Annotated in this window: 167 protein-coding genes, 6 tRNA genes and 2 pseudogenes; 59 read left to right on the forward strand and 116 right to left on the reverse strand. The window is 60.5% G+C overall.

Features of this window, described 5'->3' with window-relative positions; genetic code table 11:
* From ACTQXI_RS01070 to ACTQXI_RS01095, 6 genes are all read right to left on the reverse strand, one after another.
* On the reverse strand, positions 1-2,001 hold a 2,001-nt coding region (locus ACTQXI_RS01070; protein ID WP_441548139.1), incomplete at its 3' end, for an N-acetylmuramoyl-L-alanine amidase.
* A gap of 305 nt (positions 2,002-2,306) precedes the next feature.
* Positions 2,307-3,530: a glycosyltransferase family 4 protein gene (locus ACTQXI_RS01075; RefSeq protein ID WP_441548140.1), complete on the reverse strand. Its 1,224-nt coding sequence runs from the start codon at positions 3,528-3,530 to the stop codon at positions 2,307-2,309.
* Between the two features lie 26 nt (positions 3,531-3,556).
* Entirely contained in the window at positions 3,557-4,687 is a 1,131-nt protein-coding gene (locus ACTQXI_RS01080; protein ID WP_441548141.1) for a glycosyltransferase, read from the reverse strand.
* A gap of 86 nt (positions 4,688-4,773) precedes the next feature.
* On the reverse strand, positions 4,774-6,555 hold the full coding sequence (locus ACTQXI_RS01085; RefSeq protein WP_441548142.1) for an AAA family ATPase: 1,782 nt from the start codon (positions 6,553-6,555) through the stop codon (positions 4,774-4,776).
* Positions 6,556-6,773: 218 nt separating this feature from the next.
* Complete coding sequence (locus tag ACTQXI_RS01090; protein WP_441548143.1) at positions 6,774-8,417, reverse strand: hypothetical protein; 1,644 nt, start codon at positions 8,415-8,417, stop codon at positions 6,774-6,776.
* A gap of 138 nt (positions 8,418-8,555) precedes the next feature.
* Positions 8,556-8,987: an RrF2 family transcriptional regulator gene (locus ACTQXI_RS01095; protein WP_154518293.1), complete on the reverse strand. Its 432-nt coding sequence runs from the start codon at positions 8,985-8,987 to the stop codon at positions 8,556-8,558.
* 223 nt (positions 8,988-9,210) lie between these two features.
* On the opposite strand from ACTQXI_RS01095, the gene sufC reads away from it, so the two are divergent.
* The 5 genes from sufC to sufU are packed head-to-tail and all read left to right on the forward strand — an operon-like array spanning position 9,211 to position 14,564.
* Positions 9,211-10,011, forward strand: a complete 801-nt coding sequence (gene sufC, locus ACTQXI_RS01100; protein WP_427747480.1) for a Fe-S cluster assembly ATPase SufC — start codon at positions 9,211-9,213, stop codon at positions 10,009-10,011.
* Between the two features lie 12 nt (positions 10,012-10,023).
* Positions 10,024-11,436: a Fe-S cluster assembly protein SufB gene (sufB, locus tag ACTQXI_RS01105; RefSeq protein WP_427794570.1), complete on the forward strand. Its 1,413-nt coding sequence runs from the start codon at positions 10,024-10,026 to the stop codon at positions 11,434-11,436.
* Positions 11,436-12,815: a SufB/SufD family protein gene (locus ACTQXI_RS01110; RefSeq protein ID WP_441048150.1), complete on the forward strand. Its 1,380-nt coding sequence runs from the start codon at positions 11,436-11,438 to the stop codon at positions 12,813-12,815. The genes sufB and ACTQXI_RS01110 overlap by 1 nt, the downstream gene beginning before the upstream one ends.
* Positions 12,812-14,137 (forward strand): aminotransferase class V-fold PLP-dependent enzyme, encoded by a 1,326-nt coding sequence (locus ACTQXI_RS01115; RefSeq protein ID WP_441048151.1) that lies wholly within the window; start codon positions 12,812-12,814, stop codon positions 14,135-14,137. Before ACTQXI_RS01110 ends, ACTQXI_RS01115 begins: the two co-directional genes overlap by 4 nt.
* Positions 14,130-14,564: a Fe-S cluster assembly sulfur transfer protein SufU gene (gene sufU, locus ACTQXI_RS01120; RefSeq protein WP_427718807.1), complete on the forward strand. Its 435-nt coding sequence runs from the start codon at positions 14,130-14,132 to the stop codon at positions 14,562-14,564. Before ACTQXI_RS01115 ends, sufU begins: the two co-directional genes overlap by 8 nt.
* A gap of 633 nt (positions 14,565-15,197) precedes the next feature.
* Here the strand turns inward: sufU and ACTQXI_RS01125 are convergent.
* Positions 15,198-16,010 (reverse strand): transposase, encoded by an 813-nt coding sequence (locus ACTQXI_RS01125; protein ID WP_441548144.1) that lies wholly within the window; start codon positions 16,008-16,010, stop codon positions 15,198-15,200.
* Positions 16,011-16,413: 403 nt separating this feature from the next.
* Here ACTQXI_RS01125 and ACTQXI_RS01130 point away from each other — a divergent pair, with 403 nt between their 5' ends.
* The 3 genes from ACTQXI_RS01130 (at position 16,414) to ACTQXI_RS01140 (ending at position 20,189) form a co-directional block, all read left to right on the forward strand.
* A complete protein-coding gene (locus tag ACTQXI_RS01130) occupies positions 16,414-17,148 on the forward strand; it encodes an iron-sulfur cluster assembly scaffold protein (RefSeq protein ID WP_006235554.1) in 735 nt (244 codons plus the stop codon).
* A gap of 18 nt (positions 17,149-17,166) precedes the next feature.
* Positions 17,167-18,171: a GGGtGRT protein gene (locus tag ACTQXI_RS01135; RefSeq protein ID WP_154518278.1), complete on the forward strand. Its 1,005-nt coding sequence runs from the start codon at positions 17,167-17,169 to the stop codon at positions 18,169-18,171.
* A 491-nt stretch (positions 18,172-18,662) separates the two neighbouring features.
* Positions 18,663-20,189: an FAD-dependent oxidoreductase gene (locus ACTQXI_RS01140; RefSeq protein ID WP_441048154.1), complete on the forward strand. Its 1,527-nt coding sequence runs from the start codon at positions 18,663-18,665 to the stop codon at positions 20,187-20,189.
* Between the two features lie 671 nt (positions 20,190-20,860).
* Here the strand turns inward: ACTQXI_RS01140 and ACTQXI_RS01145 are convergent.
* The 3 genes from ACTQXI_RS01145 to ACTQXI_RS01155 form a co-directional block, all read right to left on the reverse strand.
* A tRNA-Lys gene (locus ACTQXI_RS01145) sits at positions 20,861-20,936 on the reverse strand.
* 43 nt (positions 20,937-20,979) lie between these two features.
* Positions 20,980-21,055 (reverse strand) — tRNA-Lys (locus tag ACTQXI_RS01150).
* Between the two features lie 22 nt (positions 21,056-21,077).
* Positions 21,078-21,154: transfer RNA gene (locus tag ACTQXI_RS01155), tRNA-His, on the reverse strand.
* Positions 21,155-21,319: 165 nt separating this feature from the next.
* Here ACTQXI_RS01155 and ACTQXI_RS01160 point away from each other — a divergent pair.
* Positions 21,320-22,501 (forward strand): pyridoxal phosphate-dependent aminotransferase, encoded by a 1,182-nt coding sequence (locus tag ACTQXI_RS01160; protein WP_441048205.1) that lies wholly within the window; start codon positions 21,320-21,322, stop codon positions 22,499-22,501.
* Between the two features lie 140 nt (positions 22,502-22,641).
* Positions 22,642-23,532: an ROK family protein gene (locus tag ACTQXI_RS01165; protein WP_441548145.1), complete on the forward strand. Its 891-nt coding sequence runs from the start codon at positions 22,642-22,644 to the stop codon at positions 23,530-23,532.
* A 113-nt stretch (positions 23,533-23,645) separates the two neighbouring features.
* Here the strand turns inward: ACTQXI_RS01165 and ACTQXI_RS01170 are convergent, their stop codons facing one another.
* The 4 genes from ACTQXI_RS01170 to argS all read right to left on the reverse strand — a co-directional run bounded on the left by ACTQXI_RS01170 (position 23,646) and on the right by argS (position 31,076).
* On the reverse strand, positions 23,646-24,095 hold the full coding sequence (locus tag ACTQXI_RS01170) for a VanZ family protein (RefSeq protein ID WP_441048207.1): 450 nt from the start codon (positions 24,093-24,095) through the stop codon (positions 23,646-23,648).
* A gap of 6 nt (positions 24,096-24,101) precedes the next feature.
* Entirely contained in the window at positions 24,102-25,550 is a 1,449-nt protein-coding gene (locus ACTQXI_RS01175) for a hypothetical protein (RefSeq protein WP_441048209.1), read from the reverse strand.
* A 313-nt stretch (positions 25,551-25,863) separates the two neighbouring features.
* Complete coding sequence (gene rho, locus ACTQXI_RS01180) at positions 25,864-28,296, reverse strand: transcription termination factor Rho (protein WP_441548146.1); 2,433 nt, start codon at positions 28,294-28,296, stop codon at positions 25,864-25,866.
* A 926-nt stretch (positions 28,297-29,222) separates the two neighbouring features.
* A complete protein-coding gene (argS, locus tag ACTQXI_RS01185) occupies positions 29,223-31,076 on the reverse strand; it encodes an arginine--tRNA ligase (RefSeq protein ID WP_441048211.1) in 1,854 nt (617 codons plus the stop codon).
* A gap of 342 nt (positions 31,077-31,418) precedes the next feature.
* Between argS and ACTQXI_RS01190 the strand changes: the two genes are divergently transcribed.
* The gene (locus ACTQXI_RS01190) at positions 31,419-31,904 is read left to right on the forward strand and encodes a CarD family transcriptional regulator (RefSeq protein ID WP_427727935.1); all 486 of its coding nucleotides are present in this window, start codon (positions 31,419-31,421) and stop codon (positions 31,902-31,904) included.
* Positions 31,905-32,259: 355 nt separating this feature from the next.
* On the forward strand, positions 32,260-33,018 hold the full coding sequence (locus ACTQXI_RS01195; RefSeq protein WP_441048212.1) for a transposase: 759 nt from the start codon (positions 32,260-32,262) through the stop codon (positions 33,016-33,018).
* Between the two features lie 170 nt (positions 33,019-33,188).
* Here ACTQXI_RS01195 and ACTQXI_RS01200 read toward each other — a convergent pair whose 3' ends face one another.
* Together ACTQXI_RS01200 and ACTQXI_RS01205 are read right to left on the reverse strand one after the other, a co-directional pair.
* Positions 33,189-33,788: an HD domain-containing protein gene (locus ACTQXI_RS01200; protein ID WP_427747469.1), complete on the reverse strand. Its 600-nt coding sequence runs from the start codon at positions 33,786-33,788 to the stop codon at positions 33,189-33,191.
* 171 nt (positions 33,789-33,959) lie between these two features.
* Positions 33,960-35,246, reverse strand: a complete 1,287-nt coding sequence (locus tag ACTQXI_RS01205) for a glutamate-5-semialdehyde dehydrogenase (protein ID WP_441048213.1) — start codon at positions 35,244-35,246, stop codon at positions 33,960-33,962.
* A gap of 113 nt (positions 35,247-35,359) precedes the next feature.
* On the opposite strand from ACTQXI_RS01205, the gene ACTQXI_RS01210 reads away from it, so the two are divergent.
* Positions 35,360-36,778 carry an alpha/beta fold hydrolase gene (locus ACTQXI_RS01210; protein WP_441048214.1) on the forward strand — a complete coding sequence of 473 codons (1,419 nt, stop codon included), beginning with the start codon at positions 35,360-35,362 and terminating at the stop codon, positions 36,776-36,778.
* 100 nt (positions 36,779-36,878) lie between these two features.
* On the opposite strand, the gene proB is transcribed toward ACTQXI_RS01210, so the two are convergent.
* The 5 genes from proB to ACTQXI_RS01235 all read right to left on the reverse strand — a co-directional run bounded on the left by proB (position 36,879) and on the right by ACTQXI_RS01235 (position 41,443).
* Positions 36,879-38,006 carry a glutamate 5-kinase gene (gene proB / locus ACTQXI_RS01215; protein ID WP_441048215.1) on the reverse strand — a complete coding sequence of 376 codons (1,128 nt, stop codon included), beginning with the start codon at positions 38,004-38,006 and terminating at the stop codon, positions 36,879-36,881.
* A 79-nt stretch (positions 38,007-38,085) separates the two neighbouring features.
* Positions 38,086-39,591, reverse strand: coding sequence for a nicotinate phosphoribosyltransferase (locus tag ACTQXI_RS01220; protein ID WP_427794587.1), 1,506 nt, complete (start codon positions 39,589-39,591; stop codon positions 38,086-38,088).
* An 84-nt stretch (positions 39,592-39,675) separates the two neighbouring features.
* Positions 39,676-40,134: a hypothetical protein gene (locus tag ACTQXI_RS01225; RefSeq protein WP_441548147.1), complete on the reverse strand. Its 459-nt coding sequence runs from the start codon at positions 40,132-40,134 to the stop codon at positions 39,676-39,678.
* A gap of 65 nt (positions 40,135-40,199) precedes the next feature.
* Positions 40,200-40,272: transfer RNA gene (locus ACTQXI_RS01230), tRNA-Ala, on the reverse strand.
* Positions 40,273-40,504: 232 nt separating this feature from the next.
* The gene (locus ACTQXI_RS01235) at positions 40,505-41,443 is read right to left on the reverse strand and encodes a radical SAM protein (RefSeq protein WP_441548148.1); all 939 of its coding nucleotides are present in this window, start codon (positions 41,441-41,443) and stop codon (positions 40,505-40,507) included.
* Between the two features lie 534 nt (positions 41,444-41,977).
* On the opposite strand from ACTQXI_RS01235, the gene ACTQXI_RS01240 reads away from it, so the two are divergent.
* The 3 genes from ACTQXI_RS01240 to ACTQXI_RS01250 all read left to right on the forward strand — a co-directional run bounded on the left by ACTQXI_RS01240 (position 41,978) and on the right by ACTQXI_RS01250 (position 44,901).
* On the forward strand, positions 41,978-43,177 hold the full coding sequence (locus ACTQXI_RS01240; protein WP_441014800.1) for an MraY family glycosyltransferase: 1,200 nt from the start codon (positions 41,978-41,980) through the stop codon (positions 43,175-43,177).
* Positions 43,178-43,336: 159 nt separating this feature from the next.
* On the forward strand, positions 43,337-44,386 hold the full coding sequence (trpS, locus tag ACTQXI_RS01245) for a tryptophan--tRNA ligase (protein WP_441548149.1): 1,050 nt from the start codon (positions 43,337-43,339) through the stop codon (positions 44,384-44,386).
* A gap of 221 nt (positions 44,387-44,607) precedes the next feature.
* Complete coding sequence (locus ACTQXI_RS01250; RefSeq protein ID WP_195838532.1) at positions 44,608-44,901, forward strand: DUF6485 family protein; 294 nt, start codon at positions 44,608-44,610, stop codon at positions 44,899-44,901.
* 420 nt (positions 44,902-45,321) lie between these two features.
* Here the strand turns inward: ACTQXI_RS01250 and ACTQXI_RS01255 are convergent, their stop codons facing one another.
* The 6 genes from ACTQXI_RS01255 to ACTQXI_RS01280 all read right to left on the reverse strand — a co-directional run bounded on the left by ACTQXI_RS01255 (position 45,322) and on the right by ACTQXI_RS01280 (position 51,871).
* A complete protein-coding gene (locus tag ACTQXI_RS01255; RefSeq protein ID WP_441048218.1) occupies positions 45,322-45,642 on the reverse strand; it encodes an MGMT family protein in 321 nt (106 codons plus the stop codon).
* 193 nt (positions 45,643-45,835) lie between these two features.
* Positions 45,836-46,690 (reverse strand): DegV family protein, encoded by an 855-nt coding sequence (locus tag ACTQXI_RS01260; RefSeq protein WP_441048219.1) that lies wholly within the window; start codon positions 46,688-46,690, stop codon positions 45,836-45,838.
* 119 nt (positions 46,691-46,809) lie between these two features.
* A complete protein-coding gene (locus tag ACTQXI_RS01265) occupies positions 46,810-47,259 on the reverse strand; it encodes a MarR family winged helix-turn-helix transcriptional regulator (protein ID WP_154515655.1) in 450 nt (149 codons plus the stop codon).
* A 163-nt stretch (positions 47,260-47,422) separates the two neighbouring features.
* Positions 47,423-48,142, reverse strand: coding sequence for a B3/B4 domain-containing protein (locus tag ACTQXI_RS01270; RefSeq protein WP_441548150.1), 720 nt, complete (start codon positions 48,140-48,142; stop codon positions 47,423-47,425).
* 224 nt (positions 48,143-48,366) lie between these two features.
* A complete protein-coding gene (gene pckA, locus ACTQXI_RS01275) occupies positions 48,367-50,037 on the reverse strand; it encodes a phosphoenolpyruvate carboxykinase (ATP) (protein ID WP_427719537.1) in 1,671 nt (556 codons plus the stop codon).
* Between the two features lie 262 nt (positions 50,038-50,299).
* On the reverse strand, positions 50,300-51,871 hold the full coding sequence (locus ACTQXI_RS01280; protein ID WP_441548151.1) for an L-lactate permease: 1,572 nt from the start codon (positions 51,869-51,871) through the stop codon (positions 50,300-50,302).
* A gap of 178 nt (positions 51,872-52,049) precedes the next feature.
* Here ACTQXI_RS01280 and ACTQXI_RS01285 point away from each other — a divergent pair, with 178 nt between their 5' ends.
* Complete coding sequence (locus ACTQXI_RS01285; protein WP_441548152.1) at positions 52,050-53,624, forward strand: lipopolysaccharide biosynthesis protein; 1,575 nt, start codon at positions 52,050-52,052, stop codon at positions 53,622-53,624.
* A gap of 316 nt (positions 53,625-53,940) precedes the next feature.
* Here ACTQXI_RS01285 and ACTQXI_RS01290 read toward each other — a convergent pair whose 3' ends face one another.
* Positions 53,941-54,780 (reverse strand): metallophosphoesterase, encoded by an 840-nt coding sequence (locus ACTQXI_RS01290; RefSeq protein ID WP_441548153.1) that lies wholly within the window; start codon positions 54,778-54,780, stop codon positions 53,941-53,943.
* Between the two features lie 307 nt (positions 54,781-55,087).
* Here ACTQXI_RS01290 and ACTQXI_RS01295 point away from each other — a divergent pair, with 307 nt between their 5' ends.
* Positions 55,088-56,689 (forward strand): potassium/proton antiporter, encoded by a 1,602-nt coding sequence (locus ACTQXI_RS01295; protein WP_441548154.1) that lies wholly within the window; start codon positions 55,088-55,090, stop codon positions 56,687-56,689.
* Positions 56,690-57,015: 326 nt separating this feature from the next.
* Here ACTQXI_RS01295 and ACTQXI_RS01300 read toward each other — a convergent pair whose 3' ends face one another.
* The 5 genes from ACTQXI_RS01300 to ACTQXI_RS01320 form a co-directional block, all read right to left on the reverse strand.
* Positions 57,016-57,207, reverse strand: a complete 192-nt coding sequence (locus ACTQXI_RS01300) for a hypothetical protein (protein WP_441548155.1) — start codon at positions 57,205-57,207, stop codon at positions 57,016-57,018.
* 27 nt (positions 57,208-57,234) lie between these two features.
* Positions 57,235-58,599 (reverse strand): hypothetical protein, encoded by a 1,365-nt coding sequence (locus tag ACTQXI_RS01305; protein WP_441548156.1) that lies wholly within the window; start codon positions 58,597-58,599, stop codon positions 57,235-57,237.
* A gap of 78 nt (positions 58,600-58,677) precedes the next feature.
* On the reverse strand, positions 58,678-60,996 hold the full coding sequence (gene brxL, locus ACTQXI_RS01310; RefSeq protein WP_441548157.1) for a protease Lon-related BREX system protein BrxL: 2,319 nt from the start codon (positions 60,994-60,996) through the stop codon (positions 58,678-58,680).
* Positions 60,997-61,007: 11 nt separating this feature from the next.
* Positions 61,008-63,689 (reverse strand): BREX-1 system phosphatase PglZ type A, encoded by a 2,682-nt coding sequence (gene pglZ / locus ACTQXI_RS01315; protein ID WP_441548158.1) that lies wholly within the window; start codon positions 63,687-63,689, stop codon positions 61,008-61,010.
* Between the two features lie 60 nt (positions 63,690-63,749).
* The gene (locus tag ACTQXI_RS01320; protein WP_441548159.1) at positions 63,750-64,718 is read right to left on the reverse strand and encodes a hypothetical protein; all 969 of its coding nucleotides are present in this window, start codon (positions 64,716-64,718) and stop codon (positions 63,750-63,752) included.
* A gap of 322 nt (positions 64,719-65,040) precedes the next feature.
* Here ACTQXI_RS01320 and ACTQXI_RS01325 point away from each other — a divergent pair, with 322 nt between their 5' ends.
* The gene (locus ACTQXI_RS01325) at positions 65,041-66,318 is read left to right on the forward strand and encodes an AAA family ATPase (protein WP_441548160.1); all 1,278 of its coding nucleotides are present in this window, start codon (positions 65,041-65,043) and stop codon (positions 66,316-66,318) included.
* Position 66,319: 1 nt separating this feature from the next.
* Entirely contained in the window at positions 66,320-66,958 is a 639-nt protein-coding gene (locus ACTQXI_RS01330; RefSeq protein WP_441548161.1) for an RloB family protein, read from the forward strand.
* A 222-nt stretch (positions 66,959-67,180) separates the two neighbouring features.
* Here ACTQXI_RS01330 and ACTQXI_RS01335 read toward each other — a convergent pair whose 3' ends face one another.
* The 9 genes from ACTQXI_RS01335 to ACTQXI_RS01375 form a co-directional block, all read right to left on the reverse strand.
* Positions 67,181-68,425 carry a hypothetical protein gene (locus tag ACTQXI_RS01335; protein ID WP_441548162.1) on the reverse strand — a complete coding sequence of 415 codons (1,245 nt, stop codon included), beginning with the start codon at positions 68,423-68,425 and terminating at the stop codon, positions 67,181-67,183.
* 30 nt (positions 68,426-68,455) lie between these two features.
* Complete coding sequence (gene pglX, locus ACTQXI_RS01340; protein ID WP_441548163.1) at positions 68,456-70,972, reverse strand: BREX-1 system adenine-specific DNA-methyltransferase PglX; 2,517 nt, start codon at positions 70,970-70,972, stop codon at positions 68,456-68,458.
* A gap of 30 nt (positions 70,973-71,002) precedes the next feature.
* On the reverse strand, positions 71,003-74,662 hold the full coding sequence (brxC, locus tag ACTQXI_RS01345) for a BREX system P-loop protein BrxC (RefSeq protein WP_441548164.1): 3,660 nt from the start codon (positions 74,660-74,662) through the stop codon (positions 71,003-71,005).
* A 9-nt stretch (positions 74,663-74,671) separates the two neighbouring features.
* Positions 74,672-75,295: a DUF1788 domain-containing protein gene (locus ACTQXI_RS01350; protein WP_441083232.1), complete on the reverse strand. Its 624-nt coding sequence runs from the start codon at positions 75,293-75,295 to the stop codon at positions 74,672-74,674.
* Positions 75,296-75,297: 2 nt separating this feature from the next.
* On the reverse strand, positions 75,298-75,969 hold the full coding sequence (locus ACTQXI_RS01355; protein ID WP_441548165.1) for a DUF1819 family protein: 672 nt from the start codon (positions 75,967-75,969) through the stop codon (positions 75,298-75,300).
* 105 nt (positions 75,970-76,074) lie between these two features.
* Positions 76,075-77,031 carry a hypothetical protein gene (locus ACTQXI_RS01360; RefSeq protein WP_441548166.1) on the reverse strand — a complete coding sequence of 319 codons (957 nt, stop codon included), beginning with the start codon at positions 77,029-77,031 and terminating at the stop codon, positions 76,075-76,077.
* A gap of 2 nt (positions 77,032-77,033) precedes the next feature.
* Positions 77,034-78,962 (reverse strand): DEAD/DEAH box helicase, encoded by a 1,929-nt coding sequence (locus tag ACTQXI_RS01365; protein WP_441548167.1) that lies wholly within the window; start codon positions 78,960-78,962, stop codon positions 77,034-77,036.
* On the reverse strand, positions 78,963-80,195 hold the full coding sequence (locus ACTQXI_RS01370; RefSeq protein ID WP_441548168.1) for a hypothetical protein: 1,233 nt from the start codon (positions 80,193-80,195) through the stop codon (positions 78,963-78,965).
* 11 nt (positions 80,196-80,206) lie between these two features.
* The gene (locus ACTQXI_RS01375; protein WP_441548169.1) at positions 80,207-84,793 is read right to left on the reverse strand and encodes a hypothetical protein; all 4,587 of its coding nucleotides are present in this window, start codon (positions 84,791-84,793) and stop codon (positions 80,207-80,209) included.
* Between the two features lie 339 nt (positions 84,794-85,132).
* Here ACTQXI_RS01375 and ACTQXI_RS01380 point away from each other — a divergent pair, with 339 nt between their 5' ends.
* From ACTQXI_RS01380 to ACTQXI_RS01390, 3 genes are all read left to right on the forward strand, one after another.
* Positions 85,133-88,072 carry an SNF2-related protein gene (locus ACTQXI_RS01380; RefSeq protein WP_441548170.1) on the forward strand — a complete coding sequence of 980 codons (2,940 nt, stop codon included), beginning with the start codon at positions 85,133-85,135 and terminating at the stop codon, positions 88,070-88,072.
* Between the two features lie 132 nt (positions 88,073-88,204).
* The gene (gene serC, locus ACTQXI_RS01385) at positions 88,205-89,329 is read left to right on the forward strand and encodes a 3-phosphoserine/phosphohydroxythreonine transaminase (RefSeq protein WP_441548171.1); all 1,125 of its coding nucleotides are present in this window, start codon (positions 88,205-88,207) and stop codon (positions 89,327-89,329) included.
* A 69-nt stretch (positions 89,330-89,398) separates the two neighbouring features.
* A complete protein-coding gene (locus ACTQXI_RS01390; RefSeq protein ID WP_195544739.1) occupies positions 89,399-90,562 on the forward strand; it encodes a phosphoglycerate dehydrogenase in 1,164 nt (387 codons plus the stop codon).
* 347 nt (positions 90,563-90,909) lie between these two features.
* Here the strand turns inward: ACTQXI_RS01390 and ACTQXI_RS01395 are convergent, their stop codons facing one another.
* The gene (locus ACTQXI_RS01395; protein WP_441548172.1) at positions 90,910-91,716 is read right to left on the reverse strand and encodes a hypothetical protein; all 807 of its coding nucleotides are present in this window, start codon (positions 91,714-91,716) and stop codon (positions 90,910-90,912) included.
* 397 nt (positions 91,717-92,113) lie between these two features.
* On the opposite strand from ACTQXI_RS01395, the gene ACTQXI_RS01400 reads away from it, so the two are divergent.
* Together ACTQXI_RS01400 and ACTQXI_RS01405 are read left to right on the forward strand one after the other, a co-directional pair.
* Positions 92,114-93,334: a M20 family metallopeptidase gene (locus tag ACTQXI_RS01400; protein WP_441548173.1), complete on the forward strand. Its 1,221-nt coding sequence runs from the start codon at positions 92,114-92,116 to the stop codon at positions 93,332-93,334.
* A 39-nt stretch (positions 93,335-93,373) separates the two neighbouring features.
* A complete protein-coding gene (locus ACTQXI_RS01405; RefSeq protein ID WP_441548174.1) occupies positions 93,374-94,054 on the forward strand; it encodes a DUF1015 family protein in 681 nt (226 codons plus the stop codon).
* A gap of 127 nt (positions 94,055-94,181) precedes the next feature.
* On the opposite strand, the gene ACTQXI_RS01410 is transcribed toward ACTQXI_RS01405, so the two are convergent.
* The 3 genes from ACTQXI_RS01410 to ACTQXI_RS01420 all read right to left on the reverse strand — a co-directional run bounded on the left by ACTQXI_RS01410 (position 94,182) and on the right by ACTQXI_RS01420 (position 96,129).
* The gene (locus ACTQXI_RS01410) at positions 94,182-94,817 is read right to left on the reverse strand and encodes a histidine phosphatase family protein (protein WP_441048236.1); all 636 of its coding nucleotides are present in this window, start codon (positions 94,815-94,817) and stop codon (positions 94,182-94,184) included.
* Between the two features lie 17 nt (positions 94,818-94,834).
* The gene (locus ACTQXI_RS01415; protein WP_427747436.1) at positions 94,835-95,377 is read right to left on the reverse strand and encodes a histidine phosphatase family protein; all 543 of its coding nucleotides are present in this window, start codon (positions 95,375-95,377) and stop codon (positions 94,835-94,837) included.
* Between the two features lie 80 nt (positions 95,378-95,457).
* Positions 95,458-96,129, reverse strand: coding sequence for a nitroreductase family protein (locus ACTQXI_RS01420; protein WP_441548175.1), 672 nt, complete (start codon positions 96,127-96,129; stop codon positions 95,458-95,460).
* Positions 96,130-96,363: 234 nt separating this feature from the next.
* Here ACTQXI_RS01420 and ACTQXI_RS01425 point away from each other — a divergent pair, with 234 nt between their 5' ends.
* Complete coding sequence (locus tag ACTQXI_RS01425; RefSeq protein ID WP_118099399.1) at positions 96,364-96,966, forward strand: HdeD family acid-resistance protein; 603 nt, start codon at positions 96,364-96,366, stop codon at positions 96,964-96,966.
* Positions 96,967-97,458, forward strand: a complete 492-nt coding sequence (locus ACTQXI_RS01430; RefSeq protein WP_441548176.1) for a YaiI/YqxD family protein — start codon at positions 96,967-96,969, stop codon at positions 97,456-97,458.
* 123 nt (positions 97,459-97,581) lie between these two features.
* On the opposite strand, the gene ACTQXI_RS01435 is transcribed toward ACTQXI_RS01430, so the two are convergent.
* The gene (locus ACTQXI_RS01435; protein ID WP_441548177.1) at positions 97,582-98,664 is read right to left on the reverse strand and encodes a putative manganese transporter; all 1,083 of its coding nucleotides are present in this window, start codon (positions 98,662-98,664) and stop codon (positions 97,582-97,584) included.
* 171 nt (positions 98,665-98,835) lie between these two features.
* Between ACTQXI_RS01435 and ACTQXI_RS01440 the strand changes: the two genes are divergently transcribed.
* The 5 genes from ACTQXI_RS01440 to ACTQXI_RS01460 all read left to right on the forward strand — a co-directional run bounded on the left by ACTQXI_RS01440 (position 98,836) and on the right by ACTQXI_RS01460 (position 104,545).
* Positions 98,836-99,804 carry a 3'-5' exonuclease gene (locus ACTQXI_RS01440; RefSeq protein ID WP_441048241.1) on the forward strand — a complete coding sequence of 323 codons (969 nt, stop codon included), beginning with the start codon at positions 98,836-98,838 and terminating at the stop codon, positions 99,802-99,804.
* 429 nt (positions 99,805-100,233) lie between these two features.
* Complete coding sequence (locus ACTQXI_RS01445; RefSeq protein ID WP_441548178.1) at positions 100,234-101,433, forward strand: hypothetical protein; 1,200 nt, start codon at positions 100,234-100,236, stop codon at positions 101,431-101,433.
* Positions 101,434-101,843: 410 nt separating this feature from the next.
* Entirely contained in the window at positions 101,844-102,212 is a 369-nt protein-coding gene (locus ACTQXI_RS01450; protein WP_427747430.1) for an ArsR/SmtB family transcription factor, read from the forward strand.
* A gap of 63 nt (positions 102,213-102,275) precedes the next feature.
* The gene (locus ACTQXI_RS01455) at positions 102,276-102,494 is read left to right on the forward strand and encodes a cation transporter (protein ID WP_117583778.1); all 219 of its coding nucleotides are present in this window, start codon (positions 102,276-102,278) and stop codon (positions 102,492-102,494) included.
* A 98-nt stretch (positions 102,495-102,592) separates the two neighbouring features.
* Positions 102,593-104,545: a heavy metal translocating P-type ATPase gene (locus tag ACTQXI_RS01460; protein WP_441548179.1), complete on the forward strand. Its 1,953-nt coding sequence runs from the start codon at positions 102,593-102,595 to the stop codon at positions 104,543-104,545.
* A gap of 98 nt (positions 104,546-104,643) precedes the next feature.
* Here the strand turns inward: ACTQXI_RS01460 and ACTQXI_RS01465 are convergent, their stop codons facing one another.
* From ACTQXI_RS01465 to ACTQXI_RS01500, 8 genes are all read right to left on the reverse strand, one after another.
* On the reverse strand, positions 104,644-105,414 hold the full coding sequence (locus tag ACTQXI_RS01465; protein WP_441548180.1) for a Cof-type HAD-IIB family hydrolase: 771 nt from the start codon (positions 105,412-105,414) through the stop codon (positions 104,644-104,646).
* A gap of 6 nt (positions 105,415-105,420) precedes the next feature.
* Positions 105,421-107,280 (reverse strand): ABC-F family ATP-binding cassette domain-containing protein, encoded by a 1,860-nt coding sequence (locus ACTQXI_RS01470; protein ID WP_441548181.1) that lies wholly within the window; start codon positions 107,278-107,280, stop codon positions 105,421-105,423.
* Between the two features lie 205 nt (positions 107,281-107,485).
* Positions 107,486-108,358: a phosphate ABC transporter ATP-binding protein PstB gene (gene pstB / locus ACTQXI_RS01475; protein WP_441548182.1), complete on the reverse strand. Its 873-nt coding sequence runs from the start codon at positions 108,356-108,358 to the stop codon at positions 107,486-107,488.
* Entirely contained in the window at positions 108,355-109,281 is a 927-nt protein-coding gene (pstA, locus tag ACTQXI_RS01480) for a phosphate ABC transporter permease PstA (protein WP_441537111.1), read from the reverse strand. The genes pstB and pstA overlap by 4 nt, the downstream gene beginning before the upstream one ends.
* A complete protein-coding gene (gene pstC, locus ACTQXI_RS01485) occupies positions 109,274-110,182 on the reverse strand; it encodes a phosphate ABC transporter permease subunit PstC (RefSeq protein ID WP_427719566.1) in 909 nt (302 codons plus the stop codon). The genes pstA and pstC overlap by 8 nt, the downstream gene beginning before the upstream one ends.
* A 24-nt stretch (positions 110,183-110,206) precedes the next feature.
* The gene (locus ACTQXI_RS01490) at positions 110,207-111,160 is read right to left on the reverse strand and encodes a phosphate ABC transporter substrate-binding protein (RefSeq protein ID WP_229770638.1); all 954 of its coding nucleotides are present in this window, start codon (positions 111,158-111,160) and stop codon (positions 110,207-110,209) included.
* 275 nt (positions 111,161-111,435) lie between these two features.
* Complete coding sequence (locus ACTQXI_RS01495) at positions 111,436-112,872, reverse strand: M20 family metallopeptidase (protein ID WP_427719569.1); 1,437 nt, start codon at positions 112,870-112,872, stop codon at positions 111,436-111,438.
* 54 nt (positions 112,873-112,926) lie between these two features.
* The gene (locus ACTQXI_RS01500; RefSeq protein ID WP_441548183.1) at positions 112,927-113,595 is read right to left on the reverse strand and encodes an HAD hydrolase-like protein; all 669 of its coding nucleotides are present in this window, start codon (positions 113,593-113,595) and stop codon (positions 112,927-112,929) included.
* A 151-nt stretch (positions 113,596-113,746) separates the two neighbouring features.
* Here ACTQXI_RS01500 and ACTQXI_RS01505 point away from each other — a divergent pair.
* Positions 113,747-113,872 (forward strand): annotated as a pseudogene (locus tag ACTQXI_RS01505) (DegV family protein); the annotation flags it as partial.
* A gap of 14 nt (positions 113,873-113,886) precedes the next feature.
* Positions 113,887-114,042, forward strand: coding sequence for a hypothetical protein (locus ACTQXI_RS01510; RefSeq protein WP_441547602.1), 156 nt, complete (start codon positions 113,887-113,889; stop codon positions 114,040-114,042).
* Positions 114,043-114,092: 50 nt separating this feature from the next.
* Here the strand turns inward: ACTQXI_RS01510 and ACTQXI_RS01515 are convergent, their stop codons facing one another.
* Together ACTQXI_RS01515 and tgt are read right to left on the reverse strand one after the other, a co-directional pair.
* Positions 114,093-114,851, reverse strand: a complete 759-nt coding sequence (locus ACTQXI_RS01515; protein WP_441548184.1) for a TIGR00730 family Rossman fold protein — start codon at positions 114,849-114,851, stop codon at positions 114,093-114,095.
* Between the two features lie 233 nt (positions 114,852-115,084).
* A complete protein-coding gene (tgt, locus tag ACTQXI_RS01520; protein ID WP_195622157.1) occupies positions 115,085-116,224 on the reverse strand; it encodes a tRNA guanosine(34) transglycosylase Tgt in 1,140 nt (379 codons plus the stop codon).
* A 233-nt stretch (positions 116,225-116,457) separates the two neighbouring features.
* Here tgt and ACTQXI_RS01525 point away from each other — a divergent pair, with 233 nt between their 5' ends.
* Positions 116,458-118,230: a hypothetical protein gene (locus ACTQXI_RS01525; RefSeq protein WP_441548185.1), complete on the forward strand. Its 1,773-nt coding sequence runs from the start codon at positions 116,458-116,460 to the stop codon at positions 118,228-118,230.
* Between the two features lie 399 nt (positions 118,231-118,629).
* Here ACTQXI_RS01525 and queA read toward each other — a convergent pair whose 3' ends face one another.
* From queA to ACTQXI_RS01540, 3 genes are all read right to left on the reverse strand, one after another.
* On the reverse strand, positions 118,630-119,841 hold the full coding sequence (gene queA, locus ACTQXI_RS01530) for a tRNA preQ1(34) S-adenosylmethionine ribosyltransferase-isomerase QueA (protein WP_441048327.1): 1,212 nt from the start codon (positions 119,839-119,841) through the stop codon (positions 118,630-118,632).
* Positions 119,842-119,911: 70 nt separating this feature from the next.
* Entirely contained in the window at positions 119,912-120,487 is a 576-nt protein-coding gene (locus ACTQXI_RS01535) for an epoxyqueuosine reductase QueH (RefSeq protein WP_441048256.1), read from the reverse strand.
* A 129-nt stretch (positions 120,488-120,616) separates the two neighbouring features.
* Positions 120,617-121,186 carry a DUF3267 domain-containing protein gene (locus ACTQXI_RS01540; protein WP_441548186.1) on the reverse strand — a complete coding sequence of 190 codons (570 nt, stop codon included), beginning with the start codon at positions 121,184-121,186 and terminating at the stop codon, positions 120,617-120,619.
* Between the two features lie 132 nt (positions 121,187-121,318).
* On the opposite strand from ACTQXI_RS01540, the gene ACTQXI_RS01545 reads away from it, so the two are divergent.
* Complete coding sequence (locus tag ACTQXI_RS01545; RefSeq protein ID WP_441548187.1) at positions 121,319-123,469, forward strand: methionine--tRNA ligase; 2,151 nt, start codon at positions 121,319-121,321, stop codon at positions 123,467-123,469.
* A gap of 151 nt (positions 123,470-123,620) precedes the next feature.
* Positions 123,621-124,724, forward strand: a complete 1,104-nt coding sequence (locus ACTQXI_RS01550; protein ID WP_441048259.1) for an RsmB/NOP family class I SAM-dependent RNA methyltransferase — start codon at positions 123,621-123,623, stop codon at positions 124,722-124,724.
* A gap of 21 nt (positions 124,725-124,745) precedes the next feature.
* On the opposite strand, the gene ACTQXI_RS01555 is transcribed toward ACTQXI_RS01550, so the two are convergent.
* Entirely contained in the window at positions 124,746-124,916 is a 171-nt protein-coding gene (locus ACTQXI_RS01555) for a hypothetical protein (RefSeq protein WP_427728972.1), read from the reverse strand.
* 189 nt (positions 124,917-125,105) lie between these two features.
* On the opposite strand from ACTQXI_RS01555, the gene ACTQXI_RS01560 reads away from it, so the two are divergent.
* The gene (locus tag ACTQXI_RS01560) at positions 125,106-126,197 is read left to right on the forward strand and encodes a hypothetical protein (protein ID WP_427728970.1); all 1,092 of its coding nucleotides are present in this window, start codon (positions 125,106-125,108) and stop codon (positions 126,195-126,197) included.
* A 107-nt stretch (positions 126,198-126,304) separates the two neighbouring features.
* Here the strand turns inward: ACTQXI_RS01560 and ACTQXI_RS01565 are convergent, their stop codons facing one another.
* Positions 126,305-127,195, reverse strand: a complete 891-nt coding sequence (locus ACTQXI_RS01565; RefSeq protein WP_441048261.1) for a DegV family protein — start codon at positions 127,193-127,195, stop codon at positions 126,305-126,307.
* A gap of 318 nt (positions 127,196-127,513) precedes the next feature.
* Here ACTQXI_RS01565 and ACTQXI_RS01570 point away from each other — a divergent pair, with 318 nt between their 5' ends.
* From ACTQXI_RS01570 to ACTQXI_RS01580, 3 genes are all read left to right on the forward strand, one after another.
* A complete protein-coding gene (locus ACTQXI_RS01570) occupies positions 127,514-129,430 on the forward strand; it encodes a fructose-1,6-bisphosphatase (protein WP_441548188.1) in 1,917 nt (638 codons plus the stop codon).
* 78 nt (positions 129,431-129,508) lie between these two features.
* Positions 129,509-129,904, forward strand: coding sequence for a GtrA family protein (locus tag ACTQXI_RS01575; protein WP_427728966.1), 396 nt, complete (start codon positions 129,509-129,511; stop codon positions 129,902-129,904).
* Positions 129,905-130,123: 219 nt separating this feature from the next.
* The gene (locus ACTQXI_RS01580) at positions 130,124-130,531 is read left to right on the forward strand and encodes a GtrA family protein (protein WP_370450581.1); all 408 of its coding nucleotides are present in this window, start codon (positions 130,124-130,126) and stop codon (positions 130,529-130,531) included.
* Between the two features lie 157 nt (positions 130,532-130,688).
* On the opposite strand, the gene ACTQXI_RS01585 is transcribed toward ACTQXI_RS01580, so the two are convergent.
* From ACTQXI_RS01585 to ACTQXI_RS01615, 7 genes are all read right to left on the reverse strand, one after another.
* Positions 130,689-131,579 carry a DUF4430 domain-containing protein gene (locus ACTQXI_RS01585; RefSeq protein WP_441548189.1) on the reverse strand — a complete coding sequence of 297 codons (891 nt, stop codon included), beginning with the start codon at positions 131,577-131,579 and terminating at the stop codon, positions 130,689-130,691.
* Between the two features lie 9 nt (positions 131,580-131,588).
* Positions 131,589-136,403: a DUF4430 domain-containing protein gene (locus ACTQXI_RS01590; RefSeq protein WP_441548190.1), complete on the reverse strand. Its 4,815-nt coding sequence runs from the start codon at positions 136,401-136,403 to the stop codon at positions 131,589-131,591.
* 667 nt (positions 136,404-137,070) lie between these two features.
* On the reverse strand, positions 137,071-138,834 hold the full coding sequence (locus ACTQXI_RS01595; RefSeq protein ID WP_441548191.1) for an ABC1 kinase family protein: 1,764 nt from the start codon (positions 138,832-138,834) through the stop codon (positions 137,071-137,073).
* Positions 138,835-138,842: 8 nt separating this feature from the next.
* Positions 138,843-139,259 (reverse strand): hypothetical protein, encoded by a 417-nt coding sequence (locus tag ACTQXI_RS01600; protein ID WP_154515830.1) that lies wholly within the window; start codon positions 139,257-139,259, stop codon positions 138,843-138,845.
* 147 nt (positions 139,260-139,406) lie between these two features.
* Positions 139,407-140,930, reverse strand: coding sequence for a C69 family dipeptidase (locus ACTQXI_RS01605; RefSeq protein WP_441067481.1), 1,524 nt, complete (start codon positions 140,928-140,930; stop codon positions 139,407-139,409).
* A 99-nt stretch (positions 140,931-141,029) separates the two neighbouring features.
* On the reverse strand, positions 141,030-141,884 hold the full coding sequence (locus tag ACTQXI_RS01610) for a bifunctional 5,10-methylenetetrahydrofolate dehydrogenase/5,10-methenyltetrahydrofolate cyclohydrolase (RefSeq protein ID WP_441548192.1): 855 nt from the start codon (positions 141,882-141,884) through the stop codon (positions 141,030-141,032).
* Between the two features lie 2 nt (positions 141,885-141,886).
* Positions 141,887-142,519, reverse strand: coding sequence for a cyclodeaminase/cyclohydrolase family protein (locus tag ACTQXI_RS01615; RefSeq protein WP_441548193.1), 633 nt, complete (start codon positions 142,517-142,519; stop codon positions 141,887-141,889).
* Positions 142,520-142,769: 250 nt separating this feature from the next.
* Here ACTQXI_RS01615 and ACTQXI_RS01620 point away from each other — a divergent pair, with 250 nt between their 5' ends.
* The 3 genes from ACTQXI_RS01620 to ACTQXI_RS01630 all read left to right on the forward strand — a co-directional run bounded on the left by ACTQXI_RS01620 (position 142,770) and on the right by ACTQXI_RS01630 (position 144,514).
* Positions 142,770-143,123, forward strand: a complete 354-nt coding sequence (locus ACTQXI_RS01620; protein ID WP_441048274.1) for a hypothetical protein — start codon at positions 142,770-142,772, stop codon at positions 143,121-143,123.
* Positions 143,124-143,471: 348 nt separating this feature from the next.
* Complete coding sequence (locus ACTQXI_RS01625; protein WP_441548194.1) at positions 143,472-144,257, forward strand: ADP-ribosylglycohydrolase family protein; 786 nt, start codon at positions 143,472-143,474, stop codon at positions 144,255-144,257.
* 35 nt (positions 144,258-144,292) lie between these two features.
* On the forward strand, positions 144,293-144,514 hold the full coding sequence (locus ACTQXI_RS01630) for a hypothetical protein (protein ID WP_441048277.1): 222 nt from the start codon (positions 144,293-144,295) through the stop codon (positions 144,512-144,514).
* A 267-nt stretch (positions 144,515-144,781) separates the two neighbouring features.
* Here the strand turns inward: ACTQXI_RS01630 and ACTQXI_RS01635 are convergent, their stop codons facing one another.
* Positions 144,782-146,119 (reverse strand): hypothetical protein, encoded by a 1,338-nt coding sequence (locus tag ACTQXI_RS01635; protein WP_441048278.1) that lies wholly within the window; start codon positions 146,117-146,119, stop codon positions 144,782-144,784.
* Between the two features lie 218 nt (positions 146,120-146,337).
* Here ACTQXI_RS01635 and ACTQXI_RS01640 point away from each other — a divergent pair, with 218 nt between their 5' ends.
* Entirely contained in the window at positions 146,338-147,519 is a 1,182-nt protein-coding gene (locus ACTQXI_RS01640; protein ID WP_441048280.1) for a cation diffusion facilitator family transporter, read from the forward strand.
* Positions 147,520-147,537: 18 nt separating this feature from the next.
* Here ACTQXI_RS01640 and ACTQXI_RS01645 read toward each other — a convergent pair whose 3' ends face one another.
* Entirely contained in the window at positions 147,538-148,494 is a 957-nt protein-coding gene (locus tag ACTQXI_RS01645; protein WP_441548195.1) for a hypothetical protein, read from the reverse strand.
* Positions 148,495-148,632: 138 nt separating this feature from the next.
* On the opposite strand from ACTQXI_RS01645, the gene ACTQXI_RS01650 reads away from it, so the two are divergent.
* Entirely contained in the window at positions 148,633-148,869 is a 237-nt protein-coding gene (locus ACTQXI_RS01650) for a hypothetical protein (protein ID WP_035137347.1), read from the forward strand.
* A 494-nt stretch (positions 148,870-149,363) separates the two neighbouring features.
* On the opposite strand, the gene ACTQXI_RS01655 is transcribed toward ACTQXI_RS01650, so the two are convergent.
* The 11 genes from ACTQXI_RS01655 to ACTQXI_RS01705 form a co-directional block, all read right to left on the reverse strand.
* Entirely contained in the window at positions 149,364-151,031 is a 1,668-nt protein-coding gene (locus ACTQXI_RS01655) for a formate--tetrahydrofolate ligase (protein ID WP_427794639.1), read from the reverse strand.
* Between the two features lie 146 nt (positions 151,032-151,177).
* Complete coding sequence (gene ruvB / locus ACTQXI_RS01660; RefSeq protein ID WP_128620210.1) at positions 151,178-152,245, reverse strand: Holliday junction branch migration DNA helicase RuvB; 1,068 nt, start codon at positions 152,243-152,245, stop codon at positions 151,178-151,180.
* Complete coding sequence (gene ruvA / locus ACTQXI_RS01665) at positions 152,245-152,865, reverse strand: Holliday junction branch migration protein RuvA (RefSeq protein WP_441048284.1); 621 nt, start codon at positions 152,863-152,865, stop codon at positions 152,245-152,247. Before ruvA ends, ruvB begins: the two co-directional genes overlap by 1 nt.
* Positions 152,865-153,386, reverse strand: coding sequence for a crossover junction endodeoxyribonuclease RuvC (gene ruvC / locus ACTQXI_RS01670; protein ID WP_035137351.1), 522 nt, complete (start codon positions 153,384-153,386; stop codon positions 152,865-152,867). The genes ruvA and ruvC overlap by 1 nt, the downstream gene beginning before the upstream one ends.
* Positions 153,387-153,680: 294 nt before the next feature.
* A complete protein-coding gene (locus ACTQXI_RS01675) occupies positions 153,681-155,666 on the reverse strand; it encodes a hypothetical protein (RefSeq protein ID WP_441048286.1) in 1,986 nt (661 codons plus the stop codon).
* Between the two features lie 117 nt (positions 155,667-155,783).
* A complete protein-coding gene (locus ACTQXI_RS01680; RefSeq protein WP_154515902.1) occupies positions 155,784-156,146 on the reverse strand; it encodes a desulfoferrodoxin family protein in 363 nt (120 codons plus the stop codon).
* Positions 156,147-156,311: 165 nt separating this feature from the next.
* Positions 156,312-159,785 (reverse strand): DEAD/DEAH box helicase, encoded by a 3,474-nt coding sequence (locus tag ACTQXI_RS01685; RefSeq protein ID WP_441048288.1) that lies wholly within the window; start codon positions 159,783-159,785, stop codon positions 156,312-156,314.
* A gap of 162 nt (positions 159,786-159,947) precedes the next feature.
* Positions 159,948-163,751, reverse strand: a complete 3,804-nt coding sequence (dnaE, locus tag ACTQXI_RS01690; protein WP_441548196.1) for a DNA polymerase III subunit alpha — start codon at positions 163,749-163,751, stop codon at positions 159,948-159,950.
* 262 nt (positions 163,752-164,013) lie between these two features.
* Entirely contained in the window at positions 164,014-167,640 is a 3,627-nt protein-coding gene (locus ACTQXI_RS01695; protein ID WP_441548197.1) for a UvrD-helicase domain-containing protein, read from the reverse strand.
* 3 nt (positions 167,641-167,643) lie between these two features.
* A complete protein-coding gene (locus ACTQXI_RS01700; protein WP_441548198.1) occupies positions 167,644-170,742 on the reverse strand; it encodes a PD-(D/E)XK nuclease family protein in 3,099 nt (1,032 codons plus the stop codon).
* A gap of 274 nt (positions 170,743-171,016) precedes the next feature.
* Positions 171,017-171,316, reverse strand: a complete 300-nt coding sequence (locus ACTQXI_RS01705; RefSeq protein WP_154515917.1) for a YerC/YecD family TrpR-related protein — start codon at positions 171,314-171,316, stop codon at positions 171,017-171,019.
* 326 nt (positions 171,317-171,642) lie between these two features.
* On the opposite strand from ACTQXI_RS01705, the gene ACTQXI_RS01710 reads away from it, so the two are divergent.
* Positions 171,643-172,008 (forward strand): phage holin family protein, encoded by a 366-nt coding sequence (locus tag ACTQXI_RS01710; protein WP_154515920.1) that lies wholly within the window; start codon positions 171,643-171,645, stop codon positions 172,006-172,008.
* A 137-nt stretch (positions 172,009-172,145) separates the two neighbouring features.
* Here the strand turns inward: ACTQXI_RS01710 and ACTQXI_RS01715 are convergent, their stop codons facing one another.
* Positions 172,146-172,574 carry an RrF2 family transcriptional regulator gene (locus ACTQXI_RS01715; RefSeq protein WP_154515923.1) on the reverse strand — a complete coding sequence of 143 codons (429 nt, stop codon included), beginning with the start codon at positions 172,572-172,574 and terminating at the stop codon, positions 172,146-172,148.
* Between the two features lie 251 nt (positions 172,575-172,825).
* Between ACTQXI_RS01715 and cysK the strand changes: the two genes are divergently transcribed.
* Positions 172,826-173,764 carry a cysteine synthase A gene (gene cysK, locus ACTQXI_RS01720; protein ID WP_154515926.1) on the forward strand — a complete coding sequence of 313 codons (939 nt, stop codon included), beginning with the start codon at positions 172,826-172,828 and terminating at the stop codon, positions 173,762-173,764.
* Positions 173,765-173,782: 18 nt separating this feature from the next.
* Positions 173,783-175,048 (forward strand): tRNA 2-thiouridine(34) synthase MnmA, encoded by a 1,266-nt coding sequence (gene mnmA / locus ACTQXI_RS01725; protein ID WP_441548199.1) that lies wholly within the window; start codon positions 173,783-173,785, stop codon positions 175,046-175,048.
* Positions 175,049-175,056: 8 nt separating this feature from the next.
* Here the strand turns inward: mnmA and ACTQXI_RS01730 are convergent, their stop codons facing one another.
* From ACTQXI_RS01730 to ACTQXI_RS01745, 4 genes are all read right to left on the reverse strand, one after another.
* Entirely contained in the window at positions 175,057-176,430 is a 1,374-nt protein-coding gene (locus ACTQXI_RS01730; RefSeq protein WP_441548200.1) for a hypothetical protein, read from the reverse strand.
* Positions 176,431-176,568: 138 nt separating this feature from the next.
* Positions 176,569-177,588, reverse strand: coding sequence for a M42 family metallopeptidase (locus tag ACTQXI_RS01735; protein WP_117635086.1), 1,020 nt, complete (start codon positions 177,586-177,588; stop codon positions 176,569-176,571).
* Positions 177,589-177,853: 265 nt separating this feature from the next.
* Positions 177,854-179,020: a lactaldehyde reductase gene (gene fucO, locus ACTQXI_RS01740; RefSeq protein WP_154515935.1), complete on the reverse strand. Its 1,167-nt coding sequence runs from the start codon at positions 179,018-179,020 to the stop codon at positions 177,854-177,856.
* 228 nt (positions 179,021-179,248) lie between these two features.
* Positions 179,249-179,965: a YoaK family protein gene (locus ACTQXI_RS01745; protein ID WP_154515938.1), complete on the reverse strand. Its 717-nt coding sequence runs from the start codon at positions 179,963-179,965 to the stop codon at positions 179,249-179,251.
* 250 nt (positions 179,966-180,215) lie between these two features.
* Here ACTQXI_RS01745 and ACTQXI_RS01750 point away from each other — a divergent pair, with 250 nt between their 5' ends.
* Entirely contained in the window at positions 180,216-182,360 is a 2,145-nt protein-coding gene (locus ACTQXI_RS01750; protein ID WP_441548202.1) for a YgiQ family radical SAM protein, read from the forward strand.
* On the opposite strand, the gene ACTQXI_RS01755 is transcribed toward ACTQXI_RS01750, so the two are convergent.
* The 4 genes from ACTQXI_RS01755 to ACTQXI_RS01770 form a co-directional block, all read right to left on the reverse strand.
* The gene (locus ACTQXI_RS01755) at positions 182,357-183,268 is read right to left on the reverse strand and encodes a CPBP family intramembrane glutamic endopeptidase (RefSeq protein ID WP_441548203.1); all 912 of its coding nucleotides are present in this window, start codon (positions 183,266-183,268) and stop codon (positions 182,357-182,359) included. The genes ACTQXI_RS01750 and ACTQXI_RS01755 overlap by 4 nt on opposite strands.
* 88 nt (positions 183,269-183,356) lie before the next feature.
* A complete protein-coding gene (locus tag ACTQXI_RS01760; RefSeq protein ID WP_117734431.1) occupies positions 183,357-183,560 on the reverse strand; it encodes a type II toxin-antitoxin system RelB/DinJ family antitoxin in 204 nt (67 codons plus the stop codon).
* A gap of 248 nt (positions 183,561-183,808) precedes the next feature.
* Positions 183,809-184,018: an ATP-binding cassette domain-containing protein gene (locus ACTQXI_RS01765; RefSeq protein ID WP_441548204.1), complete on the reverse strand. Its 210-nt coding sequence runs from the start codon at positions 184,016-184,018 to the stop codon at positions 183,809-183,811.
* Positions 184,019-184,834: 816 nt separating this feature from the next.
* Complete coding sequence (locus ACTQXI_RS01770; RefSeq protein ID WP_441548205.1) at positions 184,835-187,039, reverse strand: DEAD/DEAH box helicase; 2,205 nt, start codon at positions 187,037-187,039, stop codon at positions 184,835-184,837.
* A 638-nt stretch (positions 187,040-187,677) separates the two neighbouring features.
* On the opposite strand from ACTQXI_RS01770, the gene ACTQXI_RS01775 reads away from it, so the two are divergent.
* From ACTQXI_RS01775 to ACTQXI_RS01790, 4 genes are all read left to right on the forward strand, one after another.
* Positions 187,678-190,020, forward strand: a complete 2,343-nt coding sequence (locus ACTQXI_RS01775; RefSeq protein ID WP_441548206.1) for a heavy metal translocating P-type ATPase — start codon at positions 187,678-187,680, stop codon at positions 190,018-190,020.
* Positions 190,021-190,167: 147 nt separating this feature from the next.
* Positions 190,168-190,389 (forward strand): heavy-metal-associated domain-containing protein, encoded by a 222-nt coding sequence (locus ACTQXI_RS01780; RefSeq protein ID WP_441548207.1) that lies wholly within the window; start codon positions 190,168-190,170, stop codon positions 190,387-190,389.
* A 51-nt stretch (positions 190,390-190,440) separates the two neighbouring features.
* Complete coding sequence (locus ACTQXI_RS01785) at positions 190,441-190,710, forward strand: metal-sensing transcriptional repressor (protein ID WP_229778266.1); 270 nt, start codon at positions 190,441-190,443, stop codon at positions 190,708-190,710.
* Between the two features lie 146 nt (positions 190,711-190,856).
* Positions 190,857-191,330 (forward strand): hypothetical protein, encoded by a 474-nt coding sequence (locus ACTQXI_RS01790; protein WP_427717775.1) that lies wholly within the window; start codon positions 190,857-190,859, stop codon positions 191,328-191,330.
* Between the two features lie 90 nt (positions 191,331-191,420).
* Here the strand turns inward: ACTQXI_RS01790 and ACTQXI_RS01795 are convergent, their stop codons facing one another.
* The 5 genes from ACTQXI_RS01795 to gltB all read right to left on the reverse strand — a co-directional run bounded on the left by ACTQXI_RS01795 (position 191,421) and on the right by gltB (position 202,033).
* A complete protein-coding gene (locus ACTQXI_RS01795) occupies positions 191,421-192,824 on the reverse strand; it encodes an amidohydrolase family protein (protein WP_441548208.1) in 1,404 nt (467 codons plus the stop codon).
* A 457-nt stretch (positions 192,825-193,281) separates the two neighbouring features.
* Positions 193,282-194,358, reverse strand: a complete 1,077-nt coding sequence (locus tag ACTQXI_RS01800; RefSeq protein WP_441548209.1) for a hypothetical protein — start codon at positions 194,356-194,358, stop codon at positions 193,282-193,284.
* 358 nt (positions 194,359-194,716) lie between these two features.
* Complete coding sequence (locus ACTQXI_RS01805) at positions 194,717-195,424, reverse strand: hypothetical protein (protein WP_441548210.1); 708 nt, start codon at positions 195,422-195,424, stop codon at positions 194,717-194,719.
* A 424-nt stretch (positions 195,425-195,848) separates the two neighbouring features.
* The gene (locus ACTQXI_RS01810; RefSeq protein ID WP_441548211.1) at positions 195,849-197,330 is read right to left on the reverse strand and encodes a glutamate synthase subunit beta; all 1,482 of its coding nucleotides are present in this window, start codon (positions 197,328-197,330) and stop codon (positions 195,849-195,851) included.
* 5 nt (positions 197,331-197,335) lie between these two features.
* Positions 197,336-202,033 (reverse strand): glutamate synthase large subunit, encoded by a 4,698-nt coding sequence (gene gltB / locus ACTQXI_RS01815; RefSeq protein ID WP_441048311.1) that lies wholly within the window; start codon positions 202,031-202,033, stop codon positions 197,336-197,338.
* Positions 202,034-202,556: 523 nt separating this feature from the next.
* On the opposite strand from gltB, the gene ACTQXI_RS01820 reads away from it, so the two are divergent.
* Complete coding sequence (locus tag ACTQXI_RS01820) at positions 202,557-203,813, forward strand: Nramp family divalent metal transporter (RefSeq protein ID WP_441548212.1); 1,257 nt, start codon at positions 202,557-202,559, stop codon at positions 203,811-203,813.
* 469 nt (positions 203,814-204,282) lie between these two features.
* On the opposite strand, the gene ACTQXI_RS01825 is transcribed toward ACTQXI_RS01820, so the two are convergent.
* The 6 genes from ACTQXI_RS01825 to ACTQXI_RS01850 all read right to left on the reverse strand — a co-directional run bounded on the left by ACTQXI_RS01825 (position 204,283) and on the right by ACTQXI_RS01850 (position 206,892).
* Entirely contained in the window at positions 204,283-204,426 is a 144-nt protein-coding gene (locus ACTQXI_RS01825) for a rubredoxin-like domain-containing protein (protein WP_035137395.1), read from the reverse strand.
* Between the two features lie 89 nt (positions 204,427-204,515).
* Positions 204,516-205,019, reverse strand: a complete 504-nt coding sequence (locus ACTQXI_RS01830; RefSeq protein ID WP_117743517.1) for a flavin reductase family protein — start codon at positions 205,017-205,019, stop codon at positions 204,516-204,518.
* Positions 205,020-205,251: 232 nt separating this feature from the next.
* The gene (smpB, locus tag ACTQXI_RS01835) at positions 205,252-205,722 is read right to left on the reverse strand and encodes an SsrA-binding protein SmpB (protein WP_196025254.1); all 471 of its coding nucleotides are present in this window, start codon (positions 205,720-205,722) and stop codon (positions 205,252-205,254) included.
* Positions 205,712-206,629 carry a hypothetical protein gene (locus tag ACTQXI_RS01840; RefSeq protein WP_441048314.1) on the reverse strand — a complete coding sequence of 306 codons (918 nt, stop codon included), beginning with the start codon at positions 206,627-206,629 and terminating at the stop codon, positions 205,712-205,714. The genes smpB and ACTQXI_RS01840 overlap by 11 nt, the downstream gene beginning before the upstream one ends.
* A gap of 95 nt (positions 206,630-206,724) precedes the next feature.
* A tRNA-Glu gene (locus ACTQXI_RS01845) sits at positions 206,725-206,801 on the reverse strand.
* A 17-nt stretch (positions 206,802-206,818) separates the two neighbouring features.
* Positions 206,819-206,892: transfer RNA gene (locus ACTQXI_RS01850), tRNA-Gln, on the reverse strand.
* Positions 206,893-207,150: 258 nt separating this feature from the next.
* Between ACTQXI_RS01850 and ACTQXI_RS01855 the strand changes: the two genes are divergently transcribed.
* Complete coding sequence (locus tag ACTQXI_RS01855; protein WP_441048315.1) at positions 207,151-207,414, forward strand: hypothetical protein; 264 nt, start codon at positions 207,151-207,153, stop codon at positions 207,412-207,414.
* Positions 207,415-207,626: 212 nt separating this feature from the next.
* Here ACTQXI_RS01855 and ACTQXI_RS01860 read toward each other — a convergent pair whose 3' ends face one another.
* From ACTQXI_RS01860 to rpmE, 14 genes are all read right to left on the reverse strand, one after another.
* Complete coding sequence (locus tag ACTQXI_RS01860) at positions 207,627-207,992, reverse strand: arsenate reductase family protein (protein WP_441548215.1); 366 nt, start codon at positions 207,990-207,992, stop codon at positions 207,627-207,629.
* 116 nt (positions 207,993-208,108) lie between these two features.
* Positions 208,109-208,675 carry a VanZ family protein gene (locus ACTQXI_RS01865; RefSeq protein WP_441548216.1) on the reverse strand — a complete coding sequence of 189 codons (567 nt, stop codon included), beginning with the start codon at positions 208,673-208,675 and terminating at the stop codon, positions 208,109-208,111.
* A 120-nt stretch (positions 208,676-208,795) separates the two neighbouring features.
* Positions 208,796-209,401 carry a recombinase family protein gene (locus tag ACTQXI_RS01870; protein WP_427717749.1) on the reverse strand — a complete coding sequence of 202 codons (606 nt, stop codon included), beginning with the start codon at positions 209,399-209,401 and terminating at the stop codon, positions 208,796-208,798.
* A gap of 174 nt (positions 209,402-209,575) precedes the next feature.
* Positions 209,576-211,711, reverse strand: a complete 2,136-nt coding sequence (locus ACTQXI_RS01875) for a ribonuclease R family protein (RefSeq protein WP_441548213.1) — start codon at positions 211,709-211,711, stop codon at positions 209,576-209,578.
* Between the two features lie 267 nt (positions 211,712-211,978).
* Complete coding sequence (gene ftsX / locus ACTQXI_RS01880) at positions 211,979-212,899, reverse strand: permease-like cell division protein FtsX (protein ID WP_154515997.1); 921 nt, start codon at positions 212,897-212,899, stop codon at positions 211,979-211,981.
* Positions 212,886-214,103 carry a cell division ATP-binding protein FtsE gene (ftsE, locus tag ACTQXI_RS01885; protein WP_441548214.1) on the reverse strand — a complete coding sequence of 406 codons (1,218 nt, stop codon included), beginning with the start codon at positions 214,101-214,103 and terminating at the stop codon, positions 212,886-212,888. The genes ftsX and ftsE overlap by 14 nt, the downstream gene beginning before the upstream one ends.
* Before the next feature lie 450 nt (positions 214,104-214,553).
* The gene (locus ACTQXI_RS01890; protein WP_441014998.1) at positions 214,554-215,495 is read right to left on the reverse strand and encodes a transketolase family protein; all 942 of its coding nucleotides are present in this window, start codon (positions 215,493-215,495) and stop codon (positions 214,554-214,556) included.
* Between the two features lies 1 nt (position 215,496).
* Positions 215,497-216,327, reverse strand: coding sequence for a transketolase (locus ACTQXI_RS01895; RefSeq protein ID WP_154516003.1), 831 nt, complete (start codon positions 216,325-216,327; stop codon positions 215,497-215,499).
* Positions 216,328-216,534: 207 nt separating this feature from the next.
* Entirely contained in the window at positions 216,535-217,425 is an 891-nt protein-coding gene (locus ACTQXI_RS01900) for a YitT family protein (protein ID WP_441048319.1), read from the reverse strand.
* 162 nt (positions 217,426-217,587) lie between these two features.
* The gene (gene prfB, locus ACTQXI_RS01905; RefSeq protein ID WP_441048320.1) at positions 217,588-218,736 is read right to left on the reverse strand and encodes a peptide chain release factor 2; all 1,149 of its coding nucleotides are present in this window, start codon (positions 218,734-218,736) and stop codon (positions 217,588-217,590) included.
* Positions 218,736-221,543: a preprotein translocase subunit SecA gene (gene secA, locus ACTQXI_RS01910; RefSeq protein ID WP_441048321.1), complete on the reverse strand. Its 2,808-nt coding sequence runs from the start codon at positions 221,541-221,543 to the stop codon at positions 218,736-218,738. The genes prfB and secA overlap by 1 nt, the downstream gene beginning before the upstream one ends.
* 156 nt (positions 221,544-221,699) lie before the next feature.
* Complete coding sequence (locus tag ACTQXI_RS01915) at positions 221,700-221,972, reverse strand: hypothetical protein (protein ID WP_441048323.1); 273 nt, start codon at positions 221,970-221,972, stop codon at positions 221,700-221,702.
* Complete coding sequence (locus ACTQXI_RS01920; protein WP_441044638.1) at positions 221,959-223,062, reverse strand: hypothetical protein; 1,104 nt, start codon at positions 223,060-223,062, stop codon at positions 221,959-221,961. Before ACTQXI_RS01920 ends, ACTQXI_RS01915 begins: the two co-directional genes overlap by 14 nt.
* A gap of 190 nt (positions 223,063-223,252) precedes the next feature.
* Complete coding sequence (gene rpmE / locus ACTQXI_RS01925; RefSeq protein WP_154516018.1) at positions 223,253-223,678, reverse strand: 50S ribosomal protein L31; 426 nt, start codon at positions 223,676-223,678, stop codon at positions 223,253-223,255.
* A gap of 349 nt (positions 223,679-224,027) precedes the next feature.
* Between rpmE and ACTQXI_RS01930 the strand changes: the two genes are divergently transcribed.
* From ACTQXI_RS01930 to ACTQXI_RS01940, 3 genes and pseudogenes are all read left to right on the forward strand, one after another.
* Positions 224,028-224,315 carry an ACT domain-containing protein gene (locus tag ACTQXI_RS01930; protein WP_006235289.1) on the forward strand — a complete coding sequence of 96 codons (288 nt, stop codon included), beginning with the start codon at positions 224,028-224,030 and terminating at the stop codon, positions 224,313-224,315.
* A 74-nt stretch (positions 224,316-224,389) separates the two neighbouring features.
* On the forward strand, positions 224,390-225,808 hold the full coding sequence (locus ACTQXI_RS01935; RefSeq protein ID WP_441048324.1) for a citrate synthase: 1,419 nt from the start codon (positions 224,390-224,392) through the stop codon (positions 225,806-225,808).
* 257 nt (positions 225,809-226,065) lie between these two features.
* Positions 226,066-226,271: pseudogene (locus tag ACTQXI_RS01940) on the forward strand (hypothetical protein); the annotation flags it as partial.

The following is a 226,271-nucleotide window of genomic DNA, read 5'->3' on the forward strand; positions in this document are numbered from 1 at the left end:
CCTAACGGCCTGGTACCAGCGGCAGGCGCCGGAGGGGGCGGTGACCTGGACGGCGGCGTTGGAGGGCTGGGAGCTGAAGCCGGTGGCGCTCACCGACAGCGACCCCGACGACGCGGAGCAGGACAGCTTCACGTCGGGCCGGGCGACGCTAAACGAGCCTTCGCCACAAGAGAACGCTTCGGCCCCATCCAGAATGCACCAAGCTTTGACAGTCTTCTTTCCAAAGACATCTTGTAAATCATTTAACTGGATGGTACAAATCCAAGAATCGCCAGACCGTTTAGCCGGAATCCATTGGGACTTTCCGCCCTCGGACAATATTTGATATGAAACCGCATTCGGCTCTATTGCCCATTGTCCAGCGTTAACGGTAACTTGAGTCTCAGTTAAATCGAAAGACAGCGAGCACTTATTGTCACCAAACGTCTTAGAATCCACTTCAAAAGTCTCATTGTTCACCGTAACGTAAGCGCTGACTTTAAAAACGCCATATTCCCTATCAAAATCAAAGGAGGCACTCCAGCTGTGGTCCTTCTGATCGTACGCTTGAACCCAATCAACGCGCCCCGAGGGAGATTCAACCTTAAACGCAGCATTTGTGGGCTCTCCACCAGAGCATTTCAAGGTCATATCGATTTTTTTGCCTGATTTTTTATATTCAAGCGAGCCATTAAACCATGTTGATTTGGGGAACTGGGAAATGATGGCATCCGCGTCAGCTTCGCCAAGTCGCTTGCATCCTTCATCATTAAAATAATTCCAGACATCACCGGCATTTGAAATGAAGCCATGTTCAATCAAGATACCCGGAATCCCTTGCTCACGCGCACAGCGAATAACGGCAAACTCATAACCGAGCTCCATCTGGAATACACCACGGTAGGTTAAGCCAAGAGCATGCAGGTTATTCATTACTTTCTGAGCGAGCTCAACAGACGCCTGGGTATAGCTCGTGCCATTGGCCGTAGGCGCGTAAACCTCAGCACCATGCGCCGCAGAACTACCAGAGTTAATGTGAAAGCTCACAAAAGCTTGTGCGCCCTGCTTTACGCATCGCTGAACGCGGTACAGATAATCGTTGCTGCCGTAAGATCCACTTTGCTCTCGAGACATCACAACCTTAAAGCCGTATCGCTCAAGTTTGGCCTTGCAGGCAACAGCAATCTTCCAAGTTAGATCTGCCTCGCTCTTCCCATTACCTTGAGCGCCGGGATCAACGCCGCCATGACCAGGATCAAGAGCAATAACATACGCACCGTTCACAGCAGTATCGGTAAGAGAGAGAGATTGCACCCCATTTGAGGCGTTAAGCGCATCGCCAATCGTGGCAGCCTGAATCGCATCGCCAGAATCGTCTGAATAGTAGACAGACGAATTGACACTGCCTTCGACGAGGTCGTCGTCCACAGTGGCATTCGCATCAATGTCGAACGCATATCCGCATTGCATCAAATCGACACTGTGCTCCGTGGCATCGCCTTGCAGATGATAGGAGATCGAAATCAAATCATATCCGCACTCGGCATAATCCTTTCCGAACTGGAAAGCAGCTGTATTGGCATTAACTGCAGAAGATTCAACGAAAAAGGTATGACCCGTTGTGGACTCAAGTTCGAGCGTTGCGTCAACAATAACATCGGAATCATTTGGGGTCGCGAAAGCAATCACCTGGTTCGTACCGACCGGCAGTTGAGGGTAGGCGATATAAAGATACTGATACGAATCTGCTGAAACATCGCTGGCATCATCCAATACGGCGAAAGAATTGTCTTCTTCCGCAGATAGAATATCAGACTCGCTCTGGTTCTCAACGGAGGCAGAGGAGTCAGAGCCGCTAGTCGAGTCTGAATTGTCTGCAGAATCCGTGACATCAGCAGATGAATCCTGTTGAACAAGCTCTCCATTGATTGCATAGGCGGTAGCAACCGGCCCAATCAGAGGATTGAGTCCAATAACTAACGCTGCAACGAATACAACAAGCAGTCGCAGGTGACGTTTCATACAAACCCCAAATAGTTCGGAACAATGTTTAGACTTGTTGAATTATAGGGCATGCAGAGCAGAGGTAGACTAACGTGCGACAGGATGGCCGCCAAACGGCATCGAAAGTTCCATCGCGAAAACTGAATTTAAGGCAATTTCATTGAAAACAAACTAAATTCAATTATTGATGAAGAAGATGGAGGCTATAACGGTATTCGAGCATGGCATTTGCTTATCATAACGAAGGCAACATTGAGGATGCTCTCGATACCATTGCAACCCATTTTGGATTGACTATTTCGCACGCAATTGTTGTCAATTTGCTAGCCAATTAACTCCTCAATCAACCGCACCGTCTTGAGATACGAATGCGGGCGATCAAACTGCTCTTCTGCGATGGCGCGTGCCCTCTCCCCCATCCGCGAACGACGTTGCGGATCCTCAATAAGATCGACAAGCACCTCTGCCATTCCCTCAGCATCTCCGGGCTTCACATTCACGCCAAACCCATCTGCCTCAACCTTTGCCCTAAACTCTTTACTGCACGATGTATTGACCATGGGTTTTCCGGCGGCAAGATAGTCACCGATCTTGGTCACGATGCTCTGGGCGGCTTTTTCCACCAGCGAGTTGATTGTAATGTCGCTCTTGGAAAGCCATGCAGCCATTTGGCTATAAGGCAAATAGCCATGGAACACGACCTCGGCACCGCTAGAATGCGCTGCGGCCTTAAGATTGTCGCGCTCTGAGCCATCGCCCAAGATTTGCAGCTTAGCCTCGGGGTGAGTTTTCTGCACCAGCGCCATGGCCTTGACCAATGTCTCCAGGTCATAGCACGCGCTTAGCGTACCTGCATAGGAAACCCAAATGTCCCCAGCGGACTTATCAATCTGCGAAGCATGCGCAGCAATGCCAGCATCAAACTCGCACAGCTGATTACCAACATATACGGTTTCACTCGGAATGCCAGCTCGGGCATCACGCAAACCACGCTCGCGGTACTCATCCGAAGTGCCGACAATGGCATCGGCCATCTGATATACAGCTTTGGCCTGTCGATAAAACGGCGCGAACAAAATATCGGAAAGAACAGGAACGTCGAACGCCACACGGAAGGCCTCAGGCCAAAGATCATTAACATCGACCACAAATGGAATATTAAACTTATGGGCTGCCTTGCCAATCTCCCTAGCCACATCATTGGGCGGAATCTGACAATAAATTAAATCGTAGTCGTGATGCTCATCGAAATACTCCGACACCCGCTTGGCAACGACGTGATGCGCCCAGATACGCTGGGGGCACATATTCTTGGGGTAAAACGGCTCCTCAATAAATCGAATCGCATAGGCGTCGGTCCCGGCATCAAAATGCTCAACGTCGCGTTGACGTTTTTCCCAATGCTGAAATCCCGAAGTAATAAAATCGACATCATAGCCATGTTCATGCAGCAACGTTGCAAGAAATACATAGCGCGTTGCACCCTTGACCTCATTGCCAAGCTTGGCATCTTGCGTATAAATGGCAATTCGCTTCTTGTCTGTCATATCACTAATCCACTCTCACGGCTTTGTTAGGCACTCGTTTTATCGCGGCGCTCCCCTTTTTCGGCAGCTCGGCGATTGCCAAACAAACCGATACGCGAGAAAGCGAACCCAAAACCATTAGTGCGCAACGAATAGACGAACTCCGAGGCAAGATAGGCGACATATGCCAATTTATTGTCCGAAACAACTACACCGGTGAGCTGGGAATATGTCTGCTTAAATGCACCGCTAATGTGCAACATGCCCGAAACGATTTCAGGATTCATGCGTTTAAACAATGCCGCACAGCGAGCCTTAAGTGCCGGGTCCTCAAAAGCCCCCTGCTCAATAAGCCCACCAACATACCTAAAACCGATGGTATAGAAAGACTCGAGAATCCCCTTGTCGGAAATACTAAGTTCATCAACGATATCGGCCATATCATTCCAGCGAACAATAGGGAGATCGCTTGCTTTTTTAGCCGAAGAGGACGCAGGGAGGTCTTCCCGGTAGCAATAAAACGAGTCATCGGTATACACAATCGAGCGAGCCTGAGCAAGCGTTTGAATCAAGAAGGGATTGTCCACCCATCCGGCACCGGGCACCTCTTTAAAGCGAATGCCAAACTCGTCCAAAAAAGAACGCTTGTAAATTGCACTCCAAATGGAAGGGTGATGCTGGATCAGACGAGGATTATCCCGCAACGTAAACGGCTGCATCTTTGTATTAATTCGCTTGTAATAGGCGCAGTGACATACGTTCTCCTGTGGAGTACCGGGCATACACACACGCCAATATGCCGACTTCACAACATCGGGCTCTCCGTATGCATGGGCAAGGTCCATCAGTCTTGTATACATACCAGGCTTAAGGTAATCATCGGGCTCGACAATGGCAATGTACGCACCTCGAGACTCCTCAATTCCCCGATTGACCGTAGCACCATACCCCTGGTTCGGCTTATCAATAACGCGAATTCGGGAATCAATTTCCTCGTGGCGCCTCATGATTTCCAGTGAGTTATCAGTCGAGCCATCATTAAGGACAATAACCTCAAGCGATGCAAGGTCATCGGCCTCGATGCTCGTCAGGCACTGATCGAGATACTGTGCCGTATTAAAACACGGAACAATAACTGAGACCTCTATACGCTCATCAGAATGCAAATTGCTCGGCACTTAAACCCCTTTGGGAACGCAAATCAGAACTGTTTAATCCTAGCACAGCGGTATTAACCGCTAAAAAACTGCTCATACGCCCGCCCCTACAGCCGCTGGCATACTACGGACACATGCTTTCCATCAAAGCCAAACCCCCAGCGCATGCGGCCCACAGCAGGACGTGGCACGCGAATGTCGTCGAGACCGCTCCGTTCGATATCGAGCAATGCCTGCACTGACAGAAGCTCTAGGCCCAACGCATCGACATCGGGGTCGTACAGCATGCTGACCGAGATCAGCGGGCGGCTATCCAATATGCCAAGTGTATCCGCCGCATCAAAGGTATTGGCGGTCGGAAACACCTGGAAACCCCCAAACTCCGAACCGTGCGCTCGTTTTGTAACAGGGTCGGCATATCCAGGCAACCCAAAACAAAGACCCTGCAGTGCCAAACGAAAAGCCAGTAGCAAATCCGACTCGTCCCCATCGACGCCCAAATCATTAATAATTACGCCCAAAGCTCGCCTAACTGCACGCTCGTCTCCGCGGCAAAGACCCTCTTGGAAATCGTCGATAGTCTCGGCACTCTCGGCAGCGCACTCGAACCATTCGATAATCACATGACGCATCGCATACCGGAGCTCGTTATTGGGAAGGCGCAGGGCGCGGGGCAGACTGCCGTCCGCCTGGCGATCAGTCGCATCTGTCGTCAGGAGTCCACTCAAATACAAATCGGTCCAAATACCTTCCGCTGTCCCGGCATCAGGCTTCACGGCGTCCAAGCACAGTGGCGCCTCAACACAGCCATACGGATTAAGCAAATCAAACATTGCCGCAAGCCATCTTAAATCCCAGGCGCCCACAGTCTCGTTCAGACAATCGGCATAGCAACATACATCAAAGCGGGTTGGCGGCAGGCAGCCCCGAGCCAAGAACTCAACCACACGAGCCGGGTTCGAACAATAGAACCCGCCAAACCGGTAGCCTTCGAACCATTCGCGTGCGCAAGCCAGTCTGTCGCTCTGGCCAGTGTAATCTAGCAGCGCCCTGTTTTCGGCATCCGAAAAACCAAAGCGGCGATCGCACCAGCTCGACAAGGGCGAAGCCAAACAATACGGGCAGTTGCGATGCGCAAGTGCCGCCCGTGCGGGGCCGGGTCGCTCCCCCATCAAGCAAACCAGCCGCAAAGAATCGGTCGAGGCGACAATGCCGTCAAAGAGCAGGCGGTCAAGCAACTCGATAAAGCACGAGCCATAGGCGGCCTGCACCTGCATATGATTCGAAAACGCCGCGTCATACCCATCAACCAGCAGCACAACCTGTTCATCACATGCCATACGGAGGAGCTCGATTAACACGCCAAGAGCCGAATCGATCTCATCAGGAGCGGCAACACCGCGCGCTACGCGCTCGATATGGCGCACGTCGCCGCGCGCTAAATCGGGAACTTCCAGCAGCGGCAACAGACGAGCGCACTCACGAGCGACGGCATCGCGCATGGCGGCCTCGGCATCGGCGCCTCGATAGGAGGAAGCAGAAAAATCCAAAGCAATGACCGGATAGCGTGCATACTCATCACGATAGATGCCATCTTCTGCGTCCCATATTTGGCTACCGATGAAGAGATTGACGTTAGACGAGCCGGGCACAGGACGCTCCAGATAACATTTGAGCATGGAGAGGTTCATACTCTTGCCAAAACCATGAGGCCGACAACAGAGCGCCACAGTCGATTCGCAATCTAAGATATCGGCAATAAACATGGTCTTATCAACTAAAACACAATGATCGGCGGCGTCGGCAAAATCATGAATATCAATCGGCAGAACAGCATTTCCGACGGGATTGAGCAACTTTACGTCAAAGGTGTTATCAATATCATACATTGCCTGTTCAGACACCGTTTTATCTCCCCTTTTATAATAACGATGCCATTTTAGCGACCATCTTGATAACAATTTTGTAGTTCAACAAATGATTCGGGTAACGGCAGATGTGGCTCCATAAAGGGGGGCATAACAAAACGATTCGCAACAAATAGGGGTCCGGTGCTATCGCATCGGGCCCCTATTTCAATCCCTAAGGCAAAACACTCGCTGAGAGCCTACTTTTGGGCGTCTTTCTCCGCAGCGTCTTTGTTTTGCTGGTCAAGTTTATGCTTACCGCTCACAATAGACGTAGCGCCCAATGTGGCCAAGCTCGCGCTGGCAAGGCTCGCCATCAAAATCAAGTCACCCGTCTTGGGCATGCTGCCCTTAGAGGACTCAGTCGTCGTGGCTGAAGCAGTCGCAACCTTGGTTTTACCCTGGTTCTGGTCGGCGGCATCATCAACCAGGCCCTTGGACCCATTGTCGTCCGTGTGCTTGCCATCCTTATCAAGGCGGGGATCCTTCGATTCCGCACCGTCTGATTCCGTGCCCCTGTCGGAATCAGACCCCTTAGAACCCTCGTCCTTCGAATCGCCCTTAGCATCCTCGGTCTTTTCCGTAGCGCCCTGGTCGGAGCCATCCTTCTTGGAAGACGAGCTGCTGTTGATGTCAACCATCAGCGAGGAGCCAAACATGGAGCCAAGTTGTTCGCTCGCAGAGGGTTTGCCATTCGTCGACGAGTCGCTCGAACCGGCAGTCGATCCACCGGCGGAAGAACCAGACCCTGCCGCAGCATCTGCGGAATTCGAAGGCGAGGCAGACCCCGCGCTGCCGGCCGAACCGACATCGCCATTTCCATCGCTTGCTCCGGCATCGTTCGAAGGAGCATCGACGGTATCCTCGTCAACACCATTGGTATCGGCACTAGACCCAGAGGGAGCAACGGGAGCGGCGGGCGCCGGAGTCACGGGCTCGGGCTCGGGCTCAGGCTCAGGTTCAGGCTCGACCGGCGGCGTCGCCGCGGCCTCGTCCTCGGTAATATAGACCAGGCAATCCTTAAGCTCGTTCTTGTAACGGTTCTTCCAGCCCTCGTGATATTGCGGCTGGCTCGAGTACTTACGGGCAACGTTATTGACCACGCTGCTGGAAAGCGCCGTCACAAATTCACGGTCGGTCATATCGTTTGTAAGATTTGCCCAGCGGAAAAAGTCCTGGCAGCCATAGGTGCCGCACATGTTGGTGATGCTCCACACCATGCCCTTGACGCAATCGGCGCGGCCAGAGATATCAATACCAAGCGCGCTCTTGAGCCAGGCCTCGGTCACCGCGTAATAGGAGTTGTATGCATATGAATCTTGCAGCGCCGAGAACTCAGCCGGGTCGGCGTTATAGGCGCCCTGGAAGGCCTCCTGTGCAATGCGGCCCAGCTCTGTCAGCTGGCCGTTCGAATACATGGGGTTGCTTGCGTTGGAGATATCGCTCCCGCGGTCAATTACAGACTTAAGCATGCCGTACTTGGCAGAATCGTAGTTATAGACCTGCTTCATAAACGGGACGAGCGACCAGCGTCGGTCGAACTGGTAGTAACCGAGCGCGTTGTAACCATCGCCGTACGAAAAGCCCTGGTTATAGTTGCCGTGGCTCTCATACTTGGTAAAGTACTTCATCTCGCTGGTCACATTGACAAACGAGACGCCTTGGACCGACCTCAGCACGCCCGAAAAAGACTGCTGGGTATAAAGGCCCTTATCGATATCGGTGGCATCCGAGGCAACGCCCGGCGTGGGCTCATCCGCAGCAGCGGGCGCGGGCGCGGCAACGGCGCCAAACGAAAGCGCCAGCGTCAATCCGGCAACAATCGCAGAATGCTTGGGCTGCATAAGATCCTCCTTGCATTGGTGTAGTTAAAGTGCAGTTTGCAAAGATAGATTTAAGTATCGCAGCAAGACCGATGTCGTACAACAGCAACTCGACAAACGGTAACGCCCTCCGCGAAATCTTGAGGAATTGCGCTCGAGTTACAGCTTGATATCGAAGTTAATCTCGGGCACGGCCGCCAAGTCGGCCAACGTCACGCCGTCGACGTACTTTTCAATCACGTCGTCCAGACCGCGCCAGAACTTCACAGTAGAGCACAGATCGCTGCGAGTGCAGTTGTTATCGATGCCATCGCATGCGACGGGCGCCGTGCTGCCCTCGACGGCGCGCAGTATATCGCCGGCTCGCACCTCGGCCGGATCCACGGCCATCATGTAGCCGCCGCCCTTACCGCGCACACTCTTGAGCAGGCCCGCCTTCATAAGCGGACGGACCAGCTGCTCCAAATACTTTTGCGAAATATGCTCACGGTCGGCAATCTCGCGCAGGGCGATTTTGCCCTCGGCGTCACCGAGCGCCGCGATATAAATCATCAAACGGAGGGCATAGCGGCCCTTAGAAGAAATGAGCATACCTACCCTCCCGGTGCGCTTGAGACAAAATCATCAGCAGAGTTTGCCCCAGATGCCAAGCGTGTGGGACAGACGATCCCGATTATTATGTCCCACATCTGAAAAGTCGAGTGGATTAGTCGGGTTTTCCCTTGACTAACGCCGAACCCATAGTAACTTTATTCCGAGAAGATTCCTAGGGTTTAGTACACCTATGAGTACACCATATACAGAGAGGGACAGCATGAGCGCAAATCCGCTGCTTTCCATCGAAGGTCTGACCGCCTCCGTGGACGAGAAGACCATCCTCCACAACGTCAACCTCAACGTCGCCGCCGGCGAGACCCATGTGCTGATGGGGCCCAACGGCGCCGGCAAGTCCACCCTCGGCCACCTGGTCATGGGCGACCCCGTCTACACCGTGCAGAACGGCCGCATCGTCTTTGACGGCCAAGACATCACCGAGCTCACCACCGACAAGCGTTCGCGCGCCGGCCTGTTCCTGAGCTTCCAGGCTCCGGTCGAGATCCCGGGCGTGCCGCTGTCGAGCTTTTTGCGCGCCAGCATCGCCGGCCGCCCCGGCCTGGAGATGAAGGGCAAGGAATTCCGCCGTCGCGTCAAGGAGCTCGCGGCCGAGCTCAACATGGATACCGCTTACCTCAACCGTGAGCTGGGCGTAGGCTTCTCGGGCGGCGAGAAAAAGAAGGTCGAGATGCTCCAGCTTCTGCTGCTGCAGCCCAAACTCGCCATCCTGGACGAGACCGACTCCGGCCTGGACGTCGACGCCCTGTCCACCGTCAGCCACGGCATGGACGCCTACCGCAAGAGCTGCAACGGTTCCATGCTCATCATCACGCACAACACGCGCATCCTGGAGCACCTGGATGTCGACCGCGTCCACGTTATGGTCAAGGGCCACATCGTGCGCGAGGACGACGCCTCGCTGATCCCCTGGATCGACAAGAACGGCTTTGAGGCCTTCGAGCGCGAGGCTGCCGAGCAGCGCGCCCAGGCCGAGGCCGTCGCTGCCGAGCAGCAGGCGTAAAGGGGCGACGCAATGACCAAGAACCGCACCGAGGTCGCGGACATCGACCGCAGCCTCTACGACTTCACCTATGGCGAGGAGGGATTCGAGCGCCTCGACGCCGGCATCACGCCCGACATCGTGCGCGAGATCAGCGCCAAGAAGGACGAGCCGCAGTGGATGCTCGACCTGCGCCTCAAGTCCCTCGAGATTTTCAACCGTTTTCCCGACCCGACGTGGGGCCCCTCCATCGAGGGCCTGGACATGGACAACATCGTCACCTACGTCAAGCCCAACACCGACCAAAAGCACGACTGGGAGTCGGTGCCCGACGACATCAAGAACACCTTTGAGCGCCTGGGCATCCCCGAGGCCGAGCGCAGCTACCTGGCGGGCGTCGGCGCGCAGTACGACTCCGAGCTCGTCTACCACAACATGCAGGACACCGCGTCCAAGATGGGCATCGTCTACTCCGGCATCGAGGAGGCCCTGCACGACCCGCGGTGGGAGCCGCTCATCCACGAGAAGTTTATGACGCTCATCCCGCCCACCGACCACAAGTTTGCGGCCCTGCACGGCGCCGTGTGGTCGGGCGGCTCGTTTGTCTACGTGCCCAAGGGCACCAAGCTCGATTTTCCGCTGCAGAGCTACTTCCGCCTCAACGCCAAGGGCGCCGGCCAGTTTGAGCACACGCTCATCATCGTCGAGGACGACGCCGACCTGCACTTTATCGAGGGCTGCTCCGCGCCCAAGTACAACGTGGCCAACCTCCACGCCGGCGCTGTGGAGCTCTTTGTGGGCAAGCGTGCGCACCTGCGCTATTCGACCATCGAGAACTGGTCCAAGAACATGTACAACCTCAACACCAAGCGTGCGCGCGTGGATGAGGACGGCGACATCGAGTGGATCAGCGGCTCCTTCGGCAGCCACGTGGGCTACCTCTACCCCATGAGCGTGCTCAACGGCCGCCGCGCCCGCTCGAGCTTTACCGGCATCACCTTTGCCGGCGCCGGCCAGAACCTCGATACCGGCTGCAAAGTCGTACTCAACGCGCCCGAGACCTCGGCGACCGTCGAGACCAAGGGCATCTCCAAGAGCGGTGGCATCCAGACCTTCCGCAGCTCCATCGTGGCCACGCCCAAGGCCGAGGGCTCCAAGGCAACCGTGAGCTGTCAGTCGCTCATGCTCGACGACCAGAGCCGCTCCGACACCATCCCCGCCATGGACATCCGCGCCAAGAACGTCGACATCGGCCACGAGGCCACCATCGGCCGCATTGGCGACGACAAGGTGTTCTATCTGATGAGCCGCGGCATCTCGGAGGAAGAGGCCCGCACCATGATCGTCAACGGCTTTGCCAACCCGGTCTCCAAGGAGCTGCCGCTGGAGTACGCCGTCGAGATGAACAACCTGATCAAGCTCGAGATGGAAGGAGCGATCGGATAATGAAACAGACCACCAACACGCCGAACGCATTTACGTCATCCGAGCTTCTGCAGTGCGACGTATCGGGAGCGACGAGCCCGACGACGCGTACTAAAGGTACGCGAGGAGGGTCGGAGCCCCGAGACGGCGTGCTGCAGGAGATCGGGGGCGTCAACGCGATGCCGGCTGCCACATGGGGTTGGCTCAAGATGAACCAAACCAAGCTCGAGCTTTCGGACGAACTTGCTGCCGCTCCTGCCGAGGCCGTTGAGGTCGAAGGCCTGGACGAGCAGATCCATGGTGCGGGCGACGCCTTCGACACCGCCATGGACGCCATGGCCGAGCGCTTCCCCGAGCGCCGCGCCTCCGCCCCCGGCGACGCCGCCGATCGCGCCCGCATCACACCCGAGACCGAGCTCGACGTGCCTGCCACTTCCGTCTACCAGGCCGGCGCCATCAAGCTCGAGGAGGAGCTCTCCCCCGCCGAGGCCTTCGAGACCGGCATGGGCGAGGCCGCCTACACCTATCTGGCCGACCACGCCACCAAGCGCATCGTCATCGATGTGCCCGCCTACGGCCGTGCCACGGTCACCGTGCGCGTGAGCGGCGTCGACGCCGCCGCTGCCATCGCCGCCATCGATGTCGTCGCCCGTCCGCAGGCAACGCTCAACCTGCAGATCGCCCTGGACTCCCCCGTTACCGGCGAAGGCGTCGTGGGCTCCGTGCTGCGTGTGTGCGCCCACGAGTACGCCACCGTCAACGTTGCCTGTACGCAGACGCTCGACGACAGCTGGATCACGCTCGACGACACCGGCCTGTTCCTGGACGAAGGCGCACGCGTCAACGTGCAGCACACCGTACTGGGTGCCGGCGCCAGCGCCACCGGCCTTGCCGGCGACCTGCTGGGCGACACCGCCAAGGTGACGATCGATACCGATTACCTGGGCGCCCGCCAGCAGGTGCGCGACTTTAACTACGAACTTCGTCACCGCGGCCGCAAGACCGAGTGCGAAATCGATGCCAACGGTGTACTGACCGGCACGTCCAAGAAGGTCTACCGCGGCACCATCGACCTCGTGCACGGCTGCAAGGGTGCCGTCGGCACCGAGCGCGAGACGGTGCTCTTGGCCAACAAGGGCGTCGACAACAAGACCGTTCCCGTCATCCTCTGCGACGAGGACGACGTCGCCGGCAACCATGGCGCCACCATCGGCCACGTCCGCGACGAGCAGCTGTTCTACCTCGCCTGCCGCGGCCTTGACCAAAATGCCGCCGAGGACCTGTTCATCCGTGCCAAGCTGGAGGACGCCGCACTTTCCGCCGCCGACGAGCGCATCCGCGCCGCCGTCGTCCGCTTGGGCAACAACCTGATCGATAACTTTGAGGAGGAGCTCGCATGATCGACACCGAGCACGTTAAATGCGATACCTGTACTGCCCCCGAGCCCATGGAGTTCGACGCCAGCGACGAGGCCTCGCGCGGCTGGCCTACCGTCGACATCGAGACCAATCCCTACAAGGCGCAGTTCCCGCTGTTCCAGCAGCACCCCGAGATCGCCTTCCTCGATAGCGCCGCCACCGCGCAGCGCCCCGCCTGCGTGCTCGACGCCGAGCGTGACTTCTACCAGCGTATGAACGCCAACCCCCTGCGCGGCCTGTACTCGCTGTCCGTCGAGGCCACCGAGGCCATCGCCAAGGTCCGCCAGCAGATCGCCGACCTCATCGGCGCCTCCCAGGCCAACGAGATCGTCTTCACCCGCAACACGAGCGAGTCGCTCAACCTGGTCGCCAAGAGCTTTGCGCCCACGGTGCTCGAACCCGGTGACGAGGTCGTCATCACCATCATGGAGCACCACTCCAACCTGATTCCGTGGCAGCAGGTCTGCCGCGAGACCGGCGCCAAGCTCGTCTACCTCTACCCCACCAAGACCGGTCAGCTCACAACCGAGGAGGTTCTATCCAAGGTGGGCCCCAAGACCAAGATCTTGGCCGTGGGTCAGATCTCTAACGTGCTGGGCGTCGAGAACCCGGTCAAGAATCTCGGCAAGCTCGTGCACAAGCACGGCGGCTATCTGGTCGTCGACGGCGCGCAGTCGCTGCCGCACATGCCGGTCAACGTGGCCGATCTGGGCGCCGACTTCTTTGCCTTTAGCGCGCACAAGGCCATGGGCCCCATGGGCATCGGCGTGCTGTGGGGCAAGATGGATCTGCTCAACGCCATGCCGCCCATGCTTACCGGTGGCGAGATGATCGATTCGGTCACCGAGCAGGACGCCGTCTGGGCGCCCGTCCCCGAGAAGTTCGAGGCCGGTACGCAGAACGCCGCCGGCATCTTCGCCACGGGCGCGGCGCTTGATTACCTGGTCAATACGGTGGGCTACGAAAACATCCAGGCACGAGAGCAGGCACTCGTCCACTACCTGATGGGCGAGCTCATGCAGCTCGACTTTGTCCAGATCATCGGCTCCATCTATTGGGACAACCACCACGGGGTCGTCAGCTTTAACGTCAAGGGCATCCACCCTCACGACGTCGCGAGCATCATGGACATGGACGGCGTCTGCATCCGTGCCGGTCACCACTGCGCGCAGCCGCTGCTCACCTGGCTGGGCGTCGAGAACCTTGCCTGCTGCCGCGCCAGCGTGGCCTTCTACAACGACAAGGCCGATATCGATAAGTTCATCGCCGGCCTGCATCACGTTTGGAGCACGTTCAATGGGTAATCTGTACACCTCCACCACGTTTATGGAGCACAACTCCCACCCCGACTACAAGTACGAGATGGATGCGCCCACGCACGAACACGACGGCATCAACCCCAGCTGCGGCGATGAGCTCACCCTGCAGCTGCGTGTCGAGAACGATGTGATCGAGGAGGCCTCGTTTACCGGGCACGGCTGCGCCATCAGCCAGGCCAGCGCCGACATCATGGCCGACCTCATCACGGGCGAAACGGTCGAGGAGGCTCGTCGTCTGGCAGGGCTTTTCCTCGCCATGATCCGCGGCGAGGAGCTCTCCGAGGAAGACTTGGAAGACTTGGACGAGGCTGCTCAGCTCCAGGACATCTCACACATGCCCGCCCGCGTCAAATGCGCCGAGCTCGCCTGGCGCACCCTCGACGGCATGCTCGAGGGTCAGGCTAACCAGTAACGGATGCCCCGAATCCAAGGTTTTTGATTGCCGAGCCGCCCGATACGGGCGGCTCGGCTTTTTCATAACGAGCGCACGCGCAGCCACGCTTCCGGCGCCCAATCTGTCATTTATCGCACGGCCAACCGCAAGCACAAGCGTTTTTCACAGTACCAAAGGCTTGCCACAGGGCCACGGGGCACGCCGAGCAAAGCGCCAGGCACCGTCCTACTAGGCTCCGGCTCGCCTCCTGCCTGCCGCAGACGGGTCCCATAGGGTGCGGCGTGCATTTTTGCGAGTTTTCAGCACGCCAAGCTATGTGCATACAAATCACGAGCATCAATTAGCGCCTTCGGGCGCGTATATATTGCGTTTTAGAACAGGCATTACGGTCTACGGGGACGCAAACGCGTGCTTCGGGGCGTATTGGCAGACAAATAATTGTCTCGGGGCCCGCAAGTTGCAAGGTTATAGCAGTTCCGACAGCACTACGATGCTGAAAACTCCGCTTTTTGCACGGCGTGGACGGGGGTAGGTACGGGCAAAACCGGACTGAGCTATTGTTTTATGCAAGACGGCAATCATTCTATGCATATTTAGAAGTGTAGCTAACGTCCAAGCATTTAGAATGATGGTCCCAGTGGGCAGACAGCCCTATCCCAGGCTGTCATCAGTCCGCACCGCCGTTCGAGCACGGGCGCGCACAATACGAGAAGCGGTACTTTTGCTTATCCCCGTATACCGCTCAATCTGGCGCACCGTAAAACCAGCATCGCGCAATCCAAGAATAACGATATTACGCTGCGCCGGCGGCGCCGCTTTAACCCCCTGGAGCGCAACCCCGCATCCCTTCGCCAACTCGTCGGCAAAGGCGCGCCGCTCCAACTCCATCTCTACCAAATCGCGCATCGCCGGATCGCCGCCGTCGGGCGTCGAAAGCGAATAGGCAATAAAGGCCTTAGCCGAACCAAAAAGCTCAAGCACGCAAGAAGGATCGGAAAATACCCTCGTAGCATCTGCCTCGTCACCGTCGTAAACGCGCAGATGCTCCGCAAAGCTGCTCCAGGGATAACGCTCAATTAGGTTGATGCCCGCATCCTGCGGATTGGCGTGAACGGAGCGAACAGCCTCCATCACCTGTCGGTCGGTATCGAGCGAGCGGCGCTCAAAACGTTCCCGGAACAGGCAGCCCGATCGCCCGGTACGCTTATTGAACCGACGAGCATACGTCAACAGCAGGCGTTGCATGGCTGCACTCATGTTGTCCTCATAATCCAAAAGTACCAGATCCACGTGGTCGCCCATGAGGCACCACGCCACAATCGTTACCTGGGCATCGCGGCAGCAGTCGCGCATCAGCTCCAAAAACTCCCACCGGTCCTCGTCGCTCTCAAAGATCAGCTGACTGCCCATACCGCGGGCACAGACATGGTAAAAACCGGTGATCGTTTTCCAAACACGCTGCATGGCGCTCCCTTCGCCGGGACCTGCTTACCATCCAATACATCACGATTGAAACGTGCCATCAAAACATTCACGCAAAATGGCACCCGTCGACGGTAAAAGGCGGCAAACCGACGGCGAAAGGCATCATAACCACAGGCTAGACACCGCAACAGGGGCAAGAACTAACCAAATACTTGACCAAAGCTGACCCCCTAAAACGTAACGCATAACCGCAAACCACCTTGTTAAATCGTTTCAATTGAAAGTTCCGCGCTTCTCGTTACGAAAACTGCGCCGTTCGCCGAATATTCCGTGCATTTCGCGGTATTATAGGGGCTGCATGTCATGTCCCTTTCGAAGGGTCGCCCGGCAATCACCAGCCACGACCTCCAGACGGGACGCCAACACGATAGAGAGGAGAGGCATGCAGTACTCACAGGAAGTGGAGAACATGTGCCCCGTTGCCAAGGGTGCATACCACGGCCCCGCACCCATCCCCGAGGAGGGCAAGTGGGTCCAGGCTAAGGAGATTTCCGACATCTCCGGTCTTACGCACGGTGTGGGTTGGTGCGCACCTCAGCAGGGCGCCTGCAAGCTCACGCTGAACGTCAAGGACGGCATCATCGAGGAGGCCCTCGTTGAGACCATCGGCTGCTCGGGCATGACCCACTCTGCTGCCATGGCTTCCGAGATCCTTCCCGGCAAGACCATCCTCGAGGCCCTCAACACCGACCTCGTCTGCGACGCCATCAACGTTGCTATGCGCGAGATCTTCCTGCAGATCGTTTACGGCCGCAGCCAGACCGCGTTCTCCGAGGGCGGCCTGCCCGTGGGCGCCTCCCTCGACGACCTCGGCAAGGGCCTTCGCTCTCAGGTCGGCACCATGTTCGGCACCAAGGCCAAGGGCGCTCGTTACCTCGAGCTCGCTCAGGGCTACGTCACCCGCATGGCTCTCAACGACAAGAACGAGATCATCGCGTTCGAGTTCCTGAACCTCGGCAAGTTCACCGACGCCGTCAAGGCCGGCAAGACCCCCGAGGAGGCCATCGCTGGCGCCATGGGCCACTATGGTCAGTGGGAGAACGCTGCCAAGTACATCGACCCGCGCACCGACGAGGAGACTCACTCCGTCGCCAGCGTGTTCCCGGTTCACGAGTAGAAAGGGAGGGAAATAACTATGACTGTTACGTTCGAAGGTTACGAGCGCCGCGCTGACAAGATCAACAAGTGCCTCGCCGACAACGGCATCGCCTCCCTCGAGGAAGCTCTGCAGATCTGCACCGACAAGGGCTTCAACCCGCGTGAGATCGTCAACAACACCCAGTCCATCGCCTTCCAGAACGCTGAGTGGGCCTACACCCTCGGCTGCGCTCTCGCTGTCAAGCGTGGCGCCAAGAACGCTTCTGAGGCTGCCGCCATCATCGGCGAGGGCATCCAGGCCTTCACCGTTCCCGGCTCCGTCGCCGAGGACCGCAAGGTCGGTCTGGGCCACGGCAACCTGGGCGCTATGCTGCTCTCCGACGACACCGAGTGCTTCGCCTTCCTGGCCGGCCACGAGTCCTTCGCTGCCGCTGAGGGCGCTATCGGCCTGGCTCTGAACGCCAACAAGGCTCGTAAGAAGCCGCTGCGCGTTATCCTCAACGGTCTGGGCAAGGACGCCGCCCAGATCATCGCCCGCATCAACGGCTTCACCTACGTGAAGACCCAGTTCGACTACTACACGGGCGAGCTCAAGGTCGTCGAGACCATCCCCTACTCCGATGGTCCCCGTGCTGCCGTTAACTGCTACGGCTCCGACGACGTCCGTGAGGGCGTTGCCATCATGTGGCACGAGAACGTCGACATCTCGATCACCGGCAACTCCACCAACCCCACGCGCTTCCAGCACCCCGTCGCTGGCACCTACAAGAAGGAGCGCATCGAGGCTGGCAAGAAGTACTTCTCCGTCGCCTCTGGTGGCGGCACTGGCCGTACCCTGCACCCGGACAACATGGGCGCCGGCCCTGCCTCTTACGGCATGACCGACACCATGGGCCGCATGCACTCCGACGCCCAGTTCGCCGGTTCTTCCTCCGTGCCTGCGCACGTCGACATGATGGGTCTCATCGGCATGGGCAACAACCCCATGGTCGGTGCCACCGTCGCCTGCGCTGTCGCCGTCGAGGAGGCCCTCAAGGCCTAATCGCGCCCGCGCGATGCTCATATAGTTGAGCTTCGGAGCCGCTATCCACCCGGATAGCGGCTCTTTTTTATTCCAAAACAGCCAATCGCTTTGGATTGCTCCACGAAAACGGCCCATCTACCACGTTTAACCCGCGCAGCTCGACCATAGCCGGGTTTTTTGAAAATCAATAAGCCGTCTACCTGCGGTTTTATTTTTGTAATTCTCGGTATGGTTGGGGGTGACCGCTCAAACGTAGTAGATAGGCCCATTTCGTGGCGAGCGGATCGACCCGAGGCGCAGGACAGCTCGTAAAGCCCCGTCTCAAATTGACTAATCCAAAATAGATGTCCGATATATCAGTTGCAGCGAAATACGAGATGCCCGGAGACGAAGCCAGCGAATGCGTATGACGTCCACCTGCCATATTCGCCCTTTACCGAATAGCGCGGCCTTTGCGTCGCATTAGTCGATCACCCATGCGAAAATGCGCCGGACGAGAAAGGAATCCCATGGAATCGACTGATGTACTGGTAATAGGATCTGGCATTGCGGGCCTTTGTGCCGCCATAGAAGCGGCGCGCGCGGGCGCAACCGTTGCCGTCGCAAGCGCCGGCAAGACCATGAGCGGATCGAGCTTTTTCCCGGGCACCTGGGGCCTAGGTCTCATCGGTCCCGTTAACGAAGACGACGAGCAGGACCTCATCGACACCATCCAAGGCGTCGGCGGCGGTGTCGCCGACCCTACGCTCGTCCAGACGTTCGTCCACGGTATTCCCCAGGCCATCCAATGGCTCGAGCAGGATCTAGGTGTTGAGCTCCAACGCCCGCAAAGCGCCGAGAGCGCCCAGCAAAAGCAATTTATCCCCTGCTTTGACCATAAGACACGCAATTGGCGCGGCCTCACCCGCAAGCCCCTTGAGGACGCGTGTACGGCCCAGATCAAGTCTCTCGGCATTCGCCTGTTCCCCCGCCACGAGCTAATCGACCTTGTTGAGGACACGACCGGAAAGATTATCGGCGCCGTACTCTACGACCGCACAAACGGGCATCTCGTGCCTATGGCAGCTAAGGCCACTATCATCGCTGCAGGCGGCACGGGTGGCCTGTTCGAGCGCAGTCTCACTTCCGCCGACGTGCTCAGCTCCTCGCAGGCCATCGCGCTGGCACACGGCGCAACGCTCACTAATATAGAGTTCATGCAGATGATGCCGGGCTTCATCGAGCCCAAGCGCAACCTTGTCTTTAACGAGAAGACCTGGCGCTACGTACATGTAGACCAGCCGGTCGATATCGCCGACGACAAGCTGGACGATCTACTTGAGCAACGCTCCGGATATGGCCCCTTCACTTCGCGCTTGGCCTCCCGCGCCATCGATCTTGCCATCGATCAAACGGGTGCCGAAGGTCTGGCGCTCCACTACGATTTCCCCCGCGAGGACGTCCCCGAGTTTGTGCAGACCTTTGCCACCTGGCTACAAGACGAGCACGGCATCGCGCCGACCGACGAGATGCGTGTGGCGATGTATGCCCACGCCGCCAATGGCGGCATCAAAATCGACAAGACCGCGTACACGGGCGTTGAGGGCCTCTATGCCTGCGGCGAGGCGACAGGCGGCATGCACGGGGCCGATCGCATTGGTGGCCTGTCAAGCGCCAACGGCATCGTGTTTGGGCGCATCGCGGGCGCCTCGGCAGCCCAAGCAGCACAGAATGCACCTGAGGTGGCCCCAAAGGCGGATGTCGCCCTCCCCCAGCATGGCATTGCCACAACAGACGCCGAGCGCCTGACCCGCGGCCTTAAGCACACGATGAGTACCTATTGCATGATCAACCGCACCGAAGGGGGCCTATCCAAGGCGCTGCAAGAGCTTGAGGGCTTGAAGACGGAGGCAACGACCTTCAGCACACAGAAAGCTCAGGACAGCGAAATCGCAGCCCTCGCCCGCCTGCAATCGCAGATTCAACTAGCACAGGAAATGGTCAAAGCCATGCGCAAGCGAACCGAAAGCCTCGGATCGCACTATCGAGCGGACTAAACTGGACACTCATCTAAAGCAGAACACAACTAATCGATATCTATGGGCCCCGTGAGCTCGAGGTGGCACGGGGTCCATTGTACGTGGCAGCCTCATCGACCGTGGAATTGTCCCCGAGAATCTACCGCCTGCCGAGGATACAAAGAAGCTCGAACGTCGCGTGAAAGCAGACGAGAAAAAACTCAAGGAGGGCACAGACGGATTCACCGACCCCCAGGGCAGGCTCGACTTGTAAAGCGTCTGTGCCCTTTCGGGTTCGACCCCATGCGAGGTCAACAAAAAAGACGGCCAACTTTCGCTGACCGTCTTAACATGCTTTGGTGGGCTGTCAGGGGGTCAGCCTGCTGCGCAGGCGGCCGCTGCGGCGCTTCGCGCCTTGCGCGCTGCGCTGGTAAATGTTTACGCATTTCCTCAGCTCCGCGCCCTTTCGGGTTCGACCCCATGCGAGGTCAACAAAAAAGCGACCAGCCTAAGCCAGTCGCTTTAACATGCTTTGGTGGGCCGTCAGGGGGTCAGCCTGCTACGCAGGCGGCCGCTGCGGCGCTTCGCGCCTTGCGCGCTGCGCTGGTAAATGCTTACGCATTTCCTCAGCTCCGCGCCCTTTCGGGTTCGACCCCATGCAAGGTCAACAAAAAAGACGGCCAACTTTCGCTGACCGCCTTAACATGCTTTGGTGGGCCGTCAGGGGGTCGAACCCTGGACCTTGGGATTAAGAGTCCCCTGCTCTACCAACTGAGCTAACGACCCAAAGCTAAAGTCCGTAGTAGCGGACTTTAGAGGAGATATCGTGTGGTGGGCCGTCAGGGGGTCGAACCCTGGACCTTGGGATTAAGAGTCCCCTGCTCTACCAACTGAGCTAACGACCCGATATCAACACGAAGCAAGAACTGGGGTGGGTAAAGGGACTCGAACCCTCGACCTACGGGACCACAACCCGTCGCTCTAGCCAACTGAGCTACACCCACCGTGTCCTGTGCGCTTCGCGCTCGACTATTATTGCAAGGAACGCCACGCGACGCAAGCCCCAATTTTCAAGAATTTTGAAAAGAGTTTTTCGGATCCATTTCGAGCAAATCCCACCGGTTCCATAGGAGTAAACTTGCCCCACCCCGATGTTCGAAAGGACAAGTATGAAAGAACTCTCCAATCGCACGGCAACGTTTACCGATTCGGTCATCCGCCGCATGACGCGCATCTCCGATATGTACGGCGCCGTCAACCTCTCGCAGGGCTTCCCCGACTTTGATCCCCCAGCGCAGCTGCTCGAGAGCCTGGGCACCATCGCCACCGACCCTAAGCCGCTCTACCACCAGTACTCCATCACCTGGGGCTCCCAGGCCATGCGCGAGGCGCTTGCCGCCAAACAGGAGCACTTTATGGGCATGCCGATCGACCCCAACCAGAACATCGTAGTCACTTGCGGCTCCACCGAAGCCATGATGGCTGCCATGATGACGGTCACCAACCCCGGCGACAAGGTCGTCATCTTCTCGCCGTTCTACGAGAACTACGGCGCCGACACGATCCTTTCAGGTGCCGAGCCCATCTACGTGCCGCTCAACCCGCCCACATTCGACTTTGACCGCGAGACACTCGAGGCGGCCTTCCGCGACAACGACCCCAAGGCCATCGTCCTGTGCAACCCTTCCAATCCCTGCGGCAAGGTCTTTACACGCGAAGAGCTCACCTTTATCGCCGATCTCTGCAAAAAGTACGACGCCTACTGCATCACCGACGAAGTCTACGAGCACATCGTCTACGCGCCCCACGAGCACGTCTATATGGCCACGCTGCCCGGCATGTTCGAGCGCACCATCAGCTGCAGCTCGCTGTCCAAGACGTACTCCATCACCGGCTGGCGTCTGGGCTACACCATCGCCCCGGCCCAGATCACCGAGCGCATCAAGAAGGTCCACGACTTCCTCACCGTGGGTGCCGCCGCTCCCCTACAGGAAGCCGTCGTCACCGCCCTCAACTTCGACGACAGCTATTACCAGGAGGTCCTCGATCTCTACACAGCCAAGCGCGATCTGTTCTGTCAGGGACTCGATAGCATTGGTCTTGAGCATAACGTGCCGCAGGGCGCCTACTACGTCATGATGGACATCTCTGAGTTTGGCTATGACAGCGACCTCGACTTCTGCGAGGACCTCGCTTCTAAGGTGGGCGTGGGCGCCGTGCCCGGATCGAGCTTCTTCCGGGAGCCCGTCAACCATCTGATTCGCCTCCACTTTGCCAAGCGAGACGAGACGCTTAACGCGGCGCTGGAGAACCTCAAGTCGCTACGCGATAAAATCAAGCCGCGCGGGTAAGGACGGCCCGGCAACTAAAGCACCCAAAGAAGCCCCGCACCGCACGCGCGTTGTGGGGCTTCTTTTTATAGCGCTTTCTTAATTTGTTTAAAGCGCTATACTTTAGTCACGGAGCAACTCGTCCCAGGGGGAGGAATACTATGGCAGAGCAGCAGCTTATTGGAGCGCTCGAGGCCGGCGGCACCAAGATGATCTGCGCCACGGGCTATGTAGACGGTACGGTTCTGGAGCGTGAGCAGATCGCAACCACGACCCCGCAGGAGACCGTTGAGGCCGTCAACGCCTGGTTTGCAAACAAGGGCATCGCCGCGCTGGGTATCGGCGCCTTTGGCCCCACCGCAGTCAACCCTGCCTCGCCCCAATACGGCAAGATCTTGGAGACGCCCAAGACGGCATGGCGCTACTTTGACCTGCTGGGCACCATCCAAAACGAGCTCAATATTCCCTGTGGCTACGACACCGACGTCAACGTCGCCTGTCTGGGCGAGGTCACCTTTGGTTGCGCCCAGGGCCTCACCGACGTGGTGTATCTGACCATCGGCACCGGTGTGGGCGCCGGTGTGCTCTCGGGCGGCCAGCTCGTTCATGGCATGATGCATCCCGAGGCAGGGCACATCCTGGTCACACGCGATCCGCGCGACACCATCGGCGAGCACAGCGGCTGTCCTTTCCACGACAACTGCCTCGAGGGCCTCATCGCCGGCCCCGGCATTAAAAAGCGCTGGGATGGCAAAAGCGCCGGAGACATGGCCGATGACCCGAAGGCCATGGACCTGCTCGCAGGCTACCTGGCACAGGCGCTCATGACCTACACGCTGTGCTATGCGCCGCAAAAGATCATCATCGGCGGCGGCGTGGCCGACCACACCCCCATCGTGCCGCTCGCCCGCAAAAAGTGCGCCGAGATGCTCAACGGCTATATCGTCACGCCCGAGGTCAACGACATCGATACCTTCATTGTCAACAACAGCCTCGAGGGTAAGCAGGGCATCATGGGTTGTCTGGCCCTTGGCGCACAGGCGCTCCAGTAAAGGGTGCACCAACGACACACGGTATTGCCGGGCCCGTATAACGCGCAGACAACGCTATCGCGTCCTGCAGGGCCCCCAAACGCACAAGGCCGCCTAGGACCAAGCAAAACGTCCTAGGCGGCCTTTTTGGTGCATACAAGCGATCGAAGGAGATATCGGAGCACGACGCCGGTAGCCGCTCCGCAGCAGTCAATCATCACGTCGGTAATCATGCCGGCGCGCCCCGGCACAAATAACTGAATCGTCTCGTCGATTGAGGGGACCAGCAACAGAAAAACCACCGTGGGAAGCAGTCTGTCATAAGTGCGTCGACCCTCGATATCAAAGGCATGTGTCACCAAAACACCGAGCACCATATACTCGGTAAAGTGTGCGCACTTGCGGACGACAAAGTTGGTTACCCATTCATACGGCAGGCTCAAGCTATGCAAAAACCCGCGGACGTCCTCCATGATCGCCAAGCTCAGTGAGCCGGACCCCGTGCCGGGAACCAGTGAATTGCCCCAGATCAGCAACACCATGACGCAGGCCGCAACCGCCCACTTACGATCGATCTTAATCATGCAGAACTAGGCCTCGGCACGAAGCGGCGTAAAACTGGCGGTACCGCCCTCGATAACACTCAAATAAGCACGACCCGTACGTTTGGCGGTAGAGGACTGCAGGCGCTCGATCTCTTCCTCAAGGATCTGATTGACGCGCTCGTGGCGACGGTTTTCCATAACGCCGGCGGCGATAGCCTCGGCGCGCTCGATACTCTCGCGCGAGATACGCGCGGTATCCTCGGGAAACACGGAGCTGTGGCGGCCGACATAGACGGGAGCAACCGAGACAGGTGAGGCTGCAGGCGTGGGCATCGGCGCGGGGGCGGGCTCGGCGACCTCGGCCATGATCGCCATAGCGGCGGCCCACATGTTCTCGTGGCCCGAATAATCGGCCATGGGGATATCTTCCTCGAGGGAGGCATCGGGGAGACTGTCGGTATCCACGCGATTCTGGGCATCGATAGAGGCAGTGATGGCGGCGGGCTCGTCCAAATCGGCGAGATCCACACCCTTGGCATCGGAAATGATGGGCATGCTGGCGAGCTTGGCGTTGTACGGCACCGCCTCCGCGGCCTGCATTTGGGCCGAAGCGCCCCAAAGCGAGCTTTCGGCAGCACGACGAGCGGCGATGGTCTCCTCGTCGACAACCAGGGGCTCATCGGCAAAGGGGTCGGCGACAGGAGCCGGCTGAGCCGCGCCCTGCTGGCCGGTCGAAGCGGCCGTCGCGGCAGAGGCGTACGCAGCCGAAGAAGCACCGTTATAGGCGGCATTGTTGGCGGCGTTGGCCACAAGCGCCACGAAAGCTGCAGTGCTGCCCGCAGGAGCGGCATGAGAGCCCGAAACGGCACGTGCGGCAGCAGCGATGTCGTCGCGGTTATAGGAGCCAGTCTTTTCACCGTTTGTGAGCTCGTCAATTGCGACCTGGTAGACATCGCGCGAGCGAGCGGGATCGCAGCTAACCGGCGAATCGTCGTCGAGCATGCTATCGATCATAGCCCAGGCATCGGCCTCGTCCATGGCGTTGGCGGCACGGGCGATGGTCGGAACGCCATCATCGGCATGACGGCGTTGAAACGCGCCGGTCAGACCGGAGAGAAGCGAAGAGGATTGACCCTGCTCGTCCAAAGTGACAGGCGCAGCAGCCCGGGGAGCGGCCTCCTCCTGCTGAGCGGGAATCGAGGCGGTCTTGAACTCGTTGTAGGTCCGACTAAACTGAGCGGCGCCGCCCACGGCATCGGGCTCAAACAGGCGGCCATCGTGCTCCGCACGATACTCAGAGATGCCCAGCGAGGCGGCATAGATACCCACGCCGGCCACCGCGCCCACGGCAAAGGGAACAGCACCCGCGACGACCGTCTCGTTGATTGACGAAAACGGCAGTGTAGCGGCATACACGACCACGGGTGCGGCAAGGCCGATCCCGCAGGAAAGTCCGGCAAGGACTGCTCGTTGTGTTGCATCAGAAGAAGCCATGAGCTCTCCCCATCTTCCAGCACCCAAATCGCATCATTCAGTTGGCTGCGCGAGAGAAGATGAAGCGGGGCCTGAGCCCCAAAGCAACGGTATAAGGTTCGTTTCATCTGCGTTTTCCGTCGCGAAGCTTAACTGCTATTATGCGAAACCCCCTTGGGGATTGCAAGCGACGAAGCGGAATTGAAACGGGAAAATCGCTGCTTGCCGGTCGTGAGGTCAATAATCGTTGGCGAGCGGCTATACGAAAAGGGCCAGGATCTAAACCCCGGCCCTTCTGGCATGTCTATGGTTGCTGTCGCATGCAGCGGACAAACTAGAACGTCTGCTCGTAATCGCTGTGCTTTTTGGCCGAACGCACCAAAAATTCCTGGTTGGTATTAGTGCCCTTAAGGCCCTTGATAAACGACGCTGCCGCGCGCTCGGTATTGTTCATGCCGGCGAGGATGCGGCGCAGGCCAAAGACAAACGGACGCATTTGCTCGTCGACCAGCAGGTCCTCGTTGCGCGTGCCCGAGGCAACGGGGTCGATGGCCGGGAAGATGCGGCGGTCGGCCAGATCGCGATCGAGCTTGAGCTCCATGTTGCCGGTGCCCTTGAACTCCTCAAAGATGACCTCGTCCATCTTGGAGCCGGTATCGATAAGGGCGGAAGCAAGGATGGTGAGTGAGCCGCCGTTTTCGATATTGCGGGCAGCACCCAGGAAGCGCTTGGGCGGATACAGGGCCGCCGAATCGACGCCGCCCGAAAGGATGCGGCCCGAGGCGGGCGCCGCCAGGTTGTACGCACGGGCAAGACGCGTGATGGAGTCGAGAACCACCACGACGTCGCCGCCCAGCTCCACGATGCGCTTGGCGCGCTCGATGACGAGCTCGGCCACGCGGGTATGGTTGTCGGCGGGCATATCGAAGGTGGAGGCCACGACCTCGCCCTCAATGGAGCGCTGCATATCGGTGACCTCTTCGGGGCGCTCGTCGACGAGCAGGCAGATGAGGTGCACCTCGGGGTTGTTGATCGAGATAGACTGGCAGATCTTCTTGAGAATCGTAGTCTTACCGGCCTTGGGCGGTGACACGATCAGGCCACGCTGGCCCTTGCCGATCGGCGACACGATATCGATGGCGCGACCGGTAATGGAATCCTTGCCATGCTCCAAGCGCAGCGGCTCATTGGGGTAGACCGGCGTGAGATCGCCGAACTTGGGGCGGTTACGGGCCTGCTCAGGATCAAGACCGTTGACGGTCGTAATTTTGGCGAGACCGGCACGCTTGTCGCCGCCGCGCGAGGGACGAAGCGAACCCTCGATCACGTCGCCCGTGCGCAGACGCGCGGAGCGGATGAGGTAGGCGGGCACGAAGGCGTCGTCATTGGACTTCATGTAGCCGTGGGCATGGATGATGCCGGAGCTGTCCGGGCGAATCTGCAGGATGCCCTTAATATCGCGGAAGCCCTCGGCCTTCGCGGCTGTGGTGTAGATCTCTTCGACGAGCTCGGCCTTCTTCTTGCCGGTCGTCTCGATCTCGAACTCCTTGGCCTTCTCGCGCAGCTCGGCGACCTTCATGGCCGCGAGCTCCTCGCGCGAAAGCGTGGGCTCAGTCGGAGCAGCATTGCGCTCCTTATTGCGCTGTTTGCGGTCGCGCTGACGGGTGCGGCGGTCGTTGTTACGATCATCCTTGCGCTCGCTGCGCTCATCGTTACGCTTGTGCTGACGGCGGTTGGGGCGGGAGCCCTCTTCGGCCTCAGCGCTCTCGACGGCAGGCGTCGTGGGCGCATCGGCGGTCGCCGGGGTCTCGCCGTCCGACTTAGCGTCGGACTCGGGCTGTTGCTCAGCATCCCCCTGCTGTTCGGCAGACTTGGTCTTGGAAGATTTCTTGCGCGTGCGCTTGGGCTTCTCGCCTGCCGACCGATCGGCGCCCTCCGTCTCGGGAGTCGTGTCGACACTCGCCTCGGTAGACTCAGCTACCGCAGATTCGGCGCCGGACTTCGCCTCTGCCTTAGCTGGGCGTTTGGCTGCGGTGTGACGGCTGCGCCCGGGACGAACGTCGGCAGGCTCGGCAGCGGCAGAAACAGCGACCTCAGGAACATCAGCACCCTCGGCCGAAACCACGGCAGCCGTTGTAGGCTCGACGAACGCCGGGGCATCTTGGACAGAAGCCGCGGCAGCGGCCGCCTTCTCCGCCTCGACAAATGCCTTGGGCTTGCGGCCGCGGCGATGCGGGCGCAAAGCAGGATCGACGACAAATGCACCGCCGGCCTCGGCAGGCACGACAGACTCAGCAGAGGAAGCGTCCTCCCCCGCCGCAGAGCGAACCGGGGTCTCGGCGGCATCGAACGAAACCTGCTCGGCAGCCTGCTGGACCTTGGCCGCCGTGCGACGGCGCGTGCGTGGAGCCGGCTTTTCTGCTACCTGCTCGGGAGCCGGAGCCGAAGGCGCCTCGGGGGCGGACGGAGCCGCGAGTTCGGTCAGAGCCGCGGCATCGCGCTCGGCGGCACGACGGCGAGCACGAACAACCTGGGCTTCGCTGATCTGCGCAAGCGCGCGGGCCTGCGCAACCTCATCTGAAAGCGGCGCCGAAACCTCGGCGGCAACCGGACGCTTGGCACGCGTCGTGCGCGTGGTGCGGCGTTTGGGCTTTGCAGCCTCATCGCCATCCGCAGCGGGCTTGGCCACACGACGCGTGCGCTTGGGCTTCACGGGCGCAGCCTCCTCCCCGGTAGCAGGTGCGACGGGAACAGGGTTCTCACTCAAAGCCGAGGCAGCGTTCTGGTGTGTCTCGGGGACCGACGCCTGCGACGGTACGGGTTTCGCGATCTGGTCCGACGAAACCGGTGCAGCGGGAGTGGTTTGTGCCGTGCTTATTTCATTTTCTTGCTGTTGATCAGACACAGTGTTTGCTCAACTTTCTTTTAAAGCCCTGTGATCACATGCTCCCTGCATAAACCTTCAGGGCGGCTAAACAGTCTAGCTCCGTTCAAAACACAACGGGCATCATTGATCTGTATCGAGATGATTACGTCAAATACGCAGCGTTAGTGTAACACAACCACTGTCACCTGCAACTTAGTCATTGGACGTTCTTATACAACTGGTCAAAAGGGACACTCTCCCTCAAAAGCGCTTCCTCTGTCGCACCAGAGGAGTGAAGCCGTGGCATCCGGAATAGCCGCGCCACGAAACGCGCCTATCTACTACGTTTGACCCGCGACCCCTGACCATCCCCTCGATCTTCCTAAAATCGCAAGCCCGCTACCTGCGGTTTTAATATCGTACTTTTCGGCATGGTTCGGGGTATGCGACTAAACGTAGTAGATAAGCCCGATTCGTGGCGGACGGTTTCGCACCGCTCTCCCACCGGACAAAAATGATCCGTTTTCCTCCGTCCCCAAGGGGTCGTTTTCAAAACATTCGCGGATTACGGTGCAAGAACGGCGTAAGCCAACCATACCCTGCATTTTTAATATTCGGCAAGCCGTCTACCTGCGATTTTATTTTCGCTGCTGTTGCTATGGTCGCCAGGCAGCGATTCAGCCCCGTAAACCGGTATAGTTGCGTTTTTGTAGCATTTTTCAACACGCCAAAAAGCCCCGCCAAACGCAAAAAGCCCGACCTCCGCATGGAGATCGGGCTTATAGGGCTCAGCAAAGCCAAACCTACACGGTTAAACGACCCGTAGATTACATCTGCTCGGGTGCAGAAACGCCAACCAGAGTGAGCACCAGGGCGAGCGTCACGCGGACGGCGTCGCAAGCGGCCAGACGGGCGCGCGAAAGCTCGGGGTCGACGGGACGGCCCTCGCTCGGAAGCACCTGGCAGGCAGCGTAGAAGCTGTGGAAGTCGCCGGCGAGCTCCTCGGCAAAGTGCGTCAGACGGAACGGGGCGCGGTCGCGAGCGCAGCTGGCGATGAGGTCGGTGAGCTCGTTGAGCTTACGCGAAAGGGCAAGCTCGGTGGGGTCGGTCAGCAGCGAGTAGTTGACGTTCTCGCCGATGGCCTTGGCGGCGACGGCCTTCATGCCCATCTCGTCAGCCTGCTCGGGCGTAACGTCAGCGGCACGGCGCAGAATGGAGCACACACGAGCGTGAGCGTACTGCACGTAGTAGACCGGGTTGGAGTTATCACGCTTCTTAACGGCCTCGATATCGAAGTCGACCATCTGGTTGGAGCTCTTGGAGATGAGCGTGTAACGGGCGGCGTCGGAACCGACCTCGTCAACAAGCTCCTGCAGGGTCACCATGGTGCCCTTGCGCTTGGACATACGGACGGGCTTGCCGTTGCGCAGCAGGTTGACGAGCTGGCCCAGCAGAACCTCGAACTTGCCGGGATAGCCAAGAGCGTCGCAGACACAGCGGACGCGGTCGATGTAGCCATGGTGGTCGGCGCCCCAGATGTCGATGACGTGGTCGACGCGCTGGAACTTGTCCCAGTGATAGGCAACGTCGGAGGCGAAGTAGGTGTACTCGCCGTCGGACTTGATCAGGACGCGGTCCTTGTCGTCACCCAGGTCGGTGGAGCGGAACCACAGAGCGCCGTCCTTGGTGTAGAGGTAGCCCATCTTGTCGAGCTTCTCGAAAGCGCGGTCGACGGCGGAGGTGCCGGCGGTCTCGCCCTCGGTGTCCTTCACGTACAGCGAGCGCTCGGAGAACCAACGATCGAAGTCGCAGTTGACGGCATGGCAGAGGTCGCGCATGTTGTCGACCATCTTTACGTAGCCGCGCTCGCGGAAGCTCTCCATGCGCTCCTGCGGATCGGCGTCGACCCACTTGTCACCGTCGGTGCGCCAGAACTCGGCGGCCTCGTCGATGATGTAGTCGCCGCCGTAGGAATCCTTGCCCAGAGTCTCGGCAAAGTTGTCCTGATACGGATGGGTCTCGGGATGCTCGTCGTTCTCATCTGCAACAAAGGCATCGCGGTCGGCAATCAGCAGCTTGTGAGCCGCGTCGATATCCACGTCCTGCTTGGCGATGATGTCGGCAAGCTGCATATAGCGCGTGCTGATGGAGTTGCCGAAGGTGTTCATCTGAGAGCCGTGGTCGTTGATATAGAACTCACGCTGGATATCGTAACCGGCATGGTCCATAACGCGGCAGAGGGAGTCGCCCAGAGCGGCCCAACGGCCATGGCCAATATGCATGGGGCCGACGGGGTTGGCGGAGACAAACTCGACCTGGGTCTTCAGGCCGCCGCCGACGTTGGACTTAGCGAAGTCCATGCCCTTCTCGCGAGCCTCGCCGAAGATAGCGTTCTTGACGGCGACGGAGAGGTAGAAGTTGATGAAGCCAGGGCCGGCGATCTCGACCTTCTCGATCGCGGGATCCTCGGGCATATGGGCAACGACGGCCTCGGCGATCTTGCGCGGGGCGCAGTGAGCCAGCTTGGCGGACTTCAGGGCCATGGTGGAGGTCCACTCGCCATGAGAAGTGTCAGCCGGTCGCTCGATAGCGCAATCGTCAAGTTCAAATGCGGAAAGGTCGCCGGCCTCCTGGGCCGCAGCAAGCGCAGCGCGTACCAGCTCTTCAATCTTCTCGGGCATAGATCCTCCTTGTGTTAAAGCCCCCGAGCTCTTGGTCACTCGTAGGGCAAAAGCCAGAGTTTGCAGCACTCTATCACAAGCGGTAACTACTGTCGCAGGGTAAAGTCAATCGATATTGCATATGCACATAATTGACCACAGTTGTCGCAAGGCCATTCAAAGATGGCGGTCTGCCTGCTGGTTGTGCACCCGCCGAAAATGCATAAACATCTGCATGGGCAGCTCAGAATATCGAATACTCTTACCTATCGGATTTGTGTGCTTTTCCTGCATAAAGTAAGGGTTTGCGCACGTCAGCGTGGTATTCTAGACATACGTAAATTCGTATAAGTTGGAGGTAGCATGTTCTCAATCGGTCAACACGTCATTCATCCGGGTCAGGGAGTCTGCACCGTCGTCGGTTTTAGGGAAGACACACCGCAGCCCATGCTGTTGCTCGAGACCAAGCAGGGACATGCGCAGACGATCCTCATGTACCCCGTGGCGCAGGCCGACCGTCTACATGCCGCCATCTCCCAGCAAGATGCCGAGCACCTACTGAGCCATTACGACGAGCTGGAGTGCGACACCTTTACCGAGCGCAACAGCTCGCTCGAGGAGACGCACTTTAAGCAGCAGCTCAAGCTGGGTGCGCCCGAGACGGTCCGCGTGGCAAAAACAATGATGCACCGTATTCGCCAGGCCGAGGAAGCAGATAAAAAGCCCAGCTCCTACTACATGCGCGTACTCAAGGAAGCCAAGCGCCGCTCCATCGAGGAGATTGCCGTGGCCTTGGGCGTCACCGAGGAAGACGCCGAAGCCCGCCTATCCCAAGCCGCCCTCAACTAACCTGCCAAAAAGGGACAGGTTTATTTTGGCAGGTTTTATCTGGCCAAACGTCAACAAACAATTGGTAAACGGCCGGGTGCTCCGTTTTGTTTGTAAGCCCCGGCCATTTTTCTATCGCCGCGAAAATGCGTGAAGCCCATTTGTGATGACATCACGCGAGGGCCGTCCAGATCGACGCAACCAACGCCCGTATCCGCAACAAGCGTGCCCGTCTTGCTCAATTACCATTAAAAAGCATCAATTTGAAAACGCAATAACATTTCGGCAGGTAGCAGCTATAGTCGGTGAACTGAATCTCGACAACCGAAGCCCCCGAATAAGGTATCTTCAGCCCATCCAAGCTAAAGGAGGGGCCATGCCGAGAAAACCTCGTTCAAAGTCACCAACCGGTTATTTCCACGTCACGTTGCGTGGAAACGGAGGGCAATTGCTGTTTGACGATACCGAGGACCGAATCGCCATGCTTCAGATCCTCGATGCAATCCTCCCCAAACACAATATCGAGCTTATCGCTTGGTGCCTTATGGGAAACCATATTCATCTGCTCATCGACGACCCGGACGACCGCAAAAGCGACGCGATGCACGCGGTAGCCGTATCGTATGCGGGCAGGTACAATGCGCGGACGGAGCATGTCGGCCACGTGTTTCAGGAGCGGTTTTGGGATTCGCCCATTAAGTCGGAAGCATATTTACTTGAGGCAATTCGATACATTCATCTGAATCCACAAAAAGCAGGACTGGCGGCATACGACGAATATCCCTGGAGCAGCCATCGCGAGTATCTAATGAGTGCCAGGTCACGGCCGCATGTCACCGGCAGCGTTGTCGGTGTTTTATTCCCAACACCTCGCTCATACCTTCAACTCATGGAAAGTGCGCCGTCGCTTCCCTATCGCCCCAGCGCAACAGCCAAGGTTCGCGAGGAAGATCTATGCGAATTTGGCACGGCAATCGTGCAGAGTGTCGCAGGATGCGCTCCGACGGAACTCAAATCTGTCTCCAAGCCACTTCGCAATGAGGCGATTCTCGCGCTTCGAAAACAAGGGCTAACCGTTAAGCAGGTTCAGCTGCTGACAGGACTCGGAACATGGATTATCAAGAACGCGTCCTAGCGTCGCGTTTGCCGAGTTACGGGTACGGCGAAGCGCAGCTGCCTGCCGCGAGGCGCCGCCATTCGCAAGCGCCACCATGTTAAACAGAAAACGCTTCCGCTGAATAACGTCCAACGGAAGCGTCTTCCCAGATAAAACCTGCCAAAATAAACCTGTCCCTTTTTGGCAGGTTAGGCCTGGAAGGTGTCGCGGTCGGGCGCGAAGGACTGCATGGCCGCGATGGTGCGGTCGAAAAGCTCGGGGAGCTCCCAGCCCAGCATCTCGGCGCCCTGCGTAATCACGTCGCGCGAGCAGCCGGCGGCAAAGCGCTTGTCCTTGAACTTCTTCTTGAGCGACTTGGTCGTAAAGTCCATGACGCTCTTGCTCGGACGCATGATCACGGCAGCCCCAATCAGGCCGGTAAGTTCGTCGCAGGCAAACAGGATCTTTTCCATCTGCAGCTCGGGCTTGGGCAGCGAGGTGTTGAAGTCCGAGGTATGCGTCTGGATGGCGCGGATGAGCTCGGGCGATGCGCCCTCGCCCTCGAGGATCTCGGCCGCATAGATGGTGTGGTTCACGGGGTCGTCCTCATGCTCCTCCCAATCCAAGTCGTGCAGCAGTCCGACGATGCCCCAAAACTCCTCGTTCTCGGGGTCGAACTCGCGCGCAAAGTAGCGCATGGTGCCCTCGACCGTCTCACCGTGGGTGATGTGAAACGGGTCCTTGTTGTGCTCGTTGAGCAATTCGAACGCACGGTCGCGGGTAATTCCGGCGGAAAGCGTCTGGGACATGGCAATACCTCCAGGTGAGTCGGTGCTAGGACACGGTGTCACTATCGTATATCGCCGCGGCTCAAGCCGAAAGGCAGAAAAGGCATACGGAGAAAAAAGCCGGGCGGACGCGTCGCCCGGCAAAACCGCAGATAAAACCTGCCAAAATAAACCTGTCCCTTTTTGGTAGGTTTAGGGGCGGACCTGGCCGGTGCCGCGAAGCTTGTATTTGTAGGTGGTGAGGGCCTCGGCGGCAAAGGGGCCGCGGGCGTGGAGCTTTTGGGTCGAGATGCCGATCTCGGCGCCCAGGCCAAACTCGCCGCCGTCGGTAAAGCGCGTGCTGGCGTTGGCATACACGGCCGAGGCATCGATCTCATCCAAGAAGCGCTCGCAAGCGTCCGCGTCCTCGGCGATGATGGCCTCGGAATGCATAGTGCCATAGCGGTTGATGTGCACGATGGCCTCGTCCTCGTTCGCCACGACCTTCACGCTCATCTCGAGCGCCAGGTACTCGCGGCCCCAGTCCTCCTCGGTCGCGGCCACGTAGTCGTCGCCCTCGGCAAGACCGGCGGCGGCGCATGCGGCACACATGGCCTCGTCGCCGTGAATCAGCACGCCGTGGTCGTGCAGCACGGCCACGACCGCCGGCAAAAACGAATCTGCCACGGCGCGGTCCACAAGCAGCGACTCGGCGGCGTTGCACACGCCCACGCGCTGGGTCTTAGCATTGACGATAATGTTGAGCGCCTTGTCAAAGTCGGCCGACTCATGCACGTAGATGTGGCAGTTGCCCGTGCCCGTCTCGATAACCGGCACAAGCGACTCGCGCACGCAGCGCTGGATCAGGCCCGCACCGCCACGCGGAATAAGCACGTCGACGATGCCGCGAAGCTTCATGAGCTCGCCGGTGGCCTCGCGATCGGTGGACTCGATCATCGAGATAGCCTCGCGCGGGAAACCCTTGGCCTCGAGCGCATCGGCCAGCAGTTCGGCAATCATGGCGCACGAGTGATAGGCCAGCGAACCGCCGCGCAGAATGCAGGCGTTGCCGGTGCGGATGCAGATGCCCGCGGCATCGGCCGTCACGTTGGGGCGCGCCTCATAGACCATGGCGACCAGGCCCAGCGGCACGCTCACGCGGGTGAGGTCCACACCACTTGCAAGTACACGGTGGTCGAGCACGCGGCCGACAGGGTCGGGCAGCTCAGCGAGCTTCTCCAGGCCGGCGGCCATGCCCTCGACGCGCTCGGGCGTCAGCAGCAGACGGTCGAGGAGCCCCGCCGAGGTCCCCGCATCGCGCGCAGCGGACATATCGAGCTCGTTGGCGGCGACGATGGAATCGACGCCATCGCGCAGAGCCGCGGCCATGGCGCGCACGGCCTCCTGGCGCTGCTCGTCGCTCGCCGTGGCAAGCGAGGCCGACGCTGCCTTGGCGGCAACGGCAAGATCGTGGACATACGTGGCTATATCGACCGACATGGGCGGCCCTTTCTCTTAGAAGTTTGCCAACCATGGTAGCCGATTTGTGCGCATCCTCGCTGGCGGCGGTAAAATTGGTCAACCCGAAACACCGCAACGAACGGAAGTACCGCATGGCCCTCATCACTTCGTACCACGTCCCCGGCCTCTATGTCGAGGACCACAGCACCGACGTCCCCTTGGATTGGCGCGGCCTGGAGCCAATGCTTTTGGCCTTCGGCAGTACCATGCGCCGCGGCGCCATGCCGGCGCCCATCGCCGGCGCACCCGAGAGCATCAAGCTTTTCTACCGCGTGGTTTGCGCTCCCGACCGTATCAACGACGACCTGCCACTCCTCCTCTTTTTGCAGGGCGGCCCCGGCGGCGAGAGCCCGCGTCCGCTGTCGCCCACAAGCGACGGCTGGATCGAGGAGGCCGTCAAGCACTTCCGCGTCGTCCTGCCCGACCAGCGCGGTACCGGGCGCAGCAGCTGTGTAGACGGGCGCACGATTGCCGCACTGGGCGAGCGCGCCGAGGCGGCAGGCTCCGATGCGGCCCGCTCGCAGGCGGATTTTCTCAAGCGCCACCTCGCCAGCTCCATCGTGCGCGACTTTGAGTACCTGCGCCTGGTAGGCTTTGGCGGCAAGCCCTGGGTCACACTCGGCCAGAGCTACGGCGGCTTTTTGACGTTGAGCTATCTGTCGCTCTTCCCCGAGGGCGTGGCGGCGAGCTTTACCTGCGGCGGCATTCCGCACGTACCGGCGAGTGCCAGCGAGGTCTACGCGCACACCTTCCCGCGTATGGCGGCCAAGACTCAGCAGTATTACGACCGCTACCCCACCGACGTCGAGCGCGTGGCGGCCCTGGCAGATGCCCTCGAGGAGCAAAAGCCCGCGCTGCCCGACGGCTCGCCGATGACGGTCGAGCGCCTGCAGCTCATGGGCAGCGACTTTGGCATGAAGCCGAGCTTTGAGCGCATGCACTGGATTATCGACCATGCTTTTGTTGACGGCGACGGCACGTTGAGCTGCGGATCCTCGGTATCAGAAAGCTTTTTGATGCGCGCCTTCGAGCGCACCAACACGCGCACGAATCCGCTGTACTGGACGCTGCAGGAATTCATCTACGCCGATGGCGACACGATGCCCATTGGCTGGGCAGCCGCCGAGGAAAAGGCCCATCGTGCCGAGTTCGACACCCTCGCGCGCCCACTCATGTTTACCGGCGAGGCCATGTTCCCGTGGATGTTTGAGCAGATGCCCGAGCTCAAGCCCTTCAAGCCCGCCATGGACCTGCTGATGGAAGACACCAGCTGGGACAAGATCTACGACCCGCAGCGCCTGGCCTGCAACGAGGTGCCGCTCCAAGCCGCGGTATATTTCGACGACATGTACGTGGATTCGGGCCTGCAGCTCGACACGCTCAGCCGCGTGGGCAACTCACACGCCTGGGTGACCAACGAGTTCGAGCACGACGGCCTGCACGGCAGCGTGGTGTTCAAGCACCTCTTCGACGAGTCCCTCAACCGCGGAGACCTGCGTCAGATCTTCTAGCAAAGGAGTGTCCCCCATCAGCCGGCACAAAAGGAACGTCCCCAAGTGCCGGCACGAGAAAGACAGCGCTGCGGGAAACGATCCGCAGCGCTGTCTTTCTTTATGCAAAGACGATCAAGTTGTCTCGGTGGATCGCGGGCTTCTCGGCCAAGTCTGCCAGCAAGCGGTTGCCGGCAATCTGGTCCTGGCGGCGTCCGGCTGCAAGCTCCAGCACGTCCGAATCGGCCTCGGCGATACCGCGGGCGACAACCATGCCGCTCGGGTCGCACACGTCGAGCACATCGCCCTCGGCAAACGTGCCATCGACCTCGCGAATACCCACTGCAAGCAGGGAAGAACCGCGGCTGACCAGCGCTTTCGCGGCGCCGTCATCGACCGTCACCGAGCCATGCGCCTTGTCGCCCAGTGCAATCCACAGCTTGCGGGGCGCAATGTCCAGGCGCTCCGCCGGCGGATCGAACAGCGTACCCACGCTCTCGCCGCGGGCAAGGCGCACGAGCGCATCGGGCTCCTCGCCCGAGCAAATCACGCTCTGAATGCCCGCCGTCATCAGGATGCGGCTCGCGCGGATCTTGGTAATCATGCCGCCTGTGCCAACCGATGTGGAAGAATCGCCCGCCGAGGCGATAATCTTGGCATCGATCTTATGCACGACCGGAACGAACTCGGCCGTGGGGTCCTCGTGCGGATTGGCGGTATAGAGGCCATCGATGTCCGAGAGCGTCACGCACAGGTCGGCAGAAACCAGGCAGCCCACAAGCGCCGCCAGCGTGTCGTTGTCGCCAAACTTGATCTCGTCGACGGTAACGGTGTCGTTCTCGTTGACGACCGGCACCACGCCCAGTTCCACCAGACGCAGCAGCGCGTCGCGCGCGTGCAGATAGGACGTGCGACGGGCCGTGTCGTGACGCGTGAGCAGCACGAGCGAGGTGAGCAGGTCGCGCGCATGGAACTCCTCGTCGTAGGCCGACGAGATGATGCACTGACCGGCCGAGGCGCAGGCCTGCAGGCTCGGCAGGTCACCGACCGGCTTGCGGTCAAAGCCCAGCACGGGATAGCCACAGGCAATGGCGCCCGAACTCACCACGACCAGACGCCAGCCGAGCTTGCGCAGGGCAGCAGCCTGACCGGCGAGCCCGCCGATAAAGGCGCGGTTGACCTTGCCATCGGCGCCCACCACCGTGGACGAACCGATCTTTACCACCATCGTTTTATAAGAAGTCGTCATACGTCAAACCAATCAACTGTTGAGGGTTCGGGCGAGCTGACGGCCGAGGGAACGTAATTCCACCCTACACCCAACAAAATTAGCGAGCCCAGGGGAAGGCAGAAGCCGCGGCCATATTCTTGCGCACGAGCTCGTCACGCACCTGCGCCAGGCCCTGCTCCATGCCCACCACATAGGTCTGCGGGTACAGGAAGCGCTTGTAGACCGGATCCAGATGGTCCAGCGCCCAAGCGCAACGCTCGCGTGCGGCCTCGATGCTCTCGCGCGGGGCAACAGCACTACCGTCTCGCACGATCGGCGCCAGCAGCTCGCGATACTCAAGCTCGGACACGTCGGTCACTAGAGCGGCATCGTTCACGGCCACGAGGGTATTGCCGCGCGCGGCGCCCTCCCCCGCCAGATGGTCCTCGTCATAGATCATGTCGCAGACCGGGCCGCCAAAGCCGTCGTAATAGCGGCGCACGCGCTGCACGCCCGGAATCGTGCGCTTGTAGGGCTGCTCGGAGAGCTTGACCACCGGCGTCCACGGGTCCGCCTCGCTCGCACGGCGGGCGGAAAGCTTGTAAACGCCGCCCAGCGCCGGTTGGTCGTAGCAGGTCGCGAGCTTGGTGCCCACGCCAAAGCTATCGATGGGCGCGCCCTGGTCGAGCAGCGACTGAATCGTGTATTCATCCAGATCGTTGGAAACCGAGATCCCCACATAGGGCAGGCCCTCGGCATCGAAACGGCCGCGGACATACTTGGACAGCTTGGCGAGGTCGCCGGAATCGATGCGAATGGCCGACAGACGCTCGCCCACCGCCTCCATCTCCTTGGCAACCGTAATGGCATGCTCGCAGCCCTCGCGCACATCATAAGTGTCGATGAGCAGCGTGCAGTTCTTGGGGCTCGACTTGGCAAAGGCACGGAAGGCCTCGAGCTCGGAATCGAAGCTCATCACCCAGCTGTGCGCATGCGTGCCAAAGACGGGAATACCGTAGCGGCGACCGGCGAGCACATTGGACGTAGAGGAACAGCCGGCAACGTAGCTCGCGCGCGCGACGGCCAGACCGCCATCGGGACCCTGGGCGCGGCGCAGGCCAAACTCGGCCACAGGACGGCCGTCCGCCGCCAGCACCACGCGCGCCGTCTTGGTGGCGACAAGCGTCTGGAAGCCGACGATGTTGAGCAGCGCCGTCTCGAGCAGCTGGCACTCCAGCGCGGGGCCGGTGACGCGCACCATGGGCTCGCGCGGAAAGACGAGCTCGCCCTCGGGGACGGCGTCGATGTTTACATGCGCACGAAAATCGCGCAGGTAGTCGAGGAATTCGGGCTTAAACATCGCGCCGCCGGCCGGGGCCTGGAGCGATGCGAGGTAGTCGATGTCCTCGGGCGTAAAGCGCAGGTTCTCGACCAGCTCGGGCAGCTCGGCGGTGCCGCACATGACGGCATAGGCGCTGCCAAACGGATGGTCACGGTAAAACGCGGTAAAACAGCCCTGCTCATTGGCCTTGCCGCTCTCCCACAGGCCCTGGGCCATAGTGAGCTCGTACAGATCGGTGAGCATTGCGATGTCGGTGGGATGCGAGATGTCGGTCAAAGCCATGGGGCGACCTTTCGGATGCGTTGTGCAGAGGTTGAGGGTTGGACGAGAGCAGAGCATGCGGACATGACGCCCGATGCAAATCGGTTAGAGCAGGCCCATGCTGGTCATGATCGTGTAGCCCATAAAGACGACAAACGCGACCAAGGCGAGCGCGATGATGATCTTTTGAGCCGGGGCCATACCGGGGATCTCGCCCTCGGCCGTGGGCTCCTTGGAAGTGACCATGCGCTGGGCAAACGTCATCTCATCACGGCTCGGCTTGGGCTCGGCGGGCTTGGGGCGGGCGGCTTTCTTAGGCTGAGGCTTGGGTGCAGCAGGCGCAGGCTTCGCAGCGGCGGGCCTGGGCGCGGGCGCGGGCTTGCGCTCGGATGCGGCGCTCGCGGCAGCCTCCTCGGCCTTCGCATGCTCGGCACGCAGGGCGGCCAGCTCCTCACGCTCGCGACGGGCCTTTTCCTGCTCCTCGCGGCGGGCCTTCTCGGCGCGGAGCTCTTCCAACTCGGCGCGCTCCTCGTCAGACAATGGTTGGGACTCAAGCTCGGCCATGGTGCAGCCCTTTCTTTTTAAAAAAAGCCGCCGACACAATGTCAGCGGCTTATCAAATCCAAGGGTGGAGACGAAGGGAGTCGAACCCTCGGCCTCTGCCATGCGACGGCAGCGCTCTCCCAACTGAGCTACGTCCCCAGGACAAGTTGATATTTTACCTACGGCTCGCCAACTGTCAACGCCCAATACCCAGTCTTTTTGGGACGGGGCTTTTTTGACTACTTTTCGGATGGTAGCTCGACCCCCACCGGGAGCAGTCTTTTTGGGACGGGGCTTTTTTAGCTACCCAGGCAGATAGCGAAAACGATTTGGACGATTAACGGCAGGGGCAGCTAAAATAGCCCCGTCCCAAAAAGACTGCTCAAAAGAGCTACTTTGCGCTGGTGAGGACGCCAGTGGTGTCGAACGCCGGGGTAAAGCTCTCGTCTACCGCGCCGCCCTCTTGCCAGAACATCGTCGTAAAGCCCAGGTCGTCGGCATGGTCGAGCACCCGCTCGTACTCCTCGCGCGTCACGGCTCGCGCCAAGTCGCCGCCCTGCTCGCGCATGAGCGCATTGGGCGTGTACTGGTTCATGACCGAGATCGGCACATCACCCACCGTCTGCCACACCAGGTCTAGCACGCGACACGAATCGTCCGCATGCCCCGGCAACACCAGGTGACGCACGATCACGCCGCGCTTCATGAGCCCGTCCTCGTCCACCAGCTCTCCCCCACGGCGCTCAATCTCGCGCGCCATTTGCGCCAAACCCGACACAGCCACACGCGGGTAGTCCTTAATGTGGGAGAGCGACTGCGCGAGCCCCGCATCGGCATATTTAAAGTCGGTTAGCCACACATCGACCAGATCGCCGAGCGCCGCCACGGCACTCGCGCGCTCATAACCGCTCGTGTTGTAGACGATTGGAACAACTAGCCCGCGCGCCCGTGCCGCGGCAATCGCAGCCGGCAGCAGGTGCGCGTAGTGCGTCGCCGTCACCAGGTTGATGTTATTGGCACCTTGGCCCTGCAGCTCCAACATAATCTCGACCAAACGCTCGGGCGAAATTTCAAGCCCAAAATTGCCCGTCGAGATCTCGTGGTTCTGGCAATAGACGCATTTGAGCGAGCAGCCGCTAAAGAAGATCGTGCCCGAACCGGCCTCGCCCGAGATAGGCGGCTCCTCCCACATATGAAGCGCCGCGCGGGCCACCTTGAGCGTGTCGTTAGCACCGCATACGCCGCGCGCACCCTCATCGCGCGCCGCACCGCAACGCCGCGGACACAAATGGCAGGCGGGCGAAAAAAGTTCGGTCAACGACGTCGGCATAAAAACATGCTCCAAAACAACGATTCAGCAGCTCAAACGCAAAAGGACCAACCGCGCAGACGGCTCGAGCCCAAGGCGCCGTAATCGTCCGACACGATTTTTGTAATGTCAAGACTGGAATCGATAAAGTGCCGCTTTATGATATAGGTATTCCGCCCCCCGCGGAGCAACTGGGTGAACCGTCGCGTTTATTTAGGGAGCCCACACAGTCGTACGTAGTACAGGTATCCTTCGTTGTTAAGGACGCTGGAACGGTCGATGAGGGCACCCACCTGTTTTAGGTGGGTTCATTTTCGTAACGTGGGGGGTGGTTTTCTTTTGCCGATTTTGCCAAAAATTGCCATCGCAGATCCCGTATGACACCCAACGGCACTCGGCAGAACCCCCGCCACCATCCCAATATCTGGTAAGCGCGTGATTATCGATTGGCGCGATTCCCCGCACCCCCTTTGGTCGAGTATCATGGGTCAGCTATACCCTTTGCGGCATGGCATCCTTTGACCTTTTCCTTCGACGCTTGGCGGTTTTTGATACATGGCTTCATCCACGAGCTACATACCGTTCCTTTGCGTGGCAGCCGCGGCATATATCACGACCTTCCTCACGGTGCCCCTGGTTAAACGTCTGGCAATCAAGCTCGACGCCGTTGACTATCCTTCAAAACGCCGTATCAACACCAAGCCCATCCCGCGCTTGGGAGGTACGGCGGTCTTTTTGGGCCTGGTCGTTGCCTGCATCGTTCAGATTATGGGCACCTGGCATCTGGGCTGGCCGCCCGTCTTGGTCCCGCATCCGCGCCTGCACATTAGCTACCCCATGCTGGCGCTTTCTTTTACCGTCATTTTTGCGACCGGCGCGATCGACGACGTCTTCCAGCTTAAGCCCAAGCAAAAGCTCGCCGGCCAGGTCCTCGCCGCGCTCATCGCCTGCGTGGGTGGCCTAAAAATCGGCGTCATCGTCAACCCGGTTGCCCCCGGCGAGATTATGCTCGGCTGGCTTGCCTATCCCATCACCGTGGTCTACCTGGTGGCGTTCACCAACATTATCAACCTTATCGACGGCCTCGATGGCCTGGCCACAGGCATCTGCGGCATCGCATCGTTCACGATGTTCTCGATGGCCGTTCTCTCGGGCCGCATCGATGCCGCCGCGCTCTCCATCGCGTTGTTTGGCGCCTGCCTGGCCTTCTTGCGCTACAACTTCAACCCCGCGAGCATCTTTCTGGGCGACTCGGGGTCGCTGCTGCTGGGCTTTGCGCTGGGCTCCATTTCGCTGCTTAATGTGAGTCGCACCGCCGCGCTCACCTCGCTTATCATTCCGCTCATCGTTGCCGGTGTGCCCATCATCGACACGTTTAGCGCCATCGTGCGCCGCAAGCGCGCCCACATTAGCATTGGACAGGCCGACAAAGGCCACATCCACCACCGCCTCATTCAAGAGGGCTATAACCAAAAGCAAGCTGTGCTGCTTATCTATGCCTGGTGTGTCCTGCTTTCGGCCGGTGCGGCCGCCATCAACCAGGTCGAAGTCCCCATGCGCGTGCTCATCTTTACCGTCCTTGGCATTGGCTCGGCAGCCTTCGCCAAGCACCTGCACCTGTTTGAGCCCGTGCTACGCCACCATTACAACAAGCGCACGCACGAAGACGAGCTGATAACCCCCGACGACCCCGCCTTTAAGCAGGAGGAGCAAGCGGCCGAGGAGCGTAAGGGAGAGCGCCACCACAGGCATTAAGGTTTGCTGCAGAAGGTTGGTCTGCTTACCGTCGGCCGCTCGTGACCGCGCCTCGACCGCCACGCATGTCTCGCCTTACCACCCCCTTGCCCACTTTCGCCCGCCCCTCTCAATAAACGCGTTATCATCTTGACCCATGAACATACGTTAGGAGCAATCATGCCAAACGAGAACAGCTACGAAGTCGCGCTGCAAAAGAGCAACGCCATTCGCGAGGGCCTGGCCAAGACGCCCGAGAAGTTCACCATGCTTACCGGCGACCGCCCCACCGGCCGTCTGCACCTAGGCCACTACTTTGGCACCCTCAAGGGCCGCGTGGAGTTGCAGAATATGGGCGCCAAGACCAACGTGCTCATTGCCGACTACCAGGTCATCACCGACCGCGACACCACCGAGCACATCCAGGACAACGTGTATAACATGGTCATGGACTACCTTGCCTGCGGTATCGACCCCGACAAGACCATGATCTACGCGCACTCCGCCGTGCCCGCCGCCAACCAGCTCATGCTGCCGTTCCTGTCGCTGGTCTCCGAGGCCGAGCTGGCGCGTAATCCCACCGTCAAGGCCGAGATGGAGGCCTCGGGCCACGAGCTCACCGGCCTTCTGCTCACCTATCCGGTACACCAGGCCTGCGACATCCTGTTCTGCAAGGGTAACGTTGTGCCCGTCGGTCGCGACCAGCTGCCGCACATCGAGCTCACCCGCACCATCGCCCGCCGCTTTAACAACCGCTACGGCAAGGTGTTCCCCAAGGTCGACGCGCTGCTGTCCGAGACCCCGCTGCTGCCCGGCCTGGACGGCCGCAAGATGAGCAAGAGCTACGGCAACGCCATCAATATCTCGATGACCGCCGAGGAGACGGCCAAGCGCATCAAGAAGAGCCAGACCGACTCCGAGCGCATGATTACGTTCGATCCCGAGAACCGCCCCGGCGTGTCCGGCCTGCTTTCGACCGCCGCCATCTGCACTGGCCGTTCCGAAGTCGAGATTGCCGAGGAGATTGGCATGGGTGGCTCCGGCCAGCTCAAGAAGTACGTGACCGAGGCCGTCAACGGGTACTTCGCACCTATCCGCGAGCGTCGCCAGCGCTACGAGAACGATCTGGACTATGTGAAGGACGTGCTGCACGAGGGCAACCGTCGTGCCAACGAGATCGCCGAGCAGACCCTGGCCGAGGTTCAGGACGCCATGGGCATGGTGTACTAGTCGAGAGCAATAAACAACACTCAAACTAAACCGCCGCGATTGGCACAATCCTCGTTGCGGCGGTTTTGTTTTCTTCAGAGGTCGGTCGCCGAGATATTCAGCCGCTTGGCAGAACCCCTAAGTCGCAAGTACCTTGAGGCTATATCCTGTTAAGCAATGACACCCTATTGTTTAACATGCGGCAGCTTTTACGGCAGACCCGACCGACCGGAAGGAGTCCCATGAGCTCAGTTGCGTTTTGTACCTGCAACGACCGGAAATGCCCATTTAACCCTGTCAACCACGAGAAGGGCTGCACACCGTGTATCGCTAAGAATCTGCACGAGCACGAGATTCCAACGTGCCTGTTCAACGCGATTTCTCCCGATCGGCTTGAGGCCGATAAAGACGAGTGGTCGTGGCAAGCGTTCGCGCGGCATGTAGAAGCATATCTGGGAAGCGACAGCCCAAGAATCCCCGCAGGCGAAGAAGCGCCGCAGGGATTTACCAAGATCGGTTGCTGTAAGCGGGACTAACAATCAAAGTTAGTGCCCCCCTAAAACCAAACGTCAGTACCTCATTATGGGATAACAGACCTGATGGGTTTGCCCCATGCTTACAGGAAAGCGCCCGCCGACCATGGCAGCCGACGGGCGCTTTCCTGAAGTACACCGTTGAATCGCACAGAGGGGAGGAATGCGAATCAAACTCAACAGGGCAGGCTTTTTCATCGCCTACGGCCTGCTCCGTTGCTGAATACAATATAGTTCACCATTGTTTACTTTGCCGTATCAAACCGCGCCGCCACACCTTCTGCATAAGTTAACCTTTGTAAACCTGCCAATTAGGGACAGGTTTGTTTTGGCAGGTTTTATCTGGGGAAACATCAATGGAGCCAGCGTTCCGCCACAAAGAGGACAGGCACCTTTGTGGTGGTTTTGGCCACGGCAGAGTCGCTATAACCCAGCCGGCCAACGACAGGCAGCCAAGTCGACGTGCATGGGATCGGCAAACACCACGCCCTCCCCCAGCAGGAGCTCGCGCTGAGCGTCGGGGCCGCCAAAGGCAAAGCCCTCGCAAATGCGACCATCGGCAAACACCACGCGGTGACAGGGAATCTCGCCGGGGCGCGGATTGCTATGCAGGGCATACCCCACGTACCGCGCACTTCGTGGACGGCCGGCGAGCAGCGCCACCTGGCCGTACGTGGCAACCATCCCCTCAGGGATCTGCTCGACTACCTCGTACACCCGCTCAAAAAAGCCCTCAGACGCCATCGATGCTCCTTTCCGCCCGCAACAGCATAAATCAAATGATCCCTCGGGGACGGCAGGGTTGCGGATCATTTGCGGCCTCCGTGAGGCCGATGGTCCGCAACCCCGTCATCGCCGAGGGATCACATGGCATGGCAGGTAGCGTTTGCCCAGATAAAACCTGCCAAAATAAACCTGTCCCTTTTTGGCAGGTCGGTTAGTTGGCAGGCTGGAAGAAGGCTACGGCTACGGCACCGGGGCCTACATGGGTGCCGATGGTGGCGCCGATGGTGTGAACGGGCAGCTCGCCCTCGGTGTGGCCAGCCCACAGCGCGGCGCTGTCCTCGATATACTTCCTGAGCACCGCATCCGAAAGGCCCGTATAGCCGAGCGCCAGCGGCATGGAAAAGTCGACGCCGCCCGCCTTTTCGACCTTTTGGTTCAGCAGGTTGCGACCGTTCTTGGAACCGCGCGCCTTACCCAGCTGCACGATCAGACCGTCCTCGGCAGCCACCACGGGCTTTACGTTGAGCAGCGTGCCCACGGCGCCGGCCGCAGCAGACAGGCGACCGCCGCGCACCAGGTACTCCAGCGTCTCGAGCAGGCCGATAACCACCACGCGGTCGCGCACGGCCTCGACCGCCGCCGCGATCTGAGCCGCGCTACGGCCCTCGTCCACCAAGCGCAGGGCATACTCGACCAGTACGCGCTCGCCCAGGGTGACGTTGTTGCTGTCTACCACGAACACATCGCCGCCCGGTGCCTCGGCAAGAGCGGTACGGGCACTCTGATTGGTGCCGGAAAGCTTAGCGCCCACGGTAATAATCACGGCCTCATCGCCGGCTTCACGAACCTCGGCGATAGCCTGCGAAAACGCGTACGGGTTGACCTGACCGGTCTTGGGCAGCTCATCGCGCTCCACGAGCATCTCGTAAAAGCGCTGGTGATCGATGTCGACGCCATCCATGTACACATCGGTACCAAAGGTAACGGACAGTGGCAAAACAGCCAGTGCCGGGTGCTCCGCCGGCGACATATCGCTTGCGGAATCGGTAATAATGCGGACGGACATAGCGAATCCTTTCTTGCGCAGGTCCCGCGCAGGGAATTTTGACAGCAATGCCCCGGCACGGTATACGCGCTCAAACGGGACGATGCAGTTGTTAGTGGAAAGCAAATGCCTAGGCGGCCCTACAGCTCGCGCAGGGTGTCGAGAATCGTACGCAGCGACGCGTACATCTGCTCACGCTGCTCCACGCCCATGGCCTTGCCGGTGGCGTCGAGCACCTCGCGAATAATGCGATCGGCCTCATTCATGCTCTCGCCGCCCAACGTGGTCAGGCGAACCGGGGCGCGATACTTAACGGCGGCATCGCCCGAATCGTCGACCTCGACGTAGCCGCCCTCTTCCAGATGCGCCAGCGTGCGCGAGACGGCAGCGCGGGTCACGCCTGCCATGCGGGCGAGGTCGGCACCAGTCAGGCCGTCCTTGCTGCGCTCAAGATAGTACAGGCACATGATATCGGAACCCTTAAGGCCCAGCCTTGCGCCCTCAGATGCCTTAATGCGCTGGATCTCCTTGTAGAGCCCGCTAATCAGTCCGACAAAGTCCTCAAAACGTGTCTCGTCGTTCTGCTGCATGGGAGACGACCGCCTTTCGCTTGCATGATGCTAACGGGTAAACATCTTAGCCGCATGCCCGAACCCCCGTACCCAAATATCCCAATTGTTAACTCATCAACATAAAAACCACCACAAAGGGGATAGCACCTTTGTGGTGGTTTGTGTGGTGGTTTGGCCCGAGCTAGAGTTCCACGCGCGGGTTATCGCGGGTCACAAGCGTCTTAACGACAACCGTCGCTCCCAGATAGCGCTCAAGCAGCTCGGCTAAGCGATCGATCGCGGCCTGACAGTCCCCCATTCGCTCGGGTTCAACACACTCAATCGCCAGGAACGCATCGGCAGAATCGTCGGACAGGGCCGTTCGAACGCCGTCGCGCCAGTTCCAGCAGCGGCACACGGCACCCGCATCATCGATGTAGGCGAGCTCGCCGGGCAGCGTCGGATCATCTGCCTCCTCGCCAAGCGGCAAGAACGCATCGCCACCGTCGGTCACCTTCAAGCGAAGGTCTCCCTCAATCGCGTGCAAATCCTCGCCTCCCACGGGCAGCGCGTAGGTCAGCGACACCGTGTTGTAAATATCCACCGCCGGTGTGATATGACCGACCGGCTTGCCCTTGAGCACGCGTTTAAACAGGTTCTCGATTGAGCAGCGGGCGCCCTTTTTAGTCTTGAACAGGCGATAGGCCTCGCGCCAAGCCTTGACCGGCGCGTTCTCGCTGATGGTATCGCTTGTCAGGTGACGCTCCGCATCGATATTGGCGCGATCGAGCAGCGCCGCAATCGCGTCCACGTCCTCTTGAGGAATCTGAGCCGCGGGCTTCATGCCCTTTACGACCACAACACCGACCGCCGCCTGTGGAAATAGCTCCCAAAATGAATCCTCGGCAACAAAGCTCTTCATACGTGCTCCCTTCGCAATTCGCGCCAACGCGAGCGCCTAAACAAAAAGCGCCCCTACAACGGCCACCTTCAAAGTCCTACGGTGCCGTCACAAGAGCGCTTACGCTGTCCCCATCCGGAGAAGGGGACGATATGTCAGGCGCATTGTAACCCGAGTCATCCACACGAGCAAAACCACCACAAAGGCGCCTGCCTCTTTGTGGTGGATATGGACTCGAGGCGACGCTAGTGGCGGAGTCCCAGCAGGCCGCGGCCGCGATGACGGGCCTCGGCGGACACCTGAGCGTGCGGGCCGGCGGCCTTGACGGACTCGGGCAGGTGCGAGTACTTCTTCTCGAAGTTCTCCTCGAACATCACCGCCAGGTTGTGCGCGGCCTCGTCGTAGCGCGCTGTGCTCTGCCAGTACTGGCGCGGCACCAGGATGCCGTCCGGCACACCGTGGCACGTGGTGGGAATGTCGACATTAAAGATATCGTCGTGCAAGAACTCGCTGTCCTCGATGGTACCGTCGAGGGCGCGTGCGACCAGGGCGCGCGTGTAGGCAAGCTCGATGCGATGGCCCACGCCATAACCGCCGCCAATCCAGCCGGTGTTGAGCAGATAGACGCGGGTGCGACCGTCGGCGATACGCTCGCCGAGCATCTTGGCGTAGACCATGGGATCGAGCGGCATAAACGGCTCTCCGAACAGCGAGGAGAACGTGGGCGTGGGCTCGGTGACGCCGACCTCGGTACCGGGGATCTTTGCGGTGAAGCCCGTCACAAAGTGATACATGGCGGCATCGGCCGTCAGGCGCGAGATAGGCGGCAGCACGCCAAAGGCATCGCAGGTCAAAAACAGCACGACGCTCGGGGTGGTGCCCATGCCCTTGGTCCACGCGTTGGGGATATGCTCGACGGGATAGGCAACGCGCGTGTTGTGCGTGATCGAGACGTCATCGTAGTTGGGCTTGCGGTTCTCGTCGAGCACCACGTTTTCGCAGATCGCGCCAAAGCGAACGGCGTTGAAGATCTCGGGCTCGTGAAACTCGTCCAAGCCCTCGCACTTGGCGTAGCAGCCGCCCTCGATGTTGAAGATGCCCATGTCGGACCAACCGTGCTCGTCGTCGCCGATCAGCAGGCGCGTGGGATTGGCCGAAAGCGTGGTCTTGCCGGTGCCGGACAGGCCAAAGAACACCGCGGTCTCGTGCGTGACGGGATCCATGCTGGCCGAGCAGTGCATGGGCAGCACATCGTCCTCGACGGGCAGCAGGTAATTCATGACGCTGAAGATGGACTTTTTAATCTCACCGGAGTAGCCGGTGCCGGCAACCAGAATCACGCGTTCCTGGAAGTTGATGACCACGGCGGCGCTGGAGTTGAGGCCCTTGATGGCGGGGTCGCACTGGTACCCGGGTGCCGCGAGCACGCAAAAGTCCGGCTCGCCGGTGCGCGCAATTTCGCGAGCGAGCGGACGGGCGAGCATCTGCTTAATGAAGAGCGCCTGGCTCGCGCGCTCGCAGGCAACGAGCAGGCGACGCGTGTGGTTGCGGTCGGCACCCGCCATGCCGCGCGTGACGAACACGTCGCGCTCGTTGAGATAGTCGACGATGCCGGCCTTGATGGCCTCGTAGCTCTCAATCGAAAGGGGGCGGTTGACGGCACCCCAGGCGATCTTGTCGTGAACATCGGGGGTGTCAACGATAAAGCGGTCGTTGGGAGAACGGCCGGTGCGCTCCCCCGTCTCGATTACCAGCGCGCCGTTGGATGCCATGCGGCCCTCTTCACGGCGGATGGCGTGCTCGACGAGCTCCGCAGCAGGTAGATCGACCAGCAGACGCGGCTGATTCTCGGCGGGATCTTCGACCAGCGTAATACCAAAGTTGGACAGAACTTCTGCAGGGGTAACACCAGGCATGGGGCCTCCTTTAAAAGCGCGTCACGCGGGCGCGGCGCGCACTTTACTCACGTAAAGCCCGTTGTACCCGATATGCAAAAACGTTTTTGCGGCAAGGGCGGCAAGCCCGCCCAACGGTCAAAAATCGCAGGCAAGCGGCCTAGTCATTGGGTAGTCATTGGGGACGTTCTTAAACGACGAGTCGTTGGGGACACTCTTGAACAGGCAACATTCAAGGAGTGTCCCCGGATGCCGGCACAAAAGGAGCGTCCCTAAGTGCCAACTATAGCGGCAAGCCTTGGCCGAGCATGGCGATGGCGCTCATGAGGACCAGCATGCCGGCGGCGTAGGGCAGGACGGCGCCCAGGAGCTCGGCATCCTTGCCGCGCACGTGCACGGCGGCCAGGCCGATGGCAAGCGTCTGCGGCGAGATCATCTTGCCGGCGGCGACGCCAAGCGCGTTCAGCGCGACCATCCAGTAGTCGCTCACGCCCAGCGCGGTGGCAGCCTGGCTCTGGATGGGACCAAACAGCATGCCAGAAGACGTGCCCGAACCGGTCACGAACGCACCGACCGCGCCGATCCACGGAGCCAGAATCGGGTACAGGCCACCGGCGACCGCAATGCAAAACGCGCTGATCGAAGAGATCATGCCCGCATAGCCCATAACCTTGGCACAGCCCAGAACCGAAAGCATGGTAATGACCGTCGGCATCATCTGCTTGACGGTCGCGGCCAGTACCTTGCCCATCATGCGCGGCGAAGCACCCTGAATGGCGCCGCCGACAAACGCCGCCAGAAAAATCCAGACGCCCGGCGTGTTGATCCACGAAAACGTGAGCGTGCCGGGGTTCTCGCCGCAATACACCTGCACCTGGCTCGCAAACGGTGCGAGCGCAGCATGCACGGCAGGCACCAGGTTAGACGTTCCCAACAGCAGCACAAAGATCAGGATGAAGCACGACCAAGCCGAAAGCGCCGACTTAGCGGTGAGCTGCTCGCCGGCCTCGATATTCATGTGGAAGCGTGCGTCCAGATGCCCCGACTTCTCGGCACGCATGGCAAGCGCAGCTGTCAGCGCGAGCGAAACGATGGAACCGACGACGACGGCAAGCTCGGGACCCACAAACATAGCAACGACAAGAGCCGCACCGGCAAAGGACACGCCGGAGAGCACGGCGATGCCCGCCACGCCGTTCAGGCGCTCGGCAACGCTCGCAACATTACCCTGGTCATCGGCGACACGACCCGCAACCAGCACGATAAACAGCGGCATCATCACAAAGAAAGGCGCCAGCTGCACCATCTGAACGGTCGCCAAATGCAGCGGGTCCAGGCCCACCAGACCGGCAACGGACACCGTGGGAATGCCAATGGAGCCGTAGGGCGTGGGCACGCCGTTGGCCAGCAGACAGATGAGCACGGCGGGCACGGCCTCAAAGCCCAGGCCCGCGAGCATGCCGGCGGGAATAGCAACGGCGGTGCCAAAACCGGCCATGCCCTCCATAAAGCCACCAAAGCACCAGGCCACAAGCAGCGCCAGCAGACGGCGATCGCTGCTGATGGATGTGATCATGCTGCCGATTACGTCCATGGCGCCCGTGCGAACGCACAGGTTATACGTGAACACCGCGGCGATGATTACCAAAACGATGGGCCACAGGGCCATCAAAAAGCCTTCGAGCGAGGCGGTCGCGATCTGCGCTGCCGGCAGGTGCCACCATGCGAAGGCAAGCACGCACGAAAGGACAAACGATCCGATGGCGGCTTTCCAAGCTGGCCATTTAAAGCACAGCAGCATCACGACAAGCCAAATGATCGGCACAAGAGCCAGCAAGAATGCGGCGACGTCCATAGGTAGAAGCTCCTTGGTACCGCGCGGGCGGCATCGTGGTATCACATAACTTCAACAGGATACCGCACGCTCACCGACAATTTACTGCCGCCCCCCGAAAATATTGAACAATCCGTTCAAAAACATGCGTGACACCGTCGCGTCTATACTAGAACGCAGTAATAGAAAGGACCCCGCCTTGAGCATCTCGCCCCTCGATAGCATCCGCCGCGCCATCGCCCGTCGCAACGGCATCGCCAACCCCGCTGTATCGGGCGGGGCGCACGGACAGGGCGGACGCATCGAGAACGGCCTGTTCCCCGCCTCGCACACCGCCGAGGAGCTCGCGCGCATCCAAGAGCTAAGCCAGCGTAACGCCGGCGGGCCAAATAGCGGCCAAGCCACGCGTCGTCGGCACGAGCGCGATCGCGAGCCCGGTCCTGTCCGCCGCATGGTCAATGCCTGGTGGAACCGCCTGCTCGGCGCCGTCTACGGCGGCGGTTTCTCCACGCAAGAAGCCGAATACGAGGAGCACGCCACCAGCCGCGACTACCTTTGGAATACCCTCGGCACCGCCGTGTGGGGCATGGCGTTTCCGCTGCTCACTATCGTGTCTACGCAGCTTGTAGGCGCCGAGGAAGCCGGCAAGTTCTCCATCGCCTTTGTCACCGGCACGCTCATCATGATCGCGTGCAACTACGGCGTACGCAATTTTCAGGTCTCGGACATCGATGAGAAGACGTCCTTTGCCTCCTACCAGCTCAACCGCTGGCTTTGCGGAGCTCTCGCCCTAGGCTGCGGCCTCATGTACAGCAGCGCCCGCGGCTATGACGCGCAGATGGCGACGATCGGCCTGGGCGTCTACCTCTATAAGGTGATCGATGGCGTGGCGGACGTGTACGAGGGCCGCCTGCAGCAGGCCGACAAGCTCTACCTAGCCGGCATGAGCCAAACGCTGCGTTCCGCCGGCGTCATCGCGGTCTTTAGCGTGGCGCTGTTCCTTACGCGCAGCATGCCCATCGCGGCCATGGCCATGGGCGTCGCCGCCATTGCCTCGCTTGTGCTGGTCACCGCCCCGCTCGCCCTACTCGAGACCGAAAAATCGCGTCGCGTGAGCATACGCGAAGTCGGCCGCCTCTTTGCGCAGTGCGCCCCGCTCTTTGGCGCGCTCTTTTTGTTCAACCTTATCGAGAGCATGCCCAAATTTGTGATGGAAGGCACGCTGGCCTACAAATATCAGCTGTATTTTAATGCCCTATTCTTTCCGGCGCAGGCCATTTTGCTGTGCATTGGATTTATCTATAAACCGCAGCTCTTGCGTTTGTCGAGCATTTGGGCTAACCCGCGCAAGCGTCGCCGCTTTGACTTAATTATTGTCGCCGTCATGGCGCTGATCGTGGTTATCACTGGCGCATGCGCCGCGTTTATGGCAGGCCCCGGCATTCCCCTTATGAGCTTTATGTACGGCCTCAACTTTGAGCGCTACCGCACATTGGCGCTGCTGATGGTCGTCGCCGGCGGCATCACCGCAGCCATCGATTTTATCTACGCCATTATCACAGTGCTGCGCCACGCCGACGATGTCACCAAGATCTACCTCATTTGCTTTGCCGTGAGCGTGGTGGTGCCGATGGTCCTCATCAACCTACTGGGGCTGATGGGTGCCGTCGTGAGCTACCTGGCTATCATGGCCCTACTGCTGGTGCTATTGATTGTCGAGTACGCTCACATTCGCCAGCGCATAGAACGAGCCCGCAACCCGTACGGCGCCTAATTAGCTGCCCCGGTCACCGGAATTTGCGATGGAATCACCCGGGCTGGGGTCTCGTTGCGGACAATATGCATCACGCAAAACTAAGTGAGTAGACTTTTACCGAATCCCCGACCACACCGACAAAGTACAAGTCTGTGACCTGCGGTTTTGTTGAAGCAAATATGTTGGGTGCTCGGCATTTCCAAAAAAGTCTACTCACTTAGCCAGCGGGCAGCCAAATGATTATGTAATCCCCGCCCAGAAAAATCATTTGATGGGCAGAAGGGCAAAAGTAGTCAAAAAAGCCCCGTTCCAAATTAGCTACCCTTTGCACCGATTATTCGCCGGGCAGAATGTTCGCATAGAACTCCGCACCATCATCCAGGCGCAGGATGCCGACGCGGCCGAACTCGGAACCGGTGGCCGCCGCGCAGTCGATATCGATGCGATCGGACACGCCGGCGGTATCCTCGCCGCCCAGGCGCACAATCTGTCCGCGCCCCGACTCCTCATCGAGCCCTGCCAGGCCGCCTACCTCGCAATAGCGCCCGAGCGACACCGTGGGCGTGTGACCGCTCACCACGACCGGACCCTTGCCCTCGGAAGACAGCAGCCCCGTCGGGGCATCCCAATAGCCATGGCGAATCCACAGCAAGTCATCGGACGACTGCACGGCGAGCATTTGCTGCAGCAACTCGCTATCGGCATCGACCGCTCCCCTGCCGTCGGCACAATCGAAACCATGCTCAAGCAAAAACGCACGCGCTGCCTCGGTCTGAATACCGGCGTGCACCAGCAGATACGGTCGCTCGGCAGTCTCTGCCACCGCATAGAGCGGCAGGGCAGCAGCCCAGCGCACCAGCTCCTCGTATGCCTCAAACTCCATTTCGTTGAGCTGCTGGCGCGTGGTCCAACCGCCGTTGATATCCCAGGTCTCGGCATCGAGCGGGTCCTGGCCGATGATCGCGTCGAGCATAATCTGCTCGTGGTTGCCCTTAAGCACGTGAGCGTTGGGCAGCGATCGCACCAAGTTGATGACGCCGACCGGATCGGGACCGCGATCGATCATGTCACCCAACACGTACAGCGTGTCGTCGGACGTTAGCGAGATCTTGGAAAGGGCCTCGTCCAGCGCGCGCACGTGCCCGTGAGCATCGGATGTCACATAGATCGCCATGGAACGCCTTTCCCTGCATTACGGCCGAAGCCCGGAGCCACAACTAAAACTTCAAGTTGAACTTAAACGTTACCCATTGTACTCCGTTGCAATAAAGCTGGGAAGGGCCCCGCGTCGCCAACGCCCGCGCGCGCCGTTCTCGGTGCACCGCCGGCAGCTGCTCCCCGACCAACGTCGCACACGCCGCAGCCTCGTGTCGAAAACGCACACGCCCGCAATCCGCCCCCATAAACCCACCATCTTTGGGTACAAATAACCGCAGATAACTGACCGTGCCACGCCAACCACCCAGGAGCGGACACTATCCATGAACCAGCTACTTCTTTTTATCGGCCTCGTCATCATTTTGTGCCTGACCATCAAACCCGTCGGCAAAAAGCTCCCCTTCCCCACTCTGCTCATCTTTATCGCGCTGGGCATGCTGCTGGGCGTCAACGGTCCGGCGCACATCGACTTTAGCGACTATGCGCTCACCGAAACCGTCTGCAGCACGGCGCTGCTGTTCATCATGTTCTACGGCGGCTTTAACACCAACATCGACCGCGCCAAGCCTGTCGCCGTGCCCGCGGTGCTGCTGAGCACGCTCGGCGTCGTCGTCACCGCCGGCATCACCGGCGCCTTTGCGCACTTCGCACTGGGCTTCGACTGGATCGGCGGCCTGCTGCTGGGCTCGGTCGTGGCGTCGACCGACGCAGCGAGCGTCTTTAGCGTGCTGCGCGAGCACAACCTTTCGCTGAGGGACGGCACCGACTCGCTGCTCGAGGTCGAATCGGGCTCCAACGACCCCGTCGCTTACATGCTCACCGCCGTGCTTGCAACCCTTGCGGCCGGCGGCGACATTAACATCCCTGTGCTGCTGGCCAAGCAGATCATCCTGGGTGTGGGCCTGGGCCTTGTCATCGGCTGGGCATCTGGCCGCTTGATCGAGCGCGCACACGCAACGGCCGAGGGCGCGCAGACCATCTTTTTGTTCGCCGTGGCGATCGTCGCCTACGCGCTGCCGAGCTATCTGGGCGGCAACGGCTTTTTAGCCGTGTACCTTGCCGGCATTGTGCTGGGTGCGAGCGACATCACCGGTAAGGTCGAGCTGGCGCACTTCTTTGACACCCTCACCGAGATGGCCGAAATGACCATCTTCTTTTTGCTCGGGCTGCTCGTGACGCCCGCGCGCCTGCCGCAAATGCTGCTACCGGGCCTGGCACTCATGGCGTTTATGCTCTTTGTGAGCCGCCCCATCGCCGTCGGTCTGCTGCTGGCGCCCTTTAAGACAAACCCTCGCCAGGTCGCACTTGTAAGCTGGGCGGGCCTACGCGGTGCGGCTTCGGTCGTGTTTAGCCTCTTTGCCGTGGTGGCCGGCGTTCCCGGCGGTCACGACCTGTTTGACCTGGTGTTTGTGATTGCCGTGGCGAGCATTGTGGTGCAGGGCTCGCTGCTGCCGGCAGTGGCGAAAAAGCTCGACATGATCGATGCGGCCGGCGACGTGCGCCGCACCTTTAACGATTACCGCGACGAGGACGGCATGTCGTTCGTCAAGCTCAAGGTGGGCGCGGGCCATCCGTTTGCCGGTCGCTCGCTCGCGGACATCGGCAGTGCCACGGACATGCTCGTAGTCCTGGTGCTGCGCGACGGTGCACACCCGGTGCTGCCCAACGGCGATACCGTAATTGAAGAAGGCGACCTTCTGGTTATGGCCGCGCCGACGTTTGAAGAGCGTGCCGAGGTTACGCTGCGCGAGGTCACCGTGACACCCCACGGCCGCCTGGCGGGGCTGCGCCTGCGCGATGTGCCACAAGGCAAGCACCCCTTTATCGTCGTGATGCTCAAGCGCGACGGCCAAACGATCATCCCCGACGGCAACACCCATATATACGCCGGCGACAAAGCCGTCATCGCCACCCTGGCGTCGTAGCGGCAAGGGACAGCCATCCCGAATTGGCTACATTTGAGCATCAATCGCCCCGGCTGGGGTCTCGTTGCGAACAATTAGCGCCTCTCATAACTAAGTGAGTAGACTTTTGCCGAATCGCCGACCATGTCACCAAAGCACAAGTCTGTGACCTGCGGGTTTGTTGAAGCAAATTAGTCGTGTGCTCAGGATTTCCAATAAAGTCTACTCACTTAGCCAGCGTGCGATCAAAATAGAACAGTCGCGAGGTCATTAAACTCCATTACGACGGTTTATCGTGCATGTTCGCGCAGCTGCGGGTGCAGACGCTCCGTCTCAAATTAGCTATCCTAGTCATCGCCCGCGGCAAAGTCGCGGAGGTCGAGGCCTTCGCGTTCGGCTCGGGCTAGAAGCTCTTGAGGGGACTCATCCTCGATATCCATCACGTCGAGCATGGCAGCAGGAAAGCCCACGCCTGCTGCACTCCCCGCGCGATCGAGCAGACTCTCGCGCAGCTGGTCCACATCAACTTCGATCTTCATGGTGAAACCTCCTACCAGGCCAGGCTCCTACTCAGCAGCGCTAAGCTTATCCACAGCAGCAACAAAAGCCGCCGCCTGTTTGTCGTCCATCTGCATGGCCAGGCGCCCCACGGGCTCATCGTAGGCAAACTGCACCTTATCGATAAAGCAATCCCAAGCACGCTCATCCACACGCACGGCGGCCTCGCAATACTGACTGAGCTTTTTGAGTCCATACCAAAACGCATTCACATGGCGCGTGGGATCCTCATCCAGCACACCATCGTAGCGACGCCCGTTAAACTCACGCATGCGTGCCACGGCAACCTCGAGCGAGTCGCCGCCCTCGGCCGAAGCCTCATCCACCAGCTCGGGAATCGGAACCTCACGCCGAACATCGTGCCTGGTAGCGCCATCGTACTCGCCCACCAGCACGTCTTCGTCAAGCCGAGAATCATAGTCAACATAGCTCGAGCCCCTGCAAATCCCATGCGGCGAGCCAGAGCCAAACGCGCAGAACAACCCGCCGTCGGCAACAATACGACGGTAGGTCTCAAACGACTTCTTAACCTGAGCGAGCAACTCGGAAAGCAAACCGGTATCGCACGCCGTCTCGCACGCAACGCACGCAGGCTCGGGCAGCCCTGAAGGCTCCACCGTGCTCCCCGCAACGCGGGCGGCGCGCTCGGCCCGATATGCCTGCGCCGCCAAGCGCGCTCGCTGCGCAGCGCCATGCACGTTGGTAAGCTCGCGCTCCAACGCCACGTCACCAGCAACATCGCCAGCAACATCACTCGCAGACCCGCCGGCGCGCTGCGAGCCAGTCGCACTCAGCTCAGACTCAAACGTCGCTGTGATCATACCCGCAAGGTCCGTCGCATCGGCGGCACAACGCAACTGTTCCAGCTGCGTACACAGCAGGTCGGCATCCAAAGGCACGGCATCCACAACGCGCACGCCATTCAGGCGCGCCGCGTCCCGTAGCACCATAGCCCCCGCGGCATCGTACGCCGCGCGGACCTTGTCCGCCGTATTCGCACGCAGCTTTACCTCGATAAACGCAAGCGTCTGCTCCAAACGGGCCAGCAGCTCGGCCTTGTCCTCCATGCGTAAAAAGGCAGCATAGCGGCGCTCCATCTGCAGCGGACCGACAATGCCCACCTGCTTGCGAGCCCGCGCAAGGGCAGCGCCCTCAACACGGCGCACGTACGTATCAACAGCCCGCACGGCAGACTCGCGCGCAGCGCGCTCGGCAGCCTCGACACCCCTAAGCACGCTCAGCAGCTCGCGGGAGCGCGCCTTGCGCACCAGCTCCCCGCGATCGTACTGCTCAAGCGCCGTCTGACGCTTGGCTACCGACTCAAAGCCAAACAGCTCGTCGAGCAGCTCACCAACAGAACGCTCGCCCGCCATAGCAAGGCCTCCTCACGCACTACGCACCAACATGTACGCGGCGCACCCGAACACCAGACGCCCCGCACGCCCGCACTCCTACAGATCCAGAGCCTTTTTCGCGGCGTCGACCGGGTCGCCATCCATGTAGAACACCGGGCTCAGGCCCGAAATAATCTCGGACGACACGCTCTGCAGGCCGGCGATGGCGCTCAGCGGCAAAATCACGCGCTTGGCGCCGGCGTTTTTGGCCACGCGCATAATGTCCTCGAGCCCACGGATCTCGTCCATGGAGCCCGACATGCGCAAGATTCCCGGAATCGCCAGCGCAGGCATCACCGGGCGGTTGCACGCCGCGGAGCACAGGCCCACAAACTCGGCGAGCGAAACTTCCTCGGACAGGCCCTTGCTCTGCAGGTCGTTGTAGAACAGCAGATAATCCTTGGAGCCAATGTGCATGCCCGGCGCCACGCGGTTCGCCAGGTTCACAAAGTTGTCGAACGCGGCCTCCAGCGTATCGCGCACCGGCTTGTTAAAGGCCACGCCCTCGTGCTTAAACTTGCACTCGCCGGCAACGGCCTTGTTCTCCAACTTGTACACGGCGACCTCGCCGCCCTGCGACCTGCCCACGCCAAACACGTGACCGGACAGCAGCGGCCCGTCGGGAATCAGTGTGTCCTCGCTCTGCTCGGGCACGCGCACCACGTGCACGTCCTGCGGGTTGTCGGCATCCATATAGCCCAGGTTAACGTCGATAAACTCGACGCCCGCCATAATCTTGAGCTGCTCCTTTACGCGGCGACGGCCCTCGATGGCGTAGTCCAGCAGCCAGCGCACGTCGTCCTTGTCCATGGCCTCGTCGGGAAACAGCAGCTTGGCCAGGCCGCTAAAGGTCTTGCGCACGGCAATCTCGTCACGCTTGTTAAAGTCGCTGTTAAAGCGGAAGTAACGGTCGATATGGTGCGTAAAGTCCTTGCGGCGCATCTCTTTGCAAAACTCCGACAGGCAGTCGGTGATCAGGCCGTAATGCCCGGTCAGCAAGCTCGAACGCATCTTGGGAATCTCCCAGCCCGGCAGGTAATAGTGGATACGGTCGAAGAAGGCCGAATCGTTGTTAAACTCCGGCGGAAACGGATCAAACAGGTGCGTGGTCTTAAGGACGTTTTGCACGGTGTCGTTGATATTGCCCTCAAAGACCATGGAGGCATCGGCGTTGATCTGGTCGCGGCCGCGCGCATAGCTGCCGCTCGCCATGTAGTCCTTCATGATCTGCACGGCATTGGTGTCCTTAAAACGCATGCCGGCGACCTCGTCGAACGTCACGCAATCCCAGTGGCCCACCAAGCCCACGCGGTCGGCGCGCATGGAGTTCATGCGGCCGAACAGGTTGGCCGTGGTGGTCTGGCCGCCAGAGAGCAAGATGGCGTAGGGCGAGACCTCTTTGTAGATATGGCTCTTGCCGGTGCCGCGGGGACCCAGCTCGCACAGGTTGTAGTTGCGTTCGATGAGCGGCACCATACGCTCGATAAAGTGCAGACGCTCTTTCTCGGAAAGCTCACTGGGCTCATAACCAGCGGAGCGCAGCAGCATGTTGAGCCACTCGTCGCGCGAGAAATACTGGCGCTCGTCGATCATGGCATCCAGGTCCAGGTTGGGCATCTGGATGGGCGTGAGCGACGCCACACTAAACGGAGAGTCCTCGGGGCCGCGCTTTTTGCGCTTGGCCTTGGAGCGGCGCGGCGCATCGTCGCCAAAGACCTCCATGCCAAACTCGTCTTCCTCATCCAAGGGGTGACGATACTCGATGCTCATGATGCACCAAATGCCGCCCTGCAGAATCTTGGAATAGTCGCGCACGTACTCGGCCGGCATCACAAACGGCTCGATGGTCAGATTGGCAAACGATGCCACGTAGATGTCTTTGTACTCGTCGAGCTTGGCCGTCACCTTATCGATGATGGTAAAGCGGCCCAGTTCGCGGATCTTGGACTTAATGCGCTCGGACTCGTCGGGACGCACGTAGTTATCGGTGAGGATCCTGCGGATGCGATCCAGGCCCTCTGCCACGGCTTCCTCGTCATCGGTTGAGCAGTACATGCCCAGCAGATACTCAAGCACAAAGGTGGGAACGTTGGCGCCGCGCTTCATAAGGGCCGTCAGGTCCTTGCGCACGATCTTGCCAGCAAAGTGCTCGAGCAGCTTGCCGTCCAGCCCGTCCATGTCGTAGCCCTCATCCTCGGGAGCCTCGGCCACAGCTTGGTCATAGCCATCGGTCGAGGACTCGTCCTCAACGGGCGCGACGGCCTCCACCGGCTCCGGGGCAGGCGCCGCAGCCTCAACGGACGCCGCAGCCTCCGCAGGCACATCCACATCAATCGAGGGAACTTCCCACAGATTGTCGTCATGGCTATCAATCATAGGGCACACTCCTAAAAACCAAAGTCAGCAACAGGGGCAAACGAAACAGCGATGGTATACGTCTCGCGCCAAACGATCTTGCCCGACTGGGCGTCGCGGCAAACCAGCAAATGGGACGAGCCGGACCCAAACGACACACCCGTCTTAAGCGTAAAGCGAGCCTCGACCACGCGGTCCTGCGGGTTGGGCGAAGTCATGTCCGCATGCACGCGAGCAACATCGCTCACCTCGTTGCCGGTCTCGTCGGTAAACACCAGCTCGTACTCACACGGCAGCACCTTGCCCGTAGCGGCCTCCTCCTGCAGCAACTTAATGCCAAACAGCGAGTTGGTAACGCGGCGGCTCTCGCTCAGCACGCGCAGCTTCGCAGTCTGCGTATCAACGAATTCCTTTGAGGAGGCGCTCAGGCGGCGATACCCGACCACCGGCACCACGAGCTCCTGCAGACTCACGCCGCCATGCACGTAGCGCTTGGTTCCGCCGGGTCGCTTGTAGTGCACGATCCCGCGCGGAGCCAAGCCAACGTAGCCGCCGCCCGGCACCACATGGTCCATGTTCATGGCTAAACACGGGCTAACGTCCGCGCCGTTAGCGATATCGGCCAAGGTGTCGCCCTGAGCGACCACCGCATGGCGCTTGCCAAACAGCACCGGATCGTCGGGCAGGTCGTTCTTGCCCAGGAACAGGCATTCCGGCAGCTCGTTGGCCGTGTACAAAAAGCCATGGTCGGATGTGATCGTCACGCGGGCGCCTGGCGCGTCGGTGCACACGCGCTTGGCGATCGAGACCAGCTCGTCCACGCTCTCGGCGCATGCATCAAACACGTCGCTTTCGGTGGCGAGCTTCTCCCCCGTCGCGTCGATCTTGTTGTGATACAGGTACACGATCTCGCTGGACTTGAGCAGCTCCTTGCGGTCGGCGGCAGACATGTCCAGATACGCCGCGGCACTCAGGGCACGACCCGTAGGCGCGGCCTTCTGCAGCACCGCTTGACGCTCGACCGTAGAACCCGTCGGCATGCCATCGAGCAGCACGGCGCCCGTTTCCATGTTGAGCGTCATGGCCTGATGCGGCAACAGCGCCGGCATGCCCATCTCGGTAATAGAGGGAAACATCGCCTGCACGCTACCCATGCGCACCTCGCCGCCGCGCTCGCGCTCCAAAGCGGCAGCCACGTCCTGCGCCACCTCGTAGCGCAGCGCATCGCTAATCAGGACCACCTTGGCCTTGGCACTACCGGTATACGTGGGCAGCGTCTCCCAATAAAACAGGTCTTGGCGAGCAACACCCTCAACATAGCCGGCATCGCGCCACTGCGCCTGGGCGGCATTGGCCCAGCACGCGTTGCTCTCGGTCAGATACCAGTTAACGTAGTTGTTCTCGGCCCATTCGACCGCGCGGCGCTCGGGCTCCTCCAACAGGTCGACACCACGAAGCTTGCAGCGCTCGTTGGCCTGGCGCAGTGCGCGATAAGCCGCATCCATGCGCCACCAATCTGTGGTATAGGCCTCCCATACCTCGGCCGCCTGGGCAATGTGGAATCCGCCCGCATGGTCGCGCTTAAAGGCTGCCATGTCGGCCAGCGCCAAAAGCACCTGGTAGTAGCAGGCAACATCGTCGTACCAGCACAGGTCGCGACGGGCCGCGGCAACACGACGGGCCTCGTCAACGCGATCGGCACCCTGCGCCATCGAGGCGAGCAGGTCGCTCAAAATGGCCTCGTCAACGCACGGAAACACATCCAGGCGCAGCAGATCGTCGGTAGGCAGAGCACCAAACACATGGCGCAGGCCGCACGCGTCCTGGACCAGCTCGCAAATCTCGCGCAGGTCATCAGACGCCGCAGCATCGCCCGCCCATTCGCGGACAACGGCAATGCAATACGGCGCATAGGCAGGCACAATATGGTTGGAGAGCTTTTGCAGCGCAGCCGCTGGCACCAGCGAGGCCGAAGCCGTCAGCAGCACATGGGCGGCAAAATCCTGGAGCGAATCGCGCTCGAACAGCGCTCCCTCAAAGCCCGTGCGCTGACGCACAAAGGCAGCAAGGCTGTCGGCGGCCTCAAACTTTTGCGCCAGCTCCGACAGCGCCTCCGGGCCATCGCGCAGCAGCATAGTCAGGCACGCGCGCACAATAAACGGCATGGTGGCAGCGCTGGGATCGGAGCCGCCAAACATGGCAGCCAGCAGGCCCAGCTCAACATCGGCCGCACACGCAGGCGCGGGCATGCACTTAGAAAACTTGGCGACGCGGCCCTTGGCGGCAAAGAACGACTTGTGCGCCTGCAGTGCCTTGCGAATATCCCGCGCGTTGGAGGCCCCCAGTTGATCGGCCAGCAGTGACAGATAGTCCGCCGAGAACTGATCGGCGTACAGCTCAACATCGGCCAGCCAATCGCCCTCAAGGCCACCACGCCCCTGCTGGCGATACACCAGCATGTCGCTCGTGGTGTCCTCGCGGGCGATAAGGCGCTTGACCTCAAACATATGCCCGTCGCAAGCCTCCACAAAGCGCACCGGACGCGGCAAGCGTTGCTCTACCGCTTCTCCAAAGCCGCCCTCGGAAAGCTCGGCAAACGTGGCGGCAAACTCGCCTTCCGCGTCGTGCCACACCACCACGCGGCGCTCACGGCAATCGGGCAGCGGCTGTTCAAAACGCGCCGCCAGCTCTTCAATTACATCGAACTTTGCCATCTAACAATCCCACTGTCATACCGGTCAAAACAATTCGCGTAACGCGTAATCACGTGTGCATTATTTTATCTTTGCCAGCACATCCTGGAACTTGGCATAGTTGACCTTAACGCCGTCGTCCAGGTCAATCTTGATCATCTGGTCGGCCAGGTGATGCAGCTTTTCCTCGTAGGCAACGGTCTCGGTCAGCTGATCCTTGAGCTTTTTGATGCGCTTGGTCAGCGCGACCTTCTCGCCGCGCTCGGCCGTGGCCAGTGCGTCCTCGGCGTCGGCGATCTGCGAACGATAGCGCTCCTGCTGCTCGTGCACGTAGTCAGTACGAATGCGCGCCAGCAGGTCGGGCGTATAGCGGTGCATGTAGACCAGAGCCATAAAGCCGTTCTTCTTGCCGCTGTCGAACAGCCAGTAGATGGGACGCTTCTTGTAGGTCTGACAGTGGTCCTTAAAGAAGTCCTTCAAAAAGTAGGTGCGAATCACCTCGCGCGAGGTGCCCTTGCCGCCGAGCGCCTCGGCAATAAAGGCCAGGTTCTGCTCGAGCGTCTCCTCGCCGTACACGGTGCGCACAAAGTCGATAAAGTAACGCACGATGTCGTCGTCAAAGTACTCGTCATCGGTGATGGGCAGCACATTGTCGCCGTCGGGCATAAAGGTCACGTGATCGGGATCGGGCATCTTGGCCAGATAGTCAGAGACCGTGGCACCCTGGTCGGCCAAGACCAGACCATCCACATCCAGCGAATAGCGGCCGAACATGCAGCCCACGGCATAGCTTATAAGCGAGGTGATCTCGTCGCGCTTGGTGCGCACGTACTTGTTGCCCTTGTAGCTCTCGGGAATCTCGTCGGCGGTATCGAAGATGCGCGCCACCGATACGTACTTGTCCTCGACCTCGATGGGCACCTCGCCCTCCATGTTGTAGATCTTGGCGAAGATTCGGTTGAGCTCCTCCTCGTTAGCACGAAGCTGCTCAAAGCGAGCATTGACCTCGGCCTTGCGAGCCTCGTATTTATCGGCGAGCAACGTTGCCATATCTCTATCCCATCCAATCAGGACCGATTAAAAGCCCAATAAAACTAGCTAAGTCAACATAGACAAGTCTACCCGACAGCAAAGCTTATGGCGCCCTATGCAGAGCATTCACGAGCACCATTTTCAGGACCCGCCCATTACAGACGAACCAAGCTTTGCAGCCAGTATGTATTAACTTACTCCACCAGCTCCACCATTTGTTGAGCAACAAGTGCGAGCGGTAGCACAAATGGCATAGATGTCACTATTTTCCGTAATATTGTGACTATTCCACAAAAAAGCGTATAGTATGTTGCTTACAACCAACTAGGAGGTGCTCCTTATGTTGTTAGAGTTCAGCTTTAAAAACTTCCGCTCCATTAAGGACGAGGCCGTATTGTCAATGCTGCCCGTCAATTCCTACAAGGAGCATCAGGAGAATGTCCACCCCTGCAGCATTCCCGGCACCGGCACGGACGGAGTGCTTACCGCGGCGGCCATCTACGGCCCCAATGCTTCCGGAAAAACCAATCTATTGCGAGCGGTTCACTTCTCTCGCAACCTCGTTTTAGGTATTACGCATCCGGCCCATCTGCCCCGACGTCAAAGCTTTGTCGGCAACAGCGATCCGTCGAGCTTTAGCTATACGTTCTACACCGACGGCACACGCTACGAATACGAATTCGCTCTAGACGACGATGGCGCCCTCAGTGAGAGACTCAGCGTAAGCCCCAAGGCCAAACGTCTTGTCTACGAAAGATCCCGCAATGACGATGGCACGTACTCCGTCAAGCAAGGTTCCAAATATACCGGCATCTCTACCAAGCTCAAGGGCTATACAGATCCCGGGTTTGTCCTTGGCATGCTTGCAAACTACGGTATAGAGCCCTGCGTTAAGGCGATGCGCTGGTTTGCCGACGACCTGGTTGTAGCCAATCGCGAGGCCCCCATTCCCGATGCGGAGCTTATGGACAAGCTTGCTACGTTGGGCGAGGCTAAATTCAAAAAGGTCATCAAGGCCATTAGCTCCGCAGACCTGGGCATTACCGGGGTGCAGCTTAAAGTCGACGACATGACCGAAGACGAAAAGAGCGCCCAGAAGGAAAACGCCGACAAACTCGCCGCCGTATTCGAAGCGCTCACGGGCCAAAAACCCAACGGCGTCGAGATACCCGACAAAAAGGTCGCCATGCAGTTCCGTCACGAAATTGACGGCCAAAGCGTTGGCTTTGGCCTTGACGACGAATCCCTGGGCACAAGGACCATGCTCGACCTGGCAGTCGACTTTATCGATGCCATCGATGCCGGCCGAACCTTGTTCGTCGACGAAGTCGAACGCAGCCTCCACCCGATGCTCCTCGAAAGCCTTGTGGCACTTTTCTTCGATCCAGACCTCAACGAACACGGAGCACAGCTCATCTTTACGACGCATGACCTGTCCTTCCTGAGGGGTGGCAAACTTCGTCGAGACCAAATTTGGTTTGTCGAGAAGGATCCGCAGAGCGGTTCTTCCGACATCTATCCACTCTCCTCTTTCTCCCCCAGAAAGGACGAAAGCCTAATCAACCGTTACCTCTATGGTGCCTACGGAGCCGTACCCTACGTTGAGAAGGTGTCCTAAGATGGCCAGAAAGGGTAAGTCCGAACGAAGCCGGCACGAGCGCAAACGCGCCCAGAAGCCTACGATTCTCATCGTTGTAGAAGGCGAGACGGAGGAATTGTATTTTGGCGAAGTAAAGCGCAAGTTTAGAGCACAGTGGATTAAGGTCGAAAAACCCAAAAGAACTGATCCAAGGGGCATTGTCCTTGCGGCGCGCAATAAAAAGAAAGAACTAGAAAACAAAGGGCTTTCGGTTGAACCCTGGGTTGTGTTCGATGCGGAGGCGCGCGAAGATGAAGAAGCCCGCAGCTACGGCGAGGCAATCAAGCAAGCCGAGGGCTGGGGGATACACGTAGCCAACTCAAGCCCCTGCTTTGAGTACTGGGCCCTACTGCACTACTCACCGGGTATTCTTGTCGAGACACCGGAGCAAGCAATCACCGAGCTCGCCAAACCCAGTAGGGCCAAGGATTACAAGAAACCCGGCCTTCCCTTTGACGAGCTCTGGGAGATTTTCGTAACAGGCAAGCCAACGAACGCTGCAACAAGCAGACGAAAGACGCTTGTTGAATGCGGTGAAGACCCGCGCGGGGCAAGACCCGTAACCTACGTAGATCAACTCATGGGTGCCATCTGCGAGACTGGCGGAGTCAACCTTTAGTGCACACGAGGCGGGCGCGTCGTTCCCACTTGGATCAGACGCCCGTCTCGTGGTATAAAGATATCGGTACCCTCGAATAGAGGGACCTCCAAGAGCCGGGGGCTTCCCTCCGGCAAGAGCCGGGGGATGTCCCCCGGCATTTTTATGCGTGGATCCAATGCAGGCTCGACATAAAAACGGGGGAACCCCCAGAGATGCCCCCTTGCAAAACGGTCGAACCGTTTACACAGTCCATTCCTCGCACCTGCTTACAAATTCTTGCGAACGGCAATTGGCCACAGGCACCACCTCGATCTTCTCAACGGCATTTTCATTCGAAACCCGGAGCCTTCTCGCAAGTTCAGCCGAAGCTGTAGCTCGATCGAATGAAGGATTCAAATCGGGCCAATAGGAAAAATAAGTGAGCTTCTCTGCACGGTCGCCTCTTAAGGCTTCGCCAACCATTGAACTTATATGAGCGTCTTCGTTGCAAAATGAATAGCCGAGGACGACGATCTCATCCGCATCCCTAAGCGCCCTTGCAGCCTTCGCAAACTCATCAATCTGAGCAATTGATATGACGGGCTTAACGGGAGATTGACAAAGTAGATACGGAAAAACGCAGGCATTATCTTCGATATTTCTGTCCTCGTTCGAATAGTCGACGTATTCAAATTCAGGGAGGTGTTCAAACTGTGACAGCTTTCCGCCCAGACATGCGATGCGCGAGCTGTTGCAGTCAACGATCGAAGCCGCATACGGCGTGTAATTCGTGGTAACTACCATGTCGAACTTCCCATGGAATGCCGAATAGTAGCAGTCAGCAGAAATCCTCTGATTGACGTGGTTGGGGTCAAACATTTTATGGACCGCATCGTTTAAGTGCGACAGCACATATGCGTAGCGGTTTTTGTTATAGGAATCTAGTTTTCCGTAAAAGCCATCAGTGATGGGCAGCGCAATGGAAAAGAATGCGCTCCAATAAAAGTTGACAAGCTTCCAAAAACGTATTGAATGCCTATTCGGATTGATTAGTGCCGAATAGTACTGTTCGAGAATCCCAAAATGCGCATCGTCGGGTAGCGACTTTAGCGTCACGCTTTGCCTGCGAGTAGCATCCGTGTCATCGCTTTCGATTATTAGCTCTTTATAGAGGGTCTCATAATCGGCAGTCGTAAGATTCTCATCATTACTAACCGTATCGAATGATTTTTTAAGGACTTTGAAGAGATACTCAGGAGCGTCTTTTCCGAGGTTGGTCACAAGTTTTTTAAAGGCTTCACCGCGAGAATTTGAAAGAAATACAGGTTTATAAGAAGTGGGAATGAGCTCATCGCGGGAGGAACCGAGTCTGTTTTGATAAAAATCATTAAGGGCCCCATAGAGGATATCTTTCTGCCGGTAAAAGGTATCTTGAGTAAAACTCGGACCAGACTTGAAGCCAAGATCAACTTCGGCTCCAGCTCCTACTATCAAGACCCTTTTCATGACAATCCTCCCGCAACGCGTCTTTTGAAGCTAGATCAGCGGGCTGCGCTTGAAATTCCAGGATGTTTCAAACGAATCCCAATCACGTTCTGCCAAACCACGATTGGACAAAACCAATTCCTCAACATTTGGGGATTGAATGCCATCGGGAATGATCGGATAGTTGGATATTTGCCCTATCTCGAACGTTAGAGTGGGCGACATCAAAGTTGCAAAATGTCTTCCGATGTTCGAGTTCAAAAATCCCTGTACAAACGGTCCAGATTTTGATCCATTATCGAATAGACAACTACCTGTTCCGTCAAACATAAAGCCCCTGGGCGTATAGCGAAATGCCGGGCACCCGGAAGATATTACAGACCAAGTTAAGTTTTCCCGGAAAGAATACTTGATGTTGCGCAGCACCGCCTTTGGGAAAGACTTTAGTTTTTCACCGTCATTTTCCCAATTGATAACATAGCTATTATTTCCAAACCATTTTCTAAACTCTCCGCCCTTTAGATAGGGAACCCACTTAGCCCGATCAGGACTCAACGACCAGCAGCTCTCTTTAGACCTAGATACCTCAAACCATTGTCTTAAAAAAGTATCATTGTCAGCTGTCTTCATTCCCTGCTTAGCAATAAGACACTCTGACAGTTTCAGCCCCTTGGAAAAAGCTGAAAGCAACGCGTCGCTGGCCCAGTAGGCGATGGGGGTGCCGGGGATCTGCTTGAAGGTCTCGGCGTCGCGGCGGTAGAACCAGCCGCAATCGGGGTTGCTGATCGCCTCGAGGGTCTTACCTTCCTGCAGCGTCCAATGATCAAAATCATTCAGCCTGATATAGCCACCGCGATAGCCTGCGACGTGCTTGTTCCTAATTACAAATGTGCATACCTGGGCAGCGATACCATGGAATCCGTGGACAGAAAGCTGCACCAAGCTATCAATAGTTTTGGTGGCAACCAATTGCTGGCGTAGGTTCTCGTAAGACGACAAGAACATCCAGCTATTCGACGTTGCAAGGCCCGCAAGGCCTGCTTCCTCCGTGAGCGAGAAAATGCGCGAGATAAAGCATGTGCACAGGTCGCTCTTCACGTCGGCGTAGTTCTTCTTTATCCACTTAGACATGAATGGATCGAATGCAGAACTACCCAAGTAAGGAGGATTAGCGACCACGCACGAGAACTTCGAAGACAGCGCTTCGCAGTCGGCAAGCGCATCTTTAAGCTTCTCTTGCGTATTGCCGGCGAACAAGCCACTTTGCAAGCCGCCGCAAAGCTCAATCGCCTCGCTGATCGCCGCGATATCCGCGCCATCGGGAACAAGGAGCGATCCGACCTCGTCAAGGTGGGCCAAGGCATCCAAAAGGGCGCGCTTCTTGGCAAGCGCGCACCCTTCAGGAAGGTCGCCCTCTTCGAATGCGACGGGCTTCAGGGTGAGAATGTTCGCAGATACGCCGCGCTTAAAGAAACGGCGGTCGTGCTCACGGGAGCACATGGCAAGGACCAAGCTGGCGAACTGCCCGGCACGTGGGTCAATCTCCATGCCGTACAGGTTTTTCGTCAAGATGAGCTCAGGAATCTCGCGCTCGGGGTAGCCGCGCTCAAGATACATTTGCACCAGCAGCTCGAATGCATAGGCAAGGATATGTGCCGAGCCGCACGCCGGGTCGCAGAACGTAATGTCCTCAGGACCAGAGATATGGATGAAGTCCTCGTGCTCCGCATCGGACTCGATGTAATACGCCATCTGCTCTCGAAGATGGCTTTGGGGATTGTTGAGCATCCACAGGCGGCCGAGGGAGTTATCGACCATATAGCGCACGATCCAATCGGGGGTAAAGAGCTGTGTCTTAGGGGCGAGGTCGTTCGTTTGAACCTTCGCACCCTTTTTGACAGCAGCATCAACCTCATCCTTTCGCTCGGCGTTGTAGTACTGGTACATCCAGCCCAAAAGCAGAACGTTCTTCCAATACTCCTCGGGAATATCGGCGATCATGCGGCCGATGACGCCGTCGGCGTCCATGAGGTTTGCCGGCAGGATGAGCGCCATGCAGGCGTCCACGGGCTGGAACACGCCGGGCAGGCACCCGGAGAGCTCGGCGCACTGGGCCAGGAACAGGTAGCGGAACAGCGGCCCGTCCTCGCCGGCCTGCTTGAGCTCGGCGACGCGCACGGGGTCCGCCCCCTCGATCTCCACGTCGAGCGCCTCGTCGGCGGCCTGGCTGCCCAGCTCCCAGGAGCCGTCCGCCGCGGGGCGGGTGAACATGCGCACGCGGGAGGGCAGGAAGTCGTGGACCTCCATGTAGCGCACGGCGGCGATGCGGTTGAACCAGGTGTAGGCGGCGCGGTCGCGCAGGTGCTCAAAGCCCTCCTCTGCCGCGGCGCGCAGCAGGGCGTCGCGCCACCCGATCTCCTCCGGGGACAGGGCGCGCCCGCCCACCGCCGCGGCGCCGGCGGGCTCGGCGCCCTCGGCCACGCCGTAGAGCCTCATGCGGGCCTCGACGCCGGCGATGAGCTCGTTGCGGGCCCAGATGCAGTAGTTCTTGATGGCGGTATCGTTCATGGCGGTCTACCCTTCCCCGGTGGTTCTTGGTTAGCTCAGACGGATGGCGTCGTTGCCCTGCAGCTCGGCAAGCAGACGTGCGCGGAGCTGGGCAAGATAAGCGTCAATATCGCTTTCGCTCTCCAGCTTTTTGCGCTCGCCCAGGTCGGCCAGGCGCAGCTTTTTAATCCTCTTGGGAGCAGGAGCGGGTGCAGGCTCGACGGTCGCCGAAGCATCGTTGCCCGGGTCTTTGATCGTAGTAACGGTCTCACCGGAAGGCATGACTTCTACGCGGCGGCTCTCACGCTGCTGGCGAGCCTTCTCCTCATCGATAGCTTTATCGATGTTCTCGCATGCGCGATCGCAATACTCAATCAGCTGCTGCTTCAGCGCGGCAAGCTCGCTCGCCTTGGTGGCGCTGTGCGCACGGCCCTCAAACGACTTAGCCATGCGGCCGGCATCCTCGATGGCGCGCTCGGCCAGCTTGGCGTAGCCGTCCTGGCCCTGGGCATATTCGTGTACCTGGGCCATCTGCGCGGCAATGTCGTCCAGCATCTCCTTGCGCTTGGTATCGACCATCTGCTTGTGGGCAGCCATGACCGGCTCCATCAGGTCGTGCAGCTCGCGGACCTCACGGTACGGACGCGGGTTCTTAAGAATCTGCTCAATGCGCTTGTTGGCCTCGACCGCCTGGGCGTTAGAGTCCATGTAGAAGCCCTCGTCCTTCATAAGGCCCATAAACGCAACGGCCTTATCAAAGACGGGCTTTTGGCTCTCAAAGAAGAACGTGACCTGGTCGTAGTCCTCTTTCCAGTCGTCCAGATCGTCCTGCGCCTTTACAAAGGCATTGAAGAGCGCCTGGGCGTCGTTCTGGTTGTCCAGCAGGCGCGTGGTCAGCGTAATGCCATCTTCCAGCACCTTTAGGCCCGGATACGGATAGGCCGGGGCCAGGCCCGTATAGTTGTTGTTCGTGAGCTCTACGCACTCGTTCTTGTAGCCCGTAAGCGTTTCGACCACCGTGGCGGTAAGCTCGTCCTCGTTGGAAATATCACGCTTGGCATCGAAGGTATCGCGCAGCACCCTGTTGACTTTCTTGATGAGCTCGTCGCTCATCTTGACGCGCTCGCGCACCTGGGCCTTGTCGGCGTCCTTGCGCAGGTAGGTAACCATACGCAAATCTGCGGGGGCAACATTGGCGCCGGCAGCCGTAATGATCGCACGCTGCGAAACCACCAGCTGCGCCACCACGTTGGCAATGTCGATTTCGCGCCAACCATAGGGGGCACCCTGGAACTTACGCTGCAGGTCACCCATGGTCGTATTCAGCGACAGGCGCGTCTGGGCATGCAAAAAGTCCGCGACCTCCTTCTCGGCGCGGGCGTTCTGGGAGCTCTGACCGTCGAGCGCCACCTGGTTGGCACCGCGCAGCGTGGCGCGAATGTCCTCGTCGGTCTTGGCGGGTTCGGCGATGTAGTCGGCCTTGGTAAAGATGGCATCCGTCAGCTTTGACAGGGCCTGGTCAAACACATCGGCGGGCTTGGTGGCGCGAATGTTAACCATGGAACCATTCACAGCCACACGGGCATGCAGCACGGCCTCCTCCAGCAGTTTGGCTGCCTCGCGCTCAACGAAAGTAGCCTCTTTCATCTTTGCCTGGATAATCTGCTGAGTCGAAGGCGCCAGGGCCTCGGTATTGATGGTCTTGCGATACTTGCGGATCTTAGCCACATTCTGCAGATCGTCGAAGTAGTCGATGTCGTCTGCCAGCACCACCAGCGCGATATTGGCCGACTTGACGGCGAGCTCGGCATCGTCGGCACGCGAGAGGTCATCTGCCACCGTGACTACGTTGAGCTTCATGCCGCCCTGGGCCACACCATAGACCGAGTCGTCTACATAGCGGTCGAAGGGAAAGTCGTTGGCGCCCACGCGCAGCTTGGTAGCCGTATAGATGCCGCTAAAGAGCGACTTTTTAATGCCCTCGATAATCAGGGCAGCATCTACCGGCGTCTCGCTAATGGCACGCGAGATATCCTGCTCCTCGTCGGTGAGGAAGTTGTACGCATCGCCCTGACGTGCCACGTAGTTTTCGCGCACCAGGCGGTTGAGCGACTCCTTAACGCGGTCCTTAAGGGCGGCCTTGTCCACGTCCATGCCGTCGACCATAAGGATGGAGATGTTCTCGACGTTGGACTTGATGTAGTCGATATAGCGGATCAGATACAGCAGCTTTAGGACCTTAACGTCCTCGGTCTTAAGGCCATGGCCGTCCTCGGCCGCACGCTCGGCGCGCGTGACCACCTGGATCACGCCATGCTCCAGGTCCTTGGCAATAGTATCGAAGAAGCGCCAGAACGGCACCAGGGCGCCAACCTCTTGGTCTTGGATGGCCTGGGCAGATTCCTGGAAGGCCGAGAGCATGGAGCGCTCGCCCGTGGACATGTGCTTGGCCTTGACGCCGTGCTTACGTACCTCGGTCATAACGTCGGGCAGCACCTTAAACTGGTAGTTCACAAACGGGTAGCTGGCCGTATAGTCCTTGCGGCTGGCATAGCCAATCAGGTCGCCGCGCGAACCGTCAAAAGAGAACACGTTTTTGAGCACGGTGCTCTGGGCCTCATAGTCCTGCTGGAGCTTTGCCTCGGCGGCATCGTTCTTTTGCAGCACGCGGCGCTGGATAACCTCGTCCACGCTGGAGCTGGAGAGCGAAAGGCGCGTGGTAAAGCGACCCTGAATCTTGGAGAAGTCGTCGCCCACGATCATGGCGACCTCGTCGATGGCCTCCTGGCTGGTCACCATAACCCACACGCGGCCACCGCAGCGGCTGCCCAATTCCTCGACGAGCGTCTGCAGAGACAGCATAAGGCTTGTGCTCATGTCGGCATCGGAGCCAATAAACTGACCCACCTCATCGGCCATGAACAGCAGGCGGAACTCGCCACCGCACTCCTCGGCGCGCTTGTCGGCATACTGCTTGACCATCTTGGCAAAGGTATCGGCAGCGATGGCGTCGTCCTCGGTACCGTCGAACCAATGACGTGCGGCCTGCTCGCTCATGCCCAGGACCTCTTGCAGGGCCTCGACGATGTCGTCCTCAAAGTAGCTATAGCTCTCGCGGTCCTCGAGCCAGTTGCCGCCGCCAATGCGCTCGTAGGCAGCGCGGAACTCCTGCGTCTTGCCCTTGCTGTCGATATGCTGCTCCAGGCGTGCGAGCTTTAGGTCCTCGCCAAAAAAGCCCAGGTGCTCAAAGAACACGCGCTCAAAGGCGCGCAGCAGGGCCGTGCGCGAGGTGTCGCCCTCTTTCCACTGGCCGCCCTTGCTGTCGATGTTAAACAGGATCGCCTCGGTGGGAACCTCGCAGCAACGACGAACCCGAGCGGCCACGATGGGATCGGAAATCTTGCCATCAAAGTAATCGACGGCGCGCTTGCCGGCAATCTCATCGTTTTGCAGCAGATACGAGAGCATCTTGAGGAAGTGCGATTTACCGGAGCCAAAGAAGCCGCTGATCCACACGCCCATATTGTCGGTGGGAACGTCGAGCGCCTTATCGTACGCCTCGAAGAAGTGCGCAAAATGACCCTGCAGCTCGCGCGTCACCACGTACTCGTCGAGCTCCTGGCGCACCGATTCGTCGCTGGCATCTTGCACCTTGACGACGCCGTTGATGGAACGGTTGATGTCCTTGGAAAACAGGTCTTGGATAATCATCTTTCGCTCCTAAGAAATATCGAACGCGCGGTAGTAGTTGCTGGCGTTCTCTTTGTTGAACAACTTGAGCTGGCGGCCATCAAAGCTGCCGGGGTACATGACGACGACGGGCACGGTGCCAAAATCGGCAAGCATGTCGTTGAGCAGGTTGTGCACGCGCAGTAGCGGAAAGACCTCGCCCACACCCGTGAGCAAGATCACGTCGCCGGGCTGATGAGGTTGGGTATGCTCCAAGAGGTACTGGGCAAAGCTCTTGGAGCTGCAGGGCTTCTGGAGCTCTTTGATCTGGGCCTCCGAGCCGACCTTTGCCTCACGCCGGGGAATCGCACGCAAAATACGGCGCTGCTCGCAAATCTCGAGCATCACGTCGTACAGGTTAAAGACCTCCAGATTGCACGGCAGCTTGCCGGCCTGGGCATCTGCCATGAGCTCGTCCACATAGGCGCGGCACTCAAACTCCAGCGAAGGATCGTAGCAAAACGTATAAAAGCCGATCTCGTTACCGATGCCCTTGTTGGCCAAGAAATCCTGGTCTTGCAGGCGCTCGCGCAGCGCCTCGCGGCGATGGTCAAAGTCCTCATGTATGCGCTCGGCGCGGTTGCGCGGGCGAATGTGCGGCTGGTTTATTGCCATGTCTACATCACCTGCCCGGTGAGTGCGGCCAGGGCGTCCCTGTCGCCCAGGTCGCGGATGGCCTGTTCCACGTCGGGGTCCAACAGCAGGGGCTGGAGCGTATCGGTGCGCTGCGATGCCTTAAAACCGGCGCTGCGCAGAATCTGGCGCAGGGTGCTTTTTATACGTCCCAGCGTAGCATCGGACCATTTGACGGCCTCGGCGTGCTCAACCTGAAAACGGGTGACAAACGCGTTAAGGTCAACGTCGGTAAAGTTGTAGTCGAAGCTGGCCATGCGCTCGCCAATCTCCACCTGGATGAGCTCGCGGACCATGGTGTAGCGGCACATCATGGCAAACAGGTTGGCTTGGGCCGCCTGGTCGGGCATGCCGTTGGCGATGAGGTCCATGATGCGCGTGACCGCTTGATCGGCGGTGTCTTTGTCGATACCGCGGGCAGCGCACTGCGCCTCGTCGAGCGCTACGGCCTCAAAGCGGCGCAGGCACACGCGGGCGCGGTCGGCCAGCATGCGCTCGGTGGGATACTGAAACAGGTTGTCGTGCTTAACGCGCGCAATGATCTCGTCGTCGCTCACGCCCTCCAGGCGCAACGCGGCGACGATACGCATCTCGGGCAGCAAAAACTGCTCGCGCGTAAGCACGCCTCCCAGCGATATTTTGTCGGTGTTATCCACAGGACACACTCCAAGGGTTCGGGCCTTTTTATTTGCATCGGGGCGATGCAAACATGCCTTCCAATGATACCGTTTAAGTACGGGGTCGTGACGGTTGTTGCTGCCTTACTGCCCCAGCTTCTTAAGCGCTTGCAGCGACGCTGCGCGCGTCTCGGCGTAGGCAAGGCGCGCGTCGCGGAGCTGTTCGTCGAGCTGGTCGACCTGGCCGCTCAGCGCATCGATCTGCCTGCCGACTTCCTCCATCTCGACAATTGTCCTCCAACCACGTTGATCGGAAAGCTGCTCATGCTTATGGCGCAGCACAAGCAGCTGGTTGAGCAAAGCAACACGTGCCTTGTCGAGCTCTTCCATCTTGTCGCGCGCGGCCTTTACCTCCCTTGCGATGCGCAGCTTTTCTTGCTCTTTTGCAGAGGGCTTGGGAGCAGGCTCCGGTGCAGGCTCTGGCTCAGGCTCGGGCTCCGGTTCAACACCGAGCGCATCCTCGGGTTCGGGCTCCGCGGAAACCGCATCACCCATCTCCAAAAACGCGCATATGCCAGGCTCCGTTGCCGGCCTTGCCTCGAACACCGTGGCAACCGATCCGTCACTCAACATCGTGCTCTGCGAGCAAAGCGACTCGACAAAGCTCGCCATAAACAGGCCAAACCCGGAAATCTGCTGCGCCAAGCGCTCGTCGTAGGTAACGCGAATCTCGCCCTCATTGCCTTGACCCACCGAAATCCAGTCGCCCACACACATGAGCTGCACCAGCGTAATGGGCGTCAAGTCGCCCTCAAACAGCAACTGCAGACGGGGCGAAACAACATCGCGGGGAACAACCGGCTCGACATGCTTCTCGAGCTCTTCTAGCGTGGCACCGACGTATTGGCACAAATCGATGTTGCTCGGAACATCCGTAAAGTGCTCGCGCGCATGGCTCAGGAGCCGCTCACTTTTGTCGGCATTGATACGAATGCGCTTAACGGCGTGCGACAACCCATCCCACGTCACGTCGGAATGCGTTAAGAACAGCCAGCCGTCGCAAAACAGCTCCATGGCAAAGATGGGAAAGGCTTTCTGCATCGTTACATCTCCTTGCGTTCTTGCGTATCGCCCGCGGCGTCCTGGTCGTTGACCTCGTTCCGCTGCTCTTCGTCATCGAACAGGCCCTTAAACACCAGTTCCAGATCGCGCTCGTCGGTATAGCCGGGCTCCAGCGTGCCGCGGTCAATCGAATCGAGCATGACCTGTTCCTTGTGCTGCAGCCGCTCGTAGATATTGCGGTCGAGCGACCAGGACCCGCCACGGCGTTCGTACACAGCGCGCAGATAGTGGTACTGCGTGTACTGCTCTTGCGGCAGACCTAGGCGGTGAATGCGATCCTTGGACTGCAGTAGGTGCACCAGGTTGTAGCTGCACTCAAAGTAGACGGCGTCGTGGCACACGCTGTGGAGCGAGACCGACTCGGCCAGTGTGTGCGGGTTGGTGACCAGCACGCTCGTCTCCCCTGCCTTAAACGAGTCGATGACGCGGGCACGCGTGGGCATATCGGTCGACCCACTGATGGCACGGGCCGTAATGCCGCGCTCGCGCAGCTCGTGCACCACGTTGCGAATGCTGCGCTTAAAGATGCACCACACGATGACCGACTTGCCCTGGGCTACCAGCGATTCGACCAGATCAAGGCAGGCGACCATCTTGGCTGTGGGCCGGTCATCCACCTGCAGGCCTTCCAGCGCTTTGCCGGCGCCCGTCTGCACTTCGCCATCAAACAAGTCGGCATAGTCGCCGGCGCTCAGGTCCTCGGCCAGCATGCGCGGGTCGGACGAAAGCTGCAACAGGCGAATGATCATCTCGAACGGCTCGCCCGAAAGCGTACGCAGCACCTTTTGGAACAGCTGCTGCTCCCAGCGTTCCACCGGCACATCGACCAGATGGTCCTCGTTGGCCTGGGGCACGCCCAACTGATGCTTGTTCGTACGACAAAAGAACGGCGCGATGGACTCGTTGATATGCTCAACGTCGTCCTCGCTCGTCGACTTAAGGGCATTGGCGCTCATGCCAAAGTACCAGTTGTAGTCGCGCGGCCACAGGCAATGGAGCAGGTTGTACAGGTCCTCAAACGAGTTGGGGATCGGCGTACCGGTAAGCGCGATAAAATACGGCGCCGCCGCGGCAATCTGCACCGCGCTTGCCGCGCGCTTGCCGCCCACACGCTTAACCTTGTGCACCTCGTCAAACACCACCAGGGCGCGATCGGCCGCAATGCGCGCGGCCGCCTCCCCCATCGCGACAGACTCGTAATTGAGCAAAATCATGTCGTAGCGCTTGTAGTCAAACAGCAGGGTGCTGCACTTATCGCGCGTGGAACGACCGCGAAACTCGGGGTCGTGGAAGCACAGCGAGCGCAACGGGCGGTCGGCTCCAAAGCAGGCGGCCCACTCGTCGCGCCACGAGCCAAAGGCATTCTTAGGCGAAAGCACGATGATGCGGTCGACCAGGTCGCGCTCGCGCAGGTAGGCAAAGGTACCCAGGACCGACGCCGTCTTGCCCGAACCGGGAACGGAAAAGTTGGCACTGCGGCCCATGGCGCTCATAAAGAACGCGTCCCACAGCTGACGGTCCTTAAGCGGGCGTTCCATCAGGGTGTCTTCTGCCTGGCAAAACTCGCCAAAGCGGTCTAAGACCGACTCATCGTGCGCCTTGATCAGCAGGCCCACGCGCGCCTTCTCGCGCAGATAGTCCTCACGCGCCGTAAGGCCTCGCAGCAAGTCGGGGTCAATTTCGCAGTCCACACCAAAGTTTGCCGCCTGCTGCAGCAGCTCAACAACGCGCTTGGCGCCTGGATCGTCAATCCCCAGAGAAAAGAGCACGTCCGCCTCTCGATAGCTCGGCGCATAGCGGCGCAGCGCCGAAAGCCGAATCTTCCAGACCGGCTCGCGGCGCAGCTGCTCAACCGTCATGTCGAGCGGCACGACGGAAATGCCGTCGCTATACGAGAGGCGCAGCTTCATTTAGGCTTCCTCGCCGCCCATCCTGTACGAGATCTTGTCCTTGATCATATGCACCCTCGCCTCGAGCTTGGCGACCTCGGCGGCGATATTGGCAATCTCGTCCGTAGGCAGCAAGCCAAAGGTCGATTCCTCCACCTGATCAAGATCCCTGATGGCGCGAATGATCGAGAGCGAAGGCGACTTGAGGGCCTTGTTCATCTTGGTGGTGTTCTCGGCCGACTCCATAACCTCACGGAAGGCCGTCGCCAGCTGAACATCGTCGCGAATCTCGGCGATGTCGGTCGAGGTCACGATCTCTTTGTTCTTCAGGCGCTCGGCAACCTCAAAGGCCAGCTCGTTTTCGCGCTCGATAAAGCGGTCCGCATCGGGGCCTTCCAGAATCGGCTTCATCTTGCGGACAAAGCGCACGATGTCGCCCTGCGGCTCGGCAATCATGTTGGCGAAGACGATGTTTTTAACGTCTTCTTCCTGTTCGTCGCTCTTGCACTTTTTAAGGACGCCCTGTAGGTCGTTGATAACGCCGGCAACCTTGAGCTCGCGCGCCAGGTGGAACTGGTCCTTGGCGTTGGCAAACTCCAGGAACTCGTTCATATAGCGGGCTTTTACAATCTCCTTCTCGAGCTCTTTGGGCTCAACGCCAATGCACTGGGCGTACTCCTCCTTCGAGAGCAAGTTGGAGCTGATGATGTCGTTGTAGATGCCCACCAGGCGGTCGACGGGATCGTAGCCGACCTTTTCTTCCTCGCCATGCTGAATCGAAAGCTCCAGCATCTTGATCTTCTTGGAATCGTTACCCAGGCTCTCGGGAAGAATAACAGCCTCAAACCAGCCAAAACTTGGGTTTTCGGCGGCAAGACGACGCAGACAGGTAAAGCGACGGTTGCCGTCGACGATCAGGCCGTCGGCCAGCACCACGCCGGGGCGCTCCTGCGAACGCAGGGCAATGCTACGCTGCGTCTTTTCGATGGCATCCTTATTGCTGTCGACGATAAAGCCCTCAATGATGTCGTTGCAGGCCGCGACGTCCAGCTCATTAAACGCACCCTCGCCATGTTCGGCCTTATAGCGGCTAATCCAGGAGGCGATGCGGTCGTTTTGCACGTTATAGCGCAGGAACTCGAGCTTAATGCTGTAAACGGGATACATCTCGGGCTTGCCGTCGATCACGATCTTGTGGTTGGCTCCGGTCGGCTTAATGTTGACGCCGTCGCCAATCATCTCGAGCAGGTTCATGTTGACTCCTCCTATTGGTTGTTTTTGATATACAGCTCGCGCAGGTATTCTGCGTTCATCCTTTTGCTGAGCATGACCATGTCGAGGTCCTCGTTGTAGAACAGCCCCTTGTCCTGGACGGCTCGGTTAATATCGGCTGCGGTTATTACGACGCCGTAGTCATCCTGGAACGCATCGATCAGGTCCCCCACCTCGATAGGCCCCTTTTGCCTCACGACGTATTCGACTGCGTCGCCCGACGAAAACGCCCCCTCTTTGCGACAGAACATGTAAACTCCGCTAAAGCGGGTACGCCTTATTTGCTCATGAGCCAGGCCGTACAGAACGATTGAGTCATAAAACGTATTGTCAAAACCACATTCATCGACCACGGCATGGAGCTTATGCATAAAGCCCTGCTTACGCAGGCTCGTCACCGTAAACGGCACGTCAGGCTCTGTGCAGGCAAACAGGGAATACGCGTAGCTGCCCAGGTCAATGCGACGCACACCCGTTGTTTCGTTCAGGCGCTTGAGCGAAATAAACGAATCGTGGTTGCACTCGATAAAGGTAAAGTTGCGCAGCAGCGGCGTAATGGCATTCCTAAAATCCGGATGGTTGATGACCTCGTCGCCAAAGCCCGGGGAACCGTAGGCAAAGCTGTCGCGCGACATAAGCAGGTTCGTAAACGACAGACGCAGGTCCACGCCTTCCTTGACTATCAGGTCCCTGGAGATTTCCAGACCAAGAGGCGCCAGTGACTGATCGTTAATGAGTCGCCCGGATGCGGTACCAAACTTGGCAGCAAAACTCGCTGCGACATACGGTAGCGAGACGTAGTCCTCGGTCACCATATCTTTGATGAACTGCTGCTGCTCGTCCGTAAGGTTTCTCTCGACATACGAGTAGCGGCCGTTGCGCAGATATGCGTTCATGTCGCGCAGGTAGTTGCCGCGGACCGTCCTCGTTTCCACGCAGTACTTGTCCGCATAGCGCTGGGCAAACTCCTCGCGCGATAGCTCGGTGCCCGCATCTCGCAGCACATCGAGCATTTGGTTTTTACGGTCCGTTTTGCCGAGGCGAATCAGCGGCATCGAGCCCATTTCCAAGCCGGGCACCGAACCCGGACGCACAAATGAGCGGATAATCTCGTAGAGCTCCTCGTCGTCGCGAACGTCGTAGAGGTCACACAGCTCCTGATTCTCGCGTAGGATGAGGCCCGCGCCGCACTCGATATTGCGCCCCACGGCGAGCGTCAGGATCTGACGCAACTCGGACGTAAAGCGGCTGTCGACCTTGTAGGCGCGGATCTTATTGGCGCGCGCCACCAGGAACATGTGCGTGCCACGCAGCTCGTTAAGACATCTGATGTCCTCGGAAGGCAACGAAAGCATCTGTTTGTAACCGCACTTGTTGTCTTCCAAAAACAGCTGGTACCTGTTGCGGAAATCTTTAAGGTCGTGATACTCATCAACGGCTCCAGACTCGGCAAAGGCACGCAGCGCGACGCTGCGCGTGGAGAAGTTGCCCAGTTTTTTACGCGCGATCTGCTCGAGCTGGGAGGTGTTGTCCCTCTCGACACTTACGGGCGTTCGGAGCACGCCGGCAGAAGAATGACGATTCAGCTGCGCCGCCCTATCACGCCATTCCTGCGGCAACGAGTGATCGTTGGCGGCAAGGCGGAGGCTAAACTTGTTCGATACCTTAACGGCTTTCAGGTAGCCAAAAGTCATCGGGGATGCCTGCGTGATCTTGCAGAACGCATCCTCGGTAAGGTCATAACGCTGGTACAACGGGGCGAATTTGTCCTCGTCGAGGTGCGGCCGATTACACAGCAGGTCGGCACGACGCTGGCGAAGCGGACCAAGACCGGCGGGCTTGTGCGGGTAATCCATAAGCGGCTTATCGCTAAAGATCCAGCGCAACAGGTCGGCATCATCGCTGGGCAGCAACGCCAGCCACGCCTCGATGGACATGGGGCCTTTGCCGGTGAGGTCTTCGACCTTGCTGGCGAAGGGCTTTGCCGGCTGTTCCGGGGCCGGGGCGGGGGTAGTAACGGGCGCGGGCGTGGGTGCGGGCGCGGAAGCAGACTCGGGCTCAGGCGTCGACGCGACAGCCTGCTCTGCAGGCGCGGACTCCTCCTCCACCGGCTCGTCGGCGCTTTCGGTTTCTATGCTCGCCAAGTATGCTCGAACCACATCGCAAACAGTCGGTGCAAGGTCCTTATCGGCCGCAGCATATTTAAGCGGAATGGTACCCTGCCCATACACGCGCTTCATATACAAATAGGAAGGCTGCGCGGTGTTCGTCAGCTGGTAAAAATCCTCGGCGGTCAGCTTATACGCATGGAAGAGCGGACCAAAGGTATCGATGTCAAACGTCGGACGACCCGCCATAAGAACATTGTAGCGCTCACGGATTTTCCAAGCAGACTTAGCAAGGCTATCCATCCAGCGAGCCGGCTTGTCTTCGGTGAGCATACAGCCCATCAGGGTGCGGTCCTGGCATGCAAGGTCAGCGAACCACCTATTGAACTTTGCGGCATCCGGGTCGATGGCAAACTTGAGCGCCTGCCCAACCGTAAGGTCCTGAACCTGCGGCCGCTTGGACTCACACGAGGATTCTTCCCCATGCGCATCCGCTTGGGCATCCAACTGGTTACCTGATAGAGCCTCATCCGCCGTTGCAATAGCGTCAACCGCGCCACCACAATCTCCGCTGGCAGAAGCTGGACCAGATGTATCAATATCCTCCCGATCTTGAGGGAGTTCAAAGTTCAGACGTTTGAATGTTTTTACGGCAGCGTTATAAGCGGGGAATTCGTTCTTAAGCTCGGCGAGCACCGAATGGACGGAATGCCTGTCGCTGTAGCCTGCCGCAAGTTTAGCCGCCAACCTGGTACAAAAAAGCAAGCGGAATGAAGGTTCATACACAGACAAGCGCTCCCCGCGCAACTGCAGGACAGCTTCGCCAGCAAGCCCGTTTACTCTTTTGACGCGCTCAACAGGCGTATTGACCGGAGGATACCAGCCCCCCATCACCGCCTGACGGGCAAGCTCCAGTTCAGATTTGGTTCTCCCCAGCAGCAAGCGCCCCGCAGGCCAATCGTTCAATGCGGAAACGATTGAACACATCTCACCCGAGGTAAGGCCCTTTTTTTGAAGTACCTTCCAGCTGCACGCGAGCAACTCGGGCATGTTGTGAATTTGGCAGTTCAATGTCAACATGCGTTGCAACGCCGGAGAAATCGAAAGATTCCACAGCGAGAGCGGTTCGCCGCCACTTGAATAAACACTACAAAGTGGTCCAATCGCCGGCCCCTTAGCGTCCGCAAACGCACAGCATTCGCGCCCGACCTTGCGCAAATTGCCAAACACGTCAAACACAAATCTCGCATTACCCGAGAGCTTGCCGAGCTCCGGCACCTGTGCGCGATACTGCGGAGATAAGGGCATCGCGTAGGTCAAGAGACGTAACTCGAAGGCAGAGCGCACGTCAGAATTCTCAGCCTTGCCGAGCATACGCACGAGGCAAAACATATCGTGAATCCCCTGCTTGTCGAGGAAGGCGGCCTGGGTCTCGGTATCAAACACACAGTGCGGGTCGTCCCAACCGCTCAGGCACCTGGGGCGCTTGAGCTTGTTGACGGCGGCTTCAACGGGCTCAGCCTCTGGCTCGGGCTCGGGTTCGGGTTCGGGTTCGGGTTCGGGTTCGGGTTCGGAAACAGGCTCTTCAACAGGTGCAGGCCCTTCAACGGACATGCGCCCATTTGCAGGCTCGAGCTCGGGTTCGAGCGCGAGCCCAGGTTGCACGGACCCAGAGACGGACTCGGGCTCAGCGACAGCCTTCGCAGCCCCAATGTTGTCAGAGAAGGAAATGGCCAGCTGCTGGGGCTCAGAGGACAGCGCAAGCTCGGGACGCTCGACCCGTGCCGGCTCCTGCTGCTCGTCCGCCACCTCTGCAGGCTCCGTCGGCGACTCGTATCCCATGAGAGACAGACCGTCGGCCGGCTTCCTGTCATACGAAACGCCCACGGCAACGGGGATAGGCCAACTGCGCCCATTAACCTTCAGCCGCGCAAGGGTCGAATCTGCACGCAACGAAATGGGGCCAAAAGCCATAGGTGCAGGGCCCTCAGGAGTAACGGATTCAGCCGCTTCGGGCTCTACAATATCGGCGTCGTCGGCCCACAGCGCCGCCGCGCGCTCAAGTGTCTCAGGCTCTGTGGCTGCGGGTTCTTCGACATCGCACTCAGCGGCCTCAGGCGCAGCCTCTTCAGACTCAACGTTTTCGTCATCAACAACGGTGCCGTCAACGTCCTCGTCCCCAGTGTTTTCGCCCTCGGCACCTTCGCTTTTAACAGCCTCAAGCTCAATGGCATCAGCAGCCACCGGCTCCCCTGCGGGTTCCGCCACCTCCTTGGCCGCACCGGGCGCCATGCTGTACTCGCCGTTGGCGTATAAAAGTTCGCCTCCTATAACTAGTTGGGCTAGTGCACGTTCGTATGAGTCATTGATGGCGCGATACACGCTCGAGCGCACCAGCGCTTCGTGCAGTGGGGCTTCGGCCTGCGCGACCGCATCCAGAATGAGCGACTCGTAGTACGCGTTTACGTCCATTGAAATGTTTGTTGCACTCACAGCATTGTTGTCCATACAGAAACGACCCCCGATATTCCCCAAACAACCCACTAGCTGTATTGGAAAAAAGGAAGAATTATGCCAATGATTACTTCATACGCCACTTGCGAACGTTTTTGTTTAGCAACATTTTGTTGTGCAATAAATCAACTGTGCATATGCTGATGAGCGGTAGTTTTAATCGGTGAACGGCAATCGCGCACGCCTGAAGGCCCTTTCATTTTCCTTGGCACCAAGGCAATTAAAATGGACCTGTCGCGCGGACGCGCCGCGCGCCTCACGCGTCTCAACTTGTCCGCACATCTTCAGGAGTCCGTAATGGCAAGACCGTTTAGCCCCAGCGAAGCAAAAGCCGTCGTCTCGAAGGCCCAGGAGCTATTGGGCGATATCGAGGTTATTTCGAAGGCCACAATATACGGACCCGACAACTTTAGGAACGCAATCGCTCAAGCCAAAACGGACACGCTAAACAAGGAACTTCGACGGATTAAAATCGCCGACCTTCAAACACCGGCGAGCACGCAAAAGAAGTTGGCAGATCAGAAGATCAAGACGGCATACGACCTCTACTGTCGTGGCGAATTTGCAGAAGACGACCAACACGTTAAAAAGCTCGTACGCGTGGCGAATGAATGCGCCGACGCAATCCGCGAGCTCTATCGACCCAAACCGAAGAGTACCCATATGCGCGACGCGCTCTTTTTAGCCGCCCGCTACTATAAGTCCGCCTTACTTGCCGAACTCTACGAATCCGCAATACGTGACGCCCACGACATTCCGAATGCCTGCGGCCTTGTAGGCCAAAACAGTGGAAGGCTCCGCTGGCTTCTGCTGAATGCCACCGATAAGCAGACGACGGAAGCGGCGTATCGACGCCTCGTGCAATTTACAGACAACTCCAATAGCAAGTTTATAAAAGATGGACGTCTTCAGGCGAACAGTATCCTCGGCATGGACCCAAGCATCCCACTTGGACCGGAAACCAAGCAAAGGGCCGTAAGGGTTATCGCCGAGGACGCCGGCGAGAACCTTTTCTCATCCGACGCTAAGCCCAACAGAAACGAAATTGAAGCAGCGGTCTATGGCGCCGAAGACAAAATTCCCGAGCGCGCGATTACCAAACTGGAAGAAAAGCGTAGGCGCAGCCAAAACCAAATCCGTAAACAAGTAGACAAGGTCCGCCACGCCGACGCTCAGCGCTACGTTTCGGAGCAATCGGTCGACATGCTTAAAGATCTAGTTCCAGGCGTTCGCGTTAAGTGCCTTAAAGACGCCGGGTACACAACGCTCGGCAAGATTATGTACGGAAGATTGCGCGGGCGCGAAAGGCAGCCCTGGGACAACTATGACCAGCGTTGGGAACTAAGCAAGATTAACGGCATTAGCGAAAATGCTGCCGGCAGAATTGTCGATGCCATTGAACAGCAGGTCGACATGCTTGCCAAAAGCGGCAAGATAAAACTGACCCCTGACAATAAAAAGCCAGAGGACACGGCACTTCTCCAGGAAGTCTATAAGTACTTTGAGCTCGAAGATCTGCTCAGCGAGGCCAAGGCTGCGCTCGCGCGCATTACCGAAGAGCTTTCGGAGCTGCAAGGCCAGATTCTGCCGGCGCTCGATGCGTACACCTGGCTCTTTTACAAGGATCGCGACACGGTTTACGGCGCGTACGAAAAGCTCAACGATCTTATCAACGGCGCAGAGCTCGAGAAGGTCAATGGCTATGCGAGTCAGAGCCTAATCGAGCCGGACGAAAAGACCGTGTGGAAACTCTTCGGGGCCGATCCTATCCGCGTGTATAGCCTACTCGAAAAGCTGATGCCCAAGGCGTTTTCTTCGACTTCCAACGGATATGGCCTGCCGGAGAAGCTCGCCAACCAGATTAAAACGACGTCGTTCGACACCACGGGCCTTAAGTGCGAGCTCCGTACATACCAGACATGGGGCGTCCGCTACATCTTGCACCAAGGCAACGCGCTGCTGGGCGATGAGATGGGTCTGGGCAAGACGGTCCAGGCTATCGCCGCGATGACCGCACTCAAAAACAAGGGTGCCAAGAAGTTCTTGGTCGTTTGCCCTGCTAGTGTTCTCGAAAACTGGGTGCGCGAGGTGCACAAGCACAGCGACCTTACATGCATTAAAATCCACGGGCCCGCGAAGGATCTCCATGCAAGGACATGGCTGGCGGGGCTGGATGTGGGTGTCACCAACTATGAGAGCACAAGCTATATTGAGCTGGACCCGTCAGTGAAACTCGACCTAGTCGTAGTCGACGAGGCCCATTACATTAAAAACCCGAGCGCCAAGCGAAGCATCAACACGCTCAACTTGTGCAAGCAGGCTAAGCACGTGTTATTTATGTCGGGCACGCCGCTCGAGAATAAGGTCGACGAGATGATCGGGCTTGTGTCGCATCTCAACAAAAAGGCTGCGCGTGAAGCGGGCAAATACGCCAGCAGATTTAGTTCGGCGGGGTTTAGAGATGCCCTGGCACCGGTTTATTACCGCCGCAAGCGCGAGGACGTGCTCTCGGAGCTGCCCGACCTTATCGAAAACAGCGAGTGGTGCCAGATGGGATCTTCGGAACTCCAGCAGTACTACCTAACCCTGCGGATGCGAAACCCGATGCAGATCCGACGGCTGTCGTGGAACGCCCCAGACCCCAGCGACTCGTCCAAGCTCAAACGCCTGCGCGAGATTGTCGCCGATGCCAAGGACGAAAACCGCAAGGTCCTGGTGTTTTCGTTCTTCCACGACACTATCGACGTGGTGCGCTCGGCGTTTGGAAGTGCGTGCTACGGCCCCATTAGCGGCTCTACCCCACTCAATAAACGCCAACAGATTATCGACTCGTTTGACGCGGCGCCCGCGGGCTCCGTCCTGGTGGCGCAGATTCAGTCGGGCGGCACGGGCCTCAACATTCAGTCGGCAAGCGTCGTCGTGCTGTGCGAGCCGCAGTACAAGCCCTCGATCGAAAACCAGGCCATTTCGCGCGCGTACCGCATGGGCCAGTCGCGCAATGTACTGGTCTATCGTCTGCTGTGCAAGGATACGATCGACGAGCGCATCATGTCGATCCTCGAGCGCAAGCAGGGTGACTTCAATGCCTTTGCAGACAAGTCCGCCGCCGCTGAAGCCGACATGCAAAACGAGCTCGAGGTCAAGCAAGAACAGCTCAACGCCATGTTCGACGAAGAAATCAAACGCCTGGAGAGCCTGATGCCATCGCTCGCAGACCTGGACTTGCCGGAGGAGTAGGCCCTCTCCCCCATGTAACCATCCTGTAAATCATAGCGGCGCAGTCGAGTTTTACCGTGATGCGGTCGCGCCTGGCGCTCCACTGTGCTAAAGTATCCCGAACGTTCAAACGACTACGAGGGGAACTAGAAGATGGCACGTGTGCACAACTTCTCAGCTGGCCCGGCCGCACTGCCTACAAGCGTGCTCGCCGAGATCGCCGACGAGATGATGGACTACCGCGGTTGCGGCATGTCCGTGCTCGAGATGAGCCATCGATCTAGCATGTACCAGCAGATCATCGACGACGCCGAGGCAACCCTGCGCCGCCTGCTGAGCATCCCCGACAACTACCGTGTCCTGTTTTTGCAGGGCGGCGCCACGCTGCAGTTTGCGGGCATCCCCATGAACCTCATGCGCCGCGGCCGCGCCGGCTACGTCGTGACCGGCAACTTCGCCAACAAGGCGTACAAGGAGGCCGCAAAGTACGGCGAGGCCGTGCTGCTCGCGAGCTCCGAGGACACCAATTTCGACCGCATTCCCACCATGGCCAATATCAACGCGCGCATTGCCGCCGAGGCCGCGGGCGACGGGCTCGACTACGTCTACATCTGCCAGAACAACACCATCTTTGGCACCATGTACCACGAGCTGCCCGCTTGCGGCGATGTGCCGCTGGTCGCCGATGTCTCGAGCTGCTTTCTGTCGCAGCCGCTCGACGTTGAGCGCTACGGGCTCATTTACGCCGGCGCACAGAAAAACGCCGGCGCCGCGGGCGTGACCGTGGTCATCGTGCGCGACGACCTCATCGCCGATGGCCCAGCCTTTGCGCAGACGCCGCAGTACCTGGACCTTAAAACCCAAGCCGCCAAGGGCTCCATGCTCAACACGCCCAACACCTTTGGCATCTACGTGTGCGGCAAGGTGTTCCGTTGGGTTGAGCAAACCGGCGGACTTGCCGCCATGGCCGAGCGCAACTGGGCCAAGGCCAACCTGCTCTATGACCTGCTCGAGCACAGCGAGCTGTTCCATGGCACCACGCAGGCCGGCAGCCGCTCCATCGCCAACGTCACCTTCCGCACCGGCGACGCCGATCTCGACGCGGCCTTTGTCGCAGGCGCGGCCGAGCACCAGATTCAAAACGTCAAGGGCCATCGCCTGGTGGGCGGCATGCGCGCGAGCGTCTACAACGCCGTAACCATGGAAGATGTGCATGCACTGGCCTCGTACATGAAGGACTTCGAAGCGCAGCATAGTTTGAGTCCGCGATCTAACTAGCCCGCAACCCGCGGGCCGACCAGCCACTTCAAACCACTTGTTATAAACAAACCCGCTAAGGAGTTTTTCATGCGCAAGATCAAAACCATCGACGACATTACCAAAGACGGCAAGGTCGAGTTTGGCGAGGGCTACGAGTTTGTGGGCACCGCCGAGGAGGCCGACGCCATCCTTATGCGCTCCACCGACCTGCACGGCTACGAGCTGCCCGAGGGCATCCGCGCCATCGCCCGCTGCGGCGCCGGCGTCAACAACATCCCCGTCGAGGAGTACGCCAAGAAGGGCGTCGTCGTCTTTAACTCCCCCGGTGCCAACAGCAACGCCGTCAAGGAGCTCGTCCTGGGCATGCTGGTGCTCTCGAGCCGCGGCGTGGTGCAGTCGATGAACTGGGTGCGCGACAACGCCGACGACCCCGAGATTCAGGTCGACGCCGAGAAGGCCAAGAAGGCCTTTGTGGGCCGTGAGCTCAAGGGCAAGCGCATCGGCGTCATCGGTCTGGGCAACGTGGGCTCCAAGGTCGCCAACGCCTGCGTCGATCTGGGCATGGACGTCTACGGCTACGATCCGTTCATTTCCGTCGAGCACGCATGGGTGCTGAGCCGCGAGGTGCAACGTGTGGGCACGCTCGAGGACCTCTGCCGCGGCTGCGACTACCTCACCGTACACGTGCCCAGCAAGGCCGACACCATCGGCATGATCAGCACCGAGCAGATCGACCTGCTGGCCCCGGGCGCCGTGCTCATCAACTATGCGCGCGAGACCATCATTGACGAGGACGCCGTCGACGCAGCCCTGCGCGCGGGCAAGCTGAGCTGGTTTAGCTGCGACTTTGCCACGCCCAAGACCGTCAAGATGCCCAATACGTTTATCACCACGCACTCGGGCGCCGGCACCGGCGAGGCCGAGGCCAACTGCGCCGATATGGCCATCAGCGAGCTCAAGGACTACCTGGAGAACGGCAACATCGCGCACAGCGTCAACTACCCCGCCTGCAGCATGGGCAAGGCGCGCGCCGCAAGCCGCATTGCCTGCCTGCACGCCAACGTGCCCAACATGATCGGCCAGATCACGGCAATCCTGGCCAAGGACAACGCCAACGTGCAGCGTATGACCAACGAGTCCGCCGGCGAGAACGCCTACACCATGTTCGACACGGACGAGCACCTGGACAGCAGCACCATCGAGGCGCTCAAGCAGATTCCGTCGATGTATCGCGTACGCGTGATCAAGTAGCGTCGGCGCCAAGCCTGCCAGACAGGCAATGAAGCTCATTCGGCCCCCGTTTTCGCGAAACGGGGGCCGATTTCGTTGCTCCGGCTGGTTTTGAAATTGCTACCCAGATTAAGTTTTTTCGGATAATAGACAGTCATGCCTAAATCACTGAGAGCACCTGCTCTGATAAACAGCTTTATCAGGGACTTTAGTAGGTAAAAATCGATCTCTCTGTGCCGAATGTAAGTTGACTGTCTATTTTCCGAAACAACTTATTCTAGATAGCATTTTTAGGGCCCTCCAAAGGCGAAATTGAAGTCTTTTCGTGACCAAACCCTAGCCCACGCGACCGTTTTCCACCCGCACGGCTACATTCCCGCCCAATCGATAAAAATCTCCTCACGTAGCCGCCGTTCGAGCTCCTGTTGCCGCGGCGTCTTGTCTTTCAACGGCACATCGAGATAGGACATGATGAGTTCCATCACCACGCGGAAGGCATCGGAGTCGACCAGCTGACCATAGGTCATCAGAACGACAGGATATCCCATCGCTTGAAGGGCCGTCGTTCGATCGGAGTCCGAGATCTTGGATTCTATGGATCCGTGAATGGCTTTACCTTGACATTCAACCAGGCACTCTCGGCTGCCGTCCTTATTTGCCAGCAGGATATCGGCGTAGCGCCTATCAAGCCCCGAAATCAGGCGGGCGCTGCGCGTCATGCGAATCTCGACGTTATTGGAAAGGCGCAGCCCTTCGCCGCCGCGCAACCTCGTAAGGCCAAACAGCATCGAAGCCTGGACCTCGAGCGGCGATGCCACAACCCCCGTAATGCATTTCGCGGCACGCGTGAACGATTTAGCACCGCGGAGCCCCTGGATCTTATTGGCGAATTCTGTAAGTTCAGAGAGCTCAATCAAGGGAGGTCGTTTCCACAAATCCGTTGGATTCCCCGAGGTATCCTTTACGTTTTCCCAGCCCGACCGTGCGTCACCCCACCGGCTTCCATATGCCTGCTCAAGCGCCGACTTTACCTGAGACGCAATCTTGCACACGGCAAAGGTGCCGCACATCTCATACATGCACATGATCAGGCGCTCATTTGAGACCGAGGAAGCCAGGGTCAGCAGGGTAAAGAGCGGGGACGCAACATCAAGGCCAAACTCTGTCTGCCGCACGGAGCCAAACGGCCTCTCCCCGTTCCAAACATGCCTGACAATGCGGCCGCCCTTACGCCCACAGAGGCCCTGCGCCAACACGTGTAACGGAGTGCCCAGGAAATACTTGACAAGCGGATGCTCACAAAGATGCTCCCTGCGCGGATCGTCCGCAGAATCGGGCAGGTCCGGCATTATTGCCAAGACCTGCGGAGGTATCCGGTGATACCGAAAGGCAGATATGTCGCACAGCATGTCATCCATGAAGGATACGTACCCATTGCGTCGTTTGTGAGCCTGCCCGGACGCCAAACGCGATGGCTCGGCCTGTGAACGGTTAATACTGCTACGCGCACGTCGCGAATCTTCCAGGTGGCTTACAATCGGTTTTGGAAACAAACTGATTGTGAGGTTTCATATGGTTGATGAGAACTTCGCCTGGCGGCTTACGCAGGAGCTCGTGAAGATTGATAGCTCGGACCCGGGCGCCTACGAAGGCGAGATCGAACACTTCATTAAGAGGCTCATTGAACAGCAGCTGGCGCAGCTTGATAGTCCTGCGCTCGATGCCGTGCAGATTGCAGAGCTCGAAGTACTCCCCGGGCGCCGCAACCTTATGGTCACCGTGCCGGGTGTGAGCGACGAGGCGCGACTCGTCTACATCTGCCATATGGATACCGTCACCCTAGGAGATGGCTGGAACGCGGACACACCGCCACTCGGGGCGACCGTGCGCAACGACAAACTCTTTGGCCGGGGCGCCTGCGACATGAAGGGCGGTCTGGCTTGCGCCATTACCGCGCTTGTCCACGCACTCGAGCGCGTGGCGGCGGATGGTGAGCTGCCCCACCGTGGCTTCTCGCTTATTTGCTCGGTCGACGAAGAGGACTTTACGCGCGGCTCCGAGGCCGCCATCGATGCCGGCTGGGTCGGCTCGCGCGAATGGGTGCTGGACACCGAGCCCACCGACGGACAGATTCAGGTGGCGCACAAGGGTCGCACGTGGTTCGAGATCGAGATGACCGGCGTCACGGCGCATGCGAGCCAGCCCTGGAAGGGAGCGGATGCCGTCGCCGCCATGGCCGAGGCCGTCTGTGCGCTGCGCCATGCGTTCGCGGCGCTGCCCGTGCATGATGAGCTGGGGGCTTCGACCATCACGTTTGGACAGATCGAGGGCGGCTATCGCCCCTATGTCGTGCCCGACCGCGCCAAGGTCTGGGTCGATATGCGCCTGACGCCGCCGACCGATACGGCCGCCGCGACGCGCATGGTAGAGCAGGCCATCGCCGACGCCGAAGCCGCAGACCCCGGTTGCCATGGAAGCTATACCGTGACAGGCGACCGCCCCGCCATCGAGCGCGATCCGGTCTCTCCCCTTCTAGCCGCGCTCGAGCGTGCCGCCGATGACGTGACAGGCGCGGACACGACCGTCGGCTTCTTTACCGGCTACACCGACACTGCCGTCATTGCCGGCAAGACGGGTAACCGCAACTGCATGAGCTATGGCCCAGGCTCGCTCGCGCTCGCGCATAAGCCAAACGAATATGTGCCCCACGCCGATATCGTTCGCTGCCAGCGGGTGCTGATCGCGCTCGCCGACAACACGCTCTGGGGCGCGAATAGTCAAGTTGGGGCATAATAAGCCGCGAACAAACCGACTCGCGCGTTAGGACTGTCCATGAAAGCTCTTCCGTTTCCCTGCATCCGCCCAGCTCAGGATCGCGTGCTCGAAGCGCTGCCTGCGATGGACAGCATTCTGAGTGACAACGACGCCCTGCGCGGTGCGATTGCCGATGGGCTCATGCTCAAGGATCCGGGCGCGGCGTATTACGTGTACGAATGCTCCGGAGAGCCAGGGCGCGTGACGGGCGTTGTGGCAATTTGCCCGGTCGGCGTACTGACGGGCGACGACGCAGCTTCCGCAGATGCGGCCGCAGCCGCCCGTACAATCGCCGAGCTCAAGGTGCAGCCGCGCCCCGTGTCGCTCGCCTACGAAGCCTCGCCCGTCATGGATATCATCCTGGGCGCCGCCAAAGAGGGCGCGTCGCTCTATGCCGTCACCGACCCCACCGGCATTACGCATCGCGTATGGGAAGTCAAGCGCGAGGACGCCGTTGCCGCCATCCGAGCCATGCTCGATCAGGCACCGGAGCCGGCGCTGGCCGATGACCCCGCCTACGCCGCCGCTCTGACCGGGGCGTCGCAGTTGCTGGCCGATGAGGCCCGCGCAGCCGGCACCTACACGGGCAAAGAGCCGTTCAACTTTTCCGTGGCCGTGCTGTTCCCCGCCGCGCAGGTCAGCGGCGGCGCGCCGCAGGTTCCGACGGGTCTGCTCACTCACCAGATCTCACGGTTCTAACGGGGCCTAAACGCCCAGCACAAAGACTCGGCAGCTCAACAAGCAAGGGGCGGGGATACATGCGCATGCATCCCCGCCCCTTTCGCATCGAGCAATTACGCCGGCGACCCGCATCGCCGCGCCCGCGCTACCCGCGCCGCGGGCCCGCTGCCGCCACGAGTGGCTCTAGCCCCAGCTCACGCGCATAATCTTCCTGCGTAAAGACTTCGACCAGTTCAAACGTATCGGTTGCATCGTCAAACGCAAAGTGCAGTACCGAACAGTTGCCCGGCACGCGCTCGCGCTCGTCGGCCGCCGCCCCCCTAGAGTGGTCCAAAAACTCCTTGATGGCCGAGGCATGGCTCACCGCGAGCACGCACGAATGGTCCGGGCGTCGCATAAGATCGGTCAACGTCGTCACCATGCGCTCACGTACCTGCATCTGGCCCTCACCGCCAAACTGACGATAAAAGTCACGCCACGGACGCTCGGGCATCAGCATCACGCGCTCGGCCTCAAAGTCGCCAAAGAACCACTCGCGCAGGCCATCCAGACGCTCGTAGGCAAGGCCCGGCCACAGGCTGGCGATAGTCTGCTCGGTGCGGTGCAGCGTCGAGGTGTAGGCGTGATCGGGCTCAACGCCACGCGCACGCAAGAACATACCGGCACGCGCCGCCTGCTCGCAGCCCAACTGCGTGAGCGGCGAATCGCTCCATCCCTGAATAATGCGTTTAAGGTTGAATATTGTCTGTCCATGACGGACCAGATACAGATCTTTGTTCATAGGGGTCCTTTCGTTCGTTACCAATCAAGGAGCGAAAACGCCCCGTCGCAATAGCCAAAATGAAGCACGGCACCGTTGTCGGGCTGCTCTCCCCCGCCGGTCACGCATCTAAGAAACTCCTGGCAGGCAGAGCCATGAGAGACCGCAAGCACACGATCGTGCTGCGGTCGGGCCATAATACGGGACAGCGCCGCGACCATGCGCGCCCGAAGCTCGCCTTCCGACTCGCCACCAAAGGCCACCGGATAATCGCCCCAGGGCTGCGGCGGCATATCGCGATTTGATGTGCCCTCCAGCGTGCCCAGGCGCCACTCGCGCAAATCATCGACCGGCTCTATGGGAAGATCCTCGCCAACGATCAGCTCGGCCGTGTGGCGCGCCCGACCCAACGGAGACGAATACGCGTGGTCAAAGGAGATGCCGCGCGCCTCAAACGCCGCGCGCGTCGCCAGTGCCTGCTCGCGCCCGCGCTCCGTGAGCGGCGAGTCTTGCCAGCCCTGCAAAATGTTCTGCACGTTAAGCTCGGTCTGCCCATGCCGAACCAAATACAGATCGGACACACGCCCTCCCCTCGCACCACCACAAAGGGGACAGGCACCTTTGTGGTGGTTTGCCGCCGGATCGCGCCGCAACGACGCAACTACACCAGCACGTCGGCAAGCGGACGCTTGGGCACGTGATGCACCTGCGCCTCGTCGCGCCAGTAATTAATAGAACCGTCGGGGTTGGAATCGATCGCGTCGATAACCTGGGTCTCGGCCGGCACGCCAAAGGCCATGATCAGCTTGAGCTCGTACTTGTCACCGTCGAGCCCCATCGCATCGATCGCGCGGGGCGTAAAGGCCTTGAACATGCAAGCCGCCACCTCGGGCGTTGCGCTGCGCGCGGCGAGCATCATCGTCTGAGCCGCGATGCCCGTGTCGACCTCGGTGATAGGCGCGGCGGGCTTGCCGGGAACGGTGCGCTCGGCAAGAATTGCAATGTAGCCGGTCGGACGCTCGCCCTCGACAGGACCCGGCCAGTCCTTGAGCGCCCCGGCCCATGCAAGCTCGTCAAACACGCGAGCGCAGTCCTCGGCACCGCTCACCACATGAAAACGCAAGCGCTGAGCATTGGCGCCACAGGGGACCAGGTGCGCCAGCTCTGCCAGCTCGAGCAAAAACTCGCGCGGCACGCGCATGGACTCGTCAAAACGGCGGCATGTGCGGGCGCGGCGGACCAGCGCATCAAACACATCCAGGCCAAGCTTTTCGCAACCCTGCTTTGCCATCGACTCGGCGCTCGAAGGCGCCGCGGGAACTGCTTCGTTCATAGGGACCCCCCAAAAAGCCAATTGTTCTTAGGAAAATCTAACCTAAAACGCAGGCAATAACGAACAGAGCTGCAATGTTCTACACCTGTTGAATAGAAAATCGCGACGTGGGGAACAACGGAAACAAATCGGGGCCTTTGGGTTACGTTTCGCCCTCCCCGACCCATACGCCAGCTCCTTTAGGCGATACTGGTTGTAACGATCGCGGCTTACGCCGCACGGAAAGGAGGCCTCATGGGCATCTTTAAGAATGACGACCAACAATCGAGTCTGTTTGGATTTGACGAGAAAAGCATGGCAGGCAAGGCGATTAAAGCCGTGCGCTGGATCTACGCCGCCACGGGTGTCATCGCGCTCATCGCCGGCATCGCGCTGCTGTTTGCACCCGCTAAGACCCTCGTCTTTTTGACGACCGTACTGGGCTTCTACTTTGTGATTACGGCTGGCGTCAGGCTGTTCACCGCCATTTTTGAGCCGCTGCTGCCCGCCGGCTGGCGCGTCACGAGCATCCTCGCCAACCTGCTCATCATCTTGGGCGGCGTGGTGATCCTGCGCAACCAGGCGCTTTCGACCGCGACGCTCAGCACGCTTGTGGTGGTCGTGGCCGGCTTTGGCTGGATTGTCGAGGGCATCATGTCGATTCTGGAGTCCGAGCTTTCTTCCAACCGCGCCCTCGCCATCCTGAGCGGCGCGCTCTCCATCATCGCCGGCGTGTTCGTGTTCATCTATCCGCTGTGGTCGGCAAAGATGCTCGTGATCTTTACCGGCGCTGCACTCCTGGTGTTTGGCGTGACGCTGGTTATTCGCGCTATCCGCTTTGGCAAGCTGGTGCACTAGATGCCGCGAACGCTGTTTATTGATGCCGACGCCTGCCCGGTCACGCGTGAGTCGATCGACTGCGCGCGACGGGCGGGTGTTGCCGTGGTGGTCGCCGGCAACAGCACGCAAAACCTGGAGCGGCACATTCGCCGTGACGACCCGCGCGATGCCGAGCACGCGCGACGTGGCTTTTGGGTCACAACGCTCGACGTGAGCGTAGGCGCCGATAGCGCCGACTTTGCCATTATCGAGCGTCTGCAGGCGGGCGACGTGGTCGTGACGCAGGACATTGGCCTGGCGAGCATGGTGCTCGGTCGCGATGCCGCCGCCATCGGCGTGCGCGGGCGCGTGTACGACAAAGCCACCATCGATATGCAGCTGTTTATTCGTCACGAAGAAAAGAAAGTGCGCCGCGCCGGCGGTCGCACCCGTGGACCGGCAGCCTTCACCAGCGAGGACCGCGCCCGCTTTAAGCGCAACCTCACCGACCTGCTGCGCCAACCAAGGTAGATTTTTGGGACATGCCTAAAAATCTACCTTTTTGTTTTGGCGATTGGCGCGCATCCAACGCCGGTCATGGCGGTAGATGTTTGAGGCATGCCCCAGTTTTTACGGGATACCTCAAACATCTACTTAGAGGCCAAAGGCGGAAAGGATAAGGCCCCAGCCGGCGCCGATGACGTACATCATGACCAGGAACACGGCGTTTTCGCGGGCGCTGCGGTTGGTGCGGAACAGCACCAGGTAACCCACGCCGGCAGAAATGAGCGTGCCGGCGAGCATCGGTGCCAGCTGCAGCGCGCCTTCCAGATACAGCTGCGTAATGACCACGCTCGCCGAGCAGTTGGGAATGAGGCCGACAAGCGCCGAACCCAGGACAGCGAGCGTCTCGTTGCCGCGCAGGAACTGCTCGATCGCGGACTCGCCGAAGGTCTCGAGCACGGCGACCAGAATCAGCGTCACCAGGAAAATGAATACCGAAACCTGCACGGTGTGCGAAATCGCGCTGCGGATAATCGACAGGACAGGCGCGCCTTTGTGTGAGTGGGAGTGACCGTGGTGGTGTTCGTGCTCGCTCTCGTGTCCGTGGTCGTGGCCATGTCCGTGGTCGCGGTCGGCCTCGTCTTCATCACAACCGCAATGATCGCGCTCGCACAGCTCATGGATGTGGTCGGCGCTCACGCCCGCCTCGGCCACCTCGTCGATGATGTCACCGCCGCTGTGATCGTCATGCGCGCAGTTAACGTGCGCCGGATTGGCAGCGGTTCCCAACACGGTACGGCGGATCGCCGCATGAGCACGGGCGTTGCGACGCAGGCCGCGAATGGCGGCATCCACGATAAAGCCCGTGACCAGCGCGATCAGCGCCTTCGAAGCCAAAAGCATCGCCATAGTCTGCACGGGAACCTGCTCGGCAAGTAGCAGTGGCAGCATCTCGTCGGAGGTCGAGAGAAACACCGCCACCAGGGTGCCCAACGTCACGACGCGACCGGCGTACAGCGTTGCCGCCATCGCCGAAAAGCCACACTGCGGCACCATGCCCAGCAACGAGCCAACCACGGGGCCAGCGGCGCCGGCACGCTTGATGGCGCCGTTGACGCGATCGCCCGCCACATGCTCCAGCGTCTCGAGGGCCAGATATGTCACCAACAAGAACGGCACCAGCGAGAGCGTGTCCTTGCCGGCGTCGAGCAAAATATCAATCAGCAAATCCATGACGGATGGAACCTTTCGTGTCTTTCGGCAGCATTGTAAAAGTCCTAGCGGTCAACTAGGGTATTGTAGTTGTCCTAGGCGTGATGCCAATAGTTGCCTGTGGTAAACTATCATCTCGCCACATCTCAATGACCCCGAGCCGCACGACGCGGCCCGTCCAAGGAGCAGTATATGAACGTTTCGCAAGCACTCGAATACGAGCGCCAGCCGTTTATTCCCATGTTCATCTATGGCGATCACGCCGCCATGGAATCCGAGCGTCAAAAAGGCGAAGAGGCCCTCAAGGTGCTCGAGACCGAGTACTTTACCGCCGAGGGCGACCCTGGCTTCGACTTTGCCACCGTGCGCGACCTGGCCGACCGCAACCGCGACCTATGCGACCAGATTGGCGAGGCGCGCCTGCGCAACGTGACGCCCGCGACGCTTTCGCGCGGCCTGTCCGACGCCGATACCTGCGCCGCCATCGGCAAGATGCAAAAGCGCACCGCCGCGTCCGTCATGCGCGAGATCCGCGGCGACCGCGATGCGCTCGGCGTGGCGTACGCCCGCAAGCCCATCCAGGGCACGGTGCTCGGCATCGACATCGAGACCACCGGCCGTGCACCCGAGCGCGGCTACATCATCAACGTGGGCTGGGAGATCATGGAGCTCACCAGCGACGCCGTCCCGCACGACGCCGAGGCACACTACTGCGGCCTGCCCGATATCTACCGCGGCGAAGATGTGCCGCTGTCGAATATCCATCACATCACCTGGGACGACATCGACGGCAAAACGCCCTTCCGCGAGAACAAGGAGCTGCAAAAGCAGCTGCTCAAGCTCATGAAGAAATACCCGTACATGGCGCACAACGCCGCCTTTGAGGACAGCTGGTTCAAGATCCATCTGGACGGCTATGCCGAGGCGCGCCGAGCTGGCAAGATTATCGTCATCGACTCGCGCCAGATCTGCCGCAGCCTGGACGCCGACGTGCGCTCGCTCCCCCGCGAGTCCGCACCCGCCGCACTCGAGAACTGGGCCCGCCGTCGCGGCACCCTCGCGCCCGACGCCAACGAGCAGCACCTGGGCCTCGACGACACCGACCTCATGCTCCGCACGGTGCAGGCCGAGTTCAACCTCAAGAACCTGTTTGCCAAGTAGATTGCCAAGCAGAGGCGCCATTCGCGAGCAATACTTGCCGGACCATAGCGCCCCGCGCAAAAGCGACACGCCGAGGCGCCCCTCTCAAGCGACGCAATACGGGCCGATGTCCAAGCGGATATCGGCCCGTTTTTCGCGCCGTACAACGCGGCCCTCCAGCCCCCGATGTCTAGCCGCCGCATAACCAAGAACTTCATCTGCGCATGTTCAAGCCAAATTGCACATTTATGTTGACGCCGCCTTTGCATCAAAACGATGCTGATCAGCATCAGTTGTGGAGGTCTGCGTAGCCAGCGAGCTGCGACAATGCTCCAAATAGCATCTTTCTCCATCATTGACGTCAAGCGCTTGGACAGCTTTTGTTATGCCGCGACATTTTACCTTGGCGTTCATTGCGAACCCCGCCGCCTGGTCTGCCATGCTATCTGTATGAGTATCGTGCTTTCACATAACACGGCAAAAGCGGTCTACCAAGCCGCATACTCGGTATCCGCAATTGGCACCGAGCCATGCAGCCCTGCCAAGATTTACGGGGCGCGCCCCAGCAAGGAGCTGCTCGACTCTGCCGCCGACTGGCTCGCCAGGCACAACGTCGCTCTGGATAACGATGCCCCGCTCGATACAACGGTGTTCGAGCGCGCAAACGTGCGCAGCATGACGGGCTGCAAGTGCCACGTATCATCCAAGCGATTCGCGGGCTCGCGCTTTATCAAGCTTGCCGACGACATCTATATTGTCGGCGTCGAACTCTGTGCGCTTCAGGCCGCAACCTATCTTCCCTTTCGAGAACTTGTGGAGTACTACTTCGAACTGTGTGGAGCCTATTCCCTTGGGCACGATGCCTCAACATCCTATACCGAGCGCTTCGCGCTCACCTCGACTTCGAGCCTTAAACATTTCTTTAACTCCCTCATCGACTGCAAGGGCCTCGAACTTGCCCGAAAAGCCATCCAATGCGTGCGGGACGGATGCCGATCGCCGATGGAAACGGCGTTTGTCATGATGCTCACGCTACCCAGGCGCGAGGGCGGTCTTGGCATTAGCGAGATCGAGACCGACTACGAAGTAAAGGTCACAGCTGCCGCAAAGAATCTCACGCGGCGCGAAAAGTTCTATATGGATGCATATCTCAAGCGGTCCCGAACCGACATCGAATACAACGGATTTCAGCACGATGCCGAAGAAGACCGCGCCATTGACGAAGAGCGCAAGAACGCGCTGGCGTCCATGGGCTACGGAATCATTACCGTCAGTCGCTATTCCTTTATGCACGCCAGCGCCTTCGCCAGGGTTATGGAGGCAATCCAGCGAAAGGAGGGCATTCGCCCATCGCGCCTGCCCAAAGATTTCGCAATCAAGCAAGAAGAGCTGCGACGGTTTGTGCTCAGGAGATTTATCGAGGAAAAGAAGCATATTGAGGAGCTCCTCCGTCAAGACGCAGCGCAGGGTAATGCACTTGAGCTCGAGCGCGCAGTGCTCGAGGGCATCTCGCTGGACGACCCGACGATCAATAATGTCCCGGCCATCGACGACATGCAAGTCATCGAGCTGGATTGCCCGGAGTTCGCCCAAACAAGCACCTCCACACCCGAAGGCAGGGTGTACGGGGCCAGAACAGAGGCGGACTGACAGGGTGGGTACCCCGGCGACGTGCAAAAACGGGAGTTTTCAGCAGAGCCGAGTATCCGAGGGCGGCCGAATTGCCCCATTTTGCACCGAAGCCGCTGTTTTCGATGTAAGTTAGGCAACAGCTGGGGAATATCTATTGCCATTTTCACTCCAGTAAAGCCTTGTGGCGGCAAACGACGCCGTATCATGCAATAAATAACCCCTCGTCGATGCTGAAAACTCCCGTTTTTGCACGTCGCCGGGATACCCACGTTGGCATCGGCGGCCTTAACCGCGTCCACAATGCCCTTAGCCGCCTCTGGGGCCAATCGACAGCAAAAAATTTCGCAAATTATATTGACATATGAACATGCGCTCATATACTCGGAAGTAAGTTATATGAGCACATGTTCATATGAAAGGATATTGCAATGAGCGAACACGCCGATGAAATAAGGACCGACATCGACACCGCCATCGTGCCCGACATCCCCACCACTTGCTCGCCCGAGGACCTTCCCGACGAGGAGCTGCTGTACGACCTTGCCGACTTGTTCAAGGTTTTCAGCGACACCACGCGTATCAAGATCCTCTACGCTCTCATGGGCCGCGAACTCTGCGTGGCCGACATCGCCGAGGCGACTGCGACCTCGCAGTCCGCGGTGTCGCACCAGCTGCGCACGCTCAAACAGTCGCACCTGGTTAAATTCCGGCGCGACGGGCGCAACATCCTCTACTCGCTCGCCGACGATCATGTCTACACCATGCTCAACCAAGGCATGAGCCACATCTGCGAATAGCGACCAACCACGGTACCAGCGCGGTCTGCACCCAAGCCGCAAATACAGGGAAAGGAACCCATCATGAAAAAGCAGTTCAAGCTCGACGAGATCGACTGCGCCAACTGCGCGCGTGAGCTTCAGGACGAACTCGCCAAGCTCGAGGGCGTCAAATCCGTTTCGGTCAACTTTATGACTCAGAAGCTGACGCTCGAAGCCGACGACGCTGAGTTCGACGAGGTCCTTGATCGCGTCGTGGAGTTCACCGCCGACGCTGAGCCGGACTGCGAGATCATTCTCTAGCCTGCGCATACGCTGATACGCAAGGCCGCGCTTGTCGCGGCCTTTGTCTCGATGTTATATGAGTGGATGTTCATACATTCAAATGGGAGGATTGAGTCATGGCCACCGCCGACCCCAAGAAGAAAAAGAAGAAGCGCAAGAAAAAAGAGTCACTCGAGCATAAACGCAACCGCATCCTGGTAGCACTGGGTATTTTTGTCGTGGTGTACGCCCTCGATGAGCTCGGCGCCCTCACCGCCGCATTCGGCACCCCAGGCAACATCTACGCCAGCTTTGTGCTGTTCCTCGTGCCGTTTTTGATTGCCGGCCACGACGTACTGCAAAAGGCATTCAATAACATCCGCCGCGGCAAGGCGTTCGACGAGAGCTTTCTCATGGCCGTCGCGACCATCGGCGCGTTTGCGACGGTGCTCTTCCCCGATACCGACCCGCACATGGCCGAAGGCGCCGCCGTTATGCTGTTCTACCAGGTCGGCGAGCTGTTCCAGGCCTACGCCGTGGGCAAGAGCCGCAAATCGATCAGCGCCATGATGGACATCGCGCCCGATTACGCCAACGTTGAGCAGGCTGACGGCACGCTCGAGCAGGTCTTTCCCGATGACATCGCCGTCGGCACCGTCATTGTCATCAAGCCCGGCGAGCGCGTGCCCATCGACGGCGTTATCGTCGATGGCGAGACCCAGCTCGACACCGCCGCCCTCACCGGCGAGTCGGTCCCCCGTACCGCCAAGACCGGCGACGATATCATCAGCGGCTGCATCAACATGACGGGTCTTATCCGCGTGCGCACCACCAAACCCTTTGGCGAGTCCACCGTCGCGCGCGTCCTGGAGCTCGTGGAAAACGCCAGCGAGAAGAAAGCACGCACCGAAAACTTCATCACACGGTTCGCCCGCGTCTACACGCCCGCCGTCACCGGCGCGGCAGCGGTGCTCGCGCTCGGCGGCGGCCTGGTGACCGGTGCCTGGTCCGATTGGATCCTGCGCGGCCTGACCTTCCTCGTCGTCAGCTGCCCGTGCGCACTCGTAATTAGCGTGCCGTTGAGCTTCTTTGGCGGCATCGGCGGCGCGTCCAAGCTGGGAGTTCTCATCAAAGGCTCCAACTACCTCGAGGCGCTCGCCGATGTGGATACCGTCGTCTTCGACAAAACCGGCACGCTCACCAACGGCACGTTCTCGGTCGTCGCGGTGCACCCCGAGGGCAGCTATACCGAGCAATCGCTGCTTGAAGTCGCAGCCCTCGCCGAGTCGTTCTCCGACCACCCCATCGCGCAGTCGGTGCGCGCCGCCTTCCAGGGCCAACTCGACCCCAAGCGTGTATGCGACTCCACCAACGACGCGGGCCATGGCGTGACGGCGAACATTGACGGCAAGCACGTCGTCGTCGGCAACGCCAAGATGCTCGCCGCGTCCGGTGTTGAAACACCGGACTGTGAGGTCGTCGGCACTATCCTCCATGTGCTGGTCGATGACGTCTATGCCGGTCACATCGTAATTGCCGACACCGTCAAAGCCGATGCCGAGCAAACGATTCGCGAGCTGCACGCCGCCGGCGTCAAGCGCACCGTCATGCTCACGGGAGACCGCGAGGAAGTGGCCGCCGCCGTGGCCAATCAGCTGGGAGTCGATGAGTTTCACGCGCAGCTTCTGCCAGGTGACAAGGTCGAGCGCGTCGAGGCATTGCTGGCGACCGAATCGGGCAAGGGCAAGCTCGCCTTTGTGGGCGACGGTATCAACGATGCGCCCGTGCTCACCCGTGCCGATGTGGGCATTGCCATGGGCGCCATGGGCTCCGACGCCGCAATCGAGGCAGCGGACGTTGTACTGATGGACGACAAGCCGTCCAACATTTCCCGCGCGATCCGCGTGGCTCGCAAGACCATGACGATTGTTTGGCAGAACATCATCTTTGCACTGGGTATTAAGATGCTGATTCTGGTACTTGCGGCACTGGGCATTGCCAACATGTGGCTCGCCGTCTTTGGCGACGTGGGCGTGGCGATCATCGCCATCCTGAACGCCATGCGCGCGATGGGTGTCAAGAACCTGTAGCATGCGTGGCTGTCCGGCCGGGCGACGCGGCACACCACGCGCAAGGGGCGTCCCCAACTGCCGGCAGAAAAGGAACGTCCCCAAGTGCCGAGCCGCAGCTATAGCAGCCCAAAGTGCTTTGCGGCGTTGTAAATTCCGTCGTCGTCCACGGCGGTCGTCACGTAGCTCGCCGCAGCCTTTACCGTGTCTTGCGCGTTGCCCATGGCCACGCTCGTGCCCACGGCGGCAAACATCGACAGGTCGTTCTCGCCATCGCCAAAGGCGATCGCCTCGCTCGCGTCGATGCCCAGGCGCTCCAGCGTCGCCGCCACACCCAGGTCCTTGCCGCCGTTGGCCGGAATAATGTCGCAGAACAGGTCGCACCAGCGCGTGGTGAGCGAATGCGACACGGCATCGGTCACGATATGCTCGTCGGCAGGATCCACAAAGGCGCAAAACTGGTAAACCGGCGCATCGAAGGCGTGCTCAAACGGCTCCTCGTGGTAGACGATTCCCGCGTTGTTGCCGGCCGTCGCCACGCGCTCGGACAGGCGGTTCACAAACGAGTTCTCGCCCTGCATGCACAGTGAGTCATAGCGCCCCTCGGCCACCTGGTCCACAATCACCGCAACGTCGTCCGGATCAATCGGACAGCTGCGGTAGACGCCCTCGGCATCAAAGCAGTGCTGGCCCGAAAGCGTAATGTACGCATCCCAACCAAGATCGAACAGCCAATCGGGCATCTGGTAGGTCGGACGGCCCGTGGCGATCACGCACGCAATCCCCTGCTCGTGAAAGCTGTCGAGCACTTGCTGTGCCGACGCCGGAATCCGGTGCGTCTTAAAGCTCAGCAGCGTGCCGTCGATATCGAAAAACGCGGCTTTGATCATCCTCGTCTACTCCTCGCCCTCGAGCTTCTCGCTCGCCTCGAGCCACGCCATCTCCAGCTCGTCCATAGCGGCGTGAGCCTCGTCGATCTTTGCCTGCTGCTCGCCCAGCGCCGTGTAGTTGGTGGGGTCGACCTGAGCCATCGCGGCCTCGGCCTCCTCCACGCGAGCGCGCTGCGTCTCCATCTTGCGCTCGAGCGAGCTCACCTCGCGGCGGAGCTTCTGGCGCTCGGCATTGGAAAGGCCATTGGGCTGACCGCTCGCCTTGGGCTTTTCGGCCGCAGCTGCCGCGGCACCGGTGTCAAACGTGCCGGTCTTGGCGCTCGGCGCACCCACGGGCTCGCCCTCGGCGGTGGCATTGCACAGGCGCAGGTACTGGTCGACACCGCCGGGCATATGCGTCAGGTGGCCGTCGAGCAGCGCCCACTGCTGGTCGGTCACGCGCTCCATCAAAAAGCGGTCATGCGTTACCAGAATCAACGTGCCGGGCCAACCATCGAGCAGGTCCTCGACAATCGCCAGCATGTCGGTATCCAGGTCGTTGCCGGGCTCGTCCAGGATGAGCACATTGGGCTCGTCCAGAATCGTCAGCAGCAGCGACAGGCGACGGCGCTGTCCGCCCGAAAGATCGCCGATACGGCTCCAGAGCTGCTGGGTCGTAAAGCCCAGACGCTCGCAGAGCTTCTCGGGCGAGGTCTCCTTGCCATCGATAACGTAGTACTTCTTGTAGTTGCTGAGCACCTCGCGGATCGTGTCGCCCATGTAGGGCTCGAGCTCCTCGAGCTGCTGCGACAGCACGCCAAAGCGCACCGTCTGGCCAATCTTCACGCGGCCGCGCAGGGGCGCGATCTTGCCCTGAATCACATCGAGCAGTGTGGACTTGCCGACGCCGTTCTCGCCCAAAAGACCATAGCGGTCGCCCGCACCAATGAGCCAGGTCACGTCGGAGAGCACCTGCTTGGGCGCGCCGTCGGTATCGGCATAGCCAGCGTCCACGTCGACCACGTCGATAACCTGCTTGCCCAGGCGACTCACCGCCAGGCGCTTGAGCTCCAGCTCGTCGCGCACGGGCGGCACGTCGGCGATGAGCTCGCGAGCGGCCTCCACACGAAACTTGGGCTTGGTGGAGCGCGCCTGTGCGCCGCGGCTCAGCCACGCGAGCTCCTTGCGCGCCATGTTGCGACGGCGCTCCTCGGTAACGGCGGCCAAGCGGTCGCGCTCTACGCGCTGAAGGATATATGCGGAGTAGCCGCCCTCGAAGGGATCGACCTGGCCGTCGTGGACCTCCCACATGCTGGTGCAGACCTCGTCCAAGAACCAACGGTCGTGCGTGACCACGAGCATGGCGCCCTGGCCGCGCTGCCAGCGGGCCTTTAAGTGGCGCGCGAGCCAGTTGATGGTGCGCATGTCCAGGTGGTTGGTGGGCTCGTCGAGCATGAGCACATCGTAGTCGCCGATCAGCAGGCGCGCGAGGTCCACGCGGCGGCGCTGACCGCCCGAAAGCTCGCCCACCGTGCCCTCCCAGGGCACATCGCTAATAAGGCCGGCCAGGATCTGGCGCGTACGCGGGCTCGACGCCCATTCGTACTCGGGCGTGTCGCCGACGACGGCATGATGCACGGTGTCGGTATCGACCAGGTTGTCCTTTTGGCCGAGCAAACCAATCGTCGTGTCGCGTCGATGCGTCACGCGGCCGTCGTCGGGCTCCAGCACGCCAGCGAGCACACTCAGCAGCGTCGACTTGCCGTCGCCGTTTTTACCGACGATGCCAATGCGGTCGCCCTCGTCCACGCCGAGCGTCACGCTATCGAAAATATGCTTGGTGGGAAACTCTAGGCTGATGGAATCGCATCCCAAAAGAATCGCCATATGCCCTGCTCCTTCGTAGAAATTTAACGTTGTCCATGATAGCAGCGAGCCCCACCCCAAACCACCACGAAGGTGCCTGTCCCCTTTGTGGTGGTCGTTTCGGTCGCAGAGCAAAAAGGCGGGCCATCTCCCGCAAGAGATGACCCGCCTCTCCAATCAGTCCCGCGGCAACCATGGCCGCCGCGGGCCTCAAGCATGTCCCGGACTAGGAGAACATGCCGGTGAGGTAATCATTCAGCCGCTTATCCTTGGGCCGTTGGAAAATCTCGTCGGTCTCGTCGTACTCGACCATATCGCCCATGTAGAAAAACGCCGTGCGGTTGGACACGCGCGACGCCTGCTCCATGTTGTGCGTCACGATGACGATGGCGCGATCGGCAACAATCGATGACATCAGGTCCTCGATTGCCAGCGTCGAGATGGGGTCGAGCGCCGAGCAGGGCTCGTCAAACAGAATCACATAGGGATTGAGCGCCAGCGTGCGCGCAATGCACAGGCGTTGCTGCTGGCCGCCCGAAAGCGCGAAGGCGCTCTTGTCGAGCTTGTCCTTGACCTCGTCCCACAGCGCCGCGCCGCGCAGGCTTTCCTCGACCATGCGATCGAGCTCGTCGCGGTCAGTAATGCCGTGGCGTTTGGGCGCAAACGTGATGTTGTCGCGAATGGACTTGCGAAAGGGGTTGGGCTGCTGGAACACCATGCCAATGGAGCGACGCAGCTCGTAGGTGTTCTCGGTCTTGGTGTTCACGTTGCGCCCGCGGTAGTTGATCTCGCCCTCCACGCGGCAGCCGCGAATCTCGCGATTCATAAGGTTGAGGCTGCGCAAAAAGGTCGACTTACCGCAGCCCGAAGGCCCGATGAGCGCCGTGATCTCGCCCTTGTGAAAGTCGAGCGACGTATCGTGCAGCGCATGGTGGTCGCCATAGTACACGTTGACGTCCTTGGTGGAAAGCACGACCTCATCGCTCACGGCTTTGCCGCTTACGCGCACGCGCTTCTCGCTCTCCCCCACGCTCGACAAAAAGTCCTGGGTCTCGGACGCGGCCACCTCGGTTGCGGGCGTTTCATTTATCTCGCTCATTCGGCCGTCATCCTCCTTGCCAGTTGCTTGCCCACGATACGGGCGACTACGTTAAACAGCAGCACGCAGATCATCAGCAGTGCCGCGGTGCCCCAAACAATCTGCTGGGCCTCGGGGCTGCCCTCGCCGTAAATCTTATAGATGTGCACGGCGAGCGACTCACCGGGGCGGAACACGTTCCAGGCGCAAGTGGGACTCGACAGGTTAAAGCTCAAGAAGTTCAGGCGAACCGGCGAGCTCATGCCCGAGGTAAAGAGCAGCGCCGCGGCCTCGCCAAACACGCGGCCGGCCGAAAGCACGATACCGGTCACGATGGCGGGCATGGCCTCGGGGATCAGGATGTGCAGCGTGGCCTCCCAGCGGGTGAGGCCCATGGCCAGGCACGCATCGCGCTGGGCCTGCGGCACGTCCTCGAGCGCCTGCTGGATCACGCGCACCAGGATGGGGATGTTGAACATGGTGAGCGCGACGGCGCCGGAGATGATGGAGTACTTCCAGCCCAGCTGCACCGAGAAGACCAGAAAGCCGAACATGCCGACGACGATGGAAGGCAGCGAGGACAGCGTCTCGATGGCGGTGGAGGCGATGTCGCGGATGGGGCCGTCCGGCGCGTACTCAACCAGGAAGACCGCGCCGCCCAAGCTGATGGGCACCGAGATACTTAAGGTGATCAGCAGCAGATAGAACGAGTCGAACAGCTGGTAGAGCACGCCGCCCTCGGTTCCGTTGGCGCGCGCGGGCTGCGTGAGAAATCCCGGCTGGAACAGCGTCGAGATGCCCTCGAACAGAATATAGGCCACCATGGAGACGACGATGAGCATGACGAAGGCGACGATTGCCGTCAGCACGCCCGTGGCGATGCGGTCCTGCTTTTGGACGCGCCTGAGTCTCGCCTCGTCGATATGAATGCGCGTGCTAGCCACGAGCCTTCGCCCCCTTGCGGCCGATAAGGTGGATGATCAGGATAAAGATGAGGCTCATGCCCATCAGCAGCAGACCGAGCGCCCACAGGACATCGTCTTGGGCCGAGCCCTCGGCATAGACCGCCATGGACGTGGTGAGCGTGGTGGTGATGGTGGACGCCGGCGACAGCAGCGACGTCGGCATGGCCTCGATGCCGCCGATAACCATGCGCACGGCGAGCGTCTCGCCAAAGGCGCGGGTCATGCCAAGGATGACCGCGGTCATGAGCGACGGCATGGCGGATTTGAGTACCACGTGCCAGATGGTCTGCCAGCGGGTGTAGCCCAGCGCGAGCGAACCCTGACGGTAGCTATCGGGCACGGCACGCAGGCCATCGACCGAAAGGGTGGTCATCGTCGGCAAGATCATGACGGCCAGCACAATGGCGCCGGGCAAGATGCCCAGGCCCGTGCTCACGTGGAAAACGCTCTTCATAAGACCGACGACCACGTGAAAGCCGACCAGACCAAAGACGACCGAGGGAATGCCGGTCAAAAGCTCAATAAGCGGCTGAAACACCTTGGAGCCAAACTTAGGGCTAATCTCGACCGCAAAGATGGCAGAGCCGATGGCGATGGGCAGCGCGATAAGCGTGGAGAGCACCATGACCGCAAACGAGGTGACGATCAGGGGCAGGGCGCCGGTATAGGGCAGGCCGTTTTCGGCCGTGTTGGCCAGGTCCCACTTGGTGCCGGTAAAGAACTCGACGACCGAAACGCCGTCCTTGAGAAAAGCCGAGAGGCCCTTTTGGGCGACCATAAAGATGAGCGCGGCAACGACAAGCGTCACGAGCGCTACGCACGCGCCCGTGACGCCCAGGCCCACGTTCTCAAGGTCGCGCTTTGGCAGCTGTTTTGCCATTGCAAACCTTTCCGGGGCGATTACTTATTTAGCGGAGACCTTGCCGCTGGCGTCCTTGACGACCTTCATGGCAGAGACAGGGATAAAGCCCTGTTCCTCGACGAGTTTGCCCTGGACGTCGTCGGAAAGCATGAACTCCAGGAAGGCCTTGGTGGCATCGTCGGCGTCCTTTGCGCAGTACATGTGCTCGGTCGCCCAGATCTTAAAGGAGTCGTCGGTGACGTTTGCGCTCTTGGGCTCCACGCCCTCGACCTTGATGGCGTTGAACTTGGAGTCGTCGAAGTGCGAGAAGTCGAGGTAGGAGATGGCGTTGTCGGTGCTGGCCATCTGAGTCTGGACGTCGCCGGACTTGTCGAGCTCGGCGTCGCCCTTAAAGTCGACGGCCTCGTCACCAAAGACGGCGGCCTCGAAGGTGGCGCGGGTGCCGGAGCCGGCCTTTCGGTTGAGGACGACGATGGTGGCGTCGTCGCCGCCGACCTCCTTCCAGTTGGTGATCTGGCCGGAGAAGATGCCCTTGAGCTGCTCGAGGGACAAGTCGTCGACCTTCACGTTCTTGGAGACGACGGGACCCATGCCCACGACGGCGACCTCGTGGTCGACGAGGTTCTTGACCTGGTCGGCCTCGAGCTTGGTCTCGGCGAAGACGTCGGAGTTACCGATGGTGACGGTACCGGCGGCAACGGCGGTCAGGCCCTTGCCCGAACCGTTGCCCGAGCCAGAGACGGAGACGTCCGGGTTGGCGTCCATGAACTTCTCGGCAGCGGCCTCGACGAGAGCCTGGAACGAGGAGGCGCCGTCGTAGGTCACCTCGCCGGAGACGGACTCGGCAGCGGCGCTGCCCTTGTCGGCGGCGTTGGAAGCGCCTGCGCCGCCGCAACCAACGAGGCCGAGGCCCACGAAGCTGGCAAGACCACCAGCGAGGCCGAGGAACTGACGACGAGAATAAGCCTGATCGAGCATGATCTTCCTTTCATACATGCGACTCGCGGGCACCCTGCCCGCTTTGCTGTTTGGAAAGATACGGCCTCGATCGGGCGGTGCCCGCGCCAACTGCGGATTCTTACGGGCATTTGATAGACCCTTACCGCAAGCGCGACTCGGCTTTACAGACGAATAACAAACCCGCCCCCAAGCATGGCCTGCCTTTTACACCAATAAAAACAAAGTTGCGGTGAAATAGTTCCTGCTTGGCCATCAAATGGACCATTCTAGGAACTATTCCATCGCAACTTAGATTAGGAAACCGCGAAACCTTAAAGCTCTAATTCATTCAAACGGAGGATCGCAACAATATAGATCTTGAGCGCCTGCTTGAGCTGTTCCTCGTTGGCGCACTCGTTGGGGCCGTGCATCTGGCCGCCCCATGCGGGCAGCTCCAGGCCGGTTTCCTCGGGGCCAAACGACACGGCGCGGGCAAAGTTGCGCGCGTACGTGCCGCCGCCCATGGCAAAGGGCTCGGCATGCTTGCCCGTAAACTCGTTATAGGTATCAATAAGCGCCTTCACGGCCGGATCGTCGGCGGACACCGAGAACGGCACCTTTGCACGACCCACACGGCACGTCACGCCAAAGCGGCCCACGAGCGGCTCGAGCTGCTCGCAGATGGTATCGGCGCTCGTGCTGTCGGGGAAACGTACGTCGATGACCTGCTCAATATGGCCATCCATCACACGGATAACACCGGGGTTGCACGTGAGCGGGCCAAACGCCGGGCTCGTCGCGTCGATACCCAGGCCGTGGCCATAGGCATCCGCATGTACAAAGGTCAGAAACTTGACAAACTCGTGCTCGGCGGGCGTCAGCAGGCGCTCGTCGCGTGCACCAAACGCGTCCTCGGCCTCGCGCAGATACGCCACTATGAGGCCGACGGCATTGATCGTTCCCTCGGGCATCGAAGCGTGACCGCCAATACCGTGGGCGAAAATCTGCGCATGCCCGTTATCGAGCGCCGTGATCTCCAGGCGGTCGGCGTTCTCAACGGGCGCCGGCAGCTCATCGGCGGCAATCGCGAGCTCGCAGATAGACTGCGACGGAATGGCGTTGCTCGCCTCGGCACCGCTCCACGATACGATGCGCCCGCCGTCGATCTTGGAGCTCACAAACGTCGCCCCAAACTGGCCCTTCTCGGCATTGCAGACCGGGAACTCGGCATCGGGCGTAAACAAAAAGTCGGGGTCTGCGTGGTTCTCCAGATAATGGTGAACGTCGGACATGCCCACTTCCTCATCGCAGCCCAGCAGCGCGCGGAAGGTATAGCGCGGCACAATGCCGTGCTTGATCAGGTAGGCACCGGCGTAGAGCGACAACACGGCCGGGCCCTTGTCGTCGATCACGCCACGACCGAGCAGCCAGCCCTCGCGGCGCTCCATCGCAAACGGGTCGGTGTTCCAACCGGGACCGGCGGGCACCACATCCACATGGCAGATGGTCGCAAGCTGCTTATCGCCGCGGCCGGGAATGTCGGCGATGCCCACATAGCCCTCGTCGTCGCTCGTCTGGTAGCCGAGCTTTTGCGCAATACCGAGCGCACAATCGAGCGCATCACGGACCGGGCGGCCAAACGGCGCACCGGGCTCCGCATGGGCAGCAACGGCCACGGACGGATAGCTCACCAGCTGCTCGATATCGGCAACGACATCTTCCCAGATCTCGTCGACATACTCGGTAACGCTCTGTTCCACCTGATTCATGGACGATCTCCTTACCAATGAGCGACGGCCACACCCGCCCCTCGCATAACGTCATTAGATGGCAAAAAGTTTAGCAAGCTCGGCCACCGAGTGCACCACTGCGTCGGCACCCGCCGCCTCGTGCTCGCCCGGCACCGCCGCGCCCGAATAGATGCCAATGCACGGCACGCCCATTGCGTGCGCGCCCTCCACATCGTTAAAGCGATCGCCGATCATCACGGCATCGTCCGCCGTCGCACCGAGCGCCGCCAGGGCATCGCGAACCGAATCGGCCTTGGTCTCGCGCCCCTGCGGCGGATTCATACCGACCACCGCCTCAAACTGCGAAAGCCCCAGCTCGCCCACCATGTCGATGCACTTTGCCTCCATGCGCGACGTCGCTACGGCCAAGTGATGCCCCTGGGCGGCCAGGCCATCGAGCAGTTCGGGAATTCCATCGAACACGGGGTACTCTTCCGGTCCCAGCTCATCAAAAAAGGCACGGTACTCGTCGGCCACCACAAGCGACTCCTCGCGCGAGAAGCCGTAAAAGTCGTGGAAGCTCTTCCACAACGGAGGCCCGATCATGCGGCGCAGGTCACCCATCTGCGCCTCAGAAAACCCGCGCGCAGCCAGCGTTTTACGCGTCGAGGTCATCACCGCCCGGCCCGTATCGGCCACCGTGCCGTCAAAATCAAACAGCACGACCGGCCGCTTGCATATCTCCAGCGCCTCCATCGACATCCCTCTTCCCCCAGTTGACGATTTCCACACCGACACTTCAAACTGTTGACTATTCAACAATTGAACCTAGCAATGTGGAGCGTCTCTACTTTACTTATCGCACTTTGCTCTCAGAAGGCGGCGCCGTCACGCCCCAACGAAAGGTGCAATTATGTCTTTTGCCATCATAACCGACTCCACGTCGGACATCTCCCCCGCCCGCGCCCAAGAGCTCGGCATTTACGTGATTCCACTTCATGTGATTATCGAAGGCGAAGACCTGCTCGACCAGGTGCAGGCCAGCTCACGCAGATGCTCAATATTCGCCTGGCCGTTTCGCCGGAGTGGAAATCGGGCGAGATCAAGGCGATCAAAAAGGGTCGTGGCGCCAAGCGCATCGTCGCCAACCAATCCCTATTCCACCGCAACTTAGAAGCAGTTCATTTGGGACGGGGCCAAAAAGACTGATATCAAACGTTTCAGACCAGTCTTTTTAGCCCCGTCCCATTTTACCTACCCTACATCAGCCCGCTCAGGACAACATCGACGGCCTCGTTGAGGTCATCGGTGATGTGGACGAGGTCTGGATCGAGTGGGCTGATCATGCCGGCATCCATCACCGGGCCGTTGAGCCAGTCGAACAGGCCCTGCCAGTATTCGCTGCCCACCAAAACAAGCGGCATGCGCTTGACCTTGTGCGTCTGCACCAGCGTGAGCACCTCAAACATCTCGTCGAGCGTACCAAAACCACCGGGAAACACGATGGCGCCCGAGCTGTATTTGACAAACATGGTCTTGCGCACAAAGAAGTAACGGAAGTCCATGCCGAGGTTCACGTATTTGTTGAGCCCATGCTCGTGCGGAAGCTCAATACCCAAGCCGACCGACTTGCCGTTGGCGCTCGCCGCTCCCCTGTTGGCCGCCTCCATAATGCCAGGACCACCGCCGGTGATAACCGCCACGCCGCGCTGCGCGATCTTGCGGCCGACCGTGCGCGCCGCCTTGTAGAGCGGATCGGTCTTGGGCGTGCGGGCACTGCCGAAGATGGTCACCGCGGGCCCGAGCTCGGCAAGCGCGCCGAAGCCATCGACAAACTCGGCCTGAATGCGCAGCACACGCCACGGGTCGGCGTGCAACCAGTCAGTCGAGTCCTCGGGCGCCAGCAGGTTGGCGTAGGTGTTGTCCTTAGGAATCATAGGGCCGCGCATAACCACGGGGCCGCGTCGGTACGTCTCGTCGTAGGCCGGCTCGCCCTCGACGTTCTCATTCTTAATCATGGGATACTCCTATCGAAAATAGAAACGGGCGGGGTCGACGCCATGCGTCAAACACCCGCCCGAACATCAACCATTCGGTATGGTGCCCACGATGCATCAAGCGCTTGCAAGGCATCGGTCAGAGGTCGTGCAACCGATGCCGACGCATGCGATGCCCGGCGCCGGCTACGCACGGTCGATTGGCACGTAGCCTCGACACCGCGCGAGCGCCCCCGCAAGCGCACCCGCAGCTCTTAGTAATCCACTGCCGCGGGGCTGTTCATCCAGTCGCTCACGAACGCACCGTAACGGCCCTCGATAATGGCCTGGCGGGCACGCTGCATAAGGTTGAGCAGGTAGTAGATGTTGTGCATCGAAAGCAAAATGCCGCCGAGCATCTCCTTCTGCGTGACCATGTGGCGAATGAGCGCACGGCTGTAGCCGCCCGTGCACACCGGGCAGGTACAGGTGGGATCGATGGGGCCGTCGTCGTGCGCAAAGCGGGCATTGCGGAAGTTAAGGCGACCCTCGCTCGAAAACGCCGTCCCCATGCGGCCGGTGCGCGTCGGCAGCACGCAGTCGAACATATCGATGCCCACGCCTACACCACGCACGAGCGTCGTCGGGTTGCCGACGCCCATCAGGTAGCGCGGCTTATGTTTGGGCATGTACTCGCTCGCGAGCGGTGCCAGCGTCTCAAACATGGTCTCGTGGTCCTCGCCCACCGAGTAGCCGCCAATGCCGTAACCGGGGAAGTCACCGCACTCCTCCAGATGGCGCAGCGAACGCAGGCGCAGGTCCAGATGCATGCCGCCCTGAACGATGCCAAAGAGCGCCTGGTCGTCGCGGGTATGAGCTTTATAGCAGCGCTCGGCCCACATGCTCGACAGCTCAACGGCGCGCTCAACGTAGGCGCGCGTGGCGGGATAGCCCGGGCACTGGTCGAGCTGCATGCAGATGTCGGAGCCAAGCTTCATGGCGATTTCCATGTTATCCTCGGGCGTCCAGAACACGTGGCGGCCGTCGTAGTCGTTGACAATAAAGCGCACGCCCTCGTCGGTGAGCTTGACGGCGTCGTTGTGGCTGAACACCTGGAAACCGCCGGAATCAGTGAGGATGGGGCCATGCCAGTTCATAAACTTGTGCAGGCCACCCAACTCGGCGATGGTATCCTCGCCGGGACGCATGGACAGGTGATAGGTATTGGCGAGCACGATCTGGGCACCGAGCTGCTTGACGGTCTCGGTAGGAATGCCCTTGACGTTTGCCTTGGTGCCCACGGGCATAAAGATCGGCGTCTCGATGTCGCCGTGCGGAGTGTGCAGCACGCCGGCGCGCGCATGAGTCGTCGGATCCTCGGCGATCAGGTCGAATTTAAATAGGCTCTGGTCCATAAACTGGAACTCCTTGGTTGCGGTTCATACGCAAACCATTATAAAGACCGCGGCAGGCGAACGGCATAACGTCTTTCGGAGAAGGGAATGTCAAGCGCAAACTGAATAGAGCGGCCAAATTTTTGCTATCCAAGCGAACCATCGAACACGTTTTGAAACTTTGCTGCGGCGCGCGGGATGCCGGCGCGAGACTTTATCATAGGGTGACAATCAACGATGAGGAGCACATGCCTATGACAGACGAGCTGGACCCCCAGACTCAGCAGCATATTGATGATTCCGCAGACGCCGTCGACGACTGCAGCACTCCTACCTGCGTCGCCGCCTCCGTCGATGCATCCGCCGAAGATGCGCACGCCGGTGCGGATAAGGCAACAGACACAGGCGATACTGTCGAGCATGACGAAGGCGAGCAACCGGAGTCGAACGACGCCGAGCCCGACACGGACCCCGCGTCACAGGCGGCAGGCCCCATCGAGGTATCTTCGGAAGAAGAGCTCGATGCCGTCATGGACTCCATGATGGATGCCGTCAAAGCAATGAAAGACGCCGTGGCCGACGCCGATGTGGACGCCGAAGAAGAGAAGGCCGCCGAGGCCGCATCGACCTTCGTGCCTGGCGAGACCCCCGTTGCCGACCAAGGCAGCACCGTACCTTCGTTCTTACAGCTCGAGCACCCTACAATTGGCGCAGATGCAGTTGACCCGCACACTGCCGGATTTTCCGTGATCGAGGGTGGCACCGGCAATATCGCCACGTCGCAGGCGCCCGATGCGGGTACGGCCGACGCCGGTCACCCGACCGCTCCACACGCCCCTGCAGCCAGCCGCGATCTGGGAACCGCCGTCTCAAATACAGCAAACGCCGTAGGCACTTTTATCGCCCAGGGCGCCTCTGCCATGCGCGAGATGAACGCCGCAAAGAAGGCGCTCGCGGACGCTCGTGCCCACCTGGCCGAACTTGATCAGCGCATCGCCGATCAAGGCGAGGAGCTCGAGACGCGCCAGGATATCGCAGGCCGCTACGACCAAATCGTCGCAGAGCAGCGCCACGCTATCGACACGGCACAAAAGACCATTGCGGCGGCAGAAATCGGCCGCGATACCCATGCCGCCAAGACAACAGAGCTCAAAGCGCAGCTCGAACAAATAAAAGAAGAGGACGGCGCCACCGAGCGGCGTCTCAAAGCCGCACTCGATGCCGTCGAAGCGCGCGAAGCCAGCTCGCGCGAGACCGGTAACCGCCTCGTACGACGTCTCGAGGATTCCAAGCGCATCCGCGACAAGGTACAGGCCGAGCGCGACGCCGGCGTTGCCGCAGCGCAGCAAACCATCGACGCCACGCGTGCTCAACTCGAAACGTTGCGCCGTGAGTATGCCGAGCTGCAACGCAATCCCTCGGCAAATCCCGCCAACTATACGGTGCGCACTAGCGAGCTTTCGATGCAGATCTCCGACACGGCTGATGCCCTGCGTAAAGCCGAGGAGGATGTCCCGCGCATCACCGCCGATCTTGAGCACTCGCTCGCAGCTGCCGAGCACGCCGTCGAGCAGGCGCAAGCCCCCATCGCCGACGCCAAGCGCGCCCATCAGGCCGTGACGGCCGAGGCCGATGCCGCGCGCGACGAGCTGCAGACCGCAAAGGCGGCCGCTGCAACGCGCCAGCGCGAATTACGCGAGAAGATCGTCACCGAGGACAAAGCGCGTCAAGAGCAAGAGCAGGCTATCGCCAATGCCCAGGCGGACGTCGCGCATGCGCAGTCGATCATCGAGCAGGCGACCGAGGTGCACAACCATCCCGAGATCACCGAATCGCTCGCGGGCTCCCTGGCTCGCGATAAGGACGAGCGCGCCGAAACCGAGCGCGAAGTGGCTCAGCTCGAAGCCGCCGAGAACGACGTGCGCGAGCGCACCCGCGACTCACGCGTCAAATTCACCGGCGCAATCGTCTGCATTGTCGCTGTAATCCTCGTGATCGTCCTAATCTGGCTGTTTGCGAGCAAGTAAACCAGCTGCCAAAAAACACTCACCGCAACGTTTTGATTGGCGCAAAGGGGCCAGGCTACTTTGCACCAACTTGGTGCATATAAAGCAGTCCCCATTGCACCAACAACGTTTGCCCAGATAAAACCTGCCAAAATAAACCTGTCCCTTTTTGGCAGGTTGAACCACGGCAACGCCAATGTTTTGGCGAAGTCAGCGAAAACCCGCCAGAACGGCAATCTCTTGACAACCAAAGAAATGCCGATGTTTTGGCAGCGACAGCGAGCGGGTCGCATTTGAGGCAAGGTGACGTGAAACGAAAGGGCGCTGACCTTCTGGTCGCGCCCTTGAAGTTGAACGTCAGATTGTCCAAATGCGGCCCGCGCAGCGTCGAGCAGTTACGCGGTTCGTAGAACCGCGTAACTAACAAATGAGCATGGCGTCGCCAAAGCTGAAGAAGCGGTAGCGCTGCTCGATAGCGGCGGCATAGGCATCCATGATCTGATCGCGGGTGGCAAGTGCGCTCACGAGCATCATGAGTGTGGAGCGCGGAACATGGAAGTTAGTGATCAGCGCGTCGACCACGTGATAGGTCGAGCCGGGCATGAGGTAGAGCTGCGTCGTCGCGTTCTCGCGCGCCACGATGTCACCACGGCCGAGCGTGTCGGCCCCGTCCTCACGGCCCTCAAAATAGCGCGCCGTCACAGCCGGATCGGACACCGGCGCGTCCGCGTCAAACGCACTCTCGAGCGAGCGGACTGCGGTGGTACCGACAGCAATCACGCGATGCCCCTCGGCCTTAGCCTTATGCACGGCGTCGACAACCTCCTGCGACACGTGATAGCGCTCGGTGTGCATCACGTGCTGCGTGGGGTCGTCCTCCTCCACCAGACGGAAGGTATCGATGCCCACCTCGAGCTCGACAGCGGCAAACTTCGCACCCTTGGCCTCGATAGCCGCCATGAGCTCGGGAGTAAAGTGCAGGCCCGCCGTGGGAGCGGCAGCTGAGTGCTCCTCCTTCATGGCGTAAACGGTCTGGTACTTCTCGGGATCGCCCTCGTAATCGGTAATGTAGGGCGGCAGCGGCACGTGGCCGGCAGCATGGATGGCCTCGTCGAGCGTGCGCGGGTCGCCGGCGGCATTGCAACCGGCTGGCTCAAAACGCACCAGGCGGCCGCCGCGGCTATCGGTGACAAAGTCGACGACCTCGGCCGTCAGCACCACGGGCGCGCCCTCGGGCGCATGGGCGCCACCGGCGCGATACTCAATCTGAGCGCCGGGCTTTAGGCGCTTGCCCGGCTTGACCAAGCACTCCCAAACGTGACCCAGCGGATCCACGTCCTCGCGGCGCTTGAGCAGCAGTGTTTCGACCACGCCGCCCGAGCCGGCCTTGCGACCGATAAGGCGGGCCGGCATCACGCGCGTCTGGTTGATGACGAGCACGTCGCCCGGCTCGATATAGTCGATGATGTCGCGGAAGATGCGGTGCTCGACGGTGCCGCCATGCTCCAGCGGCGTTCCCGCCTGGGAGCCCTTGCGGTCAACCACCAGCAGGCGGCAGGAGTCGCGCGGCTCGGCAGGAGCCTGGGCAATCAGTTCCTCAGGAAGGTTGTAGTCAAAATCATCGGTACGCATAGACACGTCGAATACTCCTTATATAGCTAAAATCCGCTCTACATCCTAGCAGGCTGCCAGCCCAAAAGGACTACTTTTTGGCGGCTTTGCGCTCGTCGCGGATGCGGGCGCGGTCCATGGCCGCCTCGACGGCCGAGAATCGGCAGCCGCAATAGTTCTGCCGATACATGCCCAGCTCGCGCGAACGGCGTGTCGCCTCGGGATAATACGGGCGAAAATCGCGAATCACCGGGGTGAGACCATGTGCCGCCGCCAAGCGCTCCAACACATCGTTGCAGGTGTCGAACAACTGATACGGCGAGACGGCGAGCGTCGTACCCACAAACTCAAACCCGCACTCCTGGGCCACACGGCATGCCTCGGCCAGGCGCAGGGCATAGCACGCACGACAGCGACGGGGTCGATCGGCGCCCAGCGGGGCCACGCCGGCCTCCCAGCGCTCGCGGTCCTCCCCCGCCTCGATGAGCTCGATGTCGCCATCGGCACACCACCGGCGCAGCTCGTCCAAACGCCGCTGCCATTCATCGCGCGGCTGAATATTGGGGTTGGTCCAGCAAATCGTGGGCTCAAACCCCTCCTCACGCAGCAGACGAACCGGCTCAAGCGAGCACGGCGCACAGCACGCATGCAGCAGCAGCGGCTTCATGGACATCTCCTCCCAATCTTTGCCCAGGGTAGTCTTTTTGGGACGGGGCTATTTTGACTACTTTTGACGTAAAGCAGTCAAAAATACCCATCTCCAAAAAGTAGTCAAAATAGCCCCGTCCCAAAAAGACTACTGACCAAAAAAGCGCACGCCAAAGGACGTGTCCTCGCAGGCGACAATGCGGCGGTCGCGCAAAATGGTCCGCACGTAATACCAGTCGCCCACACAGCCCGACAAGTGCAAGCCGGCTGCCAGGTAGCACAGCAGCGGATAGCCCGAAAACGCAAACCCCAGGGCAAATGCTGTCGTCACGACAACCGTCGGCGCCAGACAAACTGCCACGTACCGCCGGCGCGAATACACCACGCCCTCGGCGCAGGCGTAAATCATGCACGTCTCGAGGTTCGCCCCAAAGGTCACCTGCGCGCCCGCAGGAGCCAGCAGCTTAAAGAACACCCCGTGCACCAACTCGTGCGCGGCAAATGACGCCGCCGAAACCGCAGCCAAGCCGACTATCCAGCCCAAGACAGCCGTCCAGCCACCCGCGTCAGCCGCATCCAAGTCCGCGGGCCCACCCAGCAGCATAAACACCGGCACCAGGCACACGGCAAACGCGCCAAGCACGGCCATCCCCCACACAAAGCAAGCGTGCAGGAAATCCTCGTCTTCAAACGCATGTATGTTGGAAATCTCATTCATAGCATCTTAGGATAGCGCCCCTGCCACGTACCCGTCCGCATGTGCGATAATGTCGAACGATATGCACGAATTGACCACCGCGTCGCCAGGCCTTGCGCCCGGCTGCGCTCTCACCATATGCGAAGGAGTCCCATGGCATCCAAATACTCCATGAACGACCGTCCCAGCTGGCCCCGCCGCGCCATCGTTACCGCCGGCGAGCCCTATGGCAACAAGGGTCTTCACTTTGGCCACGTTGGCGGCGTCTTTGTCCCGGCCGACTTCTTCGCCCGCTTCCTGCGCGACCGCCTGGGCCGCGAGAACGTCATCTTCACCTCGGGCACCGACTGCTACGGCTCGCCCATCATGGAGAGCTACCGCAAGCTCAAGGAGAACGAGGGCTACGATAAGTCCATTAGCGAGTATGTCGAGTCCAATCACTCCCGCCAGGCCGCGACCCTCAACAACTACAACATCAGCTGCGACATCTACGGCGGCTCGGGCCTTGAGCCGGCGGCGCAGATTCACAACAAGGTGACCGCCGAGATTATCGAGCGCCTGCACGAGCAGGGCACCATCTCCAAGCGCTCTACCCTTCAGTTCTACGACGCCAAGGCCGGCACGTTCCTCAACGGTCGCCAGGTCATCGGCCGCTGCCCCATCCAAGGCTGCAAGTCCGAGAAGGCTTATGCCGACGAGTGCGACCTGGGCCACCAGTTTGAGCCCGAGGAGCTCATCGCGCCCAAGAGCCAGCTCACCGGCGAGGTGCCCGAGCTGCGCCCGGTCGACAACCTCTACTTCGACCTGCCGGCCTACCTCGACTTTATGAAGACCTACACCGCCAAGCTCGCCCAGAACCCGCAGGTTCGCTCCGTGGTCTCCAAGACCATGGAAGAGTGGCTGCTGCCGGCACAGCTCTACATCCAGAACAAGTTCCGCGAGGCCTTCGACGCCGTCGAGGACCAGCTCCCCGAGCACACCGTGCTGGAGCCCGAGGGCAACAAGAGCAGCTTTACCGTCACCTTCCCCAGCTGGAAGGAGCGCGACGCCGCCCACGCGGTGCTCGCCAACGGCGGCGTGCGCTTCCGCAGCGGCAAGGCGCTCGTGCCCTTCCGCATCACCGGCAACATCGACTGGGGCGTTCCGGTGCCCGAGGTCGATGGCGTGACCGATGTCACCTGCTGGTGCTGGCCCGAGAGTCTGTGGGCGCCCATCAGCTACACCCGCACCGTGCTCGCCCGCGACGCCCGCGCCGCCGGAGTGACCGAGGGCGTCGCCGCCCAGGACGCCGCCCTTATGGGCGAGCCCGCCGCCGATTCCACGCAGGTCCCCGCGCCCACCTACCAGCACAGCTCGCTCGACTGGCGCGACTGGTGGTGCTCGAACGACGCACAGATCTACCAGTTTATCGGTCAGGACAACATCTACTTCTACTGCATCGCGCAGACCGCCATGTGGGAGGCCCTGGGTTGGAACCTCACGCAGAGCACCGTCAGCGCCTGCTATCACCTGCTCTACATGGGCAAAAAAGCCAGCTCGTCCTCGCAGACGCCTCCCCCGCCGGCAGACGACCTGCTCAACCACTACACCTGCGAGCAGATGCGCGCGCATTGGCTGTCGCTCGGCCTGTCCGAGAAGCCGGTGAGCTTTAGCCCCAAGGCATACGACACGCGTGTCACCGGCAAGGACAAGGACGGCAACGAGGTACGCGCCTGCGACGACAAGCGCGTTATCGACCCGGCCCTTAAGGAGAGCGCGCTTTTGACCGGCGTGTTCAACCGCCTGGCCCGCAGCTGCTTCTACGGCGTCGCCGTCAAGGAGGGCGACGAGAGCCCCTACCGCAACGGCTGCATCCCCGCCGGTGCCGCCTCCGCCACCGTGGTCGAAGCCGCCCAGCAGGCAGCTCTCGCCTTTGAGCAGGCCATGTACAAGTTCGAGACGCACCGCGCGCTCGCCGTGTGCGACGACTACCTGCGTGCCGCCAACAAGCGCTGGAGCGACGCCTCCAAGGCTGCCAACAAACTCGAGGGTAGCGAGGCAAACACCGCAATGACGCAGGCACTGGTCGACGCCTTTACCGAGCTGCGCGTGGCGACCGTGCTCATGCACGGCATCGTCCCGGCCGGCTGCGAGCTCATCTGCGAGTACTTCGACATCGATCCGGTCGCCTTCTTTAGCTGGGACAACATCTTTGCCTCCACGGATGAGTTTGTGGAGAGCCTGGGCGAGAAGCCCGGCGAGCACCGCGTGAAGCCGCTGCCCCCGCGCTTCGACTTCTTCAGCAAGCACGAGAGCCAGTACTAGACAAACGCCAAGGCAGACTAGTCAATTTGGGACGGGGCTATTTTAGCTACCCCGTCCCAAATTTAACTGCAACGCCTGCCGAAACGGACGGGCAGCTAAAATAGCCCCGTCCCAAATTGACTACTTTTAATGGAATGGGAAGGAAGGACGGATGTCCAAGCCGCGTCGTCGTAAGCAGAAAAAGCAGGTTAAGCCCGAGCTCAAGCTTAGGCAGTTTGCCGCTACCGAGCTTTCCGACCAGCTTGCCGCCCAACACTCCGCCGCCGACCTGCCGCGCTTTATGGTCGACACGGTCGCCGGCGCCTATGCGCCTGCCGATGCCGAGCTCATGATCGAAGGCTTTGGCGCCGCAGCCACGCGCCCGGTCACGCTGCGCGCCAACACGCTCAAGGCAACCGCCGAGGACATCGCCGCCGCGCTCGACGCAGCCGGCATCGCCCACCAAACCGTTGCCTGGTACCCGGACGCTTTCATCCTGCCCGAGGCCCAGGTATCCGATCTGTGGGATCTCGACATCTACCGCAACGGCAAAATCTATCTGCAGAGCCTGTCGTCCATGATGCCTCCTTTGGTGCTGGGCGCTCAGGCCGGCGAGGATATCCTGGACATGTGCGCGGCCCCCGGCGGCAAGACGACGCAGATCGCCGCCCTTACCCAGGGACAGGCGCACCTCACCGCCTGCGAGATGAGCATTCCCCGCGCCGAAAAGCTCGAGGCCAACTTGGGCCGCCAGGGCGCCAAAAACGTGCCCGTCATGCGCATCGACGCACGCGAGCTCGACGAATTCTTTCGCTTTGACCGCATCCTGCTCGACGCCCCCTGCACCGGCACGGGCACTGTCATCAGCGGCAACGAGAAAAGCCTGCGCGGCCTGACCGAGCAGCTGCTCTGCAAGTGCGCCCGCTCGCAGCGCGCGCTTCTGGACCGCGCCATGGGCGCCCTCAAGCCGGGCGGCACGCTCGTCTATTCCACTTGTTCGATCTTGCCGCAGGAAAACGAGGACGCCCTGCAAGAGGCCCTCGACAAACACATGGACTGCGAGCTCATCCCCCTCGACGGCACGCCGAGCGAAAGCGAAACGCGCCGTGCTCAGGAAGCTGGCGAAGAGCCACGCGTCGAGAGCAACGCCCTCACCGAGGCCATCGCCACCGGCCACGTCTCGACCGTCGCCAACGGCATGCCCGGCACGCTGACCATCCCGCCCAGCCGCGACTTTGAGGGCTTCTACATCGCTCTGATCCGAAAACGCAGCTAGCGCACGGACCAACTCAACAAGCTATCTCCGTGCGCGCTTGTCCTGCTGGTCCTTATGCCGCGCAAGCGCTTCACGCTCCTTGCGCTCGGCCTTTTTGCCCTTAATGGCCGTAACCACAAAGTAGATGACCGCGGCGGCTACGATTGCGCCCACGCATAGGCCAATCGAGCTCAATATCGTCGTGATTTCCATACCGCGCCACCTCTCTTATAAACGGGACATTTAAGATAGCACCTCAAAACCTGCCACCACAGCTCCTTCACGTTCGCCGGCCCTTCGGTCTAACGGATAGCGCGGCGGGGAAAAATCAACTCGTCAAACGTTTTAGCAACGTAGCGCCGGTCGCACGCTGCCGACCGCACATTATAGAAACGGACCGCAATGGATTCTCTCAACGATTTGAACGAGCGTGTTGACGCTTTTGTCGCCACCAGCTCCTTCGACACGCCCGCCGCGACGAACGACCAAGCCCCCATCGATGTTCCCGCCGAGGTTCACGAGGACATCGTCGCCTCGGTCGATTTCTCAGAGGTTGAGCTTGCGGACGAATTTACCGAGCCCCAGGTGGCCGTAACCCCCAGCGGCCTTTTGCCCATGGAGCCGCTGCCCATCGATGGGCGCCTGCGCAAGGCGGCCCTCCGCATGCCCGATGAGATCGAGGAGGCCAGCGGCTTTACGCTCTTTGGACGCCGCATCAAATCGCTCATCTACACCACCGACGTGGCGGTCATCCGCAACTCCAATGCCGACGCCGTGTTTGCCGTCTACCCCTTCACGCCGCAGCCCGCCATTACGCAGGCGCTGCTGACTGTTGCCGAGTGCCCGGTCTTTGTGGGCGTTGGCGGCGGTACCACCACCGGTAAGCGCTCCGTGCAGATGGCGGCCGTCTCCGAGATGCAAGGCGCGGCGGGCTGCGTGGTCAACTCCCCCGCTACCGCCGAGATGGTCGAGCACATCACCAACATCGCCGACATCCCCGTCATCGCCACGGTCGTTCGCTGCGATGACGATGCCCACGCCAAGGTGCGCGCCGGGGCCAAGATCCTCAACATCGCCGCCGGCAAAAACACACCCCAGGTCCTGCGCGAGCTGCGAGAGCACTATCCCAGCCTGCCGCTCATCGCACCGGGTGGCAAGACGCCCGAGAGCATCCGCGAAACCATCGCCGCCGGCGCCAACGCTATCATCTGGACGCCGCCTTCGGCCCAGCAGCTGCAAACCGACATGATGGAGCGCTACCGCAAGATGAAGGAAGACGCCACGCCTGTCATCTCGCGCGACGATGTGCCCATTATCGACCAGGTCGCCGCCGCCGAGGTCAGCCAGGTCGAGAACATGAATCCCGACGTGCCGATTCCCGACGAGGTCATCGAACGCGTCGCCTCGATCCACGATCATATCGAGGAGCGTCGCGCCAACCGCGGACTCAAGCCCTCGCTACACGGTTTCTTCTTCCGTGGAAAGAAACGCTAGCCGCAACAGCAAGGCCCGCCCCGCAAACAACGGGACGGGCCTTTTTCTGTTATCAAATGTCAGGAGGACAGGCGTAGCCGTTAAAACCGTCAGCCAGCCCACAAACGTTAGTCCACGCGCTTGTCGCCCATAAAGAAGAGCGCCACCGTACCAGGTCCGGTATGCGAGCCAATCAGAGTACCGATGTCATTAATCTCAATCTTGCCTTTAAGCTGCGGAATCTGTTCCTCTATCAGCGCCGCAACTGCCTCGGCATCCTCGCGACACGCCGAGTGCGACATGATGCACTTACCCGAATAATCCGCACCGCCCTGCACGTGTGCCATCATGGTCTTAGCCATCTCGGAAATCGCACGCTTCTTGGTGCGAATCTTCTCACGCGGCGCCAGCTCACCTTCGCAATCGACCGTCATAAGCGGGCAAATCTTGAGTGCCGTGCCGATGATCGCGCTCGCGGCCGAAATGCGACCGCCGCGCAGGTAGCTCGACAGATCGGTCGAAAAGAACCAGTGGTGCAGGTTGAGTTTATGCTCCTCAATCCAAGCGGCCGTCTCGTCGAGCGAAGCGCCGCTATCGCGAACGTCGGCGGCACATTCCGCCAGCAGGCCAAGGCCCGAAGACGCCGCCAGCGAATCGATGACGCGCACCTTGCCGCCCTGGGGATAGCGATCCGCGAGCATCTGCGCCGCAACGCAGGCCGATCCATACGTGCCCGAAATACCCGACGACAACGTCAGGTGCAGCACGTCTTTACCCTCGGCAACAAACGGCTCCCAAAACTCCTCGTACTCACCCACGCTCACCTGAGACGTCTTGGGCATGGCGCCCGCGGCAATCTGGGCAAAAAACTCGTCCGGCGTAATCGACTGATACAGATCGTCCGTATAGACAACATCGTCGATCTCGTAATGAAAACACACGACAGGAATATTGCGCGACGCAAAGAACTCACGGGTTCGATCGGCGGCGGATTCACAGGTCAGGACAAAATCACTCATATGAGGCTCCTTACTCATTGTTGCGCAAATTATCGCACAGCATGCGTGAATACGGTACAAATGTCCGTTATTTACCAAATTGAACCAAAGGTAGTGAACATCTTTACCGTCATCATCTCTAGCGATCCCGGAGGTATGCGCCTGCAAAAACGACCCTACGTCTCCACTCAACCGCCATATCTACCTCGACTAAATCGATTTAGCAAACCGTTCGGCCAACAATTCAATCTCCTAACCCCAATTGAAACAAAAGCGGCGCATACTGATAAACGTTTGACGCTGTTTATCAGTTTTACCAACCACATCGGAAGGTGTTTCATGGTCGCATTCGATCGCAATCCGCAAGACTTCAAGTATCTGCGCCTGCTGTCGAGACAGTTCCCCACCGAGCAATCCGCATTCACCGAGATCATCAACCTCTCGGCCATCCTCAACCTGCCCAAGGGCACCGAGCATTTTATGAGCGATGTGCATGGCGAGTACGAAGCCTTTATGCACATCCTCAACAACTGCTCGGGCGTCGTGCGCGAGCATGTCGACGAAATCTTTGGCGACACGCTCTCCTTTAACGAAAAGGGCGAGCTGTGCACGCTCATCTACTACCCGCGCGAGAAGATCGATCTGGTCCGCAGCCGGCACGAGGACTCGCCCACCTGGTACAAGACCATGCTCAACCAGCTCATTGTGGTTGCCCGCTCGCTTTCGAGCCGCTACACCCGCTCCAAGGTACGTAAGGCCATCCCGCGCGATTACGCCTACATCATCGACGAGCTGCTGCACACGCATCCGGACGAGAACAACTACCGCGTGCGTTATCACGAGCGCATTATCGAATCCATCTTGGAGACCGCCAGCGCCGACGACTTTATCGAGTCGCTCGCCTCACTCATCAAGCGCCTCGCCGTCGACCACCTGCACTTGGTGGGCGACATCTTCGACCGCGGCGGCGGCGCGGCCAAGATTATGGACCGCCTGCTCACCTATCATTCGCTCGATATTCAGTGGGGCAATCACGACCTGTTGTGGATGGGCGCCGCTGCCGGCGAGCCTGCCTGCATCGCCACGGTGCTACGCAACAACCTGCGCTACGACAACTACGAGATTCTCGAGAACGACTACGGCATCTCGCTGCGCGAGCTTGTCGCCTTTGCCAACGCCACCTATACCGCCGGCGAGCCCATCAGCCCGCTCATCAAAGCCATCAACGTTCTACTCTTTAAGCTCGAGGGCCAGATTATCCAGCGCCACCCCGAGTTCGACATGGCCGACCGTCTACTGCTCGACAAGGTCGATCACGATGCCGGCACGGTCACCCTCGCCGACGGCAGCGTGTGGCCGCTCACGACTAACGACTTCCCCACCGTCGATCCAGCGGACCCCTACACGCTCACGCCCGAGGAGCAGCACATCATCGACAAGCTCGTGTCCGAATTTGTCACCGCCGATCATCTGCATCGCCACATCGATTTCCTCTATACCCACGGCTCCATGTATAAGGTCGCCAACGGCAATCTGCTGTTCCACGGCTGCGTACCGCTCAACGAAGACGGCACCTTTAGCAGCATGAACTGCCTGGGTACCTGGCACGCCGGCCGCGATTATTTTGATTTTTGCGACTATATCGCCCGTCGCGCCTGGCGCGTCGGCGACCGCGATGCCCTCGATTGGATGTGGTACCTGTGGATCGGCTTTAACTCACCCGCCAGCGGACGCGTGGTGCGCACCTTCGAGCGCGCCTACATTGCCGATAAGAGCACGTGGGTCGAGCCGATGGACCCGTACTACACGCTCACCACGTCCTCGTCCGTTTGCGACGACATCATGCGGGAGTTTGGCGTCGCCCCCATGGCTTGCTCGCCGACGGGCCATATCATCAACGGCCATACGCCCGTCAAGACCACCAAGGGCGAGCAGCCCATCCGAGCCAACGGAAAGTTGCTGGTCATCGACGGCGGTTTCTGTCGCGCCTACCACCCCAAAACGGGCATCGCCGGCTACACGCTCATCTCGAGCTCGCGCGGATGCCGCCTCAAGTCGCACCAGGCCTTTACCAGCGTTGCCGAGGCGCTCACCCGCAATGTCGACATCGAGAGCGAGACCAACCGCTTTGACGAGGCCGACCGGCGCCGCATGGTGAGCGACACCGATACCGGCGTCAAGATTCGCAGTCAGATCCAAGACCTGCGCCAGCTCCTCGATGCATATAGAAACGGTGCTATCGAGGAGCGCTCCTAGCCCCGCCTGTGGGGATTGGTTAAACTTGCTAGGTTTGTCATCCCCGCGGCGCCCCGGCGCCACCCTAAGGCAGGTACCATGCAAAAGCTCCTTGCGCAGATCATAAAGTTTGGCGTCGTCGGCGTCGTTGCCACCGTCATCGACTTTGGCATCATGAATCTGCTCCACTACGGCCTGGGCCTCAACATCTTGATCGCCAACACCAGCGGCTTTATCGTCTCGCTCATTTTTAACTACGTCGCGAGCATGAAGTACGTGTTTGCACACAAGGAGGGCATGAGCCGCCGCCGCGAGTTCATCATCTTTGTCGTGCTATCCGTTATTGGCCTGGCGCTCAACGACGGCATCGTGCTTGCCCTCAACGCCGGCCTGGGCCTCGAGGCCAATATCGCCAAGATTTGCGCTACCGCGCTCGTCATGGTCTACAACTTTGTAACGCGAAAGATCTTCCTAGAGGGCGAGCAGACCAAATAGCTCGGCCTCCTCGTTGCACTACGGGGACCTGCGGATGACGCGCGTCAAGCGTAGCGTTGCCTGGGCCTTGCTCGTTTACGGGAAGATTTGCAGCGTTTGCGGATTTCCACTTGAATATTTGGCGAGTTCGTATAGTTCTTGCCAAAGACCTTACGTTTGCCATGCAAAAGCTCTAAAGTATCTCGTTGCTCGATTCATCAACGCATTGGATGTGATTACGTGCGCAACGCGCTGGCACAACCTCATACCAAGCAGTTCCTCAAGTTCGCTGTCGTAGGTCTTATCTCCTTTGGCGTCGACTGGGGCATGCTTATTGCGCTCGTCGAGCTGTTCCACCTCGACTTTTTGATGAGCACGACGGTCTCGTTTACCACGTCCGTCGTGGTTAACTACTGGCTCAGCATGAAGTACGTGTTCGACCATCGCGAGGGCATGAGCCGTAAGCGCGAGTTCACGATCTTTACCATCCTGTCGGTGATCGGTCTGGGCCTCAACGACCTGTACATGTTTGTGGGCGTCACGTTTTTGAGTATCGGCTACCAGGCCATGAAGGCCATCGCCACGTTCCTGGTCACCTGGTACAACTACTTTAGCCGTCGCTTTTTCCTCGAGGGCGCACGGTCGTAGACGGCCCAACATAATCTCGCTTCGCAGCCGGTTGGAATTCTCGTTCCAACCGGCTTTTTGTTTGCAGAGAGACCCGGCGGCCCAGCCCCATTCGCATAAAGACGGGCGGCTCGGATGTTGGTCCGAACCGCCCGTTTGGCGTGTTATGTCGAGGCATTTAGCCCGTTACGTAATACCAGACGACGCTGTCACCGTTGGAGAGAGCGTAGTTGCTGCAAGCCGTGTTGGGCGTTACGCCGTTGACAGAGTACATCCAGCCGCTTGTACCACCGTGCTCCTTCTCGGCCAGGCCGCCGATAGAGGCGACATACGTGCCGTACGATGAGCCATGCGCATTTACGGAAAGGCCCAGGGCGCACAGGGCATCGTAGGGGGTAGCGCCCTCGTTGAAGGTGAACGTACCGCCAGAAGACACCGGGTTACCCACGGCACTCGACGTCACAGAGACCGTCACAGTAATGTAGCCAGGCTGCTGCGAGCCGCCCTGATTGCCAGCAGAGGCGCTGTCGCCGTTGGATACAGACCCACCGCCGGCCGCCGAGCCGCCGCCCGAAGAGGAGCCGTTTGAAGAACTCGATCCACCAGCGGATTCGGAGTCCTGTCCGGCAGACGCGTTGTTGGACTTCTTGCCGCCCTTGTCTTCGGACTTCTTCTCTTTCGAATCCTTGTCTGACTTCTCGTCCGAAGACCCGGAAGCGTCCTTGGAATCCGATTCATTCGAGTCCTTGGACTCAGAGTCCACAGCGTCAGAAGACGAGGAGCCCACTGTCTCCGTCTTGCGAGAGGCGATAGAGCCAGAGTCGGCAACGCTCCTCCCCGCCACGGCCCGAGCGATCCAATCGATGGACCAGGCGCCGCTGGCAGAAGGGTGAACAAAGCCCAGCGAGACGACGATCAGCGCGATGCAGACGGCCGTCAGAGAGCCAAGCAGCGCCTTGCGCCGAGAGGCGGACGCCGCCGAGGCGGCGCCCTTTTGCTTAGCATCGTCGAGCTGAATGAACGACGAGTCGGGTTGCTTGGAGTCGGCATCCTGAGGTTTATTGGACACAGCACTCACCTACCGGCGCTTGGTAAACACGAACACGCCAATGACCGCAAGCCCGATCACGCCGGCCGCTACGCCGACAATGGCGAGCGGGTTGAAGCCAGACTGCTGTGCCAGAGCCTCAGCGGACTTCTTAGCGGTAGTCGCGGCAGCCGAGCCCGTATCGGACTTGGAGCTGGACTTGCTGGACTTCTTGTCAGACTTCTTGCTGTCCTTCTTGTCGGACTTGTCGGAATCCTTCTTGGAATCCTTGCCGTCCTTGGTCTCGGTCGTGGTCGTGGTGGATACCGGCTTCTGGCCCGGAGCAACAGCACCGCCAGTCTGCTGGCCATTTGTGCCGTTACCGGAGCCAGAACCAGCCCCGGCATTACCCGAACCGCCATTGGAGCCAGAGTCACCGTTGCCGCCAGGGTTAACGGCATTCTTGGTCCACTTGGCGTAGAGCGTCATATCGGCCGTCACGACGTCTTTGGAGAAATCCCAAGCCTGAGTACAATCGGCATCCTTATACCAGCCTGCAAAGGTATAACCGGAGCGCTCGGGGTTCGCAGGGGCAACCATGGTCTTGTTTTGTGCGGTCATAGCGCTGGGGACCGTGCTGCCACCGCGCGTATCGAAGGCCACCGTATAACCCGGAGCAGCCTTGAGAGCAAAGAGCGTACCGGAATCGTTGGTGTAGTAAAGGTTGCCCTGGACATCGGCGATCACGCTTGCAGTGCAATAGTTCGCATTGGAGCCAGACGGCGTATAGATCTCCACAGCCTCGCCAGTTGACTGGTTAAAGCAGTAGACAGCGCCCGGAGTCTTGTTGCAGGTAAAGTACACGTAGACATCGCTGCCCTGCACAGATGCAATCGGAGAGGCTTTGACCTCGGCATTTATTCCCATGTCAAGCGACATTTCGACCGTCATAGACGCAAGGTCGATAACAGTGAACTGGCCATTGTTCGAAGCGTCGCTTCCGCCGATATAGGCCTTGCCGTTTGCCACGGCCGGCGTCGAAGTCGAGGTGTTCGCAAATGCGCAAGAGCCGACAATACGAAGCGTGTCGCCCTCACGCACAATCTTATAGAGCGTAGCCGGCTGACGACCGATCGCCAAAAAGACCGGGTTGCCACCCTCGGTACCGGCAGAAACGATCGTTGCACGAACGGGATTTCCAGACAGGCTCACAGAAGATTTGACCTTGCCGGATTTGCCGTCAATGAGCTTCACGCAGCCGCTCTCGTCACCGATAACAAGATCGGAGCCGGAAGCGGCGGCACCCGCCCAGTAGTAACCCTCGCCGGTCGAGGAACCGGTCTTTGTGGTGACATCCGACCAGACGATCTTGCCCGTCGCAATATCGATGCAAACCATGGCCCCGCCCGTTGCGGTACCGGAAGTACTGGCACCCGTGACAAACTCGGCGTATACACATCCGTTCGCTACCGTCATGGTCGAGTTCGCCTGATAGCCCCTGCCCGCGGCAGGAGCCTCGAGTGCAGAGGTCTTCCACACGCACTCAAGTGTCTCGGCAGAAAAGGCGTACACGGAACCATCGTCGTTTGCCGAGATAATCAGACCATCCGCGTACACAGGACGCGAGAAATAGAAAGTGGTCCCGCCCTTGGAAACGCGCGCAACAACCTTGCCCGTGTTGTCGATCTTGACGAGCTCGGAGTTCGTGGTAACGAAAACGTAGCCGCCCGCAATGATAGGGTCGCCCAGCGAAACCCACTTATCGGCAGCCGTGGCCAGATTGACCTTCCACAGCTCCGCGGCAGACTCGGTGGGCGTCGGCGTGTTCACGAGCGTCGTGCCGCCCGCATTGCCAAAGCCGTTCCAGTTTGCGGTCCAGTCCGGACGCGAAGCGAAGGGATTGATGATGAGGCCCTCGAGGGGTTTCTCGTTATCTGCAGCGTAGACCCACTGAACCTTGTCTCCCGGCTTGAGGGTAACCTGGCCCGCCATCTTTTGAGACTTCTCGCCGTTGACATAGAGCTGCCAGTACCTGCCGGTCGACTGGTCCCAGCCATACGTCTTGTCTGCGCGCGTAATGCTGGCAAGGTAGAACGACGCACCGGACGTATCCTGACTGTCATAGGTGAGACCTGCGGCCTTGAGCTCCTGCTCGGTAAGATCGGCAGCGGTGGATCCATCAGACATCTTGACGTCGCTGGCAAACGCCCATACGGAGTTGCCGCCATTCTCATCCGGTCCGATGAAGCTCACCGAGGCTTTGACGGTAGCCTTATTCGCATCGTCAAGGCTTGCGCCGAAGGCGGAGTAATACAGCACGACGCTATCGCCGGGGGCGAGGTGAACCTGGCCGGCGCCGACCTCAGGCGCCTTCCCGTTAACAAAAAGCTGCCAGTACTTGCCCGTCGACGCATCCCAGCCCAGCTTGCGACCATCCGCCGAAGTGATATCACTCAGATAGTAACTCGCCGTGCCCACACCGGTCGCGGTATGGGTCATGCCCTTTAGAGCGTCTTCAATCACATCGCCGGCAGTCGAGCCGTAAACGACACTCTTGGCGGAATCGGCCCAAACCTCGTCGTTGCCGTCGGCGTCGATACCAACGAGCTTAAAGGCAACGGAAATCTTGGGGTCGGAATGATCGACCGTACCAACAACGCGATACGTCGCCTTAACACTCTGGTTAATGAGGCTCTGCAGCTTAGCGTTCTCGGGATGCGCCTTCGCCAGAGATTCGTACTTGGCGTACGTCAGGTTGCTCTCGACCGTAACAAGGGTATCGGCCTCAGGGCGCGTCACCTTTAGATTTTCGTTCGAGATGACCGAGGTGTCGCTCGTACGATACGTGCGCCAGTCGTTCCCCGACATCGCGTCGTATCCAGGAAGGTCTGCTGCCACAACGCCGGACAGCTTGCTGTCCTTACCCTTGCGGTACTCGATGCCGCCGTCTGCCGTAGGCACCGCCTCGGCAAAGGTCGACAGATTCTCGGTAACCGCGTCAACCGAAGCGTTAACGCCGAGCAGAGACTTTGCGTAGGCATCCTTAACCTGCTGCATAAATGCCACAGCTTGGTCAATCTCGGAATCGTCGATGGGCTTAACCTTGATGACGATGTCGCGCGTTACGGTTATGCCGTCCTTGGCAAGCGTAGCCGTAATAACTACTTCATTCGAGACGCCTTCGATATCACGGGTAACAACCACGCGGTAGCCGTCGACCTTCGCAACAGCCTCATTGCTCGATGTATAGGAGAGCTTGGCGCCGGACGGAGCGTCGATGTCAGAACGACGGGTATTGGGCAGCTGGAGATCGCCCTCGACGGCATTGGCATCGACTTCTTTTTTGGTCTCAAAATCCTTGAGCACAATGCGGTCGAGCGCAGCTGACAGCTCGGCCTTTTCGGCATCAATCTGCTCCTGAGATTTTGCCTTGACGGTATAGTAGACCAGATATGCCGTCCCATTTGACGGGGCATTATTGTCGCCAGGAACCGCCAGCGAGAGTGTAGCCGTGAGCTGAGCAGTCTGATCGGTCATACCATGGGTATACGTAACCGTCGGATCGCCGTAGCTGGAATTCACCTTGGCAATAGAGTCATTAAGACTCATCCAGTCAATAGAAGCAACCTTTTTACCGTTGATGCTGATTGAGCTGGGAAGCGTTCCTTGCGTGACGCCCGCCTCAATCTCGTCGGGCAGACCCTCAGCATGAGCCCATGCCGCCTTAAGATAGGCGATGACCTTGCCACCATTCCATGCGAGCGTCGATGCGCGACCGGGCGTATACGAAACGCTCGCGGAGCCAAGCGTCAGCGTATACGTCGGCTTAAACTGGCGAAGCAGCGAGTAATCAAGCGCGGAAGTCTTATCTGCAGGAGACAGGAAGAAATAGGAGATCTTTCCATCATCCGCGATGCCACCATCCTGCTTGGGATCGCGGCCGCCATAGGTTACGCCCGCAAGCGAAACCTTGATATCCGAGTAGCCCAAGTTGGCAAGCTTCGCCGAAAGCATGGAGCAGATGTTGGTATCGGTTCCCTGGGATGGATTGGGATACCAGCCTGAATAGCCATCGGCTTTGAGCTTCGCAACCGCCTCGTCCAGCTTCTTAGCCTCATCAGACTTGGGGGCTTCGGGTTCGGCAGGAGCCTCTACGGGATACTTGAGGCTTGCCGTGAACACGTAGTCGCCGGCGCCATACGTAACACGGCATGCGACATACTTGCCGGCAAGATTGGAGGTCAGCTTGAGCTCACGAGCAGTTGCGCCTTCGATAGCGGTGTAGCCCGACGCCGTCGGAGCGGTAGACTGGCTATTGCCGACATACCACTGGTAACCCAGTTTCGCGTACTCGGTCTGGGAAATCTCGACGTCGTCCCAGTCGTAGTCGTCCCAATAATAGGCTGCGACCTTAACGGTATCGCCAACCTTGGCGATACCGCTGTCATCGGCAAGCCCCTTGCCGTCAGCATCAATAATTTCAGCCGAGTTAACGGTCACATATGCCGAACGTGCGGAAACGGCGACGGAGTCGGACGCATCGCCCTGCTCGGAAGCGACGGATGCCGGCGCAGCCGAACCCTCTGTATTGACAGCATCACCGGCCGTCGCGTTATCGCTGCCAGCGGCATTTTCGGCGGCATCATCGTCGGCGCCTTCGGCCGCCGCGCCCTCGCCGCCCGTCGCAGCCTGAGCCACGGCCTCGGCAATGCCCTCGGCGCCCTCGGCCCAAAGTTGCGCCGGCGTGGTGCCAAAAGCCATGGCAAAAGCCAGGAACGCCACCAGACCGCGCTTGGCTATGCCGCGGGCAATCGCTCCATGACGACGCCACGAGGCGCGCTGGCACTCGTCCTCAAACATATCCATTTGTCTCCTATTGTCTGAACTTGGAGCATTGCCCAGCGGCTGCCCCACGTCATCGCGCACATTGCGCTCGAGTACCCCCATCGGGGTCCCCCCTTCCCTCCAGAGCCCAACGCGTACCGGCGGCATGCGCCGCGGCCGCGTGCAAGATGGGAGGCGATCCGACTTAACCTTACCGACCCGGGCGCGCCGTCCGATCTGCGGCGCGGCCATCCCGGGCCAAGAGGAATTACGGTTACTGGTACAGCCGGGGACTTGCACCCCGATTCTCCCAAACACGCAGGAAAACCGCGCATTCGTGCGTCTCCGCACCACCATCTAGGCCATCGATTATTACTGTCAATATGGTAGCACGCAAAAGGGCCCCGCACACAGGCGAAGCCCAAGGTAAAAGCTATGGTTTGCGATAGGAAGGACTGTCGTCGGACCTTGCAAGAACAGCCCGTTTCAAAACTATGCCGGTTTACGGGGCTGATTCAGCACTTCGCAACCATATCTGCCATTTTCGAAAACCAACGACTCATCTACCTGCGGTTTTAAAAGCGCGAATTTCGGTATGCTCGAGGTTCGGCGCTCCAGCCCCGTAAACCGGCATAGTTTTGTTCGGACCAGCCCACGCCGGCGCGACGCAAGGCAAAATGATCCGTTTTCCTCCGTCCCCCAGGGGCCATTAACGCTTGCCGCCGTGACTGTTACGCCAGATCTCGCGGCCCAGCATCAGCGCCAGCACCAGCGCACTCACGTAGCCCATAAAGCCAATGACCGGAATACCGAACACAACCGGCTCGATGCGCGCGTAGTACACAACCGACGAGCCGATAAACAGGCCGGCGATCACAATTGCCATCGACATGCGGTCGATAATTCCACCCAGCTGTCGCAGCGCCTTATCGCTGCTCATGATCTGCGTGTTCACCTTAAGCTGGCCGCGCGTGAGCATGCGCGACGCCAAGCCCAGATACTCGGCCGCCTCGAGCGAGCCTTTTGCCGCGCGATAGCTGCTCGCGGCAAGATCGCGCCCCATTTCGCGGGCGCGCGCATAGGTGCTCTTCTCGTTTTTGATGTGCGTCTGGATGATCTGGATCATGTTGACGTCGGGCATATACTCGGTCAGCAGACCCTCGAGCGTCACCATGCCACGGGCGAACATCGTCACCACGCTCGGCAGTTCAACGTCGTTTTTGCGCGCCAGATTTAACAGCGAGGTCAAAAACTCGCCGATATCCAGGTCCTTAAGATCGAGCCCTGCAAAGTCGGCGACGATAAAGTCCAAGTCGGACAAAAAGGCCGAATGGTCGAGCTCGGCAGAATCGCCGCGCGTCACGGCAAAGCGCATAAGCGAATCCTTGAGCTTGGGAACGTCGCCTTCGGCCACGGCGAAAATCATGTCCTTGACGATACCGCGGTCGTGACTCGACATGCGCCCGACCATGCCCAGGTCGATAAAGTAGACGATGCCGTCTTTGAGGATGATGTTTCCCGCATGCGGGTCGGCATGGAAAAAGCCATCGTCGAGCACCTGCGTCGAGTAGTCCTCGACGATCGCGGCGCCAATCTTTTCCAAGTCATAACCCTCGGCTACCAGGAGCTTGGGATCGGCAATGGAGATGCCGTCAATGTAGTCCATGACCACGACGTGTTCGGTGCAAAGGTCCAAGTAGGATTTGGGACACGAGACGCCATGCACGCTTTTGTGGAAGTCATAGAAATCGTTGAGGTTTTTGGCCTCGGCCAAAAAGTTGGTCTCCTCGCGAAACGAGGTCCACAGCTCTTCGACCACGCCATGCAGGTCCACAAACTGGTCGGTGTTGACGAACTTGGAAACGATGCGTACCACCGAACGGATGATGTCGATATCCTGAGCCATCACCTGCTGCGCGCCGGGGCGCTGCACCTTAACGGCCACGTCCTCGCCAGTCACCAGACGGGCGCGGTGCACCTGCGCGAGCGACGCGCTACCGAGCGGGTTGGGGTCAATCGCGTCGAATATCTGCCCCAGGCGCTGACCGTATTCCTCTTCCAAACAGCGGAGCACTACCTCATACGGCACCGGCTCTACGTCGGAGCGCAGACGGCGCAGCTCGTCGCAAAACCGCTGCGGCAAGATCTCGGAGCGGTTGGCCAGAATCTGCCCCATCTTGACGAACATGGGACCGAGCTCTTCGAGCAGACGACGCAGGCGCACCGGCGTGAGGTTGTCCCATACGCGGTACTTTTTGATCAGGCGAACGATCTGCCCAATGCGTTCACGACGACCTGCCGGCGTGAGCTGGTATTCCTCGTCCGGCGCCATCGCGTCGGGCTCCTCAGGGACCATATCGACAGCGCGCGGCTTCTTGCGAGCGCCCGAGACGGCGGCCTCGACCTCGTCGACAACCGCCGCCTCGTCACCCAAGGGATCTTGATTGTTGTAATCGGTGGTGGAATCTGCCATCTGCGCTGCTACTCGGCCTCTTCGGCGTCCTCTGCATCGTCGGGCTCAACGGACTCGACGGGCACCGAGGTCACGTTGTCCTCGACCGAATCGACGATGTCGCGCACATGGGCCAAAAAGGCCGTGCGCTCGGGGGCGGTCATGACGCGCACGCGGGCGAGGATGAGCTCGTCGAGCACGCGCTGGGCCGCAGTCTCGCCCTGCATGCCCAGGCGCTCGGTAAGGTCGGAGATGGTGCCGCCGGCCTGCTCGAACATATCGGACACGCTGCGGGCGATATCGGGGGTGCCGGCGTCCTTGCGCACCTGCTCGCCCTTGGCATTGAGGTCGTCGAGGACCTTCTTGCCGCCCTCGACGGCAACGGCGGCGGCACCGAAGCCCACGTTGATGGCACCGTTAACAAGCTGATCGAATTTCATAACCATGGTTGGCTCCAATCGTGAACAACTTCATTGGCCTACTTGTACCCAAGATTGGGCAAACGACACAAAATCGTTTGTCACCGGGATAGAAATCGAGCGAGGCAAAGCCTTTGACGGCGTTTGCCCCGCTCGTTCGCTGCAATGTGGCTTTTACCTAATGTTATCGTTCATCGCGAAGGAATTCTTCATGGCACAGCTCGTGGTGTAGAGCACCTTGCCCAACAGGGCATCGGTCTCCACGCGCACAAGCTCGGCAAAGGCCTCGTTGGCGCGGGCGAGCTCGGCGGGCACCTCGGCCTCGGGCAGTACGGCTACAACGGCGTCAACGTCGTGAATCTGCTTGTGGCCCATGCCGCCGACCTTCTCCTGATAATCCTCGACCGCGCGACCGCACTCATGGAAGCGAACATCGGCCAAGGCGCCAATCAGGCGATTCGCCCAATAGAAATTCTCGGACGTCACGCGAGCCTGCGTGTCGGCATAGTACTCGGGCATGGTCTCGACATTGGCGTACAGTGGCACAAGCGCGTTAAACGAGTTAGAGCCAAACGCCATCCACTGCACGGCGCGATACGCCGGCTGCGCATAGGGGCGCAGCTGCAGCACGGCGAGCTGGCTGTTGCGGTTGATGCCGATGGGACGATAGGCGCCGCGCGTGGCGGGCGTACCCTTGCTGCCGTAGCAGTCGTACTCCGTGCCCTGGTAGTGGCTCGAAAGCACGTACTTGATGTCCTCGAGGGTCACCTTGCGCTCGGGCACGCGACTCCAGGGAATGTCGTCGCTCTCGGGCGTGTAGTCGGCGTCGGGACCGTCCCACACATCGCTGGGGTTGAGACAGCGCTGCATGTACCAGGCGCGCGGTGTGTTGTAGACGTGGTCGCTGTCGCTGTGCGAACCAAAGGCCTCGCGCGGGTTAAAGACCGCGGCGGGACCGTCGCCCTTAACGCCCAACGTCAGGTCCAGATGCCACTCGGCCATCCAGGTGCGTAGGTCGGCCGAGCACATGTGGTCGACCTGCGCGCCCTCGGCGTCGTCCAAGTCAAAGCTGTCGATACCCAGCTGGTTGGGCATGGTCACATAGGCGTCGTCGGGTACGCGCTTGGCGATCCAGTGGTGGCCGCCGATGGTCTCGAGCCACCAGATCTCGTCAACGTCACTAAAGGCGATGCCGTTGTTCTCGTAGGTGCCGTAGCGCTCGAGCAGGTCGCCCAGAATGCGCACACCGTCGCGGGCGGACTTGGCATACGGCAGCACCAGGGTCACCATGTCCTCCTCGCCCAAACCGCCGGGCTGCGCCGGCACATAGCCGTCCTCGCCCTCGTTGCCCTTGGCGGGCACGTAGTCCACGAGCGGATCGGCGCCGCGGACGCGCTCGTTGGTGGTGAGCGTCTCGGTTGCGGACATGCCAACATTGAGCTCGTTGAAGCCGGCCTCGGCCCAAATGCCATGACCCGGGACAACGTCGGGGACGCTTGTGTAACGCATGGGATTGTCGGGCAGCTCAACGGTCAGGTGGCTCAGGACACTCGTGTAGACACGCGGCTGCTCGTCGGGATGCACTACGCGCATGCGCTTGGGCTCAAATACCCCATTGGGCGAGTCCTCGTTGCGGGCAACCAGCGTCGACCCGTCATAGCTCGCGTTCTTACCGACCAAAATCGTTGTGCACGGCATGCGCATCCTCCTTGAGCGAAAAAATCAAACGGCAACAGTGTATCGCTTCGATGCAAAAAGGGCGAAACCACAGCCTCGGCAGCCCCCGTGGTCAAAAGCCTATTTCGATGCGCGCTCGGCCGCTTCGATCACGTGTTTGGCGAGAATCGCGGTGGTCACAGCCCCCACGCCGCCCGGCACGGGTGTGATGGCGTTAACGATCGGCTCCGCAGCATCAAAATCGACGTCCCCGACCAGCTTGCCAGCGGCCTCGTCCCAATTAATGCCCACATCGATGATCGTCTGGCCCTCGCGAACCGCATCCGCGCCAATCGTGCGCGCGCGCCCAACGGCCGCAACCACAACATCAGCCGCACGACACTCGGCAACAAGGTCGCGCGTATGCGTATGGCACGTCGTCACCGTGGCATTGCGAGCCGTAAGCATGGCGGCAACGGGACGGCCAATCACCAGAGACCGACCGACGACCGCGACCTTGGCCCCATCGAGCTCAACACCGTAATGGTCCAGCAACGCCAACACGGCCTCGGCCGTGCAGGGAGCAAAGCCCTCGCCTCGCCCCGAAAGCGTGGTAAGTAGCGAGGCCGGCGTCATGGAGTCGACATCCTTGGCAGGATCGAGTGCCGCGGCAACCGCACCCTCGTCAAGCCCAGCGGGCAGCGGGCGAAACACTAGGCAGCCATGAACGGCGGGGTCGGCATCGATGTCCTTAATAGCCGCCAGCAGCTCATCCTGCGAAGCATCGGCAGGAAGCAAAACGCGGCGAGCCTCAATGCCAGCCTTTTCACAGCGCTTGAGGGCGCCGCGCTCGTATGATAGATCGTCCTCGCGCTCGCCCACACGAACGATGGCCAGCGTCGGCACAACGCCGCGTTCGCGCAGGACGGCGCAGCGAGCAGCGAGCTTCTCGGTCAAAGCACGGGCAACGGGAGCGCCTTTGAGCAGCTCTGCCATGGCTATCCCCTCTTCCTGGCTGCGTCGGCGGCGCGGCGCGCCAGCGCATCGGCGCGCGGCAGCCACGTATCCAACAGATCATCGCACGCCGCCTCAAGTTCCTCGGCGCGCGCCCGGTCTTTCATAGATGTGGTGTTGGCAAAGAGTGTCAGACTCGCACCCTGCATGGCGGCGCGGCAGAACACGGCACCGCACGCCACGTCGGACAGCAGCTGGCGCGAACCCTTATCGGCCATGTCCTCGAGCAGCGCCAGCGCGCGCCCGCAGGCATCCATAATGCGATACGGTGGCATAGCCGCCACGTGCAGCGCATCCTGAATCGCAGCCGGTCGAGCCGGATCCTCGCGCGAAATACCGTACGCCGCGGACACCTGCCCGTAGGCACGAACATCCTCGGCAACCAACTCGACAAGCTCCTGGGCCAGCTCATCAGCCTGAGCAAACGCGCGCGTCAGGTCATCTGCACGATCAGCAAGCGCGGGATTGGTCGACCCATAACGAGCGACCATCCCGCACAGCGAGGCGCCCAGCGCGCCCACAAAGGCGCTCGCGCTGCCGCCGCCGGGAACCGGCTCGCGCGCGGCAAGCGCCTCGGCAAATCCGCGACAGGTTTTATCCATCATCTCTTGGCTCATACGCACGCACCTTCAAGTCATATAGATCGGTCGGGCGGCAACCGCCGGCCAACTGTATCGATCAAGTAATGGTGCTAAGTCTAGCCCATAAGCACATGAGCGTCAGCGCATCTGGCCATCGCGGATTTCTATGACACACGATAGGCGTCGGCACCGCAAGCATGGGACACATGGCCCACCCGCGCGAGCCGCCCGTGCGTACAGTAAAGGCAGGTAATCCATGGGCGGTTACAGATGAGGAGACACGACCATGAAAAAGAAGGCCTTTGCGATTGTCACCCTCTGCATCAGTCTCTTTGCCGCGGTTGCCCTGGTGGGTTGCGGCGGAAGCGGTGGCGCTACCGGCAGTGGCGGTGGCGGCGGAACAGAAAAGCCAGCCGTGGATATGCGGACCGACTTCATTTGGTTTAAGGTCGAGGTCCCCGAGGGCGTCGAGATCATCGACGTTGACGGTGGTAGCGTGTATGTGCGCATCGACAACGTCGAAGAGCACAAGGACGCCGTCGAGACCATGATGAAGTCCCTGGAGTTTGCCGATGACATCGCCCAGGCCAAGACCGAGGCCATGGACGTCAAGCTCGACGATATCGAGATCAAGCGCTAAAGCTCCAACGGCATGCAGCAGCGCCGCTTTAACTCAGCCGGGATGCAAGGTGCGACTCCTTGCATCCCGGTTTTTTGTGTTCGAAAGCGCCCGATCACATCACCATATTGAACACGTTGACGAATTCCTGCGCCTTCGCGTGGCTGCTGAGGCCAAGGTGCAGGCGGTCAACAGCCGGCTACTGCGCCTCTGTTTTCCCTAGCATTTCATTCTAGTAGCCACGAGACCCTTTCTCGAAGACCTCCGACGACGTCGCAGTTTCTGTCCCCGCCAGGCTTTATGATAATCGCCATTAGCCAGCCATTATCTATTAAGCAGCATCCCTCAAGAGGAAAGCGGGAGATACGAATGGGCACACCAAAACCGTCTTTGCGCGACTGCATCTACGGACTTGCCGTCGGCGACGCGCTGGGCGTTCCATACGAGTTTATGCCTCGCGGCACGTTCGAATGCACCGACATGATTGGCTACGGCACACATGGGCAACCCGCCGGCACCTGGAGCGACGACACATCTATGACGCTTGCTACCTGTGACTCGATTAGGGAGCTCGGGTATATCGACACCGCGGACATGCGCGACAAGTTCGTAGGCTGGATTGCCCGTGGCGAGTATACGATCGACGGCGTTTTCGATTACGGCGGCACGACCGCCCGCGCCTTGCGTACCGGCAAAGGAGGCTCCGGCGAGCGCGACAACGGCAACGGTTCGCTCATGCGCATCGCGCCCCTGGCGTTCACCGATGCGACGGACGAAGAGATCCGTGAGGTCTCTGCAATCACCCACGCTCATAGAACATCGACCGACACATGCGTCATATTTATCGAGCTGATGAGAGACGTGCTGAGCGGCGCACTCCCCTCGTGGGCGCTGCAGCTGAAAAGCGCGCCCGAGCACGAAATCAGATCCGGCGGCTTCGTGCGCGACACGCTTAAGGCAGCCACCTGGTGCTTCGTCAACACCAGCAGCTACGAAGACTGCGTGCTTGCCGCCGTCAACCTAGGCGACGACACCGACACCACCGCAGCCGTCGCAGGCGCCCTCGCCGGCACGGCCTACGGCATGGACGCAATTCCACAGGAGTGGATAGACACCCTACGCGGCAAGGAGCTGATTGAGAACTGCCTGTTTTAGATCGCGGCGGCAGCAGAAACAAGCTAGGAGGCATCATGGAGAGGAAGACTGCACACATAGATGAGTTCCAAGTGGACGAGCACGAGATTCCGCTACTCCCAGCAGGGATGAAGGAGGAAGGAGACCTCTATGTCCTCCCCGACGGGCGTTATCTTCCCTGCGGAGTCTACAAGACCGCGGACGGCGACTTGCTCCTTTATGAGCCATCCGAACTTAGTTTCTTCGGGCAGATGACTACCCAATTCAAAGAGAGCTAGAGGTTTGATTGCCCGTTAGATCGACACTGTTCCAAACCAGGGGATGGGTGGAGAAGGGGGTCATAGAAAAGGGCCGGTTGCAGCCGGCCCTTTAGACATTAGCTCCTGCGTTGCCCGCGCTTCCAAAGTTGACCGACTGAGGAGCGGGTTCCGCGGCACACCTTGATTTTACCCGGTGGGGCGGCTCTTTTGCAGCCGTCCCACCGTTTATTTAGATCTACTACGACGGACAGCTCGCACTACTGCGTACTGTCCCGTACCGCCCCCCTACTTCCCAAAGATCGCGCCGAACAGGCCCTTGCGTTTGGGCTTTTCCTCTCGGTAGGAGCCCTCGACTGCCGCTGCCACCTGACGCGGTTGCCCGCCGCCTCCATGGCGCACGATCTGGTACAGAAACGGCGATTTAACGTATTTGACCTCGATGGGCGTGGCGTGCACGGTACTTTCGCTAGACAGGTGCAGGCTCGGGCTGAGCGGTGCCACCACATGTGTCTCGCGCTTGTCGCTAAACACTACCGCGGCCGCACGACCCGTCTGGCCGTTTACGGCAATGCGCACCTGCTCGCCTTCGCGGCTGTCCGACGCCGGACGATCGACAAAGTAGACCGGCACCATCACCAGACCATCCTTGTGCTTGCGGGCCTTGCGCGCCCACGTGCGGATACTCTTTTTATTGAGCCCCAACACCGCCTCGGCATCGTTTCCGGCAATGTCGAGCGCCAGCTTATCAATGACCACCTGGTCCTTGGTAGACGCATCGACGGAAACAACGCGAAAGTCGCCTTCCTGCATGGCGGGATCGAACGGCCCAACCTTGGCAAAGTCCCACGGCTCCAAAATGCCCATAAGACGAACGTCCAGGTAGTTTGCCCGCGGATATGCCCAGTCGAGCACCTCGTAGTACACCAAGGTCTCCTTGCTCAGCCCCTTGCCCGGGAAGGACGCCATCATGCGCAAATCCGCGAGCGCCATGGGAAAGTAGAAGAGCATCATGTCGTTTTGGATCGCGTCTTCTACATCGTGACCGGCAAAGGCTTCCGCATACTGGCGCACCAGCTGCAGCGCGTTGGCACGTGCCTGCTGCGGCGAGATTTCACAGGGAATACCCTGCTCGGGTACATACTCCGCACCAACGCCCATGGTCAGGCGCTTGCTAAAGGTACCGGGCTTGAGTAGGTCTGCAACGCCGATCTTATTGCCGCAGGACGGGCACTCAAACACGCGCTGGGTCGACTCGCCTTCGAAGGATGCGCCGCAGAAGGGGCACGGGATGCTCACGTGCGTGGCCTCCTGGAACTCCTGCGCCGTGCCGCGGTCCTCCCACAGTAGATGCTCTAGAACCGACTGGTTGCGCCAGTGCGCATGAAAGAAATACCAGTCGGGGTCCACCGGGCGCTCGAGCTGCGACACATGGGTGAGCTTAAGCAGCCCATCGACAAGCGTCAGCGGCGCATGGCGAATGCCCAGGGCGCTCTTGGGCTCCCCCGCATCGGCCTGCCACGGAACGACCGTGCCGCAATAGGCACACTCAAAGCTGCGTTTAGCCTGGTGTGAGTACATGGGGCCGCCGCAGTTTTGGCATTTGATGGCAAACATCTCGTCCATGGATACGTCCTCCTTTACGCAGGGGCTGTCGACATTAAGTATGTCGAGCAGGCAGGCACAAGCCCATACCCATGTGGCCCAAAATGGAACACCCGGTCGGACAAGAAGCCCCGCTCGTTAGCTCCAGCAGACCATTACTGCATTTTCTGAGCATCGGCGCACGGCGCGCCCATGCGAGCTACACTATCCCCTTAAACGAGGATGCGAGGAGGTACGCCATGCTATTTGTAAATCGGCTGGTACATACACTTGTTCCTGGCTGCGAGGGCGAGCCGGTCGATGCATCATGTCGCACCAACGCGGGCTTTGCCGCAAGCCTCATCTGCATTGGCCTCAACATTACCCTGTGCCTGGCCAAGGGCATCGCGGGTCTGCTCGCCGGCTCTGTCTCTCTTGTCGCCGACGCCTTTAACAACCTCTCCGACGCCTCGAGCAACATTGTGAGCTTGCTCGGGTTCCGCCTTGCCAGCCGCCCGGCCGACGAAGGCCACCCCTATGGCCACGGCCGTTACGAATACCTCGCCGGCTTGTTTGTCGCCGTCCTCGTTTGTGCCGTCGGCATCAACCTGGTGCTCGAGTCCATTACCAAGATCATCAAGCCCTCCCCCACCGCCTACACGCTGGTCTCCCTAGCCGCCCTCGTCTTGTCCATGCTCGTCAAATTATGGATGGCCGCATTCAACCGCGCGCTGGGCGACCGCATCGACTCGGAGACGCTCATCGCCACGGCGCAGGACTCCAAAAACGACGTCATCACCTCGGGCTCGGTCTTGGCGGCGGCGCTTATTTCGCAGACGACCGGCTTTGACCTCGATGGCTGGGCAGGCCTGGGTGTGGGCATCTTCATCTGCATCAGCGGCATGGGCCTGGTGCGCGACGCCATCAGCCCGCTGTTGGGACAAGCGCCCGACCCCAAGCTCGTCCAGGAAATCCGCGACAGGATCATGTCGTACCCCCAGGTCTTGGGCACACACGACCTCATGGTGCACGACTACGGCCCCGGCCGTCAGTTTGCCAGCGCACACGTGGAAATGCCCGGCGAGGGCGATGCCTTTGAGCACCACGAGATCCTGGACACCATCGAACACGATATTAAACGCCAGATGGGCATCGACATCACGCTGCACTGCGACCCCATCGCCACCACCGGCGACGACCTGCGCAGCTGGGTCAAGCGTGGCGTCATGCAGATCGATCCCGCGCTCTCCATCCATGACCTGCACGAGCACGATGGCTTTGTGTCATTTGACCTGGTGCGTCCCGACGGCTTTCGCATCTCCGACGACGAGCTGTTGGAGCGCGTAACGCATATCGTGCACGAGCGCAGGCCCGATGCATCATGCGTTGTCACGTTTGACTCGGGTTTTAGCTCGCCCGACCGTCCGGCCGAGCAGTTGTAGCCCCGCTCCGCTCGGCCGCTAGTTTCCCTGCGCGCCCGAAATGCCGTTTTGCAGGGCATCCCAGGCGTTCGTTGCCATATCACCCAGATTCTGAGCAGTATCACCGAGGTTCTGGGCTGTGTCGCCCAGCTCTTGGGCCTTATCCCCAAGCTCCTGCGCCTTGTTGCTCAGGTCCTCCAGCGTGTTAGAGCTCGAGCTGTCCGTGGCGCCTTGATCAGCGGACGCATTGCCCGACGAGCCGTCCTTGCGCGTGAGCTGAATCTCAAGGTTGCCGTCACCGTTGTAGTAGGCAGATGTGACGACCCAGTTGGCATCGACGACGGGCGTCGAGCCGTCGTCGGTCAGAATCACGGCATTCGAAAGATCGGCCCCGCGCGACTTGAGGAGCTTCTTGGCGTTTGACCAGTACTGACCCGGGATATCGCTCAGGTCGACGGTGCCGGACTGGGCAGTCTCGGTCTGCTCGGGCGTGGTATCAGTCGTGGCGCCCCGCTTGTTGAGCATGCCCGACACGATGGCAAACACAACCGACAAGGCAAAGAAGATCGCCAGCACGATAAGAATCTTCTTGATCACGCTCGACGAACGCGAAGGCTTCTTCTCCTCGTCCTCGCCATACTGGGGGATGGACTTGGGATACTCACGATACGGCTCGCGCGCGTATCGGTCGTGCGACTCGTAGCGCGGCTGTGCCGTGCGCGGCATATATGTCGTCTGCTGGGGCTGCGGAATGGGATTTTGCAGCAGGTCATCATAAGGGTCTACCGCCGCGTTGCCGTAGGGGTTCTGCGATGAGACACCATGCGGGTCCTGCGCCGCGTTTCCGTAATTCACAACGCGCGTAGGATCGGCCGACACCTGCGTCGTATCGGGGGCAGCGTAGCCGGGATTCGGCACGACGCGGGTCTCATCGGCGCCATTGCCCGTCCGCGGGGAGCCGTAGCCACCCATTACGGTCGTCTTGTCCTGGTCCATGCAACGTTTCCTTTCCGTCGCCTGTAAGCATCAAGTTATCCATGCATTCTACCCGCGCAAAAGCCTATGATGGACAAAGCCCGCCGGTATCTACAAGACATGCGCGGCCGACGGTCACAAGCGAATCGAGGATATGTCATGGCAAAAAGCAAGCTCATCAAGGACACGACGCGTGCCGAGCGTGAGGAGATCATTAAACTGGCGCTCGCTGGCTGCGGCAACGGCAGCTGCGACAACTGCGGCAGCTGCAGCTTGGGAGCCGGCGATCCGTACGGTACCTACCAGCCCTACATTGACGGCGAGATGGAAATCGCCGATATCAACATGATGGTCGCCGAGCGCAACGCCAAACTCTTCGGCCTCCAGCGCGGCTAACGACCTCTTCTTGGGCTGTGCACCACAAAATGCGCCCATCTACTACGTTTAACCCAAGGGTGCCAACCATAGCCAAATTTGCGTTAACAAAACCGCAGGTAAACGTCTTGCCGCATTGTTAAAAAACGCTCCATGGTCGGTCCAACCCTGGCAAACGTAGTAGATGGGCGCTTTTCGTGGCGCGGCTGGCCCAGACAGCTTGTCTCGGAGCCAATTTGCATCAAAAAGTCCCCGGCGGCGCTGCGTTTTGCGCCACCGGGGATTGTTCAGTTCACTCCCTGTTGCTTTGCCCTACTCGTTGGGCACATGCGTGGCGCAAGGATACTCAGGCGTCACATCCTGGCCGTTGGAATAGCTCGAATTTTGTAGTACGCCGACCTCGTCACCTGTTCCGAACGATACGGAGAAACGTAGCTATCGGTATAGGTACGCACAAAGCCCCGCCGGGCCTTGGTAGGCACGGCGGGGCGGGCAAGCGGCTATGAGCAGCAGGCTTAGAAAAGGCCGGTGATGTTGCCGTCGTTGTCGACGTCGATGTTCTCGGCCGCGGGAACCTTGGGTAGACCCGGCATGGTCAGAACGCTGCCGGTCAGCGCGACCACAAAGTGGGCACCGGCGGAAACCTTGAGCTCGCGCACGGTGATGCGGAAGCCCTCGGGCGCGCCCAGAGCCTTGGCGTTATCGCTAAAGCTGTACTGGGTCTTGGCGACGCACACCGGCAGGTTACCAAAGCCGTTCTCGCGCAGCTCGGCGAGCTGGCGCTTGGCAGCCGGCGTAAAGTCGACACCATCGGCGCGGTAGACCTTGGTGGCAACGGCCTCCAGGGCGTCGGCCACATCGGCGCCGTCCTCGTAGGCAAACTTGAGCTCGCTCGGCTGCTCAATCAGGCGCATGACCTCATCGGCCAGGTCGAGCGCACCCTCGCCGCCCTTAGCCCAAACCTCGGACAGCTTAACGTTGACGCCGAGCTTCTGGCACTCGGACTCGATGAGCGCAAGTTCGGCCTCGGTGTCCGTCGGGAAGCGGTTGATGGCGACCACGCAGGGAAGACCATAGACGTTCTGGATGTTGTCGACGTGGCGCAGCAGGTTGGGCATGCCGGCCTTAAGGGCCTCGAGGTTCTCGTCGTTGAGGTCGGCCTTGGCGACACCGCCGTTGTACTTAAGCGCGCGGGCAGTGGCGACGACCACGACAGCGCTGGGGCGAACGCCCGTCATGCGGCACTTGATGTCCAGGAACTTCTCGGCACCAAGGTCGGCGCCAAAGCCGGCCTCGGTAATCGCGACGTCACCAAAACGCATGGCCATGCGGGTGGCCATGATGGAGTTGCAGCCGTGGGCGATATTGGCGAAGGGACCGCCGTGGACAAACGCGGGCGTGCCCTCGAGCGTCTGCACCAGGTTGGGCTTGAGCGCGTCCTTAAGCAGCGCAGCCATGGCGCCCTGAGCCTTGAGGTCGCGGGCGCGGACGGGCTCGCCGGCATAGCTGTAGCCGACGACGATCTCGCCCAAGCGCTCCTTGAGGTCGTTGATGCTCGTGGACAGGCACAGGATTGCCATGACCTCGGAGGCAACGGTGATATCGAAGCCGTCCTCGCGCGGCACGCCCTGGGCTTTGCCGCCGATGCCATCGATAACATGGCGCAGTTGACGGTCGTTCATGTCGACGACGCGCTTCCAGGTGATGCGCTTAACATCGATGCCGAGCTGGTTGCCCTGCTGAATATGGTTGTCGAGCATGGCGGCCAGCAGGTTGTTGGCGGCACCGATAGCGTGGAAGTCTCCGGTAAAGTGCAGGTTGATGTCCTCCATGGGGATGACCTGGGCCCAGCCGCCGCCGGCGGCACCGCCCTTGACGCCAAAGACGGGACCGAGCGAAGGCTCGCGCAGGGCAACGGCGCTCTTGACGCCGCGACGACGCAGACCGTCGGCCAGACCGATGGTCGTGGTGGTCTTGCCCTCGCCCGCAGGCGTGGGATTGATAGCGGTCACGAGGACAAGCTTGGCCTGGTGATCGGTCGGCTCGTTGAGCAGGGAATAGTCGACCTTAGCCTTGTCGAAGCCGTACGGAATCAGGTGCTTAACGTCGACGCCGGCGTTCTTGGCCACCTCGGTAATGGGCAGCGGCGTGACGGAACGTGCGATTTCGATGTCAGTAGGCATGGGCGGTCCTTTCGTTACCGGATGAGAAAAAGACCAATTCAGCATAGCACGGGCGCGCAATAGTAAAACGCCCATAACCGATGAACGGCGATATGTTTATCCAATGCCCAGCGATAGCCTACAGACCAGCCAAAACAAACCCGCCCCTAAACGGTAGGTTCAATCCCCAGGTGTTCAAAGGTGCGAAGGGTTGCCTGACGGCCCTGCGGCGTGCGAATCATCAACCCGCACTGCAACAGGTAGGGTTCGTAGACATCTTCGAGCGTACCCGGATCCTCGCCCACCGCGCTGGCAAGGGTGGTCAAGCCAACGGCACGGCCGGAGAACGTCTTGGCGAGCGTCTCCAAGATGCGAATGTCCATCCAGTCCAGACCAAGCTCATCAATCTCAAAGAACTCGAGCGCCTGACGGCAGATATCAAGCTCAATAGGACCGTTGCCGCGCACCTGGGCGTAATCGCGCACGCGCTTGAGCAAGCGGTTGGCAAGACGTGGCGTGCCGCGCGAGCGTGAGCCGATCTCGAGCGCGCTCGGATGGTCTATTGTCACGCCCAAAATGGTTGCCGAGCGCGTCACGATCTGGGCAAGCTCCTCGACCGTGTAGTAGTCCAGGCGATACGAAATACCAAAACGGTCGCGCAGCGGGCCGGTCAGCATACCCGAGCGGGTCGTTGCCGCCACCAGCGTAAACTTGGGGATATCCAGGCGAATCGAGCGCGCCGCCGGACCTTTGCCAATCACGATATCGAGCGCAAAGTCCTCCATCGCGGGATACAGGACCTCCTCGACCGAACGATTGAGGCGGTGGATCTCGTCGATAAACAGCACGTCACCCGGCTGCAAATTGGTAAGGATGGCCGCCAGGTCGCCGGTGCGCGCGATGGCTGGGCCACTCGTCGTCTTAATCTGAGCGCCCAGCTCGTTGGCTATAACGGTGGCCAGCGTGGTCTTGCCCAGACCCGGAGGGCCCGAGAAGATCACGTGGTCGAGCGTCTCGCCACGGCTCTGCGCCGCCTCGATCAGCACGCGAAGGCTCTGCTTGATATGCTCCTGACCGCAGTAGTCGTCCAGGCGCTGGGGACGCAGGGTACGGTCGACATCGAGGTCCTCGGGCGTCAGCTCCGAGCCCACCATGCGCTCGCCATGCGCCATGGATGCCGCCGGCGAGCTGCCGGGCGTCGCCCACAGGTCCTGAGAGTCATCGGCTTCCCACATCACGCATCCATTCCGAGTCGCTTAAGCGCCGCGCCGAGCAGATCCTCGACACGCATATCCTGCCCATCATACCCGCTCAGAGCGACATCGGCCTCCTGCGGGCTAAAGCCCATGGAAAGGAGTGCCGCGCGGGCATCATCGATGGCCGAGGGAGCGGCAGCGGGCACGGGCATCGCAGCCTGTCCGGGAATCACGTCGACCGGCACAAAGCCCTTATCCTTGGCAAAGGTGCTCTTGAGTTCCAGAATGAGACGCTGAGCTGTCTTTTTACCCACACCGGGTACCTTGGCCATGCCCTTGTCGTCCTCGGCCATCACCAGCGAATACAGCTGCCCCACGGTATAGGTGGAAAGCACGGCGAGCGCCAAGCGCGGGCCAACGCCCGAGACGGACACGAGCCGGTCGAACATTGTGCGCTCGTCCTTGGAGGCAAAACCAAAGAGCGTCATGGCGTCCTCACGCACCTGCATGCGCGTGTAGAGGCGGACCTCGCCGCCGGGGGTCGGCAACGTGGCCGCAGTGCTGCCCGAGATGCCGAGCTCAAAGCCAACGCCCGACACATCGACGACGGCCGAGCTCATCGTGGCCTCGACAAGCGTTCCGTGGAGCTGGGAGATCATCAGTATCCGGTTCCTCTCTGTTGATAGAACTCGCCGCCGGTAAGCGCTCGGGTGCGGCTGAGGTTAACGTGGCAGATGGCGCAGGCCAGGGCATCGGCGGCATGGTCGGGGTGCGGGTCGTGATCGAGCTGCGTAAGCGTGCGCACCATGTAGGCGACCTGTCGCTTATCTGCGGCGCCGGTGCCCACAACAGCCTGCTTAATCTGCATAGGCGTGTATTCGCCAATCTCGAGCGCGCACTCCGAAAGCGCCACAAGCGCAGCGCCGCGGGCATGCGCCGTGGGGATGGCCGAACGAACGTTGGCGCCAAAGTAGATGCTCTCGATAGCAGCGGTATCGGGACGATAGCGTTCGACAACGCCCTTGAGGTCGCGGGCGATATGCGACAGGCGCACCGCGAGCGGACTTCCAGCACTGGTCTCGATGCAGCCATAGGCACGACAGCGAACCTCGCCACGTCGCTCCTCGATAATCCCCCACCCCGTATGGGCCAAACCAGGGTCGATACCCAAGATAACCAAGCCAACCTCCCCTCGTCACAAGCGCAGCGCAAGGCAAGGCCCCACGCACTATTCACGAACGTCTGTTCTAGAATAACACAACAGCGACCGTATCTGGCAAGCAAGGTCGAACCATAGGTTGAGCATAAGTCAGCGAGCGAGTCCCTGCCGTGGCAAGGTGTCGCGAAAGAGGAGCGCCGCGTACTTCTGTACGCAAGCGACGGTTTGAGCGGCAGATGGCCCGGCAGGGGCTCGCGTAGCGTCGACTCGTTACGCGGTTTGGCAAAACCGCGTAACCTTGGCCCCATCCCCAGTTTAGTTCTGCGAGAAAAAAGGAAACTGACGGGGATCCACCGGCGGATGTGGCATCGGCGTGCCCTGGGGCCCGCCCTGCGGTCCGCCCTGGCCGCCCATCATCCTTTCGATGGCGTCCTGGACCTCGCCCTCGAACTTTTTCATTCCCTCGTGCAAACGACGCTGACCGTCCTCAGAGCGCAGCTCCTCCATCTGCTCGGGCGAAATACCCAACAGCTCACCCAACAGACCCATCATCTCACCGCGCATGCGATCGCCCGTATCGCTATCGGCAAAGCGGCGCACTTCGGCGCGCGCCAGTGAATCAACCGTCATGCGCTCCTTGCCGTTGAGCCCCAAATCGGACCACGCAAGCATGTACGGCCAAGCGCGCTCGGCAAACGAACGGGCCGAAACGATCGGCGCCGTCGGCAACATGCGACGGGCAGCCTCACCCTGTCGAACGAGCATCAGCAGCAGCGAGCAGGCCTCAGGCTTGCCAGCGGCCATCGGGATGTCGTCGAAAGATCGATTGCGGTCCACGTGCGCCTCGAGCGCGCCATCGACCTCACCCGGCTCAAGCCCGCCGAGCAGCTGTGCCGCGCGGTCGAGCATATCGACCGGACCGTCGAGCGTCGAGAGCGCCTGCGCCAGCACTCGCTCCATACAATCTTCCACCGCGTTGAGCGTCACGAGCTCTTGGGGCACCACGGCAGACGTGCGGTTGCGCACGCGCGCCACAAACTCAAGCGTCGACAGGTACACATCGCCAAAGGGCGCAAAGTCGCCCTGGTAGCCGCCGGACAGCGCGGGCGCCGCTAGCGCGTACTCGGTCTTGGAGAGCGGGCTCAACGCCATGGCGCCCAGCTCGAGCGCCGTGTCCTCGAGCATCAGGCCCAGCGCACGCGAGCGCAGACGCTCGGCATCGCCCGCCGACACGTCGCGATCGAGCACACGCGCCGCATCCGGTGCATCGCGCTCGACGGTGCGAATGTGCAGGCGCTCGGCAATCGCGCGGACGGCGGCACAGCGGGCAGCCTCGGCCTCTTCCTGAGCCGGCGTAAAGATACGGTTGCGCCCCAGCACAAGGCCAATCACATTACGCGGGCCCAGAGCGTCAACGGCAAGTGCCGCCAGCAGGGACGACGGCAAGTCACCCTCGAGTGCCACCACAGCACGCGACGCGCCGCGAGCGCGGGCATTGTCGCGCACGGCGAGCACCAGCGCCTGCCACAGCCACTCCTCGGAACGAAACTCGGGCAGTTCGTGATCTTCCAGGGCATCGAGCATCACGCCGCGCTGAATCTCCTGAACCAGCAGGCTCTCCTCAAAACACGGCGCCTGGGCCACCACGCGACCGCAGTCGTCGAGCACAAACGAACCGCCGGTATATACCGACTCGTCGTACGCACCGACCGGCGCCATGCAGGCAAACCACACGCTGCGCTTAGATGCGATCTTGCGGTAGGCACCGCTGCGAACGGCGGCGATGGCGGCAGTCTCGCGGTCGGTCATGTCAAACGCGTTGAATTGGAAATACGCAATGAGGTCAACACCGGTCGGCAACATCTCGAGTTCGCGGTCCAAGTCAAAAATCACGGCGATGCGCACGCCGTCCACGTCGAACACCGGCGGCGCCCAACGCGTGTCGTTGTTCTCGCCACGCTGCAGGGCAATGCTCGATCGCGCCGGCACCACATGACCGTCCTTGAGCATCATGTAGTCGAGCAGCGGCTGGCCCTCAAACGAAACCGCCGCGGGCACGATGCAGATCATATCGAGCTCTTGGATACGCTCGGCAACACCGGTCAGGCCTGTCAGCATGTCGTGCTCAAAGTCGGCAGTACCCATCAGGCCGCCGGGCAGAGCACCCATAAAGAGCGGAGCCGGGACGCACAGCACGCGCGCCCCGCGCTCGTGGGCCAGACGAGCCTGGTCCTCGATGCGACCGCAAATGCCCTCAATATCACCCAGGCGCATATCGATCTGTGCAAGTGCGAGCTTCATGGCCCAGCCCTTTCCGTCGTAAACCATCGAAACCGTAGTAAAAGCGCCGGCCGCATAATGCAGCCGGCGCTTGCATGTGCATATGCTAGCTATGATACCCCGAGCGGGGGCGCGCTCCTAGAACGTCGCGGACCACAGCCCATGCAGGTTGCAGTAGGCATAGACGGTACCGGTCTTGGAGCCGCCAGCGAAAAACGTCGCGGGCTTCATGCCGGGCTCAAGGTAATGGACCTCCAGGCGGCCCTCGGCCTCAAGCGCGATCCACTCGATGTAGTGCTCGGGCAGCATGGGGTGCTCCGTCGAGCCCACGCGAGCACGAATGACGTGGCCATCGCGCTCGATCTCGACAACAGGCACGTGCTTCTCGTGCGCCGCATCCTCGGTGTTTGCCGTCAGCTCCGTGCAGCCGGCAGGGGTCGCAACGTCGTCGCCAAGAGCGGCAACGAGCTTGCCGTCGGAGTCTTTAAAGAATTTCGCCATGATGTTCTCCTTTGCTGATGTGCCAATGTTCTCAATGGTTCTTATGCCCAAAGAGCGCCGAACCATCCATGGCATTGCAAATGAACACATAACGGATGGGATAAACGGTCGGGCCAGGACGAACCGGCGACCTGGCCCAGCCCGGCGGCCCCATCCCGCGCGCAGCTAGCGACCGTCGCCACCGAGCAGCGCCAGAACATCCTCGCGCGTGAACAGCGCCGACGAAATGCCATCGCCGCCGAGCACACTGTTGACCAGGTCGCGCTTGGACTCCTGCATCTGCATGATGCGTTCCTCGATCGTGTCCTTGGCGATGAGCTTGTACACGGTCACGGTGTGCTGCTGGCCAATGCGGTGGGCGCGGTCGGTCGCCTGGTCCTGCGCCGCCACGTTCCACCACGGGTCGTAGTGGATGACCACGTCGGCAGCCGTCAAATTAAGGCCCACGCCGCCCGCCTTGAGCGAAATCAAGAACACCGGCGCCTCGCCCGCTTGGAACTGCGCAACCATCTTGGCGCGGCTCTCTTTAGACGATGCGCCCGTAAGCTTAAGGAAGGCGATATCCTCCTTGGCCAGGCGCTTGCCGATGATATCGAGCATGCCCGTAAACTGGCTGAACAGCAAGATGCGATGACCGCCGTCGAGCGCGCCGTGGACGAGCTCCATACACGTATCGAGCTTGGCGCTTCCCGCCTTGTAGTCCGCGTAATGCAGATGAGGATCACAGCAGATCTGGCGCAGCTTGGTGAGCTCGGCAAGTACCTTGAGCTTATCTTTTTTGAACTCCCCGGCCTCGCGGTGCTGCACTTGCTGGGCAATGCGGTCCTGGTTGGCCAGGTAGAGCTTGCGCTGCTCGCCGGTGAGCTGCGCCATCACCGTGTCCTCGATCTTCTCGGGCAGGTCGGCCACCACGTCTTCCTTGACGCGGCGAAGCACAAACGGCGACACGAGCGCCTGCAGGCGAGCGGCGCTGTCACCCTCGGCGTGCTCGACCGGGCTTTCGAAGCGCTTGGCAAACGACTCGCGCGTGCCGAGCAGGCCCGGCATCAAAAAGTCGAAGATGCTCCAGAGCTCGGACAGGCGGTTTTCGATGGGCGTACCCGTCAGGGCAAAGCGCACACCGGCCGGCAGACGCTTGGCGGCGCGAGCCACCTGCGTGAGCGGGTTTTTAATGTACTGGGCTTCATCCAGCACCACGCGGGCAAAGTCCTGCTCGACGTACTCGTCGATATCGCGGCGCATGAGGTCGTACGACGTCACGACCACGTTATGCTCGGCCACGCCGGCAATCTGCACGCGACGTTGGGCCTTAGCACCCACAATGGCGCACACATCAATCGAGGGGGCAAAGCGCTCCAGCTCGGCAGTCCAGTTGTACACAAGCGACGCAGGGCACACCACAAGCGTGGGCTTAGTGTCCCCCGCCTCCACGCGCGCCAGGATATGCGCGATCATCTGGAGCGTTTTGCCCAGGCCCATGTCGTCGGCCAAGATGCCGCCAAGGCCCAGATGCTCGAGCGAACCGAGCCACTGGTAGCCATCGACCTGGTAGCCACGCAGCGTGGCCTTGAGCGAGGCCGGCACCGTAAAGTCCATCTTGCCGAGCGTGTCCAGGCGCTCGACGGTGCGACGGAATGCAGCGTCGCGATCGGCTTCGAGCGCGGGCGTGCGCGCAAGCATGCTGTCGACGAACAGGGTACTCGACGCGGGAAGCGACACGCCGTCGAGCAGGTCGACGGCATCGACCCCCAGATCCTCGGCAAGACCAAACGCGGCGCGCGCTCCCTCGTCCAGGCGAATGATGTCGCCCGACGTGAGACGAGCAAACGTCTGGTGACGCTTGTAGGAATCGAGGTAGATGGCAAGGTCTGCCGCCGAAAGGCCGCTCGCGCCCAGTTCGACGTCGAGCAGGTTACTCTTGACGGTCGCGCGCACCGAAAGCTTGGGCGCAGGGCGGACCGAGATCTGGCGCAGACGGTCGCTGAGCATGACCTCGCCCAGCTCGGACAGGGCAGACAGGCCCTCAGTGAGCAAGTGGAACAGGCTCTCGTCATCGCGTTCCTCAAACGCCAGGCCACCCTCGTAAAAGTCGAAATACAGAGCCGCCGTATCCATAACGCGAAACTCTGCCACCTCGTCGCGCGGCGGCACGCCCGGGCGCTGCTCTTCGAAGGGGCTGCCCGGAGCGCCCATGCTAAAGAGATCTGCCGACCAGTCGCCGTAGGTAACCGTAATTTTGCAGGTCACGAGCCCATCGTCGACACCGATCGCCATGGCAAAGCTTGGCTCGGGCGCCACGGTATCGAGCACAGCGGGCGCGGTAAGGTCGGTGTAGTCGCGCAAGATAGGCAGCGCCATGCGGCAAAACTCACCCACCTGGTCGGCGGCGATATGGACCGGTGTGCGGCAGGGCAACAAGTGCGATAGGAACGGCGCGGCATGTTGGGCAAACGCCGTGTCGGTACGGCGTGCGCGGCGCGTATCGACCAGATAGGCGACGTCGCCCGAGGCAAAGCAGTACGTATCGGCCGGAAGGCGCAAGTCGTAGCTGCCCCCGGCTGCCGGCACAATCTTGGCAGCAATCAGCGGCGGGCGCTTAGCCGGGACTTCGTTCTCCCCTTCCGGCAACGACTCGACCGTCACCTCGTAGGCGCGGTGCGTCGTCGTCCCCCGCGACCAAGCAGGTTCAAAGGACATGGTCCTGCCACGCAGCAGGTCCAGCACGGACACGATGGAATACTCGGATACCGGCAACTGACGCTCGGCGACAAAACCGCTGCGGGCAAAGTCGTACGATGCCGAGCGCGAGCTCGTAATATCGCCTAGGTAGGCGACCGTCATTGCAACAAAGTCGAGCAGCTTTGCCGATACATCATCGAAAGCCTCGGGCGCATGAAGGAACGTAAGCTTCTTGCCATAGGAGAACGTACCGCCGCGCGCATAGGCATCGGCCATGCCGTCGATATCCTTAACCACGTAGGACACCGAGCCGCAGCGGATGCGAAACTCAAGCGCCCAGCTAAAGCGATCGGCAAACAGCGGATTGTAGTACGGCACCAGCGAGGGCTCCAGCACTGCTTTGGGCGCATCGGGGTCAATGGTGCCAGCGAGCTTGCGGCGCATGGCCACGAGTTTATCCATGCGCGCGTCCGAAAGATCGGAAAGCGCTGCCACAAGGCTCGGGCTCGTGGGCACGGGCGCCGGGAAGGGAAAGTTGGGGTTGACCGGAGATGCGCTGGGCGCGGGGCGTGTGGGCTGCTTGGACTGTGCGGGCGGCACCGTAAACGTGCGGACCGGCGTGCGCAAACCCTCGACGGGCTCGGCGCCGCTGGCATCCAGATACGCCAACGCCGTGGCGATGGCGTGCTTGCACATGCCGGAATAGCGGAAGGCGGCGGGACAATCGCAGTCGTAGTCGACAACCTCGTGCTCGTCCATATCGAGCGCCACGTGCGTCTTATACAGGTCGCCGCGCGAACCACGCACCGTACCCTCGATATTCACGTTTTTGGAGAAGCGCGAGCCGGAGTCCTCAAACGACAGCACGGCGCCGTTGAGCATGAGCGAACGCCCCTTCATAAAGGTACTGCTGAGCGCCGCCTCCTTACGAAGCGCCTGCACAAACGTCCCCTGCGCCATCGCTTCCTCCAATCTCACCCGGGGTAGCTAATTTGGGACGGGGCTATTTTAGCTACCCCCATATGTCGGTTGAGATGTGTTCCGACCCCGACTCATTCGCCGTCAGCCAAAGGGTAGCTAAAAAAGCCCCGTCCCAAATTAGCTACCCCGCCAACGGCGTCCTTAGATCACCGTCACTCTGCCTTGGTTACCCACGATGGCCTTGGCCTCGGCCAACAGCGGAATCGAGCGTGCGTTGACCTTAGCAGGTACCTCGGCACGCAGCACGCGCCCGTCCGCCTGCTCGATAAAGATCTCTACGCGGTCGCCGCCCGGGTTGGTGGTGAGCACCGTGGCAAGACGCGCCATGTTGCCCTGGCTAAAGCGGCTGTTGGGCACCATGACCTCAAACACCTTGGGCTTGTTGTTCTCCTCGTTGAGCTCAAGCGGCACAATCTCCTGCGCGATGATCTGATCGCCGCGGTCAGAGCGCTCGAGCTTGCCCTTAATGCGCACAAACGCATCGGACAGCTGCGCGCCGGTCTCGGGATCGACCTCGCCGTACAGATACCCCTCTGCCTCCTTGAAGGTCTTGGGGAACACCACGACGGTGGCCTCGCCTTCCATGTCCTCGAGCTGCACGATGCCCATGGGGTCGCCGTTTTTGGTCACGCGCTTGGACACGCTCGAGACCATACCGGCCCACCACAGCGCCTTGCCCTCGGGAATCTCCTGGTTGATGGTGCCGCCCGTGGGGTTTTGCACCTCGTAGCCGGTGTCGATCTGCGAGAACGAGAAGTCGCGCGCTTTGCTGAGCGCATACTCAAACGGGCGCAGCGGGTGGTCCGAGACATAGATGCCCAGAACCTCCTTCTCCTGGCTCAGCTTAAGGTGGCGGTCCCATTCCTGGCCATCCGGATCGGGTACGCTCACCTCAAAGCCCGAGCCCTCAACGTCGCCAAACATGTCGAAGAACGACGTCTGGCCGCTCGCGCGATCCTTCTGGCGCTTTGCCGCGGCATCGATGATGTTCTCGGGGTTGTTCTTGTCCACAAAGTGCATCATCTGACGACGCGGATACCCCGTGGAGTCGAAGGCACCTGCCTTGATGAGCGATTCGATCACGCGACGGTTGGCCTGGCTCGAATCCACGCGCTCGACAAAGTCATGCAGCGTCTTAAACGGACCGCCCGCCTCGCGCTCGGCGATAATCGCCTGCGCCACGCCGGTGCCCACGCCGCGGATACCGGCCAGACCAAAGCGCACACCTTCCTTGGTAGCCGTGAACTCGGTACCGGACTCGTTGACATCTGGCGAAAGCACGGGGATGCCGTCGTGACGGCATGCCGAGACGTAGTGCACGATCTTGTCGGTCTTGCCCGTATAGGACGTCAGGACGGCCGCCATGTACTCGTGCGGATAGTGCGCCTTGAGCCACGCCGTCTGCATAACCAAGATGGCGTAGCCGGCGGAGTGCGACTTGTTGAAGGCGTAGGACGCGAACTCGAGAACATCGTCCCAAATCTTCTGGGCGACCTCGCGCGTGTAGTTGTTCTTGATGGCGCCGTTCATCCAGTGGTCGTAGGTGGTCTCGTCCGAGCCATCCTCCCAGTGGAGCACCGTCGACGTGAGCAGCTTGATCTTCTTCTTAGCCACGGGCTTACGGATACGCGAGTCCGATTCGCCCTTGGAGAAGCCGCACATCTCGACGGAGATGAGCATAACCTGCTCCTGGTAGACCATGGTGCCGTAGGTTTCGCCCAAGATGTCGTCCAGACGGTCGTCGTAGGAGACGGCCGGCTCCTTGCCGTTCATACGGTTGATGTAGGACGAAACCATGCCGGCGCCCAGCGGGCCCGGGCGGTACAGGGCAATCAATGCCACGACGTGCTTGTACTCGGTGGGCTTCATGTTCTTGATCGTGGCCGTCATGCCGGCGGACTCGACCTGGAAGACGCCGGCGGTGTGGCCGGAGCCCATGAGCTTAAAGATCTCGGGATCGTCAAAGGGAATCTCTTCCTCTTTGATGTCGATGCCGAAGTTCTTTTTGATGTTTGCCTTGGCCTTGGAGATAACCGTCAGCGTACGCAGACCCAAAAAGTCCATCTTGAGCAGGCCCATGTCGGCAACGGTATGGCCCTCGTACTGGGTAATCTCGACGCCGCCCTTGGTGTCGAGCTTGGTGGGCACGTGCTCGTTGACGGGGTCGCGGCAGATCAGAACGGCGCACGCATGCACGCCCTCGCCACGGGTGAGGCCCTCGATCGAGAGCGCCGTGTCGATGATGCGGCGGGCGTCGTCGTCCTTTTTATAGGCCTCGGCAAAGTCGGGGTTAAACAGATCCTCTTTGCCGGGTTGTTTTTCGAGCACCTGCTTGAGCTTGACCTTGGGGTCGCTCGAGACCATCTTGGACAGGCGCTGGCCCATGTAGACCGGGTAGTCCAGGACGCGCGCGGCGTCGTTGATGGCCTGCTTGGCCTTAATGGTCGAGTAGGTGATGACGTGGGTGACCTTCTCGGGACCGTAGAGCTGGCGAACGTGCTCCACGACCTCGAGACGCCGCTCATCGTCGAAGTCCATATCGATATCGGGCATCTCGGTACGCTGCGGGGACAGGAACCTCTCGAACATCAGACCGTTCTCGAGCGGGTCGAACGCGGTAATGTTCATGGCGTAGGCGACGATAGCGCCGGCGGCCGAGCCACGGCCGGGGCCGACGCCGATGCCGTTGTCCTTGGCCCATTGCACGTACTCGGCGACGATCAAAAAGTAGGCGGCAAAGCCCTTGTCGCAAATGACCTTGTATTCGTACTCAAAGCGCTCTTTGATGTTGACGCCACCGATCTCGCGCGTGGCCCAGTCGTCACCGTAGTGCTGGCGCAGGCCTTTCTCGCACTCGCGGCGGAACTGGCTCTCGTGCGTCTCGCCGGGATCGAGCAGCGGGAAGCGCGGCAGGATGATGGAGTCCCAGTCCAGCTCAACGTAGCACTTGTCGGCGATCTCGAGCGTGTTGTCGCAGGCCTCGGGGCAATACGGGAACATCGCCCGCATCTCCTCCTCGGTCTTCATGTAAAACTCCGAGCCGGTCATGCGCATGCGGTTGGGGTCGTCGACCTTGGCGTTCATGCCGATGCACATGATGACGTCCTGCACGGGCGCGTCCTCGCGGCGCAGGTAGTGGAAGTCGTTGGTGGCGATGACCTTGACGCCCACCTGTTTGGCGATATCAATGAGCGTGCGGTCCATCTGCTCGTCGGTCAGGCCGTTATCGGTGGTGATGCCGTGTTCCTGGATCTCGATGTAGAAGTCGCCGGGGTCAAAAGTATCACGGAAGGTCTCGGCCCACTTGATGGCGCCCTCCATGTCGCCCCGGTCGATGTATTTGGGGATGATGCCCGCGATGCAGGCGCTGGTGCAGATCATGCCCTTGGCGTGGCGGCGCAGGTTGTCGAGCGTCACGCGCGGCTTGTAGTAAAAGCCCTGCACGGCGGCCTCGGAGACCGTTTGCATCAGGTTGACGTAGCCCTCCTGGTCCTTGGCCAGAAGGATCATGTGGTAGAGCTCGGGTTTGTGGTCGCGGGCGAGCGTCTCGTCCGGCGTAAAGTAGACCTCGCAGCCAAAGATGGGCTTGATGACCAGAGGCGGCTTGAGCTCGTCGATATTGCCCTTCTCGTCCCACATGGCCATGTCCTTCACATACTGGGCATGCTCGCGCGGGTTTGCCTCGGGATCGGGCTCCACCAGCTCGTCGCGGCGGTCCTTTTCCAAGAAGGCCTTGTCGTGGCTCCAAGTTTTGTACTCGGGCGTGTTGTGGTTGACGGCGTCGCAGGCCAGGGCCAGATCGGGCACGCCATACATGTAGCCGTGGTCGGTAATGGCCACGGCGGGCATGCCCAGCTCTACGGCACGGTTGACCATATCCTGGATACGGGTTGCGCCGTCGAGCATGGAGAAAACAGTGTGGTTGTGCAGATGGACGAATGCCATGTGATGAGCTCCGATGCGGGTTCGTGTTCTGACTGAACGATTTTACCCCACGGCACGGACAGCGCCCGAACCTAGCCAAACCCACACGGGTAGCTAATTTGGGACGGGGCTTTTTTAGCTACCCTTTGACTGACGGCGAACGAGTCGGGGTCGGAATACATCTCAACCGATGTATGGGGGTAGCTAAAAAAGCCCCGTCCCAAATTAGCTACCCCTGAGCTGCAGTGGAATCGAAAAGGATCCCACCGCACGTTATTGAGGGTTAGAGGTTGTAGGTGACCACCTGGGGCTCGGCGAGCTCGACTAAGACGGCTGGGACCGTCTGCTCCACGCGGACGAACTTGACGGTCACCGTCTTAAAGCCCGCCTTATGCAGAACATCCGAATAGACGCGCGCCTGCAGGGCGTGCTTCTCGAGCAGCTGGTCGGGTGTCTCATCCGGCGTGCCACCCGTCTTGTAATCGATAACCAGTGCGCGTGACGGATCGGCCGGGTCGGTCGCCAGCGCATCGATGGCGCCCTCGGCATATGCACCGAAGCGGGCAATGTCCTTGTCCTCGCAGCCCAGCGAGAAGAACGGCACTTCGGCACGGACGCACGGCCAGGCAAGAAGCTCGGCACGGACCGACGACCTGAGCCAGCGATTCAGGGCAACGTCAAAACGCTCGCGCTGCTCCGGCGTCAGGCACCACAGGCGCGTCAGCGCATCGGCACGCTCAGCGGGCAGCGCATTGGCACCCATCTCGATGAGCCACTGGCAGGCGGCATGGAACGCCGAGCCCAGCGCCATGGGGTTGCCGGCGGGCTCGACAGCAGCCACGTCTGCATCGGCCATCTCCGAGCCATCCGACTCGGCATCGTCGCCCGCCTCGTCCATGGGAACACGCGCCTCGGCGGCACGGTCTTCCGTCTCGGCATGGAGCGCCGCGGCGATCGACGAATAGCTGTACGAATCACGCGCCGGGAACGGACACGTGCCCATGCGCACGCCCGCCGCCTGGGGATATACGAGTTCAAACGAATCGGGCTTGGGGTCGGCAGGACCGGGCACGGTTGAGTGCGCAGCATTATCGGCGACATCGGTATCGCCACGAACGAGCCTGCCCTCGGCATCCAGCGAAGCGTTGGCCTCAAACGCCTGCTCGCCAAAGGTAAAGTCCGAAAGTGAAATGAGCTCGTAGTCGCCCGGCTGGGAGTTGTCGAATACCAGGCGGTCGGCATCGAGCTGCGGCATGTCCAGAGCGTCGGTCGGCAGAATGCGGCGCAGCACGTCGTAGGTCAGATCGGTCTCGACATCGAAGGTCGGCGCCGTCACCTTGCCACGGCTCACACCGGCATCCATCGCCAAGATCACCAGCTCGCGCGCACGGGTCATGGCAACATAGAGCAAACGGGCCCGCTCCTCGAGCGAAAGCTGCAGATCGTCGTTGCGCAGGCGGGCAAATGCCTCGGCGGGAGAACCCGTCGCACAGACGTCCTCCATGAGCTCCGGTGGTAGCCACAGCGACGTGCCCTTGCCCTTAAACGCATGCTCAAACTGCTTTTTGACGTCATCGCCCTTTACGAACGTGCCGTCCGCGAGTTTAACGCCGTCGAAGCGTGCCGGCAGCGCCACGACCCGCGCTCCGCCCTCGACGCGACCCATCTGTGCCGCACCCGAGGACTTACGCACGCCAAAGCACTCGGCGACCGCCACGACCGGATATTCCAGACCCTTGGAGGCATGAACCGTCATGATGCGCACCGCGCCGTCGCCCTCCTCGTTGAGGGCGCCCGGGGCCTCCTTGCCCGCCAGGAAGCGATCGAAGGCAAGCGCAATGGAGCGCGGCGAGTTACCGAACTCGGCCTCCGCCTCGGCCACGGCATCGAGCGCCTTGAGCACGTTGGCGGCGATGGCCTTGCCCTCGGGGCCGCGCTGCGCCAGGCGCACAAACCAGCCGGAGGCATTGACCGCGTCGCGCGCGATGGCGGCGAACGAATCACGCCCCACGCGACGCAGTGCGTAGCGCAGCACCTCGCGGGCACGCGTCACGAGCGGCAAGCCCTGCAAGCCCGGCACATCGGAATCGCTCATGATGCCCGCATCGATGTTGCGGCGCGACGTCTCGCCCGTCTGATCGTCGAGTTTGGTCGCCAGCGCCAGGAACTCCTGGGCGCCGAGTGCAAACATCGGCGAGGCCAGCAGTGGCATAAGGCCCTGCGCCGTATCGGCCGGATTGGCGAGGGCGCAAACCAGGGCGCGCACCGTCTGCACCTCGGCAGCTTGGGCAAAGACCGAGCCGCCCGCGATGACGCAGTCGAGCCCCTGGTCACGGAAGGCCTGTGCGTAGACGTCTGCGTTGGTCATGCGGCCCAGCAGCAGCACCATGCCGCCCTGGGGCTGGCCGGCATCGGCAAGCGCGCGGAATCGCTCCGCGATCGCGCGGGCCTTGGCCTGTGTGCGCTCCTGCGTACTGCCGCCGGCAACAAAGAGGGCCTGGCGGCGCGAGGCATCCGCCACCAGCGTGTCCTTGCGGCCGTCGCTCGCCTCAAGATCCAAAAAGCCCTGCATCAGGCCGCCGTCATCGCCGTCGAAGACGCGGGCCACATAGCGCAGCACCTCGTCGTGGCTGCGGAAGTTGCGCACGAGCTTGACGAGCTCGCCGGCGGGGGCATCGGACGTGGCAACCGTCTCCGACGCCGCCGTCGATTCCACTTTGCGCTCCTGGCGACGGAACACCTCGACCTCGGCGCCGCGGAAGCGATAGATCGACTGCTGCGCATCGCCCACGGTGCACAGCGCGCGCTCCCCCGCACCCGTCAGGTAACGGATCAGGTCGACCTGCATCTGATCGGTATCCTGGAACTCGTCGATCATGACCATCTTAAAGCGGCCCTCGTACGCAGCACGAATGGCAGGGTAATCGCGCAGGGCCTCGTAGGCCATGCGCAGCAGGTCGTTATTATCGAGGGCGGACTGGGCGGCCTTCAGTGCGCGATACTCGGCCTCTACAGAGCGGGCCAAGCCCACCAGTGCATCGAGCGCGGGGCCACCGCAGGCAAGCACGATATTGATAAATGCATCGGCGGCCTCGGCCTTGAGCAGCTCGACCTGCTCCTTGGGGAACGCCTTGCTCGCGCGCGGCATGGCGCACGACATCATGAGTCGCGCCGCATCGGCCATGGTCTTGCCGCTCGCCTCGAACGCGTCGATGGCGTCGAGCGCCGTCTGCGCCTTCTCGGTCGCCGCCTTGCTTGCGCCCAGCGCCGCGCGATAGGCATCGGCGAGCGCCGAGGTATCGGCCTGGCCACGCGCCACGCACACGTCGTCCATGCCGCCCGGCAGCTGGCTCGAGAGCTCCAGCATCTCGCGCACCAGACCCTTGATGGTCGTGCCGGCACCAAAGGGGCCGCCCTCGCCCGCCATGGGATACCAGGCGTAGAGGGCCTTGAGCGATGCCGCGAGCTCGGGGGCGGCATCGGGTGCCGTCGCGCGGGCCAGCACATGCTCAACAGCCTGGTCCATGAGCTCGTCGGTATCGGTGAGCACCGTGAACTCGGGGTCGATGCCCAACTCCAGCGCGTGTGCGCGCAGGATACGCGAGCACATGCCGTGAATGGTCGAGATCCACGCGTCGTCGACGGTCAGCGCTTCCTCGTCCATGCCCTCGTCGATAAGCGCACGGCGCACGCGATCGCGAATCTCGGCCGCGGCATCCTTGGTAAAGGTAATGGCGAGCACCTGGTCCAGATGCTCGACGAACGGACCGGATTCGGGCGAGAGCGCGTAGACGATGCGGCGCGTGAGGGTAAAGGTCTTGCCCGAACCGGCGCCCGCCGAGACAAACAGCGGACGGTCGAGCGTCTTGACGATCTGCAGCTGTTGCGGCATCAAGGTCGAAAGATCCATGGTCTACACGTCCCTCCTTACAAACGTTCCTTCGTGGTTATACGAGCAGCGGGCATGCGCGGCCTGCGTCGACGCCGGGTCGACAGCAGTGACGTTGCCCGCCTCGAGTTCGCGCAAGCGCTCGGCGATGCCGGCCTCCACGCGATCGAGCAGGGCGTCGAAGTCCATGCTGCCACCCTCGCCGGGGAAACCTTTCTTAAGGCCCGGGATGCGACCGTCGCCACGCTCTTCCTCGAGCAGCTCGGCGCTCGCGGCACCGCGCAACGCGGGCTTGCCGCCCTTGGTCGAAAAATAGAGCGCCGCACGGGTATCCAAATCCAGCGCCCGGCGCATGGCCTGGGCGTAGATGAGCGTTTGGGTATGTGGCGGCAACCAGCGCGGATCGTCGATGGGCGCCGTACCCGATTCCTCGTCGCGCACCGTGGGGTCGGCGAGCTTAAACTCCTCAACGCCCGTGCGATGCTTGTAGTCAATCACCACAGCGCGATTCTCGGCATCCACATCCACACGGTCGATGCGCCCGCCGAGCGGCCAGCCGGCATACTCGACCTGGAGCTCGTTGAACGCAAACTCCAGGTAGCGCGGAGCGAAGGGGGCAAGCGCCTCGGACTCGTAAGCAAGCACGCCCTCCAGCTGCGGCAAGATCTCGGCCACCTGACGCTCCTCCACCGGCGAGAGCGGCACCAGCGGGCCCTCGTTGCCACGTTTGCCGGCGTGCTCGGCCAAGGTCTCGGCAAAGACCTCGTGCAGCAGCTCCTGCGCACGCGGCAGGTTTTCGGGCGTCACACGCTCCATGCCCTCTTGGGGCAAACGGGCATGCAGATGTTCCAGCACGTCGTGGACAAAGTTGCCCTTCTCCATGTTGCCAAAACCCGCGTCGATAGACTGGGGCTTAACGCGATACGAGACGAACCAGCACAGCGGGCAGGTGGAATAGGCCTCGATCTGCGAGGCAGACGTCAGACGCGGTACAAGCGGCGCGTCCTCGCCCTCACCGTCCCGATGGCGCAAGACCAGATATGGCACGGCCGCCTCGCTCAAATGCTGAGGAGCCTCGCATGCCACGCGCTCGCGCTTGAGGCCCTTGCCGGCTGCAGGGTCAAAATCACCTACGATATCGCCCTCGCCCACGCATGTCACCTGAGCGGCGCCGGTGGCCTCGGCATGCGCCCGCAACTCGGTCCACACGGCAGCCGGATAGCACTCGCGCGCCTGGCGATCGTGCGTCACGCGCGCAAGCGCAACCGGGCCACGTGCCGCCCGCATCGCGTGGCCAAAGCGCACGCGCAACAAGGCCGCAGGCTCAAGCGTCACGCCCTCGCGACCAAGGCTCGCAGCCAACGTGGCCAGCGGTCCTTCCTCGTGTGAGAGCGGATAGCCGTCCAGATCGACATCGGCAAACAGCACGGCATCGTAGCTGCCGGGGCGCAGAGCCGCCGCATCGGCAAGCGAGGCAAAGCGAACCTGGGCACGTGGCGCACCGTCAACCTCGTAGGTCTCGTAATCGTAGGCGGTGCTACGCTTGTCCACCTTGGTGCGAATGCCATCGAGCACGGGCACGGTCGCGGCCTGTGACACGTCGAGCGCGCGGGCGTCATTCATAAGGATGTCGATGGCGTGGCGCAGCAGGGCCGTCTCCGCTTGGCGACGAGCTTGGCCATCCAGGCTGCCCAGCGAGCGATCGGGCAACGCCTCGGCAACGGCAAGCATGGCCTTGAGCGCCGTCACGGGCTTGTCGCGCCACAGTGCCTGGAACACGTCCGAGACCACACACGGTACGTTCTTAAACCAGTTTTCGTCGCTCGCCGCCTTGCGTGCGCCCCTCACCTGGCCTTGCACGCTCTGCAGCAGGCTCTTAACGCCCGCGGTAGTCTTGCTACGCGAGAGACGCATATTCTTATCGAAGATACGGGCATTGGCGGCATCAGCGCCCGAAAGCGGACTGTAGATCCAGTCGGTAAGCTCCGGCGCGGGCCACCACTCGGTCTTTGACGCCACACCCTCATCGGCCGCCTTCATGCGCTCGATCAAGCTGGCAAGCGCCGCAAACTGCCTGCCCGCAATGGATTGGGAAAACGCCGTGAATTCAGTTGTCTCGGCAGCGATATGACGAGCCGCCAGACGAGAGGCGAGCTCACCGAACAGCTGGGGTGCCCGGGCAGAAACAACGAGCACGCGTACGGGGTCGGCGGAGAGGCCGGCGGTATCGTCGGCCCCGAAACCCTGGCGCGCTTTTACCAGATCATCAATTGCGTCCGCATAAGCATGAGCGCGGGCGTGGGGGCCAGCGACCTCAATAAAGGCAGGCTGAGCGGTAGCTCCACAAGCGGCATCAGACGCGACGGCGTCCTCCCCCAGCGGCGCGACCTCAAACAGCACACCGCTGGCATCAAATGCCGCGGCAAGTTCCTCGCGCATCGCCGCCTGCTCGCGAGCAAGCAGCACGACGACCTCTCCCCCACTGTTCGCCACAGCAGACAGCAGCTCGAGCAGACCGTGCGTAAACGACGTGACGCCGCGTACACAGACGGCACGGGCGCACGCCGGCAGATTATCGGCCAGAGCGCTGGCCATAATGTCAGCCGCCTCGCAGGGCTCGACCATATCTCGACGGTCCAGACCGCCCGCGTAGGCACGCAAAAGCTCGAACACACGAGCCTCGGCATCGCTTTTTGGCTCAGGCCGGCAATTGTTGCCACGGCATCGCTCGGCAGCTGTCCCCGCCACACCTGGCAGCACATCGCGGGCCATGCGCGCAAGCATGCGCACCGTGCCCTGGCTGCGCGAAAGCGGCTGCAGGTCGACATCATCGAGACGCGTGACCATGTCCGAAAACAGCATCTGGCGCTGCAGGTTGTCGACGAAACCGCGCCCGTCGCCCAAAAGCTCCCAAAGCGAGCGAAGCCACGACGCGGGCGTCTTGTAATCGATGCCCAGCGAAACGCCGGCTTCCGCCGCATCATGACGGCACAGGTCGAGCTCGGCAAACGTTGGCGCCAGCAGCACGGCACGCCCGTGGCGGGCAATAAGGTCGGCAAGCAGCGCCGACTCGGCATCGCTCAAATCCGTGCTAGCATTAGTGGTATAGATTCGAACAGACATGGCCCTCCACTCAAACTGTTCGCAATAATCAGTGCATCCATCCTACCCGCCCAAGCGGACACATTGCCACCGCAGCTTCATCTTTTGGTGCTTTGGAGACAAGTCGCTTTGCACCGCATTGGTGCAAAGGGGGCGGACTCGTCCGTTGGTGCAAAGGGGGCGGACTCGCTTGCACCACATTGGTGCAAGCGAGCCTGTCCCCTTTGCACCAATTATTCGGTATATAAAAACCGCCCCCGGAGGAGCGGTTTTTCACAATTCGTTTTGCCGCGGCCTATTCGCCATCCTCCAGCTTAATGAGGATCTTGCGGTAGCCACCGTACTCGCCGTTGAGCGCCTTGGATACACGGCTCACCGTGGTGGACGAAGCGCCGGTACGGACCTGAACCTCGACATAGGGCTCGCCCTCATCCAGGTAGCGCGCGACCTGCAGACGCTGCGATAGATCGCAAATCTCGCGCGGTGTGCAGATATCGGTCAAAAACGCTTGGATATCTTTCTCGTCGTCCAAAAGACTAAATGCGTGGACTAGCTGCTTGACATCAGGCTTGTCAAACATGTTCTCAATATTCATCGATCACCGCCAAACCCGCCAAAAGGCATCGAAGTTGATACTGGCACCGGGCATCGTTCGCCCATTCTATGCAATAGGGCAACGCATGTGGCTTTTGCCCGTAGCAGTTTAGCACACCACCAAACTAAAGTGACAAGACTCTCTGTCAGCGGCGCGTTTTTTAGGACGAACGCCGTTTTGAAACCGAATGCGCACGCAAGCTCCACGAATATCTGAGACAATGGGCGCCCAACGCAGAGGCGCACGCCAAGGCAACCATCCGATTCGCCGCGGCAAACGAGCTTACGCGCCACCAACACGTCACGCGCACCGGAAAGGAACCCACCATGCGCTTCTTGCTCAACTGGCTTTTGACCTCAATCGCTATCGCGATCGCCACGTTCCTCGTCCCCGGCATTCAGCCCTTCGGCATGGCCGACGCCTGGGTCTGCTTTGCCTTTGTGGGACTGTTCCTCAACGTCGTCGACTCGCTCGTCAAGCCGCTCCTGACGGTCATCTCGCTGCCGCTCACCATTATCACGCTGGGTATTTTTCAGCTTGTAGTCAACAGCTTTATGCTCGAGCTTGCCAGCTACCTATCGGTAAATCTGCTGGGCGCGGGCATCTCCATTGCCGGCTTTGGGTCGGCCTTTATGGGTAGCATTTTGGTGTCCATCACTCGAAGCATCTTCGACAGCATCGCCAGGAACTAAAGCAACCGGATACGGACCGCCACAACACGCCAAAACGAAGGCCGTCCATCGCAACGATGGACGGCCTTCGCCTTTGTCAAGCCTCAGAGGACAAAAGAATCTACCATTTCTACCCCGTCCCCAAATGGCTGGTGGGGCTAGATGACGTAGTCGTAGCCCCCGTTGGGGGCGACGAGCGCATCGAGCGTCACACCGTCGAGGTAGTCGTTGATGAGCTTGTCCAGGTTCTTCCACACGTCGAGCGTGGGGCACTCATCAGATCGCGAGCAGCCCTTGCAGTCGCCATCCAGGCAGGCGACCGGCGCCAGGCTGCCCTCGGTCAGGCGCAAGATCTCTCCCACCGTGTACTGCTCGGGCGGGCGCGTGAGCACGTAGCCGCCGCCCTTGCCACGCATGCCCGAGAGCATGTTGGCGCGCACGAGCGTAGCCAAGATGTTCTCGAGATATTTCTCGGAAATCCCCTGTCGCGCCGCGATCTCTTTGAGCGGGATGCGACCGGCCGCCTGGTGCTCGGCCAGGTCGACCATAACGCGCAGGGCGTACCTGCCCTTAGTAGAAACCAACATATATAGTGCTGCCTTTCGGTCTTTTAATCCGTTGAAATTCTAGCCGAAAAATTGGCTTTGAAAATACCCATTCCAGTCAAGGTGGTTAATCGGCTCGTAATAATCTCCTATTTCCTATTGCATTACTAGGCTTTAGTGTCTACTATGCTTGCCAACAGCTAAATGAACAACCTATAAGGTTTATGGGTTTAGCTACTAGGCCACCGTAAAACTACACGGTATCCAGTCATTTGAACACTTGGAGGTTCACCATGAGCAAGGTTTATACGTCCATCGATCAGCTTATCGGCCACACCCCGCTTTTGGAGCTCACTCACTTTGAGGCCGATGAGGACCTCAAGGCCCGCGTGCTCGTCAAATTGGAATACTTCAACCCCGCCGGGTCCGTCAAAGACCGCGTCGCCAAGAACATGATTGACGAGGCCGAGAAGGCCGGCAAGCTCGTGCGCGGCGGCGACTATACCATCATCGAGCCCACGAGCGGCAACACCGGCGTCGGCATCGCCTCGGTGGCGGCGGCTCGCGGCTACAAGGTGATCATCACCATGCCCGAAACCATGTCCGTCGAGCGCCGCAAGCTTATGCAGGCATACGGCGCACAGCTCGTGCTCACCGACGGCTCCAAGGGCATGAAGGGCGCCATCGCCAGGGCCGAGGAGCTGCAGAAGGAGACCCCCAACAGCATCATCGCCGGCCAGTTTGTGAACCCCGCCAACCCCGCCATCCATAAGGCCACGACCGGCCCCGAGATCTGGGACGACACCGACGGCAAGGTCGACATCTTCGTCGCCGGCGTTGGCACCGGCGGCACCGTGACCGGTGTGGGCGAGTTCCTCAAGGAGCAGAACCCCGAGATTCAGGTTGTCGCCGTCGAGCCCGCCACCTCCCCGGTACTCTCCAAGGGCCAGGCCGGTCCGCACAAGATCCAGGGCATCGGTGCCGGCTTTGTGCCCGACGTCCTCGACACCCAGGTCTATGACGAGATCATCCCCGTCGAGAACGACGACGCCTTTGCCACCGGCCGCGCCGTGGGCCACAAGGAGGGCGTGCTCGTGGGCATTTCGTCCGGTGCCGCCGTGTGGGCCGCGCTGCAGCTAGCCAAGCGCCCCGAGAACGAGGGCAAGACCATCGTGGCACTGCTCGCCGATACCGGTGAGCGCTACCTGTCCACGGCACTGTTCCAGGACTAGAGCCTTTTTTCCCATAGGTTGAGCTCAGGGACGAACCTGCCTCCTCTCTCTCCCGGCGGTCTGAGCCCATCCCGTCAGGGTGTCCCACGAGACGTCCGAACTTGCTACAATGTCTGCGGCGCGGAACCAGCCTCCCGCGCCGCTTTTCTTTTTTGGCCACATGCCACCAAGGAGAACCTCCCCATGCACAACAAGCGCGTGCTCGTCGCCATGAGCGGCGGCGTCGATTCCAGCGTGACTGCCTATCTGCTCAAGTGCCAAGGCTACGAATGCGTCGGTGTCACCATGCGCCTCACCTGCCCCGCGCCCGATCCCGTCAGGGGCATGAGCAAGGTCGACCGCGACATCGCCGATGCAAAGGCCGTCGCCGATCGCCTGGGGATACCTCACCATGTGCTCGACCTGCAGCAGGCCTTCGACCGCAACGTTATCGAGCGCTTCGTGACCGCCTACCAGGAGGGGCTGACGCCCAACCCGTGCATCATCTGCAACCGCCATATTAAGTTTGGCGCGCTGCTCGACGCGGCGCTCGATATGGGCTGCGACTACATTGCCACGGGTCACTACGCCAAAACGAGCCAAGCGCCCGATGGCACCTGGCAGCTGCACCGCGGCGAAGACTCCAAGAAGGACCAGAGTTACTTTTTGTATTCGCTCACGCAAGAGCGCCTGGCACGCACAATCTTTCCGCTGGCAGGGTTGGACAAAGAGCGCGACGTGCGCCGCATTGCCGCCGAGCAGGGCTTCATCAACGCCAAGAAGGCCGAGAGCGAGGATATCTGTTTTATCGCGGACGGCGACTACGCGGGCTATATCGAGCGCCGCTGCGGGCATGCCGCCGAGCCGGGCGATATTGTATGGCGCGACGGCAGCGTGGTCGGACGCCACAACGGCGCACTGCGCTATACCGTCGGCCAGCGCAAGGGCCTGGGCGTCGCGATGGCGCGCCCCGTGTATGTAACGGGCGTCGATGCCGCCAACAACATTGTGCATCTGGGCGAGGCTGAGGACCTGACGGCGACAGCGCTCACGGCCAACGACTGGATCTGGAGCGCCCCTGCCGACCGCATGGAGGCAGAGCTCACGTCCGGCGACATTCGCGTGGGCACCAAGTACCGCTACCGTCAAAAGGACCAGGCAGCGACCCTTACACGTGGCGCCGACGGACAGATGCTTCTGACCTTTGACGAGCCGCAGCGCGCCGTCGCCCCCGGCCAGGCCGTTGTAGTCTACCGCGGCGACGTCGTCCTGGGCGGCGGCACCGTAACCGCCGCCATCAGGTAGCCGCAGGATTATCGCCGCACGTGTCGAAGCACTTCAACAGCAGCATTCACCTCGATAACGCGACGCTCGAGGCCGCGGCAAATGGACTCGAGCCGGCCCTCCGCTGTGGCCCATTCGCTCTGCGAAAGAATCTCGATCGCCTCATCAACAAATCCGTTGAGCCGCGATGAATCGAACCAATCGAGTGAGTCCGCAAGCGCCAGCTGGACGGAAGGGTCGGGCCCAAACGGCTTAGCAGAAAACCCAAACTCCCCAGCTGCGAGCACGGCAGTTGGTACGTTGTACCACAGGCAGTTGCCGCTATCGAACAGCGGAGCAGGCCTTATCTCCAGGGTGTCGACATTGCGGATGATGCCGAAGTTTCGCCAATGGCGATCGCTGTTGGCCAAAAGGGCATCGCAGACAATCATCTGCGACATAGACCTTCTCACGGCAGCCTCGTCTGCTCCATGCTTACCAAGGAAGCGGCAGTACCGGTCGTATGTCGAGTTTCCCCGCTGGCTACCAAGTGCGCCCTTAACGTAAACAGCCGGAACGTATTCCTCGCGGCCGTCAAGAAAGTCGTCGCACAGACACACAGGGCCATCGAACATCCGCTCAACCGTATAAGGAACATACTCGCCCTCCGACAACAAGCGACGATGTAGAGCCGTTGCAACCGCCTCGTTAAAGGGACGCTGATCGTCCATGCCGCAACCTTTAGCCAAAACGCGAATGCCGTTTCGGATCACCCACGATTTAGGAAGCTCGCCCTCGGATGTGTTGTCGGGATTTTTAAGACCGATGCCCTCCAGCCAACCCGAACGTCCCTCGGGCGCCGATCGCTCAAAATCATTCTCGAAGTAATTGAGGTTTCGCCATTTGAGCCCGTCGCATTCTGCCGGCCGCAGCCAATAGCAATCCGAAAGCGAGAGGCCCAGGCACTGAACCGGGACCTCGATGCCACTGGCAATTCCCAGTTCACGATAGCGCGAGACGAGTCCGGGGCGAACATCGGGCACCGACCGATGGCTCCACCACACGTTGAGCTCCCGTTTATTCACCGTAGGAGAAGAGCTCGAGCACGTGCCAAACGGCATTCGTTGTGCATCGAGGACCTCCGCGATTTCGAAGGGAAATTCGCGCGACGGATCAAATGAGAGATGCGCGACCTCATGGTCGGCCGACATCAGCGTAAACTTGCGCCCCACATCGGCCGCAGGACGGCGTCCACGTTTGCGGACCTTTTGATAAGCGACCGCGGAATTGTACTCGACCATCTTCCGTCCGCCCACAATATCGCACGCGAGCGTTCCCGATGCGGCAAGTTGAGATATGCGGGCTTTCGTAACGCCCAGCAGGCGGGCAGCATCACCCATAGACAAGTACTCAGACGTATCCATATACCACATCACCTCGTTAAGTAATTTACACGTTTAGTTAATAGATTACATACATCATAATACTAAACTACCCAAAGCGAAAAAAAGCCCGAGAAATCGGGCTTTAGCGATTGGTCAGCCGAGTCGCAAGCTGCTCCCCTAGCGCTGAACGTAGGCGCGAACCAGCTCGTAGGTATTACGCACGCCGTCGATGTGGCTGCGCTCGTAGTTGTGGCTCGCGTACACGCCAGGGCCGATCAGGCCGTGACGGATGTCGTAGCCGGCAGAAAGCGTGGCCTCAACGTCTGAGCCGTAATGCGGGTACACGTCGATGGCGTAATCGAGCTCCAGCTCGCGCGCGATATTGGACAGCGTGGTCACCAGATCGTAGTTGTAGGGGCCGCCCGAATCCTTGGCGCAAATCGACACCATGCGCTCGGTGCAGCCCAGATCGTCACCCACGCAACCCATGTCAACGCTGATCATCTCGCGCGTGTCGGCCGGCACGAAAGCGCCACCGTGGCCGACCTCCTCGTACACCGTAAAAAGCAGTGAAACCTTGCGCGAAAGCGTCACCTCGCCAGCGGCGACGGCACGCGCCAAACCCAGCAAAATGGAGGCCGACAGCTTGTCGTCCAGGAAGCGGCTCTTAATATAGCCGCTCTCCGTCACCGTGGTGCGCGGATCCATAGCGATGATGTCGCCCGTCTGAATGCCCAGCTCAAGCACGTCATCCTTGCTGTCGACATTCTCGTCGAGCAGGATTTCCATGTTCTTCTCGATGGTCTTGACCGGCTCATCGGCCACGTGCGCCGAAGGCTCGGTATTGAGGACCACACCCGTGTACACATTGCCATCGCGCGTGTAGACGGTGCAGTTCTCGCCATCGGCCGTAGACCACTGATGCCCGCCGAGCGTCGTGGGACGCAGGCGACCATTGTCCTTAATGGAGCGCACCATGGCGCCCAGGGTATCGACATGGCTCGCCAACACAAGCGGCTCGCCCTCGCCGCCAAGCTCAACCAGCACGTTGCCCTTATTGGAACGCTCGGGGCCAAAGCCCATATCGCGCAACGTTTCCATTAGATAATCAGTCGCCGCACGGGTATAGCCCGTAGGCGAAGCAATCGAGGTCAGCGCCTTCAACTGGTCTGTAATATAGGAGAGCGTAGAATCCATCTTGGACACCAAAGTCACCCTTTCATATCGAATTAAACCCACAGCAACAATACCACCGCGAACCATCTTTTTACCTAGCGAGACAACCCATCGAGCTTCTCAGAGCAGCGCCCGCCACGATAACGAACCGGCGGGCCCCCGCCCGTTAGCCCCAGAATCTTTCCGCAGGACAGAAGGAGGCCCCGCCGCACGTAGTGCGCAGCGGGGCCTCCGACATGTCCGAGGACGATTGTGGGGCTAACGGGCAGGGGCCCGCCGAACCATGTTAGGCAGCCGGGCAGATCTTCTTGAAAAGCTCGATGACGTCGTCGAGCGTCGCCTCACGCGGGTTGCCCGGGAAGCAAGCGTCGGCCATGGCGTCCTTGGCCAGGACCTCGATCTCGTCAGCCTTCATGGCCTCGCAGACGTGCGGGATGTTCACGTCAGCGGAGAGCTGCTTAACGGCGGCGATAGCGGCGTCGGCAGCCTCATCGGTGCTCATGCCCGTGGTGTCAACGCCCATGGCGACGGCGACCTTGGCCAGGCGCTCGGCGCAAACCGGCTTGTTGAACTCCATGGCAATCGGCAGCAGCATGGCGCAAGCGACGCCGTGCGGGGTGTCGTAGTGAGCGGACAGGGTGTGAGCCATGGCATGGTCGATGCCCAAGCCAACGTTAGAGAAGCCCATGCCGGCGACATACTGACCAAGAGCCATGCCCTCGCGGCCGGAGCCGGGCTGGCCGGACTTGGCCTCGGCAACGGAGTCGCGCAGGTTCTCGCTGATCAGCTTGATGGCCTCAAAGTGGAACATGTCGGAAAGCTCCCAAGCGCCCTTGGTGGTGTAGCCCTCGATGGCGTGGGTCAGAGCGTCCATGCCGGTGGAAGCGGTCAGGCCGGCGGGCATGGAAGCCATCATATCGGGGTCGACGACGGCGACCTCGGGGGCGTCGTTGGTGTCGACACACACGAACTTGCGGACCTTCTCGGGGTCGGTGATGACGTAGTTGATGGTCACCTCAGCAGCAGTACCGGCGGTCGTCGGCACGGCGATGGTGAACACGGCGTGGTTCTTAGTGGGAGCAACGCCCTCGAGGCTGCGGACATCGGCGAACTCGGGGTTGTTGATGATGATGCCGATGGCCTTGGCAGTGTCCATAGAGGAGCCGCCACCGACGGTCACGATAGCATCAGCCTCGGCGGCCTTGAAGGCCTCGACGCCGTCCTTGACGTTCTGAATAGTGGGGTTGGGCTTGATCTCGGAGTAGAGGCTCCAAGCGATGCCGGCGGCATCGAGCTCGTCGGTCACCTTAGCGGTAACGCCAAACTTGACCAGATCGGGGTCGGAGCAGACGAAAATCTTCTTGTAGCCGCGACGCTGGAGCTCGCCGGGGATCTCCTTGATGGCGCCGGAACCATGATAAGAAATGGTGTTGAGAACGAAACGATTAGCCATTGATAGCCTCCCATCGTGTGCGGGGCACCCATTACGCCCCACGCTATGGCTCCCATCCTAGCGCTTTTGAAGCGAAAAACGCGTGAGAATGTCAGATTATTTAAAGCGTTTCAACAACTGGTATCGTCACCACCTGACCACTAAACAAAAAGGGGCGGCCGAGATGACCGTCCCCTCCCCATTATTGATCAGTGTGGCAAGGGGTCAGCCCCTTGCCACATCCTGCCACTATTTTTGGCAGGCCTCTTTCCAATCTTCGCAGGCGCGCTTCCAGCGAAAACGCAGGTCGCGCTCGCGGTCGATAAACATGATGGCAAACGCCACGAACAGCAGCACGCTCGCCACCGCAATAGCGTGCAGCCCCATGCGCTCAATACACCAGTTTCCCAGCACAGCGCCAAACACAAAGGTAAAGATCACGCCAAAGTACAGCAGGCCGTTTTCCAAAAAGCCGCGCTTGTGGGTGATGATGTAGTCGTCCACGTTTTGCAGCGCGTTGCGCAGGTTACCGATGCACATGGTCGTGGCAATGCCGTGACCGTGGATCTTGCGGAAGCTCTCGACCTGCATACCGCAGGCAAACGAGATGAGGCAGTTGGCGAGCAAGTTGTAGCCGCCACCGGGGATAAAGCTCACGCCCAGCAAGATGACGGCTTCAAAGAACACCGTCACCTGGCGCCAGTGAATCACGCTGCCAAACCGCTCGTGTACCAGGTCGGCAAGCATAATGCCCACGGCAAACGACACCACAGGGAAGAAATAGCGCCCCGCGAGCGCCCAATTGCCCTCCGAGATGCTCACGCCCACCAGCAAGATGTTGCCCGTCTGCGCGTTGGCGAAAACATGGTCGCGCCCAATGTACGAATAAACGTCCATAAAGCCACCGGCGAGCGCCAAGATGATGCCCAGCTCAATAGACTCCGATATCTGTTTGGCACGCTGCATCGTCGTGCGCCCTCCTTGTTGACGACCCTCTCGTGCGTTGGCGGAAACATAGCCGCCGTTCATACTGTAACCCATTGACAACATGGTGCGCCCGCGAGACGGACTCCCCAACGCGCAGATACACCGTCTGGAAACAAACGGCGGGCGCGGCATCGACACCCGACACCTCGTGTACTCCACCAGTCTTTTTAGCCCCGTCCCAAAAAGACTGGTTACAATTACGTGCAGCATACAAACACCGGGAGGAATCGTGGCAAAAAAGCCCCAGGACGCTCAGCACAACCAGCACGGCAAGCATGCCCAGCGCGGCCAGCAGCAAAAGCGTGGAAGCAAAACCCGGGGCTCGCGCCCCGCGCATGCCCCGGCAGCGCCTGTCCGCCCCTGGCGCCCGGGCCGCGATAAGTTCCTCCCCGTCAGCCGCGCCGACATGGATGCGCGCGGCTGGGACCAGTGCGACTTTGTCTACATCTGCGGCGACGCCTACGTGGACCATCCCAGCTTTGGCATGGCCATCATCAGCCGCGTCCTCGACGCGCACGGCTACAAGGTGGGCATCATCTGCCAACCCGACTGGACCGACCCCGCCAGCATCACCGTGCTCGGCGAGCCGCGCCTGGGCTTTCTCGTCAGCGCCGGCAACATGGACTCCATGGTCAACCACTATTCGGTGACCAAGCACCGCCGCCACACCGACGCCTATACCCCCGGTGGCGAGGAGGGGCACCGCCCCAACCGTGCCGTCACGGTCTACGGCAACCTCATCCGCCAGACATTCAAGGACGCCCCCATCATCATCGGCGGCATCGAGGCAAGCCTGCGTCGCTTGGCCCACTACGACTACTGGCAGGACAAGCTCAAGCGCTCGGTACTGCTCGACTCGGGCGCCGACATCCTCATCTACGGCATGGGCGAGCACGCGATTGTCGAGATCGCCGACGCGCTCGACGCGGGACTGCCCGTCGATCAGATCACCTATATCAACGGCACCGTCTACCGCACGGGTTCGCTCGACGAGGTCTACGACTACGACCTGCTGCCCAGTTGGGACGACCTTACCGCCGACAAGCTCAACTACGCGCGCAGCTTTAACGTGCAGCAGCAGAATATGGACCCCATCACCGGACATCGCCTGGTAGAGCCTTACCCCAACAGCGTCTATGTGGTGCAGAACCCGCCGTCGGCGACGCTCACCACCGACGAGATGGACGAGGTTGCCGAGCTCCCCTACGCACGCGATTGGCATCCCGATTACGACGCAGCGGGCGGCGTGCCGGCCTTTGCCGAGATCAAGTTTTCCATTAGCTCCAACCGCGGCTGTTTTGGCGAGTGCTCGTTTTGCGCGCTCACCTTCCACCAGGGTCGCGTGCTGCAGATGCGCAGCCACGACTCGATCATGCGCGAGGCCGAGCTGCTCACGCGCGATCCCGAGTTTAAAGGCTATATCAACGACGTGGGCGGGCCGACGGCCAACTTTAGCCGTCCCGCCTGCGACAAGCAGCTCAAGCACGGCGTATGCAAGAACAAGCGATGCCTGTGGCCGAGCGTGTGCAAGAACATGGTGGTCGACGAGAGCGGCTACACGCAGCTGCTGCGCGACCTGCGCCAGCTGCCGGGCGTCAAGAAGGTCTTTGTCCGCAGCGGCATCCGCTTCGACTACACCATGGCCGATGCCTCGGACGAGTTTTTGCGCGAGCTGCTAGAGCACCACGTCTCGGGCCAGCTACGCGTAGCACCCGAGCACGTGAGCGACGCGGTGCTTTCCGTGATGGGCAAACCGAGCCGAGCCGTCTACGACGCATTCTGCCGTAAATTTGAACGCTTGAACCGCGAGTACGGACTCAAGCAGTACGTGGTGCCGTATCTGATCTCGAGCCACCCCGGATCGACGATGAAGGAAGCCGTGGACCTTGCCGAGGCCGTGCGAGACATGGGCTACATGCCCGAGCAGGTGCAGGACTTCTACCCCACGCCGTCCACCATGTCGACGTGCATGTACTACACCGGCGTGGACCCGCGCACCATGGAGCCGATCTATGTGGCGCGCGACCCGCACGAGAAGGCCATGCAACGCGCGCTCATCCAGTATCGCAAGCCCGAGAACTACAAGCTCGTGCGCGAGGCGCTAGAGAAAGCCGGGCGTCGCGATTTGATCGGCTACACCAAGCATTGCCTGATCCGCCCCGTGCCGCCACGCCCGGGCGAGACATCTGCCGGCGGCGGACATGGCACCGGCAAGAAGGGCGGCAAGGGCCACGGTGGCGCTGGCGGCGCTGGAGCCAAGGGGCCCAAGGGCAGCAAAGGCCACGGCGGCATGTCGCGCGCGCAGAACACCGCCGGGCGCAACCGTGCGGCTCAGGGGCGTCAGGGTGCCAACGGAGACGGCAGGCGCAACTAAGGCAACAATGCGCTCGCTGCGTCCATCCCACACGCGTGGCGCAACGAGCGCATTGCCTCAACGAGGATGACGCCGGCGATAGCGACCGTAATTGCCACGTCGAGCGGCGTGTTCACAAACCACAGCAGGCCCATGAGATACGACCCGGCATTAAAAGCAAAGTGCAGCAGGATCGTGTAGCGGAGCTTTCCGGTCGTCACGAGCACCCAACCAAAGATGAGGGCGGCGGCACCCGCGTAGCAACCCTGTACCCAATTCATGTGCATAAAACCGAAGATTGCCGCCTGCAGCATAATCGCCGCGGCGACACCCCACGTGCTTGGGGCCGCCCAGGACACTATGGCGCCGTCTTGCGCACTCGCACGACGCCGGCGCTTCCAGAGCGGACGGCACTGGGGATTAAACGCACGCAGCGAAAACTCAAAGATAACACCGCGCACCAGGAGCTCTTCGCAAAACGGCGCGCCGAGCACCGTGGTCAGGACGGCAAGAGGACTGGTATCGCCCATGCCCGTTTCCTCGACAAGCTCGCTGTAGTCGGCCGCGGCATCGGGCAACAGCGACAGCACGGCGTCGGTCACGTAGCTAACGACCACCTGCAGGGCAAGACCGATCACGATAACGCAGGCGATGCGTTTCCACGCCCCACGCGCTCCCCCGCCGAGCGAATGCTCGCTTTGCGAACGCGCCATAAACGAGCGCGGCCACAGATAACGCCACCACAGCAGCGCCATCAAAAACGACGCCGTCTGAGCGGCGGCTTGGAACCATTGAATATCGAGATTGTCGATCGGATAGCCCGTCAGCACCGACACGGAATCGAGAACAGAAAACAGAACCACGCTCAGGGCTATATCGGCAGCGACAACGCCAAAACAGGCGAGCGCCCACGCTATCGCATTGAGCATGCCAGCCTCCTCAAAACCCGGTACTTGGGGACGTTCCTTAACTGCCGGCAGAAAATGAACGTCCCCAAGTACCGGCAGTTTGGGACAGTCATTGTTGATGAGAATCGGGTGCAGTGCCAAAGGCCCCGTTGGGCGAGATGTCGAACGGGAAGGTGCCGCAGCGATTGAACGCGGCGATAAACATGCGGATGGCGTTGGACGGCGTGGTGCCCACGAGCTGGGTTGCCGCCGCAAAGGCCGCCTTTTCCTCGGGCAAGACCTTCGCGACAACCGGGGTCATGTGTTCTGCCATGGCGCTTCCTTTTTGAAACAACGGTAGTGCGGATAGATGCGGGCCACGCGGCTGGGCGACGGGCTGGAAAGCAACCCGATTGGCCCGCATCTGGAGTTTGTTTCTGCGGCGTTGGTATTACTTGGTATTCCTAAGTTATACCCAGCAGATAGAATACCACACCCGGTCCCATGGGGACGGAGAATAGACGGATTATTTTGTTGCTGGGTTAGTATTTAGAGCGTGATGATGTCCGAGATATCGAGGGCCTAAGCGTCGGCGACATCGTGCGTGGCAAGCAACAACATACGGCCGTCGAGCAAGTCGAGCACGACCTTGGCGCATGCGTCGTGCGCAGCGGTATCTAGACCGGTAAAGGGCTCGTCCAGAATCACCGCGTCGCCTGGGCACAGCAGGACTCGGGCGATCTCGACACGACGGCGCTGCCCGCCCGAGAGCTCGGCCGCACGAACATTCACATCGACCCCCGGCACCAACCGGCGCAGCAAGGCCGCCCGCACGCCCATAACTGCCCTCGCCTTTTGATTCGCGCACGGCGCGGAAGGGACGCGGCGAACGTCGGCGTATGGCGCGCCCAGGCTGGGTATCCGGCGCATGGCGCCCTATTGTCTTGCATAATTTCGCTTATGCCATGCATAAAAAGACGGGGGCACCCCTTCTCGTCCCAACGTACCCCCGCTTGTACCGTGCAAAAACCGGAGTTTTCAGCATCGCGGCCCCCGCAGGCGGTGCCGCGAATCGTGGACGCCGCGCGATTGGCGTCGTTTTGGGGCACGGCGCGACGCGAAACGCGCGTTATCGCCGCGCCGGACGCCGTCAGCCAACCCAAATCGCCTGCCGAAGGATCCCGCTGGCTCAAAAAGACGATTCCGGCGCGTATGCAGTCACCCCGGCTTGCTGAAAACTCCCGAAAATGCACGGCGCGCCCCGGGGGACCCGTGCGCGCCACGAAAAACACGCCCGCATCCAAAAGAATGCGAGCGCGAAAGCCGGATGGCGGCAAGGGCGCCAGGCAGCGGGCGAAATCCCCGGCGTGTCCGCCCGGGCACCGCAGCCGCCGCGCGTCAGCAGAAAACCTCATGCCCTGCGTTGATGTCGGCCCCCGCATACGCGAATCTCCAACTAGGTCGATAGCCCGTATCTCTTGCCACGACCGTCTCCGCGCGTTTCCACGAAGAAGACTCGCCCCACCTAATACTGAGCCCACTAAAAGGGCCCCGAGCATAGTCTGCTCGAGGCCCAAACTCGTGTCGCCTTACCGCGCGACGCGTATGTTACTTGCGCTTGCCGCCGCCGTCACCGGGGCGACGGGAGCTGCCGCCGCGCTTGCCGCCACGATTGTTACCATAGCTGCCACGGTTATCGCGACCGCCGGCACGGCCGCCACGGGAGCCGGCCTGGTTGCTGCCACGTCCGCCGCGATAGCCGCCGCGACGCTCTTCGCGGGTATCGTCGTAGTTGCGCCAGTCATCGCGACGATCTCGACTGGCACGCGGATCGCGACGATCGCGCGACTCGCCAGAACGGCCGGCGCCACTGCGGCCGCCATTTCCGCGAGCATCCTCGCGACGCTCACCGCCGCGGCCACCGCGCTCTTCAAAGCGCTTGCCGCCACGGAACTCGCCGCCGCGGCCACCGCGCTCGTCATCACGACCGGAACGACGGCGGTCGCCCGCGCCGCGCTTGCCGCCGCGCGAGCCGCGGCCCTCGTCCTCGCGCTCAACACGGCGACGACCGCCGCGGTCCTCGTCCTCGCGGCGACGGCGATGTGCCTCGCCCTGGAACTGCTTGGCACGGCGCTCGGCACGGTTGCCGCGCGGGGCCGGTTCGACGGCACCAGCACCGGCACGCTCCTCGGCAGCCACCTCGCGGGCCACGCTCTCCACGGCCTCGTCCACGCGAGCCTGAACGCCCTCGCGCACGCGGGTCTTGCCGCCGCGCTTGGGACGGCTCGGGCGCTCGCTGTCGCCGCGACGCTCATCGCGACCACGGTTGGAACGACCGGCCACATCGCCGTAATCGTCGCCGTTGCGCTTGCCGTCGCGACGCGCCTGCTCAAGCTTCTTCTTGCTCTTGGACTTACCGCGCTTGGTCTTCTTCTTCACCTTAAAGGCCGCAGGGTCGCGCTCGGAATCAACCGCGGGCGGATTGGGGCCCACGTGCAAGTCGCCGGCCTCGTAGATGTCGGCAGTCTTGTCCATGAGTTTCTCGATCTCGTAGAACTCATCCACGTCCTGCTCGGTCACAAACGTGATGGCCCAGCCCAGCTCGCCGGCGCGGCCCGTACGGCCAATACGGTGGATGTAGTCGGTCGGCTCGGCCGGCACGTCAAAGTTCACGACGTAGCGCACGTCGCTAATGTCGATGCCGCGGGCGAGCACGTCGGTTGCCACCAGCACGTCGACGGTACCGTCGCGGAAGGCCGAAAGTGCGCGTTCGCGCTGGGCCTGGCTGCGGTTGCCATGGATCGCGGCAGCCTTGATGCCCTTGCGCTCCAGACGACGGCAGCAGCTGTCGGCACGGTGCTTGGTGCGCATAAAGACGATGGTGCGCTCCGGGCCTTCCTTTTTGAGGAACTCGGGCAGCAGGTTGTTCTTGGCCTCGATGGACACCGGGAACACAAACTGGTCGACGGTGTCGGCTGTCGACGTGGCGGGCGCGATCTCCACGCGGGCCGGGTCGCTCACTAGATCGGTGATCTCGCCCACGGCCTCCTCGTCGAGGGTCGCCGAGAACAGCAGCGTCTGGCGCTCGGCCGGCGTCTCGCGCACAATACGGCGAACGGCGGGCAAAAAGCCCATGTCGAGCATGCGGTCGGCTTCGTCGAGCACCAGTACCTTGACCTCGTCCAGGTGGCAGGCACCCTGCTCGATCAGATCGACCAGACGGCCCGGCGTTGCGACCAGGATGTCGCAGCCGTACTTGAGGGCAGCGGTCTGCGGCTTGTAGCTCACACCGCCCACGACGGTCACGGCAACATGGCCGGTGACGTCGGCGATCTTGCTCGCGACCTCGTCGATTTGCTGGGCGAGCTCGCGCGTAGGAGTGATGACGAGCATCACGGGGCCGCGGCCGTTGCCCTCGGGCTTTTTAGCACCGCGACGACGGTTACGGCCGCCGCGCTCGCGCACAGGTTTGGGAGGAGCGATGTGCTCCAGATTGTTCATGGTCGGCAGCAAAAAGGCGGCCGTCTTGCCGGTGCCAGTCTGAGCGGCGGCAAGCAGGTCGCGGCCCTCGAGCACCACGGGGATCGAACCGGCCTGCACGGGCGTCGGCGCCGTGTAACCCAGGTTCTCGATGGCACGAAGTATCTCGTCCGAAAGACCCAGCTCGTCAAAGGCGAGCAGGTTCTCGGTAGCGGACTCGACGGTCTCGGCGGCGCTGGCCTCGTCGGCCGCATCGAAGGCAGCCTGGGCCATGGCCTCGCGGGTCTCGTCCAGGATCTCGGCGTCGGTGACGTCGGATACAGAATTACGCATCTGTTGTTGTTCCTTATCTGCACGCGCAAGGGGCACGGCATGCGGCCGCGCGGGCGTGCTTGGTAGTGCGCTAGTACATACAAAAACGGGTGCGCACAGAGAGGACGTTGCTCAGCACGCTGGCGATCGCTTTGGCAGCCATATCACGCGCCGTCCAGACGCAGCAGCTCTAAGCGATGGAGCAGATTCGCTGCGGGTTAGTATACCTGCACTCCGTATGCCCCCACGTAAACCACAGATGACGGGGCGGACGGGGTGGGTCTGGGCCAATTGTCTCAATCTGTAACAGTTACGAGGCAAAACCAGGTCTACACGTTACGAATCGAGACAAACCAAAACCTCGCAAAACAACATCTCGATCTGTAACAGATAGAGGTCATTTTCCCTGCCAGATGTTACAGATCGAGATGTTAAGCAACCGCCGAATTGTTTGTCTCAATCTGTAACAGTAACTCGGCAAAAACGGAACTAGATGTTACAGATTGAGACGAAGGGCGAGGATGGTGCGCTAACTTGGCAGTCGACCCCCGTATCGGAATGTCATACATTTCAACTTTTGCCATACACCCCCAGGGGGTATGGGTGTATAGTATCGAGAGGTTAACAATTCCAACACCGAACCACAGAAAGGAGAAGCCATGGCTCAAGATAAGTTCGACGTAGGCGGCATGACATGCGCCGCCTGCCAGGCGCACGTGGACCGCGCCGTGAGCAAGCTCGACGGCGTCCAAAGCGTCGCGGTCAACCTACTTGCCGGTTCCATGATGGTCGACTACGACCCCGCGCAGGTCTCCCCCGACGATATCTGCACCGCCGTCGACCGCGCGGGCTACTCGGCCTCACCCGTCAGCACGGGCATCGGTGCCGCCGGCTCAAACGGCAGCGCGCAAGTCAGGTCTGGCGCCGCCCATATGGAGTCGCCCACCAAAAAGCTGGAGGCCGCCGCCTCTGCCATGCGCACCCGCCTCATCGTCTCGATCGTCTTCCTCATCCCACTGTTCTACATAGGCATGGGACACATGCTCGGCTGGCCGCTGCCCGGCATTTTCACCGACCATATCCACAGCATGACGCTCGCCCTCACCGAGCTTGTCCTGCTCATCCCCATCGTCTACGTCAACGACGCGTACTTTATCAACGGGTTTAAATCGCTCGCGCACGGCGCACCCACCATGGATGCCCTCATCGCCGTGGGCGCCACCGCTTCCATCGCCTGGTCGCTCTATGCCATGTTCATCATGGCCGACCAGCTGGCCACGGGGCAGATGCACGAGGCCATGATGACAGGCATGGACAATCTGTATTTTGAGAGCGCGGGCACGATTCTGTCGCTCGTCACCGTGGGCAAATACCTCGAGACGCTCAGTAAGTCCAAAACCGGCGGCGCCATCGAGGCGCTCATCGATCTGGCGCCTAAAACCGCGACCGTCGTTGCCGACGATGGCAGCGAAACCACCGTCGACGTCGATAACATCCTTCCCGGCCAGGTCCTGCGCGTGCACCCCGGCGAGTCAATCCCCGTCGACGGCGTGGTGCTCGAGGGTAGCTCGGCCGTGGACGAGAGTGCGCTCACCGGCGAGTCAATCCCCGTGGAAAAGACCGCCGGCGACACCGTCAACGCCGCCACCGTCAACCGCACCGGCTCGTTTACCTTCCGCGCCACGCGGGTTGGTGCCGAGACATCACTCGCCAAGATCATCCAGCTCGTCGAGGATGCCAACGCCACCAAGGCGCCCATCGCCCGCATGGCCGACAAGGTCGCCGGCGTGTTCGTGCCCGTGGTGTTCGTGATCTCGGCCGTGACCTTTGCGGTGTGGATGGCACTGACCGGCAGCATAAACGAGGCACTTACCTCCGCCGTGGCCGTGCTGGTGATCAGTTGTCCCTGCGCGCTCGGCCTAGCCACGCCCGTCGCCATTATGGTGGGCACCGGCAAGGGCGCCGAGATGGGCATTCTGTTTAAGAGCGCCGAGGCGCTGGAGAACCTGCGCGGCGTGGGTACCGTGGTGCTCGATAAGACGGGTACGGTCACCCGCGGCAAACCTGCCGTGACCGATATCGTGGTAGCCACGCGCGCCGACGGCTCGCCCGCCATGAGTGAAAAGGCGTTACTGAAGCTCGCTGCCGCGCTGGAGCGCTCGAGCGAGCATCCGCTGGCCGAGGCGATTATGACCGAGTGCGAGGCGCGCGGAATCGTGGCGCGCATGGTCGAGGACTTTGCCGCCGTGCCCGGTCACGGCGTTACGGCGCGCGAGGGACAAAACGCCATCGCTGCCGGTAACGTTCGCCTGATGAGCGAGCTGGGTATCACCGTGCCCTCAGGACTTGCCGAGCGATTCGCCGCCGAGGGCAAGACACCGTTGTTCTTTGCCAAGAACGGCGAGCTTGTCGGCACCATTGCCGTAGCTGACGAGGTCAAGGAGACGAGCGCCGAGGCCATCGCTGCGATGCGTTCGCTCGGCGTCGACGTGCACATGCTCACCGGCGACAACCGTGTGACGGCCGAAGCAATCGCCCGCCGCGTAGGACTGAGCAGCAAGCAGGTCATTGCCGACGTGCTTCCCGCCGACAAGGAACGCCACGTGCGCGAACTGCAGGATGCGGGCGGCAAGGTCGCCATGGTGGGCGACGGCATCAACGACTCCCCTGCCCTGGCGCGCGCCGACGTGGGCCTTGCTATCGGCACCGGCGCCGACATCGCCAAGGAAGGGGCAGATGTGGTACTCATGCGCAGCGACCTCATGGACGTCGCCCGCGCTATCGAGCTTTCGCGCGCCACGATTCGCAACATCAAGCAAGACCTGTTCTGGGCGCTGTTCTACAACGGCATCGGCATTCCGCTCGCTGCGGGCGTGTTCTTCCCCCTCACCGGCTGGCAGCTCTCGCCGATGTTTGGCGCCGCGGCGATGAGCCTGTCGAGCGTGTGCGTCGTGTCCAATGCTCTGCGCCTGAAATCCTTTAAGCCTAAAGTGGCAAAATAGGCTCACCATTACATCCATTTAGAACGGGTTTTCCAGGTGCCCGAGATTGACCTGAAAGAGGAGCGACGCGTACTTTGGTACGCGAGCGACGGCTTGAAGGTCAAGGTCGGGTGCCTGGGAAAGCCGACATAACAGAGAGGAATACCCATGCGTTACACAATTAAGACTTCCGGCCTTATGTGTGGCCACTGCGACGCTACTGTCGAGACGGCACTGCTCAACGTTGCCGGCGTGACCGACGCCGATGCCGATCACGAGACTCAGACGGTACAGGTGGAGTGCGCCGACACCGTGGCCGTCGAGCAGCTCGCTGCCGCCGTCGAGAGCGCCGGCGAGAAGTTCCACGCCCTGTCCGTAACCGCAGCCTAGCAGCTACCAGAAGCATTCGACCCCATCGACCAGAAACGAGGACCCGCCATGATGGCAGACCACAAATCGGTGAACCGTATGCTCAAGACGGCGCGCGGCCAGATCGACGGCATCCTGCGGATGGTCGAGGAGGACCGCTACTGCGTCGATATTTCCACGCAGCTCATGGCCACACAGGCACTCCTCGCGCGCATTAACGCCGACGTACTCAAGGCGCATATCGAGGGCTGCGTGACTTCGGCAATCGAATCGGGCGACGAAGACCTCAAAGCCGCGAAGCTCGCCGAGATCGAACGCGTCGTCGACAAGCTCTCTAAGTAATCGGCGCATTGAGGACAAACCACTTTGCACCGTCTTGATGTTCCGAGGACAGGTATGTTTGCACCACATTGGTGCAGATTAACCTGTCCCCCTTGCTCTAAATCGGGTATAAAGGCGTGCGGCATATCGAACGAAAGGCAATTTGCATGAATGACTTTATGAAGGGCCGCAATGGCGCCGACGAGCTCACCATCGTGATGGGTTTTGCGGGCATCGTCATCGCGATGATCGGATCGATGGCCCGCGTCCAGTGGCTCAGTTGGATCGCCATCGCCGTCATCGTGATCGGCGTACTGCGCGGCCTGTCCAAAAACATCGACGCACGTCGCAAGGAGAACGAGGCCTTTGTCGCCGGCTCGGCTAAGGTCCCCGGCTTGGGCAAGTTTGTCGCCAGCTTGGGTGGCGGCGCTGCAGCGGCCAGCACCTCACGCGCGGCCGGCACCAGTAAGGAAGACTTTGAGCGTGCCAAGCGCACGGCCAAGAAGATGTGGAAAGGTCGCAAGACCACGGCATACCTCAAGTGCCCCAACTGCGGCCAGATGCTCTCCGTTCCCAAGGGCAAAGGCAAAATCCGCGTCACCTGCCCCAAGTGCCACGCCAAGATGGAGACGCGCTCGTAGCCGCCATACCGCAGGACAAAATAAAAGCCGAGGTCTCGCACTGGGACCTCGGCTTTTTTAAATGCGACAAAGGGCCCGCCCCCGTCACACCTACGCCACGCCGTCGCGGGCAAGCTCCTCGGCAAGCGCCTCGGCTGGCATGGCCATAATCGTGTCGAGCTCGGCGTCCACCTCGGGAATACGCTTCACCTTGAGTTTGCGCACCAGATCGCCACGACACATCACGTGCATCGGCTCGCGCAGAGCACACAGGTCATCGAGCGGGTTCTCGCGCGTCACCAGGATATCGGCAGCCTTGCCGCACTCGATCGCACCGGTCTCGCCGCCCAGCCCCAGCAGCTCAGCATTAACCTGCGTAGCCGTATGCAGCGCAAACGCATTGCTCACGCCCACGTACTTGGCAAAATAGGCCACCTCGCGCCACATGTCGTACTGGGTCACGAACGGGCAGCTCGAATCCGTACCCAAACCTACCTTGATACCGGCTTCCAGCGCCGCACGAGCGCTCTCGATAATGCCCGAGCACACGATATCGCCGTTCTTCTTTTGCGTTTCGGTCGAATGAGTCTTCTCCGGATCGAGCAGCACAAACGGCAGTGCGGGGCTGATCGTGCAGGTCACACTCGGCGCACGCCCCTCGAGCTGAGTTCCCGCGGCGCCGCGGTACAGCTCCAGGATCTCGGGCGTCAACGGGGCGCCGTGCTCGATCGTATCGACGCCGGCCTCGAGCGCGGCCTTCACGCCCTCGGTGCTCTCGACATGAGCCATAACCGGAAGGCCCATATCGTGCGCTGCCTTGCACGCCGCTGCGGCAAGCTCCACCGGCATACGCAGCACGCCCGGCTCGCCCACCTCGGTCGCATCGAACACACCGCCCGTTACGAACAGTTTAATGACATCGGCACCGCGCGCATACAGGTCGCGCACCTGTTCGGCCGCCTCGGAGGGACTGTTGGCCACCTGGGCGAACAAGCCCGCGCCGTGGCCACCCGGCACCGTAACGCCCGTTCCCGGCGCCACCAGGCGAGGACCCTGATACTTGCCGGCGTCGATAGCATCGCGCACGGCCAGATCGGCAAACAGCGGGTCGCCCGCGCCGCGCACCGTGGTCACGCCGCTTGCCAGCTGCTGTTGGGCGCTGCCCTTAAGAATATGGCGCACGATAGCGCGCCCCACGGGATTATCGAGCTTCTTCATCAGCGCGCCCGCATCGCCCGCCGAAACCGGCTTGCCCGAGCCGCACAGATGCACATGCATATTGATGAGGCCCGGCATGAGATACGCCCCGGCCAGGTCGAGGACCTCGGCACCTGCAGGCGCCTGCGCAACAGCGCTCGGCCCCATCCACGTGATGACACCGCGCTCAACGGCCACGGCCATGTCGGGCTGCGGCTCCATATGCTCCGAACCATCCAGGACGGTCGCATTGATAAACAACGTGGAACGATCGGCAGACGCCATATCGAGCTCCTCCCTCACGATTAACTTGAACATTTGTCCATTATCACCTAATGCAGCAAACTAAAGTCGAACATATCGGTTAGCGGAGGGACGAGAGAGATGTGAGGGCAAACGGAGACAGCAGGGCAATGCTCCAGCCGTTCCAGCAAAACGTCTTGATTTGTAACAGGTAGACCAGGTTTTAGCAGCCAGATGTTACAGATCGAGATCTTTCGGCACCGCGTCCAGCCTTTGTCTCAATCTGTAACATTTGGGTCGAATTTTGGCCGTTAGATGTTACAGATCGAGATATTCTCCAGCCCTGTCGTCAAACATCTAAATCTGTAACATGTAGACGGGTTTTCGGCCTCTAGATGTTACAGATTTAGATCTTTTAGCGGCAGCAACCTTCTGTCTCGATCTGTAACAGTTACGAGGCCAAACGGCCCCTTGTTGTTACAGATCGAGACAAACTCGACAGGAACAACCACATCCGCGTTAGTCGTATCCCTCAGCGCCCATACCACTGACGCTTCCATCCCTCAGCCAAATCGGCCCGCTGCGAAATACCCGCCAGCCTCATCTTTTCAGCCAGCTTCCCCGGGTTCTTGAGTTCATCAAACGTGAACCTCAGCACCTTGTGCCCGAGCATTGTCAGATGAGACTCCCGCTGACGCTCTGCTACGAACGGGTCGACTGACTCCCGATCCCCACCATCCTGCAGGGTATACTTTCCTTTTCCGTCGAGCTCGCCAATCACGCACGTCCCGTCCTCGAGCCTCCAGAAATAATCGACCCGAAACACCTGGCTCGAATCGAGCGGATCGCGAAACTCCACCTGCAACTCTGGCACCGGAAAACCGTATGCAATAAAGAACGCTCGGAACCGAGACTCGCCACCATTTTCGGACAGCCCGTCCGCATGCGACGCAATCACCTGAGCTCTGCGATACCCGTGTCTGCCCTCGCAATCGGCCTGGAGCCGTTCGCAGAGGTCGTCGCGCGATATGCCCTTCGCCCGCAGCGCAGAATCGGCAATCGCCAGACCATATGAAAACGGCGCACGCAGCAGACAATCCTCCACCGTGCGCCAAAACGGCGTCACTCGCACGCCGTCGACGCGCTCAAGCGCACCCGACGCCTGCGGACGCAGCAGCCTATATCCCGTGCTCAACGCCACCGAACAACCCGTCTTGACCAAGTAACGCGGCCCGAGCAGATCATTCGGCACCTCCAGACCCCATATCAGCGCGGCGTCATATCCCCAAAACGCCCAATCGGGATGAAACTCCGCAAGCCCCTTGATGGTCCGCCGAGCCCGCTCCGGCGGCGTCAACGCATCCCATTCATGCTGAAAACAGAATAGGTGCGATTCGGGCTCCGCAATATCGTCTGTGCCCACATGGCGCCGCAGCCACATGAGCTCGGCATTGTCGTGCGTCGCAAGCAGCACGCCTTGTTCAGCCGCCTCCGTGAGCCTGGCGAGCATCCTATTCCGCGCCAAGGTGCTACGTGTTGCATGTTTGTGTTTGAAAACGATATTAGACACTTCCATCACCACCACGTCAGACAAATGGACCATCGTCACCGTTGCCTCCGCTGACAAATGTCTTGATCTGTAACAGGAAGACAGTCTTTGAGCCTCTAGTTGTTACAGATTTAGATTGTTCGGCACCGCGGCCAACCTTTGTCTCGATCTGTAACAGTTAGGTCGAATTTTGGCCTGTAGATGTTACAGGTTGAGACATTTCCCCAGCTAGGTGCCAAACATCTCGATCTGTAACAGTTAGGCGTTCTCCAGACCCCTAAACGTTACAGATTTAGACAAACCAGCAACGCCCAAGCATTCGTCTCGATCTGTAACGGGTAGACCGGTTTTTTGTCCCTAAACGTTACGGATCGAGATATAAAGGCAGAAGGCAAGGCAGGTGGCAGATGCCCATCCCCTACTCCCATTCCTGTTTGTAGATGTTGAGTGACTTTACGTAGCGCCCCTGGGCACCCATGATGTCGCGAACCAGCCGTAAGAAGAAGCTGATACACGAGGTATCGAAGCCATCTTCTAGGTCCTCAGGATGCACGGCGCCAGGCCCGTCGACCGCCGTATCGCTCAGGCGCGCAATGTCGTAGAGGTAGAGCTGCCCCGCCGTCAGCCAGACATCGTCGACGCACGCGAGGCGCACCGCAATCGCGCCATCGCGCCAGTGTTCCTTTTGCACGATATGCGGATCGTAGACGTCAAAGCGACGGTCGGTACGCGTGTCACGCAGCGCGACCATACCGGTCGCGGGATCCTTATCCAAAATGCCAAAGCGCGAGAAATAGTGCGTGTCGCGCACCTGCTCGAGCCGTCTGAGCGAAGTAGGCGAAAGCGACGCCGGCGGCTCGTCAACATACAGCTCAAGCAGCGTCTTGCCATAGTAATAGGGACGCTCGAACAGCAGCCAATCGGTAAATGCCATGTTATAGGCCATGATTTCATTTTGCGAGGGCTCCTCGCAATAGCTGAGCCATGGATCGACTATCACTTCGAACTGTGTACGCGCCGCCTCCAAAAACTGAAACTTGCGCAGCATCCAAAACTGGGCCATGCCGGCAATATCGTCACCGACGGCCTCGGCCAGACGTCCCCGGTCCAAAACATGATCAGCCATGGCATCCTCCTCAAACTGATAAACCTCAATTTGAGCTTACGAGGAGGGCGGGTGGTCGCCGCCATCACGGGCGAAATGGGCATCGGGCTGCAAACCAGATGCTGACCAAGCACTTGACGGGATACTTGCAGATTATGCAAATTGCCACAAAATCGCGGGTAGAACTAGACGAATCACCCGTGCCGCTGTCCGCAAACAACTAAAGCCGCCACATAAACAGCAGAGCGCAACGAGCGCAAACGCCAACGGGTAGGCAGCCAAACGTCGGCAAACGAGCAAAACGCTCGCGAACCCGCAAGGAGTGTCCCCGGATGCCGGCACGTAAGGAACGTCCCCAGCTGCCGGCACTTGGGGACGTTCCTTATATGCCGGCCGTTGGGGACAGCCCTTGCCGATTCGATTGTTGAGTAACTCCGTGATTGTCTTACAGCCCCAGCGCCTCGGCGACCTCGGCTGCGCAGGCGAGGGCATCGGCCATGGCACTCACCACGAGCGAGCTGCCGTTGCGGGCATCGCCGGCCACATACACCGGAGCGGCATCCGCGGCAACGCCATCCACGCGAGCCGCAAGATGCGAGTCCTCGGAGACCATCACGGGCAACGGACGGCCCGCCGTGGCAATAGGCACGTCAACAGCGTCGAACACGCCGTGCTCCGGACCCGTAAAGCCACAGGCGATCAGCACCAGCTGGGCCGGCACCTCGTGCTCGGAGCCCGCAATGCGCTCGGGCTTGCCGGCCGACCAGTCCAGATCGACCACGCGCAGGCCCGCGGCAGCGCCCTTCTTGTCCAGCAGCACCTCGAGCGTATCCACGCCCCAGGCACGCATCTCGCCGCCCATGGCAGCGATAGCCTCCTGCTGACCGTAGTCGGTCTTCTTAACGTTGGGCCACTGTGGCCAGGGGTTGCTCGCCGCACGCTTATCGGGCGCGGCCGGCAAGAACTCAAACTGACGCACACTGCGTGCGCCCTGGCGCACCGCGGTACCCACGCAGTCGTTGCCGGTATCGCCGCCGCCAATGACCACAACGTCCAGGCCGCGCGCGTTCACCGCGGGCTCACCGCCATCGAGCACCGAGACGGTCGAAGCCGTCAGGTAGTCCACGGCATACACCACGCCCGGGGCATCCACATTCGTAGCCAAAAGACCGCGGGGCGTACGAGCACCGGCAGCCACCACAACGGCGTCAAAACCATTGAGCTTGGCCGCCACCGCAGGGTTCGTAACGTCAGTACCCAGCTCAAAGACAATGCCCAGCTCGCGCATGAGCGCCACGCGGCGCTCGACCACGGACTTCTCGAGCTTCATGTTGGGAATGCCGTACATGAGCAGACCGCCTGGGCGGTCGTCGCGCTCAAACACCGTCACGCGGGCACCGCGACGCGCAAGTTCCCATGCAGCCACCAGGCCAGCCGGGCCGGAACCAACCACGGCGACCGAGGGCGCGTCCTCCCCTGCCGGCTCAAAGCGACGCGGGCCGCCGTTTGCCCATTCGTGGTCGCTGATCGCGCGCTCGTTATCGTGAATCGTTGTGGGCTGGCCGTCGACCGAACCCAGGTTGCACGCAGCCTCGCACAGTGCCGGGCACACGCGGCTCGTAAACTCGGGCATGGGCGAGGTGAGCGACAGGCGCTCGGCCGCCTCGTCCCAGCGACCGCGATACACCAGCTCGTTCCACTCGGGAATCAGGTTGTGCAGCGGACAGCCACTCGGACGCGCCTTGCCAAAGCTCGCACCCATCTGGCAAAACGCCACGCCGCACATCATGCAGCGGCTCGCCTGGGCGCGGCGCGCATCGTCGTCGAGCTCCACATACAGCGGATCGAAATCGCGGCTGCGCTCCTCCACGGGGCGCAGCTCGTGGGTCACGCGATCGATATCAAGAAAAGCACCGGGCTTACCCATGGCACTTACGCCTCCTTCTTGGTCGAAGCAACAGAGCTGACAGCCACGGGCGCAGTGCCCGCTGCACCGCCCGCGACATCAAAGCGAGCGACATCCGCGGCGCTCGCGCGGCCGGTCACGATGTCAAACGCCAACTCCTCGGCCTGCGCATGCGTCTTGCCCACGGCCTCGGCCGCAGCGACAATCGCCAGCACGCGCTCGTACTCGGTCGGAATGACCTTCACAAAGTGCTTGCTCATCGAGTCGAAGCTGTAGAGCAGCTTAATGCCGCGCGGGCTCTGCGTCGCGTCCACGTGTTCCTGGATGAGCGCGCGAATCTGCGCCAGCTCGCCAGCCGTCGGGGCCTTGAGTTCCACGCTCTCGTGGTTCACACGGGCTTCGAGCGTGCCGTACTGGTCAAAGACATAGGCCACGCCACCCGTCATACCGGCGGCGAAGTTCTGCCCGACCTCACCCAAGATGAGCGCCAAGCCGCCCGTCATGTACTCGCAGCCATGGTTGCCGCAGCCCTCGACCACCACAGTGGCACCGGAGTTGCGCACGGCAAAACGCTGGCCTGCCAGGCCGTTAATAAAGCCGCGGCCGCTCGTGGCGCCAAAGAACGCCACGTTGCCCACGATGATGTTCTCGTCGAACTTGTAGGTCGCATGCGGGTTGGGGCGCACCGACACCTCGCCGCCCGAAAGGCCCTTGCCAAAGTAGTCGTTGGCGTCGCCGCACACGTTGAGCGTAATGCCGCGCGGGAGAAAGGCGCCAAAGCTCTGACCGGCCGAACCATCGCAATCGATGGTGATGGAGCCGGCGGGCAGGCCCTCGGGATGCGCCTTGGTCACCGCATTGCCCAGGATGGTGCCCACGCAACGGTTGACGTTGGCGATATCGGCGCGGAACCGAATCGGGCGCAGGTGCGCACGGGCATCGGCCGTATAGGGCACGAACAACGTGGAGTCGAGCGTCTTGTCGAGCTCGCTGTCCGCAGCCATCTGCGGCAGGAAGTGGCGACCGTCGGCGCCCGGGATATGGGCACCGAACTCGCAGGTCGCGCTCGCCAGCACGGGCGACAGATCAAGCAGGTTGGCCTTGCGGTTGCCCGGCACCTCGATCTGGCGCAGGCACTCGGGATGGCCGACCATCTCGTCGACGGTGCGGAAGCCCAGGCTCGCCATGACCTCACGCAGCTGCTCGGCAACAAAGAGCATAAAGTGCTCAACGTGCTCGGGCTTGCCGCGGAAGCCGCGACGCAGGCGACAGTTTTGCGTGGCGATGCCGGCCGGGCAGGTGTCCTGCTGGCAGTCGCGCTGCATGAGGCAGCCCATGGAGATGAGCGGCATGGTCGCAAAGCCAAACTCCTCGGCGCCCAGCAGGCAGGCGACGGCAACATCGGTGCCGTCCATGAGCTTGCCGTCGGCCTCGAGCACCACGCGGGAGCGCAGGCCGTTTTGCAGCAACGTCTGCTGAGCCTCGGCAAGGCCGAGCTCCAGCGGCAGGCCGGCGTGCCAAATGGAATCGCGCGCCGCGGCACCCGAGCCGCCATTGTGGCCGCTGATCAAGATCTTGTCGGCGGCACCCTTGGCCACACCGGTGGCGATGGTGCCGACGCCGGCCTCGCTGACCAGCTTGACCGACACGCGCGCACCGGGGTTGGCGTTCTTAAGATCAAAGATCAGCTCTGCCAGGTCCTCGATGGAGTAGATGTCGTGGTGCGGCGGAGGCGAGATCAGGCCGATGCCGGGCGTGGACTGACGGACCTCGGCGATCCAGGGGTAGACCTTCTTACCGGGCAGGTGGCCACCCTCGCCGGGCTTGGCGCCCTGGGCCATCTTGATCTGAATCTCGAAAGCGCTGCACAGGTAGCGGCTCGTTACGCCAAAGCGCGCACTTGCCACCTGCTTGATGGCGGAGTTCTTGGAGTCACCGTTAGCCAGCGGGGTCTCGCGACGCGGATCCTCGCCGCCCTCTCCCGAGTTAGAGCGTCCGTGCAGGCGGTTCATGGCGATGGCCATGCACTCGTGCGCCTCTTTGCTGATAGAACCGTACGACATGGCACCGGTGTTAAAGCGGCGGACGATGTTGCGCGCGGGCTCCACCTCGTCGAGCGAAACCGGCGTGCGGCCGTTGGCATTAAAGTCGAGCAAGTCACGCAGGCGCACGGCACGGCCGGTGCGGTGCAGGCGGGCGCTGTACTCCTTAAAGGTGTCGTAGCTGTCCTCACGGCAGGCAGTCTGCAGTAAGTAGACAGTCTGCGGATCAATGAGATGATCCTCGCCGCCGAGCGGGCGCCACTTGGTCAGACCCAGCGTGGGCAGCTGATCGGGAGCCGGGCTCTTAAGGATAGCGAGCGCGGCGTCGTAGCGCTCGTTTTGCTCGCGCTCAACGTCCTCGACACCCATACCGCCCACACGGCTCACCGTGCCGGCGAAGTACGCGTTAACGAACTCCGACGTAAAGCCCACGGCCTCGAAGATCTGCGCCGAATGGTAGCTCTGCACCGTGGAGATGCCCATCTTGGACATGATGGAAACGATGCCGGCGGTCGCAGCCTTATTGTAGTTGGCGATGCCCTGCTCGGCTGTCACGTCCAGATCGCCGTGCGCCGCCAGGTCGCGAATGCACGCATGCGCGTTGTACGGATAGATGCCGCTCGCGGAGTAGCCCACCAGCGCCGCAAAGTCGTGCGGAGACACGGCGTCGCCACACTCCACCACGATGTCGGCAAAGGTACGCACGCCGGCGCGGATCAGGTGGTTGTGCACGCAGCCCACGGCGAGCAGCGACGGCACGGGTACCTCGTCCGCTCCGGCGCGATCGCTCAACACCACGATGTTCACGCCGTCGCGGACCGCAGCCTCAACGTCCTCTGCAAGCTGCTTGAGCGCAGCCTGCAGCGCGCCCTCGCCGGCATCGCGGCGGTAAACGGCACGGAAACGGCGGGTCTTAAAGCCAACACGGTCAATCGCGCAAATGCGGTCGAACTCCTCCTCACTCAGCAGTGGGCGCTCCAGACGCACCAGTTGGCAGGCCGTACGAGAGTCCTCGAGCAGGTTGCCGTGGTTGCCCAGGTAGAGCGTGGTCGAGGTGACCATATGCTCGCGCAGGGCGTCGATCGGCGGGTTCGTGACCTGGGCGAACAGTTGATAGAAGTAGTCAAAGAACGAGCGCGTCTTCTTGGACAGGCAGGCCAGCGGCGCATCGATACCCATCGAGGCGAGCGGGGCCTTGCCCTGCTGGGCCATGGGGCGCACGACCTCGTCAACATCATCCCAGTGGTAGCCGAGCTTGGCCATACGCACGGCGGCAGGCACCTCGGCATCCTCGGCGGGCGTTGCCGCGGCGGGCTTGTCGAGCGCGTCAACGGTCAGCGTCTCCTCGGCAATCCAATCGCGGTAGGGCTTTTCCTTGGCATAGCGGGCGCGCAGCTCGTCATTGTAGATCACACGGCCGCGGGCAAAATCGACCTCGAGCATCTGGCCCGGTCCCAAACAACCGCTTGTCAGGATATTCTCGGGGCGCACCTCGATGGTGCCCACCTCGCTTGCCAGCATAAAGCGGCCGTCGCGCGTCACGTAGTAGCGAGCCGGGCGCAGGCCGTTGCGGTCGAGGGCGGCACCCAGCGTACGGCCGTCGGTAAAGGCGATGGCCGCCGGGCCGTCCCAGGGCTCCATGAGCATGGACTGGTAGGCATCGTAGGCGCGACGCTCCTCGCTCAGGTTGTCGTTGTGGTCCCACGGCTCGGGCAGCAACATGGACGCGGCACGCGTGAGCGGACGGCCGTTCATGACCAAAAACTCGAGCACATTATCCAGAATCGCGGAGTCGGAACCCTCGCGGTTGATGATGGGCATCACACGCTCAAGATCATGTTGCAGCACGGGGCTGTACAGGTTAGGTTCGCGGGCGCGAATCCAGTTGACGTTGCCCTTGAGGGTGTTGATCTCGCCGTTGTGGATAATAAAGCGGTTGGGATGTGCGCGCTCCCAGCTAGGCGTGGTATTGGTGGAGTAGCGCGAGTGGACAAGCGCCACGGCCGTCTTAACGGCGGCGTCGTTGAGATCGATAAAGAAGCGGCGCATCTGCGTGGCGACCAGCATGCCCTTGTACACGATGGTGCGCGAGCTCATGGAGCACACATAGAAGATCTTGTCGCGCAGGGCAAACTCGGCGTCGGCCTTCTTTTCGATGGTACGGCGGCACACGTACAGGCGACGCTCAAAGGCATCGCCGGCGGGCGTGTCGTCCGGACGGCCCAGGAAAGCCTGCAGGATGGTGGGCATGCAGGCGCGGGCCGTCTCGCCCAGATCGTGAGGGTCGACCGGCACCTCGCGCCAAAAGAGCAGTGGCACGCCGGCCTCGGCACAGCCTTCCTCAAACACGCGGCGGGCATCCTCTACGCCCTTGTCGTCCTGCGGGAAGAACAGCATGGCCACGCCATAGTCGCCCTCTGCCGGCAGAATCTGGCCGCACTTTTGAGCCTCTTTGCGGAAAAAGTGATGCGGAACCTGGAACAGGATGCCGGCGCCGTCGCCGGTATTCTTCTCGAGTCCCGTGCCACCGCGGTGCTCCAGGTTGACCAGAATGGACAGCGCATCGTCCAGAATCTGGTGGTGGCGCTCGCCGTTGATATCGGCAAGAGCGCCGATGCCACATGCATCGTGGTCGAATTCGGGGCGATAAAGGCCCTGCTGCTGAGCGGAATCTGCCTGCATCGCGATCCTCCCCTAGATATTTAGACAGTCAGTTGAATAGGCATACTAGAAGCATCGCTGGCCCATTGTGTTTCCCGCCCGTTTCGAAACAATTGCGTAACGCACGCCCTACGAGTGGACACCGCCGACCTCAAGGGCAACAACGAGGGCCCCAGGTTCGGCCTGTAAGCTCACCGCTTCAAACATCTCAATCTGTAACAGGAAGACCCAATTTCGACGACTAACTGTTACAGATTGAGATGTTCTCGAGAGACGGTTCCGAATGTCTCAACCTGTAACATGAAGGGCCGGTTTTGGCGGTCAGCTGTTACGGATCGAGATTTTCCATAGGACCATTTCTTCCTGTCTTGATCTGTAACACCTAGGCCCAATTACCATCCCTAGTTGTTACAGATCGAGACATTTCGGCAACCCCCTTTTACCACCCTATTCAAATACAACAATTTTGTTAGTCATGGTCAAATTTTGAGCCTAAAACGGGTATCCTTTGCGGCGTCAAACAAACGGCACGCAGGAGTGCACCATGATCGACCATCTCAAACATCACTTTGGCTCCCCGCGCACCGGCGGCCACGGCGGACTCGACATCGCACGGCATATCGGCCCCGGGCTGCTCGTGACCGTCGGCTTTATCGACCCGGGCAATTGGGCCTCCAATATGGCTGCCGGCTCGCAGTTTGGCTACGCGCTGCTGTGGATCGTCACGCTGTCCACGATCATGCTCATCATGCTGCAACACAACGCGGCTCACTTGGGCATCGCCACGGGCATGTGTCTTGCCGAGGCCACGACGCGCCACCTGCCCCGCCTCGTCGGGCGTGCGATACTCGGCAGCGCGTATCTAGCCACGGTCGCCACCGCCATGGCCGAAGTCCTGGGCGGTGCGATTGCACTTCAAATGCTCTTTGGCCTGCCCGTACGTGCCGGCTGCATCATCGTGGCGGCGGCATCGATTGTCATGCTCATGACAAGCTCCTACAAACGCGCCGAACGCTGGATCATCGCCTTCGTGGGCGTGGTGGGACTTTCGTTTTTAGCCGAGCTTCTGCTGGTCAAGGTCGACTGGCCGCAAGCCGCCACAAGCTGGATCACACCCAGTATGCCCACCGGCTCAGTCGCGATTATCGTAAGTGTCCTAGGCGCGGTCGTTATGCCCCACAACCTCTTCCTGCACTCCGAGGTCATCCAATCCATGCACTTCGAAGGCCAAGGCGAGCAGGTTATCGAAGAACGCCTGCACTACGAGCTCTTCGACACGCTCTTTTCGATGGGTGTGGGCTGGGCAATCAACTCGGCCATGGTCATCCTGGCCGCAACGACCTTCTTTGCGCACGGCATTGTCGTAGACGACCTCGCCGTCGCAGCGGCCACGCTCTCCCCCATTCTGGGCCCGGCAAGCTCGACCATCTTTGCGGTGGCACTGCTGTTTGCGGGCATATCGAGTAGCGTGACGGCGGGCATGGCGGCGGGCACCATCACCGCGGGCATATTCGACGAGGAATACGACATCCACGACCGACATTCCTCGATCGGAGTGGCGGCCTGTTTCGTCGGCGCAGTGGCGGCGTGCCTGATCGTCCCGAATCCTTTTGAGGGTCTCATTTGGAGTCAGGCACTGTTGTCGCTTCAGCTGCCGATTACGGTCTTTGTGCTCATACGACTCACCAGCTCGCCCCGCGTCATGGGCAAATACGCCAACTCGCGCCCGCTCAACGCGTTGCTCGTAGGGATCGGTGTCATCGTGACGATTCTCGACATCGTGCTGCTAACGGGGATGTAATGGGATGGCGTGACTGTCCAGATATAACGTCTCAATCTGTAACACGTGAACCCGTTTTGAACCCTTAGATGTTACAGATTGAGATTTTCTGAGAGATAGTTTCAGTTTGTCTCGATCTGTAACAAGTGGACCCAATTTCCGCGCCCAGATGTTACAGATCGAGATATTTCTTCAGCCCCAACCTTTTGTCTCGATCTGTAACAAGTAGAGGGGGTTTACGTGCCTAAATGTTATAGATTGAGATTTTGAGAATGATGGTTTTGGTTTGTCTCGTTCTGTAACAGGAAGACCCGTTTTGAGCCGTTAGATGTTGCAGGTTAAGACAAAAGGTCGGCCGGACTCACAACAGACAGGATCGGCTAATAGCAGCCGTGATCCCTTGGGGACGGAGGAAAAGGGCCCCGGCCGGGATATCCGACCGGGGCCCTTGGACAGAGCTATATGTTGCTGCAAGTCGTGTGTCTACGAGCTACTCCTCGACGAGCTCAAACTGATCGGGACCGACGCCACACACCGGGCACACGTAATCCTCGGGCAGTTCGGGCGTGTCGACCTCTACCTCGTAACCGCAAACGGTGCACACGAACTTGTACGTCTTCTTTTCCTCGGCCATGATGTTCTCCTCTCGAACGTGGCTGCTGGTGTACTTTGCTTATTAGTATACATTCTTAATAATATAATGCAAGCGGTTTTACCGCATTTCTACCCTTGGTACGAAGACGCCTTGGGCGGCGTCTTGCCCTTCAGGACCTTATGGTAGTAATCGTAGGTGAGCGGCGTCTCGTCGCTCAGGCGCTCGGCATCCTCGACCTCGCCGATAAACAGTAGATGCGTGCCCACATCCACTGTGTCGATCAAACGGCAGCTAAACAAGGCTGCCGCATGCTCGGGAACATAGGGCATGCCCAGTGCGGTCTCGCGCGTCTCGTACTTGGCAAATTTGTCATAGTTGCTGCTGGTACGGAATCCAAAGTTACCAATGTAGGGCATATCGGCCGTCTGATCGATCACGGTCAGCGCAAAGGCCTTGGCAGACGAGATAACGCTAGACGTGACATTTTCCTTGTTCACGGCAACCGAAATGCGCGGCGGCGTGGACGTCACCTGCACTGCGGTGTTGATAATGCAGCCGGCGCGCGATCCATCTGCCGCGGCACTCACCACATACAGCCCGCACGGCATCGTAAAGAACGCAGTTTTATCCAAAACGATCACTCCCCTAACTCGGAATTGAGCCTTGCAGACGTATATACCCACAATGAGACATATGTGTCAGAACGGTAAGAAAAATGAGCCACACGCAGTTGCGGTGAAAAAGTCCCTGTTTAAGCCTGGATACCCAACAAACAGGAACTATTCCACCGCAACTTGCGAGGAGCAGACCGGGAGTACGACAACAGTGATGGATGAACATCCCCGCCCGCCCGGATATCAACCCTTAGCGATTACGCTCCTTAAGCGCGCGATCGATTTCGCGCTGAACGTCACGTTTGGCCATGTCCTCGCGTTTGTCATAGAGCTTTTTGCCACGGCCCAGGCCCAACAGCAGCTTAACGCGACCATCGGCATTAAAGTAGAGCTCGAGCGGCACCAGTGCATAGCCGCGGTTGCGTAGTTTGCCGTCAAGAAAATCAATCTCCTTGCGATGCAGCAGCAGACGGCGCCGGCGATCGGGATCACGGTTCCACACGCCACCGTGACTATAGGGATGGATGTGCAAACCCACCAGCCAGCACTCGCCGCCGCGAATCAGCGCAAAAGTATCGGTAATCTGACAGGCGCGCTCGCGAATCGACTTGACCTCGGTACCGCTCAACTCAATGCCGCATTCGAATGTCTCGTCGATAAAGTATTCGTGATGCGCCGAACGATTCTTGGAGATGAGCTTGCGCTCGCGCTTACTGGGCATCGCCGGCCTCCTCGGCGTCATCGGCTTTCCCGCTCGCGGCCTCGCGTTTGGCCTTGCGCTCGGCGTTGAGCTCGGCATCGCTTTCGCGCACCAGCTTAATGATCGCCGCGCATGCCTCCTCGCCCACCAGATCGCGGGCACGGACCGTCAGGCGTGTAGCCTCCTGCTTGTCACCGTCGCCCGCAGCGTCGGTCGCACACATAATCAGACAAATGGCAATCTCGGCCGAAGGCGAGGTCGGTACGCCCTGCAACGCCAGCTCGCCCATCACATGCTCATCACTCTCGTCGGCGGCATCCGGATAGGTGGCATGGATCTTGCTGAGCAAGCGCGTCGTATGTGAATCGCCAGGGGCCAAGCGCAGCGCCAGACGTGCGCAACCCACGGCCGCCGAGACGTTCTCGGTCTCGGGCTCCAAAAAGTACTGGCCCAAGTTGGCGTAGGCGCGGGCGGCGCACCTGCCGTCACTCGCACGCTCCAGCACCGAAAACGAAAGCGAAGCCCACTCCTGCTTGTCCTCGAGCGCACGGAACAGCTCGGCCAGATCCAGTCGGTAGTTGCAGTTCATGGGGTCCCAGCGCACGGCCTGCATCAAGGCATTGCGGGCGCTCACATAATCCTGCTGACGGATGTAGGCAAACGCCATGTCGGAGTACAGGCGGTCAAACGGCACCTCGACCTGCACCAGCTCGCGTGGATCCTTTTCCACGCGGCGGTAGGCCAGGCGCTCAAACTTGCTATCGAAGCTAAAGTACTGGCGGTTCTCCTCCGTTTTGCACTCGGCATCGATATACTCCTCGGCGAGCTCCACCAAACGCTCCAGCAGCGGCGTCGCCGTGGCCAGGTCTCCCTGCGCCAGGTAATTCTCGGCATACGTAATGTCAGTTAGGCTGATGGGCAGGTCCATGGCAACTCCTCGGTCCAGGTGAAACGCGGCTCATTCCACACATGCGGTGTATACACAAAACCCGGGTCTCTTGCGAGGCCCGGGCATTCAATTTGTGGTAGCCCGTACCAGATTCGAACTGGTGATCTCCGCCTTGAGAGGGCGGCGTCCTAAACCGCTAGACGAACGGGCCATATGTAGCAAATGCAATGGCTGGGATGGAGGGAGTCGAACCCCCATTGACGGAACCAGAATCCGCTGTCCTGCCATTAGACGACATCCCAATGATTGCATCGCTGCGCTCGGCTGTGCCTTTGCGCAAGAAAGAAATATACGGGAAGTCGCTCCGTGACGCAAGCCCCAATTTTGACTTTTTTAAAATTCGGTCAAATTGGCCTAATTTCGTCCAACCCGTGAAGGACCTGTGATGCCGACCGCTGTACACGAAGGGCAAAACGCCGCGAGCGGTAGCCCTCAACCGTTGGCAGATACTAACGCGAAAACGATAGCACCAGGCAACACAATCGAAGTATCTTTTGATCATGCGGACGTCATGGCATGCGGCGCTCCCCGACCTCAAGCGCATCCAGGCAAGTCTCGTCGAGCTGTCCGGCATGCCGACCGTCATATCCGAGACGAACCTGGAGCGGCGGCAGCGAGAGCGGCGGCAGCGGCAACGAATTCCGTTTATCTGCCCCGGCATTCAGGCATACCTGCCCTTTATGGACGAAGAGTACTGGAGCGACACGCCCGACAAGCACGTAAAGATCTACGACCCACACGAATGGGCGCAGCTGAAGGACTGACTGGGGCAGGCCCGCCCTGGAGTAGGCCCGCCGGCAGAAAGCGCATCCCAGATTTCAAGCTCAAACTGGTCCCCACTTTCCCGTCGAGCCCTCAACCGGAAACCGTGTCCCAGAATCAGCGCTCGAAACGGGATGTCATGTCCGATAGAGCCCTCAACCGGAAAGCACATCCCAGAATCAGCACTCAAAATGGGACGCACTTTCCGAAGCCGCTACAGCAACGCCTCGGTCCAAGCCGCTTCCCTAAAGCCGGGGATCGCAAAGTCGTCGCCCACCAGCAGCGGGCGCTTAACCAGCATGCCGTCAGTCGCCAGCAGCTCGCAGCATTCCTGGTCCGTCATACCCGCATCCAGGCGCGCTTTCAGACCAAGATCTCGATATTTCATGCCCGACGAGTTAAAGAAGCGTCGCACCGGCAGCCCCGAACGAGCAATCCAGGTCGCAAGTTCCTCAGCCGAAGGATTGTCTGTAACAATATCGCGATCGACGTACTCAACCCCATGCTCGTCCAACCAGGCCTTGGCCTTTTTACACGTCGAGCATTTGGGGTATTCAACAAACAGCACTGCCATGGGGATTCCCTTCTTAGAAAAGACAAGTGTCTGGCAAACAGCGCATCGATGGCCATCTGCGACCGATGCCGATATTGTAACCAGCGCCGACGTACAGGCGGTCGCGATTTTCCATCTTGAAGTTAGCGCCTCGCATGGGCGCCAATGGGACAGGTCGCGCGCTGAACCAGCGCGGCGGCCAACAGCACCAACAGCATGGCGACAACGTAACCCGCGGCATCGAAGCCCAGGTCGATCATGTCGAAATGACGACCAGGAACAAAGATCTTGTGCACTTGGTCACCGACAGAGCAGACGGCGCAAAAGAGCAGAGCGAGTACGTACCGGAATCGCGCGCATGGCAGGCACTCGCCCAGGCATGCCACTGTCGCCGAAGCAAAAAGTCCTACAAAGAAGAACTCAACGGTATGTGCGACGCGACGAATGTTGGCACCCATCCACAGACGAACGGGCGCAAGCGGGTCGGGATGAACAGTGGCAGTCGTTGAATCCGTGCCCTCGACGGCATCCCCCGCCTGGAACTCCTGCGTGGCGTCGGGCCGCACGTCCGCGGCCCGTCCTTCCACCGCACGCGCGGTGGACTCGCTGAGCGACGACGTCTGCTCCACGTTTTGCTCCGTCAGCATCCAAATACTTGCCAGCGTCACGACCAGCAGGACAATCGAAATCCATCCGACTATGTGCTTCACACGCGCCAAGGGCTAACCTCCGTCATTTTTTGAGCAGCAGCGAGTGTACCCCCAAATGCAGTTGTCGCCGTAGCGAAATCCAATATGTTCGAATCGGGGCGCCAAAGGACCGTGGCGCCCCTACTCCATCTCGCGCATCCAGCGATCGAACGTCCCCACGCACACGCCTAGCCGCTTTGCCGCCTGACTCCGCGTGATATCACCCGCCTCGTAGGCATCGCGTACCAGCTCGAATTGCGGGGGACAGGGCTTGCGGGGCCGGCCAAAGCGCACGCCGCGCGCTCGCGCCGCCGCAATGCCCTCGGCTTGGCGCCGGTGGATGTTCTCGCGCTCCACCTGCGCCACATAGCTCAGCAGCTGCAAAACAATATCGGCAATCAACGTACTCGTCACGTCCGACCCACCACAGTCTCTGGCGCGCGTGTCGAGCAATGGCATGTCCAGCACCACGATGGCGGCGCCGAGCTCTTTGGTTATGCACCGCCATTCCTCGAGGATCTCGCTGTAGTTACGGCCCAGCCGATCAATGGAAAGTACCACCAGCACATCGCCGGAATCCAACGCGCACAGCAGCTCGCGATACCGCGGTCGATCGAAGTCCTTGCCACTCGCATGGTCGGCAAAGATATTCGCCGGTTCCACGCCATAGGCGCCCAGCGCATCCAGCTGCCGATTCAGATTTTGATCACGCGAGCTCACCCGCGCATACCCGTACACCGTTGTCATCTCATCCCCGCTCTCTCGTAAACCTTCCAAAAAGGGACAGGTTTATTTTGGTAGGTTTTATCTCCCCTGCAGCAGGCGGAAGACGCAAGCGCGCGAGCGGCAAGACGATTGAACCGCCACAAAAAAGGCAGCCCCAAAAGACCGCCCCGTTCTCTATCAATCACCAAATTCCGGCTAATGAATAAGCCTGAAATCCAAGTGCCCGCGGGTCGTGTTGACGCGCGAGACCTCGATGATCACGCGTTGCCCCAACTCAAAACGGCGCCCCGTGTCGGCACCCGTCAACGTGAGCGCGTCCTCGTCAAACTCGAACCACTCGCTTCCCAAGCTCTTAATCGAGACCAAGCCCTCGACCTGTGTCAGGTCGAGGCGCACAAAGAGGCCCATGCTGCTGACCCACGAAATGGTTCCGGCATAGCGCTCGCCCAGACGATCCTCGTAATACTGGGCAATCTTGATCTTTTGCGTCGCATGGCTGGCGGCGTCGGCCGCACGCTCGGCATCGCTGCATGCACGGCAAATCTGCGGCAAGATGCGCGGCAGCGACTCGCGACCCTTGCCGATCAGCCGCGGCGTGCGCGCCAAGGCATCCTTGCCGCCCAGCTGCTCATACGCCAGCTGCAATTTGAGCACGCGATGGACAACAAGGTCCGGATAGCGTCGGATAGGGCTCGTAAAGTGGCAGTAGCACGGCGCGGCGAGCGCAAAGTGGCCCTCGTTGCGCGGCTTGTACAGCGCGCGCTGCATACTGCGCAATAGCAACGTGTTGACAAGCGGGGCATTTACCGTGCCAGCGGCAGCGTCAACCGCCGCCTGCAGCTCATCGGGACTTCCCAGGGCAATGCCGGCCGCGCGGCGATCGTCGATGATACCCAGCTGCGCCAGCGCCACAGCGGCCCCGTGCAAGCTGTCGGGGCTGGGATCCTCATGCACGCGATAGCATGCCTCAATATCGCGGTCTGCCAGCCACTCGGCAACGCACTCGTTGGCAAGCAGCATAGCTTCCTCGATGAGCGACGTGGCACACGAGCGCTCGCGGGCCACGATCTGCACGGGAATGCCGTCCTCGTCCAGCAAAGCGCGAATCTCCGCCGTGTCAAAGTCGACCGAGCCGCGCGCACGGCGAATGCGACGGCGTCGCTCGGCAAGCTCGTTGGCAGCGACTAGGAAATCGCTCAGATCCACGTCGTAGTCGCGGGCAGTCTCTTCGCAAGTCAAACCGCGCTCAAGCGCCTCCTCGCGCGACGCCTCGGCTGCAGCAACATCCTCGGCGGCACCTTCCAACACGGAGTACTCCACCGCACCGGCACGCACCAGCAATGCCTCGGCACCGTCATAGTCCATACGCACGCGCGAGCGAATCACGCTGGGATACGGATCGTAGTGGCGGACGTGCCCCTGCGCATCGAGCTCGATGTCGACGGTAAACGCCAGGCGATCCTCGTCGGGGCGCAAGGAACACAGGTCATTCGACAGGCGCTCGGGCAACATGGGGAGCACGCGATCGGCAAGGTACACCGACGTCGTGCGATGGCGAGCCTCTAGGTCGATGTGTCCATCCCAGGCCACATAATGCGATACATCGGCGATATGGACACCCAGCTTGTAGCCGCCCTGCGTCGTGCGCTCCAAAGAGATGGCGTCGTCAAAGTCGCGCGCGTCGACCGGATCGATCGTGATGATAAAACGGTCGCGCAGATCACGGCGAAGTGGGTCCTTAAGAGCTGTCGCCACGTCGAGCGATAGCTCCTCGGCCTCGGCAAGGGCGGTCTCGGGATAACTATCGGTATAGCCGTAACGAGCCATGACATATTGAACGCCCAAGTCGGGTGCATCGTCGCCGCCAATACGGCGCTCAAGAGTCACGGTGCCCGATTCCAAGCGTGTCGGATAGCTCAAAATGCGTGCGACGACTGCATCGCCCGGATGCACGCCCAAACGCTCCGCCGAAGTATCCTCGGGCAACATAAAGAAATCGGCCTTGAGACGCGAATCAAGCGGCTCGATCACACCGAGCGGGCCTGCCGTCTGATACGTGCCCACCACGCTTATGGCCGCGCGCTCGACAACGCCCTCGATCACGGCACGGCGATCGCCGCGCGGTCCGGTCTTAATGCTCACGGCCACGATGTCGCCGTCCATAATCTCGCGCTTGCCGCGACCCATAACCTTATAGTCGCCATTATCGGTGACAACATAGGCGCTATGCTCATGGAGCTGCACGCGGCCCGTCAGGCTGGGACGCCGCTCGCTACGCACCGGCGCGCGCTTGTTGCGAGCGCTACGCTTATGTTTGTTATTGCGCCCCATGGCGCCTCCTTACTATCTGTTGCGGGGCCCGCAGGCGCAACCGCATCATGTCAAAACACCGTGCAGGCCTAAACCGCACGCATCAAAGAGTCTACCCAATCGACAACAGGGCACGCACCTCGCGTCATGATCCCTATGTGACGGAGAAAATCGAATTATCGAGACAAGCCGAACTGCCGGTGAGCCCTTTTCCTCCGTCGCACGGGATCAAAAAACGGGCCGCCCCAGAGCGGGACGGCCCGTTAGCAAAACTAATTCCAGCTGTGCCTACACGCGCAGGTAGCGACGCATGGCAATGGCGGAACCAAAGAGACCGATGATCACGCCGACCAGGATCAGTGCGGCATACGTCACCAGGTAGTATTGCATCGGCAGCGCAAACGACATCCAGCCAATGCTCTCCTGAAGACGCGGAACCAACAGGTTGCGAAGCAGCTCCAAAACACCGATGGAAAGCAGCGAGCCCAAAACGGCCTGCAGCACGCCCTCGGTGATAAACGGACCGCGAATAAAGCCATTGCTGGCGCCCACCAGGCGCATGATAGCAATCTCGCGGCGGCGAGCCGTAATCGACAGGCGAATCGTGTTGTTGATAAAGATGAACGCGATAAACGTCAGCAAACCAACAAGCACAACGGCAGCGATGCGGATGTAGTTCGTCACCTGGAACAGGCGGCTCACTTCCTCCTGACCGTACAGAACGCTCGCGTCAACGTCACCGTCATCCGCGATCTTCTGGAAATCGGAGTTCTTCTTGAGCTTCTTGGCCGTGCTCTCGACCTGGGACGGATCGTCCATCTCGATCGCGAACGAAGCAGGCAGCGGATTCTGGCCGTCAAGTGCGCTCAGAGTGGCGTCGGCGTTACCCGACATCTTGCTCGTGTACTCGGCCAGCGCGTCGTCCTTGTCCTTATAGGTCACGGACTTAACGTTGTTCCACGTCTTGAGCTCACTCTCGAAAGCCTGGACGTCGGCCTGGTCGGCGTCATCGCTAATAAACGCGTTGATAACAACCTGGTCCTCAACGGTGCCAATCACGGAGTTCAGCATCGCGGAACCCATGATGAACAGGCCGATGATAAACAGCGAAAGGAAAATCGTGATGACGGCGCCGAGCGAGGTGGTCCAGTTACGGAAGAAGTGGCTCATTGCCTCTTTGAGCGAATAGCCCACGTTAGTTGGTGCCATAGTTGCCGTAACCTCCCCTCTCCTGGTCGCGGATTACGTGGCCGCCCTCGAGGGCGATCACGCGACGATGCATACTATCGACCATCTCGCGATCGTGGGTAGCCACGATCACGGTCGTGCCGGTACGGTTAATGCGCTCGAGCAGCTTCATGATGCCGAGCGAAATTGCCGGGTCGAGGTTGCCCGTTGGCTCGTCGCAAATCAGCAGCGGCGGACGGTTGACCATGGCGCGGGCGACGGCCACGCGCTGTTGCTCGCCGCCGGAAAGCTGATCGGGCAGCGAGTCCATCTGATCGGCCAAGCCGACCAGGCGCAGTACCTCGGGCACCTGGCTGCGAATGACGCCCTTGGGCTTGCCTATGCACTGCAGGGCAAACGCCACGTTTTCATAGGCGGTCTTTTGCGGCAGAAGCTTAAAGTCCTGGAACACGGCGCCAATCTGGCGGCGCAGGAAGGGAACCTTGCGGTTCTTGATTTTCATGAGATCCTGACCGGCGACCAAAATGCGACCGCTCGTAGGCCTGACATCACGGTTGAGCGTGGAAAGCAGCGTGGTCTTACCCGATCCGGAATGACCGACCAAGAAGACGAACTCACCCGGATAGATCTCGATGTTGATGTCGTCGAGTGCGGGCTTGTTGGGCTGTGCCGGGTAGATCTTGGTGACATGCTCCATCAGAATGACGGGCTCGACACCGGCCTGCTTGGCCATCTTCTTGCGACTTGCCTGCGGATCGATAGGCGCGAACACCGACGTAAAATCGGGGTTGTTGAGCGCATTGTCAAGACTTGCGACCTCGGCAGCCTGATCATTCTCGACCATGGGCGCAGCGGGCTGCGTAGGATCGGGAATGCCGGCAAAGAGGCCGGACTGCGCCGGCTGAGGCGCGGGCGTAGCAGGAACCATGGGATCGGGAATGCCCGCCATGGTCGGCTGAGGCTCGGCTGACGTCTGAGGCTGGTTCACGCGAGCAGTCACCTTTTGGACGGGCTCAAAGCCCGCAGCGGCGGAAAGCTCGGCATCGCTGGAGGGATTGTAGGCAAAGGGATCGGATGCCGGCCGTGCCTGATCTGCCGGCTGTGCGGGGGCCTGGGCAATATGCTGGCCCTCTGAATCCGGAGTGGCGAAACGTGTGCCCGGGACACCTTGCCGTGTCTTGGGGGCCTCATCGCCCGCACCGGAGGTACGGAAGTGGTTACCCACTGGTGCTCCTTATCATCGTGCGTTTAAACTACATGAGCGCTTTGTATTTTAGCAGCATTAGCTTCACTGCACATAAGAAGCATGGCAGGGTTTTGGTCTCACCGGCCGCGCACAGGGCTACCTCCCAAATCGTCCTCGGACATGTCGGAGTCCCCGCCGCGCGCTTCGCGCTGCGGGGACTCCTCCGTCCTGCGGAAAGATTTGGGAGGTAGCCCTGTGCGCGGCCTGCGGCTACTAAGGAGTCGCCGCGTTTTTCTTGGGGTGCTGCATATACAAAGTTGGAAGGGCTGAGTTGCACTTTGCTGGTCTGGGCCCGCTTCCCGGAGGAAGCCCTTGCTTGGTGCGGGCCTGATTTGTTTGTTACCGACAAAAACAGGGGCGCCCTCTTTGGGGGCGCCCCTGTTCTGGCTTGCTTACGGTTGCTGAAGCGATACTTTGCCTCGTCTTGCCCTAGGCCAAGAACTCCTTGGTGGTTGCCACGATGTTGGCGGCATCCAGGCCGTACTTGTGCAGGAGCTCGGCGCCCGGGCCGGACTCGCCAAAGGTGTCGTTGACGCCAATCTTCTTGAGCGGCGTCGGGCACTGCTCGCAGAGCACGTCGGCAACGGCGCTGCCCAGGCCACCGATCACGGAGTGTTCCTCGACGGTCACGACGTGGCCGGTCTTGGCGGCGCTCTTGACGATCAGATCGGCGTCGATGGGCTTAATGGTGTGCATGTTGATGACCTCGGCGTCGATGCCCTCGGCAGCGAGCTGCTCGGCAGCCTCGAGAGCCTCGCCAACCATCAGGCCGCAGGCGATGATGGTCACATCGGCGCCCTCACGCATGACGATGCCGCGGCCCGGCTCGAACTTGTAGGTCTCGGGGTCGTTGATGACCGGCGAGGCCAAACGGGCAAAGCGCATGTACACGGGGCCGTCGCACTCGTAGGCGGCGCGGACCACGGCGCGGGCCTCCACGTCGTCGGCCGGGACAATCACGGTCATGCCAGGGATAACACGCATAAGGGCGATATCCTCGCAGCACTGGTGCGTGGCACCGTCCTCGCCCACCGAAATACCGGCGTGCGTGGCGCCGATCTTGACGTTGAGGTGCGGATAGCCGATGGAGTTACGGACCTGCTCAAAAGCGCGGCCGGCGGCAAACATGGCAAAGGTGCTCGCAAAGGCAGTACGACCGGTGGTCGCGATACCGGCGGCGACACCCATCAGGTTGCTCTCGGCAATGCCCACATCGAAGAAGCGGTCGGGGCAGGCGGCCTTAAACTTACCGGTCTGCGTGGCGGCAGCCAGGTCGGCGTCGAGGACCACAAAGTCGTCGTGCTCGGCAGCGAGCTCAACGAGGGCCTCGCCGTAGCTTACACGCGTGGCGATTTTCTTGACGTCTGCCATCCTAGAGCTCCTCTCCGGCGGCCGTGAGCTCTGCCATGGCCTGCTCAAACTGTTCATCGTTGGGGGCCTTGCCGTGCCAACCAACCTGGTTCTCCATAAAGGAAACGCCCTTGCCCTTCATGGTCTCGGCGATAATGGCGGTAGGCTGACCCTTGGTGGCGCGAGCCTCGGCAAAGGCGGCGCGAATCTGACCGAAGTCGTTGCCGTCGGCGAGCTCCACCACGTGGAACTTAAAGGCGCGGAACTTGTCGGCGAGCGGCATGGGATCGTTGACCTCCTCGACGGGACCGTCAATCTGCAGACCGTTGTGGTCAACGATCACACAGAGGTTGTCGAGCTGCTGATTGCCGGCAAACATGGCGGCCTCCCAGACCTGGCCCTCCTCGCTCTCGCCGTCGCCCAGCAGGGCGTACGTGCGGTAAGTATCGCCCCAGTGCTTGGCGGCGACGGCCATGCCCACGGCGGCGGAGATGCCCTGGCCCAGCGAGCCGGTGGACATGTCGACGCCCGGGGTGTCGTTCATGTTGGGGTGGCCCTGCAGGTGGCTGCCGATATGGCGCAGCGTCTCGAGGTCCTCCTTGGGGAAGAATCCGCGCTCGGCGAGCACGGCGTACAGACCCGGAGCGCAATGGCCCTTGGAGAGCACAAAGCGGTCGCGGTCGGCCTTGCGAGGATCGGCCGGGTCGACATTCATTTCCTCAAAGTACAGATAAGTCATGATGTCGGCAGAGCCGAGCGAACCGCCCGGATGGCCGGACTTGGCAGCGTGCACGCCGGTGACGATGCCCTTCCTTACCTCGTTGGCAACTTTTTTGAGCTCTTCGTCGCTCATTGTGCCTTCCTTTCATCCTCTTTAGACAAGATGCGCACGGCGCAGAAGGTAATCCCAACCCAGCCGCAATGCACGTGCGCCATTCATTATGCTGGAAACTGAAGGCTTTACCAGAGTTTTTATCATTATTTGAATAATTTAGCTGGCAGACCCGCTGATGAATCGGTTTATCAATGTGAACGTCTTTTGGATGGAGCGCAGTCTGCCCTACGCGTTAATGTCCTTGAACCCCTCACCGAAGGCTTCCGTAACGTCGGCGACCGTCACGATAGCTTGAGGATCGCGCTCGCGCACGATGGTCTTGAGTGTATTGAGCTCGCGGCGGCTAACGATCACCATAATCACCGGCTTCTCAGCGCCCGAATACATGCCGGTCGCCTTAAATTTAGTGCAGCCGCGACCCAGGCCATACATGATATCGGCCGCGATATCGGGGAAATTCTCCGAGATGATGAGCACCATACGGCGCTTGTTGCCGCCATCGACCACAGCGTCGATCACATAGCCGCTAATTACCATCGAAAGCCCTGCATACAGCGCGTTCTCTAGAGAGAAGACGGGGGCCGATGCCGCGCATACGGCGACATCGATCGCCATGACGGTCGAACCCACCGGCAGCGAGGTATTACGTGAGATAATCTGGCCGATGGTGTCGGAGCCGCCGGTGTTGGCGCCGGCGCGTAACACCATGCCGTAACCAATGCCCGTGATAATGCCGCCCCACATAGCGGGAAGCATCAGGTCTGCATCTGCCAGAGGCGCTACAAACGGGGCAAACAGGTCGGTAAAGAAGCCCAGTAGCACAAAGCCTGTCGCCGTCTGTACCACATAGAACATGCCGCCCTCGCGCATGACGACCAGCAACAGCAAGGCATTCATCACGATGGTTTGGATACCGACGGGCAGCGACACGCCCCGCGCGGCACCGACCGCCTGGATAATAGTCGCAAGGCCCGTAACGCCACCGGCGGCAAGACCGTTGGGAATCAAAAACAGGTCGGTCGCGATGGCCGCCAAAGCGCACCCAAGCATGATCTGGGGTAGATCGCGGAAGAAGTTCATTGAAAGAATGCGCTTGATATCCAGACGATATGCCATGCTACCTCCCTCAAAAAAGCGCACCCCCTTGGGTGCGCTTTGAACTTCTTACCGTATTTGATTCTACCGATTCGCCGAGGAAAAACCACCCCGCGGCGGGTTTGCTCTGGATATAAAACCGCCTGTCCAGAGTTTAGTGTCGGTCCGTGACTCACCCGGGGCTTAAGCGGACGGAGACTCCGCATCAGCATTGCCGGTAGCCCAGCGATGGTAGCCGATCACAAACGGATCCAAGTCGCCATCGTCGAGAACGGCGTCGACGTTGCTGGTCTCCACGCCCGAGCGCAGGTCCTTGACCATCTGATACGGATAGAGCACGTAGCTGCGGATCTGGTTGCCAAAGCCAATCGTGGTCTTGGGACCGCGGATCTCGTCGAGCGCCTCGGCGCGCTTCTCGAGCTCAATCTCGTACAGACGGGCCTTGAGAATCTGCATACACGCGGCCTTGTTCTGAATCTGGCTGCGCTCATTTTGGCAGGTCACTACAATGCCGCTGGGAAAATGCGTCACGCGCACGGCGGAGTCGGTGGTGTTGACGCCCTGGCCGCCCGGGCCGCTTGCGTGGTACACGTCGACGCGGATATCGTCGGGGTTGATCTCGATATCGATATCGTCGGGCAGCACCGGAATGACCTCGACGCCGGCAAACGTAGTCTGTCGACGCTTCTTGTCATCGGTGGGGCTAATGCGCACCAAACGGTGAACGCCGGCCTCGGCACGAAGCATACCGAAGGCATCCTTGCCCTCAACGGTAAAGGTCGCGCGATCAATGCCAATGACCTCGGCAGCGGGGCAATCGTTGATGGTGACCTTCCAGCCGCGGCGCTGGCAGTACTTCATGTACATCTTAAAGAGCATGAAGGTCCAGTCCTGCGCCTCCAAGCCGCCCTGTCCGGGCTTGATAGTCACAATCGCGTCACCGTGATCGAACTCGCCGGTAAACCAGCTCGAAAGTTCGAGCTCATCGATGGCGCGCGCCAGACGATCAGCCGTGGCGGCAGCCTCCTCACGCAGTGCAGCGGCATCGGGGTCATCGCCCATTTCCTCGGCAAGTTCCAGCGCCGCGCGGGCATCGGAGAGCTCGCCGCGCGCGGTATCCACGGCGGCGATATCCTCCTTGGCGCGCGCAATCTCTTCCATCGTGGCGCGAGCGTCATCGGCGTCGTCCCAAAAGCCGGGAGCGACGCTCTTGGCCTCAAGCTCGGTCACGTGGGTGCGCTTCTCGTCCAAATGAAGATACGACTCAACCTCGCCGAGCCGGTCCGCAAACGCGTCCAGCTCGGCGGGCGTTACCTCTAAAGCATCCGCCATTAACGATTCCTGCCGTGGCAGTACTTGAACTTCTTGCCGCTGCCGCAAGGGCACGGTTCGTTGCGACCCACGTTGACATACGGGTCGTCGCTCTCGGACTTGCGGTAGGTGGTCACCTTAGCGCCGTTGTTGACAGCTGCCGGTCCGCCCTGGACGGCCGTGCGAGCCTGTGCCCGTGCCTCCTTGCGCAGGACCGAGTTGCCGTTGTCGCCATCGACGTCGGCGGGGCCGGAGAAGCGCGCACCCTCGAGCGCGGGGTCCTCCTTGCGCTCCACAGCCTGCGGGGCGGCCTTGATCTCGATGCGCAGGACGGTGCGCAGGTAATCCTCGTACATGGTGTCAACGAGCATCTGGAAGGCACCATAGGCCTCAGTCTTGTACTCGACCAGCGGGTCGCGCTGACCAAAGCCGCGCAGGCCGATACCGGTCTTGAGGTAGTCCATCTCCTGCAGGTAGTTCATCCAGCGGGTATCGATGACGCGCAGCATGACCTGGGTGTTGAGCTCGCGCATGAGGTCCTCACCCAGGCGCTCGGCCTTCATGTTGTAGCACTTCTCGACGTAGGCCAGGACATCGGCAGCAAGGGCCTCGTAATCCTCGTCGGGGAACTTGGGCGTATCGATATGGCCGGTCAGCTCCACAACCCACTTGCGCAGGCCATCGAGGTCGCGCTCGCCGTCGTGGCTGTCCTTAGCGCAAAACTCCTGCACGCAGCGGTACACGGTGTCGTGCATGACCTCGGTGATGTGGTCGGTCAGGTCCTTACCGTCCAGAATCTTGTTGCGCTCGGCGTAGATAACCTGGCGCTGCTTGTTCATCACGTCGTCGTACTCAAGAACGCTCTTGCGCATGGAGAAGTTGATGCTCTCGACCTTGTGCTGGGCGCTCTCGACGGCCTTGGAGATGATCTTGTGCTGGATGGGCATGTCGTCGCCCATTTCTGCCGTGACCATCATCTTGGAGACGCGGTCCATCTTGTCGCCACCGAACAGGCGCATCAGATCGTCCTCGAGCGACAGGTAGAACTGGGTCTCGCCCGGATCGCCCTGACGACCGGAGCGGCCACGCAGCTGATTGTCGATACGGCGGGACTCATGGCGTTCGGTGCCGATGACGGTCAGGCCGCCGGCGGCAAGCACGCGTTCGCGCTCGGCCTTGCAGGTCTCCTTGGCCTCGGCGTTAAACTGCTCGAGCTGCTCGGGCGTCACGTCCTCCATGGTCAGGCCCTCGTACTCCAGGCGCTCGCGCACCAGCTCGTCGGGGTTGCCGCCCAGCAGGATGTCGGTACCACGACCGGCCATGTTAGTAGCGATGGTCACGGCGCCGTAACGACCGGCCTGGGCCACGATATGAGCCTCGCGCTCGTGGTGCTTTGCGTTGAGGACCTCGTGTGCGATGCCGCGCTTGGTAAGGGCTGCCGACAGCTTCTCGGAACTCTCGATGGAGACGGTACCGACCAGGACCGGCTGGCCCTTGGCGTGACGCTGCTCGACATCATTGGCAACGGCGTTGTACTTGGCCTGGATGGTGCGGTACACCAGGTCCTCGTGATCGACACGCTGCACGGGCTTGTTGGAGGGAATGACCTCGACGGGCAGCTTGTAGATCTCGCGGAACTCGGCGTCCTCGGTAAGCGCCGTACCGGTCATGCCGGAGAGCTTGTCATACAGACGGAAGTAGTTCTGCAGGGTGATGGTGGCAAGGGTCTGGTTCTCCTCGCGCACGAGCACGCCCTCTTTGGCCTCGATAGCCTGATGCAGGCCCTCGGAATAGCGACGGCCCTCCATGATGCGGCCGGTGAACTCATCGACAATCTTGACCTCGCCGTTGGTAACGACGTACTGCTTGTCGCGGTGGAACATGTATTGGGCCTTCAACGCCTGCTGCAGGTGGTTGACCAGCTGGCCCGAAAGGTCGGCGTAGATGTCCTCGATACCCAGGCGGCGCTCGATCTTCTTGAGGCCGCGCTCGGTGGCGGCAATGGTGTGCTTGGCCTCGTCCATGACGTAGTCGCCCGTGGGCTCCACGTCCTCGGTGGCGGTGAGCATATCGTGCGACACGTCCTCGCCGCGCTCCAGCCCGCGCACGGCGCGCGCGAAGTCCTTGTAGGTGCTGGCCGACTTGGTGCCGGCGCCCGAGATGATCAGCGGGGTCCTGGCCTCGTCGATCAGGATGGAGTCGACCTCGTCGACGATAGCGTAGCTGTGGCCGCGCTGGACGCGCTGCTCGGGGCGGGTGACCATGTTGTCGCGCAGGTAGTCAAAGCCAAACTCGGAGTTGGTGCCGTAGGTGACATCGGCCTGGTAGGCCGGGCGCTTAAGCTCGAGCGGCATGTTGTTCTGCAGCAGGCCGACGGTCATGCCCAAATACTTGTAGATGCGGCCCATCCACTCGGAGTCGCGCTTTGCCAGGTAGTCGTTGACGGTAACGACATGCACGCCCTTGCCGGCGATGGCGTTAAGATAGCCGGCCAGGGTGGAGACGAGCGTCTTGCCTTCGCCGGTCTTCATCTCGGCGATATGACCCTCGTGCAGCGCCATGGCGCCGATGAGCTGTACGTCAAAGTGACGCATGCCCGTGATGCGCTTTGAAGCCTCGCGCACGGTGGCAAAGGCCTCGGGGAGCATGTCGTCAAGCGACTCGCCGTTAGCATAACGCTCGCGGAACTTATCGGTCTGGCCGCGAAGTTCCTCCTCGGTCATCTTCTCAAACTGAGGCTCAAGCCCGTTGATCTGGTCAACGATCTTGTAGTAGCGCTTAAGGTCCTTATCGGATCCAAAGGAGAGCAGCTTTGACATGAATCCCATGTGGTTTTCCTTTTTTGGCCATCGCCCGTAGCGCACTGCACTGGGCGAGTTAAACACAGATAGTTGTACTTTAGCCAAACGGGGCGCACGCTATACGCTCGACCTCATCCCCCACGTAATAACTACGACCGACCTGCCAAAAAGGGCGTTTTATTTTTAATGGCTACGGCCCAGATAAGCGCCGATAACTTTGCGCTGCTCGGCGCTCGCCCGATAGTAGACGCGAAGCTCGCCTTCGGCATCCAAATCAAAGCGCGCCTCGTCAATCAGGCCATTCTTGTGCGCGGTCATGAGCGCCTCCTGCATGCGCGGCCTTGCAAAGGCGGCAAACGATGCATACTCGGCCGCGAGATCGGCCATCACATCGTCGACGCAAGCCTCGTCATGGCAAACAAAATAATCGAGCATGGCATAGTTAAGCGGAAGCATCCCGATCACCGTCCTTTTTAACCATGTCGAGGGGATTCACGGCGATCAGGCAAATGCCGACGAGGTTGACGACGGCCGCCACCCATGCAACGGACGGAAGCGCGTAGCCGTCAAAGCCCAAGACCAGGCCGACGATAATCCACGTAAACAGCGGCGCTGTAAAGGTATAGGTGCCGTTGATGGCCATGCCCAGCGCCGTGCCGCACATGGAGTTGGCGCGATACCAGCTCATAAACGAAAAGTAGGCGGCAAAACCGGAGCAGGCGAAAAACACGACGGAGGATTTGTCGGTGAGCGCTTGGGCGACAAGGACGTAACTCTGACCAAGGGGCTCTCCGCATGCCAAGGTTAGGGCCGGCAGTACCAAGCACAGGTTGCCGACGCCCGAGACAAGCTGACGGATGTTGATGGCGATCTGAGGATCGATCATGCAGGTGGCGCGGCCGCCCACGCATCCCTCGACGCCCCAGCACAGGGCGGCTAACAGCGCCAGGCCCAAGCCAAGCGCCATGCCGAAAGATGCCTGCCCGCTCAGGCCGGCGCTACCGATCATAGCGCCGGCGACCACGCAGACAACGATGCCGGTGACGACACGGGGGCTAAGCGGCTGTCGGTAGAGCACGCGGGCGAGCACCGCACCGATCGCGGGGTTGAGCGCGGCGATGGGCACGGCAAGCGTGCCTGCCTGCGAAAGCGCGATAACGTAGGCGGCAGAAGCGATGGGCCCGCCAATGAAGGCGGCGGCGATAACGATGACGCCGGGCTTTGAGGCGATGCAGCGGCCTAGGTCGGCGAGTTTGCCCTGACCGGCAGTGAAAAACGTGGCCCAGACGGCACTCAACACGTCATTGACGCCCGAGGCGATCGTGGGCAAGATGAATACCGCCAAAAGGCCGGAGGGAGCAAATGCATCGAACCAACCGGCCCAAACGCCAAAGAGCTGACCGGCGGTAACAAAGGCCGTGTACAGCGCATACATGCAGCTCGAAAGCGCCGCGACAGCGATACCCTTCCTAAAATAGGCAGCATCGAGCGCACGCTTCTTTGCCACCGCGAGCTCGCGATTGCCCAAGGACGTCGATGTGTCCACGTAGCCTCCTATCGGTTACCTGCCAAAAAGGGACAGGTTTATTTTGGCAGGTTTTATCTGGGCAAACGAAAAATCCCCACCGTTCGGTGCAAAGAGGACGTGCTACTTTGCGTCGATAAGAAAAGGGCCGTGCACCAATTGGGTGCACGGCCCTTTTGCCATGAATGCGAGCGATTCCTCGGCGAGCTATTTACTCAGCAGCCTCGGTGGTCTCGGCCTCGGCAGCGGCCTCCTCGACGGGAGCCTCTGCGGGAGCCTCGGCGGCCTGCTTGGCAGCCTCCTCGGCAAACTTAGCGGCACGCTTGGCCTTCTCGGCAGCCTTAGCCTCAGCGGCGGCCTTGCGAGCGGCCTCGGCCTCAGCAGCCTTGGCGGCCTTGGCAGCCTTGGCCTCCTCGGCCTTCTTGAGCTGGGCGGCAGCAGCGCCACCGAACTTGTCGGCGAAGCGCTGGACGCGTCCACCGGTGTCGACGAACTTCTGCTGGCCGGTGTAGAACGGGTGGCACTCGTTGCAAAGCTCGACCCTCATCTCGGACACGGTAGCGTGCGTCTTGAAGGTGTTGCCGCAGGAGCACGTCACCGTGCACTCGACATACTGGGGATGGATACCCTGCTTCATGGTAGGACTCCTTATTGGTCAGGCGCTGGTTACCGATCAGCGCATAAGGCGTCTTGGTTTCCGACCAAGACAACAAACTCGGCTATGGTACCACGGCGCCGAGCGTCCCACAAAAGGTTCACGGTCTTTACGCCGGAGTACACAGGTGAATCTGCCCGATCGCGGCGCCAACAGAGCCGCCCGAGCTGTCCAAGGTGCCAAAAATACACCCTACGAGACAAGCGCTCCATGTTGCAGACGTGTAACGCCGCAGCAAAGGTGCCCCTTTTTGCACGGGACAGGTACAATGATGAACACTGTACCGTAGCGGAGCGCCGCCGCGCGCCGCTAACACGCGAAAGGGTTTCCCATGGCCGAGATCTCGTCCTCCCGTATCGTCATCACCGTCCTTGGCAAGAACCGCCCCGGCATTGTCGCCGGCGTCACCCGCGTCCTGGGCGAAGCCAATGTCGACATCCGCGACATTACGCAGTCCATTATCGAGGACATCTTCACCATGACCATGCTGGCCGACACCGCCGAGTCCAAGCTCGACTTCGCCGAGCTGCAGAAGGCCCTGGCCGAGGCCGGCGAGCTTTCGGGCGTCAACGTGTCCATCCAGCGCGAGGACGTCTTTAACTTTATGTACCGCCTGTAGCGAACAGGCTGCGTGACGACGGCCCAACGTGCGCCCAGGCGCAACGTCGCCACATAGCCCGGAGAGGAGCGCGCATGGCCTACGACGCCAAGAAAATCTATTACCGCTTCGACGACCACCTGAGCCGCCTGGTCTTGGACTACGAAGCAAGCCGCCAGATTTCGCCCGAAAGCGAAAATCTATACTACGGCATGCCCACCGAGCCTTATGACGAGGGCCTGTTTGTCGAGCACAATGTTAAGCGCGGTCTTCGCAATGCCGACGGATCGGGCGTGGTCGCGGGCCTCACCCGTATCTCGGACGTGCACGGCTACAACAAGGTCGACGGAAAGGCTGTGCCCGATCAGGGTAAGCTCACGCTTCGTGGCTACAGCATCGAAGATCTGGTCAACAATGCCCAGGCCGAGAACCGCTACGGCTACGAAGAAGTCGCCTACCTGCTCATCACGGGCTCGCTGCCCAACAAGGATGAGCTCGACGGCTTTTGCGGGCGTCTGGGCGCGTTTAGGCACCTGAGCGACGAGTACGTTAAGGAATTCCCGATGACCACGGTGTCGTCGAGCATCATGAACGTGCTTCAGCGCGCCGTGCTGCTGCTCTATGCCTTCGACGCCGAGCCCGACGTGATCACCCCCGAGCACGAGATCGATGTTGCCATCTCCATGCTCGCCCGTCTGCCCCGTATTGCCGCCTTCGCGCACATGGCTTCGGTCGCCAAGCGTCGCGGCTCCGAGGTGCATGTGCCGCACCCCACGCCCGGCCTGTCCACGGCCGAGACCATTTTGCAGGTGCTGCGCGGCGGCATGGCGTTTACCCGCGACGAGGCGATGCTGCTCGACGTGATGCTTATGCTCCATGCCGAGCACGGCGGCGGCAACAATTCCACGTTCGCCTGCCGCGTACTGTCGTCGTCGGCCACCGACCCGTATTCGGCCTACGCCGCGGCCATCGGCTCGCTCAAGGGCCCACGCCACGGCGGCGCCAACGCCAAGGTCGTATCCATGCACGAGGACATTCGCGCGCACGTTTCCAACTGGGAAGACGACGACGAGGTCGCTTCCTATCTGGGCAAGATCTTGGACAAGCAGGCCTTCGACGGCACGGGGCTCATCTACGGTATGGGACATGCCGTCTACACGCTCAGCGACCCGCGCGCCGAGGTCTGCCGCCACTACGCGCGCACGCTGGCCGCCAAGAAGGACCTGGGCGAGGAGTTCGCGCTCATCGAGCGTATTGAGCGCCTAGCGCCGCAGGTGATGCGGGACCACGGCATGACCAAACCCATCTGTGCCAACATCGACCTGTATACAGGCTTTATTTACAAGATGCTCGGCGTGCCCGAGACGCTCTTTACGCCGCTGTTCGCCGTCGCGCGCATGGCAGGCTGGTCGGCGCACCGCATGGAAGAGCTCTTCTGCGCGCATCGTATTATTCGCCCGGCATACCGTCCGGTAATCGAGCCACTGGAGTACAAGCCGCTCGCCGACCGTTAGGACGCGCACCGTTATAGAACACGAGCGTGGCCAGGGCATCACCGCCCTCGGCCACGCTTTTTATGCCAGCAGAAAGGGCTGCATCGAATGATTGTTTTTGGCTCTTCGGTGGTTTCTGTGGGAGAGATTCCGGCATAGGCCCAGCTCAGCGGGCGAAAACAACGATCTGGAACTGAAACGGCCCCGGGAGGGGCCGTTTCCGCGTCATCCGCCTATGATTGCTAAGCCAAATTCAGACAACCGAAGAGGCGTGACGCATGAAGAGTCTACTACTTCTCGCCCTCGGTCTGGCCCGCACGGTCGTCCTGGGCGCGCGCATCGAGGCCGAGCGCATCGTCGTGAGCGTCCGGCCCCACAAGCGCGAGCAGCGCCGCTGCCCCGTATGCGGCAGGGCCTGCGACTTCTACGACATGGCGAGCCGCGGGGCCCCCAGGCTGTGGAGGGCGATGGACCTGGCGCGCTC

It is taken from the genome of Collinsella sp. LCP19S3_C9 (assembly GCF_052121575.1).
Classification (GTDB): domain Bacteria; phylum Actinomycetota; class Coriobacteriia; order Coriobacteriales; family Coriobacteriaceae; genus Collinsella.

Bases quoted from the DNA above. Each gene is read 5' to 3' on its own strand.
- ACTQXI_RS01075 (WP_441548140.1), bottom strand. From the start codon at position 3,530: ATGACAGACAAGAAGCGAATTGCCATTTATACGCAAGATGCCAAGCTT.
- ACTQXI_RS01085 (WP_441548142.1), bottom strand. From the start codon at position 6,555: ATGTATGATATTGATAACACCTTTGACGTAAAGTTGCTCAATCCCGTC.
- ACTQXI_RS01090 (WP_441548143.1), bottom strand. From the start codon at position 8,417: ATGCAGCCCAAGCATTCTGCGATTGTTGCCGGATTGACGCTGGCGCTT.
- ACTQXI_RS01095 (WP_154518293.1), bottom strand. From the start codon at position 8,987: ATGCTCATTTCTTCTAAGGGCCGCTATGCCCTCCGTTTGATGATTTAT.
- sufC (WP_427747480.1), top strand. From the start codon at position 9,211: ATGAGCGCAAATCCGCTGCTTTCCATCGAAGGTCTGACCGCCTCCGTG.
- sufB (WP_427794570.1), top strand. From the start codon at position 10,024: ATGACCAAGAACCGCACCGAGGTCGCGGACATCGACCGCAGCCTCTAC.
- ACTQXI_RS01110 (WP_441048150.1), top strand. From the start codon at position 11,436: ATGAAACAGACCACCAACACGCCGAACGCATTTACGTCATCCGAGCTT.
- ACTQXI_RS01115 (WP_441048151.1), top strand. From the start codon at position 12,812: ATGATCGACACCGAGCACGTTAAATGCGATACCTGTACTGCCCCCGAG.
- sufU (WP_427718807.1), top strand. From the start codon at position 14,130: ATGGGTAATCTGTACACCTCCACCACGTTTATGGAGCACAACTCCCAC.
- ACTQXI_RS01125 (WP_441548144.1), bottom strand. From the start codon at position 16,010: ATGCAGCGTGTTTGGAAAACGATCACCGGTTTTTACCATGTCTGTGCC.
- ACTQXI_RS01130 (WP_006235554.1), top strand. From the start codon at position 16,414: ATGCAGTACTCACAGGAAGTGGAGAACATGTGCCCCGTTGCCAAGGGT.
- ACTQXI_RS01135 (WP_154518278.1), top strand. From the start codon at position 17,167: ATGACTGTTACGTTCGAAGGTTACGAGCGCCGCGCTGACAAGATCAAC.
- ACTQXI_RS01140 (WP_441048154.1), top strand. From the start codon at position 18,663: ATGGAATCGACTGATGTACTGGTAATAGGATCTGGCATTGCGGGCCTT.
- ACTQXI_RS01160 (WP_441048205.1), top strand. From the start codon at position 21,320: ATGAAAGAACTCTCCAATCGCACGGCAACGTTTACCGATTCGGTCATC.
- ACTQXI_RS01165 (WP_441548145.1), top strand. From the start codon at position 22,642: ATGGCAGAGCAGCAGCTTATTGGAGCGCTCGAGGCCGGCGGCACCAAG.
- ACTQXI_RS01170 (WP_441048207.1), bottom strand. From the start codon at position 24,095: ATGATTAAGATCGATCGTAAGTGGGCGGTTGCGGCCTGCGTCATGGTG.
- ACTQXI_RS01175 (WP_441048209.1), bottom strand. From the start codon at position 25,550: ATGGCTTCTTCTGATGCAACACAACGAGCAGTCCTTGCCGGACTTTCC.
- argS (WP_441048211.1), bottom strand. From the start codon at position 31,076: ATGCCCGAGAAGATTGAAGAGCTGGTACGCGCTGCGCTTGCTGCGGCC.
- ACTQXI_RS01190 (WP_427727935.1), top strand. From the start codon at position 31,419: ATGTTCTCAATCGGTCAACACGTCATTCATCCGGGTCAGGGAGTCTGC.
- ACTQXI_RS01195 (WP_441048212.1), top strand. From the start codon at position 32,260: ATGCCGAGAAAACCTCGTTCAAAGTCACCAACCGGTTATTTCCACGTC.
- ACTQXI_RS01200 (WP_427747469.1), bottom strand. From the start codon at position 33,788: ATGTCCCAGACGCTTTCCGCCGGAATTACCCGCGACCGTGCGTTCGAA.
- ACTQXI_RS01205 (WP_441048213.1), bottom strand. From the start codon at position 35,246: ATGTCGGTCGATATAGCCACGTATGTCCACGATCTTGCCGTTGCCGCC.
- ACTQXI_RS01210 (WP_441048214.1), top strand. From the start codon at position 35,360: ATGGCCCTCATCACTTCGTACCACGTCCCCGGCCTCTATGTCGAGGAC.
- proB (WP_441048215.1), bottom strand. From the start codon at position 38,006: ATGACGACTTCTTATAAAACGATGGTGGTAAAGATCGGTTCGTCCACG.
- ACTQXI_RS01220 (WP_427794587.1), bottom strand. From the start codon at position 39,591: ATGGCTTTGACCGACATCTCGCATCCCACCGACATCGCAATGCTCACC.
- ACTQXI_RS01225 (WP_441548147.1), bottom strand. From the start codon at position 40,134: ATGGCCGAGCTTGAGTCCCAACCATTGTCTGACGAGGAGCGCGCCGAG.
- ACTQXI_RS01235 (WP_441548148.1), bottom strand. From the start codon at position 41,443: ATGCCGACGTCGTTGACCGAACTTTTTTCGCCCGCCTGCCATTTGTGT.
- ACTQXI_RS01240 (WP_441014800.1), top strand. From the start codon at position 41,978: ATGGCTTCATCCACGAGCTACATACCGTTCCTTTGCGTGGCAGCCGCG.
- trpS (WP_441548149.1), top strand. From the start codon at position 43,337: ATGCCAAACGAGAACAGCTACGAAGTCGCGCTGCAAAAGAGCAACGCC.
- ACTQXI_RS01250 (WP_195838532.1), top strand. From the start codon at position 44,608: ATGAGCTCAGTTGCGTTTTGTACCTGCAACGACCGGAAATGCCCATTT.
- ACTQXI_RS01255 (WP_441048218.1), bottom strand. From the start codon at position 45,642: ATGGCGTCTGAGGGCTTTTTTGAGCGGGTGTACGAGGTAGTCGAGCAG.
- ACTQXI_RS01260 (WP_441048219.1), bottom strand. From the start codon at position 46,690: ATGTCCGTCCGCATTATTACCGATTCCGCAAGCGATATGTCGCCGGCG.
- ACTQXI_RS01265 (WP_154515655.1), bottom strand. From the start codon at position 47,259: ATGCAGCAGAACGACGAGACACGTTTTGAGGACTTTGTCGGACTGATT.
- ACTQXI_RS01270 (WP_441548150.1), bottom strand. From the start codon at position 48,142: ATGAAGAGCTTTGTTGCCGAGGATTCATTTTGGGAGCTATTTCCACAG.
- pckA (WP_427719537.1), bottom strand. From the start codon at position 50,037: ATGCCTGGTGTTACCCCTGCAGAAGTTCTGTCCAACTTTGGTATTACG.
- ACTQXI_RS01280 (WP_441548151.1), bottom strand. From the start codon at position 51,871: ATGGACGTCGCCGCATTCTTGCTGGCTCTTGTGCCGATCATTTGGCTT.
- ACTQXI_RS01290 (WP_441548153.1), bottom strand. From the start codon at position 54,780: ATGGCGATCTATGTGACATCCGATGCTCACGGGCACGTGCGCGCGCTG.
- ACTQXI_RS01295 (WP_441548154.1), top strand. From the start codon at position 55,088: ATGAACCAGCTACTTCTTTTTATCGGCCTCGTCATCATTTTGTGCCTG.
- ACTQXI_RS01300 (WP_441548155.1), bottom strand. From the start codon at position 57,207: ATGAAGATCGAAGTTGATGTGGACCAGCTGCGCGAGAGTCTGCTCGAT.
- ACTQXI_RS01305 (WP_441548156.1), bottom strand. From the start codon at position 58,599: ATGGCGGGCGAGCGTTCTGTTGGTGAGCTGCTCGACGAGCTGTTTGGC.
- brxL (WP_441548157.1), bottom strand. From the start codon at position 60,996: ATGATTGATAGCCATGACGACAATCTGTGGGAAGTTCCCTCGATTGAT.
- pglZ (WP_441548158.1), bottom strand. From the start codon at position 63,689: ATGGCAAAGTTCGATGTAATTGAAGAGCTGGCGGCGCGTTTTGAACAG.
- ACTQXI_RS01320 (WP_441548159.1), bottom strand. From the start codon at position 64,718: ATGGCAACGTTGCTCGCCGATAAATACGAGGCTCGCAAGGCCGAGGTC.
- ACTQXI_RS01325 (WP_441548160.1), top strand. From the start codon at position 65,041: ATGTTGTTAGAGTTCAGCTTTAAAAACTTCCGCTCCATTAAGGACGAG.
- ACTQXI_RS01330 (WP_441548161.1), top strand. From the start codon at position 66,320: ATGGCCAGAAAGGGTAAGTCCGAACGAAGCCGGCACGAGCGCAAACGC.
- ACTQXI_RS01335 (WP_441548162.1), bottom strand. From the start codon at position 68,425: ATGAAAAGGGTCTTGATAGTAGGAGCTGGAGCCGAAGTTGATCTTGGC.
- pglX (WP_441548163.1), bottom strand. From the start codon at position 70,972: ATGAACGATACCGCCATCAAGAACTACTGCATCTGGGCCCGCAACGAG.
- brxC (WP_441548164.1), bottom strand. From the start codon at position 74,662: ATGATTATCCAAGACCTGTTTTCCAAGGACATCAACCGTTCCATCAAC.
- ACTQXI_RS01350 (WP_441083232.1), bottom strand. From the start codon at position 75,295: ATGGCAATAAACCAGCCGCACATTCGCCCGCGCAACCGCGCCGAGCGC.
- ACTQXI_RS01360 (WP_441548166.1), bottom strand. From the start codon at position 77,031: ATGCAGAAAGCCTTTCCCATCTTTGCCATGGAGCTGTTTTGCGACGGC.
- ACTQXI_RS01365 (WP_441548167.1), bottom strand. From the start codon at position 78,962: ATGAAGCTGCGCCTCTCGTATAGCGACGGCATTTCCGTCGTGCCGCTC.
- ACTQXI_RS01370 (WP_441548168.1), bottom strand. From the start codon at position 80,195: ATGAACCTGCTCGAGATGATTGGCGACGGCGTCAACATTAAGCCGACC.
- ACTQXI_RS01375 (WP_441548169.1), bottom strand. From the start codon at position 84,793: ATGGACGTAAACGCGTACTACGAGTCGCTCATTCTGGATGCGGTCGCG.
- ACTQXI_RS01380 (WP_441548170.1), top strand. From the start codon at position 85,133: ATGGCAAGACCGTTTAGCCCCAGCGAAGCAAAAGCCGTCGTCTCGAAG.
- serC (WP_441548171.1), top strand. From the start codon at position 88,205: ATGGCACGTGTGCACAACTTCTCAGCTGGCCCGGCCGCACTGCCTACA.
- ACTQXI_RS01390 (WP_195544739.1), top strand. From the start codon at position 89,399: ATGCGCAAGATCAAAACCATCGACGACATTACCAAAGACGGCAAGGTC.
- ACTQXI_RS01400 (WP_441548173.1), top strand. From the start codon at position 92,114: ATGGTTGATGAGAACTTCGCCTGGCGGCTTACGCAGGAGCTCGTGAAG.
- ACTQXI_RS01405 (WP_441548174.1), top strand. From the start codon at position 93,374: ATGAAAGCTCTTCCGTTTCCCTGCATCCGCCCAGCTCAGGATCGCGTG.
- ACTQXI_RS01410 (WP_441048236.1), bottom strand. From the start codon at position 94,817: ATGAACAAAGATCTGTATCTGGTCCGTCATGGACAGACAATATTCAAC.
- ACTQXI_RS01420 (WP_441548175.1), bottom strand. From the start codon at position 96,129: ATGAACGAAGCAGTTCCCGCGGCGCCTTCGAGCGCCGAGTCGATGGCA.
- ACTQXI_RS01425 (WP_118099399.1), top strand. From the start codon at position 96,364: ATGGGCATCTTTAAGAATGACGACCAACAATCGAGTCTGTTTGGATTT.
- ACTQXI_RS01430 (WP_441548176.1), top strand. From the start codon at position 96,967: ATGCCGCGAACGCTGTTTATTGATGCCGACGCCTGCCCGGTCACGCGT.
- ACTQXI_RS01435 (WP_441548177.1), bottom strand. From the start codon at position 98,664: ATGGATTTGCTGATTGATATTTTGCTCGACGCCGGCAAGGACACGCTC.
- ACTQXI_RS01440 (WP_441048241.1), top strand. From the start codon at position 98,836: ATGAACGTTTCGCAAGCACTCGAATACGAGCGCCAGCCGTTTATTCCC.
- ACTQXI_RS01445 (WP_441548178.1), top strand. From the start codon at position 100,234: ATGAGTATCGTGCTTTCACATAACACGGCAAAAGCGGTCTACCAAGCC.
- ACTQXI_RS01450 (WP_427747430.1), top strand. From the start codon at position 101,844: ATGAGCGAACACGCCGATGAAATAAGGACCGACATCGACACCGCCATC.
- ACTQXI_RS01455 (WP_117583778.1), top strand. From the start codon at position 102,276: ATGAAAAAGCAGTTCAAGCTCGACGAGATCGACTGCGCCAACTGCGCG.
- ACTQXI_RS01460 (WP_441548179.1), top strand. From the start codon at position 102,593: ATGGCCACCGCCGACCCCAAGAAGAAAAAGAAGAAGCGCAAGAAAAAA.
- ACTQXI_RS01465 (WP_441548180.1), bottom strand. From the start codon at position 105,414: ATGATCAAAGCCGCGTTTTTCGATATCGACGGCACGCTGCTGAGCTTT.
- ACTQXI_RS01470 (WP_441548181.1), bottom strand. From the start codon at position 107,280: ATGGCGATTCTTTTGGGATGCGATTCCATCAGCCTAGAGTTTCCCACC.
- pstB (WP_441548182.1), bottom strand. From the start codon at position 108,358: ATGAGCGAGATAAATGAAACGCCCGCAACCGAGGTGGCCGCGTCCGAG.
- pstC (WP_427719566.1), bottom strand. From the start codon at position 110,182: ATGGCAAAACAGCTGCCAAAGCGCGACCTTGAGAACGTGGGCCTGGGC.
- ACTQXI_RS01490 (WP_229770638.1), bottom strand. From the start codon at position 111,160: ATGTATGAAAGGAAGATCATGCTCGATCAGGCTTATTCTCGTCGTCAG.
- ACTQXI_RS01495 (WP_427719569.1), bottom strand. From the start codon at position 112,872: ATGAATCAGGTGGAACAGAGCGTTACCGAGTATGTCGACGAGATCTGG.
- ACTQXI_RS01500 (WP_441548183.1), bottom strand. From the start codon at position 113,595: ATGTCGATGGAGGCGCTGGAGATATGCAAGCGGCCGGTCGTGCTGTTT.
- ACTQXI_RS01510 (WP_441547602.1), top strand. From the start codon at position 113,887: ATGCTCAATATTCGCCTGGCCGTTTCGCCGGAGTGGAAATCGGGCGAG.
- ACTQXI_RS01515 (WP_441548184.1), bottom strand. From the start codon at position 114,851: ATGATTAAGAATGAGAACGTCGAGGGCGAGCCGGCCTACGACGAGACG.
- tgt (WP_195622157.1), bottom strand. From the start codon at position 116,224: ATGGACCAGAGCCTATTTAAATTCGACCTGATCGCCGAGGATCCGACG.
- ACTQXI_RS01525 (WP_441548185.1), top strand. From the start codon at position 116,458: ATGACAGACGAGCTGGACCCCCAGACTCAGCAGCATATTGATGATTCC.
- queA (WP_441048327.1), bottom strand. From the start codon at position 119,841: ATGCGTACCGATGATTTTGACTACAACCTTCCTGAGGAACTGATTGCC.
- ACTQXI_RS01535 (WP_441048256.1), bottom strand. From the start codon at position 120,487: ATGAAGCCGCTGCTGCTGCATGCGTGCTGTGCGCCGTGCTCGCTTGAG.
- ACTQXI_RS01540 (WP_441548186.1), bottom strand. From the start codon at position 121,186: ATGAATGAGATTTCCAACATACATGCGTTTGAAGACGAGGATTTCCTG.
- ACTQXI_RS01545 (WP_441548187.1), top strand. From the start codon at position 121,319: ATGGCATCCAAATACTCCATGAACGACCGTCCCAGCTGGCCCCGCCGC.
- ACTQXI_RS01550 (WP_441048259.1), top strand. From the start codon at position 123,621: ATGTCCAAGCCGCGTCGTCGTAAGCAGAAAAAGCAGGTTAAGCCCGAG.
- ACTQXI_RS01555 (WP_427728972.1), bottom strand. From the start codon at position 124,916: ATGGAAATCACGACGATATTGAGCTCGATTGGCCTATGCGTGGGCGCA.
- ACTQXI_RS01560 (WP_427728970.1), top strand. From the start codon at position 125,106: ATGGATTCTCTCAACGATTTGAACGAGCGTGTTGACGCTTTTGTCGCC.
- ACTQXI_RS01565 (WP_441048261.1), bottom strand. From the start codon at position 127,195: ATGAGTGATTTTGTCCTGACCTGTGAATCCGCCGCCGATCGAACCCGT.
- ACTQXI_RS01570 (WP_441548188.1), top strand. From the start codon at position 127,514: ATGGTCGCATTCGATCGCAATCCGCAAGACTTCAAGTATCTGCGCCTG.
- ACTQXI_RS01575 (WP_427728966.1), top strand. From the start codon at position 129,509: ATGCAAAAGCTCCTTGCGCAGATCATAAAGTTTGGCGTCGTCGGCGTC.
- ACTQXI_RS01590 (WP_441548190.1), bottom strand. From the start codon at position 136,403: ATGGATATGTTTGAGGACGAGTGCCAGCGCGCCTCGTGGCGTCGTCAT.
- ACTQXI_RS01595 (WP_441548191.1), bottom strand. From the start codon at position 138,834: ATGGCAGATTCCACCACCGATTACAACAATCAAGATCCCTTGGGTGAC.
- ACTQXI_RS01600 (WP_154515830.1), bottom strand. From the start codon at position 139,259: ATGGTTATGAAATTCGATCAGCTTGTTAACGGTGCCATCAACGTGGGC.
- ACTQXI_RS01605 (WP_441067481.1), bottom strand. From the start codon at position 140,930: ATGCCGTGCACAACGATTTTGGTCGGTAAGAACGCGAGCTATGACGGG.
- ACTQXI_RS01610 (WP_441548192.1), bottom strand. From the start codon at position 141,884: ATGGCAGAGCTGCTCAAAGGCGCTCCCGTTGCCCGTGCTTTGACCGAG.
- ACTQXI_RS01615 (WP_441548193.1), bottom strand. From the start codon at position 142,519: ATGAGCCAAGAGATGATGGATAAAACCTGTCGCGGATTTGCCGAGGCG.
- ACTQXI_RS01620 (WP_441048274.1), top strand. From the start codon at position 142,770: ATGAAAAAGAAGGCCTTTGCGATTGTCACCCTCTGCATCAGTCTCTTT.
- ACTQXI_RS01625 (WP_441548194.1), top strand. From the start codon at position 143,472: ATGGGCACACCAAAACCGTCTTTGCGCGACTGCATCTACGGACTTGCC.
- ACTQXI_RS01630 (WP_441048277.1), top strand. From the start codon at position 144,293: ATGGAGAGGAAGACTGCACACATAGATGAGTTCCAAGTGGACGAGCAC.
- ACTQXI_RS01635 (WP_441048278.1), bottom strand. From the start codon at position 146,119: ATGGACGAGATGTTTGCCATCAAATGCCAAAACTGCGGCGGCCCCATG.
- ACTQXI_RS01640 (WP_441048280.1), top strand. From the start codon at position 146,338: ATGCTATTTGTAAATCGGCTGGTACATACACTTGTTCCTGGCTGCGAG.
- ACTQXI_RS01645 (WP_441548195.1), bottom strand. From the start codon at position 148,494: ATGGACCAGGACAAGACGACCGTAATGGGTGGCTACGGCTCCCCGCGG.
- ACTQXI_RS01650 (WP_035137347.1), top strand. From the start codon at position 148,633: ATGGCAAAAAGCAAGCTCATCAAGGACACGACGCGTGCCGAGCGTGAG.
- ACTQXI_RS01655 (WP_427794639.1), bottom strand. From the start codon at position 151,031: ATGCCTACTGACATCGAAATCGCACGTTCCGTCACGCCGCTGCCCATT.
- ruvB (WP_128620210.1), bottom strand. From the start codon at position 152,245: ATGTGGGAAGCCGATGACTCTCAGGACCTGTGGGCGACGCCCGGCAGC.
- ruvA (WP_441048284.1), bottom strand. From the start codon at position 152,865: ATGATCTCCCAGCTCCACGGAACGCTTGTCGAGGCCACGATGAGCTCG.
- ACTQXI_RS01675 (WP_441048286.1), bottom strand. From the start codon at position 155,666: ATGAAGCTCGCACTTGCACAGATCGATATGCGCCTGGGTGATATTGAG.
- ACTQXI_RS01680 (WP_154515902.1), bottom strand. From the start codon at position 156,146: ATGGCGAAATTCTTTAAAGACTCCGACGGCAAGCTCGTTGCCGCTCTT.
- ACTQXI_RS01685 (WP_441048288.1), bottom strand. From the start codon at position 159,785: ATGGCGCAGGGGACGTTTGTGCAGGCGCTTCGTAAGGAGGCGGCGCTC.
- dnaE (WP_441548196.1), bottom strand. From the start codon at position 163,751: ATGGCATTCGTCCATCTGCACAACCACACTGTTTTCTCCATGCTCGAC.
- ACTQXI_RS01695 (WP_441548197.1), bottom strand. From the start codon at position 167,640: ATGGATCTTTCGACCTTGATGCCGCAACAGCTGCAGATCGTCAAGACG.
- ACTQXI_RS01700 (WP_441548198.1), bottom strand. From the start codon at position 170,742: ATGTCTGTTCGAATCTATACCACTAATGCTAGCACGGATTTGAGCGAT.
- ACTQXI_RS01705 (WP_154515917.1), bottom strand. From the start codon at position 171,316: ATGAATATTGAGAACATGTTTGACAAGCCTGATGTCAAGCAGCTAGTC.
- ACTQXI_RS01710 (WP_154515920.1), top strand. From the start codon at position 171,643: ATGCGCTTCTTGCTCAACTGGCTTTTGACCTCAATCGCTATCGCGATC.
- ACTQXI_RS01715 (WP_154515923.1), bottom strand. From the start codon at position 172,574: ATGTTGGTTTCTACTAAGGGCAGGTACGCCCTGCGCGTTATGGTCGAC.
- cysK (WP_154515926.1), top strand. From the start codon at position 172,826: ATGAGCAAGGTTTATACGTCCATCGATCAGCTTATCGGCCACACCCCG.
- ACTQXI_RS01730 (WP_441548200.1), bottom strand. From the start codon at position 176,430: ATGGATACGTCTGAGTACTTGTCTATGGGTGATGCTGCCCGCCTGCTG.
- ACTQXI_RS01735 (WP_117635086.1), bottom strand. From the start codon at position 177,588: ATGGATTCTACGCTCTCCTATATTACAGACCAGTTGAAGGCGCTGACC.
- fucO (WP_154515935.1), bottom strand. From the start codon at position 179,020: ATGGCTAATCGTTTCGTTCTCAACACCATTTCTTATCATGGTTCCGGC.
- ACTQXI_RS01745 (WP_154515938.1), bottom strand. From the start codon at position 179,965: ATGCAGCGTGCCAAACAGATATCGGAGTCTATTGAGCTGGGCATCATC.
- ACTQXI_RS01755 (WP_441548203.1), bottom strand. From the start codon at position 183,268: ATGCTCAATGCGATAGCGTGGGCGCTCGCCTGTTTTGGCGTTGTCGCT.
- ACTQXI_RS01760 (WP_117734431.1), bottom strand. From the start codon at position 183,560: ATGGCAGAACACATGACCCCGGTTGTCGCGAAGGTCTTGCCCGAGGAA.
- ACTQXI_RS01770 (WP_441548205.1), bottom strand. From the start codon at position 187,039: ATGCGTAATTCTGTATCCGACGTCACCGACGCCGAGATCCTGGACGAG.
- ACTQXI_RS01775 (WP_441548206.1), top strand. From the start codon at position 187,678: ATGGCTCAAGATAAGTTCGACGTAGGCGGCATGACATGCGCCGCCTGC.
- ACTQXI_RS01780 (WP_441548207.1), top strand. From the start codon at position 190,168: ATGCGTTACACAATTAAGACTTCCGGCCTTATGTGTGGCCACTGCGAC.
- ACTQXI_RS01785 (WP_229778266.1), top strand. From the start codon at position 190,441: ATGGCAGACCACAAATCGGTGAACCGTATGCTCAAGACGGCGCGCGGC.
- ACTQXI_RS01790 (WP_427717775.1), top strand. From the start codon at position 190,857: ATGAATGACTTTATGAAGGGCCGCAATGGCGCCGACGAGCTCACCATC.
- ACTQXI_RS01795 (WP_441548208.1), bottom strand. From the start codon at position 192,824: ATGTTCAAGTTAATCGTGAGGGAGGAGCTCGATATGGCGTCTGCCGAT.
- ACTQXI_RS01805 (WP_441548210.1), bottom strand. From the start codon at position 195,424: ATGGCTGATCATGTTTTGGACCGGGGACGTCTGGCCGAGGCCGTCGGT.
- ACTQXI_RS01810 (WP_441548211.1), bottom strand. From the start codon at position 197,330: ATGGGTAAGCCCGGTGCTTTTCTTGATATCGATCGCGTGACCCACGAG.
- gltB (WP_441048311.1), bottom strand. From the start codon at position 202,033: ATGCAGGCAGATTCCGCTCAGCAGCAGGGCCTTTATCGCCCCGAATTC.
- ACTQXI_RS01820 (WP_441548212.1), top strand. From the start codon at position 202,557: ATGATCGACCATCTCAAACATCACTTTGGCTCCCCGCGCACCGGCGGC.
- ACTQXI_RS01825 (WP_035137395.1), bottom strand. From the start codon at position 204,426: ATGGCCGAGGAAAAGAAGACGTACAAGTTCGTGTGCACCGTTTGCGGT.
- smpB (WP_196025254.1), bottom strand. From the start codon at position 205,722: ATGCCCAGTAAGCGCGAGCGCAAGCTCATCTCCAAGAATCGTTCGGCG.
- ACTQXI_RS01840 (WP_441048314.1), bottom strand. From the start codon at position 206,629: ATGGACCTGCCCATCAGCCTAACTGACATTACGTATGCCGAGAATTAC.
- ACTQXI_RS01855 (WP_441048315.1), top strand. From the start codon at position 207,151: ATGCGGACGTCATGGCATGCGGCGCTCCCCGACCTCAAGCGCATCCAG.
- ACTQXI_RS01870 (WP_427717749.1), bottom strand. From the start codon at position 209,401: ATGACAACGGTGTACGGGTATGCGCGGGTGAGCTCGCGTGATCAAAAT.
- ACTQXI_RS01875 (WP_441548213.1), bottom strand. From the start codon at position 211,711: ATGGGGCGCAATAACAAACATAAGCGTAGCGCTCGCAACAAGCGCGCG.
- ftsX (WP_154515997.1), bottom strand. From the start codon at position 212,899: ATGGCACCAACTAACGTGGGCTATTCGCTCAAAGAGGCAATGAGCCAC.
- ACTQXI_RS01890 (WP_441014998.1), bottom strand. From the start codon at position 215,495: ATGGCAGACGTCAAGAAAATCGCCACGCGTGTAAGCTACGGCGAGGCC.
- ACTQXI_RS01895 (WP_154516003.1), bottom strand. From the start codon at position 216,327: ATGAGCGACGAAGAGCTCAAAAAAGTTGCCAACGAGGTAAGGAAGGGC.
- ACTQXI_RS01900 (WP_441048319.1), bottom strand. From the start codon at position 217,425: ATGGCATATCGTCTGGATATCAAGCGCATTCTTTCAATGAACTTCTTC.
- prfB (WP_441048320.1), bottom strand. From the start codon at position 218,736: ATGGCGGATGCTTTAGAGGTAACGCCCGCCGAGCTGGACGCGTTTGCG.
- secA (WP_441048321.1), bottom strand. From the start codon at position 221,543: ATGGGATTCATGTCAAAGCTGCTCTCCTTTGGATCCGATAAGGACCTT.
- ACTQXI_RS01915 (WP_441048323.1), bottom strand. From the start codon at position 221,972: ATGCTTCCGCTTAACTATGCCATGCTCGATTATTTTGTTTGCCATGAC.
- rpmE (WP_154516018.1), bottom strand. From the start codon at position 223,678: ATGAAGCAGGGTATCCATCCCCAGTATGTCGAGTGCACGGTGACGTGC.
- ACTQXI_RS01930 (WP_006235289.1), top strand. From the start codon at position 224,028: ATGGCCGAGATCTCGTCCTCCCGTATCGTCATCACCGTCCTTGGCAAG.
- ACTQXI_RS01935 (WP_441048324.1), top strand. From the start codon at position 224,390: ATGGCCTACGACGCCAAGAAAATCTATTACCGCTTCGACGACCACCTG.